This window comes from Aggregatibacter sp. (assembly GCF_057314075.1).
In genome coordinates, this window is sequence record NZ_DBHLAR010000008.1 from 1 (window position 1) to 230,686 (window position 230,686).

236 protein-coding genes (1 of these 236 cut by a window edge) are annotated in these 230,686 nt (G+C 42.8%); 84 read left to right on the plus strand and 152 right to left on the minus strand.

Annotated elements, in window-relative coordinates:
* Positions 1-164 precede the first annotated feature (164 nt).
* From ACO5E4_RS05545 to ACO5E4_RS05560, 4 genes are all read left to right on the plus strand, one after another.
* A complete protein-coding gene (locus ACO5E4_RS05545; RefSeq protein WP_485862351.1) occupies positions 165-953 on the plus strand; it encodes a glycosyltransferase family 32 protein in 789 nt (262 codons plus the stop codon).
* A 113-nt stretch (positions 954-1,066) separates the two neighbouring features.
* On the plus strand, positions 1,067-2,440 hold the full coding sequence (gene argH, locus ACO5E4_RS05550; protein ID WP_485862352.1) for an argininosuccinate lyase: 1,374 nt from the start codon (positions 1,067-1,069) through the stop codon (positions 2,438-2,440).
* A 269-nt stretch (positions 2,441-2,709) separates the two neighbouring features.
* Positions 2,710-4,059, plus strand: coding sequence for an NADP-specific glutamate dehydrogenase (gene gdhA, locus ACO5E4_RS05555; RefSeq protein ID WP_485862353.1), 1,350 nt, complete (start codon positions 2,710-2,712; stop codon positions 4,057-4,059).
* Between the two features lie 197 nt (positions 4,060-4,256).
* A complete protein-coding gene (locus ACO5E4_RS05560; RefSeq protein ID WP_454906354.1) occupies positions 4,257-5,087 on the plus strand; it encodes a class II glutamine amidotransferase in 831 nt (276 codons plus the stop codon).
* Between the two features lie 70 nt (positions 5,088-5,157).
* On the opposite strand, the gene dnaE is transcribed toward ACO5E4_RS05560, so the two are convergent.
* Positions 5,158-8,634, minus strand: coding sequence for a DNA polymerase III subunit alpha (dnaE, locus tag ACO5E4_RS05565; protein WP_485862354.1), 3,477 nt, complete (start codon positions 8,632-8,634; stop codon positions 5,158-5,160).
* Between the two features lie 231 nt (positions 8,635-8,865).
* On the opposite strand from dnaE, the gene ACO5E4_RS05570 reads away from it, so the two are divergent.
* From ACO5E4_RS05570 to nrdG, 3 genes are all read left to right on the plus strand, one after another.
* On the plus strand, positions 8,866-10,653 hold the full coding sequence (locus ACO5E4_RS05570) for an AMP-dependent synthetase/ligase (protein WP_485862355.1): 1,788 nt from the start codon (positions 8,866-8,868) through the stop codon (positions 10,651-10,653).
* Between the two features lie 278 nt (positions 10,654-10,931).
* Positions 10,932-13,058 carry an anaerobic ribonucleoside-triphosphate reductase gene (gene nrdD, locus ACO5E4_RS05575; RefSeq protein ID WP_485862356.1) on the plus strand — a complete coding sequence of 709 codons (2,127 nt, stop codon included), beginning with the start codon at positions 10,932-10,934 and terminating at the stop codon, positions 13,056-13,058.
* A gap of 297 nt (positions 13,059-13,355) precedes the next feature.
* The gene (nrdG, locus tag ACO5E4_RS05580) at positions 13,356-13,823 is read left to right on the plus strand and encodes an anaerobic ribonucleoside-triphosphate reductase-activating protein (protein ID WP_454905826.1); all 468 of its coding nucleotides are present in this window, start codon (positions 13,356-13,358) and stop codon (positions 13,821-13,823) included.
* A 29-nt stretch (positions 13,824-13,852) separates the two neighbouring features.
* On the opposite strand, the gene ACO5E4_RS05585 is transcribed toward nrdG, so the two are convergent.
* Together ACO5E4_RS05585 and ACO5E4_RS05590 are read right to left on the minus strand one after the other, a co-directional pair.
* Positions 13,853-14,644 (minus strand): TatD family hydrolase, encoded by a 792-nt coding sequence (locus ACO5E4_RS05585; RefSeq protein WP_485862357.1) that lies wholly within the window; start codon positions 14,642-14,644, stop codon positions 13,853-13,855.
* A gap of 43 nt (positions 14,645-14,687) precedes the next feature.
* On the minus strand, positions 14,688-15,200 hold the full coding sequence (locus ACO5E4_RS05590; protein ID WP_296026469.1) for a peptidylprolyl isomerase: 513 nt from the start codon (positions 15,198-15,200) through the stop codon (positions 14,688-14,690).
* A 99-nt stretch (positions 15,201-15,299) separates the two neighbouring features.
* Here ACO5E4_RS05590 and cysS point away from each other — a divergent pair, with 99 nt between their 5' ends.
* Positions 15,300-16,679 (plus strand): cysteine--tRNA ligase, encoded by a 1,380-nt coding sequence (cysS, locus tag ACO5E4_RS05595; protein WP_485862358.1) that lies wholly within the window; start codon positions 15,300-15,302, stop codon positions 16,677-16,679.
* Positions 16,680-16,815: 136 nt separating this feature from the next.
* On the opposite strand, the gene lipA is transcribed toward cysS, so the two are convergent.
* The 10 genes from lipA to rhlB form a co-directional block, all read right to left on the minus strand.
* Positions 16,816-17,778, minus strand: coding sequence for a lipoyl synthase (gene lipA, locus ACO5E4_RS05600; RefSeq protein WP_109128448.1), 963 nt, complete (start codon positions 17,776-17,778; stop codon positions 16,816-16,818).
* A gap of 54 nt (positions 17,779-17,832) precedes the next feature.
* The gene (gene lipB / locus ACO5E4_RS05605; RefSeq protein ID WP_485862359.1) at positions 17,833-18,471 is read right to left on the minus strand and encodes a lipoyl(octanoyl) transferase LipB; all 639 of its coding nucleotides are present in this window, start codon (positions 18,469-18,471) and stop codon (positions 17,833-17,835) included.
* A gap of 45 nt (positions 18,472-18,516) precedes the next feature.
* Complete coding sequence (gene ybeD / locus ACO5E4_RS05610; RefSeq protein ID WP_111295761.1) at positions 18,517-18,819, minus strand: DUF493 family protein YbeD; 303 nt, start codon at positions 18,817-18,819, stop codon at positions 18,517-18,519.
* A 70-nt stretch (positions 18,820-18,889) separates the two neighbouring features.
* Entirely contained in the window at positions 18,890-20,077 is a 1,188-nt protein-coding gene (locus ACO5E4_RS05615) for a serine hydrolase (protein ID WP_485862360.1), read from the minus strand.
* A 30-nt stretch (positions 20,078-20,107) separates the two neighbouring features.
* The gene (locus ACO5E4_RS05620) at positions 20,108-20,971 is read right to left on the minus strand and encodes a septal ring lytic transglycosylase RlpA family protein (RefSeq protein WP_485862361.1); all 864 of its coding nucleotides are present in this window, start codon (positions 20,969-20,971) and stop codon (positions 20,108-20,110) included.
* A 47-nt stretch (positions 20,972-21,018) separates the two neighbouring features.
* Positions 21,019-22,140 (minus strand): rod shape-determining protein RodA, encoded by a 1,122-nt coding sequence (gene rodA / locus ACO5E4_RS05625; RefSeq protein WP_454905701.1) that lies wholly within the window; start codon positions 22,138-22,140, stop codon positions 21,019-21,021.
* Positions 22,127-24,064 (minus strand): penicillin-binding protein 2, encoded by a 1,938-nt coding sequence (mrdA, locus tag ACO5E4_RS05630; protein ID WP_485862362.1) that lies wholly within the window; start codon positions 24,062-24,064, stop codon positions 22,127-22,129. The genes rodA and mrdA overlap by 14 nt, the downstream gene beginning before the upstream one ends.
* Complete coding sequence (gene rlmH, locus ACO5E4_RS05635) at positions 24,065-24,532, minus strand: 23S rRNA (pseudouridine(1915)-N(3))-methyltransferase RlmH (RefSeq protein WP_314956297.1); 468 nt, start codon at positions 24,530-24,532, stop codon at positions 24,065-24,067.
* Between the two features lie 46 nt (positions 24,533-24,578).
* A complete protein-coding gene (gene rsfS / locus ACO5E4_RS05640) occupies positions 24,579-24,887 on the minus strand; it encodes a ribosome silencing factor (RefSeq protein ID WP_314956301.1) in 309 nt (102 codons plus the stop codon).
* Positions 24,888-24,953: 66 nt separating this feature from the next.
* The gene (gene rhlB / locus ACO5E4_RS05645) at positions 24,954-26,210 is read right to left on the minus strand and encodes an ATP-dependent RNA helicase RhlB (protein WP_485862363.1); all 1,257 of its coding nucleotides are present in this window, start codon (positions 26,208-26,210) and stop codon (positions 24,954-24,956) included.
* 298 nt (positions 26,211-26,508) lie between these two features.
* Here rhlB and rho point away from each other — a divergent pair, with 298 nt between their 5' ends.
* Positions 26,509-27,771, plus strand: coding sequence for a transcription termination factor Rho (gene rho, locus ACO5E4_RS05650; protein ID WP_485862364.1), 1,263 nt, complete (start codon positions 26,509-26,511; stop codon positions 27,769-27,771).
* Between the two features lie 131 nt (positions 27,772-27,902).
* Here rho and ACO5E4_RS05655 read toward each other — a convergent pair whose 3' ends face one another.
* The 13 genes from ACO5E4_RS05655 to bioA all read right to left on the minus strand — a co-directional run bounded on the left by ACO5E4_RS05655 (position 27,903) and on the right by bioA (position 38,969).
* Complete coding sequence (locus ACO5E4_RS05655) at positions 27,903-29,129, minus strand: MFS transporter (RefSeq protein WP_485862365.1); 1,227 nt, start codon at positions 29,127-29,129, stop codon at positions 27,903-27,905.
* 224 nt (positions 29,130-29,353) lie between these two features.
* Positions 29,354-29,584, minus strand: coding sequence for an acyl carrier protein (acpP, locus tag ACO5E4_RS05660; RefSeq protein ID WP_005544465.1), 231 nt, complete (start codon positions 29,582-29,584; stop codon positions 29,354-29,356).
* A 269-nt stretch (positions 29,585-29,853) separates the two neighbouring features.
* Positions 29,854-30,582, minus strand: a complete 729-nt coding sequence (fabG, locus tag ACO5E4_RS05665; RefSeq protein WP_314815521.1) for a 3-oxoacyl-ACP reductase FabG — start codon at positions 30,580-30,582, stop codon at positions 29,854-29,856.
* Between the two features lie 21 nt (positions 30,583-30,603).
* Positions 30,604-31,542 (minus strand): ACP S-malonyltransferase, encoded by a 939-nt coding sequence (gene fabD / locus ACO5E4_RS05670; protein WP_485862366.1) that lies wholly within the window; start codon positions 31,540-31,542, stop codon positions 30,604-30,606.
* 107 nt (positions 31,543-31,649) lie between these two features.
* Positions 31,650-32,600, minus strand: coding sequence for a beta-ketoacyl-ACP synthase III (locus ACO5E4_RS05675; protein WP_032997759.1), 951 nt, complete (start codon positions 32,598-32,600; stop codon positions 31,650-31,652).
* 35 nt (positions 32,601-32,635) lie between these two features.
* Complete coding sequence (plsX, locus tag ACO5E4_RS05680) at positions 32,636-33,670, minus strand: phosphate acyltransferase PlsX (RefSeq protein WP_485862367.1); 1,035 nt, start codon at positions 33,668-33,670, stop codon at positions 32,636-32,638.
* Positions 33,671-33,697: 27 nt separating this feature from the next.
* Positions 33,698-33,868 carry a 50S ribosomal protein L32 gene (gene rpmF, locus ACO5E4_RS05685; protein ID WP_005544470.1) on the minus strand — a complete coding sequence of 57 codons (171 nt, stop codon included), beginning with the start codon at positions 33,866-33,868 and terminating at the stop codon, positions 33,698-33,700.
* Positions 33,869-33,884: 16 nt separating this feature from the next.
* Entirely contained in the window at positions 33,885-34,409 is a 525-nt protein-coding gene (gene yceD, locus ACO5E4_RS05690) for a 23S rRNA accumulation protein YceD (protein WP_485862368.1), read from the minus strand.
* A gap of 71 nt (positions 34,410-34,480) precedes the next feature.
* Entirely contained in the window at positions 34,481-35,122 is a 642-nt protein-coding gene (gene bioD / locus ACO5E4_RS05695; RefSeq protein WP_485862497.1) for a dethiobiotin synthase, read from the minus strand.
* Positions 35,122-35,886, minus strand: a complete 765-nt coding sequence (gene bioC / locus ACO5E4_RS05700) for a malonyl-ACP O-methyltransferase BioC (protein WP_485862369.1) — start codon at positions 35,884-35,886, stop codon at positions 35,122-35,124. The genes bioD and bioC overlap by 1 nt, the downstream gene beginning before the upstream one ends.
* The gene (locus ACO5E4_RS05705) at positions 35,877-36,530 is read right to left on the minus strand and encodes a DUF452 family protein (protein ID WP_485862370.1); all 654 of its coding nucleotides are present in this window, start codon (positions 36,528-36,530) and stop codon (positions 35,877-35,879) included. Before ACO5E4_RS05705 ends, bioC begins: the two co-directional genes overlap by 10 nt.
* Positions 36,515-37,687, minus strand: a complete 1,173-nt coding sequence (locus ACO5E4_RS05710) for an 8-amino-7-oxononanoate synthase (RefSeq protein ID WP_485862371.1) — start codon at positions 37,685-37,687, stop codon at positions 36,515-36,517. Before ACO5E4_RS05710 ends, ACO5E4_RS05705 begins: the two co-directional genes overlap by 16 nt.
* Entirely contained in the window at positions 37,680-38,969 is a 1,290-nt protein-coding gene (gene bioA / locus ACO5E4_RS05715) for an adenosylmethionine--8-amino-7-oxononanoate transaminase (RefSeq protein WP_485862372.1), read from the minus strand. Before bioA ends, ACO5E4_RS05710 begins: the two co-directional genes overlap by 8 nt.
* Before the next feature lie 227 nt (positions 38,970-39,196).
* Here bioA and asd point away from each other — a divergent pair, with 227 nt between their 5' ends.
* The 10 genes from asd (at position 39,197) to paeA (ending at position 47,855) form a co-directional block, all read left to right on the plus strand.
* Positions 39,197-40,066, plus strand: coding sequence for an archaetidylserine decarboxylase (asd, locus tag ACO5E4_RS05720; RefSeq protein WP_485862373.1), 870 nt, complete (start codon positions 39,197-39,199; stop codon positions 40,064-40,066).
* Between the two features lie 25 nt (positions 40,067-40,091).
* The gene (bamJ, locus tag ACO5E4_RS05725) at positions 40,092-40,724 is read left to right on the plus strand and encodes a BamJ family beta-barrel-assembly machinery protein (protein ID WP_006716926.1); all 633 of its coding nucleotides are present in this window, start codon (positions 40,092-40,094) and stop codon (positions 40,722-40,724) included.
* A 222-nt stretch (positions 40,725-40,946) separates the two neighbouring features.
* Positions 40,947-41,285 (plus strand): nitrogen regulatory protein P-II, encoded by a 339-nt coding sequence (gene glnB / locus ACO5E4_RS05730; protein WP_006716923.1) that lies wholly within the window; start codon positions 40,947-40,949, stop codon positions 41,283-41,285.
* A gap of 3 nt (positions 41,286-41,288) precedes the next feature.
* Entirely contained in the window at positions 41,289-42,344 is a 1,056-nt protein-coding gene (locus ACO5E4_RS05735) for an AI-2E family transporter (RefSeq protein ID WP_454905209.1), read from the plus strand.
* A gap of 124 nt (positions 42,345-42,468) precedes the next feature.
* Entirely contained in the window at positions 42,469-43,512 is a 1,044-nt protein-coding gene (gene mltG, locus ACO5E4_RS05740) for an endolytic transglycosylase MltG (RefSeq protein WP_454905211.1), read from the plus strand.
* A 1-nt stretch (position 43,513) separates the two neighbouring features.
* Positions 43,514-44,146 (plus strand): dTMP kinase, encoded by a 633-nt coding sequence (gene tmk / locus ACO5E4_RS05745; RefSeq protein ID WP_454905213.1) that lies wholly within the window; start codon positions 43,514-43,516, stop codon positions 44,144-44,146.
* Positions 44,143-45,126: a DNA polymerase III subunit delta' gene (locus ACO5E4_RS05750; RefSeq protein WP_311352032.1), complete on the plus strand. Its 984-nt coding sequence runs from the start codon at positions 44,143-44,145 to the stop codon at positions 45,124-45,126. Before tmk ends, ACO5E4_RS05750 begins: the two co-directional genes overlap by 4 nt.
* A 3-nt stretch (positions 45,127-45,129) precedes the next feature.
* Entirely contained in the window at positions 45,130-45,912 is a 783-nt protein-coding gene (locus ACO5E4_RS05755; RefSeq protein WP_485862374.1) for a TatD family hydrolase, read from the plus strand.
* Positions 45,913-45,943: 31 nt separating this feature from the next.
* On the plus strand, positions 45,944-46,468 hold the full coding sequence (locus ACO5E4_RS05760) for a DUF1523 family protein (protein WP_314955015.1): 525 nt from the start codon (positions 45,944-45,946) through the stop codon (positions 46,466-46,468).
* A gap of 91 nt (positions 46,469-46,559) precedes the next feature.
* Entirely contained in the window at positions 46,560-47,855 is a 1,296-nt protein-coding gene (gene paeA / locus ACO5E4_RS05765; protein ID WP_485862375.1) for a polyamine export protein PaeA, read from the plus strand.
* Positions 47,856-48,000: 145 nt separating this feature from the next.
* Here the strand turns inward: paeA and folA are convergent, their stop codons facing one another.
* Genes folA through ACO5E4_RS05780 form a run of 3 tightly spaced genes read right to left on the minus strand, consistent with a single transcriptional unit; the run spans position 48,001 to position 49,774 of the window.
* Positions 48,001-48,483: a type 3 dihydrofolate reductase gene (gene folA, locus ACO5E4_RS05770; RefSeq protein ID WP_485862376.1), complete on the minus strand. Its 483-nt coding sequence runs from the start codon at positions 48,481-48,483 to the stop codon at positions 48,001-48,003.
* A gap of 39 nt (positions 48,484-48,522) precedes the next feature.
* Complete coding sequence (locus tag ACO5E4_RS05775) at positions 48,523-48,987, minus strand: threonine/serine exporter family protein (protein ID WP_314955006.1); 465 nt, start codon at positions 48,985-48,987, stop codon at positions 48,523-48,525.
* A 1-nt stretch (position 48,988) separates the two neighbouring features.
* On the minus strand, positions 48,989-49,774 hold the full coding sequence (locus ACO5E4_RS05780) for a threonine/serine exporter family protein (protein WP_485862498.1): 786 nt from the start codon (positions 49,772-49,774) through the stop codon (positions 48,989-48,991).
* A 164-nt stretch (positions 49,775-49,938) separates the two neighbouring features.
* Here ACO5E4_RS05780 and proB point away from each other — a divergent pair, with 164 nt between their 5' ends.
* Positions 49,939-51,045, plus strand: a complete 1,107-nt coding sequence (gene proB, locus ACO5E4_RS05785; protein WP_485862377.1) for a glutamate 5-kinase — start codon at positions 49,939-49,941, stop codon at positions 51,043-51,045.
* A 231-nt stretch (positions 51,046-51,276) separates the two neighbouring features.
* On the opposite strand, the gene ACO5E4_RS05790 is transcribed toward proB, so the two are convergent.
* The 20 genes from ACO5E4_RS05790 to ACO5E4_RS05885 form a co-directional block, all read right to left on the minus strand.
* Entirely contained in the window at positions 51,277-62,676 is an 11,400-nt protein-coding gene (locus ACO5E4_RS05790; RefSeq protein ID WP_485862378.1) for an autotransporter outer membrane beta-barrel domain-containing protein, read from the minus strand.
* A gap of 188 nt (positions 62,677-62,864) precedes the next feature.
* Complete coding sequence (gene mog / locus ACO5E4_RS05795) at positions 62,865-63,446, minus strand: molybdopterin adenylyltransferase (protein ID WP_485862379.1); 582 nt, start codon at positions 63,444-63,446, stop codon at positions 62,865-62,867.
* A gap of 68 nt (positions 63,447-63,514) precedes the next feature.
* Entirely contained in the window at positions 63,515-64,444 is a 930-nt protein-coding gene (locus ACO5E4_RS05800) for a phosphatidate cytidylyltransferase (protein ID WP_485862380.1), read from the minus strand.
* Complete coding sequence (locus ACO5E4_RS05805) at positions 64,444-65,076, minus strand: lysophospholipid acyltransferase family protein (protein WP_485862381.1); 633 nt, start codon at positions 65,074-65,076, stop codon at positions 64,444-64,446. The genes ACO5E4_RS05800 and ACO5E4_RS05805 overlap by 1 nt, the downstream gene beginning before the upstream one ends.
* 10 nt (positions 65,077-65,086) lie before the next feature.
* Positions 65,087-65,695, minus strand: a complete 609-nt coding sequence (locus tag ACO5E4_RS05810; RefSeq protein ID WP_448758032.1) for a CDP-alcohol phosphatidyltransferase family protein — start codon at positions 65,693-65,695, stop codon at positions 65,087-65,089.
* A 17-nt stretch (positions 65,696-65,712) separates the two neighbouring features.
* Positions 65,713-67,575 (minus strand): SLC13 family permease, encoded by a 1,863-nt coding sequence (locus ACO5E4_RS05815; RefSeq protein WP_485862382.1) that lies wholly within the window; start codon positions 67,573-67,575, stop codon positions 65,713-65,715.
* 39 nt (positions 67,576-67,614) lie between these two features.
* Entirely contained in the window at positions 67,615-68,214 is a 600-nt protein-coding gene (rnhB, locus tag ACO5E4_RS05820) for a ribonuclease HII (protein WP_485862383.1), read from the minus strand.
* On the minus strand, positions 68,207-69,391 hold the full coding sequence (gene lpxB / locus ACO5E4_RS05825) for a lipid-A-disaccharide synthase (protein ID WP_485862384.1): 1,185 nt from the start codon (positions 69,389-69,391) through the stop codon (positions 68,207-68,209). Before lpxB ends, rnhB begins: the two co-directional genes overlap by 8 nt.
* Before the next feature lie 80 nt (positions 69,392-69,471).
* Entirely contained in the window at positions 69,472-70,260 is a 789-nt protein-coding gene (gene lpxA / locus ACO5E4_RS05830; RefSeq protein WP_296026964.1) for an acyl-ACP--UDP-N-acetylglucosamine O-acyltransferase, read from the minus strand.
* Positions 70,261-70,279: 19 nt separating this feature from the next.
* Positions 70,280-70,690, minus strand: a complete 411-nt coding sequence (fabZ, locus tag ACO5E4_RS05835) for a 3-hydroxyacyl-ACP dehydratase FabZ (protein ID WP_485862499.1) — start codon at positions 70,688-70,690, stop codon at positions 70,280-70,282.
* A 130-nt stretch (positions 70,691-70,820) separates the two neighbouring features.
* A complete protein-coding gene (gene lpxD, locus ACO5E4_RS05840) occupies positions 70,821-71,852 on the minus strand; it encodes a UDP-3-O-(3-hydroxymyristoyl)glucosamine N-acyltransferase (protein ID WP_485862385.1) in 1,032 nt (343 codons plus the stop codon).
* Positions 71,852-72,430, minus strand: a complete 579-nt coding sequence (locus ACO5E4_RS05845) for an OmpH/Skp family outer membrane protein (RefSeq protein ID WP_454905400.1) — start codon at positions 72,428-72,430, stop codon at positions 71,852-71,854. Before ACO5E4_RS05845 ends, lpxD begins: the two co-directional genes overlap by 1 nt.
* A gap of 99 nt (positions 72,431-72,529) precedes the next feature.
* The gene (gene bamA, locus ACO5E4_RS05850) at positions 72,530-74,935 is read right to left on the minus strand and encodes an outer membrane protein assembly factor BamA (RefSeq protein ID WP_485862386.1); all 2,406 of its coding nucleotides are present in this window, start codon (positions 74,933-74,935) and stop codon (positions 72,530-72,532) included.
* Positions 74,936-74,961: 26 nt separating this feature from the next.
* Positions 74,962-76,296: a sigma E protease regulator RseP gene (gene rseP / locus ACO5E4_RS05855; RefSeq protein ID WP_485862387.1), complete on the minus strand. Its 1,335-nt coding sequence runs from the start codon at positions 76,294-76,296 to the stop codon at positions 74,962-74,964.
* Positions 76,297-76,306: 10 nt separating this feature from the next.
* The gene (locus ACO5E4_RS05860) at positions 76,307-77,176 is read right to left on the minus strand and encodes a phosphatidate cytidylyltransferase (protein WP_485862388.1); all 870 of its coding nucleotides are present in this window, start codon (positions 77,174-77,176) and stop codon (positions 76,307-76,309) included.
* Between the two features lie 14 nt (positions 77,177-77,190).
* Positions 77,191-77,910 (minus strand): polyprenyl diphosphate synthase, encoded by a 720-nt coding sequence (gene uppS / locus ACO5E4_RS05865; protein WP_485862389.1) that lies wholly within the window; start codon positions 77,908-77,910, stop codon positions 77,191-77,193.
* A gap of 22 nt (positions 77,911-77,932) precedes the next feature.
* Positions 77,933-79,138, minus strand: a complete 1,206-nt coding sequence (gene ispC / locus ACO5E4_RS05870) for a 1-deoxy-D-xylulose-5-phosphate reductoisomerase (RefSeq protein WP_485862390.1) — start codon at positions 79,136-79,138, stop codon at positions 77,933-77,935.
* A gap of 109 nt (positions 79,139-79,247) precedes the next feature.
* A complete protein-coding gene (frr, locus tag ACO5E4_RS05875) occupies positions 79,248-79,805 on the minus strand; it encodes a ribosome recycling factor (RefSeq protein WP_296026946.1) in 558 nt (185 codons plus the stop codon).
* A gap of 41 nt (positions 79,806-79,846) precedes the next feature.
* The gene (gene pyrH, locus ACO5E4_RS05880) at positions 79,847-80,569 is read right to left on the minus strand and encodes a UMP kinase (RefSeq protein ID WP_314115991.1); all 723 of its coding nucleotides are present in this window, start codon (positions 80,567-80,569) and stop codon (positions 79,847-79,849) included.
* 153 nt (positions 80,570-80,722) lie between these two features.
* Positions 80,723-82,381 (minus strand): putative transporter, encoded by a 1,659-nt coding sequence (locus ACO5E4_RS05885; protein ID WP_485862391.1) that lies wholly within the window; start codon positions 82,379-82,381, stop codon positions 80,723-80,725.
* Between the two features lie 156 nt (positions 82,382-82,537).
* Here ACO5E4_RS05885 and ACO5E4_RS05890 point away from each other — a divergent pair, with 156 nt between their 5' ends.
* From ACO5E4_RS05890 to leuD, 5 genes are all read left to right on the plus strand, one after another.
* A complete protein-coding gene (locus ACO5E4_RS05890; RefSeq protein ID WP_485862392.1) occupies positions 82,538-84,322 on the plus strand; it encodes an ABC transporter ATP-binding protein/permease in 1,785 nt (594 codons plus the stop codon).
* A 701-nt stretch (positions 84,323-85,023) separates the two neighbouring features.
* On the plus strand, positions 85,024-86,571 hold the full coding sequence (gene leuA / locus ACO5E4_RS05895; protein ID WP_485862393.1) for a 2-isopropylmalate synthase: 1,548 nt from the start codon (positions 85,024-85,026) through the stop codon (positions 86,569-86,571).
* Positions 86,572-86,647: 76 nt separating this feature from the next.
* Positions 86,648-87,724: a 3-isopropylmalate dehydrogenase gene (gene leuB, locus ACO5E4_RS05900; RefSeq protein WP_485862394.1), complete on the plus strand. Its 1,077-nt coding sequence runs from the start codon at positions 86,648-86,650 to the stop codon at positions 87,722-87,724.
* A gap of 91 nt (positions 87,725-87,815) precedes the next feature.
* Complete coding sequence (leuC, locus tag ACO5E4_RS05905; RefSeq protein WP_485862395.1) at positions 87,816-89,225, plus strand: 3-isopropylmalate dehydratase large subunit; 1,410 nt, start codon at positions 87,816-87,818, stop codon at positions 89,223-89,225.
* 10 nt (positions 89,226-89,235) lie between these two features.
* The gene (gene leuD / locus ACO5E4_RS05910; protein ID WP_485862396.1) at positions 89,236-89,838 is read left to right on the plus strand and encodes a 3-isopropylmalate dehydratase small subunit; all 603 of its coding nucleotides are present in this window, start codon (positions 89,236-89,238) and stop codon (positions 89,836-89,838) included.
* A 96-nt stretch (positions 89,839-89,934) separates the two neighbouring features.
* Here the strand turns inward: leuD and ACO5E4_RS05915 are convergent, their stop codons facing one another.
* Positions 89,935-90,687 (minus strand): class I SAM-dependent methyltransferase, encoded by a 753-nt coding sequence (locus ACO5E4_RS05915; protein ID WP_485862397.1) that lies wholly within the window; start codon positions 90,685-90,687, stop codon positions 89,935-89,937.
* Between the two features lies 1 nt (position 90,688).
* Positions 90,689-91,933 (minus strand): tryptophan permease, encoded by a 1,245-nt coding sequence (gene mtr / locus ACO5E4_RS05920; RefSeq protein ID WP_485862398.1) that lies wholly within the window; start codon positions 91,931-91,933, stop codon positions 90,689-90,691.
* A 154-nt stretch (positions 91,934-92,087) separates the two neighbouring features.
* Here mtr and ppa point away from each other — a divergent pair, with 154 nt between their 5' ends.
* A complete protein-coding gene (ppa, locus tag ACO5E4_RS05925) occupies positions 92,088-92,615 on the plus strand; it encodes an inorganic diphosphatase (RefSeq protein ID WP_006716839.1) in 528 nt (175 codons plus the stop codon).
* Positions 92,616-92,693: 78 nt separating this feature from the next.
* Positions 92,694-93,467 carry a M48 family metallopeptidase gene (locus tag ACO5E4_RS05930; protein WP_485862399.1) on the plus strand — a complete coding sequence of 258 codons (774 nt, stop codon included), beginning with the start codon at positions 92,694-92,696 and terminating at the stop codon, positions 93,465-93,467.
* Between the two features lie 83 nt (positions 93,468-93,550).
* On the opposite strand, the gene ACO5E4_RS05935 is transcribed toward ACO5E4_RS05930, so the two are convergent.
* The 5 genes from ACO5E4_RS05935 to ACO5E4_RS05955 form a co-directional block, all read right to left on the minus strand.
* Positions 93,551-94,315 (minus strand): energy transducer TonB, encoded by a 765-nt coding sequence (locus ACO5E4_RS05935; protein WP_485862400.1) that lies wholly within the window; start codon positions 94,313-94,315, stop codon positions 93,551-93,553.
* A gap of 10 nt (positions 94,316-94,325) precedes the next feature.
* Positions 94,326-94,790 carry a TonB system transport protein ExbD gene (gene exbD / locus ACO5E4_RS05940; RefSeq protein ID WP_109432654.1) on the minus strand — a complete coding sequence of 155 codons (465 nt, stop codon included), beginning with the start codon at positions 94,788-94,790 and terminating at the stop codon, positions 94,326-94,328.
* Between the two features lie 9 nt (positions 94,791-94,799).
* Entirely contained in the window at positions 94,800-95,264 is a 465-nt protein-coding gene (gene exbB / locus ACO5E4_RS05945) for a TonB-system energizer ExbB (protein ID WP_454906122.1), read from the minus strand.
* A gap of 177 nt (positions 95,265-95,441) precedes the next feature.
* Positions 95,442-96,704, minus strand: a complete 1,263-nt coding sequence (locus ACO5E4_RS05950) for an HlyC/CorC family transporter (RefSeq protein WP_454906120.1) — start codon at positions 96,702-96,704, stop codon at positions 95,442-95,444.
* Positions 96,705-96,779: 75 nt separating this feature from the next.
* On the minus strand, positions 96,780-97,574 hold the full coding sequence (locus tag ACO5E4_RS05955; protein WP_485862401.1) for a cytochrome C assembly family protein: 795 nt from the start codon (positions 97,572-97,574) through the stop codon (positions 96,780-96,782).
* Between the two features lie 152 nt (positions 97,575-97,726).
* Between ACO5E4_RS05955 and ffh the strand changes: the two genes are divergently transcribed.
* Entirely contained in the window at positions 97,727-99,106 is a 1,380-nt protein-coding gene (gene ffh / locus ACO5E4_RS05960; RefSeq protein ID WP_485862402.1) for a signal recognition particle protein, read from the plus strand.
* Positions 99,107-99,232: 126 nt separating this feature from the next.
* Here the strand turns inward: ffh and plsB are convergent, their stop codons facing one another.
* Positions 99,233-101,674: a glycerol-3-phosphate 1-O-acyltransferase PlsB gene (gene plsB, locus ACO5E4_RS05965; RefSeq protein WP_485862403.1), complete on the minus strand. Its 2,442-nt coding sequence runs from the start codon at positions 101,672-101,674 to the stop codon at positions 99,233-99,235.
* A 212-nt stretch (positions 101,675-101,886) separates the two neighbouring features.
* On the opposite strand from plsB, the gene lexA reads away from it, so the two are divergent.
* The 6 genes from lexA (at position 101,887) to dprA (ending at position 105,386) form a co-directional block, all read left to right on the plus strand.
* On the plus strand, positions 101,887-102,510 hold the full coding sequence (gene lexA / locus ACO5E4_RS05970) for a transcriptional repressor LexA (protein WP_485862404.1): 624 nt from the start codon (positions 101,887-101,889) through the stop codon (positions 102,508-102,510).
* Between the two features lie 151 nt (positions 102,511-102,661).
* Entirely contained in the window at positions 102,662-103,039 is a 378-nt protein-coding gene (gene rpsF, locus ACO5E4_RS05975) for a 30S ribosomal protein S6 (protein WP_005555822.1), read from the plus strand.
* Complete coding sequence (gene priB, locus ACO5E4_RS05980) at positions 103,026-103,352, plus strand: primosomal replication protein N (protein ID WP_314954052.1); 327 nt, start codon at positions 103,026-103,028, stop codon at positions 103,350-103,352. Before rpsF ends, priB begins: the two co-directional genes overlap by 14 nt.
* A gap of 12 nt (positions 103,353-103,364) precedes the next feature.
* Complete coding sequence (rpsR, locus tag ACO5E4_RS05985; protein ID WP_005541294.1) at positions 103,365-103,595, plus strand: 30S ribosomal protein S18; 231 nt, start codon at positions 103,365-103,367, stop codon at positions 103,593-103,595.
* Positions 103,596-103,610: 15 nt separating this feature from the next.
* Positions 103,611-104,060, plus strand: a complete 450-nt coding sequence (gene rplI / locus ACO5E4_RS05990; RefSeq protein ID WP_006716790.1) for a 50S ribosomal protein L9 — start codon at positions 103,611-103,613, stop codon at positions 104,058-104,060.
* A 210-nt stretch (positions 104,061-104,270) separates the two neighbouring features.
* The gene (dprA, locus tag ACO5E4_RS05995) at positions 104,271-105,386 is read left to right on the plus strand and encodes a DNA-processing protein DprA (RefSeq protein ID WP_485862405.1); all 1,116 of its coding nucleotides are present in this window, start codon (positions 104,271-104,273) and stop codon (positions 105,384-105,386) included.
* Between the two features lie 51 nt (positions 105,387-105,437).
* On the opposite strand, the gene ACO5E4_RS06000 is transcribed toward dprA, so the two are convergent.
* The 14 genes from ACO5E4_RS06000 to priA form a co-directional block, all read right to left on the minus strand.
* Positions 105,438-105,611 carry an anti-sigma factor family protein gene (locus ACO5E4_RS06000; RefSeq protein ID WP_448758264.1) on the minus strand — a complete coding sequence of 58 codons (174 nt, stop codon included), beginning with the start codon at positions 105,609-105,611 and terminating at the stop codon, positions 105,438-105,440.
* Entirely contained in the window at positions 105,608-106,198 is a 591-nt protein-coding gene (locus ACO5E4_RS06005; RefSeq protein WP_314954064.1) for a sigma-70 family RNA polymerase sigma factor, read from the minus strand. The genes ACO5E4_RS06000 and ACO5E4_RS06005 overlap by 4 nt, the downstream gene beginning before the upstream one ends.
* A 180-nt stretch (positions 106,199-106,378) precedes the next feature.
* Positions 106,379-106,669, minus strand: coding sequence for a hypothetical protein (locus tag ACO5E4_RS06010; RefSeq protein ID WP_033002415.1), 291 nt, complete (start codon positions 106,667-106,669; stop codon positions 106,379-106,381).
* Positions 106,670-106,914: 245 nt separating this feature from the next.
* Positions 106,915-108,888, minus strand: coding sequence for an LTA synthase family protein (locus ACO5E4_RS06015; RefSeq protein ID WP_485862406.1), 1,974 nt, complete (start codon positions 108,886-108,888; stop codon positions 106,915-106,917).
* A gap of 69 nt (positions 108,889-108,957) precedes the next feature.
* A complete protein-coding gene (locus ACO5E4_RS06020; protein ID WP_485862407.1) occupies positions 108,958-109,617 on the minus strand; it encodes an NAD(P)H-dependent oxidoreductase in 660 nt (219 codons plus the stop codon).
* A gap of 118 nt (positions 109,618-109,735) precedes the next feature.
* On the minus strand, positions 109,736-110,029 hold the full coding sequence (yggU, locus tag ACO5E4_RS06025) for a DUF167 family protein YggU (RefSeq protein WP_048750021.1): 294 nt from the start codon (positions 110,027-110,029) through the stop codon (positions 109,736-109,738).
* A 26-nt stretch (positions 110,030-110,055) separates the two neighbouring features.
* Positions 110,056-110,616, minus strand: coding sequence for a YggT family protein (locus ACO5E4_RS06030; protein ID WP_454905989.1), 561 nt, complete (start codon positions 110,614-110,616; stop codon positions 110,056-110,058).
* 15 nt (positions 110,617-110,631) lie between these two features.
* Positions 110,632-111,579 carry a magnesium/cobalt transporter CorA gene (corA, locus tag ACO5E4_RS06035; RefSeq protein WP_006716772.1) on the minus strand — a complete coding sequence of 316 codons (948 nt, stop codon included), beginning with the start codon at positions 111,577-111,579 and terminating at the stop codon, positions 110,632-110,634.
* Positions 111,580-112,008: 429 nt separating this feature from the next.
* The gene (locus ACO5E4_RS06040) at positions 112,009-112,809 is read right to left on the minus strand and encodes a methyltransferase domain-containing protein (RefSeq protein ID WP_485862408.1); all 801 of its coding nucleotides are present in this window, start codon (positions 112,807-112,809) and stop codon (positions 112,009-112,011) included.
* A gap of 147 nt (positions 112,810-112,956) precedes the next feature.
* Positions 112,957-116,055: a multidrug efflux RND transporter permease subunit AcrB gene (gene acrB / locus ACO5E4_RS06045; protein WP_485862409.1), complete on the minus strand. Its 3,099-nt coding sequence runs from the start codon at positions 116,053-116,055 to the stop codon at positions 112,957-112,959.
* 13 nt (positions 116,056-116,068) lie between these two features.
* Positions 116,069-117,259, minus strand: coding sequence for a multidrug efflux RND transporter periplasmic adaptor subunit AcrA (acrA, locus tag ACO5E4_RS06050; protein ID WP_485862410.1), 1,191 nt, complete (start codon positions 117,257-117,259; stop codon positions 116,069-116,071).
* A 28-nt stretch (positions 117,260-117,287) separates the two neighbouring features.
* On the minus strand, positions 117,288-117,857 hold the full coding sequence (locus ACO5E4_RS06055) for a TetR/AcrR family transcriptional regulator (protein WP_485862411.1): 570 nt from the start codon (positions 117,855-117,857) through the stop codon (positions 117,288-117,290).
* Between the two features lie 199 nt (positions 117,858-118,056).
* Complete coding sequence (gene ftsN, locus ACO5E4_RS06060) at positions 118,057-118,878, minus strand: cell division protein FtsN (protein ID WP_485862412.1); 822 nt, start codon at positions 118,876-118,878, stop codon at positions 118,057-118,059.
* 106 nt (positions 118,879-118,984) lie between these two features.
* Positions 118,985-121,183, minus strand: a complete 2,199-nt coding sequence (priA, locus tag ACO5E4_RS06065; RefSeq protein WP_485862413.1) for a primosomal protein N' — start codon at positions 121,181-121,183, stop codon at positions 118,985-118,987.
* A 159-nt stretch (positions 121,184-121,342) separates the two neighbouring features.
* Between priA and yibB the strand changes: the two genes are divergently transcribed.
* Positions 121,343-122,206 carry a protein YibB gene (gene yibB / locus ACO5E4_RS06070; protein WP_485862414.1) on the plus strand — a complete coding sequence of 288 codons (864 nt, stop codon included), beginning with the start codon at positions 121,343-121,345 and terminating at the stop codon, positions 122,204-122,206.
* 6 nt (positions 122,207-122,212) lie between these two features.
* On the opposite strand, the gene ACO5E4_RS06075 is transcribed toward yibB, so the two are convergent.
* Genes ACO5E4_RS06075 through ACO5E4_RS06085 form a run of 3 tightly spaced genes read right to left on the minus strand, consistent with a single transcriptional unit; the run spans position 122,213 to position 124,075 of the window.
* Positions 122,213-122,587 (minus strand): capsular polysaccharide synthesis protein, encoded by a 375-nt coding sequence (locus ACO5E4_RS06075; protein ID WP_485862415.1) that lies wholly within the window; start codon positions 122,585-122,587, stop codon positions 122,213-122,215.
* Positions 122,553-123,218, minus strand: coding sequence for a capsular polysaccharide synthesis protein (locus tag ACO5E4_RS06080; RefSeq protein ID WP_485862416.1), 666 nt, complete (start codon positions 123,216-123,218; stop codon positions 122,553-122,555). The genes ACO5E4_RS06075 and ACO5E4_RS06080 overlap by 35 nt, the downstream gene beginning before the upstream one ends.
* A gap of 8 nt (positions 123,219-123,226) precedes the next feature.
* A complete protein-coding gene (locus ACO5E4_RS06085; RefSeq protein ID WP_485862417.1) occupies positions 123,227-124,075 on the minus strand; it encodes a glycosyltransferase family 25 protein in 849 nt (282 codons plus the stop codon).
* A gap of 254 nt (positions 124,076-124,329) precedes the next feature.
* On the opposite strand from ACO5E4_RS06085, the gene rpmE reads away from it, so the two are divergent.
* From rpmE to ACO5E4_RS06100, 3 genes are all read left to right on the plus strand, one after another.
* Positions 124,330-124,542, plus strand: a complete 213-nt coding sequence (rpmE, locus tag ACO5E4_RS06090; protein ID WP_006716752.1) for a 50S ribosomal protein L31 — start codon at positions 124,330-124,332, stop codon at positions 124,540-124,542.
* A gap of 61 nt (positions 124,543-124,603) precedes the next feature.
* Positions 124,604-125,290, plus strand: coding sequence for a glycosyltransferase family 25 protein (locus tag ACO5E4_RS06095; RefSeq protein WP_485862418.1), 687 nt, complete (start codon positions 124,604-124,606; stop codon positions 125,288-125,290).
* Positions 125,287-126,315: a glycosyltransferase family 9 protein gene (locus ACO5E4_RS06100; RefSeq protein ID WP_485862419.1), complete on the plus strand. Its 1,029-nt coding sequence runs from the start codon at positions 125,287-125,289 to the stop codon at positions 126,313-126,315. The genes ACO5E4_RS06095 and ACO5E4_RS06100 overlap by 4 nt, the downstream gene beginning before the upstream one ends.
* Before the next feature lie 3 nt (positions 126,316-126,318).
* On the opposite strand, the gene mutM is transcribed toward ACO5E4_RS06100, so the two are convergent.
* The 4 genes from mutM to radC all read right to left on the minus strand — a co-directional run bounded on the left by mutM (position 126,319) and on the right by radC (position 128,492).
* A complete protein-coding gene (mutM, locus tag ACO5E4_RS06105; protein ID WP_485862420.1) occupies positions 126,319-127,134 on the minus strand; it encodes a bifunctional DNA-formamidopyrimidine glycosylase/DNA-(apurinic or apyrimidinic site) lyase in 816 nt (271 codons plus the stop codon).
* A gap of 70 nt (positions 127,135-127,204) precedes the next feature.
* Positions 127,205-127,375 (minus strand): 50S ribosomal protein L33, encoded by a 171-nt coding sequence (gene rpmG, locus ACO5E4_RS06110; RefSeq protein ID WP_005613503.1) that lies wholly within the window; start codon positions 127,373-127,375, stop codon positions 127,205-127,207.
* Positions 127,376-127,386: 11 nt separating this feature from the next.
* Positions 127,387-127,623: a 50S ribosomal protein L28 gene (gene rpmB, locus ACO5E4_RS06115; protein WP_005542826.1), complete on the minus strand. Its 237-nt coding sequence runs from the start codon at positions 127,621-127,623 to the stop codon at positions 127,387-127,389.
* A gap of 209 nt (positions 127,624-127,832) precedes the next feature.
* On the minus strand, positions 127,833-128,492 hold the full coding sequence (radC, locus tag ACO5E4_RS06120; protein ID WP_314954006.1) for a RadC family protein: 660 nt from the start codon (positions 128,490-128,492) through the stop codon (positions 127,833-127,835).
* 176 nt (positions 128,493-128,668) lie between these two features.
* Here radC and coaBC point away from each other — a divergent pair, with 176 nt between their 5' ends.
* From coaBC to crp, 5 genes are all read left to right on the plus strand, one after another.
* Positions 128,669-129,868: a bifunctional phosphopantothenoylcysteine decarboxylase/phosphopantothenate--cysteine ligase CoaBC gene (coaBC, locus tag ACO5E4_RS06125; RefSeq protein ID WP_485862421.1), complete on the plus strand. Its 1,200-nt coding sequence runs from the start codon at positions 128,669-128,671 to the stop codon at positions 129,866-129,868.
* A gap of 68 nt (positions 129,869-129,936) precedes the next feature.
* Positions 129,937-130,392, plus strand: a complete 456-nt coding sequence (gene dut, locus ACO5E4_RS06130) for a dUTP diphosphatase (RefSeq protein WP_109432627.1) — start codon at positions 129,937-129,939, stop codon at positions 130,390-130,392.
* Positions 130,392-130,991: a nucleoid occlusion factor SlmA gene (gene slmA, locus ACO5E4_RS06135; protein WP_485862422.1), complete on the plus strand. Its 600-nt coding sequence runs from the start codon at positions 130,392-130,394 to the stop codon at positions 130,989-130,991. Before dut ends, slmA begins: the two co-directional genes overlap by 1 nt.
* Positions 130,992-131,014: 23 nt before the next feature.
* A complete protein-coding gene (locus ACO5E4_RS06140) occupies positions 131,015-131,233 on the plus strand; it encodes a YheU family protein (RefSeq protein ID WP_485862423.1) in 219 nt (72 codons plus the stop codon).
* A 38-nt stretch (positions 131,234-131,271) separates the two neighbouring features.
* Positions 131,272-131,919, plus strand: coding sequence for a cAMP-activated global transcriptional regulator CRP (gene crp, locus ACO5E4_RS06145; RefSeq protein ID WP_454905128.1), 648 nt, complete (start codon positions 131,272-131,274; stop codon positions 131,917-131,919).
* Positions 131,920-132,038: 119 nt separating this feature from the next.
* Here crp and gorA read toward each other — a convergent pair whose 3' ends face one another.
* From gorA to ACO5E4_RS06160, 3 genes are all read right to left on the minus strand, one after another.
* Positions 132,039-133,409, minus strand: coding sequence for a glutathione-disulfide reductase (gene gorA / locus ACO5E4_RS06150; protein ID WP_485862424.1), 1,371 nt, complete (start codon positions 133,407-133,409; stop codon positions 132,039-132,041).
* A gap of 109 nt (positions 133,410-133,518) precedes the next feature.
* Positions 133,519-134,364 carry a 23S rRNA (adenine(2030)-N(6))-methyltransferase RlmJ gene (locus ACO5E4_RS06155; protein WP_485862425.1) on the minus strand — a complete coding sequence of 282 codons (846 nt, stop codon included), beginning with the start codon at positions 134,362-134,364 and terminating at the stop codon, positions 133,519-133,521.
* A 92-nt stretch (positions 134,365-134,456) separates the two neighbouring features.
* Positions 134,457-137,024: a penicillin-binding protein 1A gene (locus ACO5E4_RS06160; RefSeq protein ID WP_485862426.1), complete on the minus strand. Its 2,568-nt coding sequence runs from the start codon at positions 137,022-137,024 to the stop codon at positions 134,457-134,459.
* 110 nt (positions 137,025-137,134) lie between these two features.
* Here ACO5E4_RS06160 and ACO5E4_RS06165 point away from each other — a divergent pair, with 110 nt between their 5' ends.
* The 8 genes from ACO5E4_RS06165 to ACO5E4_RS06200 all read left to right on the plus strand — a co-directional run bounded on the left by ACO5E4_RS06165 (position 137,135) and on the right by ACO5E4_RS06200 (position 143,551).
* Positions 137,135-137,956 carry a competence protein ComA gene (locus ACO5E4_RS06165; protein WP_485862427.1) on the plus strand — a complete coding sequence of 274 codons (822 nt, stop codon included), beginning with the start codon at positions 137,135-137,137 and terminating at the stop codon, positions 137,954-137,956.
* Complete coding sequence (locus ACO5E4_RS06170; RefSeq protein WP_485862428.1) at positions 137,953-138,471, plus strand: PilN domain-containing protein; 519 nt, start codon at positions 137,953-137,955, stop codon at positions 138,469-138,471. Before ACO5E4_RS06165 ends, ACO5E4_RS06170 begins: the two co-directional genes overlap by 4 nt.
* Positions 138,468-138,995, plus strand: coding sequence for a competence protein (locus ACO5E4_RS06175; RefSeq protein ID WP_485862429.1), 528 nt, complete (start codon positions 138,468-138,470; stop codon positions 138,993-138,995). The genes ACO5E4_RS06170 and ACO5E4_RS06175 overlap by 4 nt, the downstream gene beginning before the upstream one ends.
* A gap of 10 nt (positions 138,996-139,005) precedes the next feature.
* The gene (locus tag ACO5E4_RS06180; RefSeq protein WP_485862430.1) at positions 139,006-139,392 is read left to right on the plus strand and encodes a pilus assembly protein PilP; all 387 of its coding nucleotides are present in this window, start codon (positions 139,006-139,008) and stop codon (positions 139,390-139,392) included.
* 19 nt (positions 139,393-139,411) lie between these two features.
* The gene (locus ACO5E4_RS06185; protein WP_485862431.1) at positions 139,412-140,797 is read left to right on the plus strand and encodes a type IV pilus secretin PilQ; all 1,386 of its coding nucleotides are present in this window, start codon (positions 139,412-139,414) and stop codon (positions 140,795-140,797) included.
* 233 nt (positions 140,798-141,030) lie between these two features.
* The gene (gene aroK, locus ACO5E4_RS06190) at positions 141,031-141,558 is read left to right on the plus strand and encodes a shikimate kinase AroK (protein WP_005715891.1); all 528 of its coding nucleotides are present in this window, start codon (positions 141,031-141,033) and stop codon (positions 141,556-141,558) included.
* A gap of 33 nt (positions 141,559-141,591) precedes the next feature.
* Positions 141,592-142,680, plus strand: a complete 1,089-nt coding sequence (aroB, locus tag ACO5E4_RS06195; RefSeq protein WP_485862432.1) for a 3-dehydroquinate synthase — start codon at positions 141,592-141,594, stop codon at positions 142,678-142,680.
* A 4-nt stretch (positions 142,681-142,684) separates the two neighbouring features.
* Positions 142,685-143,551, plus strand: a complete 867-nt coding sequence (locus ACO5E4_RS06200; protein ID WP_485862433.1) for a Dam family site-specific DNA-(adenine-N6)-methyltransferase — start codon at positions 142,685-142,687, stop codon at positions 143,549-143,551.
* 98 nt (positions 143,552-143,649) lie between these two features.
* On the opposite strand, the gene ACO5E4_RS06205 is transcribed toward ACO5E4_RS06200, so the two are convergent.
* Entirely contained in the window at positions 143,650-144,228 is a 579-nt protein-coding gene (locus ACO5E4_RS06205) for an NAD(P)H-dependent oxidoreductase (RefSeq protein ID WP_314885893.1), read from the minus strand.
* A 307-nt stretch (positions 144,229-144,535) separates the two neighbouring features.
* Between ACO5E4_RS06205 and ACO5E4_RS06210 the strand changes: the two genes are divergently transcribed.
* Entirely contained in the window at positions 144,536-144,907 is a 372-nt protein-coding gene (locus tag ACO5E4_RS06210; RefSeq protein WP_314310964.1) for a nitroreductase family protein, read from the plus strand.
* Positions 144,908-145,588: 681 nt separating this feature from the next.
* Here ACO5E4_RS06210 and ACO5E4_RS06215 read toward each other — a convergent pair.
* From ACO5E4_RS06215 to ACO5E4_RS06225, 3 genes are all read right to left on the minus strand, one after another.
* Entirely contained in the window at positions 145,589-146,032 is a 444-nt protein-coding gene (locus ACO5E4_RS06215) for a MarR family winged helix-turn-helix transcriptional regulator (protein ID WP_485862434.1), read from the minus strand.
* A 12-nt stretch (positions 146,033-146,044) separates the two neighbouring features.
* The gene (locus ACO5E4_RS06220; RefSeq protein ID WP_005715880.1) at positions 146,045-146,452 is read right to left on the minus strand and encodes an SRPBCC family protein; all 408 of its coding nucleotides are present in this window, start codon (positions 146,450-146,452) and stop codon (positions 146,045-146,047) included.
* 470 nt (positions 146,453-146,922) lie between these two features.
* Positions 146,923-147,399, minus strand: a complete 477-nt coding sequence (locus tag ACO5E4_RS06225) for a single-stranded DNA-binding protein (RefSeq protein ID WP_314885898.1) — start codon at positions 147,397-147,399, stop codon at positions 146,923-146,925.
* Between the two features lie 169 nt (positions 147,400-147,568).
* On the opposite strand from ACO5E4_RS06225, the gene uvrA reads away from it, so the two are divergent.
* Entirely contained in the window at positions 147,569-150,400 is a 2,832-nt protein-coding gene (gene uvrA, locus ACO5E4_RS06230) for an excinuclease ABC subunit UvrA (protein ID WP_485862435.1), read from the plus strand.
* 134 nt (positions 150,401-150,534) lie between these two features.
* Here the strand turns inward: uvrA and pssA are convergent, their stop codons facing one another.
* Positions 150,535-151,902, minus strand: coding sequence for a CDP-diacylglycerol--serine O-phosphatidyltransferase (gene pssA, locus ACO5E4_RS06235; protein ID WP_485862436.1), 1,368 nt, complete (start codon positions 151,900-151,902; stop codon positions 150,535-150,537).
* A 171-nt stretch (positions 151,903-152,073) separates the two neighbouring features.
* Here pssA and ACO5E4_RS06240 point away from each other — a divergent pair, with 171 nt between their 5' ends.
* The gene (locus tag ACO5E4_RS06240) at positions 152,074-153,150 is read left to right on the plus strand and encodes a tRNA/rRNA methyltransferase (RefSeq protein ID WP_485862437.1); all 1,077 of its coding nucleotides are present in this window, start codon (positions 152,074-152,076) and stop codon (positions 153,148-153,150) included.
* A gap of 59 nt (positions 153,151-153,209) precedes the next feature.
* On the opposite strand, the gene ACO5E4_RS06245 is transcribed toward ACO5E4_RS06240, so the two are convergent.
* Positions 153,210-153,470 (minus strand): YfhL family 4Fe-4S dicluster ferredoxin, encoded by a 261-nt coding sequence (locus ACO5E4_RS06245; RefSeq protein WP_032997744.1) that lies wholly within the window; start codon positions 153,468-153,470, stop codon positions 153,210-153,212.
* Positions 153,471-153,536: 66 nt separating this feature from the next.
* On the opposite strand from ACO5E4_RS06245, the gene ACO5E4_RS06250 reads away from it, so the two are divergent.
* From ACO5E4_RS06250 to ACO5E4_RS06265, 4 genes are all read left to right on the plus strand, one after another.
* Positions 153,537-154,232 carry a ribonuclease T2 family protein gene (locus ACO5E4_RS06250; protein WP_485862438.1) on the plus strand — a complete coding sequence of 232 codons (696 nt, stop codon included), beginning with the start codon at positions 153,537-153,539 and terminating at the stop codon, positions 154,230-154,232.
* Between the two features lie 137 nt (positions 154,233-154,369).
* Positions 154,370-155,533 carry a phosphoglycerate kinase gene (pgk, locus tag ACO5E4_RS06255; protein ID WP_485862439.1) on the plus strand — a complete coding sequence of 388 codons (1,164 nt, stop codon included), beginning with the start codon at positions 154,370-154,372 and terminating at the stop codon, positions 155,531-155,533.
* Between the two features lie 122 nt (positions 155,534-155,655).
* The gene (fbaA, locus tag ACO5E4_RS06260; RefSeq protein WP_314953952.1) at positions 155,656-156,735 is read left to right on the plus strand and encodes a class II fructose-bisphosphate aldolase; all 1,080 of its coding nucleotides are present in this window, start codon (positions 155,656-155,658) and stop codon (positions 156,733-156,735) included.
* A gap of 119 nt (positions 156,736-156,854) precedes the next feature.
* A complete protein-coding gene (locus tag ACO5E4_RS06265) occupies positions 156,855-157,808 on the plus strand; it encodes an alpha/beta fold hydrolase (protein ID WP_485862440.1) in 954 nt (317 codons plus the stop codon).
* Here ACO5E4_RS06265 and crcB read toward each other — a convergent pair.
* Complete coding sequence (gene crcB, locus ACO5E4_RS06270) at positions 157,765-158,151, minus strand: fluoride efflux transporter CrcB (RefSeq protein WP_485862441.1); 387 nt, start codon at positions 158,149-158,151, stop codon at positions 157,765-157,767. The genes ACO5E4_RS06265 and crcB overlap by 44 nt on opposite strands.
* Positions 158,151-158,969 (minus strand): Cof-type HAD-IIB family hydrolase, encoded by an 819-nt coding sequence (locus ACO5E4_RS06275; protein ID WP_485862442.1) that lies wholly within the window; start codon positions 158,967-158,969, stop codon positions 158,151-158,153. Before ACO5E4_RS06275 ends, crcB begins: the two co-directional genes overlap by 1 nt.
* 153 nt (positions 158,970-159,122) lie before the next feature.
* On the opposite strand from ACO5E4_RS06275, the gene ilvG reads away from it, so the two are divergent.
* The 15 genes from ilvG (at position 159,123) to ACO5E4_RS06350 (ending at position 173,270) form a co-directional block, all read left to right on the plus strand.
* Complete coding sequence (ilvG, locus tag ACO5E4_RS06280) at positions 159,123-160,775, plus strand: acetolactate synthase 2 catalytic subunit (protein ID WP_485862443.1); 1,653 nt, start codon at positions 159,123-159,125, stop codon at positions 160,773-160,775.
* A gap of 4 nt (positions 160,776-160,779) precedes the next feature.
* On the plus strand, positions 160,780-160,995 hold the full coding sequence (gene ilvM, locus ACO5E4_RS06285; protein ID WP_111306350.1) for an acetolactate synthase 2 small subunit: 216 nt from the start codon (positions 160,780-160,782) through the stop codon (positions 160,993-160,995).
* The gene (locus ACO5E4_RS06290) at positions 160,995-161,630 is read left to right on the plus strand and encodes a hypothetical protein (protein ID WP_485862444.1); all 636 of its coding nucleotides are present in this window, start codon (positions 160,995-160,997) and stop codon (positions 161,628-161,630) included. The genes ilvM and ACO5E4_RS06290 overlap by 1 nt, the downstream gene beginning before the upstream one ends.
* A 36-nt stretch (positions 161,631-161,666) precedes the next feature.
* Positions 161,667-163,505 carry a dihydroxy-acid dehydratase gene (gene ilvD, locus ACO5E4_RS06295; RefSeq protein ID WP_485862445.1) on the plus strand — a complete coding sequence of 613 codons (1,839 nt, stop codon included), beginning with the start codon at positions 161,667-161,669 and terminating at the stop codon, positions 163,503-163,505.
* Between the two features lie 136 nt (positions 163,506-163,641).
* Positions 163,642-164,079 (plus strand): hypothetical protein, encoded by a 438-nt coding sequence (locus tag ACO5E4_RS06300; protein WP_485862446.1) that lies wholly within the window; start codon positions 163,642-163,644, stop codon positions 164,077-164,079.
* Positions 164,076-165,617 (plus strand): threonine ammonia-lyase, biosynthetic, encoded by a 1,542-nt coding sequence (gene ilvA / locus ACO5E4_RS06305; RefSeq protein WP_485862447.1) that lies wholly within the window; start codon positions 164,076-164,078, stop codon positions 165,615-165,617. Before ACO5E4_RS06300 ends, ilvA begins: the two co-directional genes overlap by 4 nt.
* Before the next feature lie 170 nt (positions 165,618-165,787).
* Positions 165,788-166,708: a dialkylresorcinol condensing enzyme gene (locus ACO5E4_RS06310; protein WP_485862448.1), complete on the plus strand. Its 921-nt coding sequence runs from the start codon at positions 165,788-165,790 to the stop codon at positions 166,706-166,708.
* A 2-nt stretch (positions 166,709-166,710) separates the two neighbouring features.
* Complete coding sequence (locus tag ACO5E4_RS06315) at positions 166,711-167,871, plus strand: beta-ketoacyl-ACP synthase III (protein WP_485862449.1); 1,161 nt, start codon at positions 166,711-166,713, stop codon at positions 167,869-167,871.
* Positions 167,861-168,259, plus strand: a complete 399-nt coding sequence (locus ACO5E4_RS06320) for a DarG family dialkylresorcinol biosynthesis protein (protein ID WP_485862450.1) — start codon at positions 167,861-167,863, stop codon at positions 168,257-168,259. Before ACO5E4_RS06315 ends, ACO5E4_RS06320 begins: the two co-directional genes overlap by 11 nt.
* A 210-nt stretch (positions 168,260-168,469) precedes the next feature.
* The gene (gene darH / locus ACO5E4_RS06325) at positions 168,470-169,459 is read left to right on the plus strand and encodes a BtrH-related acyltransferase DarH (RefSeq protein ID WP_485862451.1); all 990 of its coding nucleotides are present in this window, start codon (positions 168,470-168,472) and stop codon (positions 169,457-169,459) included.
* The gene (locus ACO5E4_RS06330; RefSeq protein ID WP_485862452.1) at positions 169,456-170,178 is read left to right on the plus strand and encodes an ABC transporter ATP-binding protein; all 723 of its coding nucleotides are present in this window, start codon (positions 169,456-169,458) and stop codon (positions 170,176-170,178) included. Before darH ends, ACO5E4_RS06330 begins: the two co-directional genes overlap by 4 nt.
* Positions 170,172-171,413: an ABC transporter permease gene (locus ACO5E4_RS06335; protein ID WP_485862453.1), complete on the plus strand. Its 1,242-nt coding sequence runs from the start codon at positions 170,172-170,174 to the stop codon at positions 171,411-171,413. Before ACO5E4_RS06330 ends, ACO5E4_RS06335 begins: the two co-directional genes overlap by 7 nt.
* Positions 171,413-171,703 (plus strand): phosphopantetheine-binding protein, encoded by a 291-nt coding sequence (locus ACO5E4_RS06340; protein ID WP_314955183.1) that lies wholly within the window; start codon positions 171,413-171,415, stop codon positions 171,701-171,703. The genes ACO5E4_RS06335 and ACO5E4_RS06340 overlap by 1 nt, the downstream gene beginning before the upstream one ends.
* Complete coding sequence (locus ACO5E4_RS06345; protein WP_485862454.1) at positions 171,703-172,689, plus strand: beta-ketoacyl synthase N-terminal-like domain-containing protein; 987 nt, start codon at positions 171,703-171,705, stop codon at positions 172,687-172,689. The genes ACO5E4_RS06340 and ACO5E4_RS06345 overlap by 1 nt, the downstream gene beginning before the upstream one ends.
* On the plus strand, positions 172,686-173,270 hold the full coding sequence (locus ACO5E4_RS06350; protein ID WP_485862455.1) for a hypothetical protein: 585 nt from the start codon (positions 172,686-172,688) through the stop codon (positions 173,268-173,270). Before ACO5E4_RS06345 ends, ACO5E4_RS06350 begins: the two co-directional genes overlap by 4 nt.
* 31 nt (positions 173,271-173,301) lie before the next feature.
* Here the strand turns inward: ACO5E4_RS06350 and ACO5E4_RS06355 are convergent, their stop codons facing one another.
* The 23 genes from ACO5E4_RS06355 to ACO5E4_RS06465 all read right to left on the minus strand — a co-directional run bounded on the left by ACO5E4_RS06355 (position 173,302) and on the right by ACO5E4_RS06465 (position 194,142).
* Positions 173,302-174,546, minus strand: a complete 1,245-nt coding sequence (locus ACO5E4_RS06355) for a beta-ketoacyl-ACP synthase (protein ID WP_485862456.1) — start codon at positions 174,544-174,546, stop codon at positions 173,302-173,304.
* Between the two features lie 39 nt (positions 174,547-174,585).
* On the minus strand, positions 174,586-175,314 hold the full coding sequence (fabG, locus tag ACO5E4_RS06360; RefSeq protein WP_485862457.1) for a 3-oxoacyl-ACP reductase FabG: 729 nt from the start codon (positions 175,312-175,314) through the stop codon (positions 174,586-174,588).
* A gap of 49 nt (positions 175,315-175,363) precedes the next feature.
* A complete protein-coding gene (locus tag ACO5E4_RS06365; protein WP_485862458.1) occupies positions 175,364-175,807 on the minus strand; it encodes a hotdog family protein in 444 nt (147 codons plus the stop codon).
* Entirely contained in the window at positions 175,800-177,023 is a 1,224-nt protein-coding gene (locus ACO5E4_RS06370; protein WP_485862459.1) for a beta-ketoacyl-ACP synthase, read from the minus strand. Before ACO5E4_RS06370 ends, ACO5E4_RS06365 begins: the two co-directional genes overlap by 8 nt.
* Positions 177,024-177,030: 7 nt before the next feature.
* Complete coding sequence (locus ACO5E4_RS06375) at positions 177,031-177,507, minus strand: hypothetical protein (RefSeq protein WP_485862460.1); 477 nt, start codon at positions 177,505-177,507, stop codon at positions 177,031-177,033.
* A 6-nt stretch (positions 177,508-177,513) separates the two neighbouring features.
* On the minus strand, positions 177,514-179,787 hold the full coding sequence (locus ACO5E4_RS06380; RefSeq protein ID WP_485862461.1) for an MMPL family transporter: 2,274 nt from the start codon (positions 179,785-179,787) through the stop codon (positions 177,514-177,516).
* 6 nt (positions 179,788-179,793) lie between these two features.
* Positions 179,794-180,378, minus strand: coding sequence for a LolA family protein (locus tag ACO5E4_RS06385; RefSeq protein ID WP_485862462.1), 585 nt, complete (start codon positions 180,376-180,378; stop codon positions 179,794-179,796).
* Entirely contained in the window at positions 180,378-180,839 is a 462-nt protein-coding gene (locus tag ACO5E4_RS06390; protein ID WP_485862463.1) for an acyl-CoA thioesterase, read from the minus strand. The genes ACO5E4_RS06385 and ACO5E4_RS06390 overlap by 1 nt, the downstream gene beginning before the upstream one ends.
* Positions 180,832-181,752, minus strand: coding sequence for a lysophospholipid acyltransferase family protein (locus ACO5E4_RS06395; protein ID WP_485862464.1), 921 nt, complete (start codon positions 181,750-181,752; stop codon positions 180,832-180,834). The genes ACO5E4_RS06390 and ACO5E4_RS06395 overlap by 8 nt, the downstream gene beginning before the upstream one ends.
* Positions 181,749-182,471 (minus strand): glycosyltransferase family 2 protein, encoded by a 723-nt coding sequence (locus ACO5E4_RS06400; protein WP_485862465.1) that lies wholly within the window; start codon positions 182,469-182,471, stop codon positions 181,749-181,751. Before ACO5E4_RS06400 ends, ACO5E4_RS06395 begins: the two co-directional genes overlap by 4 nt.
* Positions 182,468-183,778 carry an AMP-binding protein gene (locus tag ACO5E4_RS06405; protein ID WP_485862466.1) on the minus strand — a complete coding sequence of 437 codons (1,311 nt, stop codon included), beginning with the start codon at positions 183,776-183,778 and terminating at the stop codon, positions 182,468-182,470. Before ACO5E4_RS06405 ends, ACO5E4_RS06400 begins: the two co-directional genes overlap by 4 nt.
* Complete coding sequence (locus ACO5E4_RS06410) at positions 183,771-184,316, minus strand: COG4648 family protein (RefSeq protein WP_485862467.1); 546 nt, start codon at positions 184,314-184,316, stop codon at positions 183,771-183,773. Before ACO5E4_RS06410 ends, ACO5E4_RS06405 begins: the two co-directional genes overlap by 8 nt.
* Positions 184,317-184,364: 48 nt before the next feature.
* On the minus strand, positions 184,365-186,029 hold the full coding sequence (locus ACO5E4_RS06415) for an ApeI family dehydratase (protein WP_485862468.1): 1,665 nt from the start codon (positions 186,027-186,029) through the stop codon (positions 184,365-184,367).
* Positions 186,029-186,280, minus strand: coding sequence for an acyl carrier protein (locus tag ACO5E4_RS06420; protein ID WP_005715813.1), 252 nt, complete (start codon positions 186,278-186,280; stop codon positions 186,029-186,031). Before ACO5E4_RS06420 ends, ACO5E4_RS06415 begins: the two co-directional genes overlap by 1 nt.
* 1 nt (position 186,281) lies before the next feature.
* Positions 186,282-186,545: a phosphopantetheine-binding protein gene (locus ACO5E4_RS06425; RefSeq protein ID WP_311351533.1), complete on the minus strand. Its 264-nt coding sequence runs from the start codon at positions 186,543-186,545 to the stop codon at positions 186,282-186,284.
* The gene (locus ACO5E4_RS06430; protein WP_485862469.1) at positions 186,523-187,311 is read right to left on the minus strand and encodes a lysophospholipid acyltransferase family protein; all 789 of its coding nucleotides are present in this window, start codon (positions 187,309-187,311) and stop codon (positions 186,523-186,525) included. Before ACO5E4_RS06430 ends, ACO5E4_RS06425 begins: the two co-directional genes overlap by 23 nt.
* Positions 187,296-188,039, minus strand: coding sequence for a beta-ketoacyl synthase chain length factor (locus tag ACO5E4_RS06435; RefSeq protein WP_485862470.1), 744 nt, complete (start codon positions 188,037-188,039; stop codon positions 187,296-187,298). The genes ACO5E4_RS06430 and ACO5E4_RS06435 overlap by 16 nt, the downstream gene beginning before the upstream one ends.
* Positions 188,040-188,045: 6 nt before the next feature.
* Positions 188,046-188,474: a hypothetical protein gene (locus ACO5E4_RS06440; protein ID WP_485862471.1), complete on the minus strand. Its 429-nt coding sequence runs from the start codon at positions 188,472-188,474 to the stop codon at positions 188,046-188,048.
* A 190-nt stretch (positions 188,475-188,664) separates the two neighbouring features.
* Positions 188,665-189,378, minus strand: a complete 714-nt coding sequence (locus ACO5E4_RS06445; RefSeq protein ID WP_485862472.1) for an HAD-IA family hydrolase — start codon at positions 189,376-189,378, stop codon at positions 188,665-188,667.
* A 10-nt stretch (positions 189,379-189,388) separates the two neighbouring features.
* Positions 189,389-190,279: a tyrosine recombinase XerC gene (xerC, locus tag ACO5E4_RS06450; protein WP_485862473.1), complete on the minus strand. Its 891-nt coding sequence runs from the start codon at positions 190,277-190,279 to the stop codon at positions 189,389-189,391.
* Positions 190,280-190,295: 16 nt separating this feature from the next.
* A complete protein-coding gene (gene dapF, locus ACO5E4_RS06455) occupies positions 190,296-191,120 on the minus strand; it encodes a diaminopimelate epimerase (protein WP_485862474.1) in 825 nt (274 codons plus the stop codon).
* Positions 191,121-191,290: 170 nt separating this feature from the next.
* The gene (locus tag ACO5E4_RS06460; protein WP_485862475.1) at positions 191,291-193,135 is read right to left on the minus strand and encodes an ABC transporter ATP-binding protein; all 1,845 of its coding nucleotides are present in this window, start codon (positions 193,133-193,135) and stop codon (positions 191,291-191,293) included.
* A gap of 89 nt (positions 193,136-193,224) precedes the next feature.
* Entirely contained in the window at positions 193,225-194,142 is a 918-nt protein-coding gene (locus ACO5E4_RS06465; RefSeq protein WP_485862476.1) for a cupin domain-containing protein, read from the minus strand.
* Between the two features lie 113 nt (positions 194,143-194,255).
* Here ACO5E4_RS06465 and ACO5E4_RS06470 point away from each other — a divergent pair, with 113 nt between their 5' ends.
* Positions 194,256-194,597, plus strand: coding sequence for a carboxymuconolactone decarboxylase family protein (locus ACO5E4_RS06470; protein WP_032997740.1), 342 nt, complete (start codon positions 194,256-194,258; stop codon positions 194,595-194,597).
* Positions 194,598-194,684: 87 nt separating this feature from the next.
* Here ACO5E4_RS06470 and ACO5E4_RS06475 read toward each other — a convergent pair whose 3' ends face one another.
* Entirely contained in the window at positions 194,685-195,728 is a 1,044-nt protein-coding gene (locus ACO5E4_RS06475; RefSeq protein ID WP_485862477.1) for a glycosyltransferase family 9 protein, read from the minus strand.
* A gap of 87 nt (positions 195,729-195,815) precedes the next feature.
* Between ACO5E4_RS06475 and ACO5E4_RS06480 the strand changes: the two genes are divergently transcribed.
* Positions 195,816-196,541 carry a 3-deoxy-D-manno-octulosonic acid kinase gene (locus ACO5E4_RS06480; protein WP_485862478.1) on the plus strand — a complete coding sequence of 242 codons (726 nt, stop codon included), beginning with the start codon at positions 195,816-195,818 and terminating at the stop codon, positions 196,539-196,541.
* Positions 196,542-196,600: 59 nt separating this feature from the next.
* Here ACO5E4_RS06480 and coaD read toward each other — a convergent pair whose 3' ends face one another.
* Together coaD and waaA are read right to left on the minus strand one after the other, a co-directional pair.
* Positions 196,601-197,086 carry a pantetheine-phosphate adenylyltransferase gene (gene coaD / locus ACO5E4_RS06485; RefSeq protein ID WP_485862479.1) on the minus strand — a complete coding sequence of 162 codons (486 nt, stop codon included), beginning with the start codon at positions 197,084-197,086 and terminating at the stop codon, positions 196,601-196,603.
* Positions 197,087-198,370 (minus strand): lipid IV(A) 3-deoxy-D-manno-octulosonic acid transferase, encoded by a 1,284-nt coding sequence (waaA, locus tag ACO5E4_RS06490; RefSeq protein WP_485862480.1) that lies wholly within the window; start codon positions 198,368-198,370, stop codon positions 197,087-197,089.
* Positions 198,371-198,467: 97 nt separating this feature from the next.
* On the opposite strand from waaA, the gene ACO5E4_RS06495 reads away from it, so the two are divergent.
* Positions 198,468-199,229 (plus strand): glycosyltransferase family 2 protein, encoded by a 762-nt coding sequence (locus ACO5E4_RS06495; RefSeq protein WP_485862481.1) that lies wholly within the window; start codon positions 198,468-198,470, stop codon positions 199,227-199,229.
* A 95-nt stretch (positions 199,230-199,324) separates the two neighbouring features.
* Here the strand turns inward: ACO5E4_RS06495 and rplQ are convergent, their stop codons facing one another.
* The 32 genes from rplQ to ACO5E4_RS06655 form a co-directional block, all read right to left on the minus strand.
* Positions 199,325-199,714: a 50S ribosomal protein L17 gene (rplQ, locus tag ACO5E4_RS06500; RefSeq protein WP_048750157.1), complete on the minus strand. Its 390-nt coding sequence runs from the start codon at positions 199,712-199,714 to the stop codon at positions 199,325-199,327.
* A gap of 41 nt (positions 199,715-199,755) precedes the next feature.
* A complete protein-coding gene (locus ACO5E4_RS06505; RefSeq protein ID WP_111295505.1) occupies positions 199,756-200,745 on the minus strand; it encodes a DNA-directed RNA polymerase subunit alpha in 990 nt (329 codons plus the stop codon).
* A 28-nt stretch (positions 200,746-200,773) separates the two neighbouring features.
* Positions 200,774-201,394 (minus strand): 30S ribosomal protein S4, encoded by a 621-nt coding sequence (gene rpsD, locus ACO5E4_RS06510; protein WP_314955094.1) that lies wholly within the window; start codon positions 201,392-201,394, stop codon positions 200,774-200,776.
* A 30-nt stretch (positions 201,395-201,424) separates the two neighbouring features.
* A complete protein-coding gene (gene rpsK, locus ACO5E4_RS06515) occupies positions 201,425-201,814 on the minus strand; it encodes a 30S ribosomal protein S11 (protein WP_005543603.1) in 390 nt (129 codons plus the stop codon).
* 15 nt (positions 201,815-201,829) lie between these two features.
* Positions 201,830-202,186, minus strand: a complete 357-nt coding sequence (rpsM, locus tag ACO5E4_RS06520) for a 30S ribosomal protein S13 (protein WP_005548758.1) — start codon at positions 202,184-202,186, stop codon at positions 201,830-201,832.
* A gap of 137 nt (positions 202,187-202,323) precedes the next feature.
* Positions 202,324-202,437 carry a 50S ribosomal protein L36 gene (gene rpmJ, locus ACO5E4_RS06525; RefSeq protein ID WP_314955088.1) on the minus strand — a complete coding sequence of 38 codons (114 nt, stop codon included), beginning with the start codon at positions 202,435-202,437 and terminating at the stop codon, positions 202,324-202,326.
* A 23-nt stretch (positions 202,438-202,460) separates the two neighbouring features.
* Positions 202,461-203,786: a preprotein translocase subunit SecY gene (secY, locus tag ACO5E4_RS06530; protein ID WP_005715771.1), complete on the minus strand. Its 1,326-nt coding sequence runs from the start codon at positions 203,784-203,786 to the stop codon at positions 202,461-202,463.
* Between the two features lie 3 nt (positions 203,787-203,789).
* On the minus strand, positions 203,790-204,224 hold the full coding sequence (gene rplO / locus ACO5E4_RS06535) for a 50S ribosomal protein L15 (protein ID WP_485862482.1): 435 nt from the start codon (positions 204,222-204,224) through the stop codon (positions 203,790-203,792).
* Between the two features lie 3 nt (positions 204,225-204,227).
* Entirely contained in the window at positions 204,228-204,407 is a 180-nt protein-coding gene (rpmD, locus tag ACO5E4_RS06540; RefSeq protein WP_005715766.1) for a 50S ribosomal protein L30, read from the minus strand.
* A gap of 6 nt (positions 204,408-204,413) precedes the next feature.
* Positions 204,414-204,914, minus strand: a complete 501-nt coding sequence (gene rpsE, locus ACO5E4_RS06545) for a 30S ribosomal protein S5 (RefSeq protein WP_314955078.1) — start codon at positions 204,912-204,914, stop codon at positions 204,414-204,416.
* Positions 204,915-204,929: 15 nt separating this feature from the next.
* Positions 204,930-205,283, minus strand: a complete 354-nt coding sequence (rplR, locus tag ACO5E4_RS06550; RefSeq protein WP_485862483.1) for a 50S ribosomal protein L18 — start codon at positions 205,281-205,283, stop codon at positions 204,930-204,932.
* A 13-nt stretch (positions 205,284-205,296) separates the two neighbouring features.
* Positions 205,297-205,830: a 50S ribosomal protein L6 gene (gene rplF / locus ACO5E4_RS06555; RefSeq protein ID WP_314955073.1), complete on the minus strand. Its 534-nt coding sequence runs from the start codon at positions 205,828-205,830 to the stop codon at positions 205,297-205,299.
* 15 nt (positions 205,831-205,845) lie between these two features.
* Positions 205,846-206,238, minus strand: a complete 393-nt coding sequence (rpsH, locus tag ACO5E4_RS06560) for a 30S ribosomal protein S8 (protein ID WP_005715755.1) — start codon at positions 206,236-206,238, stop codon at positions 205,846-205,848.
* A 36-nt stretch (positions 206,239-206,274) separates the two neighbouring features.
* Complete coding sequence (gene rpsN / locus ACO5E4_RS06565) at positions 206,275-206,580, minus strand: 30S ribosomal protein S14 (RefSeq protein ID WP_005715753.1); 306 nt, start codon at positions 206,578-206,580, stop codon at positions 206,275-206,277.
* Positions 206,581-206,592: 12 nt separating this feature from the next.
* Positions 206,593-207,132: a 50S ribosomal protein L5 gene (rplE, locus tag ACO5E4_RS06570; RefSeq protein WP_485862484.1), complete on the minus strand. Its 540-nt coding sequence runs from the start codon at positions 207,130-207,132 to the stop codon at positions 206,593-206,595.
* Between the two features lie 20 nt (positions 207,133-207,152).
* Positions 207,153-207,464 carry a 50S ribosomal protein L24 gene (rplX, locus tag ACO5E4_RS06575; protein WP_005548785.1) on the minus strand — a complete coding sequence of 104 codons (312 nt, stop codon included), beginning with the start codon at positions 207,462-207,464 and terminating at the stop codon, positions 207,153-207,155.
* A gap of 10 nt (positions 207,465-207,474) precedes the next feature.
* A complete protein-coding gene (gene rplN / locus ACO5E4_RS06580; protein ID WP_005619403.1) occupies positions 207,475-207,846 on the minus strand; it encodes a 50S ribosomal protein L14 in 372 nt (123 codons plus the stop codon).
* A gap of 315 nt (positions 207,847-208,161) precedes the next feature.
* Positions 208,162-208,419 (minus strand): 30S ribosomal protein S17, encoded by a 258-nt coding sequence (gene rpsQ / locus ACO5E4_RS06585; RefSeq protein ID WP_005539352.1) that lies wholly within the window; start codon positions 208,417-208,419, stop codon positions 208,162-208,164.
* Positions 208,419-208,610: a 50S ribosomal protein L29 gene (gene rpmC / locus ACO5E4_RS06590; RefSeq protein ID WP_005539356.1), complete on the minus strand. Its 192-nt coding sequence runs from the start codon at positions 208,608-208,610 to the stop codon at positions 208,419-208,421. Before rpmC ends, rpsQ begins: the two co-directional genes overlap by 1 nt.
* Positions 208,610-209,020: a 50S ribosomal protein L16 gene (gene rplP / locus ACO5E4_RS06595; protein WP_005715748.1), complete on the minus strand. Its 411-nt coding sequence runs from the start codon at positions 209,018-209,020 to the stop codon at positions 208,610-208,612. The genes rpmC and rplP overlap by 1 nt, the downstream gene beginning before the upstream one ends.
* Before the next feature lie 13 nt (positions 209,021-209,033).
* Positions 209,034-209,741: a 30S ribosomal protein S3 gene (gene rpsC / locus ACO5E4_RS06600; protein ID WP_485862485.1), complete on the minus strand. Its 708-nt coding sequence runs from the start codon at positions 209,739-209,741 to the stop codon at positions 209,034-209,036.
* 16 nt (positions 209,742-209,757) lie between these two features.
* Positions 209,758-210,090, minus strand: coding sequence for a 50S ribosomal protein L22 (gene rplV, locus ACO5E4_RS06605; RefSeq protein ID WP_005539363.1), 333 nt, complete (start codon positions 210,088-210,090; stop codon positions 209,758-209,760).
* A gap of 10 nt (positions 210,091-210,100) precedes the next feature.
* Complete coding sequence (gene rpsS, locus ACO5E4_RS06610) at positions 210,101-210,376, minus strand: 30S ribosomal protein S19 (RefSeq protein ID WP_005539416.1); 276 nt, start codon at positions 210,374-210,376, stop codon at positions 210,101-210,103.
* A 25-nt stretch (positions 210,377-210,401) separates the two neighbouring features.
* A complete protein-coding gene (rplB, locus tag ACO5E4_RS06615; protein ID WP_005701883.1) occupies positions 210,402-211,223 on the minus strand; it encodes a 50S ribosomal protein L2 in 822 nt (273 codons plus the stop codon).
* 20 nt (positions 211,224-211,243) lie between these two features.
* Positions 211,244-211,546 carry a 50S ribosomal protein L23 gene (gene rplW, locus ACO5E4_RS06620; RefSeq protein ID WP_005701885.1) on the minus strand — a complete coding sequence of 101 codons (303 nt, stop codon included), beginning with the start codon at positions 211,544-211,546 and terminating at the stop codon, positions 211,244-211,246.
* Positions 211,543-212,145, minus strand: a complete 603-nt coding sequence (gene rplD / locus ACO5E4_RS06625; RefSeq protein WP_485862486.1) for a 50S ribosomal protein L4 — start codon at positions 212,143-212,145, stop codon at positions 211,543-211,545. The genes rplW and rplD overlap by 4 nt, the downstream gene beginning before the upstream one ends.
* Positions 212,146-212,160: 15 nt before the next feature.
* On the minus strand, positions 212,161-212,787 hold the full coding sequence (gene rplC, locus ACO5E4_RS06630) for a 50S ribosomal protein L3 (RefSeq protein WP_005545484.1): 627 nt from the start codon (positions 212,785-212,787) through the stop codon (positions 212,161-212,163).
* Positions 212,788-212,803: 16 nt separating this feature from the next.
* Positions 212,804-213,115: a 30S ribosomal protein S10 gene (rpsJ, locus tag ACO5E4_RS06635; RefSeq protein ID WP_001181005.1), complete on the minus strand. Its 312-nt coding sequence runs from the start codon at positions 213,113-213,115 to the stop codon at positions 212,804-212,806.
* Positions 213,116-213,426: 311 nt separating this feature from the next.
* Positions 213,427-213,894 (minus strand): Lrp/AsnC family transcriptional regulator, encoded by a 468-nt coding sequence (locus tag ACO5E4_RS06640; protein ID WP_005715742.1) that lies wholly within the window; start codon positions 213,892-213,894, stop codon positions 213,427-213,429.
* Positions 213,895-213,989: 95 nt separating this feature from the next.
* Complete coding sequence (locus tag ACO5E4_RS06645; RefSeq protein WP_485862487.1) at positions 213,990-215,519, minus strand: YfcC family protein; 1,530 nt, start codon at positions 215,517-215,519, stop codon at positions 213,990-213,992.
* Between the two features lie 110 nt (positions 215,520-215,629).
* Positions 215,630-216,562 (minus strand): carbamate kinase, encoded by a 933-nt coding sequence (arcC, locus tag ACO5E4_RS06650; RefSeq protein WP_048750166.1) that lies wholly within the window; start codon positions 216,560-216,562, stop codon positions 215,630-215,632.
* A 10-nt stretch (positions 216,563-216,572) separates the two neighbouring features.
* On the minus strand, positions 216,573-217,577 hold the full coding sequence (locus ACO5E4_RS06655; RefSeq protein WP_005715736.1) for an ornithine carbamoyltransferase: 1,005 nt from the start codon (positions 217,575-217,577) through the stop codon (positions 216,573-216,575).
* A gap of 260 nt (positions 217,578-217,837) precedes the next feature.
* Here ACO5E4_RS06655 and ACO5E4_RS06660 point away from each other — a divergent pair, with 260 nt between their 5' ends.
* Together ACO5E4_RS06660 and dusA are read left to right on the plus strand one after the other, a co-directional pair.
* Positions 217,838-219,226 carry a chloride channel protein gene (locus tag ACO5E4_RS06660; RefSeq protein WP_485862488.1) on the plus strand — a complete coding sequence of 463 codons (1,389 nt, stop codon included), beginning with the start codon at positions 217,838-217,840 and terminating at the stop codon, positions 219,224-219,226.
* 2 nt (positions 219,227-219,228) lie between these two features.
* On the plus strand, positions 219,229-220,212 hold the full coding sequence (gene dusA, locus ACO5E4_RS06665) for a tRNA dihydrouridine(20/20a) synthase DusA (RefSeq protein WP_485862489.1): 984 nt from the start codon (positions 219,229-219,231) through the stop codon (positions 220,210-220,212).
* Positions 220,213-220,340: 128 nt separating this feature from the next.
* Here dusA and asnA read toward each other — a convergent pair whose 3' ends face one another.
* The gene (gene asnA / locus ACO5E4_RS06670) at positions 220,341-221,333 is read right to left on the minus strand and encodes an aspartate--ammonia ligase (protein WP_485862490.1); all 993 of its coding nucleotides are present in this window, start codon (positions 221,331-221,333) and stop codon (positions 220,341-220,343) included.
* 170 nt (positions 221,334-221,503) lie between these two features.
* On the opposite strand from asnA, the gene asnC reads away from it, so the two are divergent.
* Both asnC and udp read left to right on the plus strand, forming a co-directional pair.
* A complete protein-coding gene (asnC, locus tag ACO5E4_RS06675) occupies positions 221,504-221,956 on the plus strand; it encodes a transcriptional regulator AsnC (protein WP_005715729.1) in 453 nt (150 codons plus the stop codon).
* 28 nt (positions 221,957-221,984) lie between these two features.
* Entirely contained in the window at positions 221,985-222,743 is a 759-nt protein-coding gene (gene udp, locus ACO5E4_RS06680) for a uridine phosphorylase (protein ID WP_297930415.1), read from the plus strand.
* An 88-nt stretch (positions 222,744-222,831) separates the two neighbouring features.
* On the opposite strand, the gene deoD is transcribed toward udp, so the two are convergent.
* Both deoD and ACO5E4_RS06690 read right to left on the minus strand, forming a co-directional pair.
* Positions 222,832-223,551 carry a purine-nucleoside phosphorylase gene (gene deoD, locus ACO5E4_RS06685; protein WP_314116319.1) on the minus strand — a complete coding sequence of 240 codons (720 nt, stop codon included), beginning with the start codon at positions 223,549-223,551 and terminating at the stop codon, positions 222,832-222,834.
* A gap of 116 nt (positions 223,552-223,667) precedes the next feature.
* The gene (locus ACO5E4_RS06690; protein WP_485862491.1) at positions 223,668-224,918 is read right to left on the minus strand and encodes a NupC/NupG family nucleoside CNT transporter; all 1,251 of its coding nucleotides are present in this window, start codon (positions 224,916-224,918) and stop codon (positions 223,668-223,670) included.
* Between the two features lie 235 nt (positions 224,919-225,153).
* Between ACO5E4_RS06690 and yczE the strand changes: the two genes are divergently transcribed.
* Positions 225,154-225,822 carry a membrane protein YczE gene (gene yczE / locus ACO5E4_RS06695; protein WP_454905619.1) on the plus strand — a complete coding sequence of 223 codons (669 nt, stop codon included), beginning with the start codon at positions 225,154-225,156 and terminating at the stop codon, positions 225,820-225,822.
* Here yczE and ACO5E4_RS06700 read toward each other — a convergent pair.
* Positions 225,763-226,806, minus strand: coding sequence for a glycosyltransferase family 9 protein (locus ACO5E4_RS06700; RefSeq protein ID WP_485862492.1), 1,044 nt, complete (start codon positions 226,804-226,806; stop codon positions 225,763-225,765). The two genes, yczE and ACO5E4_RS06700, sit on opposite strands and share 60 nt — an antisense overlap.
* A 146-nt stretch (positions 226,807-226,952) precedes the next feature.
* On the minus strand, positions 226,953-228,371 hold the full coding sequence (gene aspA / locus ACO5E4_RS06705) for an aspartate ammonia-lyase (RefSeq protein WP_314956626.1): 1,419 nt from the start codon (positions 228,369-228,371) through the stop codon (positions 226,953-226,955).
* Positions 228,372-228,595: 224 nt separating this feature from the next.
* Between aspA and ACO5E4_RS06710 the strand changes: the two genes are divergently transcribed.
* The 3 genes from ACO5E4_RS06710 to groL all read left to right on the plus strand — a co-directional run.
* Positions 228,596-229,078 carry an FxsA family protein gene (locus ACO5E4_RS06710; RefSeq protein WP_485862493.1) on the plus strand — a complete coding sequence of 161 codons (483 nt, stop codon included), beginning with the start codon at positions 228,596-228,598 and terminating at the stop codon, positions 229,076-229,078.
* A gap of 84 nt (positions 229,079-229,162) precedes the next feature.
* Complete coding sequence (locus tag ACO5E4_RS06715; protein ID WP_485862494.1) at positions 229,163-229,456, plus strand: co-chaperone GroES; 294 nt, start codon at positions 229,163-229,165, stop codon at positions 229,454-229,456.
* A gap of 126 nt (positions 229,457-229,582) precedes the next feature.
* Positions 229,583-230,686: the 5' portion of a chaperonin GroEL gene (gene groL, locus ACO5E4_RS06720; RefSeq protein WP_048749671.1), read on the plus strand. 540 nt of this gene lie beyond the right edge of the window; the window shows 1,104 of its 1,644 coding nt (coding positions 1-1,104); its start codon is at positions 229,583-229,585; its stop codon lies beyond the right edge, outside the window.

Here is a 230,686-nt window from a genome sequence, read left to right on the forward strand (position 1 = left end):
GCACCTCCCTTACAAGGAGGGGGTCACTGGTTCGAGACCGGTATCGCCCACCACTCCACTTTCTATATAATGTTTTCTCTTTCAAAGTTTTCCTGACGTTTATTCTTTTTGCGTAAAGTGATAAAGTACAACCAGTTTTTCAATAGAATAAACGGATTCATTTAATGCAAAAAACAATAAAAAATCAGACCGCACTTTTGATTTCAAACGGTCTATTACGCTTAACCGGGAACATTGTCAAAATCTTAAGCTATCCTTTCCACGCCCTTTTTCCCAAAAAGCGCTTTACGATTCCCGAATTCAGTCCGGCAAAACGCCAATCCGGCAAACCAAGCAAAATTAATCGCGTGATTTGGCAAACCAACTACAGTAATAAAGTGACGTTGCCAATTTACTGCAACTATTTGGTCAACCGTTTATTTTCGTTAAGTTACGATTATCGCTATGTCAGCACAGAAGCGCGTAGCGACTATATTGAAAAATATGCCGACTCTCGTATTTTTGCTGCGTATAGCCAACTTACAGATGGTGCCGCACAAGCAGATTTTTGGCGTTTATTCACACTCTATCAAGACGGCGGCATTTATATGGATATTGATGGTCATCTTGTCGGCTGCTTAGATACGATGATTGACCCGGAAGATGACGAAGTCCTCATCACCCGTCGCGGGCGTTACACCAATTTTTTCTTAGCCAGCCGCAAAGGCAACCCATTTTTAAAGGAAACGTTGGATATTATTGTGGACAATATTGAAAATCGTCGCGTTGACGGTGGCGTATTTGTTCTTACCGGCCCGGAAACGTTAAACAAAGCCTTAGAAAACAAAGAGGTAAATACGCGCCGCGATAAATTTACTTGCGCTCAAGGCACGTTCGCTAACGAGTATTTTCAATATATGGATAAAAAACGTGGCAAGTGGATCCACGCAAAAAACGAAGATTTATTAAAATAACGGTCAATGACACAAAAAGTGCGGTCACAAAAAGCCAATTTTTTGTTGATCGCCTTTTTTGTTTCTGTGCTATATTTTTTAACCAATTTTACTAATCAAAATCAGAGGATTCTATGGCACTTTGGGGTGGACGCTTTACGCAGGCGGCGGATAAGCGTTTTAAAAATTTTAACGATTCATTACGCTTTGACTATCGCCTTGCCGAGCAAGATATCGAAGGCTCTATCGGCTGGTCGAAAGCCTTGGTTTCCGTCAATATTTTAAGCGTACAAGAACAGCAACAATTAGAACAAGCGCTGAACGAATTATTGATTGAAGTTCGGTCAAATCCGCAAGCAATTTTGCAAGATGATGCGGAAGACATTCACAGTTGGGTAGAAAGTAAACTGATCGACAAAGTGGGCAATTTAGGTAAAAAACTGCACACCGGTCGCAGCCGTAACGATCAAGTGGCGCTCGACATCAAAATGTGGTGTAAAGCGCGAGTGGCGGAATTACAACATTCCCTTCGCGAATTACAACGCAAATTAGTGCTCACCGCAGAAAATAACCAAGATGCCGTGATGCCGGGCTACACCCACCTGCAACGCGCTCAACCGATTACCTTTGCCCATTGGTGCATGGCTTACGTGGAAATGTTGGATCGCGATTATTCCCGTTTAACCGATGCTTACCGCCGTATGAACAGCTGTCCGCTAGGCAGTGGCGCCCTTGCTGGCACGGCGTATCCTATCGATCGCGAACAGCTCGCCAAAGATCTCGATTTCGCATTTGCGACCCGTAACAGCTTAGACAGTGTATCAGACCGCGATCATATCGTTGAACTCCTCTCTGCCGCCTCGCTGAGCATGGTGCATTTATCCCGTTTCGCCGAAGATATGATTATTTTCAACAGCGGTGAATCTAACTTTGTGGAACTCTCCGATCGCGTGACATCCGGCTCTTCCCTTATGCCACAGAAGAAAAATCCTGATGCTTGCGAATTAATTCGCGGTAAAGCGGGGCGTGTCATCGGTGCGTTAAATGGCATGTTAATGACATTAAAGGGATTACCGTTGGCGTATAACAAAGATATGCAGGAAGATAAAGAGGGCATTTTCGATGCATTAGACACTTTGCAAGATTGTTTAGACATGGCGTCATTGGTGTTAGACGACATCAAAGTGAACGTAGAGCGCACCCGTGAATCTGCCCTCAAAGGCTACTCCAACGCCACGGAATTAGCCGATTATTTGGTTGCCAAAGGCGTTCCATTCCGCGATTCCCATCATATTGTGGGCGAAACTGTGGTATATGCTATCAAGCAACACAAATCCTTAGAAGACCTGACGATTCCTGAATTTCGCCAATTCTGTGAAAAAGTGTCAGACGATGTATACGACATTCTTTCCTTACAATCTTGCTTAGATAAACGCGCCGCCAAAGGCGGGGTATCACCGTTACGTATCGCGGAAGCCATTGCAGAAGCAAAAACAAGATTCGCCTAACACCTCTTCTAAAGTGCGGTCATAAAAAAGTTTATTTTTATGACCGCACTTTTGCCTTCACTCTCCAAAAATAAATCCAATCTAATAAATAAACTCATTTTTTAAATAAAAAACAAAATAAGTTAAAAAATAAAATAATTTAATTGTTTTTTCGTAAAAATATTTGAAAACATATGATTCCCTATTGCATAGTAATTCTGACTTAGCAATATAGCCAAGCGAAAATAAATAAAGCAAACACCAACATACTATCCACAGGAGAAATTCTTATGTCTCACGCAGTTACCTCCCTTGAAGAATTCTTAGCAAAAGTCAAACAACGTGATGGAAACCAACCGGAATTTTTACAAGCAGTACGTGAAGTCTTTACGTCTATTTGGCCATTCCTTGAGAAAAACCCGAAATACCGTGCTGAAGCGTTGTTGGAACGTTTAGTTGAGCCTGAACGAGCCATCCAATTTAGGGTCGCATGGACAGATGACAAAGGCCAAGTACAAGTCAACCGCGCTTTCCGCATTCAATTCAACAGCGCCATTGGCCCTTTCAAAGGTGGTATGCGTTTTCACCCGTCCGTCAACCAATCCATTTTAAAATTCTTAGGTTTTGAGCAAATTTTCAAAAATGCTTTAACTACATTGCCAATGGGTGGCGCCAAAGGCGGTTCTGACTTTGATCCGAAAGGCAAAAGCGATGCGGAAGTCATGCGTTTCTGCCAAGCCTTAATGACCGAACTTTATCACCACATCGGCCCGGACACAGATGTGCCGGCAGGTGATATTGGTGTCGGTGCCCGCGAAGTGGGTTATTTAACCGGCATGATGAAAAAACTCTCCAATCAAACCGGCTGTGTCTTTACCGGCAAAGGCTTGAGTTTCGGCGGTAGCTTAATTCGTCCGGAAGCCACCGGTTATGGTTTAGTCTATTTCGTGCAAGCTATGCTGGCAGAAAAAGGGCAAGAGCTGAAAGGCAAAACCGTTGCGGTTTCCGGCTCCGGCAACGTAGCGCAATATGCGATTGAAAAAGCCCTGCAACTAGGCGCAAAAGTCATTAGCTGTTCCGACTCATCCGGCACCGTTGTGGATGAAGAAGGTTTCACTCAAGAAAAATTAGCCGCGTTAATGGACATCAAAAATGTCAAACGGGGTCGTGTAAAAGATTATGCCGATCTCTTTGGTTTGAAATATGTTGCCGGCGCACGCCCATGGCATTTAAAAGTGGATATTGCACTCCCATGTGCCACCCAAAACGAATTGGCATTAAGCGATGCACAAGCCTTGATTGCCAATGGCGTGCAAGTGGTGGCAGAAGGTGCCAATATGCCAACGACCATTGACGCCACCAATGCCTTTATTGACGCCGGCGTACTCTTCGGACCAGGCAAAGCAGCAAATGCCGGTGGCGTCGCCACTTCCGGTTTGGAAATGTCGCAAAACGCACAACGCTTAAGTTGGACAAGAGAAGAAGTCGATGCAAAATTGCACCGCATTATGTTAGACATTCATGCTAACTGCAAAAAATACGGTGGCGATGCGCAAGGTAATATCAACTATGTGGTGGGTGCGAATGTCGCCGGTTTTGTTAAAGTGGCTGATGCCATGTTGGCACAAGGCGTGTATTAATTGACATAAAAAACACATCGAAAAACGACCGCACTTTTGAGAGCAACAAAAGTGCGGTCGTTTTTAAGCTAATTTTGTTATGAGACAGCACATTTTGTTCTAAAAATGAGGTCGGTAGAATATTGAAATTAGCGGAGTTATGGTGTTAAATCTGCACTTATTCTATGGTTATTCTACACAAGGGTTAAAACAAATTTATGTGCCAATTATTGGGAATGAACTGCAATACGCCGACGGATATTGTATTTTCATTTGAAGGATTTCGTCATCGTGCCGGACTGACTGATTCCCATTCTGACGGATTTGGTATCGCCTTTTTCGAAGGCAAAGGCGTGCGTATTTTCCGCGATAATAAACCGGGGCACATTTCCCCTATCGCTGATTGCGTAAAACAATACCACATCAAATCCCTCAACGTCATTTCACATATTCGCAAAGCGACGCAGGGCGATGTAAATCTTGAAAATACCCATCCATTTATCCGCGAGATCTGGGGAGAAAATTGGGTGTTTGCCCATAATGGTAACTTAACCGAACTGCCCGACATGAGCGAATCTTTCTGTCAACCTATCGGCAGCACTGATTCAGAAACCGCTTTCTGTTACATGGCTGAACAATTAAAAAATCGCTTTCGCAAAAAACCGACCGAAGAACAGATTTTTCAAGCTGTTCAAGATATCAGCAACAAACTCGCAGAGCATGGTACGTTCAACTTTATCCTGTCTAACGGCGAATGGATGATTGCCCGTTGTTCCACTAATTTGCACTACCTCACCCGTAAAGCCCCATTTGGCAAAGCACAACGTGTTGATGATGATGGTGTCATAGACTTCAATGAACACGCCAAAGCAGGCGATAAAGTCACGATCATTACCACCGTACCGCTTACAAAAGACGAAGTCTGGAAAAAAATGGAAAACGGTGGATTTGTCTTCTTCAAAAATGGGGAAAAAGTGTGGGAAATCATCGGCACGCCGAGAACAGAAGTGATTGATGATGGGACGTTAGGCACGGCTAAAGTAGCCTAACCCGGCTCATACAAAAAGTGCGGTAGAAAAAACAATGATTTTTCCGACCGCACTTTTTTATCTCTTTTCTCTATTCAAACTCCAATTCCACCGCACTTTCACCAAGCAACGTCACAAGTTCAGTCAGCAATTCATCGGTTGGGTTGACCGACCATTGCACGCCCATTTTGACTAAGGCTCTGCCTTGTGGGCTTTGGTAATAAATATGCACCGGCAGGGAATTGCCACTGTAAGGCTGTAAAATCCGTTTAAATTGCTTAATGAATTGTGGTGTAATCTGTTCTTGAGACAGGCAAATCGCAAGGCTTTTCGCATAGCGTGCACGGGCTTCATCAATCGTCATCAAATCTCGCACGGACATACGCAAACCTTGCGAAAAATCGTCAAAACTGACTTGTCCCGACACCACGATCACCGTGTCTTTTTGCAGTTTCTCACCGAATTTCTCCAACGCTTCGCCGAATAAGGTTAAATCTAAACGACCGGAGCGATCATCAATGGTAGCAATGCCGATGTGGTTGCCTTTCTTGGTCACGGCAATGCGAGTATTCACCACCAAACCGCTGGCGGTGCTCATTTGTCCACGATAATTCGGCGTTAATTCTTTTAGGCGCATTGGGCTATAGTGGGACAATTCTTTTAAATAACGACTCACCGGATGGCTACTGAGATACAATCCGAGGGTTTCCCGTTCACCGTCTAAGATGACTTTTTCCGGCCAAGGGGCGATATTGGCATAAGAATGTTCCACTTCCTCGCTAGTTTCCGTCAGCACGCCGAACATATCCGTTTGTCCCAAAGCTTCGTCTTTAGCGTGTTGATCGGAAGCGCGCAAGGCATCTTCCAGATTTTGTTGTAGCGCCGCGCGATGTGGCCCAAGCTTATCGAAAGCACCGGATTTAATCAGGCTTTCAAACGTACGTCGATTGATTTTCTTTAAATCCACGCGAGCACATAAATCAAACAGATTTTTGAAAATACCGTCTTTCTCGCGTGCCTCTACCAACGCTGCAATCGGGCCTTCACCCACACCTTTAATCGCACCGATACCGTACACAATTTCACCGTTTTCATTCACGCTAAAATGATGTTTCCCGGTGTTAATATCCGGTGGTACGACTTTCAAGCCCATGCGCATACATTCATCGTATAAACCGACGATTTTATCGGTGTTATCCATTTCCGAGGTCATGACTGCCGCCATAAATTCCGCCGGATAGTGTGCTTTTAACCACAGGGTTTGGTAAGACACCAAGGCATAAGCCGCAGAGTGCGATTTATTAAAGCCATAGCCTGCAAATTTTTCCACCAAATCGAAGATTTTCATGGCAAGATCGCCGTCCACACCATTTTTGATGGCGCCTTCTTTAAATACGGAACGCTGTTTTGCCATTTCTTCCGGTTTTTTCTTACCCATTGCACGACGCAATAAGTCTGCACCGCCCAACGTATAACCCGCCAACACTTGCGCAATTTGCATGACCTGTTCTTGATACAAAATAATGCCGTAGGTTGGTTCTAAAATCGGTTTTAGGGATTCATGTTGATAGTTCGCATCCGGGTAAGACACTTCTTCCCGCCCGTGTTTACGGTCGATAAAGTTATCCACCATGCCTGATTGCAATGGGCCCGGTCGGAATAACGCCACCAACGCGATAATATCTTCAAAACAGTCCGGCTTAAGGCGCTTAATCAAATCTTTCATACCGCGTGATTCCAACTGGAACACCGCCGTGGTTTCGGCATTGAGCAACACCTCAAAAGATTGATGATCATCCAATGGAATGGCATTGATATTCACCAACGGTTTGCCTTCTTTTTCCATGCGCGCATTAATCATATCCAGAGCCCATTTGATGATGGTTAAGGTGCGCAAACCTAAGAAGTCAAACTTCACCAAACCGGCATATTCCACGTCATTTTTATCGAAGTGGGTCACCGGATGTTTCCCTTCCGAGTCGCAATACAGCGGCGAGAAATCCGTAATTAATGTTGGTGAAATCACCACTCCACCGGCGTGCTTACCGGCATTTCGTGTGACGCCTTCCAGCTTGCGCGCCATATCAATGATGGCGCGGACTTCTTCGTCGGCATCGTAAATTTCTTGCAGTTTTGGCTCGGCTTCAAACGCTTTGGCAAGCGTCATACCGGGATCCGGTGGCACTAATTTAGAAATGCGATCCACAAAACCATAAGGTTGTCCCAATACGCGCCCGACATCGCGAATCACCGCTTTTGCCGCCATGGTACCGAACGTAATAATTTGCGACACCGCACCACGTCCATACATTTCGGCGACGTGTTCAATTACACGGTCGCGTCCGTCCATACAGAAGTCCACGTCAAAGTCAGGCATGGAAACCCGTTCGGGATTGAGGAAACGCTCAAAAAGCAAATCGAATTCCAACGGATCCAAATCGGTAATTTTTAACGCATAAGCCACCAAAGACCCCGCGCCGGACCCCCGCCCCGGCCCCACCGGAATATCGTTATCTTTTGACCATTGGATAAATTCCATCACAATCAAGAAGTAACCTGGGAAGCCCATTTGGTTGATGACATCCAGTTCCACCTGCAAGCGTTCATCATATTCCGGGCGGCGCGCTGCACGCTCGTTTTCATCAGGGAATAACACCTTAAGGCGCTCTTCCAAGCCCTCTTTGGCACGTTTCACGAGGTAATCTTCGGTGCTTAAATCACCGGTTGGAAATTTAGGTAAGAAATATTCACCCAATCGAATGGTCACATTGCAACGCTGAGCAATTAAAAGCGTATTTTCTAAAGCACTTGGCACGTCGGCAAAGAGCTCACACATCTCCTGTTCGGAGCGAAAATATTGTTGATTAGTATAATTTTTAGGACGTTTCGGATCATCTAACGTGAAACCGTCATGAATCGCCACACGAATTTCATGGGCTTCAAAATCGTCTGCGTGTAAAAAGCACACATCATTTGTCGCCACCACCGGCAACTGTTCCCGTTCAGCCAGTGCTAACGCGGCTTGAATATAACGTTCTTCATCAGGACGACCAGTGCGGGTAAGGGTAAGATAAAAATGTTCAGGGAAAAATTCGCGGTAAAAATCCACCGCACTTTTGAGTTCATCAGTTTTGCTGCGCAGTAATTTTTTACCGACATCGCCATTAACGCCACCGGATAAAATAATCACCCCGGCACGGTGTTCCACCAGCCACTGCTGATCGATATACGGCACATCGGCATAACCGCGCTCGTAGGCTTTGGAAAGCAACAACGTGATATTTTTGTAGCCTTCGTTATTTTTTGCCAATAAGGTTAAACGGAAAGGTTCGTCGCCACACAGCTCGCTTTGTACCAACACATCCGCCCCGATAATTGGCTTCACGCCGGAAGATAATGCCTCCCCATAAAACCGGACCAAGCCACAGAAATTCGTGAAGTCCGTTAGCCCCATCGCCACCATGTTATTTTCCACACAGGCTTTCACCAACGGTTTCACTTTGGCGATACCGTCAATCATGGAAAAATCACTGTGAACCTGTAAATGAACAAAACGTGGCGGTGACATAAACATCCTTAAAATAATAAAAGTGCGGTCAAAAAATCCAACGGATTTTGAGCGTTGATGGCGAACACATGATGCGTAATTTTAGCGGTATTTTGTCGAGAATTGTAGGGATAATTTGTTTAGCTTTATCAGCATAATAAATCCCCACAAAACGCAGTTTTATGGCTAGAGTTTTGCGCTTCAATCCGCTATATTAGCGCACAACTGTTAGCTGATTTTGGGTTTTTAATCATGGATCTCAATTTTCATTTTATTCACCGGGTGCGTAGCCAAGCTAAAACGCTGGTAAATCGCACCGCACTTCGTTACTTCAAAGACAACAACTGGCTGTCTATTTCTTGGTCAGAATTTCAACAACAAATTGACCAAATTTCCTTAGCGTTATTAGCAAATCATATTGATATTCAAGATAAAATCGGCATTTTCTCGCATAATATGCCACGTTGGACGATAACTGACATTGGTGCATTGCAAGTACGTGCCGTCACCGTGCCGATTTATGCCACGAACACCGCCAAACAAGCGCAATTTATTATCAATAATGCGGAGATGAAGATCATTTTCGTGGGCGACCAAGAACAATATGATCAAGTGTTGGAGATCATCGATGAATGCCCGAAACTAGAAAAAATAGTGGCGATGAAAAGCACAATCCATTTGCATGAACACGCCAAAGCCTGCCATTGGCAAGACTTTATTGAGATGGCCGATGAGCAATATCAAGCGGAATTACAACAGCGATTGGATGGCAAGTGCTTAGAGGATTTGTTTACGCTGATTTACACCTCGGGCACGACCGGTGAACCGAAAGGCGTGATGTTGGATTACGCCAATTTAGCGCACCAACTCCATGCGCACGATCAGGCGCTGAAAGTAGATGATACCGATGTATCTCTTTCCTTCTTACCCTTATCGCATATTTTTGAACGCGCTTGGGTGGCTTATGTACTCCATCGCGGCGCGACCAACTGTTACATTGAAGATACCAATCAAGTGCGGTCGGCTTTAGCAGAGATTCGACCAACCTTAATGTGTGCTGTGCCGCGTTTTTACGAAAAAATTTATACGGCTATTTTAGATAAAGTGCACAACGCTCCCAAGCTACGCCAATGGATTTTCCATTGGGCGATGGCAGTCGGACGTCAACATTTTGATGCCCTTGCCCAAGGGCAAAAAATCGGCTTTTTGTTAAAACAACAATATGCCCTCGCCAACAAGCTGGTACTTGGCAAATTACGTGCGCTACTTGGCGGACGCATTCGCATGATGCCTTGCGGCGGTGCCAAATTAGAACCGACTATCGGTTTATTTTTCCACAGTATCGGTTTAAATATTAAACTGGGTTATGGCATGACAGAAACCACCGCAACTGTCTCCTGTTGGGATGATTTTCACTTTAACGCCAATTCCATCGGCAGTTTAATGCCGGGCGCAGAAGTCAAAATTGGCGAAAATAACGAGATTCTCGTACGCGGTGGCATGGTGATGAAAGGGTATTACAAAAAACCACAAGAAACCGCCGATGCTTTCACTGCAGAAGGTTTTTTAAAAACCGGTGATGCCGGCGAATTCGACGCCGAGGGCAATTTATACATCACCGACCGCATTAAAGAATTAATGAAAACCTCCAATGGCAAATACATTGCACCGCAAGTATTGGAAAGCAAAATCGGCAAAGACAAATTTATTGAACAAATCGCGGTTATTGCTGATGCCAAAAAATATGTCTCCGCCCTTATCGTGCCTTGCTATGCTGCCATTGAGGAATACGCAAAACAGGTCAACATCAAATATCAAGATCGGTTGGAATTGCTCAAAAATTCCGAGATTTTGCAAATGTTAGAACAGCGAATCAACGAGTTACAAAAAGAGCTTGCCGGTTGGGAACAAATCAAACGTTTCACCCTGTTACCTCAGGCATTCAGTACGCAGCTGGAAGAAATTACCCCTACCTTAAAATTACGCCGAAAGGTTATTTTGCAACGCTATAAAGAGCAGATTGAAGCAATGTATAGTTAAGTTTTTACATAATAAGTACGGTCAAAATTGACAATGAATTTTGACTGCACTTTTTTATTTTGAACATGAAATCTCTAATGTGTGATCAAAATCACAAAACGATAAAATTCTTTCATTTTTCTTTTCTGACAAATTTTCAACAAAACCAATGACTAACTTGCCTCACGACATTTAATACATATCCAACTCGCAAAAAACACTACATATTGTGTGTTGAATAGTTAGAATTAACTATATATAGTATTGCCAAATTTAATCACACACTATAGGTGGCATACATGGGGACATTTTTCGTCATTAAGCGTGATGGTTCACGCATCGGGTTTGAAATTCAACGCATTATTAATGCCATTAAAAAGGCAGCCCAAGCGGTGGGTATTCAAGATGAACGTTTTTGTCATGATATTGCGCAAAAAGTCAGCAATGACATTTTTGCACATCATCAACAAGAAATTGATATTAGCCACATTCAAAAGATTGTCGAAAATCACCTGATGGCCAGCCAATACCCGCAAATTGCGCGCGCTTATATTGAATACCGCCACGAACGTGATATGGCACGTGAAAAACGCAGTCAATTAACCAAAGAAATCGAGGGGCTGATTGAACAAAGTAACGTGGAGTTACTCAATGAAAATGCCAATAAAGACGCCAAAGTGATCCCAACACAACGGGATTTATTGGCCGGTATCGTGGCGAAACATTATGCTAAACGTTACATTTTGCCACGCGATGTCGTCGAAGCGCATGAAAAAGGTGAAATTCACTATCACGATTTGGATTATTCACCGTTCTTCCCGATGTTTAACTGTATGTTAGTCGATTTAAAAGGCATGTTGACCCATGGTTTTAAAATGGGGAATGCTGAAATCGAACCGCCGAAATCCATTGGCACCGCGACAGCCGTTACCGCCCAAATCATCGCCCAAGTGGCTAGCCATATTTACGGTGGCACCACCATTAACCGCATTGATGAAGTGCTTTCGCCTTATGTGCAGTTAAGCTATGAGAAACACTTGAAAAATGCGGAACAATGGCATATTCCGGATGCACAAGGATATGCGCAAGCCTTGATTGAAAAAGAATGTTTCGATGCCTTCCAGTCCTTGGAATATGAAGTAAACACGCTACATACTGCCAATGGACAAACACCGTTTGTTACCTTTGGTTTTGGCTTAGGCACAACGTGGCAAGCACGTTTAATTCAAAAATCCATTTTACAAAATCGGATTCGCGGTTTAGGCAAAAACCACAAAACACCGGTATTCCCGAAACTGGTCTTCACTCAACGCAAAGGCGTAAATTTGGAGCCAAACGATCCGAATTACGATATCAAACAACTTGCTTTGGAATGTGCCAGCAAACGGATGTACCCGGATATTCTGAATTACGACCAAGTCGTCAAAGTCACCGGCTCCTTTAAAGCCCCAATGGGCTGTCGCAGTTTCTTGGGCGCTTACGAAGAAAATGGCGAACAAATCCATGACGGACGTAACAACCTTGGCGTAGTGAGCCTCAATTTGCCACGTATCGCCATTGAAGCCAAAGGCGATGAAAAACGATTCTATGAAATTCTGGATCAACGCTTGGCTTTAGCGAAGAAAGCCTTAATGACCCGCATCGCTCGTTTGGAACACACCAAGGCCCGCGTCGCGCCAATTCTCTACATGGAAGGTGCCTGCGGCGTGCGTTTGAAAGCAGACGATAACGTGGCACAAATCTTCAAAAATGGTCGTGCCTCCATTTCCCTTGGCTACATCGGTATTCATGAAACCATCAATGCCTTGTATCACCAAGGACATATTTATGACGATGAAATGTTACGAGAAAAAGGCCGTGCTATCGTGGAACATTTAAGCAATGCGGTTAAACAATGGCGTACCGAAACAGGCTATGCCTTCAGCTTATACTCTACGCCGAGTGAAAACCTGTGCGATCGTTTCTGCCGCCTCGACACTAAACAATTCGGGGTTATCAACGGCGTGACCGACAAAGGCTACTACACCAACAGCTACCACTTGGATGTTGAGAAAAAAGTGAACCCGTACGACAAGTTAGACTTTGAAATGGTGTACCCACCATTGGCTAACGGAGGATTTATTTGCTACGGCGAATACCCGAACATTCAACATAACTTGAAAGCATTGGAAGACGTTTGGAATTACAGCTACGACCGCGTGCCTTACTACGGCACCAATACGCCAATCGACGAATGTTATGAATGTGGTTTCACCGGTGAATTTGAATGCACCAGCAAAGGTTTCACCTGCCCGAAATGTGGCAACCACGACAGTGAAAAAGTTTCTGTCACCCGCCGCGTCTGCGGCTACCTCGGCAGCCCGGATGCCCGTCCGTTTAATGCGGGGAAACAGGAAGAGGTGAAGCGTCGGGTTAAACACATGTAATCTTAAGGCATTGCTAAATCTCCCCTAACCCCTCTTTACTAAAGAGGGGGATTTTAGGCGCATTATCATGATAAAGTGCGGTCATTTTTTGGGGGAGATTTTCAGTCAAAAACATGAAAAAATCTGACCGCACTTTTGCAACGCTCAAATAAAATGGGATTCCCGTATAAGACGCCTGAGCGGCTTATTCGGGGCACTTTTCTTTGCTCACTTTCTTTTGTGCAAGCAAAAGAAAGTAAGTCGCCGTCGGCGAAACCCGATATTTAAAAAAGCAAATTTAATTTAAACAAAACGAAAATGAACTATCTCCAATACTATCCTGTTGACATCGTCAACGGCGAAGGCACACGTTGTACGCTGTTTGTCAGCGGTTGTACCCATGGCTGCAAAGGGTGCTATAACCAAAAAAGCTGGTCGTTTAGCGCCGGGGTGCTCTTTGGTATTGAGATGGAAGAACAAATTCTTAAGGATCTCAAAGACACGCGCATTAAGCGACAAGGATTAACCCTTTCCGGGGGAGACCCTCTGCATCCGAGAAATGTAGAAGCCCTTCTACCTTTGGTTCAACGGGTCAAACGAGAATGCCCCGACAAAGATATTTGGGTTTGGACAGGTTACAAATTAGAGGAATTGGATGAATATCAACGGCAAATGCTGCCTTATATTGATGTGCTCATTGATGGTAAGTTTATTCAAGAACAGGCGGATCCAAGTTTAGTTTGGCGTGGCTCGGCAAATCAAATCATTCATCGTTTTAAGATTTAGTATCCCTGCACAAAAGTGCGGTGCTTTTTTCACGCAAATTTACTCAGGCTATTTTGCCAAATTGTCTCGGCAATCACCTCCGGTGCTTCACTTCTTAATTCACACAACACCTTAAAAACCTGTTGCACTCTTTCCGGTCGATTCGGTTGACCTTGAAAACCAAATACCGGCATATCAGGTGAATCCGTTTCTAACAGCAAGGCATCCAGTGGCAATTTTGCGATAGTTTGACGGGTTTTATTGGCACGTTCATAGGTAATCGTGCCGCCTACACCAATAGAATAGCCCAACTCCACAAAGCGTTTTGCCTGATCGTAACTGCCTGCAAAACCATGTACGACGCCACGTTTCGGCACCTCAATGCGTTTGAGAAAAGAGAACAGCTGATCGTGCGACTTGCGGGAATGCATGTTCACCGGCAAATCGTACTTCTTCGCAAAATAGAGTTGCGTTTCAAAAAAATCACATTGCTTACGCCATAGCTCATCAGTTAATAATTCCGGCACGGCACGTTCCAAACCGATTTCCGCCACGGCTGTGCAATTTGGCGAACGCGTTGCTAACGCCTGTTCCAATAAATCCAAATCCTGCGCTTGGTGTTCTTTGATGTACAACGGATGTAGCCCCAAGCCGTAATACAAATGTTCAGGATAAAGTCCGGTCATTTTTTCAATCGTTTTGAAATCCCGCTGTAACACGGCGACGATCAAGATCTTTTGCACACCAGCTGCACGCGCATTTTGCATAAGCTGCGCTAACGGCTCACCGGTGGCTTGCTGCAAATAATCGAGGTGGGTATGGGTGTCGAAAAATGAATACATATCAATCTAAAAAATCAGGCAACTCAATGAGTTGCCCATAGTCTTATTCATCAATAGTAACAGAGGTAATGACCACGTCTTCGTTCGGCACGTCTTGATGGAAACCTTTATTACCGGTTTTCACACCTTTGATTTTATCCACTACATCCATGCCTTCAACGACTTCACCAAATACCGCGTAGCCCCACTCTTGCACGACTTCTTTACCAAACATTTCTTTTGAGCGGTAATCCAAGAAGGTGTTATCGGCCACGTTAATGAAGAATTGCGCCGTCGCCGAATGCGGATCGGAAGTGCGCGCCATGGCGATGGTGCCGCGTTTGTTGCTTAAACGGTTGTTGGCTTCATTTTTAATCGGCGCGTTAGTCGCTTTCTCACGCATACCGCTTTCCATGCCGCCGCCCTGAATCATAAAACCGTCAATCACGCGGTGGAAAATTGTGTTATCATAAAACCCGTTTTTACAATAAGTTAAGAAGTTTTCTGCCGTTACCGGTGCTTTTTCATGATTTAAGGCAATTTTAATGTCGCCGAAATTAGTGTGTAGTGTAATCATTGTACTTTTCCTATACGAATTAAAGAGCGTCATTATTTCATAATCCGCCCCAAATCGCCATAAAGTGCGGTGCGTTTTCAAAAAGATTTGGATTCCAATATGTTAAAACTTTTCAATACCCTCACTCGCGAAAAAGAAATTTTTAAACCGATTCACGCCGGTAAAATCGGCATGTATGTGTGCGGTGTGACCGTTTACGATCTCTGTCATATCGGGCACGGACGAACCTTTGTGTGTTTTGATGTTGTCGCACGTTACTTACGCTATTTAGGCTATGATTTAACCTATGTACGCAACATCACTGACGTGGATGATAAAATTATTAAACGGGCGTTGGAAAACAAAGAAACTTGCGATCAACTCGTCGATCGCATGGTCGTGGAAATGTATAAAGATTTTGATGCCTTGAACATTTTGCGTCCAGACTTTGAACCGCGTGCGACCCATCACATTCCTGAAATTATTGCTATTGTCGAAAAACTGATTCAACGCGGACATGCTTATGTGGCAGACAACGGTGATGTGATGTTTGATGTGGAAAGCTTCAAAGAATACGGCAAATTATCCCGCCAAGATTTAGAACAATTACAAGCGGGCGCGCGTATTGAAATCAATGAAATCAAGAAAAACCCAATGGATTTCGTGTTGTGGAAAATGTCCAAACCAAACGAACCAAGTTGGGATTCCCCTTGGGGCAAAGGCCGTCCGGGTTGGCACATTGAATGTTCTGCCATGAATAGCAAACAACTTGGCGAACATTTTGACATTCACGGTGGCGGCTCTGACCTGATGTTCCCACACCACGAAAACGAAATCGCTCAATCTTGCTGCGCTCACGGTAACCAGTATGTGAACTACTGGCTGCATTCCGGCATGATCATGGTAGATAAAGAAAAAATGTCGAAATCCCTCGGCAACTTCTTCACGATTCGCGATGTATTAAGCCACTACGATGCGGAAAGCGTACGTTACTTTCTACTCAGCGCCCACTACCGTAGCCAATTAAATTACAGCGAAGAAAACCTCAATCTGGCTCATGGCGCATTGGAACGCCTCTACACTGCATTGCGCGGCACCGATAAAAGTGCGGTGGCTTTTGGTGGTGAAAATTTTGTGGACGCCTTCCGTGAGGCAATGGATGATGATTTCAATACGCCAAATGCCCTTTCTGTGCTATTTGAAATGGCGCGCGAATTGAACAAACTGAAAACAGAAGATATGGTAAAAGCCAACGGACTTGCCGCGCGTTTACGCGAACTTGCCGGCATTCTCGGTTTACTCCAACTCGATCCTGAACAATTTTTACAAGCCGGTTCCGATGATGACGAAGTCGCCAAAATCGAAGGACTCATCAAACAACGCAACGAAGCCCGCGCAGCCAAAGACTGGCCGGCTGCAGATGCAGCGCGCAACGCCTTAACGCAAATGGGCATTGTGTTAGAAGACGGCCCGAACGGCACCACTTGGCGAAAACAATAAGTCGATAAGTAAAAAACAAAAAGGAAAGTGAATCACTCACTTTCCTTTTTTCTTATTGAAAGCCATAAAGTGCGGTTGTTTCTAGCAACGTTTTTCACCTTGAAAAAGGCCTGTGAAAACCACCGCACTTTTCAGATTATTTCACCAGCCCACCGCTTGCTTGCAAATCAGCGTGGTAAGAAGAACGTACGAACGGACCACAAGCCGCATGTTCAAAGCCCATGGTTTGTGCTTTTTCGCGGAACATATCAAACTCTGCCGGTGGAACATAACGCGCTACCGGTAAATGGTGGCGACTTGGTTGCAAATATTGTCCAAGAGTCAACATAGTCACACCATGGTCGCGTAAATCCTGCATGACCTCTAAAATTTCTTCGTTTGTTTCGCCTAACCCTACCATTAAACCGGATTTGGTCGGAATATGAGGAAACATCGCTTTAAATTCTTTCAATAAGCGCAAAGACCATTCGTAATCAGCACCAGGACGGATTTCACGGTACAAACGTGGCACGTTTTCTAGGTTATGGTTAAACACATCCGGTGGATTCTCTTTTAATTTTTCCAACGCCAATTCAATGCGTCCACGGAAATCCGGTACTAAAATTTCAATTTTAATGTTTGGGTTTAACGCACGAATTTCGCGTACGCAATTCGCAAAATGCGCCGCACCACGATCGGGTAAATCATCACGGTCAACGGAAGTAATCACCACATAACGTAACTTCATATCCTGAATAGTTTCTGCCAATTTGCGCGGTTCTTCCGGATCCGGTGGTAATGGTTTGCCATGCGCGACATCACAGAACGGACAACGACGAGTACAAATTGCCCCAAGAATCATAAAGGTTGCTGTGCCGTGATTGAAACATTCATGTAAGTTAGGGCAAGAGGCTTCTTCGCATACAGAATGCAAGCCATGACGACGCATACCGGATTTAATGCTTTGAATACGTGCGCCATTTGCCGGAATCTTGATTTTCATCCATTCCGGTTTTTTTAGTAGCTCTTGCTCTGGATCGATATTTTTCACCGGAATAATGGAGGTTTTAGCTGCATCGCGGTATTTAACACCGCGCTCCATTTTAAAAGGTGTTCCCATTGATATTCCTTAGTTTTTTGTGAAGATAATGAGATGAAATGCTGTTTATTAATGTTAACAATTTGTTACATTATACCCTAATTGCTCGGCAAAATGCTTAATTAATTGTGGTGAAACCTTATCGCAGTCTGCTTCCTTAGTCGGAATAAAATCCGCCAACTGGCACATTTCTAATCCGGCATAACCACAAGGATTAATTTGATGAAACGGGCTCAAATCCATGTTGATATTAAACGCTAAACCGTGAAAGGAACGCCCATGTCGAATGCGCAAACCGAGAGAACAAATTTTTCTGCCATCAATATACACACCGGGCGCATCCGGTTTTGGGTAACCTTCAATACCATAATCTGCCAGCGTTCTTACGACTGATTGCTCAAGTGCGGTAACTAATTGGCGAACATTTAAATTTTCATGGCGCTTCACATCAATCAGCACATACATAATTTGCTGGCCTAAACCGTGATACGTAATCTGCCCACCACGATCCGATTGCACCACAGGAATAGCGCTTTGCTGCAATAAATGCTCCGGTTTGCCGGCCTGACCTTGAGTAAATACCGACGGATGTTGCACCAACCAAATTTCATCAGTGGTATCTTCCGTACGGTTATCAGTAAACGACTGCATCTCGTGCCAAACGCTCTCGTAATCACGAATGCCAAGCTGACGTACAATTAATTCGGGTTGCATGATGATTTCCTAAAAACGCTATAAAAAATAACCGCAATTTGGTGATTACAACACCATTCTCACACCATCAATTTCTGCCAACTCTTTATAGAGTTTCTCGATTTGTTCAATATTCTCGGCTCGTACGTTGATGGATACCGAATGATAAGTGCCTTTGCCACTTTCTTTGGTACTTGGCGTGTAATCGCCTTTAATGGTTTTATGAACCGTTTGAACCACATCATCCACTAAATCCGGGCGAGCAGCTCCCACCACTTTAAAAGTAAAATCACAAGGAAACTCAAGAAGATCTTTTAATTTTTTATCATGTGCAAGGTCGGTTAAATTTACTGTTTTTTTATCGTTCATTTGTCTTTTCCTAAAAAATTTAACCGCACTTTCATAAAAGTGCGGTCGATTTTCGAAATGTTTTTAAAGATTAACTAAAGAGGCTTTTAACTGTAAGTACTAACCAGTCCCAGATTTTACCCAAAATACCGCCCTCTTTGACTTCTTGCATAACTTGCAAATTCACGCTGGCAATGTCTTTACCATCAAGTTGATAGACCACTTTGCCAACGACTTGACCTTTTGCCAATGGTGCTTCGAGGTATTTTTTCTCTAATTCATAACGGGCTTTTAACTCACTACTTTTACCTTTCGGAATAGTAATGAAAGCATCCTGTAACACACCTAACTGAATATTGCTTTCATCACCGTAATAAACCCGTTGTTCGGAAATAGATTTACCGGCTTCAAAGGTTTTAAAGGTTTCAAAATTAGCAAAGCCCCATTGTAATAATTTTTTGCTTTCCACTTCACGGCCTTTGTAGGTTGGCACCCCCATCACGACAGAAATCAAACGCATATTATTTGGATTGGTGGCAGAGGCGACAAGGTTATAGCCGGCTTTGTCTGTGTGACCGGTTTTCATGCCATCCACATGAATGGTTTTATCCCACAATAAGCCGTTACGGTTCGGTTGCTTGATTTTATTAAAGGTAAAATCTTTTTCTGCATAAATTTTATATTCTTCCGGCAAGTCACGAATAATATGCGCACCAATAATTGCCATATCCCGAGCAGAAGAATATTGGTTTTCATCATCCAAGCCATGAACAGTTGTGAAATGAGTGTTCTTTAAACCAAATTGTTCTACATATTTGTTCATAGTTGTAACGAAGTTCGTCACCGTACCGGAAACATGCTCTGCCATCGCCACACAAGCATCATTACCGGATACGATGACAATCCCTCTATTCAAATCAGCAACAGAAACTTGTTGGTTTAAGTTTAAAAACATTTTGGATGAGCCAGGGAAATTTTGCCCCCAGGCGCTTTCACCGATCGTGACCACATCCGTATCATGAATTTTACCTTGTTTTAATGCTTGCCCCGTTACATAACTGGTCATCATTTTCGTTAATGACGCCGGATATTGACGCTGATCCGGATTTAACGCCGCCAATACAGCACCTGAGTTATAGTCCATTAAAATATAGGTTTGCGCATTAATTTCCGGCACGGCAATATTAAATTGAATATCGTCTGCCACGGCGCTAAACGATGCGCCCAAAGCACCTGCAATTAATGCAATTTTTGTGTGTTTTACTACTTTATTAAACATAAGATTGAACATCCTAACATCATGTAACGGTTATTTATTATAAGAATACACAACTAGCGGTTCAGAATGATTTAATCGCTTTAATTGTGTTTTCAAATCAGTCACTTGAGCCTTCGAGTTTAACGGTCCCAAATGAATATTATACTTCTGCCCATTCGCGGCAATTTCCGCTTTAATATTCTTTAACGCAAGTTGATTAATCACCTCTTCAGCATGTTTTTTGCTGGCTAAATTAATCATTCTCAACTCGTAACTTTCATCTTGAATATGAGGTACTTTAACGTTTTGTAATGCTTCCGTATCAATATCAATATTGTCCATCGGCAAACGCTTTAGCTCCTCTTCATTATTACTGGTTTTCACCAACGTAGAAGCACCTGCACCAGAAAGTTCGCCTTTTGAATCAACATGTAACGCTTCAATTTTTACCCTGCCCATACCACTGCCGATAATACCAATTTCCTTTGCAGCAGCATGGGATAAATCAATAATACGTCCTTTAGAAAAAGGGCCTCGGTCATTAATACGAACAATAACCTTACGTTGGTTATTTATGTTCGTTACAACTGCATAGGAATTCAGTGGTAAGGTTTTATGTGCTGCTGTGTACAAAGTGGAGTTGTAGGGCTCTCCACTGGAAGTGCGACGTCCATTAAATTTATGATGGTAATAACTAGCAATACCTTCTTTACTGTAATCCTTCGCATCCTGATGCGTTCTTGTTGTATAAACTTCGCCCTTCACTTGATAAGTTTGTGTTACGTTAGAAAGAGGATGATGTGTTAACTTTGGTCCTTCCACACCATAAAGCTTTTTCGTTTCTGCTTGCACGGAAAGTGCGGTCAAAAATGAAAACAAAATAAAAATATATTTTACAGTTTGCTTTAAGTTCATTAAATTTCTCCCTCTCTATAGAGATGATAATTAAGAAAACTGAAAACTTAATTAGTTCCCTTCAGAAAGTGTTCTTTGTGAGTATGGACCGACATGAGCAAGCCGAAACCCGCCATAATTGCTACATAAGATGTGCCACCATAACTCACCAATGGTAAAGGCACGCCCACCACGGGCAAAATACCACTCACCATTCCAATATTAACAAAGACATAAACAAAGAAAATTAACGTTAATGCCCCAACTAAAATACGCCCAAATGCCGTTGGTGCGCTGACACCAATCATTAAACCGCGAGCAATAATAAACAAATAAATAGCTAATAAAATCAAGAAACCAATCATGCCGTATTCTTCACTTAATACCGCAAAGATAAAATCCGTATGGGGTTCAGGTAAAAATTCTAATTGGGATTGCGTGCCTTGCATCCAGCCTTTACCCCATGTACCACCGGATCCGATGGCAATCTTAGATTGCCAAATATGATATCCCGCACCCAATAAATCTTTTTCCGGATCAAACAAGGTTAATACACGGGTACGTTGATAATCATGCATTAAATAAAACCACATAATCGGCAAAAATGCTGCCAAGGCGAGAACTGCCGCTAAAATCAACCACCAGCTCATGCCGGCTAAAAATACCACAAATAGGCCTGAGCCGCTAACCAAAATTGCAGTGCCCAAATCCGGTTGAATCGCCACCAACAGCGTTGGAATAAGAATAATCACCAACGCAATCATGGTTTCCTTTATCTTGATTGGCTGAGGCCGATTACCTAAATATACCGCCACCATCAAGGGCACTGCCAGTTTGACGATTTCAGAGGGTTGAAAGCGCACAACCCCTAAGTCCAACCAACGTTGTGCCCCTTTACTGGTTGTCCCGATAAGATCCACTAAAACAAGCATCACAATACCAAGTGCAAATAAATAAGGCGCAATTCTCTGATAAAATTTGGGCGGAAATTGTGCCATCAGCAACATAACAGCAAAACCCAGCCCCACCTGTACAATACGGTTATGAAACATAGCCTCATTTGCACCGGATGCACTATACAATACCAACATACCATAACCGGTAATGACGACGAGTCCGATAAACAACCACAAATCAATATGTAAACGACGCCATAATTCCAACCAAATATTACGATCATTCATTTTCATTTGGTGTCCCCAGCATTGTTGGCATTAGCATTTCTTCTGTTGTTTGTCCGTTATTTTGCTTAAAATAATAGTCCATAATTTTTCTAACGATAGGCGCGGCATTACTGGAACCACCGCCGGCATTTTCCAAAATCATTGCCACCACGATTTGTGGTTTATCATAAGGTGCAAAAGCGGTAAACCAAGCATGGTCATGCAATTCTTTTTTTAACGCGCCGGCGTTATAACTTTGATTTTCTTTTAAAGTGAAAACCTGCGCGGTTCCTGATTTACCCGCTACACGATAAGGCGTTCCGGCAAATGCTTTACGCCCTGTTCCTGCTGCAGAATTCACGACGTTATACATCCCGCGCTTAGCCGCATCCCAATAGTATTGTTTTGGTTCAGTGATATCTTCATATAGCAACGGATCTTTATAAGGCTCAACTACTGCCCCTTCGATACTTTTCATTAAGTGTGGCGTATTAACTTTACCGTTATTCACTAACACGCTCGTCGCTTTTGCTAATTGTAAAGGGGTTGCTGTCCAATAACCTTGTCCGATTCCCACAGAAATTGTATCGCCTTGCACCCATGGTTTTTTATAACGTTTTTGTTTCCATTCACGAGTCGGCATATTCGCACCGGTTTCTTCCTGAATATCAATACCGGTCGGCACACCGAAACCAAAGCGCTTCATCCAGTAAGACAGGCGATCAATCCCCATGTTATAGGCTGTTTGATAAAAGTAGGTATCGGAAGATTCGGTAATAGCTTTATTTAAATCCGTCATACCATGCCCACCTTTACGCCAATCGCGAAAACGTTTCGTGGTATTTGGTAAAACCCAATAACCGGGATCGGAAATGGTCATTTCCGGTGTAATCACATTTTCCTGCAACGCCGATACCGCAATAAATGGTTTCACCGTAGATGCAGGTGGATAAGCCCCTTGTGTCACACGGCTGTATAAGGGGCGATTCGGATCGTTTAACAAACGACGATAATCCTCACCGGAAATGCCATCCACAAACAGATTATTATCATAACTTGGTACGGACACCATAGCTAAAATACTGCTATCTCTCGGATCCATCACTACGACAGCGCCTTTTTGTCCGGCCAATAAATCTGTGACATACAGTTGCAAATTCAAATCAATGGTTAAATGAATACTTTTCCCTGCTATAGCCGGCTGTTCGCGTAATTTACGAATCACTTTACCACGACTATTCACTTCCACTTCTTCAAAACCGGTGGTGCCGTGCAAGGCTTCCTCGTAATAGCGTTCAATGCCTAACTTGCCTAAATCATGGGTGCCGGCATAATTAGCCAACTTTTCCTCTTTCTTTAAACGCTCAACATCACGATCATTAATCTTCGACACATAGCCCAAAATATGCGTTAACGGCTCGCCATATAAATAATGCCGTTTAAAATAAGGCTTCACATCCAAACTTGGGAAATTATATTGATTCACCGAAAAACGGGCGATTTGTTCTTCTGTTAGATTTGGTTTCAACAAAATGGACGTATAGCGCGAAGAACGTTGGCGTTCTTTTTTAAAATTCTCAATATCTGTGTCAGTTAAACCGACCAATACTTTCAATTCCTCAAAAGTGCGGTCTAAATTATCTACCTTTTCCGGCACGATATATAACCCAAAAAAGGTTAGATTTTCTGCCAATAAGTGACCATGGCGATCATAAATTAGCCCACGAGTAGGTGGCAAAGGTAACAATTTAATACGGTTTCCGTTAGAACGGGTTTGATAACTGTCATAATTGAGCACCTGTAAACTATAGAGATTCAAGACCAAAATTGCTGATAAAGCCAAAACGCCGATAAATGACACCAAAGCACGACGGGCAAATAAATTGCGCTCGGCTTTTTTATCACGAATCGGATCGTATTGCGGCTGAGACAGTAATTTTTTTAAGTTCATTTATTCTCGATGATAGGGATGATTGGTCGTTAGCGACCATGCGCGGTACAAGCTTTCTGCAACGACCACACGCACTAACGGGTGCGGTAAGGTTAAAGGCGATAGCGACCAGCTTTGTTCAGCGGCCATCTTGCATTCAGGTGAAAGCCCTTCCGGCCCCCCGATCAGAAAACACACATCACGTCCGTCATTTTTCCAACCTTCTAGCTGTTGCGCTAATTGTTCGGTGGTCCACGGTTTACCGGGAATGTCCAATGTCACGATTTTCCCCTTCCCGGCCGCTGCTAACATGGCTTTGCCTTCCTGTTCTAAAATCCGTTTAATGTCGGCATTTTTGCCCCGTTTACCCGCAGGTATTTCGATCAATTCAAAAGGCATATCTTTGGGAAAGCGACGTTGGTATTCCTCAAAGCCTGTGGTCACCCACCCCGGCATTTTGGTACCAACGGCAATTAACTGAATTTTCATCCTCGCTCCTCAAAAAACGTCGTAAAAAACGACCGCACTTTATGCCTTATGCCCAAAGTTTTTCCAGTTGATACATTTCGCGACTTTCCGCCTGCATGATATGCACGATAGCCTCGCCTAAATCGACAACGACCCAATCAGCCGTTTCTTTGCCTTCATCGCCAAACACATCAATGCCGGCAAGCTTACATTCGGTGATTAATTTCTGCGCCAAAGAAGACACGTGACGAGAAGAGGTACCGGTGCAAAGAATCATGGTATCGGTAATGGACGATTTCCCTTTCACGTTTAAAGGCAGAATATCAGTGGCTTTTAAAGCCTCTAATTTATTCACCACGAAATCAACTAATGACATTATTTTTCCTCAATTGATAAAAGGCGCGAATTTTAACACTGAATAAAATACCCGCCAATCTTTTGACTAGCGTTTCATGCGAAACGGTTTGCGACGCTGATTGTTCTGAGCACTGAAATTGCCTTCCCGTTTTAACCGATAAGGCTTCGGAATATCCTGCAACAATGCATTCGGATCATATTGACTCACCGGAATGCTGTGCCCAATGTATTCTTCAATCGCCGGTAAATTCATCGCGTATTGTTCACAAGCAAAGCTAATGGAGATCCCGCTTTCGCCTGCACGACCAGTACGTCCGATACGGTGCACATAATCTTCCCGATCATCCGGCAAATCATAGTTAAACACATGCGTGACCTCTGCAATGTGCAAGCCGCGCGCTGCCACATCGGTCGCCACTAAAATATCCAAATCGCCGTCAGTAAATTGTTTCAACAAAGAAAGGCGTTTTTTCTGCGCTACATCGCCGGTTAACAAACCAACACGGTGTCCGTCCGCTGCTAAATAGCCCCAAATCGCCTCACATTGATGTTTGGTGTTAGCGAAGATAATGCAACGCTCCGGCCATTCTTCCTCCAACAAGGTTAGCAATAACGGAATTTTATCTTGGTTAGACGGATAAAATAATTCTTCTTTAATTTGCTGCCCGGTTTTTTGTTCCGGCGCAATTTCCACGTATTCCGGGTCATTCATATCTTCAAAGGCAAGTTCACGCACTTTGTAAGAAAGTGTCGCGGAAAACAGCATCGTCAGACGTTGTTGCGGAGACGGGCATTTGCGCAATAAATAACGGATATCACGAATAAAACCCAAATCAAACATCCGATCCGCTTCATCTAGCACCACAACTTGAATGGAGTCCAAACGGATAATGCCTTGTTTCACATATTCAATTACCCGCCCGGTCGTGCCAATAAGCACATCCACACCGTTTTCGATGGCTTTTAATTGCTTATCATAGCCATCACCACCATAAGCAAGTGCGGTCTTAAATTTCGTTGTTTTTAATAAAATCTGCGCATCATGTTCAATTTGCACCGCCAATTCACGGGTCGGCGCCAAAATCAACGCACGCGGTTGATTCTTAGCCGTCTCAGTTGGGTGAGTTAATAAATGGTGAAAAAGTGCGGTCAAAAATGCGATTGTTTTTCCCGTGCCGGTTTGGGCTTGCCCTGCGACATCTTTTCCTCGTAAAGTCACCGGCAATGAAAGCGCCTGAATCGGTGTACAAAACTCAAATCCTTTATCGTTCAACGCCTGTAACACCAAGGGATGTAGCGGAAAATCGGCAAAACGTGCCGAACTCAAATAATTCTGTTGCATAATCTCAAATTCATTATAAAAAATTGCCGCTAAGAATAGCACGAACCAAGCAAATCCACCAAAAATTCATCCGCATGAATTACAGAAAATAAAACAGGAAAAATTAAAGTCCGCGCTAAAAACACTGTGAAAAACCGCCGCACTTTTGCTATACGGTTTGAAACCAATCAACCAAAACAAGAAAAACTCAGCTAAAAACTAGACAGTGCTTGAATTTAATGCTAATTTACGCGCCAATTTCAAATACCCCATTCATTTATTTCTAATTCATCTAATCTAAATAACTTTCAAATTAATTATGCATCTTACAGAACTTAAAAATATGCCCGTTTCCGATCTCGTGAAACTCGGCGAAGACCAAATGGGTTTAGAAAATTTAGCCCGTTTACGCAAACAAGACATTGTTTTTGCCATTTTGAAACAACACGCGAAAGGCGGAGAAGATATTTTCGGTGGTGGCGTTTTAGAAATTTTGCCGGACGGTTTCGGTTTTCTACGTTCAGCAGACAGTTCCTATTTAGCCGGTCCCGATGATATTTACGTCAGCCCAAGCCAAATTCGTCGTTTCAATTTGCAAACCGGGGATAAAATCGAAGGGAAAATTCGACCGCCAAAAGAAGGCGAACGCTACTTTGCCCTCCTTAAAGTTGACCAAGTCAATGACGACAAACCGGAAGTCTCCCGCAGCAAAATCCTTTTCGAAAACTTAACTCCATTACATGCCAATTCCCGTTTAAGAATGGAACGTGGCAATGGCTCTACCGAAGATTTAACCGCCCGAATTTTAGATTTAGCCGCCCCTATCGGGAAAGGCCAACGTGGTTTGATCGTCGCGCCACCGAAAGCGGGTAAAACCATGTTGTTGCAAAATATTGCGCAAAGCATTACCCACAACTACCCTGATGTAGAACTTATCGTGTTACTGATCGATGAGCGCCCGGAAGAGGTTACGGAAATGCAACGCTCCGTCAAAGGCGAAGTCATTGCCTCTACTTTTGACGAACCGGCGACCCGTCACGTTCAAGTGGCTGAAATGGTTATCGAAAAAGCCAAGCGTTCTGTAGAACACAAAAAAGATGTGGTGATTTTGCTCGACTCCATTACCCGTTTAGCGCGCGCTTATAACACCGTGACCCCGGCATCCGGTAAGGTTTTATCCGGTGGTGTGGACGCCAACGCATTACACCGTCCAAAACGTTTCTTCGGGGCAGCGCGTAACGTAGAAGAAGGCGGCAGCTTAACGATCATCGCTACTGCATTGGTGGATACCGGCTCCAAAATGGACGAAGTGATCTTCGAAGAATTTAAGGGCACAGGTAACATGGAATTACATCTTTCCCGTAAAATCGCGGAAAAACGTGTGTTCCCGGCTATTGACTTTAACCGTTCAGGTACCCGAAAAGAAGACTTGCTTACCACCCCTGATGAGCTACAAAAAATGTGGATCCTCCGCAAAATCCTTAACCCAATGGGCGAAGTGGAAGCGATGGAATTCCTTATCGATAAACTCGCCGTGGCGAAAACCAACGAAGAGTTCTTCGAGATTATGAAACGCTCATAATTCCCACCGCACTTTCAACGAAAAAGCCGCTTTTGACATCATCAAAAGCGGCTTTTTATTTATCCCTATTTTATCAATCTAAAAAATTGCGGTAAAAAAACACGTCATTTTTCAACCGCACTTTCATCACATTAATGTAGCTCTTTCCCTTTTAATTCCGGCACTAAACACACCGTTGCCAGCATATCAATGACATAAATCACCGCTAAAAATGCAATGGCGATTTGGAAGGAATACGCAGAAACTACCGCACCCACGGCGACTGGGCCAAAGCCACCTACAGCACGCCCTAAGTTAAACAACACGTTTTGTGCGGTGGCGCGTGCTTGTGTCGGATAGGCTTCTGCCATTAAAGCGCCGTAACCGCCCATCATGCCGTTAACAAACATCCCTAAGAATGCCCCGGCAATTAACATGGTATTCGGATCCGTTAATTGTGAATAGGCAATGATACTGACCACAGCGCCGGCTTGGAACAAGAGGAAGCTTGGTTTACGTCCAATACGATCGGCCAAACGTCCGAAAATCCAAATGCCTGCCATCATGCCGCAAACCGTTACTGCCGTCCATACGCCGGATTTCGTTAAGCTGAAACCCAGTTGTTTGGAGAGAAAGTTCGGCATCCAAATCATAATGCCGTAATAACCAAAGTTTTGTACGGAGGTCAGGATGACCACGCCCAAACTGACTTTGGCGATGGCTTTATCTTTCACCAATAACTTGAATGACTCCAATTTAGACGCCCAACGGTTTGTTGGCTTTGGAAGTACGGTCTGTTTTTGCACAAAAATGTCAGGCTCATGCAAACGGGCACGTAAGTACCACGCGACAAATGCCGGGAAAATCCCCACCACAAACATGCCACGCCAACCGATTTGTGGCAATAATAATGGGGTTAACAATGCCGCCGCTAATACACCCACTTGCCAGCCAAGCGCCACATAAGAAGCCGCTTTCGCACGATGACGAGCCGGCCAAGCTTCCGCCGCTAATGCCATACCGATTCCAAACTCACCGCCTAAACCGATACCGGCGATAGTACGATAGATCAGTAAATCCCAATAACCTTGTGCCAATGCGCATAAACCGGTAAATATTGCAAAAAGAATGATCGTCCACGTTAATACGCGCACACGGCCATATTTATCACTTAATGCACCAAAAACGATGCCACCAAAAACAGCACCAACCAATGTCCAAGTTACTAAAGAACCGCCTTGCGCTGGGGTTAACCCCAAATCGGCAGATATGGCACTTAACATAAAACCGAGGATAAGAAGATCGAAACCGTCCATCGCATAGCCGACGGCAGAGCCTAGCAAGGCTTTCCAGCCATAGCTATTTACTTTTGTAGTCATGTTGAATTGTCCTTCTGTTACTCACAGGTAACATTTAAAGTTTATAAAGAGGTGATTTTTTAGCTTGCATAAAACAAGGCCAAAAAATTGTGCGCTAGTTTACTGATTTCAAGAAAAATTTCAATAAAGTGCGGTAAGTTTTTACGGCGTTTTTTGTGGAGGGAATACGCTGAGGCTAGATAAAATTTAGGCGGTTGTAAAAACCGCCTAAATTAGAAAATCAATTATTGATTGTTTTGAACGTAATCAATTGCTGATTGAACTGTTGTGATTTTTTCAGCTTCTTCATCTGGAATTTCGATATCGAATTCTTCTTCTAAAGCCATCACCAATTCAACAGTATCTAAAGAATCCGCACCTAAATCTTCAACGAAAGACGCTTCAGGTTTTACATCTTCTTCTTTCACGCCTAATTGTTCAACGATGATTTTTTTTACGCGTTCTTCAATGCTCATTTGTTTCTTCCTATGTTTAAGTTTACGCTCATTGCGATAAGTTAAGTAGTGTATGTATTTGTAAAAAATTTGCAATATTTCCGGTGAGAGGTCAAACCTCAAAAACATTGAATTTTCACAAAACCATACAGTGAAAAAATAGTTACGTCTTCCACGAACCCTTGAATGACCTAACCAAGTTACATTGCGAGGGGATTTTAACACTAAGCCACTCGTTTGGCTATTGCTTTTATCCGCTTTACTGCGAGTAACCTTTTGCTAAATAGCGCTTAGCTCATATACATGCCGCCATTAACATGCAACGTTGTACCGTTAATATATGACGCATCCTCAGAGGCCAAAAATGCCACGGCTTTAGCGATATCTTTCGGCTCACCTAAACGACCTGCTGGGATTTGAGTTAATAAATTATTTTTTAACTCTTCACTTAATACGTCTGTCATATCGGTCGCGATAAAACCCGGCGCTACGACGTTTACCGTAATACCACGGGAAGCCACTTCTTTTGCCAAGGCTTTACTGAAACCAATGAGACCTGCTTTTGCCGCACAATAATTTGTCTGACCGGCATTCCCCATGGAGCCCACGACAGAACCAATGTTGATGATACGCCCGAAACGTTTTTTCATCATGGTGCGAAGCATCGCTTTAGAAAGATGATAAACAGAACTCAAGTTAGTTTGTAAAATATCGAACCATTCATCATCTTTCATGCGCATTAACAAGTTATCACGGGTAATACCGGCGTTATTCACCAAAATATCAATGTCGCCAAATTCTTGTTTGATCTGTTCCAATACCGCATCAATGGAAGCTTGATCGGCAACATTTAATACCAATCCTTTGCCTTTCTCACCTAAATAGGCAGAAATACTTTCAGCGCCTTTCTCAGACGTTGCTGTACCGATAACAAAAGCGCCTTTTGATACTAATTCTTCGGCTACTGCACGGCCAATACCGCGCGTTGCACCTGTGACTAATGCAATTTTACCTTGCATAACTTTCTCTCCTTTTCACTCTTATGCTAATACTTCTTCGACGGAATCTAGGGATTTCACATCATTTACAGAAACCGCTTGTAAAGAATCCACGATTCGTTTTGTTAACCCGTTTAACACTTTACCTGGGCCAACTTCAACCAACACTTCCACACCGTTTTGTGCCATTTTCTCTACGGTTTCCGTCCAACGTACCGGGCTATAAAGCTGGCGAACTAAGGCATTACGAATCGCATCGGCTTCAATTTCACTTTTTACATCTACGTTATTTAGAACAGAAACACCAGCCTCTTTCAACGTAATACTTTCTAAGGAAACAGACAATTGATCAGCAGCCGGTTTCATTAAAGCACAGTGTGAAGGCACACTCACCGCTAACGGCAAGGCACGTTTAGCACCGGCTTCTTTACATAATGTCGCTGCACGTTCTACCGCCGCTTTCGCACCGGCAATCACAACCTGTCCCGGTGAATTGAAGTTCACAGCGGAAACCACTTCGCCCTGTTCTGCTTGTTTGCAGGCGTTAATAATGGCGTCATTGTCTAAACCAATGATCGCATACATCGCTCCAGTACCTTCCGGTACGGCTTGTTGCATAAGCTTACCGCGCAATTCCACTAATTTAACCGCATCTTGGAAATCTAACACACCGGCACACACCAATGCAGAATATTCACCCAAGCTATGACCAGCCATCACTTCCGGTTTTAATTCCGGGTATTTTTGTTGCCATACACGATAAACAGCCACAGATGCCGTTAATAACGCTGGCTGCGTTTGCCATGTTTTGTTTAATTCTTCCGCAGGGCCTTCCTGCACTAATTGCCACAAATCATATCCCAATACTTCTGAAGCTTGTTTAAAAGTTTCTTGTACAATTGGGTAGTCGCCGGCTAATTCCGCTAACATTCCCACCGTTTGTGAACCTTGTCCTGGGAAAACCATTGCAAATTTTTTCATGTGTCTTACCTATATTAAAAAATAAATCAATTTATTCCTATATACGTTACAGTCGAAAAGTGCGGTCAAAAATAACCGCACTTTTTTCACGAATAATAACAGATTATCTAAAATCTCACTAAAGCCGAACCCCAAGTCCAACCACCGCCAAAGGCTTCAAGAAGGAGCAACTGACCACGCTGAATACGTCCATCACGCACCGCTTCATCCAATGCGACCGGCACGGTTGCCGCACTGTTATTCGCATAACGATCTAACGTGACCACCACTTGCGACATATCCATATCTAATTTTTTCGCAGTCGCCGAAATAATACGTAAATTAGCTTGGTGAGGCACCAACCAATCAATGTCTTTTTTATCTAAATTATTGGCGGCAAGGGTTTCTTCCACCACATTAGAAAGTTCACGCACAGCCAATTTAAAGGTTTCATTGCCTTGCATTTCGATATAGCCGGATTTTGCCACGCCACGCTCAGGCTGAGGAAGTAACAATGCGGCATTTTTATCTGCTGAGGCGTGTAAATGGGTAGAAATGATCCCTTCTTGTTCCGATGCTTCCAAAATAACCGCACCTGCACCATCACCAAATAACACGACAGTGCTACGATCTGTTTCATCTAACTTACGGGAATTTAAATCAGAACCGATCACGAGCGCTTTTTTCACTTTACCGGTACGAATAAATTGATCAGCGACACCTAACGCATACACAAAGCCGGTACAAGCCGCCGCTAAATCAAACGCAATGGCATCGTCAATCTCCAACATCCCTTGAATTTGGCAAGCAGCACTTGGATAAGCGTGAGAGTTACTGGTTGTTGCCACTAAAATAAGATCAATTTCCTGTGGATTGATGTTTGCCGCTTCAATGGCTTTTTGGGCCGCTTCAAATCCCATGGTAGAGACGGTTTCATCCGGTGCTGCAATGCGACGTTCACGAATACCGGAACGGGTAACAATCCACTCATCTGAAGTATCTACCATTTTTTCTAAATCGGCATTGGTGCGAATATGCTGCGGTAAATAGCTACCTGTCGATAAAATTTTGCTAAACATAGTCATCTCGTTAAAAATAATAGCGAGGGAACTCACTACTTCATTAATATTTCATTTTTATTTAAGCCCGCCAAAATTTTTTGTGGAATTTGACGTCGGGCTTGTAATGCCGCATCGGCAATTGCATAAGCAAACGCTTCTATATTTGCACTTCCGTGACTTTTCACCACAACGGAAGTCAAACCAATAAGCGATGCGCCATTATATTGATCAGGGTTGATTTGCTTTAATCGTTGGTATTTATCTTTGAAAAGATATTTAATTAAATACCCAAAAACGTGACTTAATATACTCTTTTTCTTATCACTTTTCAGTAGAGAAATCACGTTCTTTGCCGCGCCTTCCAAGGTTTTCAGTGCAACATTGCCAGCAAAACCGTCTGTCACAATCACATCCGCCTTGCCATTGAGTAAAAAATTGCCTTCAAGGAATCCAATATAATTAAGTGCGGTGTCTTTTTTCAGTAAATCTGCCGCCTCCCGTATGGATTTATATCCTTTCACCGCCTCAATACCAATATTCAATAACGCAATACGCGGATAAACCAAATTCAGGGTATTTTCTGCAAAAATGGCACCCATCAAGGCAAATTGATACAAGTTTTCGGCACCGCACTCAACGTTCGCCCCAAGATCCAACATAATCGAACGCTCACCTGTCACCGTTGGAATCGTGGAAATCAGTGCCGGACGATGAATGCCTTCTAGAGGTTGCAACAAGATTTTCGATAAGCCCATCAAAGCTGCCGTATCACCGGCACTTACACAGGCCTGCGCATCCCCTTTTTGTACGGCTTCAATTGCCAAACGCATAGAACTCTCTTTGCTATGACGCAAGGCGTAGGAAATACCCTGACGACTATCAATCACACGAGTACAATGAACAATGTCACAACGTTGACGAATACTGTTGGGAGCAGAAGATAAAAGGGGAAGAATTTGTTGGCGATCGCCAAACAACAAGAGAGAAAGCGTTGGATCTCGTTCCAAGGCTAAAATGGATGCTGGGATAGTAATACGGGGACCAATGTCCCCGCCCATCGCATCTAACGCAAGGGTTAGACGACTCAAGTGATTACCTTTATGTAATTGAGATAATTACTTGTTAATCACTTTACGACCACGATAGTAACCGTCAGCGGTTACATGGTGACGCAAATGAGTTTCACCACTTGCTTTATCAACGGATACTGCAGCAGTTGTTAACGCATCGTGAGAACGACGCATATCACGACGTGAACGGGATTTTTTATTTTGTTGAACAGCCATTGGCTATACTCCTAAATTATTTTTGCTTTAAATTAGCTAATACAGCGAACGGGTTCGGTTTTTTTGCCAATTCTTCCGGCAATTCGCCAAAAACCTGTTCAGCCACGGACACTTCACAGTGTTCAGATGAATGCATTGGCACAATCGGCAAACTCAAAATGAGTTCATCTTCAATTGTTCCAAGTAAATCTATTTCACCGAATTCATTGAATTCAATTGGCTCATAGATTTCCGGCAATACATCAATTTGATCCAAATTAGCCACCGGACTGTAACAAAACTCACAATCAACGGTTTGAACAAAAGGTTCACCACAACGCTGACAATGTAACTCAACATCAACCTTGGCATGACCTTTCATGACAACCAATTTTTGCGGATCAATAAAGAACGATAATGTAACCTGTGCATCGCTGAGCACTTTACTGACCGATTCGGCAAGACGACTTAATTGATTGGCAGCGTAATAACCCTGATAATCCAATCTTCGTTGCGCATCCTTTACCGGATCAACAGTTAGGGGTAGTTTTACCTTTTGCATAGGGAGCGCATATTACCCTTTGAAAAAAAAATAGTCAAAGGAAATTATTGCTCCAAACATGAAAATCAGTGCTAAAAATCGATTTTCTCCATCAACACAAATTTTGTCTCCGGAAAGCGTTTGGCTAAGTAACCGCGCAGATATTGTTGTGTATCTTGCGTAATCAATTCGTCAGCCGGCAGATAAAGATTGTAAATCAATGCTTCTACGCTAATTTTTCGCTGAACGCATGCCTCAAGGCTGAGTAATGTGTGATTAATACTGCCTAATCTGCCCGAGGTCACCAGAATTAACGGATACCCATGCGCCGCAAGGTAATCCAACGTGGTTTTATCCTCGGAATAAGGCACCATCAAGCCCCCCGCGCCCTCCAGCAAAACATAATCATAGTTTTGCGCCAAAAGTGCGGTGGATTTTTCAATTGTTTTTTCATCAATGCACGTCTGTTGCAAACGTGCGGCCATGTGAGGCGAGCAGGGATAATCAAACAAATAAGGACATGTAATGCCCTGACGATCTTCCTCAGTTAACACAATGCCTTGAATTTTTCGGTGAACGATAATGTCCATCGATATATCCTGACAGCCCGTTTGCACCATTTTCTGTGTAATCACCGAATATCCCTGCTGCATTAAATGCTTAGCGTAATATCCTGTCGCGATAGATTTACCGATGTCCGTATCAATTCCCGAAACGAATAATACCTTTCCCATCATTTTTCCTCTTTTTTCTGCGCCAACATTAAAATAGGCACATAAGTTAACGAGACATTGCCCTGCTCGTCAGCATACTGTTGCTGATATTGTTCACAAAAACGGGCAATTTTCTTGTAATGCCAACTTTGGTTATTGGTTGCCGTCACTCCGGTCTCTTTCAAATGTTTAAGCACTGACAGCGGCGAATCAAATTTCAGCTGAATTTTTTTTTGTTCCAAGTGTAACAATGAAAAAGCTGTGGTTAATGTTTCTTGCCATTGAGCCAGATCGGGGTAATCCAAACCGACACCCGTTAAAGCCCTGACTTCGTGTAAATTGGTCGGGGCAAACGTACCAAATAAAATCATGCCATGAGGTGTTAAATGCGCTGCACAACGTTGAAGAAACGACAGCGGGTCAACAAACCACTGAATGGTTGAGGCGGAAGCAATCAAATCATATTGATGAACAAAATCAAGACGCTCGCCACAACCTTGGTAAAAACGATAATTTTTCTGCGGCAAATTACGTGCCAAGTGGTTGGCAACATCGCATAAATCATTGCAATCCCAATGTGTCGTGTTGATATGTTGCATGAGTAAGCGGGTAAAATTGCCGGTGCCACAACCAATCTCTAACACACGCTGAAATTGATTGCCGCCCTTTTCTAATAGCAACCGTAACAAATCCTCGGTGATTTGCTTTTGAGCAATGGCATTTTGTTCATAGGTTGGTAAGGCGGCGCTGAAACATTGCATCACCCGTTGTTGCGTTATTGCCATAGCTGTTCCCAAGTTTGTAGCAATGGAAACAGGTAATGTCCACCAACCATTTCACTCACCTCACAGCGTTGATGCCAATAATTTCGCTGATTTTGTGCAGGGAAAATACGATCTTGTGTACCAATAATCGCTTTCGTCCAAGGTAACGCCGTATGTTGACGTTCTACCGATAACGCATCATAAAGTGCGGTCAATTCTGCGTGTATTTCTTCAATTAAGCGCCGTCCTTCCAAAGATTGATAGTGCTGCAACAACTGCTTGTCACCACACATGCGACGCTCAAATTTGCCTAGATTAATTTCATCTAGCGTATCCAGCGTGCCTTGAAAAACAACGCATGGAATGCCGTAATCATCATGCATAGGCAAGCCTGTGCCATTTATCGCGGTTGCAGAAAGCAAGGGGATTTGTCTCATTACACGTTCTGCTACCCAAATGCCCATCGACCACGCCACCAAACGCACATTTTCATATCGAGAAAAATCAAACTCCAACGAAAAATCCCGATAGTCATAACACAGCAACAAATCACACGACAGTGGAATAGCTAAATGTTGTACGGCAGACGGCGGCGTGCCCCAGCCGGCAAAATAAACGATTAAATTCCGGCTTGGTGGATTTTGGCTAATTAATTGATATTGCATAAAAATAACTGTTCTATAAATTGCTCAAGTTCATCATGCGTGATGTCGGCGGTGAGAGACAAACGAATACGCGAGGTGCCCACAGGCACTGTCGGCGGGCGAATCGGTAGGCAATAATATCCTTGCTGTTGCAGGCGTTGCGCCGTTTGCACGGTGCGTTGGTTGTCACCAAGAATAAACGGCACGATATGGCTTTCACTTGGCATTGGCATATTTAACTTTTCTGCCACGACGTGCCGTAAGCGCGCGCTTAATTGCATAAGATGTTGCCGTTTCGCCTGGAAGTGCGATCGTTTTTCAAAGAGAAATTCTGTCCATGCCACATTAAACGGGGGTAACGCGGTGCTGAAAATCAACGGGCGCATGGTGTTAATTAAATAGTCTTTGATCACTTGATCGCAAACCACATAAGCCCCCATCGACGCCAATGCTTTGCCGAATGTGCCTACCAAGAAATCAATGTACGGAAGGCAATTCATTTGCTCGGCAACGCCTAACCCCTGTTCGCCGTAAACCCCAATGCCGTGCGCTTCATCCACATATAACATGACATTGCCAAATTGCCTTTTAAATGCAACTAATTGAGGCAAATCGGCAAAATCGCCGTCCATGCTAAACAGGCTTTCCGTCACCACAATAATGCGTTCGTAGTTGAGATGCTGTTTTTGCAAAATCTCGTGCAAATGCGCGTAATCATTGTGGCGATAACGCACAAACGGCGCATCGCTCAAACGAATGCCGTCAATAATACTGGCATGCACCAACTTATCCGCCACGATCAACGTTTGTTTATTGGCTACCGCCGGTAAAATGCCGATGTTGACGTGATAGCCGCTGTTAAACAACAGACAGGCTTCACGCTGAAATGCCTCCGCCATCTGCCGCTCAAGACTTTCATACTCAGAGAAATTCCCGGTTAATAAACGGGAGGAGGACGAGGTAAAGTGCGGTCGTTTTTCCACGAGTTTTTCGAGAAATGCTTGCTGCAATGCATCGTCATTAGCCAGCCCGAGATAATCATTGGAAGCCAAATTCAGCATTGACCGTCCGTTTTGCTCTACAAACTTGCCCTTATGCACAATTTGCGGAAAGCGACGATATTGTTCTTTTTGACGGAGTTTTTCCAATTGCGCTGCAAAATAATCTGACTTACTCATGGTATTCCTCTTTAATCGCCGCCAGCATGCCTGCCGTTAACGCAGATAATTGGGCTGGAGTGATAATGAATGGCGGCATGATATAAACGAGCTTGCCGAAAGGACGCACCCAAACACCGTGCGCCACCAGACGCGCCTGCAAACTCGCCAAATTCACCGGATCATGCATTTCCAATACCCCGATGGCGCCGAGTACGCGCACTTCTTTGACGGATTTAAAACTTGCTGCGATTCGTAACTCGGCTTTCAGTTGGGCTTCGATCCGTTGGACATTGCCCTGCCAATCACTTTCCAGTAATACATCAATAGATTCGGCAGCGATGGCACAAGCCAGCGGATTCGCCATAAAGGTCGGGCCGTGCATAAAACAATGCGCTTCGCCCTGACAAATGGTTTGTGCAATGGCGCGCGTGGTGATGGAGGCGGACAGGGTTAAATAACCGCCTGTAAGTGCTTTGCCGATACACATAATATCCGGCGAAACGCCGGCATATTCAGCGGCAAACAATTTGCCCGTGCGTCCAAAACCGGTGGCAATTTCATCAAAAATCAGCAAGACGCCGTATTGTTCGCACAGCTGCTTGGCGCGCATCAAATACATCGGCGAATAGAAATACATTCCTCCCGCCCCTTGTACCACCGGTTCCAAAATAAGTGCGGTCAGTTCTGCGCCTTTTTTTTCTAATAAATCTGCTAAGGGTTTAATATCGTCTTCGCTCCAAGGCTGCCCAAAAGGCGTTTGCGGCTGCGGGAGAAAATATTGCACTGGCAAACTTTTCGCAAACAGCCCATGCATGCCGGTCACCGGATCGCACACCGACATCGCATGCCAAGTGTCGCCGTGATAACCGGAACGAATAGTGGCGAATTTATGCCGTTGTGTTTCGCCTTTCGCGTGTTGATATTGAATCGCCATTTTCATCGCTACTTCTACTGCAATAGAGCCGCTGTCGGCAAAGAAGATTTGCTCCAACCCCTGCGGCAATAAAGGCAATAATTTTTGCGCCAATTTGACGGCGGGTTCGTGCGTTAAGCCACCAAACATAATGTGGCTCATGTGTTCCAACTGTTTTGTCGCTGCCGCATTCAATCGCGGATGATTGTAGCCGTGCAACGCCGCCCACCAAGAGGACATGCCGTCAATCAGCTGGTGACCGTCTTTCAGTGTAATCATTACACCGTCGGTGCGTTCAACGGCATAAATCGGTGTAGTCAGTGGAAGGGCAGCATAAGGATGCCAAATATGCTCACGATCAAATTGCAATAACTGTTGTTGGTTCATAGGCTTAGCTTCAAAAATTAAGAAGTCGTAATTTTACCTGAGAAAATAAGGCAATTCTAAAGCTTTGCACTTCTCCATCCGATTTTTTGTGTTTTTTGAGGCATTTGCCACAATTTTGATGATTTTCAATACGGAATAAAGCGGCGAATCCCCCGATACATTGCACAAGCCGAATAAGTTGTTATAATCACCGACTTCTTTTTGACACTGTAGAAAAAATAACCATTATGAATAAATTCACTTATTGGCAACGTGCGAAAGTTGCTTTTCAATACATTATGCCGCAACTGTATTTAACCCAATTAGCCGGTTGGTTTGCCCAACAAAAATGGGGTGCGGTAACACATTTCGTGATCAAGGCTTTCGCGAAGAAATACAACGTGGACATGAGCGAAGCTAAAAAAGAGAACTTTAGCGATTATGAAAGCTTCAACCAATTTTTTATTCGTGGGTTAAAAGACGACGCGCGAAAAATCAATGAAAATCCGACCGCACTTTGCTTACCTGCCGACGGTCGCGTGAGCCAAATCGGGCATATTGACGATGAACGTTTATTGCAAGCCAAAGGGCATTTTTTCAGCCTATCTGATTTATTAGCCAGCGATGAAGAATTAGTTAACACCTTTAAAAACGGCGAATTTGCGACGATCTATTTATCTCCGCGTGATTATCACCGCGTCCATATGCCGTGCGATGCGACCTTGCGCAAAATGATTTATGTGCCGGGCGATTTATTCTCGGTCAATCCGTTCTTAGCGGAACACGTGCCAAATTTATTCGCTCGCAATGAGCGCGTTATTTGTGTTTTTGATACAGCGTTCGGCCCAATGGTACAAATCCTTGTGGGGGCGACCATTACTGCCAGCATGAGCACGGTTTGGGCCGGCGTCATTAATCCGCCACGCACCGGTGAAGTCAAAGTCTGGACATATCAAGGGGATAGCGCCATTAAACTCACCAAAGGCCAAGAGATGGGCGCATTCCAATTGGGCTCAACCGTCATTAACTTATTCCCGGCGAATTCCGTGACCTTAGCAGAACATTTAGAGGTGGACGTTCCAGTGAGAATGGGCGAAATCTTAGCCACAATGAAATAGTTTTATCAACAGAAAGGAAAACAACATGACAGCAGAATTTTTCAATCAAGTGACATTAGACGATACCGAAGCCAAAGGTAGTTACGGTATCGGTTTGCAAATCGGTCAACAATTATTGGATAGCCAATTAGCGGTGAAAGCGGAAGCGGTAGCAAAAGGGATTTACGATGTGTTAAATCAACATGCGCCGGCATTAGATTTCAATGAAATCAGCCAAGCGTTGCAACAATTGCAACAACAAGCTGCGGAAGCCCAACAAGCGCAATTCAAAGAAATTGAAGCCGCAGGCAAAGCTTTCTTAGAGGCGAACAAACAAAAAGACGGCGTGAAAGTCACGGATTCCGGCTTGCAATATGAAGTGTTAGTTGAAGGTAACGGCAACGTGCCATCTACAACCGATAAAGTACGTGTTCACTACACCGGCACATTACCGGACGGTACTGTATTCGACAGTTCCGTCGCACGCGGTCAACCGGCTGAATTTCCGGTTAACGGCGTGATCAAAGGGTGGATCGAAGCACTTTCCATGATGCCGGTCGGCTCCAAATGGCGTTTGGCAATCCCACATGAATTAGCCTATGGTGAACGTGGCGCAGGCGCAGCCATCCCACCATTTAGTCCATTAGTCTTTGAAGTGGAATTATTAGAAATTCTTTAATCGGATAACTTATCTCACTCAAAACGGCGTTAATCATAGCGCCGTTTTTTTATGTGAAAATCTCCATGCTATTTAATTTCCTCACCAAGAAAAGCGCATAAAAGTGCGGTCATTTTCCGTGATGTTTTTTCATGCTCTCCAGTGTTTTTCACTCTCAAGATCTGATAAAGTCTGCGCTCACAACAGGCTGATTTTTAATGACCATTTTCAGGAGCAACAAGAATGAAAAAAATCGAAGCAATCATTAAACCGTTTAAATTGGATGATGTACGCGAAGCCTTATCCGACATTGGTATTACTGGCATGACCGTCACCGAAGTCCGTGGTTTTGGACGCCAAAAAGGACATACGGAATTGTATCGTGGTGCCGAATACATGGTGGATTTTCTGCCGAAAGTGAAAATGGAAATTGTGGTCCCCGATGATTTATTAGAACAATGCTTGGACGCTATCGTCGATACGGCACAAACCGGCAAAATCGGAGACGGTAAAATTTTTGTGTATGAAGTGGAACGGGTGATTCGTATCCGTACCGGTGAAGAAAATGAGGATGCGATTTAGTTAATGGAAAAACAAGCTTCTTTAGTAAAAGCACTGGTCGCCTGTGCTGCTATCGTGATTATTTTAGCCGGCATTAAGGCAGCTTCAGAAATTGTCGTGCCATTTTTACTGTCGCTGTTTATTGCGATTATTTGCTCGCCGTCCCTCAATTACCTGACCAAGAAAAAAGTGCCCTACGGTCTCGCCATTGGCTTGTTGTTAGCATTGATTTTAATCGTCTTTTTCTTCCTGTTCGGCTTAATTAACAGCACAATCCAAGAATTTAGCCAATCAATCCCGCAATATCGCCAATTATTGGGCGAACGCGTTAATAGCCTAGTGGCACTTTCACAAAGCTTGAAAATCCCGTTGGATATTTCCGAAAAAAGCATCATGGAGCATTTCGATCCAAGCGTGATCATGAATTTTGTGCGTCGTGTTTTTCTCAGCTTTTCCGGCGTAGTCACCAATATTTTCGTGTTGGTGTTAGTGGTTATTTTTATGCTTTTAGAAGCCCCTTATGCTAAACACAAATTTGCCGTGGTATTTAGCAGTGATTCGAAGGAAATCAGCCAACAAGAACGTTATTTAGATCGTATTCTACAAGGCGTTATCAGCTACCTTGGTGTAAAAACCATGATGAGTTTGTTAACCGCTATTTGCATTTGGCTTTTATTGGAAATTGTCGGTGTGCAATATGCGATTTTATGGGCAACACTGAGTTTCCTGCTCAATTACATTCCCAATATCGGCTCAATTATCGCTGCTATTCCGATTATCGTGCAGGCATTATTACTCAACGGTTTTGTAGTGGGCTTAGAAGTCATTATCGGTGTCGTTGCCATCAACATGATTATCGGCAATGTGCTTGAACCTCGATTAATGGGTAAAAAATTGGGGCTTTCCACGCTGGTGGTATTCCTGTCTTTGTTGTTCTGGGGATGGTTGCTAGGAACAGTAGGAATGTTGCTCTCTGTGCCGCTCACCATGGCATTCAAAATTGCCTTAGAAGCCAGCCCAACAACCGTGAAATACGCCTTGTTGCTCGGCGATTCCGACAGTACCCATGAAAGTAAATAATCCCGCATATCAGAGCCTTGTTTCGACAAGGCTCTTTTTCGATAAAAAGCGCAATTTCGTGCTATAATTCCGCCACTTTTGTCATAATTTTTACAACGTCTTTCACAACGCCACGATCACGCATATGAAAAAATTTTTCTTCCTTCTTTTATTTCTCGTTGCCTTATTGGCTGGCGCCGGCTTTTGGGGCTATCAACAACTACAACAGTTTATACAGCAGCCTGTCAATGTACAAAAGGATCAACTTCTTACCGTAGAACGTGGCACAACCGGTAATAAATTAGTCACGTTGTTAGAGCAAGAAGGTATTTTGGACAGTGCCGCATTATTGCCTTGGGCCTTAAAATTGCACCCTGAATTGAGCAAGGTGAAAGCGGGTACTTATTTGTTGGATGATGTGAAAACCGTAGAAGATTTGCTGAAATTACTCAACTCCGGCAAAGAAGCGCAATTTAACGTGCAATTTATTGAAGGCAACACCTTTAAAAATTGGCGAAAACGCCTCGAAAACGCACCGCACTTAAAACAGACCTTAAAAGATAAATCCGAACAAGAGATTTTCCGGTTATTGACACTGCCAAAAGTCTCAAAAGCCATTGATGAATGGATGAAAATCGACGGTTGGTTGTATCCGGACACTTATAATTACACGCCGAATTCTACCGACTTAGAACTGTTGCAACGCGCTGCAGAACGCATGAAAAAAGCCTTGGATAAAGCCTGGAATGAGCGCGATAAGGACTTACCGTTAGAAAATCCTTACGAGATGTTGATTCTCGCGTCTATCGTGGAAAAAGAAACCGGCATCGCCGCAGAGCGTCCCCAAATTGCCTCGGTGTTTATTAATCGTTTGAAAGCCAAAATGAAGCTTCAAACCGATCCAACGGTGATTTACGGTATGGGTGAGGATTACACCGGCAATATTCGTAAAAAAGATCTCGAAACGCCGACCCCTTATAACACCTATGTGATTGACGGTTTACCGCCAACGCCGATTGCTATGCCAAGTGAAGAGGCATTACAAGCCGTGGCGCATCCTGCGCGAACGGAATTTTATTATTTCGTTGCCGACGGCACGGGCGGTCACAAATTCAGTCGGAACTTAAATGAACACAATAAAGCGGTGCAGGAATATTTACGCTGGTACCGCCAACAAAACGGAAAATAATATGACAGGCAAATTTATCGTTATTGAAGGCTTAGAAGGCGCAGGCAAAAGTACTGCCCATCAATGTGTCGTGGATACCTTAAAGGAATTAGGCATTAATGATGTCGTCTTCACCCGTGAACCCGGTGGCACACCGTTAGCAGAAAAATTACGTCACCTCATTAAACATGAAACAGAGGAACCGGTCACAGACAAAGCCGAATTATTGATGTTATATGCCGCCCGAATTCAATTAGTGGACAATGTCATTAAGCCCGCCCTCGCCCAAGGAAAATGGGTGGTGGGTGATCGCCATGATATGTCGTCACAAGCCTACCAAGGCGGTGGCCGCCAGTTGGGAGAGGCTTTTTTAACGCATTTAAAACAAACCGTTTTGGGCGATTTTGAACCGGATTTGACCCTGTATTTAGACATTGATCCAGCAGTCGGTTTAGCCCGCGCCCGTGGACGTGGTGAGCTGGATCGTATCGAACAACAACATCTGGATTTTTTCCACCGCACCCGTGCCCGTTATTTAGAACTGGTAAAAGACAATCCGAAAGCCGTGATGATCAATGCGGAACAATCCATTGAGCAAGTACAGGCAGACATTAAAAGTGCGGTCAAAAATTGGTGGATTTCGCTGTCAAAATGATCCCGTTACTTCCTTGGTTGGTACCGACCTATCACAAACTTACGCTGGCTTTTGATGAGGCTTTAGGGCATCACGCTCTGCTGATTCGTGCCGATGACGGCCTCGGCGCCGAACAACTTTGTTCTGCGTTAGCAAAACGTTTAATGTGCTTAACACCCAACGGGGCGGAAGCTTGTGGCGAATGCCATGCTTGCCATTTAATGCAAGCTAACAGCCACCCGGATTTCCAGCCTATCGCGCCTATTGAGAACAAGGACATCGGCGTGGATCAAATTCGCGCCATGAACGAACAAGCGACGCAACATGCGCAGCAAAACGGCAATAAAGTCATTTATATCGAACAGGCACATCGTTTGACGGAAGCCGCTGCCAACGCCATTTTAAAAACGTTGGAAGAGCCGCGTCCAAATACCTATTTCATTTTGCAGTGCGATATGCAAAAGGCGTTGTTGCCAACCATTTACAGTCGCTGCCAAGTGTGGAATCTCTTACCACCGGACACAGACACGGCATTACAGTGGTTGCAATCACAAACATCCGCCGAAACATCTGATATATTGACCGCACTTCGGGTGAATTATGGTCGACCACTGCTCGCACTTGCCATGTTAGAGCAAAATTTACTGGTGCAACGACGGGAATTTTTACGCCAATTTTGGCTATTCTATCGTCGTTGTTCGCCTTTGGAATTACTGCCGTTTTTTACTAAAGAACTTGTCTTGCAGCAGCTGGATTGGTTATCGGCTTTTTTAAGCGACAGTTTGAAAAACAAACTGAATATTCGCGAAGATTGGGTTTGCCAAGACATTGAACAGGGTGTCATTCAATTTAGCCAAGGACTTTCTGCCCCGGCATTATTAAAAGCAACACAAATTGTTAGCAAAGTGCGGTCGGATTTATCAGCGAATTCGGCGTTGAATTTAGAATTGATTTTACTCGACGGGCTAACCCGTTTAATTACTGAAGTATTTGAAGGATAAAATATGTTTATTGTGGATTCCCATTGCCATTTGGATGCCTTAGATTACGAAACATTACATCAAAATATTGCTGATGTCGTGGCAAAGGCAAAAGCACGCGATGTGAAACATTTATTGGCGATTGGCGTGACCTTGAGCCGTTTTGAAAAAGTGTATCCGGAATTAGCCAAATTCGATAACGTCTCTTTAGCCTGTGGCGTGCACCCGCTGGATTTTGAAGAAGAACCTTATGATGCCGCGCGTTTGTTACGCTTGGCGCAAGATCCTAAAGTCATCGCCATCGGCGAAATTGGCTTAGATTATTATTACAGTGCAGAAAACAAAGCCGCCCAACAAGCCGTGTTTGCCAGCCAAATTGACGTGGCCAACCAGCTCAATAAACCGGTCATCATTCACACACGCCAGGCGCGCGAAGACACGATTCGCCTGTTGCGCGACAATCAGGCAGAAAAGTGCGGTGGCGTTTTGCATTGTTTTACCGAAAACTATGAGATGGCAAAACAAGCCTTAGACTTGGGTTTTTACATTTCCATTTCAGGGATTATCACCTTTAAAAATGCGGAAGACCTTCGGGAGGTGGTGCGCAAGCTGCCGCTGGATCGTCTGTTGGTGGAAACCGATTCGCCTTACTTGGCACCGGTGCCTTATCGCGGTAAGCAAAATCAACCGGCATACACTCGTGAAGTGTGTGAATATGTGGCAGCATTGAAAGGCGTTTCGGTCGAGGAAATGGCGCAAATCACCACACAAAACTTCGAGCGTTTATTTAAAATTCAGGTACAATAATTAACCAATCTCATTTCAATAGGACAAAAAGATGAGAAAATTTTTAAAATATTTTTTTATTTCCGTCATTTTTATTTTTCATTTATGCCTTGCTGCAGCGATAAATTATTCGATGCCGAGCTATGATGTTACCAAAGTGACCGGCGTTGAGGTGAAACGGGTGGATAAAGACGGGCCAATTACAAAAGCCAATCCGGCAGACGGCCCGACCCGCGATGTGTATTTTATCAATACGCAACATGAAAACGGCAAAGTGATGGTATATCGCAACGAAGATACCCGTTGGGGTTTTCCGTTCTATTTCAAATTCGGCTCAGCAAATTTACAGGCATTGGCGCAAGCCTTGGGCAATGAAGAAAAAATCGTGGAAATCAAATATTACGGCTGGCGTTTAACGATGTTTGATGAGTTTCCAAATGCGTTATCCGTAAAAGAAATAACGGAAACCAATACCCCAAGCCACCCGATTCTTAGCTATATTCTTTACGTACTTTTATTCTTTACCTTCTTCTTTGCCGTGCAGTTTATTCGCGGCTGGTTTGATAGCGAAAATTAGGTTTCTTTTTTCATTTCTTTTGTGCGGTTAAAAACGCAGTCAAAACTAACCGCACTTTATCTCTCGTTTATATCAAGTTATAGAGAACCTTATGAGTTTATTCAGTGCAATTTTAATTTTAATCTTACTGATTATTGTCAGTGCCATCGTGTCCTCTGCCGAAATTTCATTGGCAGGCGCGCGTCGTATTAAATTACAAAACATGGCTAACGAAGGGAATACTAAAGCGGCCATGGTGCTCAAATTACAAGAGCAGCCGGGACGTTTTATTACGGTGGTACAAATCGGCTTAAACATGGTTGCCGTCTTGGGCGGGGTCATCGGTGAAGCAACTATCAGCGTGCATTTACAAGCGTTTCTGCAACAATATACCGATGCGCCTTGGGTTGACAGTGCCGCGTCTTGGCTTGCCTTTCTCATCGTCACCGCTTCGTTCATTTTATTAGCAGATTTAATGCCAAAACGTCTTGCATTAATCAATCCGGAAGCCGTGGCACTACGCACGGTGCGCATTATGCAACTGTGCATTATCCTATTAAAACCAATTGTGTGGATTTTTGATTCGTTGGCGAATGTGATGTTCCGCCTATTCAGAATTTCCACCATACGTGTTGAAAGCATGACACCAGAAGATATTGTCGCTGTGGTAGATGCGGGCGCAGAAGCCGGTGTGTTAAAAGCACAGGAGCATTATTTAATCGAAAATATCTTCGATATGCAGCAACGCAAGGTCACCTCAACCATGACCACGCGTGAAAATATCATTTTTTTAGACCGCACTTTCACACGCCAACAAGTGCTGGACACGTTAACGCAAAACTCCCATTCCAAATTATTGATTTGTGAGCAGGGCTTGGATCATATTTTAGGATATGTGGAATCACACAGTTTGTTGACCTTGTTTTTAAAAGAAGAACAGGTGCAATTAACCGACAACCGCTTATTGCGCAAGTTGTTGTACGTGCCGGACACGTTGTCTTTATATGAAGTGTTGGAGCTGTTTAAATCCACCGGTGAAGATTTCGCCGTCATCGTCAACGAATACGCGTTAGTCGTAGGAATTGTGACCTTAAACGATGTGATGAGCATTGTGATGGGCGAATTAGTTTCCAGTGAAGAAGAACAAATTATTCGCCGTGATGAAGATTCTTGGCTGATTGATGGCGCCACACCATTGGAAGATGTGAAACGCGCCTTGGATATCGAAAGTTTCCCGCACGATGAAAATTATGAGACCATCGCCGGCTTTATGATGTATATGTTGCGCAAAATCCCGAAGAAAACCGATTTTGTGTTATACGACCGCTATAAATTTGAAATCATTGACACCGAGAATTTTAAAATCGATCAGTTGATGGTGTCCTTTAGAAAAGACTTGGCAGAATAAGGATTCTTTTCACTGGGGTGGGCGAGCGTTCCGTTTTTCTCCTGCTCGCCGCCCCATTCCAAGTATTCTTCCTCTCCCCTACGCCAGACCGAGGAGGAAGAATATCAAAACGCACAGAAAACCCACCGCACTTTTACGCAAAAAATCACTTTCTTACTAAAATCAAAAAACGGCAATCGTAGGGATTTTGTTCATCGGCCGGACGGTATTGTTCAAATTCAATCGACCAGTCATGCCAATCGATTGGTGGAAAGAAAGTATCGCCTTCCAATTCCGTTTGAATTTCAGTGAGGTAAAGATGACTCACCTGCGGTAAGTACTGCTTAAAAAGCTGTCCGCCACCAATCAACATAATTTCCTCAGAATCACGGACAAAATCCACCGCACTTTCTAGACTCTCTTTCCATACAACACCTTCATGCATGAAGGGTTGGCGTGAAAGCACAATATTCGTGCGTTTAGGCAACGGACGACCAATGCTTTCAAAAGTTTTACGCCCCATGATCACCGGCTTGCCGGTGGTATTTTGACGAAACCAAGCCAGGTCTGCGGGCAAATGCCATGGCATTTGGTTATCTTTACCGATAACATGATTTTTCGTCATGGCGACAATTAGGCTTAAATTCATGTATTTTCCTAACTTATTTAATGGGTTAACTTGCAGTTACTATACCACAGGTTTTCCGCGATAGAACAACAGACCAGGCAACGCCAACCCGAAAACCAATGCACCGAGAATAAAGGTGGTGTTAATAAAGGAATTGATCATTTGCGAAAACAGTTCGTCAGAAAAACCGTAATGGTGAATCTGTACAATAGCGATCATGGCTTTGTAAGCATGCACGCCGGGAATCATTGGAATAATTGCAGCCACGGTAAAGACTTTCGGATGTGCCAAATAACGATGGGAAAGGTGAACCCCGATAAAACCAATCAGCGCAGCACCAACCAGCGTGGAAAAAATAATGGGCATATTCCAATGGAGCAACAAGGTTCGGGTTACATGCCCTAATGCGCCAAGCATCGCGCAATATTTCAACGCTTTGGGCGGCACATTGAACAACAAGGCGAACCCCACAGCAGGAATCGCCGCAAAGAACATATCGTCGAGTAACCAAAATAACCAATCCATCTTAATTCCCCCAGGTCGTGATATTCAGCACGCTGAGCGCAAAGACAATGCCCAAACACGCCCCAAAGGTGAGAATGGTCGCTACCGCCCAACGACTAATTCCCATGTTAACGTAGCCTTTTAAAATATCCGCCAGGGAATTGATTAACGGAAATCCCGGCACCAACAATAAAGCGCTAGACGCCAAGGCAATTTGCGGATCATTGCCGATTTGATATTTCAAACTCATGCCTGCAATCAATGACGCCACAAAGGCAGTAATGCAAAAAACAATTATGGGATTGTAATGCCGTTTAGACAATTCCTGTCGCACATACATCGCCACAGAGGAAGCCAAGAAGGTGATAAGGCTAATAAGTGCATCACCACCGGATAAATGTGCAAAGGAGGCACAAGATAAACCCACCATCAATACGACAAAATAACGGTTATATTTTAACGGTTTGAGGCCTTCTAGTTTTTGCTTCACCAGATGTAAATCATATATGTGATGTTCCGCAGAAATAATAATTCGTTGAACATCTGTGACCATTTGCATATTAATGCCTCTGTCGGCACTTTTACGGGTCGTCGTAATGCAATGTCCGTTGGTGAGCGTAGTAAGAATCACTGCGTTGGCGGTTAATGCGCATTCCACGCTGGTAACTCCAAGCGCCACACCAAGCCGTTGCGTCATTTGCACAACTACCGCACTTTCCACGCCATGTTGTAATAACAACAATGCCGTTTCTACGCATACACGGGTCACTTCCCGTTGGTATTCCTGAGTAATCTGTTGAACTTTCATCATACTTTTACCTAAATTAACTGTGCCGCCCATTATAAAACTTTCTAAAAGGAACAACAGTATTTCATCTTGCCCCATCAAAGTGCGGTGGATTTTCCCGATAAATTTAATGCTTTTTGCCATGCTTAATGCTAACTTAAACGCATTTTTGACAAGGAGTCAGTATGCAACAGAATAACAAAACCATTGTGGTAAAATTCGGCACCAGCACTTTAACCCAAGGCACACCAAAATTAAATTTAGCGTACATGATGGAAATCGTCCGTCAGTTGGCACAATTACATCGCGCAGGCTTTCGCTTGGTGATTGTCACTTCAGGCGCCATTGCCGCCGGTCGGCATTATTTAAATCACCCGCAATTACCGCCTACTGTGGCATCCAAGCAATTATTGGCGGCAGTGGGTCAAAGCCAGCTGATTCAAACCTGGGAAAAACTCTTTGCCATTTATGATATTCATATCGGGCAAATGTTGTTAACCCGCGCGGATATTGAAGATCGCGAACGCTTTCTCAATGCACGCGATACATTGCATGCACTATTAGATAATCACATCATCCCCGTTATCAATGAAAATGATGCTGTCGCCACAGCAGAAATTAAAGTGGGTGATAACGACAATTTATCCGCCTTAGTGGCGATTTTAGTCCAAGCGGAACAGCTTTATTTATTGACCGATCAACAAGGCTTGTTTGACAGCGATCCGCGTAAAAATCCACAGGCGAAATTGATTCCGGTCGTGGAGAAAATCACCGATCATATTCGTTCTATCGCGGGCGGTAGCGGCACAAATTTAGGCACCGGTGGTATGTCCACCAAAATTACCGCGGCAGATGTTGCCACGCGTTCAGGCATCGAAACTATTATTGCGCCGGGTAATCAACCTAACGTAATCATCGATTTAGCATACGATCAAGCCATCGGCACCAAATTCACGGTACAAGCGGATCGCTTAGAAAGCCGTAAGCAATGGCTCTTCGCTGCCCCTTCTGCAGGCGTGCTCACGATTGATGATGGCGCGCAAAGTGCGGTGTTAATTCAGCACAAATCCTTGCTGCCGGCAGGTATCGTTGATGTCAGTGGACGTTTCTCTCGTGGTGAAGTTGTGCGCATTCGTAACTCGCAAGGCAAAGACATTGCTCTCGGTATGTCGCGTTATAACAGCGATGCACTGGAATTAATCAAAGGCAAACAGTCTCATGATATTGAACAATTGCTTGGCTATGAATATGGTACCGTCGCCATTCATCGAGATGATATGATTGTGCTGTAAGAAAAAACAGCCTGAAAATCACTATAGTAGTTTTTATCTTAAATAGTGATACATAAAAAAGGGAATAAGGGCTTATCGCCCTCATTCCCTTTTTTTTTATAATCTTCTTACCATAAACTTACGATATCAATATCCTAATCCCCATAAAAAAATCTGCACCTTAATCCGTTAATTTTCATCAACTTCTAAGATGCAGATTTATTTCTATAGCTTTAAGCTTAATGAATGAGATTAGAAGCTATACTTCATACCTGCTTGAATACTGGTTTTCTGGAAGTCTTGCTGACCAAATTGATAAGCTCCACTTAACCAGACATCCACATTTTTAGACGCTTTATGCTCGAAGCCAACTTTGACCTCTCCGAGATTTTTCACACCACCTTGTTCTACTTTAGTTGAACCAACAGTTACCTGATATGGTTTTCTGTTGTTTAACCAGTTAAATTCAATAAATGGTTGCCATACTTTCTCTGCATTTGGCATTTTATTGTTCATAAAGGCTTTAACACCCACACGAGTTCTAAGGTTTTCACCACGACCAGCGACAGATACCTTACCATCTTGAGTATCAAAGGCATCAACGTTTGTATAAGTGAATTGAACTTTCGGTTGAATGAAGTAGTTATATGCATCTTTACCTTCAAACTTGCTTGTATAACCAGCTTCAACGGATGCAGTAACACCAGTTAAATCATAATGATTAGTTGATTTAGAACCTGTTACTGTTCCTTTGAACTCATTCCATAATACCCAACCATCTAAATGCAACCCAGTTTGGTCTTTATTATTAGCATACATTGTGGCATATACACCCAAATTAAAGCCAGTGAGCTTACCATTCGCTGAGTAGCCGGTTACCGCATTGTTTGTGGTTGAATTTGCTCGTCCATAACCGCCCATCACACCAACTAAGTACATATTCTCATTTTTGTCTGACCATCTTCCGATGTCTGAACCTAATTGAATTGTACGATTGTGTAGTTTGTTAGTTAAGTGACCGCGATCATCTTCAAAACGCACATCATCATAACGAACCTTCGCCCAAACTGATGGCCATTTACCTTTCTCAAGTTTGTTACCCGTAAAGCTTGGCTCACCTAAACGATCATGCAATCTCAAATCAAACATGGTATTTGCCGCGACCAAGTTAGATAAGTAAGAACCAACTTCTGGTTTTAGGCCGCCTTTGCTGCTTAAATACCAGTCACTTTCTTTCTTCAGTAAACGATAGTCAAAAGCACCCGCCGATAAACGATCGTTTAAGGCAAACTCAGCATCAGACTTACCGGTTACTTCTACAATTTTGATACCATCCTTAGTCTCTTCACCAGTACCGGCAATATCATTTACTTTGATAATGCTCTTACCTGTAGTGTTACCATTTACAATCAGTTTATTAAATGGAGAATCATCACCACCAAGGTTACCATTAAATACAAGACTACTTGTATCCTGCCCATTGTAACCGCCAACAGTAACTGTTGAACTATCTACAACAGTAGAACCAGGCAAGTTACCAACATGGAAAGTCCCGTTATTATCCACTTTGCCTTCCAAGGTAACGTTATTAAGACCAATTAATGTGGCATTCTCTTTCACATTGACAAGAGTGCTCTTCACGGTATCACCTGTACCATTGAAGATTAAACTACCTTCATTTAGATTAGTTTTACCATAGTACTGAGCCTGTTTATCGTTCATTGTTAAGGTGCCTGTTCCATTTTTGTTCACAGCACCTGAAGTATCATCAGCATCACTGGTGATAACACGATTCGTTAACTCTCCATCTGTTGCAAGCGTTACATCTAATACACCATCGTTATTAACTTTAACAGCGCCTTTACCAAGACTATCAAGTTTATTGACTTTCACTTGGGCCTGCTTGTTATCGTCGTTACCAATAGTAATATCCGCTGACAAATCTGTATTAGAACTATTTACCGTCAAGGTGTTATCCTTAACTCTAATGTTACCTTCACCAGTTAAAGCACCATCTACAACTGAGTCAGTCTCACCCGCAAGCGTTAAGTCACCACCGTTCACTTTTGCTGTAGAGCCAGCCGTCGTATTTAACGCGCCAACAGTTTGAGTCTTACCATTTAAGTCAAAGGTTGTACCACCAGCAAGATTTAGCTCTTTTGTATTGCCTAAAGCTTTATTTGAACCTGCTATTAATGTCGCACTGTCTTTAACCATAGTTTTGCCACGATAATCGTTCTCTGAATTATTGAGAGTTACTTCACCAGAGCCAGCAATTTGTAAATCACCCTCTGTTTTGCTGCCATCATCATTCACAAAGCCAGTTAATTTAGCGGTTAACTCTTTTGCTTTATCAGTTTTTGCAGAAGATGAATCCAGTTTTAATGCGTTCTCCTCAGTACCTTTTAATTGAACTTCTTTTAACGTATGTTCAATGTTTAAACCCGAAGTATCTGTGGTTAATTTTGCATCATAGACTGCTCTAGCTACTTTTTCAGCATTTTGAATTAAGTCTACATTCATTGTCTCTTTTGCAGGATTTCCATCTGCATCAAGCATAGTAATGTTTGTGATCTTACCTTCAGAATCCTTAGTAACACCTTCAATATTTGTTGCTTTAATTAAGCGAGCTTTCATAGAGCCATTGTCATCTTGTTCTAATAATGGAACACCACCGACTAAACCAGACTCATCTTGTACAACGTTTACTTTGACCTTACTGTTACTTTCTATCTTCAGAGTATCCGCAACAATATTATTATCTGCAGGTTTTGGTTCTTCCGCAGAGCCAAGATTCACTTCACCAAAGTCGACTAAGCCACCATCTAAGGTTAAAGCGCCAATAGTTTGTGATACTTCTGAACTAGTCGCTTTCTTCTTAGCATCGCCTACAGTTGCAGTACTATTTTTTGCTAATTTCAGTGTAGCATGTGTCAATGCATCTGTATTATCGCCTGCTAAATTGAGTTTCGCATTAGTAAGCTCAACTTCACCCTCAAAGGTACCTCCAGTGTTTGTACCCGCTTTAAAGCCAACTTCAGTTTGTCCTGCGTTAGTCTTATCTCCGTTGAAATGATACTTACCTGTACCCGTCAATTTATTCGCAATCTCAACCGCACTTTCCGCTGCAGCAAGTGCTACATTGACTTCAGATTTCGCTTTAATGTCAACATCGCCTGTACCTAAGCTGTCAACCTTATTCGCTTCAACTTTAGCTTCTACAGTGTCATCTTTACCCACTGTTACCTTGGCCGTCAGACCAGTGTTACTACCATTTACCGTTAACTTATTAGCTGCAACAGTGATTTCACCTGCACCTTTTAAAGCGCCATTCACGACTGAGTCAGCTACACCTGCAAGCGTTAAATTACCACCGTTCACTTTTGCTGTAGAACCAGCCGCCGTATTTAACGCGCCAACAGTTTGAGTTTTACCATTTAAGTCAAAGGTTGTACCACCAGCAAGATTCAGCTCTTTTGTATTACCTAAAGCATTATCTGAACCTGCTTTTAATGTCGCACTCTCTTTAACTAAGGTTTTACCGTGGTAATCATTACCCTCATTATTCAAGGTTACTTCGCCTGAACCAACAATTTGTAAATCACCCTCAGTCTTAGTATTGTCTCCATTGTCAAAGTCAGTTACTTGAACTTTTAACTCAGCATCAGCACCTGATTTACCTGTTGCATCTAATTTCAATGCATCATCGCCCTGACCTTTTAACTCAACTTTATTTAGACCTAAACTTAAATCCAAGCCTTTTTTATCTGTACTTACGGATAAATCTGTACCGTAAGAGGCACGAGCAACATCCTTACCATCTTGTTTAACCATTAATTTGGTCGGATTTGGCAAGTCATTACCATCTTTATCTACTAAAGATACGTTGCCTGCGTCACCAGTAATATCATTAGCTGACTGAACTAAACGAGACTTCATCGCATCGTTATCTTGTTCCATCAAGGATAAATTATTACCTGAACCATCTTGTGGGAAACCAATGTCAACCTGTACTTTACCGCTATCTAAACTTAGGTTCTCGGTATTAATATGATGACTTGCAAGCGATGGTGATGCTTGTGAAGCATTTACCGTACCGAAGTTGAAAGTACCACCATTAAAGCTGACAGAATTTACATTTTGAGCCCCCTGACCTACATTAACCAATGCATTCTCAGAGGCCTTTAACTTAGCATTTGTCAATGCATCTGTATTATCGCCTGCTAAATTGAGTTTCGCATTAGTAAGCTCAACTTCACCCTCAAAGGTACCTCCAGTGTTTGTACCCGCTTTAAAGCCAACTTCAGTTTGTCCTGCGTTAGTCTTATCTCCGTTGAAATGATACTTACCTGTACCCGTCAATTTATTCGCAATCTCAACCGCACTTTCCGCTGCAGCAAGTGCTACATTGACTTCAGATTTCGCTTTAATGTCAACATCGCCTGTACCTAAGCTGTCAACCTTATTCGCTTCAACTTTAGCTTCTACAGTGTCATCTTTACCCACTGTTACCTTGGCCGTCAGACCAGTGTTACTACCATTTACCGTTAACTTATTAGCTGCAACAGTGATTTCACCTGCACCTTTTAAAGCGCCATTCACGACTGAGTCAGCTACACCTGCAAGCGTTAAATTACCACCGTTCACTTTTGCTGTAGAACCAGCCGCCGTATTTAACGCGCCAACAGTTTGAGTTTTACCATTTAAGTCAAAGGTTGTACCACCAGCAAGATTCAGCTCTTTTGTATTACCTAAAGCATTATCTGAACCTGCTTTTAATGTCGCACTCTCTTTAACTAAGGTTTTACCGTGGTAATCATTACCCTCATTATTCAAGGTTACTTCGCCTGAACCAACAATTTGTAAATCACCCTCAGTCTTAGTATTGTCTCCATTGTCAAAGTCAGTTACTTGAACTTTTAACTCAGCATCAGCACCTGATTTACCTGTTGCATCTAATTTCAATGCATCATCGCCCTGACCTTTTAACTCAACTTTATTTAGACCTAAACTTAAATCCAAGCCTTTTTTATCTGTACTTACGGATAAATCTGTACCGTAAGAGGCACGAGCAACATCCTTACCATCTTGTTTAACCATTAATTTGGTCGGATTTGGCAAGTCATTACCATCTTTATCTACTAAAGATACGTTGCCTGCGTCACCAGTAATATCATTAGCTGACTGAACTAAACGAGACTTCATCGCATCGTTATCTTGTTCCATCAAGGATAAGCCGCCGACTAATCCATTGCTTGGCGCAATATCTACCTGAACTTTACCTGAACCTAAATTTAGATCTGTAACAGAAATGTTATTCGCTGCTAATTCTGTGGTCTCACCTTGTTTTAAGCCCACATTTTTGAAGTTAGCTGTACCGCCATTAAGGTCAAGCGCTTTAATTTGTTGAGTTCCCTCACCAACATTAAGCAAACCCTTGTCTGAGAGTTTTAGTTTGGCCTTTGTTAATGCATCTGTATTATCGCCAGCTAAATTGAGTTTCGCATTAGTAAGCTCAACTTCACCCTCAAAGGTACCTCCAGTGTTTGTACCCGCTTTAAAGCCAACTTCAGTTTGTCCTGCGTTAGTCTTATCTCCGTTGAAATGATACTTACCTGTACCCGTCAATTTATTCGCAATCTCAACCGCACTTTCCGCTGCAGCAAGTGCTACATTGACTTCAGATTTCGCTTTAATGTCAACATCGCCTGTACCTAAGCTGTCAACCTTATTCGCTTCAACTTTAGCTTCTACAGTGTCATCTTTACCCACTGTTACCTTGGCCGTCAGACCAGTGTTACTACCATTTACCGTTAACTTATTAGCTGCAACAGTGATTTCACCTGCACCTTTTAAAGCGCCATTCACGACTGAGTCAGCTACACCTGCAAGCGTTAAATTACCACCGTTCACTTTTGCTGTAGAACCAGCCGCCGTATTTAACGCGCCAACAGTTTGAGTTTTACCATTTAAGTCAAAGGTTGTACCACCAGCAAGATTCAGCTCTTTTGTATTACCTAAAGCATTATCTGAACCTGCTTTTAATGTCGCACTCTCTTTAACTAAGGTTTTACCGTGGTAATCATTACCCTCATTATTCAAGGTTACTTCGCCTGAACCAACAATTTGTAAATCACCCTCAGTCTTAGTATTGTCTCCATTGTCAAAGTCAGTTACTTTAGCTTTTAACTCAGCGGCTAAACCTGTTTTATTTGTACCATCTAGTTTTAGACCTTTTTCCTCTTTTTCTTTAAGCTCAACGGTATCAATGCCATAACGCAAATACAAGCCATTGCCTAAATCGCCTTGAGTAGTTAATTTGCTTTCATAAGACACTCGAGCAACCTGGTTATTACCATCTTGATTGATGTCAGTTTTAATTGAAGCTGGAATTACATTACCATTTTTATCTACTAAACCAAGATCATCTACATTACCAGTTACCGCATTTTCTGAAGAAGCTAATTGAGACATCATTCCGGCGTCATCTTGTTCCATTAGCGGTTTGCCATTCGCCATTGTCTCTGGAGATTCTAGATCAACACGAACCTTTCCTGCTCCTAAGTGCAGATCTGTTGTTTTAACATGGTTTGCAGATTTGGAGGCTGGGTCAGTCAAGCTAACCTTGCCGAAATCCACTAAACCACCGTTGAAGTTCAATTTACGGATCGCTTGATCACCAGATTGAACTTTGACTTCACTGTTACCAGACGCTTTCAATTCTGCCTTGGTTAATGCATCAGTATTCGCATTACCTAAAGTTAAATTCGCATTTTTGATTTCAACCGTACCCTCAAATGCCCCACCGGAATTGCGATTTCCTGTAAAGTTTAAGTCATTGCGGGTAGCGTTATTATCTTTGTCTCCGTTAAATAAGAACGTACCTTTCCCTGTGAGTTTAGCATCCACATTTGCTGCGCTATTTTTGTTGTACACAACTTTGCTACCGGTATCCTCGATATTATATTCCGTTGTACCGGTTAACAGATTCTGATTAAGAGTAAGTGTGGAACTGTCAGCAACACCCACTTTCTCAATATTAGTGATTGTATCAGCCTTATTGATGGTGAAATCAGATTGCTGCGCAAATCGAACGGTATCATTTCCCTTTCCACCATCAAGTTTGGCAAACTGTCTAGTTTGGGAGTCATCATCAGCGCCGGTTACTTTATTTACGTTGAACGTATCATTACCATCCCCCGTTTTGAATAATTCACCTTTTGAGCCATCAGCAAGTGTTACTGTATTGCCCGTACCATCTGGATTTTTACCTAACAATTCCACTGTATTGTTAATCTCACCATTATTAGTGAAATTCAATGCACTTCTATCAGCACCTTGTTTTAGAGCAAACTTGGTCTCATCTTTTTCTGCAGTAAAAGTATCATTGTTAAATGTACCGGAAAGTAATTTTCCTTCATTAGTAAAGTTCTTCACATTGCTATTTAGTGAAACAATTGGTTTTGAACTTGCAGATTGTAATCGACCACTTTGTTTCACATTTTCAGAGGTTCCATCAACAATCAATGCAGAATTCCCATTAGCATCCATTACATTCACACTAGCACTAGTTACAACGTCTTTAGTACTATGAACGTCAATACCTTTCCCTGCTGCACCACGAACGTTAATAACAACATTTTCAAAGCCTGTATTTTGAATAGCAACGTCTGTATCTCCCTCGGAAGCACCGGTATCTTTGTTAATCTTTTCAAACTTAATACCCGTACCTGAACCTGTTACATTAATAACACCATTCGTTTTTTCAGGAGAAGAGAAGCCTACGCCAGAATGAATACCAACACCATCCTCTACCTTAATAGTTGCATTATTAATAAACTGGATATTATCTAAAGCAGAACGGTTTTCAATACCATTACCCGCCCCAGCAACTTCAATATTTGAACTATCAATAACGACTTTGCTTGCGCCATCCACTAATACACCGTGCGCACCACCTTCAGCTTTTGTTAAGCCCGCACCAGTTAATTTTAGATTTGATTGATCCTTTAAGTGGTATGCAGATCCAGGAGTTGCTGTATTTCCAGTACCTAGCGCCCATACAATAGGTGTATTTGCTTGTGTACTGTTGATCTCTACTTCAGAAGCATTTCCGCTAACTTCAATTGCATTACCTTTTACTTTAATAAAAGAATTTTCATTATTAACGAGCTTACCGCCATCAACAACCTTCACACCAACGTTATTGTTAGAATTTCCAGTAAAATCAATATTACCTGAATGAGACAACACACCGTTATTTTTTACTAAGTAACCGGTGCTATTTGTCGCTTTAAAAGAGCTCGCATTCAAAATAGCCGCACTCTCTAAAATAGATTTTGCTGTGGAATGTACTCCGTTAAGACTGTTAGGTGCTTCTTTTCCATTCAAATCGTAGTACTTACCATCGATCTCTGCCAATGTAGCACCGTCACCCTCTACACTAAATTTTGTTGAATCTGTAATTTTTGCGTTTGCACCACCTTGTACAGCAACACCTTTTGCATTTTCCCCACTTACTTTTAGTTCAATATTAGAGAGATCTGCTTGAGTTTGCCAAGATTCTTTATCGTGTTTAGCAGTCGCACCACTAGTAACAAGCATTAACGTGGAATTTTTACTATTGTTAGAATCAAATGAAGATGGTTTATGTGTTCCCCCTAGCGTATTAGAAGTAAATTGAGAACCACGTTCAATGCGCATTAATACGGAATTCTCACCCTTCACTTGAATATCTTTTGTACTGTTATATTCAATAGCTGGTTTTGAGTTAGGCGTTGACGTAATGCCCGATATCAAAAATCCAATTTGATCTTTCTTGTCACTACTAAAAGTCACTCCGGCTTGATCATTAACAATGATTCGGCCTTGGTCACGCACATGCACACCAATCCCTCGATTTGAGTTGATGTTAACCACAGCGCTATCTTTCATCGTAATTTGAGAGCCTTCATTCTCCGATTGCAAACCGATGTTTACTAGAGCCGCATCTCCAACATCCTTAGAATCTAGATTCACGGTACCACTAAAGGTAACTTGTCCTTTGTCTTGCGCCAAAACTGCTCTACTACCACTATCTTTTAATGTGATTGTCCCTGCAATATCTGCCGTTGAACCTTCATCCACTAGGACAGCAGTATTATTATTTCCTACCTCAGGGTCTAACTTAACTTGATTACTACCTTCAGCCGGATCAGTTGTAACAGGGGTAAGTTCTTCTTTATTTAATACAATTTCTGCCGCTGAAGTGGCAACATAATGACCACCTTTTTCTACATTTACCACTGTTGCACGAGTTTGATTTCCGGCTAAATAAATTTTGCTATTGCCGTCAGTAATGAAGGTGGAAGGCTTATCATTGCCATCTTTACCGTTTACATTAATTGCTTTGTAGTCATCAGCTTTCTCAGAAACTACAATTTCTTTTGGATCAGTCTGAGTTGCTCCATCTTTTTGCTTATAACCAATATAGATATGTCCCGTATTGGTTGCCTTAGAGCCACTTTCTAGTTTGATAATATCTTTCTGACCTTCACTTACGAGGTCTGCCGCATTTGTCCCTGTAGCTCCATTTACTGCATTGATAGAACCGCTAACCACCCCTTCATTAGTAAAACTTGCAGTATCGCCATTAGCAACAACCACGCCTTTAATCGTAGCACCTGCATCATTTTTAATCGTTGAACCATTTTTTACTGTTACAAAACCTGCTACTGTTGAGCCTGCTTTATTAGTAACCTTGGCATTTTCACCCGCAGCAATTGAACCGGAAACAGCACCATCATTAGTCACTTCACTACCATCACCTACATCAATATTTCCAGCCGTAGCACCGCTCTTATTATCAACTTTGACCTTCTTACCGGTAATATTCGACATTTTACCTTCATTGGTAATAGAACCATTAGCCATATAAGTATGACCGGTAATTTCACCTTTATTATTTAGGGTATTTGTTTTACCTGCATCGCTCTCAGCAACAACAATTGCACCATCAACCTTCCCGGTGTTAGCCACGTTGACGTTGGCATTTTTCACTTTTATTGTTGCTGTACTATTTTCTGTGGCACTTGTTGCTTGATTACCTTCAATCGTTCCATTGATGTTATAAGTGTTTTCTGCGTTTTTACCAGAGTTCTCAAAATCACCTTTGATCACAAAACCTGCACTATATCCACCATCAACAGAGTTTTTAATTGTTTTCCCCTGGGCGATATTAACGGTTGAACCACTCCCTGTGACACCAATAAAGTAGTTATCGCCAACCCCTTTAGTACCAATATCTTTATTAACATCAGCATCAGTCACACGATTTTTAAATTGTTCGGTGACTCCTGCTTTAGCTGCCAACTCATCTACTTCTGCGCGTTGTACATTGTACGTAATTGTATATGTACCTTTCAGTTCAACCTCATATGCTTTAGCAATTTCTGCATCATAAAGCTCTTGCATTTTTTTTCTGGTTGGGTAGTCCAAACGAAGTTGCTGATCGCCTCTAATTTTATTTTTCAATGCACGATTAAAAGCATTAAACGAGTTTCTATCAGTTACATTAAAATCACCAGCAATAGTTTGAATCTTACCTTTATAGGTGACGCCGTAAAGCGTGGTTGAAGACGCTGATGTATAAGTAGGTTTCTCTTCAAATGGTAGAGACACTGAGGAACCACTATTACCAGTATAATAATTAGTGTCTGCGTTGTAGTTTAAATTTGCTCCGTCATTAACAGCAATCACACCGCCGCCCTTAGTAATTGCAGTTAAATTACCATTTTTTGGATCACCATTATTAACTACATCAACCGTTGTACCAGCACCATTAACATCTACAACTTTCATGTTTTCATACTGTTTATCATCGGACATTTTTTCAAAGAAAGTGAATTCCAAGCTTCCCCCTTGGATCTCTTGGCTGTTATCAATTTCTTTTAATTCTTTTATAACATCAAGTTGAATTGGTGAATTTGTAATAGGATCTCTGTAAGTCCAATATTTTTCTTTTTCTGTTACAACGCCCGCTGTCCGATTTACAAGTAAGCCGTTCGGATCATCGACCTTAAATTTACTATCACTGATCGCAGCCGATGCTGTTTTAGCATTATCTAATACAGAAGTTGCTGAATTTAAATCCGTTTGTGCCGTATCTTTGGCCGATTTAGCATTTTGCATCGCGTTACGAGCATCTTCTTTTTCTTGCTGGGTAGCCGATGCATTCGCATTGACTTGTTCATAGTGAGATTTAGCTTGATTATAGGTCGCTTCAGCTTGACTAAATAAAGCCTGCTTACTATCTACTTCTTTTTGAGCATCAGCAACTGCTTGATATTTCGTATTATAGAGTTCAGTAATGGAACTATTAGATTTCAATGTATGAATCTTAACTTCCTCACCTTTCTGGGCTGATGCAAATCCCTTATCTTGACCTAAATCTAAAGTACCTGAACTGGCAATAGTAACTTTACCAACTTGATTGTCATTTGCTGCTGGTGTATATCCTTGAGGGACTCCCGTAGCATTAGCATTAGTCATTGCCGAAAGTAATAATGCAACTCCTGCTACTGCACTACCTTTCTTTGCTCCTTTAGCTAATTCAGATGCAACAGTATATAGTCCTGTAGAGCGATTTTTGACGATTTTAAAAATTTTGTTCATTGGGTGTACCTCAATAAAAATAGATTCACTGACGCTTGCCAGTGTAGTTAATAGGGTAAAACTGAGTGTTTTTTTACAACTAAATCAATTTATTATACCAATAAATATATAAATAGTGTTTTTATTCTCTTTCATTATTATAAGATCATAAATCTTATAAAAAAATTAACCTCTCCATTCTTCAACATTTAACTCCGACGTGCAGATTTTGGGCGGAAACTGGCAATAATTTCCGGTTTGGTATCAATATATAATCCGTTGATGAGCTGCAAGCAATACGGCACGGCACTAAAAATCCCTTTCACCAACACATTGCCGTTTTCATCTTTCACACCTTCTAGCGTTTCTTTAATAGCCTTTGGCTGCCCCGGTAAATTTAAAATTAAACTTTCTTTACGGATCACACCCACTTGACGAGAAAGAATGGCTGTCGGCACAAAATGCAAACTGACTTGACGCATTTGCTCACCGAATCCCGGCATTTCACGATCCGCGACAGCAAGTGTTGCATCCGGCGTAACATCCCGTTTTGCCGGCCCTGTGCCGCCGGTGGTGAGCACCAAATGACAATATTCTTCATCCACTAAGTTGCACAGCGTGCGCTCAATTTCCGGTTGCTCATCCGGAATCAGGCGTTCGACTACCTCAAAAGGATCCACTAACGCCTGTTCCAACCAATTTTTTAATTCCGGAATGCCTTGATCCGGATACACGCCTTGCGATGCCCGATCAGAAACAGACACCAACCCAATCTTTAAAAGTGCGGTCATTTTTTCTCTCATTTTTAAGGTTTGTTAAATAATAAATCCGGCTAGAAGCCGCTCTCACAAAAGTCCTACTAAGCCCAATAATATCTCACCACATGGAAGAAAATCGGCGCAGCAAAGCAAAGGGAATCCATACGATCCAACATACCGCCATGGCCACTAATCATATTCCCCCAGTCTTTTACGCCCATGCTGCGTTTCATCGCGGACATCACTAAGCCGCCTAAAAAGCCCATGAGGCAGATTAATAAGCTCATTAACACCGCTTGTACCGGGTTAAACGGCGTAAGCCAATAAAGCAAGCCTCCCAGCACACTGGCGCTGACGACACCGCCTACAAAACCTTCTACGGTTTTGGATGGCGAGAGTTTTGGCGCAATTTTGTGTTTGCCGAACAACTTGCCCCATACATATTGCAACACATCACTGGATTGCACCACTAAAATCAAGAAAATCATCAATAGCAGTTTTTTCTCTTCAAAACCTTCAATGTCTAATGTCAGGATTGCCGGGATATGGGAAATGCAGAAGACGCTGATCATCAATGCCCATTGCACTTTAGTGGAACGATCTAAGAAATGCGCCGTATCGCCCAACAAGGCGGAAAGGATTGGCAAAAACAGGAAGCCATACACCGGAATAAAGATGGTGAACATACTGAACCAGTCAATTGCCACTAAAAAGTATTGAAGAGGCAGAATAATGTAAAAACAAGCGGCAAGTGCGAGATGATCGCCACGACGAATATAAAGCAACGATAAAAATTCACGCAATGCCATGAAAGAAATGACAAAAAATAACCCGATTACGCCATAAAAACCCAATGCCGCGGCGGCAAAGATGATCAGAATCATGACCCACCAGGCATTAATTCGTGCGTTAAGATTATCAATTACCGCATGAGGGGTGGAGAAGCCGACTTTGAATTTCAATCCATAACCGATGGATGACGCAATAATTAAGGTGATGATTAACCCGCCAAACAGTTGCCATATTTCCATTATGCTTTTCCTTTTTCGGTTAAATTTAAACTTAATAATGCCTGTTCGGCACGGATTAAGAAATCGGCCTTATTTTCCTCTTCACGGTAGAAGAGCGGCTCTCCCATATATAAATCACACAACAACGGAATCGGCACTACAAAGCCCTTTGGCAACACATTATGCATGTTGCTAATCCATACCGGTACAAGTTCTAATTGTGGGTTCTGCTTTGCGACGTAATACAAACCGCTTTTGAAAGGTTGTAGCGCCACATCGTCATCCATTTTACGGGTGCCTTCAGGAAAAATAATCAGAGAATGATGTTGCAAGGCATCGCTAATTTGTTCGGTAATGGCTTGTGGATTATCGCCGCCCCGCTCAATCAACAACATATTGAATACTTTGTATGCCAAGAAACGGCGAATCGGCCCTTTCGTCCAATAATCCGCACCGGCAACCGGGCGGGTGTTTTTGCGCACTTGATACGGCAAAGAGACCCACAACAAAATAAAATCACCGTGGCTGTTATGGTTGGCAAAATACAAACGATGTTTATCCGCGGATTGCTGTTTCACATTTTTTTGCGGGCGCACACCGGTGATAAAGGAGGTGAAGCGACACAAGAGAAAATCGATCAATTTGGCTAACATAATGATGCTCCTATTCATTACCCACTTCGGCTAAGCCGAACTTCACGCGTTTTACACAGGTGGCAATTAACAGAATGATGGCAATCCAAACCAGCCAATAGAGAAAATCCGGTAAAACCGGGACGAAAACATAAACCAAGCCCAACACACCGAACAAAAACGCCCGATCACTTTTGCCTAACGGACCATCATAACGACGCGTTTTTCCTTGCACCTGTCCAAGCACACCACAAAATTCCGTCAATGCCGACAACCAAATGATCAAGCCGATTTGTAACGCATCAAAAGGAGAAATAAAAGCGAAAGGTAAATATAACGCCGCATCAGACACCACATCGGTGATTTCATTTAGGTATCCGCCCAAACGGGATTTTTGGTTAAATTCACGCGCCAACATACCATCAATGGCATTGAGTGCCATGCGCACGAACAACCAAATAGGAATTAAAATAAAAAGCCAGTGATAACCGGAAAGTGCGGTCAAAATTAGCCCTAAAATAACAGAAATGGTACACGCGGTTAAGGTGACTTGATTGGCAGTCACACCACGTTGCTCCAGCTTTATCACGAGTGGACGTAACAAATTTTGGAACTTAGGTTTCAGATCATAAATACTCATCGCATTCTCCTTAAATATTAAAAAGGAAAGAGTAAAGGAATAAGAAATACGCTCACCAACATGACTAAAAGAGTGAACGGCACGCCAATTTTGACAAAATCGGCAAATTTATAACCGCCGGGGCCGAAAACCATGGTATTCACCGGCGATGACACCGGCGTCATAAACGCAGCTGAAGCAGCGATGGCCACCACCATCGCAAATGGCATCGGGGACAAATTGAGTTGGTGCGCCATCGTAATGGCAATGGGTGCGATCAAAATTGCGGTAGCCGTGTTAGAAATGAATAAACCGACAACGGCAGTGAGAATAAACAGGCTAATTAAAATCCAATGTTTGCCCATGCCACCCACTAAATTCAACATGAACTCGACAATCACCGATACCCCGCCGGTTTTCTGTAACGCCAACGAAAATGGCATCATCCCGACAATCAGCACAAGGCTTGACCAGTGAATTGAATCATAGGCGCTTTTGCTATCCACGCAACGGAAATAGCCTAGCATTAAGCAAGCAATGAGAGCGGCCACCACATTTGGAACGACACGGGTTACCATCAGCAGCACCATCACCAAAATACTCAACAACGCATAAGGCGCTTGGCTTTGTGCCGGCACCGCACGGGTGATTTCACTCGGATAATTCAACACAAAGAAATCTTTGCTGTGGCTACGCATTTGCTGGATGAGTTTCCAATCGCCAATCACCAGCAATAAATCCCCGGCTTTATAGGGCGTTTCAACAAAATGCCCACCAAGCACTTCACCGTCACGCTTAATGCCCACCACGTTCAAACCGTATTTGGAACGAAAAGCTAGTTCTTCAGTCGATTTTCCGATACAGTCGGAATCCGGCACTAAAATTAATTCCGCCATGCCAATCGAACTGGCTTGCTCGGAAAAAAACTGCGCGCGAATTTCCGCCCGCTCTAAATAATATTCCTGACAAAAGGCTTTTAAATTAAATTCAGGATCACTGCTATCCATCAATAAAATATCTTTCTCACGGACGTCTGAGGAACCCAACGCTGCAATAAATATCGGGCGAAAACGCTTCCAACGCTCAATTGCCAACACATTCAAACCAAATTTAGAACGTAAATGTAATTCATCCAGATTTTTACCAATCAGCGGAGAGCCTTTTTTCACCACAAAACGCTGCGTGCGTTGTTGCAAACCATACTCATGAATCAAATCACTCATGGAACGTTTATCCATGCTATTAGTTTCATTTTCTTTATCGGACTTTAACCAACGACGGGCAACCAGCATATAGCCGATCCCCATAAACAAAATCACCAAGCCAATAGGCGTAAAATCGAAGAATTTCAAACGCATATCGGTTTCGCGGACCAACTCGGCATTCACCACCAGGTTGGGCGCTGTCGCAATCAACGTCAACATGCCGCTGATAAGCCCGGCAACGCTCAGGGGCATCATCAAACGTTTCGGAGAGATATTCATTTGGCGGCAAATCATCAGTACCACGGGAATGAAAATAGCAACAACCCCCGTGGAACTCATGAAAGCGCCTAGCCCTGCCACAGCTAACATCATGAAAACCAATACACGTGCTTCACTGTTATGAGAAGCTTTTAACAGCCATTCACTCACTTGATACGCCACACCTGTGCGTACCAAGCCCTCCCCGACAATGAACAATAAGGCAATCAGAATAATATTGGGGTCACTAAAACCGGCAAACACTTCTTGTACGGTTAAAATGCCACTGAGGCTGAACGCCAACATCACCAAAATGGCGATGACGTCCATGCGAATGCGGTTACGAATGAAGAGAATCACGGAAGCAATAAGCAACAACAGCACCCATACCCAAGGTTCCGGACGGAAAGAATCCAGTAAGCGGGTAAATTGGTTCATGGCGTCCTCCGTGCTAAAAATGGGCAAATGTAGGTTAAATTATAGCGATTCTAATAATTTTTTAACAGGCGCAAAGCTACGGCGATACTGTGGTAAAAGGCCAAATTCGGCGATTTTTTCCAAATGCAATTTCGTTGGGTAGCCTTTGTGTTGCGCAAAGGCATATTGTGGATATTGTTGATCCAATTCGAACATTTCCTGATCCCGTGCGACTTTTGCCAAAATAGACGCAGCGCTAATTTCCGCCACTAAAGCATCCCCTTTAATAACGGCTTGAGCAGGTATCGACAAATTCGGCGGAATCCGATTGCCATCCACCAACACAAAGTGCGGTTGAATTTTCAAGTGTTTTACCGCCCGTTCCATAGCAAGCATGGAGGCATGCAAAATATTTAACTCGTCAATCTCGTGTGGTTCAGCCCGACCGAGCGCCCACGCGAAGGCTTTTTGCTTAATTTCTTCCGCTAACAATGCACGTTTTTTTTCCGACAGCTTTTTAGAATCGGCAAGTCCCTCAATAGGATTGTTCGGATCCAAAATCACCGCTGCTGTCACCACCGCACCGACTAAAGGCCCGCGTCCCACTTCATCCACGCCGGCAATTAGCGCATAGCCCTGTGGGTACACAAACTTATCCATGAAATGGCTCCAATAAATCAATCACTGCTTGGGCGGCTTGTTGATCGGCATTGCATTGGATCATTTGGTGCAACTCGGCAAAACGTTGTAATAAAACATGGCGATTTTGCACCGCACTTTTGTCCTCACTTAAATAGTGGGACAATTTTTCTGCCAAATTCGTCGGATTGCAGTCTTCTTGAATTAATTCCGGCACTAACATTTCATCTGCCAGCAAATTAGGTAAAGAAACGTACTTAGTTTTCACCAAGCGTTTGGCTAAGAAATAGGTGAAAGGTTTCATACGATACCCCACTACCATCGGGGATTTACATAACATGGCTTCTAACGCGGCCGTACCGGAGGCGAGCAAGGTTGCCTCGGCGGCGATCATGGCTGCACGCGCATTACCATCCAATAAAATCATGTCCAATTCCGGCGCAACGCGTTGTTTGATTTGTTCAAATTGCTGACGACGTTTTTGATTAATTAACGGCACAAGAAATTTAACATCCGGATAACGCTGATGTAGCAGTTGCGCGGTTTGCAAGAAAGGTTCACTAAGAAATTCCACTTCAGAACCACGGCTTCCTACTAACATCGCGACATAACGTTGTGTTGAGTCTAAATTGAGTAATTGGCAGGCTTCCTCGCGATTCGGTTTCAATGGAATGGCATCTGCCATAGTGTGACCAATAAAACGACAAGGCACATTGAAACGATCATAAAAGGCTTTTTCAAAAGGCAAAAAGGCAAGCACCAAATTGGTTGCCGCAGCGATTTTATACACGCGTTTTTGACGCCATGCCCACACGGACGGACTCACATAATGAATGGTTTTAATGCCCCGTTGTTTGAGCTTCAATTCTACGTCTAAGTTAAAATCCGGCGCATCAATGCCAATGAAAATATCCGGTTTTAATGCCGATAATTGCTCAATGATACTGCGGCGAATTTTGAGTAAGCGTGGTAGATGTTTCAGCACTTCCACCAAGCCCATCACGGATAATTCTTCCATATCAAACAGGGTTTCAAATCCTTCGGCAATCATGCGTTCGCCACCAATACCGATAAATTTGGCGTTCGGGTAACGCGCTTTCAGGGCGTGAATTAAACCCGCACCGAGAATGTCACCGGAGACTTCGCCTGCGATGATTGCAATGGTTGGAGAATGATTGAGGGATATTGAATTTGGCATAGTCAAAACTCTGAAAAAAACGACCGCTCTTTTGGTCATGAAAAAAGAGCGGTCGGCAATGGATGAATTGATTAAAAGGATTAACGGATAATGCCGCGGGTGGAACGCTTAAAGAAATCCAAGAAGAAACTGATCGCTGACTCTGTGGCAGCAATTTGTTCAATTTCCGGCATCACTTCATCTAATGTTTTACCGCTACGATAAATCATTTTGTAAACGTTACGAATCGCATGCATCGTCGGTTTATCAAAACCGCGACGTTTTAACCCTTCAATGTTCACGCCGAACGGTTGCGCATGGTTGCCTTGCGCCATGACATATGGAGGCACGTCTTGGCTGACCATGGAGCCGCCACCCAACATCACATGAGCACCTACGACAACGAATTGGTGAATCGCAGACATTCCGCCGACAATGACGAAATCGTCCAATTCCACGTGCCCGGCGAGGGTGGCGTTATTGGCTAAAATACAGCGGTTTTTAATCACGCAGTCATGTGCAATATGGACGTTAATCATGAATAAGTTGTCATCACCGATTTTCGTCACACCGCCACCTTGTACTGTACCACGATGAATGGTAACACTTTCACGAATACGGTTACGGTTACCGATCACAACGCGTGTCGGCTCACCTTGATATTTAAGATCTTGGTTCACCTCACCGATGCTGGCGAATTGATAAATTTCATTATCTTCACCGATGCGTGTATGCCCATTAATCACAACATGGGAATGAACGATGGTGCCTTTACCGATCTCAACGTCTTTGCCGATGATGGTAAACGGGCCGATAACCACGTTTTCACCAATTTTTGCACCGTCTTCAACAATGGCCTGCGGGTGAACTTTAGCGGTTGGGTGAATCATATTTATCCCCTTTTCTGAATTACGCTACGCGACGAGCACACATTAGTTTTGCTTCACAGGCCACTTCACCGTCAACGGTTGCTGTGGCGGTAAACGCGGTAATACCACGGCGTTCTTTAATCACTTCAACATGTAATACCATTTGATCGCCTGGAACAATCGGACGTTTAAAGCGGGCTTCATCAACACCGGCGAAATAGAAAATTTCACCACCGGCCAACTCATGGGTTTTAAACGCTAAGATGCCCATAGCCTGCGCCATGGCTTCAAGAATTAACACGCCCGGTAAAATAGGATTTCCCGGGAAATGACCGGTAAAATAAGGCTCATTCACACTGATATTTTTAATCGCAGTCAACCATTTGCCTTCTTCAAAATTAAGCACTCGATCCACTAACAAAAAAGGATAGCGGTGTGGCAATAATTGCATGATTTCATGAGATTCGATAATTCTTGAAGTTTGTTCAGTCACGGGATTACCTTTTAATATTAAATAAGAGACAAAAAATACGCATTAAATTATACGTTATTTAACGCATCAACACAAAATGAACGAAACGTCACTCATCTGATTTCAGTTTTTTCTCAAGGGCTTTAATGCGTTTATTTAAACCATCAATGCCAAGCGTCAATGCCGCGGTTTTGCGCCATTCTTTGTTGGTTTGGAGCGGAATACCGGAAGAATACACACCCGGTTCGGTAATCGGACGCATGACCATTCCCATGCCGGTAACCGTCACTTGATCACAGATTTCCATATGCCCGTTAATCACGCTTGCGCCGCCAATTAAACAATAACGTCCTACGGTTAAACTGCCTGCCATAATCACCCCGCCGGCAACTGCGGTCCCCGTGCCGATATGCACGTTATGGGCAATCTGACAAAGGTTGTCGATAATCACGTTATCTTCAATCACGGTTGCATCTAATGCGCCACGGTCAATACAGGTACAAGCACCAATTTCGACGTGATTGCCGATAATCACTTGTCCGACTTGCGGGATTTTAATCCATTTACCGCGTTCATTGGCATAACCAAACCCATCACTACCAATGACTGCGCCGGATTGAATTAGGCAGTGCTCACCAATTTCAACCTCATGATATATGGATACATTCGCCCAAAGTTGGGTGTGCGCGCCAATTTTAGTATTTTTACCAATAAAGCAATTTGCGCCAATCACCACGTTATCGCCAAGCACAACGCCGGATTCAATCACACTGTTTGCACCGATAGAGACATTTTCACCTAACAAAACGTCGTCAGAAATGACCGCACTTTTTGCAATTCCGCTTGCTGCTTTTGGGGTGGTATCCATATATTGTGCTAATTTTGCATAGGCAACATAAGGATCTTTCACAATAAGCAAATTACTTTCCGGTGAACAAAATTCCACATCCGCTTCAGACACCACCAAAATACCCGCCTTTGAATGTGCCAGTTTTTCACGGAATTTGGGATTAGAAATAAATGTTAGCTGATGTTTTTCTGCTTTATCTAAGGGAGCGATATTACTCACAACAACATCGGCGTTACCATGAATGGTAGCGCCGATTTGTTGTGCTAATTCCAAGAGGGAATAGGTCTTCATTATTTAGCCTGTGTAGGAATTGCTTTTAATACATCTTCTGTGATGTTTTTACCGTCAACTGCAAAAACAACGGAACGATCATCAAGCACTAAAGTGTAATTTTTTTGTTTCGCTACGTTATTCGTGGCGGTTTGAATGCTTGCAATCATTTTTGTTGTTTCTTCATTTTCACGTTTTGCATAACTTTCCTGGAAAGCTTTTGCTTTTTGGTCATGCTCAGTAATTAATTTATTAATAGCGTCTTGTTCATCATTAGCAAATTTATTAATTTCATCTTCGCGTTTTTTGATGTCTGCAGAACGTAATTTAGGTGCGTCTTTCTGTAAAGCCGCCACTTTTGCTTCAACTTTCTTTTGAACATCCGCAATTTTCTCATCAATCTGTTTTTTGTTTTCTGCTAATTTATCCGCAGTTGGTTTGAATTCTGCCTCTAATTTTTCAGCAACAACTTTACGATCCGGATGATTTTGGAAAAGATAATCTGCGCTTACAAAAGCGATATTTTCTTCTGCCATTGCTAAAGAAGAAGTGAAGGCTAAAGCTAAAGAAAGTGCAGTTAGTTTTACAGTTTTTTTCATTTTTTTATTTTTCCTTTTAGTAAGTTAAACATTAAATTCTTCTGTGCCAATGTCTTGGCACAGATATCTCTTTATATCAATTCGATTAGACTGTTCTGTTTAGAACGATCCACCAATACTGAACTGGAATTGTTCAATATCATCATTTTCATATTTCTTGATTGGCTTAGCATAAGAGAATACTAACGGGCCAATCGGAGACTGCCATTGGAATGAAACACCTGCAGAAGCACGAATACGAGAAGGATCACCATAATCAGGTAAGTTACTATTAAACTTGCCTTTCTCTGATTTCCAGTGTGTATCCCATACGCTCGCTGCATCAACGAAGAAGGATGTACGAACAGAATTTTGATTTTTCTCTGCAACAAACGGCGTTGGTACAATTAATTCCACGCTAGCTGTGGCCATCGCGTTACCGCCAACCACATCACCATTTAACTTATCGTCATTATAACAGCTAGGGGTTGTACTCACGCCACGACAAGCCGCTGAGATTGGCGTTTTAGCATAAATCGCTTGTGGACCAATCGCACCATAAGAAAAGCCGCGTAAACTGCCAATACCACCTGCTGTATAAGTTTGATAGAACGGTAAACGTTTACCACCGAAACCATCCGCATAAGATGCTCCTAAACGTCCAGACAATACCCATGTCTGATCACGGTTAAGCGGGTAGAACCCTTGAACATCGGCATTGAGTCGATAGTATTTATTATCAGAACCAGGAATCGTAACCTTACCACCGATAGATGCTTTAACCCCTTTAGTTGGTAAGAAACCACGGTTCAAACTGTTATAATTCCAACCGAATGAAACATCATAATCGTGAGATTTAAACACCCAGTCATCAAAGTTCATAGAGGCTAAATACAAAGCTCGATTATATTCAGGGGTAATATTTTTTAATTTGTTATAGGCGTAACCAACACCAAGATAGTAGGCATTGTTTTCATTGACCGGGAAACCTAAGGTTAGGTTACCACCATAAGTTGTACGCGCATAAGCAGCTGATGTTGAATTTTTTGAGTTATCAAAGCTTTCAAAGAAAACATTTCCGCCCAAACTTACACCATCCTTAGTGAAGTATGGTTCTGTATAACCTAAATTTACACTTGTACCGTAATCATTACGGGAACCGGCCAAGCTAAGAGAAGACCCCATACCCAAGAAGTTATCTTGTTTAATGCTGGCTTGGTAACTTAAACCACTTTCTGTACCATAACCGATACCAAAATTAATACTACCAGTATTACGTTCTTTTACCTTATAAATAACATCAACTTGGTCACTGGTTCCTTCAACGGCTTCAGTACGGCTTTCAACGGTCTCAAAAAAGCCTGTACGATCCAACCGCACTTTACCTAATTCAACTAAGTCGGTAGATAACCAACTCCCCTCTTGCTGACGCATTTCTTGGCGCAAAGTACTATCCGCACTCACAGTATTACCTTCAAAACGAATTTGACGCACGGAATAACGTTTACCGGCATCAACAACAAAACTTAAGCCAACCGTTTTATTCTCATCATTAAAATCAGGTTGCACATTCACTTGCGCACTACCATAACCACGTTCACCAAGTGTTGCTTTAATACTTTCTTCAACTAACTGTACATCACTACGACGAAACGCTTCCCCAACATGAATTTGCTTAAGTAACGGCGCTAATTTTTCCGCCATACCGCCAACATCACCCACAATACGTACGCCATTAACGGTATATTTTTCTCCTTCAACAATATCAATTGTTACTCGAGCTTCAGTTTTTTCATTGTTTAGCTTCACATCGGTATTAGCAATTCCGACTTTTGCATAACCACGATCAAGGTAATAATTTTTAATTGTTTCAAGATCTTTAGTGAATTGGGTAGAATCAAACTTGTTACCAAAGAACTTCCACCAAGCATCCGGTTGAAGCTCCATTTGGTCTTCTAATCGATCACTATCAAAAGCTTGGTTACCGACAAAAGTAACATCTTTCAACAATGCCACATCATTTTCGGTTACTTGAATCTTAATTTCCGCACGGTTATTGGGTAATGGGTTAACAATCGTTTCGACTTTTGCATTATAACGACCAACACTATGATAGTGCTCCTCTAAGCCTTTACGAAACTCTTCTAATTTTTCACGATTCAACACATCGCCTTTACGAAAACCATTGGAATCTAAGTTTTGCTTTAATGCATCGTTTGGAACAGATTTATTCCCCTCAAACACCACATCAGAAATAATCGCTTTCGGCATAACCGAAATAACCAACGTACTTCCTTGCTGTGATGCTCTCACATCATCATACTGACCAGTTAGGAACAAATTACGGACGATATTAGAAATATTGGCATCATTAATTTTTTGGCCAATTTTTACCGGTAACGAGGCAATAATCTGACTTTCACTACCAGCCTGAACACCGTCAACACGAATATCTTGAACTACAAAAGGCCCCGCAAGTGCGGCGGTAGAACCAAACAACAAACTTACAAGTAAAAGTTTTTTCATCGTAATTTCTATCCTGTATAAAAATACTAATTTAAACGTAAAAAATCATTAATCAGTCCAAATCCCATTAACATCAACAATAAGATGGCACCGATTCGATAGCTGATATTTTGAACATGTTCGGAAACCGGCTTTCCTTTAAGCGCTTCTAATCCTAAAAAAACTAAATGTCCCCCATCAAGCACAGGCAATGGGAAGAGATTCATGATCCCTAAATTTACACTAATAAGCGCAAGAAAACTGAGGTAATAAACTAATCCTAACTCAGATGATGCGCCTGCACCTTGCGCAATAGAAATCGGACCACTTAAATTATTCAAAGACAACTCGCCAACCAATAATTTCCCGATTATTTTTATGGTTAGCCAAGAGAGTTGAAACGTCTTCTCAGCTCCCTTCTGTAAGGATTCAAACATATCATACTTTAATTCAGTACGATATTCATCAGGCACAGGGGAAAAAGTCGGGGAAATACCAACAACTAAACGCTTTTGGTCATTCAGTTCTGGCGTAATAGTCTTCATCAACCACGCCCCATTACGCTCGATCTTCACAGATAATGGATTACCTAATTCCACTTGCTCAATAAAATCCTGCCATCGTATCGGTTGACCATCTGCCCAATATAATTTATCACCGACCAATAATCCCGCTTTTTGTGCAGGGGAATTCTCGACAACCTTAGACAAAGTCATATCGACTTTAGTTCTAACCGGTAACATACCAAGAGAACTAAAAGCTGTTTCTTTTTCAGGGTTAAAATTCCAGTGAGATAAATCTAAGATTCTATGCTGTTCAATATTCGAACCGAATTCAACTAAGGTTAACTCTACTCTACTTTCACCAATTTTAGTTGCCAAAAGCATATTGATGGTTTCCCAATCAGGCGTAGCAACACCATCAATTTCAGTAATTTGCGTTTTTGGCTGAACCTGCGCCAGCTCTGCAATAGAACGAGGTTTTATATCATCAATAACCGGTTTAACGCTTGGAATTCCGATGGTATAAATCAGAAAATAAGCAAAAATGGCAAACAAGAAATTTGCGAACGGACCGGCAGCAATGATAAAAGCACGTTGGGCGACCGTTTTATGATCAAAGGCCTGTGATTTTAAGGTCTCAGGCACCTCTTCATTGCGTCCGTCCAGCATTTTGACATAGCCCCCAAGCGGAATGGCTGACACCGCAAATTCCGTTCCTTGTTTATCAGTACGCAACCAAATGACTTTGCCAAAACCAATAGAAAAACGATGGACTTTTACACCGCACTTTCGTGCCGCCCAGAAATGGCCATATTCATGCACCGTCACTAAAACGGCAATCACAATCAAAAATGAAACGGTTGACCACAAAAATGACATATCGCCAATCCTATAAGACAAAGAAATAGAAGTAGGCAAAGAATGGAACGGCAGCGGTTAAGCTGTCAATGCGATCCAAAATGCCACCATGCCCCGGAATTAAATGACTGCTATCTTTGATACCGCTTTGGCGTTTAAACATACTTTCCGTTAAATCGCCTAAAATAGAAATGGCAACGGTTGCCACTGACAAAGCAATAAAGGCTTCGGACGAGACATTCGCAGTCAAACGTTGTTGTGCTATATTCACAAAAATGGCTGCAACAATGCCTGCCAGCACTAAACCGCCAATCGCCCCTTGCCAAGATTTTCCCGGAGAAACTTTTGGTGCCAGTTTGTGTTTACCAAATTTACGACCGACAAAATAAGCACCGGAATCTGCCACCCAAACCAAAACAAACACATACAACAACAGCATAATGCCGTGATAAGGCGCTGCCACATAATGATCTAAACGTAGTAATAATACGCCAATTAAAAATGGAATAAGGGTAAAGAAACAGAAAAAGAATTGTAAAACGGAATGCTTGCCCCAAACGGTACTACTTTTCGGGTAGGTCACTACAAAAAATAAGGCCACCAGCCACCAAATAACTGCGCCTAATAAAATCGGCTGCGCATACAGTTCAAATACACGACCCGCGTCTAAATAATTGCCTTCCCCATAGATCCAGAGGAATAAAAAGGCAGCACTTAAGCCGGTGATGGCATAGCGCCAAAAGGTTGGTTGTTTGAAATTAAAGAACTGGGTCCATTCCCAAACACCTAATACCACAACAACGCCCAAGGCGAGAGCAAAATAATAAGGTAAGAATAAAAATAACGCCGTAAAGACAAGGGCAATTAACACAATTGCCGAAATAACTCGTTGTTTAAGCACAATATATTCCTCAATTATTCGGTCCCGCCAAAACGGCGATGACGTTGTTGATAAGATAAGATTGCCTGATGAAACTCGGCTTCATTAAAATCCGGCCACAGCACATCAGAAAAATATAACTCTGCATAGGCTGTTTGCCATAACAAGAAATTGCTAATGCGTTGTTCACCGCTGGTGCGAATCAATAAATCCACTTCAGGCTCATCTTTCGTCACCAAATGTTGCTGCAATAAAGCTTCATTAATGTCTGCGACGTTAAGCTGTTGCGCTTGAACCTGTTCTGCCAACTGCTGTGTTGCTTGAACGATATCCCAACGTCCGCCATAATTTGCAGCAATATTTAACGTAAGTGCGGTGTTATTTTCCGTTAATTTTTCCGCTTTTTTGATTTTTTCCTGCAAGCCTGCACTAAAGCGGGAAATGTCGCCTAAAATTTTCAAACGAATGTCATTTTTATGCAGTTTTTTTACTTCGAAATCAAGCGCCTGCATAAATAAATTCATTAATGCGCTCACTTCTTGCTCAGGGCGGTTCCAGTTTTCACTACTAAACGCATATAAGGTTAAATATTTCACCCCAATTTTGCGAGCATAAGACACGGCTTCACGTACTGCCGCCACGCCGTTTTTATGTCCAAAAACGCGCATTTTTCCTTGTTGCTTCGCCCAACGCCCGTTGCCGTCCATAATAATTGCAACATGTTGCGGAATATTATTCCGATCTAATTCTGTCATTATCCCTTCTCAATACAAAACATCAATGTGACCAATGTGCCAATTGTTGTCGCGCATAGTCACGCGCGGCACGATCCACTTCCAACACATCATCAATCTGTTTGATTTGTTGCAACGGCATTTGTTCCACGACAGCCTGATTCAGTTTGGCAATATCCGTAAATTTAATTTGGCATTCTAAAAAGGCTTGTACCGCCACTTCATTCGCCGCATTCATGGCAGTAGTCGCATACTGCCCTGCCGCAAAAGCTTCTACCGCCAGTTTCAAACAAGGATAACGTTGATAATCCGGTGCTAAAAAAGTCAGCCCATTTAATTGGTAAAAATCTAACGGAGCGACACCGGAAAAAGTGCGGTGCGGATACGCCATAGTTTCCGCAATCGGTGTGCGCATATCAGGGTTCCCCATTTGCGCAATAACGCTGCCATCAATGTAGCGTACCATGGAGTGAATAATGGATTGCGGGTGAATAATGACTTCCATTTCATCGGCGGTCGCATTAAACAACCAACGAGCCTCAATATACTCCAACCCCTTGTTCATCATCGTTGCGGAATCCACAGAGATCTTCTTGCCCATAGACCAGTTAGGATGCGCCACTGCCTGTTCCGGTGTAATACCGTCAAATTCGCTTAACTCCGTATAACGGAAAGGCCCCCCCGAACCAGTCAGCACGATTTTACTGATACCCAAATCTGCCAACGGGCAAAATCCGATGTGTTGTTGCGCCTGCGGAGGCAACGATTGGAAAATGGCGTTATGTTCACTGTCCACCGGCAATAATTGCGCACCATAGCGTTTCACCGCATCAATAAAAATCTGACCGCAAGTGACCAATGCTTCTTTATTTGCCAGTAGCACTTTTTTACCGGCTTTCACTGCTGACAACGTTGGCAACAATCCGGCTGCACCAACAATCGCTGCCATGACCATGTCTGCATCAGGATGTGCGCTTAATTCGCAAATCGCTTGTTGACCGGCAAATACTTGCGTTGGAAGCTGATGTGCTGCCAATTTTTCACGCAGTATTTTTGCAGAATGTTCATCTGCCAAAGCAACAAAGTGCGGTCGAAATTTAAGGCATTTTTCAAACATTGCATCCACATTGGAACCTCCGACTAAAGCAAACGCCTCATATTTGTCCGGATTGTGTTCAATCACCGAGAGGGTGCTATTACCGATGGAACCTGTCGCGCCAAGAATCACGACCTTTTGTTTGTTTTGCATAAAATTTCGACCGCACTTTATCCATATTTCGGATGGGCGGAAAACCTTACCCATCCACATAAGAAAAGACGCAGTAAGGCACTGCGTCTGATGTTACCTGTTTTTATGATTAGAAATCGAGCAATTCTTTTTCTTTTTCCGCTAACACTTCATCAACTTTTTTGATGAATTTATCGGTAATTTGTTGAATCTCGGTTTCAGCCTTGTGCTGATCGTTTTCACTGATTTCTTTATCTTTTAACAAGGCTTTGATTTTATCGTTAGCATCACGGCGCACGTTACGAATCGCGACTTTGCCTTGCTCGCCTTCTGATTTCACAATTTTAATCAAATCACGGCGACGTTCTTCTGTTAATGGCGGAAGTGGCACGCGAATGGTTGTGCCGGCAGAAGACGGATTCAAACCTAAATCAGAGGTTAAAATGGCTTTTTCTACCGCTTGAATCAATGAACGATCAAATACAGTCACTGCTAAAGTACGGGCATCTTCTGCCACCACGTTGGCTAATTGACGCAATGGTGTCGCAGAACCGTAATAATCCACTTGAATGGCATCCAACAAACTTGGTTGCGCACGGCCGGTACGAATTTTTGCAATGTGGCCTCTTAATGCTTCAAGGCTTTTTTCCATGCGGTCTTGCGCATCTTTTTTAATTTCGTTAATCACAGTTATTCCTTTTTAAGTTTTAAATAGATGAAACAAATCTTTTAGTCTTTTGCACAAATGAGCGTGCCTTCTTGTTCACCGGTAATTACACGGCGTAACGCACCGGGTTTTCCCATATTGAACACACGGATTGGCATGCCATGGTCACGCGCCAGTGTGAAAGCCGCCAAGTCCATCACTTGTAATTCACGATCGATAACATCGGCATAAGATAAGTGCGAGTACAAAACAGCATCAGGATTTTTTGCCGGATCACAATCATAGACACCATCGACTTTGGTTGCTTTTAACACGACATCCGCTTCAATTTCGATACCACGTAAGCAGGCAGCGGAATCTGTGGTAAAAAACGGACTACCTGTCCCACCGGAGAAAATGACAACGCGTTTTTCGCGTAACATTTTGATTGCTTCAGACCAGTTGTACGTATCGCAAATGCCGTTTAATTGAAATGCCGACATTAATTTTGCATTCACATCCGCACGGAAAAGCGAATCACGCATTGCCAACCCATTCATAACGGTGGCAAGCATTCCCATATGGTCACCGACCACGCGATTCATTCCGGCTTTAGCCAATTTAGCACCACGGAATAAGTTGCCTCCACCTAAGACGACACCTACTTCCACGCCCATATCAATGAGTTCTTTAATTTCTAACGCCATTCTATCTAAAATGGAAGGATCGATACCGAATCCATCATCACCTTGCAAGGCTTCGCCGCTGAGTTTTAACAAAATTCTTTTATAAATCGGTTGGCTCATCTCATTTCCCTTTTGTCTTCACAAAAATTGGCTCATTTTAATAGATCTTATCTACCCTGTGAAGTCAACATGAGGAAATAGCGCCCTTAAATAAAGAAAAAAATGACCGCACTTTTAGAGAAAGTGCGGTCATTTTTAAACGTGTTTTTCTTATTATGTAAAACTCCAGAGTAACAATGCCAGCAATTGTGGAGAAACAATACGTAAGAACATCGCCAATGGATATACTGTCGCATAAGAGAGAGAAGCTGCACCGCTACCTTCTTTAATAGAATTAGCAAATGCCAATGCAGGTGGATCCGTCATCGAACCGGCAAGCACACCACAAAGAGAAAGGTAATTTAATTTGCTGTATAAGCGTGCGATAACTGCGGTAATTAATAATGGCACTAACGTAATAACGATACCGTAGCCCATCCATTCCAATCCACTTCCGTTTAATAAGGTATCCATAAAACTGCCGCCGGATTTTAACCCAACAACAGCCAAGAACAAGACAATCCCTAACTCGCGTAACGCCAAGTTAGCACTTGGCGGCATAAACCAATACAGTTTACCGATCGTACCAATGCGTGCCAAAACTAACGCAACCACTAACGGTCCACCAGCTAATCCCAATTTTAACGCCACCGGGAAACCGGGAAGATAAAAAGGAATAGAACCGAATAACACCCCTAAACCAATCCCAATAAACACCGGCAACATTTGTACTTGTTGCAATTTTTGCTCAGCATTACCAATCACAGAGATGGCGTTATTCATTATGTCGGTGCGACCCACCATGTGTAATACGTCACCGAACTGCAAAGTTGTATTGGCAGTCGGTACCAATTCCACACCGGCACGGTTTAAACGGGAAATGACGACACCGTATTTTTGATGAATACCAAGGGATTTAATTTTTTTACCCAACACTTTTTCGCTGGTCACCACAACCCGTTCGGAACGAATCTCCCCACCCTTGGTTGAAATCGGCATATCCAGCTCATCGCCGATGATTAAGCACATTTTTTTCAATGCGCTCCGCTCTCCCACCAAATGCAACACATCATCCAAATGAATTTCAGAACCAGCTTTTGGCACGCAAATATTGTTACCACTTTTCAAGCGTGAACACACAATATCCCCTTCACCAAACCCTGGAATATCGATAAGACGCAAACCATCTAAGTTTCTATTGGTCACTTTCACATCAATAGTGGTTAACGTGTCTTTATCCTGCCCACTTTCATGTTGGAAATGTTGTTCTTCTTCATCGACTTTAATTTTAAAGAATAAACGTACCAACCACATGGCAAGTAAAATACCGCAGATCCCAAACGGATATGCCATAGCATATGCCATCCCCATTGTTGACGTGGCACTCTTTAAACCAAGCTCTGCTAAAATTTGTTGCCCCGCCCCTAATGATGGCGTGTTAGTTACCGCACCGGAATAAATCCCTAAAATAATGTCTAACGGCACATCGGCAAGCTTGTGAATGAGAATCACCGAAATCCCACCAAGCAACACAATCAAAAAGGCAAAACCGTTAAGTTTTAGCCCCGAACGTCGCAAGGAAGAAAAGAAACCCGGCCCCACTTGGATCCCAATAGTATAAACAAATAGAATCAAGCCAAACTCTTGCACGAAATGTAATGTGTGCGTGTCTAATGCCAATCCGTACTGATTGGTAAAATGCGCCACAATGATCCCACCAAAGAGCACCCCGCCTACACCAAAACCGACACCTTTGATCTTCCAATGACCGATCCATAAACCGATCACGGCGACCAGGGCGAGTAGGCTAATCGTAATAGCAATATCGCTCATATTTACCCCAAATAAAATTAATTATCACAAATTATAGCAACCTCATTTTTTTTAGGGAAAACAAACACAAAAAATGAAACCTCTATCACATTTTTTCTTGCCTAATGGGGAAATCTTTTTAAAATGAACCGCACTTTTTTATTAGCGGATCACATAATGGACTACTCTCAGGAAGCAATTACCTCCCTACTTTGGATTGCAAAAACCTTAGCAATCACGACCGTTGTTTTTAGCCTCAGTATCTTTTTATTGGTGCGTTTTACTCACTGGGGAAAACAATTTTGGATGTTTGCAGGCGGTTATCTTTCGCCGAAACGCAGTATTAAGCCGTTGTTATTTTTCGTGCTGATTGTGGCCTTAACCTTGTTTAGTGTTCGTCTTGGACTGGTACATTCCACTTGGTATAACAATATGTACACCTCACTGCAAGAGTTCAATCAACCGGTCTTTTGGGAGCAAATGATTCTGTTTTGTTTTATCGCCGGATTTTCCGTGCTTTCCGCCTTGATTAGCTATTACATCAGCCAACGCTTTTCTATTAATTGGATCGAATGGTTAAACCAAGAAATGTTGGAAAAATGGATGAGCCACCGTGCCTACTATAAAAGCCAATATACCGCCCAGCATTTGGACAACCCTGATCAACGTATTCAACAAGACGTGCAATCTTACGTCAAAACTACGCTTTCCCTCAGCACCGGTGTGATTGATGCGGTCACCTCCATGATTTCTTACACGATTTTATTGTGGGGATTAGCTGGGCCAATGAGTTTGTTCGGCATAGAAATCCCGCACATGATGGTCTTTTTAGTGTTCGCTTATGTGATCTTCACCACACTTATCGCCTTTTGGCTCGGTAAGCCGTTAATTCGCCTTAACTTCGCAAACGAAAAATTAAATGCAAATTACCGTTATTCCTTAATCCGTGTCAAAGAATATGCGGAAAGCATTGCATTCTACGCCGGTGAAAAAGTTGAAAAAAGTCGGTTATACAAACAATTCCGCGCTGTTATCGATAACATGTGGGATATCGTATTTCGAGCATTAAAGTTCTCCGGTTTTAATTTAGTGATCAGCCAAATTTCCGTGGTTTTCCCATTACTCATTCAAGTGGGACGCTATTTTGAGAAACAAATTAAACTGGGCGATCTGATGCAAACCTTGCAAGTCTTTGGCAAATTGCATTCCAATCTCTCTTTCTTCCGTAACACATATGATAGCTTTGCCGAATACAAAGCCACTTTGGACCGTTTAACCGGCTTCCATTACAGCGTCGAAGCGGCGCAGAAAGAAAACAAAACTCAGATCATCGATCACCCAACCGATGTTATATTCCAACACCTGAATGTTCAGTCACCGCTTGGTAAAACACTGATTAACGATCTCAATCTCACTCTGCCGAAAGGGGACTCTTTGCTAATCCAAGGGCAGTCCGGTGTGGGAAAAACTACGTTGTTACGTACCGTTGCAGGTTTATGGTCATACGCGAACGGAGAAATCTTCTGCCCACAACAAAACAGCCTTTTCCTTTCACAACGCCCTTATTTGCCCCAAGGAGATTTGCTCACCGCACTGTATTACCCCAACACCACGGAACAGGCTGATTTAGCGAAAGTAAATGACGTATTACAGCAAGTGCAACTTGCCCATTTACAAGAACGTTTGGAACAAGAACAAGACTGGAGCCGTATTTTGTCTCTTGGTGAACAGCAACGTCTCGCCTTCGCGCGGCTTTTACTCCATAAACCGCAAGTCGCCTTTTTAGACGAAGCCACCGCCAGCCTGGATGAAGGACTTGAAGATGCCATGTATCGGTTAATTCGCCGGGAATTGCCGAATACCACCCTTATCAGCGTCGGGCATCGTTCAACCTTAGTGCCGTTACATGAAAAACGTTTAGAATTGAAAACGGATGGGCATTGGGAATTAAGTACTCATTAGGTTTACTGTGACTTTCTTTGCTTCGCCAAAGAAAGTCACTAAAGAAAGGCGCCCCTGCTTTGTCTTTTTCCCCTTGTTCTATTGAATTTGCCTGACGGAAATTTTTGAACTCGCTTCGCTCAAACAAAGCGAAAATTTCCTACAAATTCAATGCCACAAGGGCGGCAAAGAAGGGAACCCACTAATGTTAAGTGCGGTCACAAAATCCAACGGATTTTAAGCCTACAACCCCATCAAGACGAACAATCTAACTTGATTCGATTAAGCGTAATTTCCAACTTATTTCTTCATAACGAAAAAAGTAGAACTATTTGATAAATAAATTTTTCCTAGAATAAAAATTCACAGCAAAAAACAGATTAAGAACATCAATCTAATAAATACAAAAATATTGGACAATAAATCTAAAATAATTTCTAAAATAACGCAAAAGTCAACATAAAACACTAAGCAAACGTTTGACAGAAGAATTTAAATCCGTAATATGTGACGCACTTTACAGATTTTTATACACTAGGATTTTTCATGTTTCACACTGTTTCTTTCTCCCTCAACCTGCTGCTCTCACATGCTTTGTGCGGCTAAGTTGTGGATGAAAAACAGTCAAATGTAAAACCCGCACTCTATTTTGCGGGTTTTTTCGTTTTAAAAATACCGTAAAAAATGACCGCACTTTGAGTGATTGAAAGAAGGAAAATGTTATGACAGATCGCGTTATTATTTTTGATACCACCTTGCGTGATGGCGAGCAAGCGTTAAAAGCAAGCTTAACCGTTAAAGAAAAATTACAGATTGCTTTAGCACTTGAGCGTCTAGGCGTGGATGTCATGGAAGTAGGCTTTCCGGTTTCTTCTCAAGGCGATTTTGAATCTGTACAAACCATCGCACGTCACATCAAAAATAGTCGCGTTGCGGCACTTTCCCGTGCGGTAGAAAAAGACATCGATGCGGCGTATGAAGCCTTAAAAGTGGCGGAAGCTTTCCGTATTCACACCTTTATTGCCAGCTCGGCTTTGCACGTGGAAGCCAAATTAAAACGCACCTTTGACGATGTGGTGGAAATGGCGGTGGCGGCAGTGAAACGTGCACGTAACTACACCGATGACGTAGAATTTTCCTGCGAAGATGCCGGACGCACAGGTATCGACAATATTTGTCGCATTGTGGAAGCAGCAATCAACGCCGGTGCGACAACAGTCAACATTCCGGATACCGTCGGTTTCTGCTTACCTAACGAATACGGCAACATCATCGCGCAAGTGCGCAACCGCGTGCCAAACATCGACAAAGCCATTATTTCCGTGCACTGTCACAATGACTTAGGCATGGCGACCGCCAACTCTTTAACAGCAGTACAAAACGGTGCACGTCAAATTGAATGTACTATCAACGGCATCGGCGAGCGCGCAGGCAACACCGCCTTGGAAGAAGTGGTGATGGCAATGAAAGTTCGCCAAGAATTTATGGGTGTGGATACACGCATCAACACGCAAGAAATTCATCGCGTCAGCCAAATGGTGAGTCAGCTTTGCAATATGCCGATTCAACCGAACAAAGCCATTGTCGGGTCAAATGCCTTTGCGCATTCGTCCGGTATCCACCAAGACGGTATGTTGAAAAACAAAAACACCTACGAAATCATGTCTCCGGAAACTATCGGCTTGAAGAAAGAGAAATTGAACCTAACCGCGCGTTCCGGCCGTGCCGCGGTGAAAGGCCACATGACCGACATGGGCTACACCGAGCAAGATTACGACTTGGATAAATTGTATGAATCTTTCTTGAAATTGGCGGATAAAAAAGGCCAAGTATTCGATTACGACTTGGAAGCCTTAGCGTTCATTGATATGCAACAAGGGGATGAAGATCGTTTAGTGTTAGATAAACTTTCTGCGCATTCCACCAAAGAATACCCGGCAACTGCCTTTGTTCAATTACAGTTAGACGGTGAGAAATTAAGTACTTCGTCAATCGGCGGTAACGGCCCGGTGGATGCGGTTTACAATGCGATTTTGAATTTAACCGGCTTAGAGATCAAGATGTCTCACTATAACTTAACTGCCAAAGGTGAAGGTGCTGAAGCGTTAGGTCAGGTGGATATCGTAGTTGAACACGAAGGCCGTAAATTCCATGGTGTGGGTTTAGCGACAGATATCGTTGAATCTTCTGCGTTGGCGTTAGTGCATGCGATTAATGCCATTTATCGTGCGCATAAGGTGGCGGATATTAAGAATCACAAAAATCATTAATCTATCGAGTTCCCCTCTTTAGCAAAGAGGGGAGAAAATTAACCGCACTTTAGTGTGAAAGAAATAGGAAAACAATATGCAATCATACAACATCGCTGTTCTACCGGGAGACGGTATCGGTCCGGAAGTCATGGCGGAAGCCATTAAAGTATTAAACAAAGTCCAAGAAAAATTCGGTTTCAAACTCAACTTCAATGAATTTTATGTAGGTGGTACCGCGATTGATCACTGCGGTTGTCCGTTACCGGCAGAAACCTTAAAAGGTTGTGAAGAGGCCGATGCGATTTTGTTTGGTTCTGTGGGTGGCCCTAAATGGACAAATTTACCGCCGGATCAACAACCGGAACGTGGTGCGTTATTGCCATTGCGTAAACACTTCAAATTATTCTGCAATCTTCGTCCTGCTACCCTTTATAAAGGACTCGAAAAATTCTGTCCATTACGTGCAGATATTGCAGCAAAAGGGTTTGATATGGTGGTTGTGCGTGAATTAACGGGCGGGATTTATTTCGGTCAACCAAAAGGTCGCGAAGGCGAAGGTGCACAAAGCAAAGCATTCGATACGGAAGTCTATTACAAATATGAAATCGAACGCATTGCACGTGCGGCTTTTGATGCGGCTATGAAACGCCATAAACATGTCACCTCCGTGGATAAAGCCAACGTATTACAAGCGTCAATCTTATGGCGTGAAACCGTGACCGAAGTGGCAAAAGACTACCCTGAAGTCACCCTAGATCACATTTATATCGACAACGCGACCATGCAGCTCATCAAAGCGCCAGAGTCTTTCGATGTGCTACTCTGCTCTAACATTTTCGGTGATATTATTTCTGATGAAGCGGCAATGATTACCGGTTCCATGGGCATGTTGCCATCCGCCAGCTTAAACGAAGAAGGTTTCGGCTTATACGAACCGGCTGGTGGTTCTGCCCCGGATATTGCCGGCAAAGGCATTGCCAACCCAATCGCACAAATTCTTTCTGCGGCAATGATGTTGCGTTACAGCTTCAACTTAAACGAAGCAGCAGATGCTATTGAAAATGCGGTACAAAAAGTCTTAGCAAACGGTCACCGTACCGGCGATTTAGCCGATGACTCTGTCCCTGTTTCAACGGCAGAAATGGGTACGTTAATCGCTAATGCAATCTAATCAAAAACAATGAAAGTGCGGTTCAAAAATACCTTGAAATTTGACCGCACTTACTACTCTAACAAAAGCCTCTAACGAATTGAGAAACATTATGGCAAAAACTCTTTACGAAAAATTATTCGACGCCCATGTGGTGTACGAAGCGGAAGGCGAAACGCCGATTTTGTATATTAACCGTCATTTAATCCATGAAGTGACTAGTCCACAAGCCTTTGATGGTCTACGTGTGGCAGGCCGTCAAGTACGTCAAGTAAGTAAAACTTTCGGCACCATGGATCACAGTATTTCTACCCAAGTACGCGATGTGAACAAGCTTGAAGGCCAAGCAAAAATTCAAGTATTGGAGCTTGCAAAAAACACGAAAGCGACCGGTATTCAATTATTCGACATGGCCACGAAAGAACAAGGTATCGTGCATGTGATGGGACCGGAACAAGGCTTAACTTTGCCAGGCATGACGATTGTTTGTGGTGACTCTCATACCGCTACCCACGGTGCATTCGGTGCCTTGGCATTTGGTATCGGCACCTCCGAAGTAGAACACGTGTTAGCGACACAAACCTTAAAACAAGCCCGTGCGAAAAGCATGAAAATTGAAGTGCGCGGCAAAGTGGCGCCGGGCATTACCGCAAAAGACATTATTCTAGCCATTATCGGTAAAACCACTATGGCAGGCGGCACAGGCCATGTGGTGGAATTTTGTGGCGAGGCCATTCGCGACCTTTCCATGGAAGGCAGAATGACAGTATGCAACATGGCAATTGAAATGGGCGCAAAAGCCGGTTTAATCGCACCGGATGAAACGACTTTCGACTATTTAAAAGGCCGTCCACACGCGCCGAAAGGTAAAGATTGGGATGATGCCGTTGCTTATTGGAAAACCTTAAAATCCGATGAGGATGCGAAATTTGACACGGTCATCACGTTAGAAGCTAAAGATATCGCACCACAAGTCACTTGGGGCACCAATCCGGGACAAGTAATCGGCATCGATCAACGAGTACCAAATCCAGCAGAAATGACGGATCCGGTAACTCGCGCTTCGGCTGAAAAAGCCTTGAATTATATCGGTTTAGAACCGAATACTGATTTAAAAGAGATTCCGGTGGATCAAGTGTTTATTGGCTCTTGCACCAATGCCCGTATCGAAGATTTACGTGCCGCAGCTGCCGTGATGAAAGGCCGTAAAAAAGCCGATAACGTAAAACGAATTTTAGTGGTCCCGGGTTCCGGTTTAGTGAAAGAACAAGCGGAAAAAGAAGGCTTGGATAAAATCTTTATCGAAGCGGGCGCAGAATGGCGTAACCCGGGCTGTTCCATGTGTTTAGGGATGAACGATGACCGCTTGGGCGAATGGGAACGTTGTGCTTCCACTTCAAACCGTAACTTTGAAGGTCGTCAAGGCCGTAACGGACGCACCCACTTGGTGAGTCCAGCCATGGCAGCCGCAGCAGCGATGTTCGGTAAATTCGTTGATATTCGAGACGTCACATTAAACTAAGGAGCAGAAAATGGTAGGATTCAAACAACTTTCAGGCTTAGTAGTGCCATTGGATGCGGCAAACGTGGATACGGATGCGATTATTCCAAAACAATTTTTACAAGCCATTACCCGCGTAGGTTTCGGCAAACACTTATTCCATGAATGGCGTTATTTGGATGTAGAAGGCATCAAGCCAAATCCGGAATTTGTGCTGAATTACCCACAATATCAAGGCGCGACTATTTTATTAGCGCGTAAAAACCTCGGCTGTGGTTCTTCGCGTGAACACGCCCCTTGGGCATTAGCCGATTACGGCTTCAAAGTGATGATCGCACCGAGTTTTGCGGATATTTTCTATAACAACAGTTTGAACAACCATATGTTACCGATTCGTTTAAGCGAAGAGGAAGTAGAAGAAATCTTCCAATGGGTGTGGGCGAACGAAGGCAAACAAATCCATGTAGATTTGGAAGCCATGACCGTGACCGTAGGCGACAAAGTGTATACCTTTGAACTGGATGAATTCCGCCGTCATTGTTTGTTAAACGGCTTGGATAATATCGGTTTAACCCTTCAACACGAAGACAAAATCGCAGAATACGAAAGTAAAATTCCGGCATTCTTGCGTTAACTTTTTATCACTCGGAAAGCAGATATTTTCTGCGCTAAAAGGCGGACAACTTGTCCGCCTTCTTTTCTCAAAAACACGTCAAAAACCGACCGCACTTTATGTGTTTTTTCTCGCCTTAACAAACAACAACACTGGGCGATGTTGTAAATCTTTAAATTCATCCTGCCATTGCGGTTGGTCTGCAAGCATCGGCTCCGCCATTTGCTCAATGTGAAAACCGGCGGAAATCAGGTTGTTGATGATGGTCGCCGTGGTGCGATGATAGGTAGTGAAAGGTTGTTTAAACCAGTTGCGCTGGCGTTCGCCTTCATCCCGATAGAAATTCAGACGATAGGCGATTTGTTGTTTTTGCGCGTCTTTTTCCCAACGTTCGCCGCCTTGATAGCAGGTCACAATGGGATGCTCTTGAGAAAAAACCAATTGTCCGTTTGGTTTCAGTTTGGCATGAATTTTTGCTAATAAGGCAGGAAAATCCTGTACATAATGAAAAGCAAAGGAACTGGTGATTAAATCAAAACTGCCCTCATTTAACTGATCTAAACGTTCCATGGAGGCTTGCTCCAGTAAAAAGTGCGGGCGAAATTCTGCGAGATTTTTTGCTGCCTGCTGCAACATGGCTTGAGATAAATCGATGCCGACAACAAATGCAGCACCCCGTTCTAAATAGAGCTTGAGATGTTCTCCGCAACCACAGCCTAAATCTAAAATACGCTTGCCTGACACGCCGCCGACTAAGCCCAACATGGTGGGCTTTTCAACGATTTCATTTAAGCTGTTCGGGTTACTGCGCAGTTTCTGGTACAGCTCAAAAAAACCGTCCTTGTCATACACGCTTTGCTTGTCTTGCATATTATCCTTTGAAATCAGCAATCCAACCAAGCTGCAATGCCACTTGTGCGAAGATATTCAATAGTCCGAACAAAATCACAAAATACACCATGAAGTTGCCGCCGTGTACGCGATAGGTCGCATTCGGGAATTTTTTGCGGCTGGCTTTTGCCAACAACGCTGGCACGATGGCTGCCCAAATCGTAGCAGCTAGCCCCGCATAACCGATGGCAATAACGAAACCGAACGGGAATTGTAAGCTCAACAATAACGGCGGCAGGAAAGTGACTAACGTCGTTTTCGTGCGTCCCAAACGGCTGTCGTCAAATTTACACAAGTCAGCGATGTAATCGAATAAGCCTAAGGTGACACCAAGGAAAGAACTGGCGATGGCCATGTAGGCAAAGAAATTCAAAATAATACCGATGTAATCCGTTTGGATGTATTTATTCAAGGCTTCTAATAAGGCCGCCACGTCCCCGCCTTTGGCAATCACCGGTGCAAATTCGGCACGCGGTAAGTTACCTTGAACGGCAAGCTGCCACAAAATATAAATAATCAACGCCAAACCGGTACCAAGGAAAATGGATTTCATCACGCGGTTGCCGTCACGATCATAGTATTTCACCAAACTCGGGACGTTGCCGTGGAAACCAAATGACACCAAACACACCGGAAGTGCGGTCAAAATATAAGGTAAATAGTGCTGTTCGCCCTGTGCCACAGTGTTAAGCAATACATCGGCTTTCACCGAGCTCAACAAACCGGAGGTAGAAAGGAAGAAAGAAATGATCATCCCGGCGATTAACACTGTACTAAAACGGTCAACCGCTTTGGTGGAAAACCAGACAAACGCCGCCAACACAAAACAGAAAATCAACGAGCCTGCACTACGTCCCACTTCCACGTTTTCACCTAATTGATTCAGGAAACTTTCCGTAATGCTGCCGCCGGAAGTGATGTAAGCATAAGTAAGAATGTAAAGTACAAAGGCGACGGATAAGCCATTAATGACGTTCCAGCCTTTGCCTAATAAATCCGTTACGATCGTATCGAAACTGGCGCCGGTCGGATAATGTAAATTGGCTTCTAAAATCATTAAGCCCGAGGTGGTCATACAAAACCAGGTGTAAATCAGAATCGCAATTGAACCGAAAAACCAAACACCGGCAGTAGAAGTTGGGTTAGCAAGCATACCGGCGCCGATTGCCGTGCCGGCGATAATCATCGCGCCACCAAGTAAGGAAGGGCGTTTTTGTGTTGTCATTATAAAATCCTCTCTCAAAAATTTTGGACTATTATAATAGTACAATAATAAAAAACAACCGGATTTTATCATGTCATTTTCCCTCAACTCGACAAATGAAGCCGATTACCGCTATAATTGCGACGTTTATTTAACTCACAAGAAGGAATAACAAATGGGCTTAGAAAGCGTACCAGCAGGTAAAGAATTACCAGATGACATCTATGTTGTTATTGAAATCCCTGCAAACTCTGATCCAATCAAATATGAAGTAGACAAAGAAACCGGCACATTATTTGTAGACCGTTTCATGGCAACCGCCATGTTCTATCCGGCAAACTACGGTTATGTGAACAACACCTTATCTTCTGACGGCGACCCGGTTGACGTGTTAGTGCCAACACCGTATCCATTACAACCTGGCTCCGTTATTCGTTGCCGTCCGGTAGGCGTGTTGAAAATGACCGATGAAGCCGGTGGCGATGCGAAAGTGGTTGCGGTACCGCACACGAAATTAAGCAAAGAATACGACCACATCAAAGACGTGGGCGATTTACCGGAATTATTAAAAGCACAAATCAAACACTTCTTCGAAAGCTACAAAGCGTTAGAAGCAGGTAAATGGGTGAAAGTAGAAGGATGGGAAGGCGTTGACGCAGCGCGTAAAGAAATCCTTGATTCATTTGAGCGTGCAAAAAAATAATCAAAAATTACCAAAAAAACAGGCCGCATCTTTAAAAAGTGCGGTCTTTTTTATACACAAATCCACGAGGGAAAATCTATGTTCAAATTTGGTAAAACATTAGCATTCGTCTCCATCATCAGTATTTTAAGTGCTTGTGCCGATTCTGCTTCAATCAACCAACAAGCGGCAATGGGCTATCGTCAAATGATCTCCGAAGCAAAAGCGAAGGGGCAATTAGACACCCAATCCCGCACCGCTCAACGAGTGCACAAAATTTTCAACAAAATGGTGCCTTATGCCAATGCGGAAAACCACACCGGTCAGCCGTTTAACTGGCAAATCGAAGTGATTAAATCCAAAGAACTGAATGCTTGGGCAATGCCGGGCGGTAAAATGGCGTTTTATACCGGTTTAGTAGAAAGCTTGAACCTCACGGATGATGAAATCGCGACAGTGATGGGGCATGAAATGGCTCACGCCTTAAAAGAGCATGGTAAAAAGAAAGCCAATATGGGGCAATTCACTGACGTACTTGCTGGCGTTGCACACGTTGCGTTATCCACTCAGATCGGTTCTGACGGAAGTGCTGTTGTCGTTGGCTTAACCAAAGACTGGGCGTTAGATAAACCGTATTCTCGTAGTGCTGAAACAGAAGCGGATGAAGTCGGTTTATTATTAATGGCGAAATCCGGTTACAACCCACAAGCAGCACCGGGATTATGGGACAAAATGCAAAAAGCCTCTAAAGGTTCGCAAAGTATGTTGGATAAACTCAGTTCCACCCACCCAACTGACAAAGATCGCCAAGAAAACTTATTACGCCTCATGCCGGAAGCAATGACACTATATCAGAAAAGCAAACATAGCTAATTTTCTGCGTTAATAGGCAATAAAAAGTGCGGTCAAAAATTTATTTATTTTTTTGACCGCACTTTTATTTTGTAAGAAAGAAATTATCTCAGATTGAAACTGATCGGCACTGTAATACTGGAGGAAACACCTGCAGGACGAGGGCCGATAGAACGAGCACTTGCTACGGCTTTTAATGCTGCGCCATCCAAATCGTCAACACCGGAGCTTTTCACTACACTAGCACCGCTAATACTGCCATCGGCTGCAATCGAGAAGGATACGGTGACAATGCCTTGTTTACGCATCATTTGTGCACGTGCCGGATAACGTTTATGTTTTTCAATTTCACGTCGAACGGCTGACAAATAAGCCTCTCTCTCACTACCGCTCACACCATTACCAACCAAATTCGGATTAGTTGTATTTGCCGGACCAGTAGTGGTTGCCTTAGAGTTCACAGCTGCATTGGATTCAACAGTTCGATCACCTACCACAGCATCTGTTTTTGGTTTCGGTTTATCCTTTGGCTTCTCTTTTGGCTTTTCTTTCGGTTTTTCTTTTGGTTTCTCTTTCGGCTTTTCAGGTTCTTTTGGTTTCTCAACCTTAGGTGGTTCAGGTTTTAATGTCGGGTCTTCCACCATCTCCTGTTTTTCCGGCTCCGGTGCTTTTTCCACCACCGGTGGCGTATCGGCTTCCACCATCGCCATGAGCATTTCCATAGAAATACTGGTAGAAATTTCGCCGGTTGCGCTATTTGCCGTTGTATCTGTTTTCGTTAAATGGCTCCAAAACAACGTAAAGACAATAATGGCATGAATAACAACAGACAACAGGAAACTTAACAGCGAACGTTTGGCATTCTGCATTCAGACTCTCCTACTGCGCTGCCGATTTTGTTTCTGCATTGCCCGTTTGGGGAGCGGCAGGTGTTGCCGACGGAGCATCTGTCGATTTTGATTTTTCGCCGCCTTTAGTTGCCACAATCGCAACATCTTTAATCTCATTTTTTGCCAATAAATCAGTTACTGACACGAAATCTTGGAAAGTAGCGCCCGCATCAATTTTCAGTGTTACTTTTTGCGATTTATCCCACGCGGCAATTTCTGTTTCTAGTGATTCTAAGCTGGTCGGTTTGTCGTTAAAGAACACTTCCCCCTCAGCAGTCACCGTCAATAATTTCGCCAACTCACTGGATTTAAATGCCACAGAAGAACTGGCTTTCGGCACATTCACTTGGATTTTCCCTTGAGAAATGAAAGACGCCGTAATCAATACGATGGCAAGCAACACCAACATAATATCAATGAACGGAATAATGTTGATTTCATCAAACTTTTTCACGGTGATTCCTTATGCTTCGGTATCTTCTTTATGCTTTTGAGAATGCAATACTTTCCATTTCAAACGGTTAACTTCTACTTTACGACCTAAGGCGTTATAGAAAATCATGGAAGGAATTGCCACAAGAATCCCAAGTGCGGTCGCTTTTAACGCTAAAGATAAGTGCATCATGATTTCGCCGGCATTCACATCACCACCGGATTGACCAATTTGGTAAAACGTTAAAAGAATCCCAATTACCGTTCCCAATAATCCCACATAAGGCGCATTAGCACCAATAGTGGAAATTACAGTAAGATTGCGATTTAAATCGATTTCAAGAGCGTGAATTGTGGAATATTGGGTGACTTTAACACGAGATAAGAAGATGAAGCGTTCAATTACCATCGTGAGCATTAAGACACTCATAAATAAAAGTAAACCGATAATGATATAATCACTATAATTGTTTAAAAATTCAAAAATTTGTGGCATTTGTTTTCCCTTAGACGAGGTGCTTGAAAGATAAAAAGAAGGAGCTAAATCACACTCCCTTACAAGTGATAATGAATCGCATTAATTATAAGAATCTTCCATCGTTTGTAAATTAAAATTTAGCAATAAAAAAGCGATGAGGCATCTTCATCGCTTTAATTTGATTTAAGTCAGATTTTAGAGCTTAACCACTTTAGCTTGTTTAATCATGTTGTCACTCACTTCCAAAATAGTGACTCTCAATCCATTCACTTCACAGACGGTGCCTTCTTCAGGAATTTCTTCCAAATGCTCCAAAATCAAACCGTTAAATGTACGCGCATCTTCGGTATCCAAATTCCAATTAAACATTTTATTTAAATCACGCAAATTGGCAGAACCTTCAATAATCATCGAACCATCAGATTGTGGCATCACTTCTTCATCAATGGTCGGCGTGTTAGAGGTGGTGAAATCGCCCACAATTTCTTCCAAAATGTCTTCCAACGTCACCAAACCTTTAATATCGCCATATTCATCCACAACCAAGCCGATACGCTCTTTTTTATTACGGAAATTAGCTAATTGTGTCTTTAAAGCCGTGCCTTCAGGAATGAAATACACTTCATCGGCAGCACGAATCAAGGTTTCTTTAGTAAATTCATTTTTTTCCAGCAACAAACGGAACGCTTCTCGTACGCGCAAAATACCGAGCACGTTTTCGTCCATACTGCCTTTATACAACACCACACGGTTATGCGCCGCATGATTGAGCTGGCGCATGATAGATTTCCAGTCATCATCAATATCAATGCCGCCGATTTCATTGCGCGGCACCATGATGTCATCCACGGTAACCGTTTCCATATCTAAAATAGACAGCAACATTTGCGGATGTTGCTCATCCGGTGTCGCCTCTCCCGCTTCTGAAACGATGCTGCGCAATTCTTCGCGGCTAATCACTTGTTTTTTCAAATCCGGTTTTAACCCCACCAAGCGCATTAAAAGCTTGGTAAACACATTCATCACCCAAACTAAAGGTGCAAAAATGTTAAGGAGCGGCATTAATAAATGGCTAGAGGCTAAGCCCACTTTTTCCGGATGCATGGCTGCCACGGTTTTCGGGAAAATTTCAGAGAAAATTAACATAACAAATGTCAACAAACCGGTTGCAATCGCCACACCGGCGTCGCCATACAAGCGCATGCCAATCATCGTGGCAATGGCAGAGGCGCTGATATTCACAAGATTATTAAAGATAAGAATAAAACTGAGCAGTTTGTCCGGTTTAGCCAGCAGTGTCTCGGCTTTTTTTGCGCCTTTATTGCCCTGCTCCGCTAAAAAACGCAGGCGGTATTTATTGAGAGAAAGTAAACCTGTTTCAGAGCCGGAAAAATAGGCAGAAAGGACTAAACAGGCAATTAAAATGATAAATAACGTACTAAGGGGAATACTGTCCAAAGCGAAATCCTTGCATTAATTTAAAAATAAAAAAGGCGGGAAAAACTCACCGCACTTTTTTCTCATTTACTGATATTACACAATCAGACGACTACCGAAATAAGCAACCGTAAGCAAAATCATACCTGAAATTGTGTAAATAATCATCTTTTTTCCACGCCAACGGTAGCGCTGATACCCTAAAATCGCAATGCCAAAGACTAACCACCCGAACAAGGAAAACACGCCTTTGTGAAGATTATCCGGCGTCATGGCGTTAACCAAATGAAAGGTACCGGAAATCAGCGTGAGCGTCATCAACACTTCACCACTGACCAATAAACGGAAAAAATGCCGTTCTACTGTCATAAGCGGCGGTACCATCGGCGAAAAAGTCATTTTCTTGCTTTTCAAACGACGATCAATCCAGACCAACTGAATCGCATACAGGGTCGCAATACAGCACACGGCATAGGCAAAAATCGACAAGCCGATGTGAAAAAGCATCGATGTATTTTGGTTCAATAATTGAATAATGTGGCTTGGCAGAAAAGTCGCATAAATCAAGTTAATAATGGAGAAACAATAAACAATCGGTAACACAAACCACATGGTATTGACGCGCAACATGGCGATCGTGGCGAGTATAGCGATCATAACGCTCATCAACGAAGCCACTTCCATAATGCTGAAATTCTGCCCCTCCGCCAAGTCTCCCAATAGGGGGAAAGTGCTAATCAGGTGAAAAACCACCGCCAAAAGTGCGGTCAAAAAAAACGGTGTTTTTTGACGTTTTACATCCGCGCCCGCCACTTGCGAGGTTAATAAAATCGGGGCAATGCGTAATACACTAATGAGGTAAAAAAGAATTGATAAAACCGCAAACCACATAATGATGCTTCCTTTGTTTTGTTGGCGTTTTATTCTAACGAGATCAAGCTAAAATCGCCACGACTTTATTTGACGTGAAAATGCGCGGAATTTCAGTATAATGAACAGCATTTTACCGATGATACCTTTCCGATTTAACCACAGGAAATATTATGTTTGAGAATTTATCTGATCGTCTTTCCAAAACCTTACGCAATATCAGCGGTCGAGGTCGTTTAACCGAAGATAACATTAAAGAAACTTTGCGCGAAGTGCGAATGGCATTGTTAGAAGCCGATGTGGCATTGCCGGTTGTGCGCGATTTTATTAACAATGTAAAAGAACGTGCCATCGGGGTGGAAGTCAATAAAAGCCTCACCCCGGGACAAGAATTCGTCAAAATCGTCCAAGCCGAATTAGAAGCGGCAATGGGTGAAGCCAACGAAAGTTTAAATCTGGCTACCCAACCGCCTGCCGTGATTTTAATGGCGGGTCTGCAAGGGGCGGGGAAAACCACCAGCGTGGGTAAACTGGCCAAATTTCTGAGTGAACGCCATAAGAAAAAAGTGCTTGTTGTTTCTGCCGACGTCTATCGTCCGGCGGCGATCAAACAATTAGAAACCCTCGCACAGGGGGTGAATGTGGATTTCTTCCCGTCAGATGTGAAACAAAAGCCGGTAGATATTGCGAAAGCCGCCTTGGCAGACGCCAAATTAAAATTCTACGATGTGCTGATCGTGGATACCGCCGGTCGTTTGCACGTGGATAGTGAAATGATGGATGAAATCAAGCAGGTTCACGCAGCGTTAAATCCCATTGAAACACTCTTCACCGTGGATGCCATGACCGGTCAAGATGCGGCAAATACAGCAAAAGCCTTTAATGAAGCTTTGCCGCTTACCGGTGTCATCCTCACCAAAGTGGACGGCGATGCGCGCGGTGGTGCAGCACTATCGATTCGTCAAATTACCGGCAAGCCGATTAAATTCCTCGGGGTGGGTGAAAAAACCGATGCATTAGAACCTTTCCATCCGGATCGTGTGGCGTCGCGTATTCTCGGCATGGGTGATGTACTTTCCTTAATTGAAGATTTAGAGCGTTCCGTTGACCGTGAAAAAGCGGAAAAAATGGCGCAAAAATTCAAAAAAGGCGACGATTTCACCTTAGAAGATTTCCGCGAACAATTACGCGAAATGAAAAAAATGGGCGGTATGATGTCCATGTTGGAAAAATTACCGGGCGCAAAAAATCTACCGGAGCATGTAAAAAATCAGGTGGATGACAAAATGTTCAACAAACTGGAAGCCATCATCAATTCCATGACCTTAAAAGAACGCGCGAATCCGGACATCATCAAAGGTTCTCGCCGCCGTCGCATTGCCCTTGGTTCCGGCACGCAGGTGCAAGATGTAAACAAGCTGCTCAAACAATTTGACGAAATGCAACGCATGATGAAGAAAATGCGTAAAGGCGGCATGGCAAAAATGATGCGCGGCATGCAAGGCTTAATGGGCGGTGGGCTCGGCGGATTAGGCGGAATGTTTAGACGTTAACTCAGATGCAAAGAAAAAGCCATCTAAAGGAAGATGGCTTTTTTTATTAAAAAATAATTTAAGAAACCAAAGTGCGGTCAAGAAAAACAACGTTTTTTATGACCGCACTTTTATTATTCTGTTTTCTTAACTTTCGTTATGTTCTTTCTCTTCTACTTTTGTCACGGCACCGTTAATCGTTAAGCAAATTTCCGTTGAAATCAGGTGGGTTAGAATCTCTGCCAACACATGCAATTTTTCGGTATTCGCACTGCCGCTTTCATTGAAATACCCTTGGTCTTTTAAACTATTCGTAAAGGCGGAGAAAACCGCTTTATCAAAGAATTCAGGTGCATTAATGCCATGTAGGACAGACAAACGTTGTGCCACAGACTGACTTTCTTTTTCCAAATCTGCGCGGGAAATCAATGGATTATTTTGCAGCAAATTCACGGTAATGTAATAACGCTGTAAAATTTCACGTACACCGGCAGACCAAAGTTGCAACATCCGAATATTCGGCTTATTGATTGTCAGCATATTTTCACTGTGCTTAATAATATGTTGGCGTTGCAATTCGTTAATAATTTGCTCTACACGCTGTGCGATCTGTTCTTCTTCCGTAAAATGTAAGAATAATTCGCTCCGCAAGAACGGATAAATTTTAAGCACGGCATCTAACACCAAATCTTTTTGGATCCCTTCATAATGCAACACAATGCTTGCAACCAGTGACGGTAATACAAATAGGTGTTGAATGTTATTTCGGTAGTAAGTCATTAACACCGCAGAAGAACGTTCTAAACGCACAATTTCACCGAAGTTGTCTTTCTCCACCAAAATACCGATCCGATCCAGACTTAACACATGATCCAACATAATTTCAGGTTTTTCAGCCGGAACAACAATATCCTCGGAATATGGTACGTTTTGTAAGAATTGTTGATAACTGGAAAGTTGCTCTAACAATTGCTCACGAGAAAGCGCACGTTGGCGGGAAGACAATAATGCCGTGCCGGTTAAGTTCATCGCATTCACTGCCGCCGCTTTATTAATATTCACCATCACTTGGTGGGATACTGCATCAACGGCTTTGTTAAACCATTGAGGACGATCTTCAGGTGGCTCTTTCCATTCCGGGAAGTTTTGATTTAAATAGGCATTTAACGTAATAGGCTCACCGAAATTCACATAGCCTTTACCTAAATTACGCAATTTTTTGATAACACGTAATACCAAGCCGGCATTTTCTTTTTCTTTCGCGGCACCACGTAATTCTTTGGCATAAGTGTCCACTTCTAAAACGTGTTCATACCCCACATACACCGGCACAACCGTAATTGGTCGGCTCTGTTGTTGCTGTAATGCCTGTAATGTCATGGACATCATACCGGTTTTCGGCGCAAGCAAACGCCCCGTACGCGAACGTCCACCTTCAATAAAGTATTCCACAGCGTAACCACGATGGAACAACTCCGACAAATATTCACGGAAAATCGTAGAATATAAGCGGTTACCTTTAAAAGTACGACGAATGAAAAATGCCCCACCACGGCGGAACATCCCACCAACCGGCCAGAAATTAAGGTTAATCCCTGCGGCGATATGTGGAGTCACCAAACCTTGGTGATATAACACATAGGAAAGCAATAAATAGTCAATGTGGCTACGATGACAAGGCACATACACGATTTCATGGCCTTCTAACGCCAATTTACGTACACGATCCGCATTTTCCACTTGAATGCCTTGATACAACTTATTCCACAACCAACGTAAGAAACGATCCGCCACACGTAAACTTTCATAGCTCACGTTAGCCGCAATTTCATCCAGAATTTTTTCAGCTTCTTTATGCGCTTTCTCTTTACTGATGTTTTTGCTTTTCGCTTCGTCTTCAATTGCCGCTAAAATTACCGGCAATTGCAATAATTTATTGAACATGGCTTGGCGATTTGGCAAGCGCGGACCGGTAGCAGAAATACGTTGTTTAGCAAAATGCATTTTAGCTACACGAGCTAATTTTTGTGCAATTTTCTGATCAAATCCATGCTCACGCGTCATATAGCGTAAAGACACCGCTTGAGAGAAACGCACAAAGGTATCACGTCCAAACCATAATGCTGCGACTGTTTTTTGTAGCCCGTTTAACAAACGTAAGTTTGGCAAGCCAGTTTGATCTTCACGCCCCGGTGCTCTTCCCCATAAAACTGAAACCGGAATTAACTGCACGTCTAAATCCGGTGAAGTGCGGTGCAATTCCAAATATTTATTGAAAACAGTGATCGTTTCTTTTTTAGCCCCTTTCGATTTAAAAAAGCGGCGACCTTCATCTAAAAAGACAAAGCGTGGCAATAAATTGCCATTAATTTCATTTTGTTCCAAAGGATCCGGTAAACCTACACTCAGGCAATTTTTGCGGAAAATCACAAAATCGGTTTGTGATGTATAAGGCAAAACATAAACAATTGGCTGGGAAATATTTAGCTCTAGTTCTTCAATTGGATGATGGGGAATTGGATTATTTTTTACTAAAATCGACAATGGCAATTCAAGTAATTTTCGGTAAGCATTCAGAAAACTAGCCATAATAAATGTCCTTGTATAATTAACGTTATTTCACATACTTGGTGCAAAATTGGCGCTAGTTTAGCATAAAAACTTCGTAGAATTAGTGACGAACAACACAATTCTGGGATAAGCCTCTGATTCGATTTATATTTCAACAAAAGAAAGGTTGCACCTTGATCTTTTCTGTATATAATACCAGTTACTTATGTATAAAATAACAGGGTGATTTTATGAAACCACTTACAGCTCGGCAACAGGAAGTTTATGATTTTCTGAAACACTATCTTGAAACAACCGGCATGCCACCAACGCGGGCGGAGATCTCTAAAGAACTAGGATTTCGCTCTCCAAATGCGGCTGAAGAACATTTAAAAGCCTTGGCGAAGAAAGGCGTGATTGAAATTGTCTCCGGCACATCCCGTGGTATTCGTTTATTGCTTGAAGATAATGGGCAAGAAGAACCGGGATTACCGTTAATCGGGCGTGTAGCCGCAGGTGAACCGATTTTAGCGGAACAGCATATTGAAGGCACATATCATGTTGATCCGGCCATGTTCAAACCACAAGCGGATTTTCTACTCAAAGTTTATGGTCAATCCATGAAAGATATCGGTATTTTGGACGGTGACTTATTAGCCGTCCACAGCACCAAGGATGTACGCAATGGACAAGTTGTCGTTGCCCGCATTGAAGACGAAGTCACAGTAAAACGTTTAGAGCGCAAAGGTTCGACGGTTTATTTACATGCCGAAAACGAGGAATTTGCCCCGATTGTCGTGGATTTGACTCAACCGACGCAATTCGAAATTGAGGGTATCGCTGTCGGCATTATTCGTAATAATGCTTGGATGTAAAAACACCGGAAAAATCAACCGCACTTTTCTTGCAAAAACCGGCTTTCCGTGTATAATTTGCGCCCTCAGTCACATCCGAATTAGTTCCTTGCTTCCACAAGATTGGTGACTGGTCTTACGTTGGAGGCTGATTAACCCGTAAGGAGCAGTAATGCGTCACTACGAAATCGTGTTTATGGTTCATCCGGACCAAAGCGAGCAAGTACCGGGCATGATTGAACGTTACACCGGTTCTGTAAAAGAAGCCGGCGGTCAAATTCATCGCCTAGAAGATTGGGGTCGCCGTCAATTAGCATACCCAATTAATAAATTACATAAAGCACACTACGTGCTTATGAATGTAGAAGCGCCTCAACAAGTAATCGACGAGCTAGAAACGACTTTCCGTTATAACGATGCTGTATTGCGCAGCCTTGTTATTCACACTAAGCACGCCGTAACCGAAGCGTCCCCAATGGTTAAAGCAAAAGATGATCGTAAAGCTTTAACTGAAGTTGAATCCAACGATTTTGAGGATGCTGAAGAGTAATTTGAACATTGAAAACCGTTTATCCATTATTGGTATCGTTACCGGTAATCTTAAACGGCGCAAAAGCCCAAACGGGATCGAACATTGCCAATTTTTATTGGAACATCGTTCAAACCAAGTGGAAGCTAATTTAACAAGACAAGCTTGGTGTAAAATTCCGGTTCAGGTGAGCGGCAATCAATTAATAGAAAAAACTCAAGGCATTACGGTCGGCAATAAAGTATTAATTCAAGGTTTTTTAACCACCCATCAGTTAAATAATGGGTCAACGCAATTAGTCTTACATGCCGAGCAAATCGAATTTATAGATTAGGAGACCAGCCAAATGGCACGTTATTTCCGTCGTCGTAAGTTCTGCCGTTTCACAGCGGAAAATGTTGTTGAAATCGATTACAAAGATATCGCTACATTAAAGAACTACATTTCTGAAAGCGGCAAAATTGTACCAAGCCGCATTACCGGTACTCGTGCGAAGTACCAACGCCAATTAGCTCGCGCAATCAAACGCGCTCGTTATTTAGCGTTATTACCTTACTCTGACACGCATCATCACTAAGAAGGGGAAGGTCAAATGCAAGTAATTCTTTTAGATAAAATTGCACACTTAGGTAAAGTGGGCGATCAAGTAAATGTTAAATCCGGCTATGCACGTAACTTCTTAATCCCACAAGGTAAAGCAGTTATGGCAACCGCAGCTAACATTGAACACTTTGAAGCACGTCGTGCAGAATTAGAAGAAAAAGCAGCACAAGCATTAGCCGCTGCTGTTGACCGCGCAGCACGCTTAGAAGCATTAGGTTCTGTAACCATCGCGTCTAAAGCAGGTGACGAAGGTCGTTTATTCGGTTCTATCGGTACCCGTGACATTGCTGATGCAATCACTGCAAAAGGCGTTGAAGTGGCGAAAAGTGAAGTTCGTTTACCAAATGGTTTAATCCGTACTCTTGGTGAACATGAAGTAACTTTCCAATTCCATGGCGAAGTTTTCTCTCACTTAAACGTGATTATCGTTGCTGAATAATTCAAAACGAAAAGAAAAACCCGGCTATCCCGCCGGGTTTTTTTATTTGACACTAAAAAGTGCGGTAATAAAAAAATATTTTTCCCCACCTCTCCTAATTTTTATCCTCTTTCTTTTTAAATTACGATCCTGATCGCAAAATAACACCTCTTTTATCCTCCTCATTTCTGCTCTCCGTATAATTTTGCTTAAAAAAGAGCAAAGAAGAACATGAACACCCATTTACCCCTTTTCCTTCGCCTATTACAAATTCCTAAACTAGGCCCAACCTCAATTCAAAAAATACTTGATCAAGTAAATTTATCTGATTTGCAAGATTACGATGTTACCGCATTCAAACATATAGGTTGGAATGCCCAACAAATCCAAGCCTGGTTCAATCCTAAAAAACGCTATATTGAACCGGCACTTTTATGGGGAGAAAAAGAGGGTAATCATATTCTTGATTATTATCATCCGGATTATCCTGCGCAATTAAAACAAATTGACAGCGCGCCACCGGTGTTATTCGTCAAAGGTGAAACATCCACCTTATCTCACCCACAGATTGCTATCGTTGGCAGTCGTCAATGCTCAAGTTATGGGGAATATTGGGCAAAGTATTTTGCCTCAGAACTAACAACCAATGGTTTCATCATTACCAGTGGGCTCGCCTTGGGCATTGACGGATTCTGTCATCAAGCCGCTGTAGATTTAAAACAGCCGACTATCGCGGTATTAGGAAGTGGTTTGGAAGAGGTTTATCCGGCGAAACACCGTAAATTGGCACAACATATCATTGAACAAGGTGGTGCGTTAGTTTCTGAGTTTTTCCCGTTGCAACCTCCTATCGCAGAAAATTTTCCCCGCCGTAATCGTATTATTAGCGGATTATCTCTCGCGACGTTAATTATCGAAGCCACGGAACGCAGCGGATCTTTAATCACCGCTCGTTATGCACTAGAACAAAACCGAGAAATTTTTGCTCTACCCGGCAATATTCAAAGTCAATTTAGCCAAGGCTGTCATAAACTGATCAAACAAGGCGCGATGCTAGTAGAAAATGTAGAAGATATTTTAGAAAACCTTGCACCACAAATGGTATGGAAAAAACACCTGAAAAATAGACCGCACTTTTCTTCCCCAACGGCCATTTCTCCGCAACAAGAGGAAAAGGTATCGCCTACTTATCCAGAACTTTATCAAGCGATTGGATATACGCCAATCAATATTGATTCCCTCTCTAGCACACTCAATTTGTCGGTGGAGCAACTTCTTATTCAGCTTTTGGAATTAGAACTTCAAGAACTGATTTACAGTGAAAATGGGTTATACCGACGCACTTAATTTGTCCCTCAAAAAGCATCAAAATACCCCAGAATAAGAAATAATCGATGCTTATTGTTCAGAAAAATCACGCATTAACTTATGCATTTTTTTACAATTTTTAGCAAATGCACGACAGTACGGACAAATAGCCAAATGCAGATACACCCGACCTTGTGTTAATAAGGACAGGGGTTTTTCTTGGTGCATTGAAATGAATTTGGTGACTTGATTACATTTCATCATTTCTCTCCGGCATTATCCGTTTGATCAAACCAATGGTGGGACAAACACGCTTGTAATTGTAAGCGGGCGCGGTATAGCAACACGTGCAAATTAGAGGTGGATAAATCACATTCTTGGCAAATTTGTTCACTTTGCATATCAAAATATTCTCGCATCATAAAAACACGCGCTTGCTGTGCCGGCAGATGATCCAAGCACGCTTCAAAAATAATCCAAAACTCTTTTTTATATACCTGTTCTTGAGGTTCTTCCCACGTAGAAGGTAAAAATCGACTACGATCCCAGTGTCCTTCTTGATCAAAAAACACATTGGGATCATCGTCATCGCTCACCTCTGAAACCGTCACCACACGCTGCCGATACTTCAATAAATCAATAATCTGATTTTTCAAAATGGCAAAAAACCACGTTTTTAACGCAGCTGCCCCTTTAAATGACGCCGCATGCTGATACGCCTTTGCCAGAGCTTCCTGCACCACATCTTCCGCCAAATCCTTGTCGCGCAACTGCAGCAGTGCAAATTTTAACATTTGCTCCCGAATAGCTTGTATTTGCTGAGATGAAATCGATTGAAACGCCAACGGCATCGTTGAAGACATAAGAAAATCCGTTTTATCTGTACTCACAAGTATTCATCATAATCCCATCTCTTTCACAAAGAAAGCCATACCAAAGAATTCATGGATATGAATGATGTACTTTGTGAAAAGGCTTGTTTATCACAAGCCTTTTCATTCAAAAAGAAGATGAACCTTATTTAAAACAAGTTACATTTTCGGTTTCATAGGTTCATTCTCTTTCATGCCCTGTTCCATGTTATTTTCCATCATTTTTTTATCTGATTTCATCTTTTTCTTCATATCATTCTTCATCGCTTTTCCCTCTTTCATCTTATCCATTTTATTATCCATCATCGGCTTGGCATCTTTCATGTCCTCCATTTTATGTTCCATTTGCTGTTCCATCGGTTGCGTGCTTTTCATTTCAGCAGACACTTGAAAGGCCATTGCCATGCCAAGCACACCGGCTAATGCGACGAATGATGTCATTTTTTTCATAAGAAACTCCTTTAATCCTATTGAGATATGTTGAATTTTTTTCATAAAGAAAAACAGTAAGAAAATAAATCTGTTCTTACCTGTGGATTAGACGATATCACCTGCTGATTTCTTACAAAAATTTTTATGAAAAAAGAGGAGGTAGGAAAATCAATACCTACGAGGATAGAAAAAACGAAAAAAGTGCGGTCAAAATCCACCGTGAATTTCTATCGTGAATTTTTACCGCACTTTTCCTCTTAAAATCAGTGCTTACTTTCTGCCTGTTTAATTTCCGGTGTGGTGTATAAACGATGTTTATACAAATAACTACCTAACAGCGCGTGCGCCAAGGCTTCTTTGACCATACTTTGTGGTACGTCTGCTTCCGTCAAGGTTTCTGTAGCTTTGTCGTAACGGTAAGTTTTCGCACCCACTTTCGGGAATTGAATCACCACATCGTTGCCGCGCATCAATGCCTGCACTTGGTCGTATTGCATAATGGCGCGGTTTGGATCATTTGGTTGAGTCAGGTCATAACCGATCATCGGATAATCGCCACTAATGCCTGCCAGAGAAAGCAAGGTAGTCGGCATATCGAATTGGCTAACCAAACGATTATCACGGCGCGGTTCGATACCTTCGCCTAAAATCAATGCCGGAATATGGAAATGCTTAATTGGCATCAAGCTGGCACCAGCCACACGAGAGTCGTGGTCAGCAATCACTAAGAAAATCGTGTCTTGCCAATAATTGGAGGCTTTTGCGAGTTTGAAAAAATGCCCGATCGCATAATCCGCATATTTTGCCGCATTGTTGCGCATGGCTTTCGGTTGTTCGTACAGCTCGATTTTGCCATCCGGAAATTCAAATGGATCGTGGTTGCTGGAGCTGAACACAAGGCTAAAGAACGGTTTGCCTTCGTTGTGTAATTGGGTAAACGTCTCATTGGCTTTAGTGAACAAGTCTTCATCGCTCACGCCCCACGTGCCGGTGAAACTTGGATTTTGATAATCCATTTGGTCGATAATACGTTTAAAGCCATTGCCGTAGAAAAAGCCCGCCATGTTATCGAAATGCTTTTCCCCACCGTAAATGAAGGATGTGTCATACCCCCGTTGGCTTAATAGTTGTGCCAAGGTAAAGAAACCACGTTGGCTGTTGTTGAGTTTCACCACAGCACGTGCCGGTGTTGGTGTGAAACCCGCGGTAACCGCTTCTATGCCACGTACGGAACGGGTGCCGGTGGCGTATAAATTATCAAATAACCAGCCTTGCTGTGCCAACTTGTCAAATTCCGGCGACAATGGTAAACCGCCTAGCGTACCGATAAATTGCGCGCCAAAGCTTTCTTCCAAAATAATCACGATATTTTTCGGTTTGCCTTGGTAAGTGGCTTGGTTACGGGTCAAGGTTGGAATTTCCTTGGAAAGATAAGCCTCTGCCGGACGGCTTCCGCTGTTTTTCACAATGGAGAGCATTTCTTCCACATCCATTTTGCCGTAGGCTTCGGAAGAGGTACCTTCGTCTTTAAATTGTTGCGCCGCATAAATCACAGAATAACCTGAATTCAGCACCAAGGAATTCACCATGGCATCAGAGGAAAACGCCACCATGGCCGGGTTGATTCCGCGGTGTTGAAAACTGGAACGCGCACCAAGAAAACTCAAGGCAATCACCAACAACGCGACCACAGGGCGCCACGTCCAACGCATTGGCGTGATATTGCGCACCGCCCAACCGGCCAGTTTCCAATACACCACCACGGCAATCAACGTAAAAACGAGGCTAAAAATGACCGCACTTAAATGCCCTTCCATCAGCATGGAGAACACTTCTTTCGGGTAAATCAAATATTCGATGAACAGGCGATTCGGGCGATAATCATAGGTCTCAATAAATGCCGGTGTCGCCAGTTCCATAAACACGATAAATACACTGCCGGCCGTCAACCAAAAACGCAAAATACGCTGCCAAATGCGCCCCAAGGCGTTTTGATGATACAGCAACACGGTCAATAATGCCGGCACGCCGAATAAATAACACAAAGATACCACGTCCATGCGTAAGCCTTGCAAGAACAATTCGCCCCAACCGTTGACTGCGCTGACCCGTTCCTGTTGCCATAAAGATAAGCCGAGGCGGGACAGCGTAAATACGATGAGATTAATCAAAGAGAAGAAAAAAATCGGAAATAGCAGCGAACGTGGTCTGCCTTTTGTAAATAAATATCGTGACATGTCAGTCTCCAAAACATAAAAAATCCGCTCTTTTAAGCTGTTAAAGCAAAGAGCGGATTTGAGAAAAAATTATTCGATCCAATGAACAATCTCATTGAATGGTTTGCGGGATTTCGGACGAATGTCTTTAGCACGATAGCCGAAAGTCACTGCCACAGATACCGCATATTTTTCTGCGTCATAAGCACCGGTTTGCGCCAAAATACGGTTGACCTCCGCATAGTTAAACCCTTCAATCGGACAACTGTCGATACCGATTAAAGCAGCCCCCGTCATCATATTAGCTAAAGCGATATAGGTTTGTTTGCTCGCCCAATCGAATAAAGTGCGGTCATTTTCCAACACTTTTATGTCGTTTTTTTGGAATGTTTCGTATTTTGCGACAGCTTGTTGTAGTTGTTCTTTATTTAGGCCACGACGCAACAAATTCTGGCGAAAATCGTCCGAATCGTAACGGGCTTTTTTATTTGCCAAAATGACGACCACATGGCTGGCATCATCTAACTGTGTTGCCATCCCCCAGCTCACCGGTTTTAACGCTTGGCGTAACTCAGGGTTCTGAATCACTAAAAATTGCCACGGTTCAGAACCGACAGAACTCGGCGACAAACGCCCAAGCTCCAAAATATAATCAAAATCTTCTTGGCTGATTTTACGGGTAGGATCGTAATAACGCGTTGCGCAGCGAAAATGGAAGGCATCTAATACTTGTTGTTTAGTGATGCTCATAAACGTCTCCTTTACAATAACACAATGAGAAATAAGAATAAGTTGCAACTTGCTTGCTCATTTTCCGCTTATTTTGATATTTGTCCAGTAAAAAACATGTGGATTTTTGACCGCACTTTTACACTGTTAAATACGCTTCAATTTGTGGCGGAATCGCTTTAGGGCAAGGGATGAGAACTTGTTTATGTCGATTAAGCTCCCCTTTTTCCAGCACAATGCTACTTTTGGGCACTTTGAAAAGTTTACTGAGGAATTTGAGTAAATGGGCGTTGGCTTGCCCATCCACAGGAGGTGCGGTAATGCTGATTTTTAATTCATCATCATGCAAACCGACAATCTGATCTTTGGCGGCTTTGGGTTGTAAAAAGATTCTAAGGCGCAAATCATCGCCGCTTCGTTCTACTGCCGCCATACTGAGATTCCTAAAATATCGTTCGCTTAAAACGCCGCCACAGCCCAAAGACCACCGAAGACGTCGTAGAGTACACGATTGAGTAAATACAAGATAAAAACTACCACCATTGGTGAAAAATCAATCATGCCGGTATTAGGTAGAATTTTACGGATCGGACGAAGCACAGGCTCGCTTAATTGGTACAACAAATATTGTGTTTGACCGGCAGCACGATTAAACCAGCTTAAAATAGCCCCCACTAACAATACGTAGAAAATAGCCTCACCAATGCTGTGCACCACACTTAATACACCAATCACGGCATATTCAAATAAGGAAGCACCTGCGATAGTGCCAAAAAAGTTTAATAAAGGAAATTTTACCCATCCCAAAATTAAACATGCCAATAACGCGGCAACATTCACACCTTTCACTGTTGGCGCGAACTGACTGAGTGGCGCGACAACAGGTTGCGTTGCTTTCACTAAGGCTTGTGATAAAGGATTGTAAAAATCCACACGCGCCAGCTGGAACCAAACACGTAAGATTAAAATAAAGCTATAAACACTGATCACAGTCGCAATCAAAAATTGAATTGAATTCATGCTGTTTCCTTAAAATTATAACCAGCCTTTGCGTTTGAAATACCAATATGGTGCAAACGCCGCCAATGCCATTAACCCCAACGCCATCGGATAGCCAAATTTAAACCCAAGTTCCGGCATATCGTTGAAGTTCATACCGTAGTTAGACGCTACCAACGTTGGCGGGAGGAAAATGACCGATACAACGGAGAAGATTTTAATAATACGGTTCTGCTCAATATTAATGAAACCCATTGCAGCTTGAAGCAAGAAGTTCACTTTTTGGAACAGGGATTCATTATGCGGTTGCAAAGACTCAATGTCTCGTAAAATTTCACGTGCCTGTTCTAACTGATTAGCCGGCAAACGGGTTTTACGTACCAAGAAACTGAGCGCGCGTTGCGTATCCATCAAACACAAACGCACTTTGGAACTGGTATCTTCTTGTTCTGTTAAAGTTGCCAAGGCCTCATCAAAAGCCTCCCCTTGAGTTCCGTTTAACACCACGCGACTTAATTTCTCTAAATCCGCATACACGTTTTCAATGACATCAGCCAGTTGCTCAATTTTTGTCTCAAATAAATCCAATAATAATTCATAGGAGTTACATTCGATTAAACGCTGATTACGAGAACGCATACGATATAAACGGAACGCCGGTAATTCGCGGTCACGCAAAGTAAACAAGCGCCCGTCACGAATAGTGAACGCCACGCTGGCTAAATCTGCATAGTCATTTTCATCTTCACAATAAAAGAAGGAGTGCAAGTGCAAACCGTCTTCGTCTTCAAAAAAACGTGCGGATGCTTCGATGTCTTCCAATTCTAGGAAAGAGGCTAAACTCTGGCCTAGATTTTCTTGCAAGGTCTCACGTTCTTCAATAGTCGGTTCAATTAAATCAAGCCAAATCGCGGTATTTAACGGCTCGGTGGTTTCATCAATACGAACTAAGCGAGCATCTTCAAGGGCAAAGGCGTTTATCATTTTGTCATACTCCCGTATTGGACTATGCACATGGCAGTGAACGGTGGCAAACGAAAGGAATATTACAAGCAATCACGATCAAAGTGCGGTCGTTTTTAGACGCGTTTTTTAACGATAAATAAAGAAAGCTGTAATGAAAGAATATGTTGCAAATTTCGTTTGGCGAAAAGATGCCGAAAAAGAGAAAGGTAAAAGAAACTTACCAACGAAACCATCGCCGATAAGTAAGAAAAGCGATAGTTACAGTGAAAACTCCGTTCGGTATCGACTGTGACTGTCCAAAGTGTGTGTCCTCATGTTACTAAATCGCGCGCAATGTTACGCCTGAAAGCCTGATTCGTCAAGGCGAAGACGAAAAAATCCCCTTCGCCGAATCACGTTCAAGAGTGAAAAAACACCTCAAAATTACACCGCACTTTTAAGCCATATTTAAGCCACATTCCACCAAATTAACGCCCATTTGCGTTGTCCATGTTCAATGGCTTCATTGTTCTGTTGTTTTTGGCGATAAAATGTGGATAAGCCTTGTTTTTCTTTGTCGTTCAATGGACCAAGTGAGAATTCCACGGAATTCAGCAAATCTTCATAGGTTTCGCCCATAAAACGGCCGGATTCCGTTTCAATGAAACTGAGGTTGGCTTGAATGCCTTTTTGATAAAGTCGATTGAGCAGGTAAATATAAGTCGGGAAGCCAATATCATCACGCCCAATAGCAGAAAATACCCCTTCATCTAAGAAGTGGCGCTGTGTTACAGAAGTGAGATACACCCGTTTTTTCGCTTTAGCGCAAAGTTTCTCGATCATGTCATCTAAGTCATCCACTAACGTAGAACGTGATGCCAAAATCACATCCACTTGCGGTACATCGTCCCAATTCTCCGACCAAGAACGACGAATCAGGTTTAACGTTGTCAGTTGCAAGTTTTGCTTATATTCCGCCAACACATCCAACATTCCTGTACTGTAATCCAAGGCGTACACCTGACTGCCTTGCTGTGCCAAAGGAATGGCAAAGGTACCCGGACCACAACCAATATCGAGAACACTTTCTTCCGGTTGCACCTGCATGGTTTCCAGTAATTGTTGATTATAACGGCTGGTTTTTCCCACCAAATTTTCCGCCATTTTGACGGCTTTTTTGTCCCATTTTTCAGGTGGCAAATTGTAATGGTTACAAGCAACAAGATGCTGTTTGTAGAGGGCGTTAAAATCAATATCGTAGAAAGTCATTGTATTTTCCTAAAGTGCGGTGGATTTTGGCGATAGATTTTACCGCATTGCTATATGCTTTAAAATATAACGAATACAAGATTTACCGCAAAAATAAACCGCACTTTGATTGCTCAACAGTGCGGTCTGTTTTAAGGATGATTTGAATTAGTGATTTATCTCACCTTCAATCGGTTTGACGTTTTCATCAAATTCCGGAAGCGGTTTATGTTCACTTGCCACGTAAGAATAAATCACCGGCAATACGAACAGGGTAAACAACGTACCAACCGCTAAGCCTGAAACAATCACGATCCCCATACTGAAACGGGAGACTGCGCCGGCACCGGTCGCATAAAGCAATGGAACCAAGCCGGCAATCATCGCCGCCGTGGTCATCAGAATTGGGCGTAAACGCACTTTTGCCGCATGCGTAATTGCATCAATACGGGAACGTCCGTGGTTCAACTGCTCTTCTTTTGCTACTTCACACATTAAGATACCGTGCTTGGTGATCAAACCAACCAGCGTAATTAAGCCGACTTGGGAGTAAATATTCAGCGTTGCCCCTGCCGTGCCAATAAAGCCAAAGAAGTTCAAGGCAAGCAATGCACCACTGATCGCCAACGGTACAGAAATCATGATCACCATTGGGTCACGAATGGACTCAAACTGAATCGCCAATACCAAGAAAATAATAATGACCGCCAACACGAATGTGACCGCTAACGCATTACCTTCTTGTACTAACTGACGGGCTTCGCCTTTGAAGTCGTAGTTGTAGCCTTGTGGTAACAATTCTTTTGAACTGTCTTCAAGCCATTGAATCGCATCCCCAATGGAAGAACCCGGCATCGGCACCGCGCTGATCACCGCTGAGTTAAGCTGGCTGAAACGTGGCAAAGAGCTTGGTTGCGGTTCTAATGACACGCTGATCAAACTGCTTAACGGAACTGATTCGCCATTCGCAGCCGACACATAATAGTTATTCCAGCTTTGTGGGGATAAACGGTTTTCGCGTTTCACCTGTGAAATAATTTTATACGCACGACCGTCAATATCCACACGTTCAACCGTTGCGGCAGATAAGAAGCTGCCTAATGTTGCACTGATTTGTTTCATCGTAATACCGTAAGTACCGGCTTTTTCACGGTCAATTTTGATGTGCATTTGTGCCGTATCGAATTTCAAATCTAAGCTCGAGTAAACGAACTTGCCGGATTTCTGCATCGCTTCCAAGAATTTGCCTGCCACATTCGCCAAATCTGCATAGTCTTGAGAAGTGCTGATCACGAAACCGATTGGTGGTCCTTGTTCCCCGGTTTCAATTTCAGGGAAAGCAAAACCACTGACAGATACTTCCGGAATGGTCTTGGCTTTATTGTTTAACTCTTGCAACACTTCTGCTTGACTTCTGGAACGATCTTTCCAGTCTTTTAAGGTCACTACGTTCAAAGATTGGTTGGTGCTTGGCACACCGGAAATGCTCATCGCAAATTGCACTTCGTCCGTATCCGTTAACATTTTTTGATACGGCGCCATCGCCGCTTGTACATAATCGACGTTCACGTTAGACGGTGCAGAACCAATCGCCAAGAATGCGCCTTTATCCTCCGTCGGCGTCAATTCACTGGAAAGGGATTTGAACATAATCGGCAAGGTCGCAAAAATAATCGCAGCGAAAAACACCATGCATTTACGATTTGCCATCACCAAATCCAAGACGTAAGCATAAGCGTTGTTCACTTTGGTTAAAGTGCGGTTAACACGCTCTTCCAATTTGCTGGGGGCTGAATGATCTTTCAGTAATTTACTGGTCATCATCGGAGAAAGCGTCAATGCCACGATACCGGAAATAAATACCGCACCGGCAAGGGTTAAGGCGAACTCTTTAAATAATGTTCCGGTAATGCCGCCCATTAACGCCATTGGCGAATATACCGCAATCAACGCAATCGTCATGGAAATGACCGGCACTGCAATTTCGCGTGTACCGATAATTGCAGCACGGAATGGCGTTTCACCGAGCTTAATATGGCGGTCAACGTTTTCCAACACCACAATGGCATCATCCACCACCAAACCGATTGCTAAAATTAAAGCCAGCAATGTCATCAGGTTGATGGAGAAATCCAACGTTTGCAACATCATGATCACCCCGATAAGGGAAATCGGAATGGTAATGACCGGAATTAAAATCGCACGGAAGGACCCGATAAACATGGTAATCACCACCAATACGATAATTGTCGCTTCAATGATAGTTTTTACCACTTCTTCAATGGAGTTATTAATGGCAACAGTACGGTCATATAAAATGTCTGTTTGAATCGCATCCGGCAAATTATTTTTAATACTTTCATACAACGGCAGGATTTTTTCCGCCACCGTTAACGGGTTTGCGGAAGAGGTCGGGTTCACCGCTAAAACAACGGAATCAGCACCGTTGGCTACTGCACGCGCCGCATCACTGGATTTATTTAATTCAATATCCGCAATATCCCGTAAACGCACCAGTTTATCGCCATTGGAAGAGACTATCAGATTACCCAGTTCCTCCACGGATTTAGTCGTGGTATCCACTTTGTTTTTGTACACCACATAAAAACCGTTGTCGTTACCCGCTGCGGTTTGTACGTTGTTTGAGGATAAGGCAGACATCACTTGCGTCGCAGAAAGATTTTGCGCAGCCATTTTTTGCGGATCTAACCAAATACGTAGGGCATATTCGGATGCACCGAAAATATCCACGCTTGCCACCCCTTCAACGGTAAAGAACTGCGGTTTCACGACACGTTGAATATAGTCGGTCACTTGGCTGGCATCTAATTTAGTAGAACGGAAACTAATGTACATAATCCCCGAACCACCGGTAGAAGAGGTTACGGTCGGGTCTTCAATGCCACTTGGCAATTCTGAACGCACGGAGTTTACCTTCGCCAACACATCGGCAAGCGCCGCATTCGGATCGGTATTTAATTTCATTTTTACCGTAATCACCGAGCTGCTTGGGCTACTGCTGGAAGACATATAATCCACGTTATCCGCTTGAGCCACCGCCTCCTCAATTTTGGAGGTCACGAACGCCTGAATCAAGTTTGCATCGGCACCAGGATAGACGGTTGAAACCTGAATGACGGTCGTGGTCATTTTAGGATATTCACGCACTGCCAGTTTTGAAATTGCTTGCAATCCTAAGATAATGATTAACAAGCTAATCGAAACTGCGAGAACAGGACGTCGAATAAATATATCGGTAAATTTCATTCGCTGTTCCTAATTAGAGATTGGTTTTCGTTGCCGGTTGTGTGGTGCCGACACCTTCTTTATCTGCGACAAGCACTAATGCGCCATTACTTAAATTTTGCTGACCACCGGTCACGATTTTATCGCCGATTTTCACTTCATCGCCTTTTAGCTGAGAATAAATACCTTGGCGATCTTTGGTAAACACCGTGATTTGCTTCGCACGATACATTTTGTTTACATCGCCTTGGCTAGCAAATTTCTCTTTTTCCTCATCAGAAAGTGCGGTCAAAATATAAAGAGATTCACCATACATGTTGTAGCTCACGGCGACTTGTGGCACGACAATTTGGTCATACTCCGTTGCCAATGCCACGTTTAAACGGGTGAACATACCGGATAACAGTTTTTCGCCATCTTCCGGATCAAACGTGGCTTGCACGTCAATTAATCCGGTGGAGGAATTAATCGCCGGTTCAATCGCAGAGATCGTTGCCGAGAAGGTTTCGCCTAAACGGGCGTCTGCCGTAGCGGTGACTTTTTGACCGATATGCAATTTTTCCAATAAATTCTGTGCAATCGCGAAATCTACTTTCATGGAACTGCGATCTTCCACACGCACGATTTCTGTGCCGTTCGATACATACTGACCCACATTGACTTTCACGATACCGGCTTTGCCATCAAACGGGGCAACAACTTGGCGACGCTCGATAGTCGCTTTTAAAGATTCCACGTTAGCCACTTGCGCATCATACGCAGCTTTTGCATTATCCAATTCTTGACGGGAAACACCACCGCTCTTCGCCAAATTCGCATAACGTTGGTAAGTTTGACGCAAAGAAATCACTTGCGCTTCAGCCGCTTGTAAGCTTGCACGCTCCACCGAACTGTCTAATTCCACCAACAAATCGCCTTTTTTCACGCTTTGTCCGTTAGTGACTAACACTTTTGAAATCGCCCCCGCACTTTGCGCACTCAGCATCGCACCTTGATTTGGACGAACCAAACCGGTTGTCTCAATCACCGGTGTCCATTGTTGAGCAGAAATGGTCATTGCCGTTACCGGAACAGCCCTTTCACCTTGATTAGCAAGATACTCGGCAATGCCTTTTGATTTCATATAATTCATCACAATCATTGCGATGAAAATAAGGACAAAAATACCCAAAGTCATTTTTAGCAAAAAAGCATGTGAATGCTTTGGCTTGATGGTTTCGGTCATACAAACTCCGTAAATATCTCTTGAGTGATTATTGATTTTTTACAGCACGCCAAGTCCGTTCAATCACAGACTCCAGCATTTCTGTTGAAACTTCTTTGATAAAATGTTGGCATTTGAAGGCGATATTAATCGCACTTTCCAACGAGATGGCAAATAAAATATGGGTTGGCAAATCTGCCACTTCACCGGCCTCTTTTGCTTTATTACAAAACTTATGCCATAGGCTATCTTGCTCCCATTCCCGACAAATATCAATAAATCCCGGTAAGGATTCATATTGGTGCATATTACTCATGATCGTCGGATCGCTTTGCAAAAACGTCCAAATATTCCACCACATTGTCCGATACTGCTCGGCAAAAGATTGTGTTTCATCGTGATCTTTTTCCATCGCACGTTGAAACGAGAGGAAAATATGACGAGCGAATTGGGCCAACAATTCTTCTTTATTTTTAAAATAAATATAAATGGTCCCCGGCGAAATTTTTGCAGCCTTTGCGATTTTATGCATCGACAAATTCGGCAAGCCTTCCTCTGCCATCAAGTTGTCCGTTGCAGAAAAAATCCGCTCAATCATATCCATTTCAGATTGATTCATAGTCATTCGTAAACATTGAGTAAATCGTTAAGAAGTGCGGTGAAAAATATTTTCACCTCGCACATTGGGTAGGTTACACACAGTCAATACATCATCACTGAATGAACGTTCGTTCATTTTATTGATTTTTTGTTTTTTGGCAAGTTAAAAATAAAAAAGTGCGGTGAAAAATCACCGCACTTTTTTGTTGTTTCATTCATTACATGGCAATCACAACACAGTTAATAACACTCTTCGCTTTTTCCTGCATCTTCACTGCGGCATTGCGATCCCCTGCCGGACCAACCACAACACGATTCCAATCCGCGCTTTCTTTCACTCTCGCCGGCAATCCGAGCAAGCTTAAACGCGCCTGTAAACCTTCTGCCTGTGCTTTATTTTTAAAGGCGCCACACTGCAAGCCATATTTTCGCTCAGCACTATTACTTGTCGCTGTTTGTTGCGCCGGCTCCGTTTTTTTCTGAGGCTCGGCCTTAACTGTTGGCTCAGTTTTTTTCTCTTCTTTTGGCATTGTAGCTTTCTTCGCCTCTACAACCTGAGGTTGCGGCTTCGATTGTGCTTGAGGCTGCTGCGTTGCTTGTGTAATAGCCGCTTGAACCGGTTGTTGCGTAGCGGCTTGTACAGTTTCTTGCGCTTCTGCTGCTTTCGTTTTAGCCAATTCAGCTTGTTTTTGCTCTTCTTCCATCGCAGCTAAAATCTTGCGTTGCTCTTCTGTTAAACGCATATTTTTATCCAACGATTTTGGATTATCATTAATCGGCACAGTACGTGTTTCCAGTGCCTTGATATAACTCCACACTTCTTCCGGGCGATTCGGTAAAACACTTTTCGGCTGTGTTTTTTCGACTGTTTCTTGCGGTTGTACTACATTTTCCGGCGCTTTTTCCTTCAACAAATACAATCCGAATGCAAATGCCGCCACAATCATGATGGCAAGCATTAACAACACCGACTTATTACTTTTGCGCTGCTTCTTCTTTTTCTTTGCGCCGCTACGGGCGGCGTAATCACGTTGAGCCACGATAAAACCTGTTTAATCTAACTAAAATAATCAATAACTATATGACAATAAAAAATTCCGCTAATTCTACTGAAAAATTACTTTATTGACCACAAAAAAGCCAAAACTAGCTTAAATCTAACGGATCCACATCTAAAATCCACCGCACTTTTGTTGTTTGATCGCCTTGATCGCGTCCAAATGCCGTCAAGACTTGATGCAAGGCTGCTCGCGAAGGATGTTGCAACAATAACTGCCAACGATATTGCCCTGCTTTTTTACTGAATGGCGCCGGCATCGGTCCGAGGATTTGTAATTCCGGTGCAATATCTCGTTTCACCTGCTGTAAATATTCCGAAAACTTCGCCAACAAATTCTCTGCATCTTCACTATGGCGACTTTGCGCTTTGAACAACGCTTGTGAGCTGAAAGGCGGCAATCCCATCGCTTTACGCAACGCCAAGGCATTGAGAGCAAATTGGTTGTAGCCTTGTTGCAACAGGCTTTGTAACAAAGGATGTTCCGGATAATGGGTTTGTAAAAGCACTTCGCCTTGTTGCGCACCGCGCCCAGCACGCCCTGCCACCTGCATATAAAGTTGAGCCAGTCGTTCTTCCGCACGGAAATCTAATGAAAATAATGCACTATCCACGTTGACTAACGCGACTAAGGTAACATTCGGGAAATGGTGCCCTTTCGCCAACATTTGTGTCCCGATGAGAATTTGGCTTTTGCCCTGTTGAATATCCGCTAAATAACCTTCTAACTTGCCTTTGCGCGCCGTTGTGTCACGATCAATTCGGGCAATGCCATAATTTGGGAAAATTGCTTTTAAGGTATCCTCTAGCTGTTCCGTACCTAATCCCGTGGTAATTAATTGTGTAGAACCGCAATTGCCGCATTGGCGCGGAATCGCCTTTTGTGCACTGCAATGATGACAACGCAAGACATTGTGTTGTTGATGATATGTGTAAGGTTTATCACAATGGCGACATTCCGCCATCCAACCGCATTCATGACACAGCAACACCGGTGCAAAACCGCGTCGATTCAGAAACAACAACACCTGATTGCCTTTTTCTAAATGCGCCTGCATACGTTTTATCAGGATTTCCGATAAACCGTTACGCATTGACTGATGTTTTAAATCAATGACGTGTTGTTGAAGTGCGGTGGACTGATTGGCTTTTTCTGACAGACATAAACGCTGATATTTTCCCTGCTGCGCATTATTCAGACTTTCCAAACAAGGCGTTGCCGACCCCATTAAAACGGGGATATTCAGTTGTTTTGCATACACCACCGCCAAATCCCGAGCATGATAACGCCAACCGTCTTGCTGCTTAAAAGACGCGTCATGTTCTTCATCGATAATAATCGCGCCTAAATCGGCAAATTGCGTAAACAACGCCGATCGCGTGCCAATAATGACCGCACTTTGCCCGCTGCACGCACGTTGCCACACGTGTAATCGTTGTGTGTCATTTAAATTGGAATGCAACACATCAATCACCACGTTAAAACGGGCTTGGAAACGGCTTACCGTTTGTGGCGTTAGCCCGATTTCCGGCACCAAGACCAACACTTGTTTACCTTGATTTAAAATCTCTTCAATAAATTGCAGATAGATTTCTGTTTTGCCGGAACCTGTCACGCCGTCCAACAACCAAGCGACAAACCCTTGGGTAAATTTCAATTGGCTGAATACCAACGCTTGTTGCTTGTTGAGCGTTAATCGATCGGCTTTATTGGTGATTGGTTTATCGGCTAATTGTTGTTGCCAGGTTTGAATTTCCGGTTCTTGAGCGATTTCGGTAATGTATTCTTTGGCTTTCAACGCCGACCAAATGCCGCTACCAAATGGATTGTTGCCTTTTTCCAGCCCATCCTTTGCCGCCTGCAATGCTTCAAGCTGTTTTTTCGAGCGTTTTAGTAAACCTTGCGCCAACGCTTGCTCGCCAAGTGCGGTCAGTGTCCAAAAAACTTTTTGTTTTTCCACCGCACTTTCCCTTTGGCGCAGCTTCACCGGCAAGGCTTGTGACAACACTTCGCCCAACGGGGCATGATAATAATTTGCCGCCCAATTTAAGAACTGCCAACTTTCCGGAGAAAACAGTGAAGTATCATCAAGACAGGCTAGCACAGGCTTCACCTGTTCTTTAGGAACGTCCGTCTGTTCCACAACGTCAACGACAACGCCAACCCGCTGCTGCGTTCCAAAGGGCACAAGCACCCGCGCCCCAACGACAACCTTCATCGACGTAGGGAGAACATAGTCAAAATAGCGATGTAACGGCACGGGAAGTGCGATTCGGGCAAATGGCATAAGATATTGCTAGGATGAAAATTATCGACGTTCATTATATATGTAGCTGAGACACAAATCATTATTGATTGGTCTAGAGAATAAAATTACTATTTTGTATTACGATCAAACGGAAAAAACCTTATAATCACGGCTATTTATTAGCCTGAGAAATCTCTTATGACTACATCTAATAACAATGATCTCATTACCATCGTAACTGCATTTTTCGATATAGGCAGAGGAAATCTTCAATCAAAAGAGAAGTTACCTGACTATATGACGAGAACAAATGACACCTATTTTGAGTATTTCTCTAATTTAGCAACACTAGATAACCCAATGGTTATTTTTTCGGATAATGAACATATTGAAAGAATAAAGAATATTAGGGGAAATAAACCCACTACGGTTATTCCGTTTAGTATTAAAAAATTTGAGAAAACATTAAAACGAATCCAAGAAATTCAAAATAGTGAAGAGTTCATTTCTAAAGTAAGGCCCGACCTGTTAAAAAACATTGAATATTGGAACAATAAATATGTGTTAGTAACGAATCTGAAATCCTATTTTGTTAATAAGACGATTAAAGATGGGCTTGTTCAGACAGATTTAGTTTCTTGGATTGATTTTGGATATGTAAGGAGTTTGGAGACCTTAAATAATATTAAAAAATGGGAATATCATTTTTCTAATGATAAAATTCATTTTTTTACAATTCGCAAGAATTATCCTCTAAATAAACTATCTGATGTTCACAGGGCAATATTTAACAATATTGTTTTTGTAATAGGTGGTGCTATTGTCAGTCATAAAAAGAATTGGGGTTCATTCTTTAAAGAAAATTTATCCAATCAAAAATTCCTATTGAATAACAATATTGTTGATGATGATCAAGGTGTGTTTTTAATGACCACCATCAGAGAAAAAGATAAATTCAAATTTAATTATCTTGGCAAGGATAAGTGGTTTCATCTATTTAAAAAATTTGATAAAACCAGTAAAATCTCATTGAAAGAAAAAATAAAAGAGTTTTTTATCTAAGATATACTAACGATATTTTTCTTTGAAGTAATCATAGAAACTATTTGGCAAGTAATCTTTAACATAGGTTAACTTATGCTGGTTACACTGTGCTAAAATTTCGCCTAACTTACCTTTATCAAAAGGACTATTTAACTCGGAAAATAGCAAATGCGGTAAGGTGTCATCGATGATCTCAAATTCATCAATTAACCCTTCTCTCTTTAATTCATCAAATAAAATTTGAAAGAAGAAATAGTGTGGGATGCATTCTTGGGTTTTCCAAAAGAATAACATTAATTGGAGTAATTTATTTACGGTATTGTTTTCTCTTTTTGAAAACATAATGCTACTTAAGAAATTTACTCTATGATTTTCTTTCCAAGAAAGAATAATTGCCATTTAACTTCTGCCATTTTTCTTTATATTTAGTTTGTATAGAACGTTGGAATACAAAAAACTCCATTGTGCTAAAATGAGCAGAAATAGGATCCGTAAATAAAAATGTAGCATCAACCCACACCCCGCCATAAACTTTTAGTAAAGCTAATCTTAGTAAATCAGAGAAAAAAACATGGCGAAAATGAGTATTTTTCCTTTTTTCATAAATAAAATCAGGAAATTCAATATACTCACTTATATTCTGATCATCTAAATAAATAACCTCATAATTACCTTTATTCATCTGAACCGAACGGCTACAGATTTTAACAACCTCGGGCAGCGACTCACTATTCCAACCTTGTCCCCAATATTGCCAAATAATCTTTTTATCCTTTAAGTCCTTTTTAGGCGTAATAATTATTTCATCCAATTCATCATTAATATAAAGAGAAATGATTTTCTTCCAACAATTAGCAACATGATTTTGCTGAGATAAATCTGCTTTTCTTGCAAGCCATTTACGAATAGGCTTAGGAATTAAACCTGTATAAAATATTTTATAAGGCTTATTACTCACAGTATTGATGAGATTAAAAAATGTTGAGTTAGTTGAAAATAAATTTGAGAGTGAGGAATATTTTTCTTTCATAAGATTATCTACATAAAACGAACGATTTCTTTACCTTGTATTTCATTAAGATATTGTTTCTTTTCCCATTTTTCTTTATTTATTGCCCGTATGACATTGTCTTTTATTCGGACAAAACGTTGTTTCAGCGTTTTCTTTTGTCGTAATTTAGGCTTATTTTTTCTTTCTTGTTCTAAGTGGCTAAGGAGTAGGCTTCCATCTTGATGTAGTTGCAATTCTTGCACGCAAATTGCCGGATTTAGTTGATATACCCGATATCTAGGAACATCAATCAGCTGATTAAATATAATTTCATCAATAGGTTTAATCTCTTCTGAGGAAAATTTTTCAAACACTTCCATTAGATACTTAGCTGCACCATGAGAAATCACATATCCCGCCGTACCAAAATGTTTGGATTTTAAAATATCAATTTCTCTCTGTTGGAAAGGTAAAATTCCTTGCTGTTTTTCAACCTTAACGGGCATCAAAAATGTTTCTAAACGTAGGACAAAAATCTCTTGAAAATTGAACCGCACTTTTAACCACTCATCTTCTGCAAGAAACCGTTCTGCACTCTCACCAAGCAAAATATCGTCCTCAAAAAGCGTAATGTAATCTAAATTCTCATTAACACATTTTTTCCACAACATGAAATGACTCATCAAGCAGCCCTTTTCTCCCATGGTTAACTTAGGAGTGGCTGCAACATTGGGAAGATAACGCTGTAAATGATCATTAAGACGCTCAGAAGGTGTAAACGCATCAAAAAATTCAAATGGGATGTTCTGTTGACCGAATTGTTGGATGATATGATTTCGACGTTTATCCGCAGTAGAAATGCTGATAACAAAGTTTTTATTTTCAATAAAATGCATACAGAAATATTGGGTTAGTCGTAGATTGCAAGCTATCTTACTATTTTGATTCAATAAAATGAATCTTAATATATATAAAAAACAAAGCTGTGAGCCTGTTCACAGCTTGAACTACATGATTTTTTTCTGTAAAATTCGCACCCTTACACACAAGCGTGCCATTTTATAATGGCGTAATATTAATCTCATGCGGTGTCAGGGATTGCTTTTGCGATTGGCTTGATAGCGGCATGGCTTCAAATTTGAGGTTTTCTATGAAACAAGGTATTCATCCTGAATATAAAGAAATTACTGCGACTTGTTCTTGCGGTAACGTGATCAAAACTCGTTCTACCTTAGGTAAAGACATCAACCTTGATGTGTGCGGTAAATGCCACCCATTCTACACAGGTAAACAACGTGTTGTTGATACCGGCGGTCGTGTTGAACGCTTTAACAGCCGTTTCAAAATTCCAGGTACGAAGTAATCTGAATCTTAACCCTCGCAATTGCGGGGGTTATTTCTATATGATTTAAGGTGATATGTTTATGGATAATGCTTACAATGTCCCGCCAATTTTTATTATCAGTTTGAAAAATTCTTCCCGCCGAGAATTTATCGCAAAACGCCTAAAAGGACTTGGACTGCAATTTGAGTTCTTTGATGCCGTTTATGGAAAAGAGCTAAGTGAAGAAGAACTTGCTAAAGTAGATTATCATTTTTATAAAGCATATAACCCTCTTCCACTGACCCTTGGAGAAATCGGATGTGCAACTAGCCATATCAAGATTTATGAGCATATGCTAGAAAATAATATACCATCCGCTATTATTCTTGAAGATGATGCAATTGTTTCTCAATTCTTTAAGGAAATTATTGAAGATATTCTCTCTAAAATTCATCACAGCTATGAATTGGTTTTCTTAGATCATGGAAAAGTCAAATCATATCCTTTTAAAAAGAAATTAATCGAAGGATATCGATTAGCGCATTACCGTAGCCCTTCTAAAAACTCCAAACGATGCATCATATGTGCAGCAGCTTACTTAATCACACTTTCAGGTGCTCAAAAATTATTGAATTATGCCTACCCAATAAGAATGCCTGCAGATTATCTAACCGGTCTTATACAAAAAACTAAAGTAAATGCTTATGGAGTTGAGCCTCCATGCGTTTTTAGAGGGCTTGATACCGATTCAGAAATTGATCAAATTGCAGATAGACATAACAAATGAACATCAAAGCAATGCTCCAAACGATACGTCTATGGATAGGGAAACTTATCTTAGATAAAAAAACACCTAAAAATGCTACCGCACTTTCACCTAAGAAAATTCTTTTCTTACGGCAAGATGGGAAGATTGGCGATTACATTGTGAGTTCTTTCGTTTTCAGAGAAATTAAAAAATTTAATCCGGAGATTAAGATTGGTGTAGTTTGTACGACAAAAGGCGCCTATTTATTCAAACAAAATCCTCATATTGACCAACTTTACTTTGTGAAGAAAAGAAGTATTTTTGACTATATTAAATGTGGCTTATCTCTTGCAAAAGAAAGATATGATGTTGTTATCGATCCAACATTATTAATAAGAAACCGTGATTTACTTTTGTTAAGATTAATCAATGCTAAAAATTATATTGGTTATAAAAAACAAAATTACAAACTATTTAACTTTAGTATTAATCAGGAGCAATTACATTTTTCTGAAGTGTACGCAGAAGCAATAAAATTGTGTGGTGTAGAGAATATTGATATTAGTTACGACATTCCAAATCACAGTGATAAAAAAGAAGATATCGCACATTTCATTAAAGAAAATCATCTTGCTAACTGTATTGCTATCAATTTCTTTGGTGCCGCTAGTTCTAGAAAATTCAAAGAACAAAATATTTGTTTATTTATTGAAAAACTTCAATCAGAGAATAAAAGAGTTTTGCTGTTAACTTATCCTGAAGTCACACCTTTATTAAAAAGCATTTCAGAAAAATACGCTAACGCATTTGTTTATGAAAAAACCGAAAATATTTTTGATACCATCGCATTACTTCATCATTCTAGTCTGGTTATTTCACCTGATACTTCTATTGTTCATATTGCCTCAGGCTTAAATAAACAAATCATTGCTTTCTATAAATTAGCTGATAAAGAGAATTTTGCCCACTGGAATCCGAACTGTAAAAACAAAACTCACATTATTAACTTTGTTGAGAATGTTAATGAGATATCTCCAGAGGACGTATTGGAAGTTATCAGATAATACCTATCCTTTCTTCTGACACATCGGGCAATAAAAGCTGTTTCGTTGTCCGATAATTAAACTTTCAATTTTTGTACCGCATGTTGGACAAGGTTTGCCTTTATTCCCGTAAACCAACAATTCTTGCGCAAAATAACCTGGACGGCCGTCAGGTTGTAGGAAATCTTTGAGTGTCGTTCCGCCTTGTTCAATGGCTTTGGCAAGAACCGATTTAATAGTTTCAACCAAACGTTCACACTGTTTTCGGGTGAGATTCGCGGCAAGTTTTAATGGGTGTAATCCGCACAAGAACAAACTTTCATTTGCATAAATGTTGCCGACGCCCACCACCACAGCGTTATCCATTAAAAAGGTTTTAAGTGCGGTCGTTTTTTTGCGGGATTTTTTAAAAAGATAGTCTGCGTTGAATTCCTCTGATAGCGGTTCCGGCCCCAGTTTCAAAAACAAATGAAACTCGTCTAATTTTTCTGTCCACAACCAAGCACCAAAGCGGCGCGGATCGTTATAACGCAATAATCGATCATTGTTTAGCACAATATCCAAGTGATCGTGTTTATCAACCGGGCAGTCATGCGGTACGATTCTTACGGTTCCTGACATTCCTAAGTGCCCGATGATATAACCTTTTTCGGTATGAATGATAAGGTATTTGGCGCGGCGGCTCAGATCCAGAATTTTTACTTGATGCAATGTCGCTAATTCCGGCGAGACTGCCCAACGGAGTTTCGGCTGACGTACCTCGATTTTTTCAATCACGTAATCTTTCAAATAAGGGCTTACACCACGCACTGCAGTTTCGACTTCAGGTAGTTCAGGCATTCTCTTTCTCCGATAGCCACTGGATATAAAAAAAACCCGAACAATGTCGGGTTTTTCAATTCGCGCAAAATTATTTGATTTTTGCTTCTTTATAAATAACGTGTTTACGCACAACTGGATCAAATTTTTTGATTTCCATTTTTTCAGGCATATTACGTTTGTTTTTGTCAGTTGTGTAGAAATGACCGGTTTCTGCGGTAGAAACTAAACGGATTTTCTCACGAGCACCTTTTGCTGCCATTTGTTAGCTCCTTAGATTTTCTCGCCACGAGCACGGATTTCAGCTAAAACTGCATCAATGCCTTTTTTATCAATAATACGCATACCTTTTGCAGTTAAGCGTAATGTTACGAAACGGTTTTCACTTTCAACCCAGAAACGGTGTGTGTGAAGGTTAGGAAGAAAACGACGACGAGTCGCGTTCATTGCGTGAGAGCGGTTGTTACCCACTGCCGGACGCTTGCCTGTTACTTGACAGACTCTAGACATATTAATCTCCAATAATGAAATTTAAGCTCGAGCTTACGGTTCGGAATATTTCAAAAATAACTTTTTGAATGACCTCGTCAGGTCGTATAACCCGACCCGCATACTATATTAAAGGTCGTGCATTATACTCACTTTATCTTGCATTCTCAAGCCTAAATCCTGAATTTGCTGACATTAAAACGAAAATTTATCTCAAAGTGCGGTGCGTTTTAGAGAAGATTTTGTTCCGCAAAGGAAAAATAATCGCCTTTGCCAATCACAAAATGATCCAGCACACGGATTTCCATCAACTCTGCTGCCTGCTTGATCGCCTGTGTAATTTGTCGGTCGGAAAAACTGGGTTCTGCCACACCGGAAGGATGATTATGTGCCAAAATAATCGCCGCCGCATTGCACGCCAAGGCTTCCTTGATGACTTCGCGCGGATACACCATCGCCTTATTAATTGTGCCGAGAAACAAGCGCTCCTGCTTAATCAGCCGATGTTGATTATCTAAGAAAAGCACTAAAAAAATTTCTCGTTCCGTATTTTCCAACTCCGTCTGTAGATACATTTTTACGGCATCTGATGAACTGAAACAATAGCCTTCTTTAAGTTCCGCCAATAAATAACGACGTGTCATTTCCGTGCAAGCTTGCAACTGAATAAACTGCGTAATGCCAATGCCTTTCATCGCACAAAACTGCTTTTGATCGGCACTAATGAGCCCTCGCAACGAGCCAAAATGTTGCAACACATTTTTCGATAATTCCATCACTGGGCAACCTTTAATACCCGTACGCAAGAAAATGGCCAAAAGTTCAGCATCCGTCAGTGTAGCGACACCATATTTTAAGAGTTTTTCCCTTGGCATTAAGGCTTCATCCATTTTTTCAACCTCGCAAAAAATAACAGAGGCGCTATTCATTCACAGCTCATCGTAAAATCCAAAAAGTACATTTAAAAGATGGGATTGGGATCGCAAAATAAGATTTTTGATTAAATCATAATTCAAGTAGAATAAGCGGATTCGTCTCCGAGTCGGTCAATTCATGGGATTCAAGCATGATTAATCTAGAAAATAAACGCATTGTTGTAGGCATTACCGGCGGCATTGCCGCGTATAAAACCATCGAATTAATTCGTTTATTACGCAAAGCCAATGCGCAGGTTCGCGTGGTGCTCACGCCTGCCGCCGCAGAATTTGTGACACCACTCACCTTGCAAGCGATTTCCGGCAATGCCGTGGCACAATCGTTATTGGATCCGCAAGCAGAACTGGCAATGGGACATATTGAATTGGCGAAATGGGCGGATGCCGTATTAATCGCCCCTGCCAGTGCCGATTTTATTGCGCGCTTAACTGTTGGTATGGCGAACGATTTACTTTCCACGATTTGCCTTGCCACCAGTGCACCGATTTTTCTTGCGCCGGCGATGAATCAGCAAATGTATCGCCAAGCAATAACACAGCAAAATCTGACCGCACTTTTAAGCCGTGGCATACAACTTATCGGCCCGAACAGTGGCGAACAGGCATGTGGCGATGTGGGTGCCGGGCGAATGTCCGAACCTTCTGAAATTTTCACCGCACTTTGCCATCATTTTTCCGTGCAGCAAGATTTAGTTGGCATCCACGTTGCTATTACGGCCGGCCCAACGCGCGAAGCCATTGACCCGGTGCGTTACCTTTCCAATCACAGTTCCGGCAAAATGGGCTTTGCCATTGCAGAGGCTTTTGCCAAACGTGGCGCAAAGGTGACGTTAATTGCCGGTCCGGTGAATCTCACCGCCTCTTCCAATATTCATCGTATTAATGTCACTTCCGCGCAAGAAATGTGGCAAGCTGCCTTAGAAAGTGCGGTCAAAAATCACATTTTTATCGGTTGTGCCGCGGTGGCGGATTACCGTATTGCGGATATCGCTGATCAAAAAATCAAAAAATCGGCTGAAGAAATGACGTTAAAGCTCGTTAAAAATCCGGACATCATCGCTGATGTGGCGCATCTTACGGAAAAGCGCCCGTTTACTGTGGGGTTTGCGGCGGAAACGCAGAATGTGGCCGATTACGCAAAAGATAAATTGACGCGCAAAAATTTGGATATGATTTGTGCCAATGATGTTTCCGGTGGGCAAGTGTTCGGACAAGATCACAATACGCTACACCTCTTTTGGAAGCATGGCGAAAAAGCCTTGCCGCAGGCGGATAAAAATACATTGGCAGAAGCATTAGTTAGTGAAATTATGGTGCGCTACCGTCAATAAAAAACACAGCAAAAACCAACCGCACTTTATCAAAAACACAAAAGATTTCGTTAAAGGAAAAGATCACAATGAAAAAAATTGACGTTAAAATTTTAGATAGCCGTCTTGGCAACGAATTTCCCCTGCCAACGTATGCCACCGAAGGCTCCGCAGGATTGGATTTACGTGCGCTCCTAGACAATGGCATTGAAATTCAACCGGGTGAAACCAAATTAATTCCAACCGGACTTTCTATTTATATTGCCGATCCGAATTTAGCCGCCGTCATTTTACCGCGCTCCGGTTTAGGCCATAAACACGGCATTGTGTTGGGCAATTTAGTCGGTTTAATCGATTCTGATTATCAAGGGCCGCTCATGGTTTCCGTGTGGAACCGTGGCAATGAGCCGTTCAAAATTGAAGTAGGCGATCGCATCGCGCAATTAGTCTTCGTGCCCGTTGTGCAAGCGGAATTTAATATCGTCAACGAATTTAATGCCACAGAACGCGGCGAAGGCGGTTTCGGCCATTCAGGTAAACACTAATGGAACAAACCAATAAACGTAGCATTAAAGAACGCCGCCAACAAGTGTTGACGGTACTCACGCATATGTTGCATTCCGAACGTGGCATGGAGCGTATGACAACGGCGCGTTTAGCCGCGGAAGTGGGTGTGTCAGAAGCGGCGTTGTACCGTTATTACCCGAGCAAAACCAAGATTTTTGAAGCCTTAATTGAGAATATCGAAAGCACATTGCTGAATCGCATTTCACAATCGATCAAAAATGAAACCAACACCATGCAACGGGTAAAAGACATTCTGCAGATGATCTTGGATTTTGCCCGTAAAAATCCCGGTTTAACTCGGGTGTTAACGGGTCATGCGTTGATGTTTGAAGATGCCAAACTACAAGCCCGCGTTGCCACCTTTTTTGACAGGCTGGAATTACAGTTTGTGAATATTCTGCAAATGCGAAAATTGCGCGAAGGGCACGGATTTAACATGGACGAACGCATTATCGCTGCACACCTCGTCACCCTCTGTGAAGGACAGTTTATGCGCTATGTGCGTTCCAACTTCCGACACACACCCAATCAAGGGTTTAACCAGCAATGGCAGCTCATTGAAAGCTTATTTGCATAATTTATTTATTTAGGTAATATGTCGTGATTATTCCTTGGCAAGAACTGGCGGAAGATACTTTAATTAATATCGTGGAAAGCGTCATTTTACGTGAGGGAACCGATTATGGTTCACATGAACAGACTTTCAAACAGAAAAAGAAAGCGCTACTAAACAAAATCCGCCAAGGAAGTGCGGTGATCGTTTGGTCTGAATTACATGAATCTATCGATATAAAAGATAAAACGGAATTTTTTAGATAAACTTTTTAGTTTTTCATTGTTAGTTGGAGGTTTTCGTCGTGCAGGAACAAAGCGCACAAATTACAACACCATCAACGGATCCAACCCTTGATTGGTTTTTATCTCATTGCCATATTCATAAATATCCTTCTAAAAGCACATTAATCAATGCAGGTGAAAAGGCTGAAACCTTATACTATTTAATTCAAGGTTCCGTTTCCGTTTTAGTGAAAGATGAAGATGGCAAAGAAATGATCCTGACTTATCTAAGCCAAGGCGATTTCTTCGGAGAAGCCGGTTTATTTGAAGAAGAGCAACGTCGTTCCGCCTGGATCAAAGCCAAAGCGGCTTGTGAAGTTGCCGAAATCTCCTACCGTAAATTCCGCCAATTAATTCAAGTTAACCCTGAAATTCTGATGCTCCTTACCGCACAGTTGGCACGTCGTTTACAAAACACCTCACGCCAAGTCAGTAACTTGGCTTTCTTGGATGTTACCGGACGCATTGCTCAAACCTTGTTAAATCTAGCCAAAATGCCGGAAGCCATGACCCATCCTGACGGGATGCAAATTAAAATTACGCGCCAGGAAATCGGTCAAATGGTAGGCTGTTCACGAGAAACCGTTGGACGCATTTTAAAAATGCTAGAAGATCAACATCTCATTTCAGCCCATGGCAAGACCATCGTTGTTTATGGGACCCGTTAAAAACACAATAAAATAAGACCGCACTTTAGTTAAAGTGCCAAAGTTTGCATCTAACATACTGAATAAAGAACACAAAAAAGGTCTGAAAACTCAGACCTTTTTTATTTAATAAGCGTTAATTAACGCATTGTGACAAACTCTTCCGAGCCTGTTGGGTGAATAGCCACTGTATTGTCAAAATCCGCTTTTGTCGCGCCCATTTTAATAGCAACAGCAAAACCTTGGATCATTTCGTCCACGCCAAAACCGATACCATGTAAGCCCACGATTTTTTCCTCTTTACCAACGCACACCAATTTCATGCGGCAAGCTTGTCGGTGTTGGGTGACAGCCGTGTACATGGAAGTAAAAGAAGATTTATACACTTTCACATTGTCCGCACCATATTGTTCAATGGCTTGTGGTTCGGTTAATCCGACAGTACCAATTGGCGGATGACTGAACACCACGGACGGCACTAAATTGTAGTCTAAATGTTCGTTCGGTTTATGGTTAAACAGGCGTTCGGATAAACGACGTCCTGCTGCGACTGCCACCGGCGTGAGTTCAATGCCGCCTTCAATAATATCACCTACCGCATAAATGCCCGGCACATTGGTGTTTTGGTATTTATCTACCTTGATGAAACCACGCGCATTCGCTTCTACGCCGGCGGCGTGTAAATTAATTTTATCGGTTGTCGGCTCACGTCCAATCGCCCAAATCAGGCAATCGATGGTTTGCTCACGACCGTCTTCAAGGTGAAGCGTTACTGAACCGTCTGCATTTTTCACCACCTCTTTTGGAATGGCATGGGTGTGTAACGTAATGCCGTCTTGTTGCATAGATTCCACTAAGGTTTCCACCATCATTGGATCAAAATTACGCAACGGCGCGTGTTTACGCACAAATAAATGGGTTTCCACACCAAGGCTGTTCAAGACGCCTGCCAACTCCACAGCAATATAACCGGCACCAACAACGGCGACACGTTTAGGCAGCTCGGTTAACGCAAAAACACCATCAGAATCAATACCGTATTCCGCGCCTTTTATTGCAGGAATACTTGGACGTCCGCCGGTAGCAATCAAGATATGATCTGCTGTCACTTGTTCGGTGGAACCATCGGCGAAAGTCACTTCAAGGGTATTTTTATTGACAAATTTGGCAAAACCGCGAATCACCTCCACGTTATTTTTTGCCAATACGTTATCGTATGAGGTATGAATGCGGGAAATATAGGCTTGACGGCTTTCCACCAACTTAGCGAAATCAAATTTTTTGACGTCCACATCAAAACCGTAATCCGGCGCATAATGATGGATGGCTTCCGCAATTTGTGCGCCGTAGAACATCACTTTTTTCGGCACGCAACCCACGTTAACACAGGTTCCACCTAAATGTTTTGCTTCAATAATGGCACATTTTTTGCCATAACTTGCTGCACGGTTAATGGAAGCAATTCCACCGCTGCCGCCACCGATGGCAATGTAATCATAATGTCTGGTCATACTCTTTTCCTTATTAATAAATTGGGCGCTATTCTGCCCAAAGGATGTTCACAAATCAAACAAATAGGATAAATCGGTCTAATCGGTATTATCTTATGCTGGCGTCATCTTATTCAGGTGTAATCCAGTTTACCGACCAACTGCCGGTGCCTTCCGGCACAAGTGCGGTGGTTAAATATGGCAAAATGGATTTCATCTGTTGTTCCAACATCCAAGGTGGATTCACCACAATCATACCGCTGGCTGTCATGCCACGTTGATCAGAATCCGGACGCACCGCCAATTCAATTTGCAAAATTTTACGAATCCCCGTGGCTTCTAAGCCTTTTACAATACGTTTGGTTTGCTGACGTAACACCACCGGATACCAAATCGCATACACACCGGTCGCAAAACGTTTATAACCTTCTTCAATGGCTTTCACCACCAAATCATAGTCTTCTTTCAGTTCATAAGGTGGGTCAATTAGCACCAAGCCACGACGCTCTTTGGGCGGCAATGTGGCTTTGACTTGCTGAAAGCCATCGCCGATTTTCACCGTCACATTTTCAAATTCTTTGAAATTATTGCGTAACAAAGGAAACTCGCTTGGGTGCAATTCCATCAGTAGCGCACGATCCTGTGGGCGTAATAAATTCGCTGCCAACAAAGGGGAACCGGCGTAATAGCGCAATTCCTTGCCGCCATAGTTGAGTTTTTTAATCAGTGCCACATACTGGGCCACTTCCGGCGGTAAATCCTCTCGCTCCCACAAACGCCCAATACCGTCCACATATTCAGCCGTTTTCTCCGCTTCTGCACTAAATAAACGATAACGCCCTGCGCCTGCATGGGTATCTAAATAATAAAAACCTTTTTCTTTTTGCTGTAGGCTTTCGATAATCAGCATTAACACGATATGTTTCAACACATCCGCATGGTTGCCCGCATGAAAACTATGACGATAACTGAGCATAATTCCTACTTATAAAACGTTAAATAAAATGACCGCACTTTTCCCAAAAAAGAAAGCCCGACAGCTGCCGGGCTTCAAAAACAAGTCTCGGTCTAGAATAATTCTTCCCGTTGTCCACCCGATGCACCGCCGCCTTCCTGAAGATCGCTAGGCACATAATAACCACGTTCTTCCACATAAGCTCGGGTCGGCTCGGTGCCTTTAATAAAGTATTCGACACGTCCACCACCAGATAATAATCCGGAACGCGGATCAATGTTTTTCTCGACAATATTCGCTGGGGTTGGCAAGGTACGTTCAGGCACCTCTTTCAAAATGGCCTTCATGTAACTAATCCATGCCGGCATCGCACTTTTCGCACCGGCCTCTCCGCGACCTAAATCGAATTTATTGTCATCAAAACCAATATACACAGCCGTCGTTAAGTTTGCACCAAATCCAGCATACCACGCCACTTTGGAGTTATTGGTCGTCCCAGTTTTGCCACCAATATCCTTACGCTTGATCTCATTTGCCATGCGCCAACTGGTGCCTTTCCAATCCAATCCTTGTTCACCATAAATCGCCGTATTTAATGCGCTACGAATTAAGAACGCCAATTCACCACTAATGACACGTGGTGCATACTCGACTTGCGAGCTGTTGGTTTTTGCTTGCGCCATGAAATTTAAATTTTCTTCTTTCACAGAATCAATGCGTGGCTGCAATTCCGGAATATCCGGCACAGTTTCACCTTGATCCACTTCTTCACCGTTCGTGGAATCATCGCTGCGTTTCAAATCGTCAGCCATGGTCAAATCGGTATTTTTGAAACCATCTAATTTTTCCGTTTCGCCGTAAATGACGGGAATACTGTCGCAAGTTGGGCAGGCGACTTTAGGGTTGGCCACAAAAATTTCCTTGCCGGTATTATCTAAGATTTTATTGATAATATAAGGATCAACCAAATAACCACCGTTATCGAATACTGCGTAACCACGCGCCATTTCAAGCGGCGTAAAGGAAGCTGCACCTAATGCAAGTGCTTCACTGGCAAAATACTGATCTCGTTTAAAGCCAAAACGTTGCAAGAAATCCGCAACAAACTCGACACCGGCCATTTGCATGGAGCGAATGGCAATCATGTTTTTAGATTGGCCTAGTCCCACACGTAAACGTAAAGGACCATCATAACGATCCGGTGAGTTTTTTGGACGCCATTCCTTTTGACCAGGCTTTTTCAACACAAGCGGCGTATCTTGTAACACACTAGATAAGGTCAACCCTTTTTCCAATGCTGCCGCATAAATGAATGGTTTAATTGAAGAACCCACCTGCACTAATGATTGTGTTGCACGGTTAAACTTACTTTGTTCAAAACTGAAACCACCCACAATCGCTTCAATGGCGCCATTGTCACTATTTAAAGAAACCAACGCCGAATTGGCACGTGGAATTTGTCCCAAGACCCATTCGCCTTTGTCGTTTTTACGCAGCCAAATTTGCTCACCTGTTTTCACCGGAGCAGACTGCCCCGTCCAGCGCATTGCACTGCTTGGCAACGTTATTTTCTCACCGGATGCCAATAAAAGCTCTGCACCGGCTTTAGACACATTCATGACGGCAGCCGGAATAAAAGGCTCAGAATTTGGTAACTTTCTCAGAAAACCAATAATAGTGTCATTATCCCAAGAGGCTTCGCCTTTTTTCCATAAGGGTTCACCACCACGATAACCATGACGCATATCGTAAGCGATTAAATTATCGCGCACCGCTTTTTGTGCCGTTTCTTGATCTTTGGAAAGCACCGTGGTGTACACTTTATATCCTTTGGTATATGCGTCTTCTTCACCGAAACGTTTTACCATTTCCTGACGCACCATTTCTGTGACGTAATCAGCACGAAAATCCAATTGCGCACCGTGATAGCTGGCGACAATCGGTTCTTTCAACGCAGCATCATACTCTTCTTGAGAAATATATTTTTGATCCAACATACGCCCCAATACTACATTACGGCGCTCTAACGCACGTTTCGGGGAAAAAAGCGGATTCATCGTGGAAGGTGCTTTCGGCAAACCTGCAATCACCGCCATTTCGGACAAAGTCAGTTGATTTAATTCTTTACCAAAATAGGTTTTTGCCGCGGCTGCCACACCATAAGAGCGGTATCCCAAATAAATTTTATTTAGGTAAAGCTCAAGAATTTCATTTTTATCCAGCGCATTTTCGATCTCTATAGCTAAAATCGCCTCTTTGGCTTTACGAATCAAACTTTTTTCCGGCGTTAAGAAGAAGTTACGCGCCAACTGTTGCGTGATGGTACTTGCCCCTTGGGAAGCGCCACCTTTACTGATCGCCACCATCACGGCACGGCCGATCCCGATCGGGTCTAGCCCATGGTGTTCATAAAAACGGCTGTCTTCCGTCGCCAATACCGCATCAATTAATTTTTGCGGCACATCATTTAATTTCACCGGAATACGGCGCTGTTCACCTACTTCACCAATCAACTTACCGTCAGAAGTATAAATTTGCATGGGTTGTTGCAGCTCAACGGTTTTTAGCGTTTCCACGTCCGGCAAATCGGATTTTAGCTGCACATAGACAACGCCCACGGCGATACAGCCCAAAATGAACAGCGTTAATAAGGAACTTAATATTAATTTTGCGATCCGCATCGAAAAATTCTCACTTAGTTAAATGCAATAAAAGGAATTAAAAATATAGTGGCTAAGTATAAAGACTACGCAACAAAAACGACAGTAAATATTGCAAACAAGGATACTTCATGTTCATCAGACATCACCCCGCCATTCAAGTTGGCCTTTGCTATCACCCACAACATATTGATGTTCTTTGGTTCGATTCACAAAACCAAGCCCAGTTCTTACAATGTAGCGAACTGGATTTACTGACGCTCTCTTCCACGTTAAATCAGAAATTAAATCAATCACCGAGAAGAGCAAACTATAAATACATCACCGCTATTATGCCGCAGCATATTTGGCAAAAAAGCCTTATTCTGCCGCAAAACCTGAATACCCAAGAATGCGAACAGCAGTGTCATTTTACCCTTACACACGAATTGCCAATTCCGCTTGAGGAAGTTTGGTATGACTATACGGCGATGCCGCTAAAACAAGGATTTCGTTTAGATATTTTCGCCATTAGACAACAAATTGCGAAAAACTATTTAAATCAATTTATTCCCTTGCAAATTGATGTGTTAGATAGCGTTGCCAAAGCTGTTTTACGCGCCAGCGAATATATTTTAGAGCAACCATTACCGATCGACGCCTTAGTGTTATACCAAGACGAAAGCGGCGCATTAGCGATTCACCAAAAACGACAACAGACCCAAACACTGTTTCAAACGGACGGAAATTTGACCGCACTTTTTGAGCAATATTGCCAGCGTTATGATGAAAAACCGGAAAAAGTGTTCTATTACAGCACTGAATCTACACCACACATTGCATCAGACTGGGTGGAAATAAACACCTCCCTTCCTTTTATCGCCCTTGGTAATGCCTTGTGGCAACAAGAAACGTTACAAAAATCCACCGCACTTTTTGGTGTTAAAGCGCCATCTTTAGAGAAAATGACATGAAAAAAGACATGAATTTGTTGCCCTGGCGCATTAAACAGCTTCGACAGAAAAATCGGCGTTTGTTGGTTACCCTATTTATAGGGGCAACGTTATGTACGATCAGCACATTATTGCTCACCCATTTTGCGGAAGGCTATTCCGACAATGCGGGCAAAGCACAGTTGCAATACACCACTCACCAACAAGAATTACAGGCAACACAGCAACAGATTGAACAATTTCGCCACAGTCATGCACAATTGGAAACCCTTCAAGAAATTCCAAAAGAAACACTTTTTTCTTTGTTAAATCAATTAGCTGAGTTTCCACTTACACAAGGTGAATTAACGGAATTACACCTCAATACCGAACATCTTATGCTCAAGGGATATGCTGAAAACCAAGAAGAGTTTTCTCGCCTCAATGGATATCTCTCCGCACAACCGTTATTTCGCGAAGTTACTCTGGTGGAATTTAAACCACAAGCACAAGAACTGCGTTTCCAATTTGATGTAAAGATAAAAACAACACCATGAATTTCAGACAAAAACTTACCGAGACATTGGCCCATTGGCATCGTTTACATCCCTGGAAACAACACTCCACGTTACTTTTCCTCGGCGTATTTACCCTCTCTTTCCCCTTGCAACATTATTGGCAACAACGTGTTCACATGACACATATGGAGCAACAATTACAAACGCAACGGGAAAACTTAGCACATCAACAAAAACTGTTAGCCGCGCTAAAAGAGAAAGCGGCAACACAATTACTCACACCGGCGTTGGCTGCCAAACTGCCGCCGATAAATCAACAAATCCAACAATTTGCTCAACATTTGCAAATCGTACAAAGCCAGTGGGATTTTCATCAAAAGCCCTTACTCAGGCTACAACTTCAAGGCCATTTCAAAGATTTACATTCATTTTTAACCGCACTTTTAAACGCGAACACAGAATTGGAACTCGTGGAATGGCAAGTGTTGCAAAGCGATGAGACCAATGAAATCTCATCCATTCAAACAGCACTTTTATTTCAATTAAATAGCAAAGGAAACTAAGGAAAAACGAATGCGAGAACCACTTTTATACTTAATATTGGGCATTTTGCTCAGCTTACCCGCTGCAGCGAATGATCCATTTGATAAAACACAACGCCATCGTACCAAACCAGAACATGTCCCAAAACAAGGTCAAGCGCTTGAGCATTCATGCCCAACAGGGCTTTTCCCAAACACGCCTTTTGCTCAAATTCAGATTGTCGGCATTATTCATCAACAAAAAGATTGGCAACTTATTTTACAGGTCGACCAGCAAGTTCATTTGGCGAACGTCGGTGATGTCATCGCCGCAGAGGCAATCAAAATAGACCATATCACCAAACAGCAAATTACGTTTCTACGCAGAGAAAACAATCAACATTGTGAACAGACGCTCCCGTTCAATGTTCAGTTTTAAATCATTTTAAGGAAATATCATGCAATCGCTTTTTCTCAAGATCTTAAAGTGCGGTCTGTTTTTCGGATGTTTTTTCACGTTCACCGTGCATGCCGAACAACATCAAACCTTTTCCATTCAACTCAAACAGGCGCCTTTAGTGCCAACCTTACAACAACTTGCGCTGGCGCAAAATGTCAACTTACTGATCGACGATGAATTGCAAGGCACACTGACATTAAAGTTAGATAACGTAGATTTAGATCAGCTCTTTCGTTCCGTTGCCAAAATTAAACAATTGGATTTATGGCAAGAAGACGGCATTTATTATTTAAGCAAGCAGGATACTGCCGCCAAATTTGCCGGCAATATGACAGAACCTCAAGCCATTGCGGCACTGCCTTCGGAGGAAGAAACCTCGCTCGCGACGGCCACCATTAAACTGCACTTTGCCAAAGCCTCTGAAGTGATGAAATCACTCACCGGTGGCAGTGGGTCGATGTTATCGCCGAACGGTAGCATTACCTTTGATGACCGCAGCAATCTCTTACTGATTCAAGATGAACCGAAATCTATCGCTAACTTGAAGAAATTGATCAAGGAATTGGATAAGCCCATTGAACAAATTGCCATAGAAGCACGTATCGTCACCATCAACGCCGAAAGTTTGAAAGATTTGGGCGTGCGTTGGGGGATTTTCAACCCAACGGAAAACGCCCACAGAATCGGGGGAAGCCTGGCAGCAAATGAATTTGACAATATTGCGAATCAATTAAACGTGAACCTGCCCACCGCCACGACACCGGCGGGGTCTCTCGCGTTACAAGTGGCTAAAATCAACGGACGACTTTTAGACTTAGAATTGACCGCACTTGAGCGAGAAAACAATGTGGAAATTATCGCTAGCCCACGTTTGCTTACCACCAACAAGAAAAGCGCCAGCATTAAGCAAGGGACGGAATTGCCTTATATCATGGTGAATGAAAAAAGTGGTACGCAAAGCGTAGAGTTTCGCGAAGCCGTATTAGGGTTGGAAGTCACACCGCACATTTCCTTGGATAAGCAAATTCTGTTGGATTTAATTGTCAGTCAAAACGCCCCGGGTAGCCGCGTGGCATACGGTTTAGGCGAGGTGGTTTCGATTGATAAACAAGAAATAAATACGCAAGTTTTTACCAAGGACGGCGAAACCATCGTGCTTGGCGGCGTCTTTCATGACACCATTACTAAAAGCTTAGACAAAGTGCCATTATTAGGAGACATTCCCGGCATTAAGCATTTATTCAGCAAAGAAAGTGATCGCCACCAAAAGCGGGAATTGGTGATCTTCGTCACACCACATATTTTGCGCCCCGGCGAGACATTGGAAAACTTGAAAGGCAAACAGTCAACAGAGAGAAAGAACAAGAACACAAAACATATCTAAAAAGAGGATAAGGCCATAGTTTATTTTGTTTTAACACGGTATACACGAAATAAATCGTCTGTTTAGGTTGAAAAGAATGGCGATTTATTGAGATAATCTCGTGCAATTTTGGGGTGATCTTTTCAATTTTATTCAAAACTTTCACACGGCCACATGAATCATCACTTGCGGTCGTTTCTTATTTTCTAAAAGATCACATTTTTTCCGATGACATAAATTTAAGATGAATAACAATGGCAGAAAAACGTAATATTTTCCTCGTGGGGCCTATGGGGGCAGGTAAAAGCACCATCGGTCGCCAACTTGCACAACTACTTAACATGGATTTTGTCGATACCGATGCGGAAATTGAAGAACGCGCCGGTGCCGACATCGGTTGGATTTTTGATGTTGAGGGCGAAGAGGGATTCCGCAAAAGAGAAGAACGCCTTATTAATGAATTAACACAACGTCAAGGCATCGTGTTATCTACCGGTGGCGGCGCAGTGTTATCAAAAGACAACCGCAATCATCTTTCCGCACGCGGTATCGTAGTTTATTTGGAAACAACCGTAGAGAAACAATATCAGCGCACCCAACGAGATAAAAAACGTCCACTATTGCAAGATGTTGACGATCCGCGCCAAGTGTTGGAAGACCTAGCTAAAGTTCGCAATCCACTTTATGAAGAAGTGGCGGACATCACCCTACCAACTGACGAACAAAGTGCCAAAGTCATGGCGACACAAATTATCGACCTGATTGACAACTATAACGGTTAATACAAACGGTTAAACACCTCAAAGGTAAAGTAAATGTTGTGTGTAAATGTTGAATTGAAAGAAAGAAGCTACCCGATTCATATCGGAGCCGGATTACTCACGAATACCGATTGCTATCCGCTGAAATCCGGCAATAAAGTCATGATCGTGACCAATCCAACTGTTGCACAACATTATCTTTCTACCGTGACGGACACCTTAGAAAAAATCGGTTGTCTTGTTGAGCACGTGTTATTGCCAGACGGCGAACAATACAAAACCCTGGATTCTTTGAACCTAATTTTCACCGCACTTTTAAAAGCCAACCACGGACGCGATACCACGATCGTGGCATTAGGCGGCGGTGTCATCGGTGATGTTGCCGGCTATGCCGCAGCAAGCTATCAACGTGGCGTACGTTTTATTCAAATTCCAACGACGTTATTAGCCCAAGTGGATTCATCCGTGGGTGGCAAAACGGCGGTAAACCACGAATTAGGCAAAAACATGATTGGCGCGTTTTATCAACCCACCGCCGTGATTGTCGATACACTCACCTTAAATACCTTACCAAAACGCGAAGTCAACGCCGGCCTAGCCGAAGTCATCAAATATGGGGCGATTTTAGATTTCCCCTTTTTCCAATGGTTAGAACAACATATCGATGACTTAGTCGCCCTTGACCAAAACGCATTACAACAATGTATCGCCCGTTGTTGCCAATTAAAAGCCGATATTGTAGCGCGCGATGAAACGGAAAAAGGCGATCGTGCGCTATTAAATCTTGGCCACACCTTCGGTCACGCCATCGAGGCCCATTTAGGTTACGGCAACTGGTTACACGGCGAAGCGGTATCCGCCGGCTGTATGATGGCTGCTGCGTTATCAGAAAAATTAGGCGATTTAACACCACATGATGTCGCACGGTTAGAAAAACTTTTAACCCGCGCCAATTTACCAACCGTTTCACCGGATGGCATGACCGCACAAGATTACTTGCCACTAATGATGCGTGATAAAAAAGTGCTCAATGGCAAATTGCGTTTGGTGCTCCTCAAAGCGCTTGGACAAGCTTATGTGGCGACGGATGTCCCTCAAGAACAGGTGATTGAAGCCATCAATCGTTGTACGCAAATTGACTAACCCCATGCCTAAACCCGCTAAACCCACCACAAAAACCAAAAGCCGCCCCTTTCTCAAATGGGCGGGCGGTAAATATCGTCTGACAGACGAAATCAACCGCTTATTGCCCAAACGCAAACAATGTTTGGTCGAACCGTTTGTCGGCGCCGGTGCGGTATTTCTCAACAGCCATTTCGAACGCTACATTCTGGCAGACATCAACCCTGATTTAATCCACTTATTCAACATCGTCAAACAGGACGTTGAAGGCTACATCCAAGCGTGCAAACTGGTTTTCTTTCACCCCGACGCCAACACCGAAACTTACTATTACACCAAGCGTAAAGAATTTAATCAAAGTACCGACGTATTCCAACGCGCGGTGTTATTTCTGTATTTAAATCGTTTTGGCTTTAACGGCTTGTGTCGCTACAACGCCAAAAACGAATTTAATGTGCCTTTCGGCGCTTACAAAACCCATTATTTCCCGGAAGAAGAACTCCGTTTTTTTGCCGCTAAAGCACAAAGTGCGGTCTTTATTTGCGCCGATTTTCAACAAACCTTTCAAATGGCAAATGAGGACTGCGTAATTTACTGCGACCCACCCTACGCCCCTCTTTCACAAGACAGCAATTTCACCAATTATTCCGGCAATGAATTTTCCATCGCCCACCAGTGTGATCTTGCCAATCTAGCCAAAGACACCGTGAAACAACGCAATGTCCAAGTAGTGATTTCCAACCACGACACGCCATTCACCCGAGAAATCTACCAAGGTGCTAAAATCCGCCGTTTAAAAGTACAACGCTCTATCAGCCAAGCGTCACATAAGCGGATTAAAGTACGGGAGCTGATCGCAATATTTAAAGTAGAAAAACACACAGAAAAATGACCGCACTTTTGCACAAGAAAATACCCTCATTCTCTACGACAAAAAACAAAGGTGAGCCAAAATGCTCACCTTCTAAACGAATATTTCTCAATTATCAATTAACCGAACACTTTTTCCAAGTGTGCTTGGTAGTCTGCTAAGTATTGTTCTACTTGTGGATTTTTAATCACGTCGTTACATAAGAATGTTGGCAGACGGGTCAAGCCGATGAACTCATTGAGTTTGTGGAAATGCATATATAAAGCATCCACGCCTTTGCCTTCAAAGAAGTCGCCTTCGCGGGTGAACGCCTCAATCGGGGCATTCCAAGTAAGTGAAAGCATGTGCTTTTTGCCTTGCAACAAGCCACCTGTGCCGTAGCCTTCTGTCGGATTGACGCGATGACGGCCGTCACTGTGATAAAGCTTGCCGTGTCCGCTGGTTAATACTTCGTCTATGTATTTTTTCACTGTCCAAGGCTCGTGCATCCACCAACCCGGCATCTGCCAAATCACGGCATCCATCCAAACAAATTTCTCGATTTCTGCTTCAACGTCATAGCCGGCATCAATCACGGTTTCTTTTACATTGTGTCCAAGTGCGGTCAAAATTTCTTTTGCTTTTTTATGAAGTGTATGGTTCAACTCGCCATGTGAATGTCCGAAATCTTTGCCACCATCCAATAATAAAATATTCATCTCTTTGCTCCTAAAATAAATAATTCGAAAAACTAGAGCCGCAATTATGCCTTCTTACTCTATATTTTAAAAGTGCAGTTACTTGCCACGCTATTTCCAGACCATAAGGGAAATTTCTCATACGCCATCAATTACGGCTAATCGGTAACATCAACATTCACTATTTCCCATCAACTAAACAAGCCTTTTCAATCAACTCCCTTACCCAGCGATACGCAGAATCTTTATGGATCCGTTCGTGCCAAATCAGTGTTTTGGTAAAGCCTTGAATTTTAAGGGGCGGTTCAAAGCGCTTGAGGTTATCTAAGTGAGTAATCAAACGCTCAATCGCTTTGCGCCAGCAACCATCCTTGACCTGAACGACGATTATTTGCCTCATTTTATGCGCACCGTTCAGCAGCTACCTGAAGATGCCGTTATCATGCGCTTGAAATTCTTCCACCAATACAGTCAATTTGAAGGCGCATTTGCAGATAATCCGAGCTCTTTTTACGATTGGGTATGTAAGCAAAGTTATATTGCGCTGGGGAATATGCTGACCTCGTCAGCAATGATCGGCATTAAAAGAACCCCGATTGAAGGTTTCCCTTATGCCAAAATAGAAGCGTTATTGGCGGAAAAAGGTTTATTTGATACCAAAGAATTAAGAACCTCGCCCCAAAACGCGTCAACGTTTTGAGCAAGTGGTGGAGTTTATTAAATAATATAAATAAGCATTAAGTACTTTACATCCCCCAATGGGGCAAGCGTCCACGCTTGTGCCAATTTTCCTAAGGATTAATCAATGAGCAAACGCCTTACAAAACCCTCTTACGTTGGAAATGTCGTAGTATCCGGTGATTGCGTAATTGCGTCCTAAAATGCGCTATTTTCTTATTACGATAAAAAGTGCGGTCAAAACTTGCGATATTTAAGTTGAAAAAACACGCTGAAAAATGACCGCACTTTTGCGCAAGAAAATACCCTCATTCTCTACGACAAAAAAAGAAAGGGTCTGACATAACATCAGACCCTTTATCATTTTTGTGCTTTATTCGTTAGAACGGTTGTTTCTATATAACGAAAGAATGCAAAAATAAAACTCTAATTATTTCAACTTGTTGCAATCAAATATTGATACTTGCCTTAAAAATACGTAAAAATAACCCCGATAACACGGCAATTATGTCATTATATTTTACAATATAAACGTAAAATTTTTACACATTGCGTTCAAGAGTCAACCATTTATGTTCTCTGTTTTGCTTTTTGAGAATAAAAAAGAGGACTTCTATACTTTTGCGTAAATAGTCCTCTTGAGTAAATTTCTGTTTTATATCTATGTTCTATTTTTTGAGTTTTACATGTAATATGGATAATATTATTCTTTGTTTAATCTAACAATAAAGTGTTTAAATAGTTCTTCATCGTTATCCAACTTTCCGAAAAAAAACTCATCAATTTGCTCAATTAACGGAACAGCTGTTTGTAATATTTCTTCTCCTTTTTTGTTTAAAATAACAACTTTTGCTCTTGTATCTCTTGAATGTTCTTTTCTTTTCACAAAATCATGTTTTTCCAATAAACTCAATATTTGAGATACCGTCATGACATCTATCTCTGAGAGTTTTGAAATCATAACTTGTGTAACTTCATTGTCATTTTGCGATAGATACGCAAGAGAAGCTAAAACAACAAATTGAGGGTGTGTCAAATTTATTTTCTTTAACTCTTTTTTTATCATAAGATGCCATTTATTGTACACCCTCATGAACAACAATCCTGTTGATTTTTCTGAATTGTCTTTATATTTTGATGTAAACAAACAGCAATCACCTTATTTTTCCAAACGATTTTTTAGAATAAATATAGACTGAGGAACATCTGAAAAAACTTGTTTTAAAAATTCCAAATGTTGCTCATCCTCACTATCTAAAATCACAGTGTGTTTTATATTCACGCTTCCGTCATTATTATCAATTATTTGATGCCCGAAAAGAATATCTCCGAACGGAGTTTCTGTTTTATCCCAAAATTCCTCAAAAGGTTTTACAAGAGTAAGCTGATATTCCATAGGAGGCATTCCTTCAAGCTCCATAGTTCCGTATGAGCCAGTCTCAAATTTACCGTTCAATGTAATGTTTTTTAAATCTTCTTCCCAATCATACCATTTTTCAATATTTGCATAGTACTCCCATGCATCTTCTTTTGCAGCTTTGATTTTCAAACTAAAACTAAATTCCATTGTAATTTCTCCTTTGATTATAGATTCACTTATTATAAGTTAACTTATAATATTGTCAACGAAATTTCTACTTGGGATACTATTCTTTAGTTTTTCCAAATGGCAGAATAATTTTTCTCAATCTTTTAAGTCAAATCCTACAGACTGTGTACTACTATTCTTTGCCACCGATGGCGCAAGCGTCCACGCTTGTGCCAATTTTTCTAAGGATTAATCAATGAGCAAACGCCTTACAAAACCCTCTTATGTTGGAAATGTCGCAGTATCCGGTGATTGCGTAATTGCGTCCTAAAATGCGCTATTTTCTTATTACGATAAAAAGTGCGGTCAAAACTTGCGATATTTAAGTTGAAAAAACACGCTGAAAAATGACCGCACTTTTGCGCAAGAAAATACCCTCATTCTCTACGACAAAAAAAGAAAGGGTCTGACATAACATCAGACCCTTTATCATTTTTGTGCTTTATTCGTTAGAACGGAATATCATCATCAAAGTTATCCATCGGTGCTTCGGCTGCCGGTTTGCTTGCCGGGGTTGCACGTGGCGCGCTTTGTGATTGGCTTGGGTAGCTTGGCTGTGCTGCCGGTGCGTAGCCGCCGGATTGACGATCAGAGCGGCTGTCTAGCATTTGTAAAACATCGCCTTGAATTTCTGTGGTGTAGCGATCTTGGCCGTTTTGATCTTGCCATTTACGGGTTTTTAAACGCCCTTCGACATAAACTTTAGAGCCTTTGCGCAGGTATTCGCCTGCCACTTCCGCCTGACGACGATAGAACACAATGCGGTGCCATTCGGTCACTTCACGACGTTCACCGGTGTTTTTATCATTCCAACTTTCACTGGTGGCAACGGTAATGTTGGCAACCGCTTCGCCATTCGGCATGGTGCGAATTTCAGGATCGTTACCTAAATTACCAACAATAATGACTTTATTTACTCCTGCCATAATATCCTCTTCTTTATTCAATTTTGCTGTAAAAAAATTTGCTCTATTCTGCCTGAAAATTTGGAATAAATCCACGCCTTCAATAAAATTAACTGGATATTTGCACAGTTATTTAGGAATATGCGATAATTGCCGCAAATTTACACTTCTTTCATTTATAAAATCTATTATGGATACCATCGATATTCGTGGTGCAAGAACCCACAATCTGAAAAATATTAACTTAACCATTCCCCGTGATAAATTAATCGTCATTACCGGCTTATCCGGCTCAGGTAAATCTTCTTTGGCTTTTGACACGCTGTATGCCGAAGGGCAACGCCGTTATGTGGAATCCTTGTCCGCCTATGCGCGTCAATTTTTGTCATTAATGGAAAAACCCGATGTGGACCATATTGAAGGGCTTTCACCGGCCATTTCTATTGAGCAAAAATCTACCTCGCACAACCCCCGTTCAACAGTGGGTACCATTACCGAAATTCACGATTACCTGCGTTTGTTGTTTGCCCGTGTGGGCGAGCCGCGTTGCCCTCATCATAATGTGCCTCTCACGGCACAAACCATCAGCCAAATGGTGGATAAAGTGCTTTCCCTGCCTGAAGAAAGCAAAATGATGTTGTTGGCGCCGGTGGTAAAAGAGCGCAAAGGTGAGCACGTTAAATTATTGCAACAAATTGCCGCACAAGGCTACATTCGCGCCCGTATTGATGGTGAGATTTGTGATTTATCCGATCCGCCGAAACTGGAATTACAGAAAAAACATACCATTGAAGTGGTGGTGGATCGCTTTAAAGTGCGGTCGGATTTATCCACAAGATTGGCGGAATCCTTTGAAACCACGCTCGAGCTTTCCGGCGGCACGGCGGTCGTCGCTTATATGGACGATCCGAAAGCGGAAGAACTGGTGTTCTCTGCCAACTTTGCCTGTCCGCACTGTGGCTATTCCGTACCGGAACTGGAACCTCGTCTCTTCTCCTTTAATAACCCTGCCGGTGCGTGCCCGACTTGTGATGGTTTGGGCGTACAACAATATTTCGATGAAAAACGCGTAGTACAAAATCCGAGCATTTCCCTTGCCAATGGCGCCATTAAAGGTTGGGATCGTCGCAATTTCTATTATTACCAAATGCTCACGTCCCTAGCGAAACACTACCATTTCGATATTGAAACGCCTTTTGAGGAACTGCCGAAAAAAATTCAACAGATTATTTTGCACGGTTCCGGCAAGGAAGAAATCGAATTCCAATACATGAACGATCGCGGCGATGTGGTGTTGCGCCACCATGTCTTTGAAGGCATTTTGAACAACATGGCGCGCCGTTATAAAGAAACGGAATCCATGTCAGTGCGCGAAGAACTTGCCAAACACATCAGCAATCGCCCTTGCGCCGATTGTGGCGGTTCGCGTCTGCGTCCCGAGGCGCGCAACGTTTATATTGAGCAAACCAATCTGCCTGATGTCTCGGAGAAAAGCATCGGGGAAGCCTTGAGCTTTTTTGGAGAGCTACAGCTGAGCGGACAAAAAGCACAAATCGCCGAGAAGATTCTGAAAGAAATCAAAGAGCGGTTACAATTTTTGGTGAATGTGGGCTTGAATTATCTTTCCCTTTCCCGTTCCGCCGAAACCCTTTCAGGCGGTGAAGCACAACGCATTCGCCTTGCCAGCCAAATTGGTGCGGGTTTAGTCGGTGTGATGTACGTATTGGATGAACCGTCCATCGGCTTGCATCAACGGGATAATGAACGCTTGCTCAATACCTTGATTCACTTACGAAATCTCGGCAATACTGTAATTGTAGTAGAACACGATGAAGATGCGATTTTAAGCGCCGACCACATTATCGACATCGGCCCGGGCGCGGGCGTGCATGGTGGTAATGTCATTGCCGAAGGCACAGCACAACAAATCATGCAAAATCCAAACTCGCTTACAGGTAAATTCTTATCCGGTGCAGAAAAAATCGAAATACCGAAAAAACGCACCGCACTTGATAAGAAAAAAACACTCAAGCTGTTCGGTGCATCAGGTAATAACCTGAAAAACGTCAACTTAGAGATTCCGGTCGGCTTGTTTACCTGTATCACCGGTGTCTCCGGTTCAGGCAAATCCACGTTGATTAACGACACCTTGTTCCCGATTGCCCAAAACGCGTTAAACCGTGCGGAAAATGCGGAAGCAGCGCCATATAAATCTATCGAAGGTTTGGAGTTTTTCGACAAAGTTATCGATATTGACCAAAGCCCGATTGGCCGTACACCGCGTTCTAACCCGGCAACCTACACGGGCGTGTTTACCCCAATTCGTGAGCTGTTCGCCGGCGTACCGGAAGCCCGAGCACGTGGCTACAACCCGGGACGTTTCAGTTTTAACGTACGCGGTGGACGTTGCGAAGCCTGTCAGGGCGACGGTGTAATCAAAGTGGAAATGCACTTCCTGCCGGATGTGTACGTGCCTTGCGACCAATGTAAAGGTAAACGCTACAACCGCGAAACCTTGGAAATTCGCTACAAAGGCAAAACCATTCATCAAGTGTTAGATATGACCGTGGAAGAAGCGCGCGAATTTTTCGATGCGGTTCCAATGATTGCGCGCAAACTGCAAACGCTAATGGATGTGGGATTGTCTTACATTCGCTTGGGTCAATCCTCCACCACCCTTTCCGGCGGTGAAGCGCAACGGGTAAAATTGGCGACGGAACTCTCCAAACGGGATACGGGAAAAACGCTATATATTCTGGATGAACCCACTACCGGGCTACACTTTGCCGACATCAAACAACTGCTTTCCGTGTTACACCGCTTGCGCGATCAAGGCAATACCATCGTGGTCATTGAGCACAATTTAGACGTGATTAAAACTGCCGACTGGATTGTGGATCTCGGCCCGGAAGGCGGTAGCGGCGGCGGACAAATTATCGCCACCGGTACGCCGGAGCAGGTCGCTAAAGTCGAAGGTTCGCATACCGCGCGCTTCCTGAAAGGGATTTTGGCGAAAGGTTAAAAACGTTTTATTTTTCCACCGCACTTAAACAGCCCAAAGTGCGGTCTCTTTTCACGACGTTTATCACAAAAAAAAGGATTGTAATCAACGGACAATCCTTTTTTATATTGAGTATAAATGCACTTACAATGTGATTACAAAATCATCTTCACTAACTTATCCGCTTTAATGCGGGCAAATTTTTTCAATAATTTCTGCACCGGCGCCGGATATTGCTTCATTTCCTCCAACTCAGTGTAATGTTGAAGCACTGTCGTATGTTGGCGGATACAATCTAATTCCTGAACCACTTGAGGTAAAAGTTGTTGTTTCGGATCATGGATAAATAAACCATTTTCCGCATCCAAGCGCCACGCACGTGGATTCAAATTATTGCCGGTCAACAAAATATAATTATCGTCAACCCAAACGCCTTTCAGATGATAGGTGTTTGTACCATCTTTCCATGTGCGAATAATCAGCTGACCTTGTTCCATTTCATGTTGGAACTTTTTGCTAAAGCGGCGAAGATTGTTTTCATACAAATACGGCAACGCCCCGGCCATTTTGAACGGTTGTTCCGGCGGAATATAGAAATCATTCGCCACTTTATCGCCCACAATAATTTCGATTTTTTTGCCTTTATGTAGCAACTGGCGGATTTTGTGTTGCAATGTCCGCGGGAAATTAAAATACGGCGTACAAATAGTGAGCTTTTCTTCCACCAACTGGAATAAATCTTCGATCGTCCGATTTAATACATTGCCCGCCCCACCGAGACCAAATAACGGCGTTACCGTTAATTCGTTGCCAAAATCGACCGCACTTGTGAAAGTATATTGCCCATTTAGCGCAAGATTTTTTCTGAAATGGCGGATATTTTGTCGAATTTCTTTGGTTTTCGGGCGATTAACGCTATCCAACGGCAACACCACATCGCTATTTAACAAAAAGTCACGAATAAACGCCACCATGCTATCAGCTAATTGCGGATGGGTGATTTTTTGATAACGGTCATAACGGTATTTTTCATTTTGTTGTAAATACACGTTATTGATACTGGCGCCGCTGTAAAGCACGGTATCATCAAAAACAAAGCCTTTAATATGCAACACACCGAACACTTCGCGCGTATTGATCGGCACGCCGAAAAATAGATTCGGATCATCGGCAAGTTGATATTTTTGACGTTGTTCGCAATACCAATCAGCATTCGTTGCACTCTTTTCCGCGCCTAATAAATTGCGTTGCGCACGATGCCAATCAATTAAAATTTTCACTTCAAGTTCAGGCTTATCTTGTTTCGCACGGTAAATTTCATCGAGAATTTCTTGCCCGGCTTCGTCATTTTGCCAGTAAAGTGCGGTCACAAAAATACGCGTTTTCGCCTGTCTGATCAGTTGAATAATTTCATTTTTAAATGCCATTGGGCTGTAAATAAATTCAACTTGTTCCGCCTGTAAAGCTAAACATGGCAAGCTTTCAAGACGCTTTTGAGCCCGTATTGTCTTATCTCTAAACATAAAATTTGTTCTCTGTTGTACTCAATGAGTCGGAACCTAATTGGGGCGATAGTTTACAATATTTATCGCCCCCCTTGGTAGAAAAAAGGCTGGTTTTCGTTATAATGCTCACAAATTTATTGCCAACAGCGCAAATTTATTCCATTCATCCACCCTATCGGCAACACAACTATGAACCAAAATTCAAACAAACCGACTTTCAAATCAAACAACCGTACTTTTTCCGAACGCAGTGTCGGTGATGACCGTCAAAAACGCGATAAAAATCGACCGCACTTTTCCTCCTCAAAAAGCGATTCTCGCCAAGAATTTCGCCGAGAAAGAGAGAACGACAGAAATACTAAGCCGAAATTTAAACGCGCTGAAAGCCAAGAAAAAACCTTACATATTGCCGAAAGCACCATGAAAAAAGCCGGTGGTGCGGAAGGCAACGTGAAAGTCACCGTCAAAAGCAGTCGTTTCGATGATAAGCCGAGAGAGAAAAAGACCGGCCCATTGTCACCACGCGCACCGGAAAAAATTAAAAAGAATCGCGCAGAAGAAATGAAAGTGTATGGTGAAAACGCGTGTTTAGCCTTATTTCAACAACGTCCGGGAAGCATTGTACGCTTGTGGGCAACCGTACAAATGGCTCATAAAATTGGGGATATTTGCAGTTATTTAGCCACCAATAAAAAGGTGTATCACATTGTGGACAACGACGAGATGATCAAAGTCAGCGGCACAGAACACCACGGTGGCATTTGTATGTTGGTGAAAAAAGCGCATCCGTTTACGTTGCAAGGCTATCTCGATGTGCCACATCAAGAAGATTGCTTGGTATTGTTAGATAATGTGAACAACGCACAAAACATTGGCGGTATTTTACGCACTTGCGCTTTTTTCGGGGTAAAAAATATTGTGGTAGAGAACGCTGAAAGCCTTAATTCTGCCGTGACCTTACGCGTTGCAGAAGGCGGTGCGGAATATGTGCGTGTATTGGAAACCAATGACACACGCAATGCACTTGCCCAATTACGCCAAACCGGTTATCAAATTATTCATGTGAGCAGCGATGAAAATGCAACCGCATTGGATAAAGTGCGGTTAAAAAATAAAACGGTTTTTGTGCTGAGTGAAGGCACGACAGAGGCTTTATCAGAGAAAAACGATGAGCAGGTTCGTTTGGCGTTTGCCAGCCCAGTGAAAAATGGGTTAAACGTATCGGTCAATGCCGGCATTTTACTGGCAAAATGGTATTTTAGATAAAACGAGAAAAGTTAGGGCGCATAAAAACGCCCTCTTTTTTCACCGCACTTTCAAATACGTTACAGTTTGTCCCCGTGGTGAATTAACACAAAGCGCTCCCATAGCTGTTCTTCGCTTTCCACGTGATCCGGGTCGGTGATAATACATTTGCTGATAGGACAAACTTTCTGGCAGGTGGGCGTGTCGTAGTGACCGACACATTCGGTGCACAGTTCGGGATCAATGACATAGATCTCATCGCCGATTGAAATTGCTTCATTCGGGCATTCCGGCAAGCACATATCGCAATTCGTGCATTTGTCAGTGATGAGTAGCGCCATAACATCCTCAGGGAAAATGAAAGGGTCGGATTATAATCAATACACTAACAAAGTGAAAGGAATTTTATGAACGAAAAACGTCTGTTGCTACTGTCTTTTTTTGTAGTGGCATTTTTAATGTTTTCACTTGCCGGCTGGTATTATTTTTCTCAACAGAAACAAGCCGTTGATGTGGTGGTTGATCGTAATTACGATTATGTTATGAAAAATGATCCTATCGGGCAAAATAAACAGGCGCAAACCGATTATTACACCCTTGTGTTGTCTTGGTCACCGGCATTCTGTGAACGACAACGTCAACAATACGGCGATCATTTGCCGACCTCTTTGCAATATCAATGCGGCTTAACCCAACAATTCGGCTGGATTGTGCATGGATTGTGGTCACAAAACAAACAAGCTCGAAGAGTCTCCGATCACCCCCGTTTTTGTCAAGGCGATTTGCCGCAATTACCGCAAGATCTGATTGAACGCTATTTGCCTGAAGTGCCAAGTGCCGCCTTATTACAAGGCGAGTGGGAAAAACACGGTGCGTGTATGTTTAACAATGCGCAAGATTATTTTGAAAAGATCAAAAATTTATACCGCACTTTGAAGCTACCGAACTATGAATTAAGCCGTACCGAACTGTTTAAATGGATGCGAAAAAATAACCCGCAATTAAAGAATGTTTACTTGGGCGCCGCACGTAATGAACTCTTTATTTGTTACGATTTAGACTGGCAAATTATGGATTGCCCAAGTAGTCGAACCGGCTATTAATTCAATAATTCGACACGGATCAATGAAATGTGTAATCCTAAAGTTGAACCCTTGAATTCAGGTTACAAGCTACTCAGTTACAGGTATAATGCCAACAGTTCTTATTTTTAATTTTAACCACTAAAGAGAGGTAAATTATGTCAGTAATTAAAATGACCGATTTAGACTTAAAGGGTAAACGCGTATTTATCCGTGCCGACTTAAACGTGCCGGTAAAAGACGGTAAAGTCACATCCGATGCGCGTATCCGTGCCACCATCCCAACCTTAAAATTAGCCTTAGAAAAAGGCGCAAAAGTGATGGTTACCTCTCACTTAGGTCGTCCGACCGAAGGTGAATTCACCCCTGAAGATTCCCTCCAACCTGTTGTTGATTATTTAAACGAACATCTTGATGTCCCGGTACGCTTAGTACGCGATTACCTTAACGGTGTTGATGTGAACGCCGGTGAAATCGTGGTGTTAGAAAACGTGCGCATCAACAAAGGCGAAAAGAAAAACGATCCGGAATTAGGTAAAAAATACGCCTCACTTTGTGATGTTTTCGTGATGGATGCCTTTGGTACAGCACACCGTGCGCAAGCCTCTACCTACGGCGTTGCAGAATTTGCACCGATTGCCTGCGCAGGTCCATTGCTTGCTGCAGAACTTGATGCGCTGGGTAAAGCATTAAAAGAACCTGCACGTCCAATGGTGGCGATCGTGGGTGGTTCTAAAGTCTCCACTAAATTAGAAGTATTAAACTCACTTTCCAAAATTGCCGACCAAATTATCGTGGGTGGCGGTATCGCCAACACCTTTATTGCCGCAGTCGGTCATAACGTAGGCAAATCCTTATACGAAGCCGATTTAATCCCGGTGGCTAAAGAATTAGCAGCAAGCACCGATATTCCTGTACCGGTGGATGTTCGTGTGGGTACCGAGTTCTCCGAAACTGCACCGGCAACAGAAAAATCCGTGACCGAAGTGAAAGATGATGAATCCATTTTTGACATTGGCGATAAATCTGCGGCACAACTTGCCGAAATCATTAAAAATGCAAAAACCGTATTATGGAACGGCCCAGTGGGCGTATTTGAATTCCCAAACTTCCGCAAAGGAACAGAAATCATTTCTCACGCCATTGCTAACAGCGATGCGTTCTCCATTGCGGGCGGTGGTGATACGCTTGCCGCCATCGATTTATTCGGTATCGCAGATAAAATTTCCTACATTTCTACCGGTGGCGGTGCGTTCTTAGAATTCGTAGAAGGCAAAGTGTTACCGGCAGTCGAAATCCTCGAAAAACGTGCGAAAAACTAACCGCACTTTTTCTGCGTAAGATCGTCATAGCGCGCGTCTGCTGACGCGTGCTATCAATCAACGTAAAACACATTCTTTAAACGGTGGAATCAACCCACCCAACACAAAAGGAAAAAACGAAAATGGCTAAATTATTAGATATCGTCAAACCGGGCGTGCTTACCGGTGAAGATGTTCAAAAAGTATTCGCATACGCAAAAGAACACGGTTTCGCACTGCCTGCCGTCAACTGCGTCGGCTCCGACTCTGTGAATACCGTTTTAGAAACGGCTGCCCGCGTGAAAGCGCCGGTCATTATTCAATTCTCTAACGGTGGTGCGGCCTTCTATGCCGGCAAAGGCATCAAACCGACCAGCGGTGCACGTCCTGACGTTTTAGGTGCGATTGCAGGTGCAAAACACGTTCATACTTTAGCCAAGGAATACGGCGTACCGGTAATTTTACACACCGACCACGCAGCGAAAAAATTACTGCCATGGATCGACGGCTTACTTGAAGCCGGTGAAAAACACTTCGCTGAAACCGGTCGTCCATTATTCTCTTCCCACATGCTTGACCTTTCCGAAGAGCCGATGGAAGAAAACATGGCAATCTGCCGTGAATACCTTGCTCGTATGAGCAAAATGGGCATGACCCTTGAAATCGAAATCGGTATCACCGGTGGTGAAGAAGATGGCGTGGACAACTCCGGCGTCGATGAATCTCGTCTTTACACCCAACCATCTGATGTGCTTTATGTTTACGACCAATTACATCCGGTTAGCCCGAACTTTACCGTTGCAGCCGCATTCGGTAACGTACACGGCGTGTACAAACCGGGTAACGTAAAATTAAAACCATCGATCTTAGGTGCAAGCCAAGAATTCGTTGCCAAAGAACGCAACCTTCCGGCAAAACCAATCAATTTCGTGTTCCACGGTGGTTCCGGCTCTTCTCGTGAAGAAATTCGTGAAGCGATTAGCTATGGCGCAATTAAAATGAATATCGACACCGACACCCAATGGGCATCTTGGAACGGTATTTTAAACTTCTACAAAGCGAACGAAGCATATTTGCAAGGTCAATTAGGCAACCCGGAAGGCCCTGATGCACCGAACAAAAAATACTACGACCCACGCGTTTGGTTACGCAAAATGGAAGAATCGATGTCTAAACGCTTAGAACAATCTTTCGAAGACTTAAACTGCGTTGATGTTTTATAGTTTAAAAACGCGCTGAAAACCGACCGCACTTTAGATGCACTTTTTGAGATGTACTTTAAAGTGCGGTTATTTTTTCCTCTTTTTATTTTGCCCCCTTTTGCCTCAACGACTCATTTACCATGCACAACATAGAGAACGCCCCATTACACCTCTTCGCCGAACAATTTCCCTTGCAATACATTGAGGGACAACGCGGCTGCCGATTGGCTTATCGACATTGCGTTCACCAGCCGGTTGCCGATAATTTGGTCATTTTGGTCAATGGACGGGTAGAAAATATCCTGAAATGGACAGAAATTGCACAAGATTTCTATGCGCAGGGATATGATGTGCTGATTTTTGATCATCGCGGTCAAGGCTATTCACAACGATTGTTGTCGGACAGCGAAAAAGGCCATTTGGATGAATTTCGGTTTTATGCACAAGACATGGCAAAAATCATCGAAAATGTGACCGCACTTTACTCCTACGAGCAACAATATTTGCTCGCCCATTCTTTAGGGGCGTTGATTTCAACCTACTATTTAGCGAATTTTGATCACCAGATTAAACGTGCTGTTTTTTCCGCGCCGTTTTTTGGTATGCCTTTAAAGCACCCTGTGCGTGATGAAATGCTGTTAAGTCTGATGATGTTATTTGGGCAAGGAAAGCGTTATGTGTTCGGCAAAGGGCCGTATAAACCGGTGGATGTGCAGGAAAATTTGTTAAGCCATGATAGCGCGCGAATGCAAAGAATGAATGAAATTAATTTGGCAAACCCTTCTATTCGCTTGGGCGGACCGACTTTCCGGTGGGCATATTTGTGTCTAATAGCCATTAAACATTTGCCGAAAATATTGCCACGCATTGAAACGCCGGTATTGGTGTTAGAGGCGGAACAAGAACAAATCGTCAATAATAAAACGTTGGAAAAACTCACCGCACTTTTCATGTGTGGCAGTCTGAAAAAAATCACCGGAGCAAAACATGAAATTCTGTTTGAAACCGATGCGATTCGTACGCCAACCTTACAACATATTTATGCGTTTTTTACTTCAGCGCATAGCGAACCAACAATAAGCCCAATAGGGTAAACAATAAACTGCCGATGACGTGGGCGGCAATTAATCCCAAGGCGATGCCGAGTTTGCCGTTTAGGAAATTGTTGACCACTTCAATGGAAAATGAGGAAAACGTGGTTAAGCTACCAAGAAAGCCAGTCACCAAAAACAACTTCCAAGCCTCCGAAAGTTGAGGAATGAACCAAAATAAGGCAAATAGCGCACCGATAATAAAACTGCCTAAATAATTGGCGCTCAAGGTGCCAAAAGAAAAAGCGCTAAACCACGGATTGAGCAACAATCCCAAGCCCCAACGCAAGCAAGCACCCAGCACCGCACCGCCACTAATCCAGAGTAAAGAAGATAATATTGGCATCAATAAATTCCAAAAATCGCGCGAAGGTAAGAGGCGACGGCTTCATGTCCATGGCGACCGATCACTTCTAGTTGTGGACACGCCTGCACTAAGCGCGGATCGGCATTTCCCATAATGCATCCCTTGCCCACTTCTGCCAGCATTTCGACGTCATTCATGCCATCACCAAAGGCAATACAATCTTGCAAACCGTATTCCCGTTGCTCAATTACCTGTGCAAGTGCGGTGGCTTTTGACACATTTTTATTCATCACTTCCAAGCAAATCGGCGTGGAATACGTCAGGCTGATTTTCTCGCCGAAGTCCTGACGAAGACGTTGTTCCAATTCCACCAAATCTGCCGGCGTGCGGGCAATGAAAAACACTTTTTCGGTATCTCGTCCGTGATGTTGCTTAAAATCCACCACCTCGTACAAAAAGCCGGAATCTTTGTGATATTTGTAAAGCTCAGGAATGTCTTTGTTGATAAACCAGCCATCAGCCTGATAACTGTTGACACAGACGCGGTTGTTGTCAAAGGGCAAATTCATGACTTGATACGCAATTTCTTCCGGCAAGGCATTATTCAACAATAATTCGCCTTGTAGATTATGCGCTTGTGCGCCATTTGACGTAATCAACACCGCCTCTTTCACTTTGGTTTTCTTTAAAATACTGGATACATCAAAGTAATTACGCCCCGTGGCAAGGATAATATCGACTTTGTTGTCATACAGATGTTCCAAGGTTTGCGCAGTAAAATCACCGATAACATGATGTTCGTTCAGTAAGGTTCCATCCATGTCCGACACGATGGCGCGATAGGGACGTTTTTGCATAATTTTTCACCTTAAATGACATAATGGCTAATGGTAGCAAATTTTGCATAAAAATATTGGCGGTTTTCTTGAATTTTTTCAGGAAATGTAATAAAAGATTAAACCTTTCACACGAAAAAATCGCTTCCCTAACAATTGAACACAGCTACGAATATGAACGGTGCAAATTTAATCATCGAGTGCTTAAAAGCACATCACGTGGATACCATTTTCGGCTATCCCGGCGGTGCCATCATGCCGACCTATGATGCAATTTATGATTCCGGCTTAGACCATTTACTTTGCCGTAACGAACAAGGTGCTGCCATGGCGGCTATTGGCTATGCGCGTGCCTCAGGCAAAGTTGGCGTATGTATTGCCACTTCCGGCCCCGGCGCAACTAACCTCATCACCGGACTGGGCGATGCCTTAATGGATTCTATTCCGATTGTAGCGATCACAGGTCAAGTAGCTTCGCCACTTATCGGCACTGATGCCTTTCAGGAAGCGGATGTATTAGGACTTTCTCTTGCCTGCACCAAACATAGTTTTATCGTACAGAATATTGACGAATTACCGGAAATTATCGCCAAAGCCTTTGAAATCGCCAAAAGTGGCAGACCGGGGCCAGTATTGATCGATGTGCCGAAAGACGTACAAGTTGCGCCAACCACGGCAAAACCTATCGTGAATTCGCTGCCCAAAACGACCGCACTTTGCGACAAACAACTAACCCAGGCACTTGAGTTATTAAAACACGCTAAACGCCCGATGGCGTATATCGGTGGTGGTGTGGGTATGGCAGGCGCCGTGCCGGCATTGCGTTATTTCTTACACACCACCCAAATGCCAAGTATCGTGACCTTAAAAGGGCTTGGCGCGGTATCGCCTGACGATCCTTATTATCTCGGCATGATCGGTATGCACGGCACCAAAGCCGCTAACTACGCCACCCAGGAAGCTGATTTATTGCTCGTGTTCGGTGCGCGTTTTGATGACCGCGTGACGGGCAAACTCGACACCTTCGCGCCACACGCGAAAGTGATTCATGTGGACATCGATGGCGCCGAATTAGGCAAATTACGCCGACCAGATGTGGCGTTACGTGGCCATCTAATCGCCACGCTAGAAAGTCTAAGCGTGCCGCTTGATATCGCCCCTTGGCAACAAACCGTCGCACAATATAAACAACAATTTGCGTTCAGCTACGGTGAACATGACGGCGAACAACTCATCAACCCGTTATGGTTGCTCAACAGCATTTCACGCCAAAAAACACCGGAAACCATCGTTGTCACCGATGTGGGACAACATCAAATGTGGTCGGCATTACACGTGCAACATCACGCCCCGGAAAACTTCATCACCTCCGCCGGTTTCGGTACCATGGGTTTCGGCTTGCCAGCCGCCATCGGTGCGAAAAAAGCCCGCCCGGAAGATGAAGTCATTTTAGTCAGCGGTGATGGCTCCATCATGATGAACATTCAAGAACTTGGCTCCATTGGTCGTGGCAAAGCCCCAATTAAAATTGTGTTATTGGATAACCAACGTCTCGGCATGGTGCGCCAATGGCAATCTCTCTTCTTCAATGCCCGTCACAGCAGCACGATTCTAGACGACAACCCGGATTTCGTGGTGCTCGCCTCGGCGTTCGGCATTAAAGGGGAACGCATTGATTCCGCCCATCAAGTGGATGCCGCGCTAGAACGCTTATTCAACAGCCAAGAGGCTTATTTATTGCATATTTGCATCCATTCCGACGAAAACGTGTGGCCGTTAGTGCCGCCGGGCGCGTGCAACGCAGATATGTTGGAAAGTATGGAGTAATCACATGGAACACCAAATCGACCTCACCGCCCAACACCGCCCCGAAGTGCTGGAACGCATTCTCCGCGTCATCCGCCACCGTGGCTTCACCGTGACCCAAATGGATATGCAACTGATTGACGACAAAGTGCGGTTAAAATTCACCGTAAAATCCGACCGCACTTTAGATTTGTTGGTCAGTCAGTTGGAGAAAATTTATGATGTGGTGGAGATTAAATAATGAAAAATATACGTTTGTTATTGGAGTTACTTATTACTTTCGTACTATTTGGATGCACTTCATTACAAGATAAAGAACTATCTTCTCAAAAAGAAGTAATACACTCTTTCTTTATAGCAGAAGACAACATTTATGCTATAGGGCAACTTAATAGTTATCACTTTGCCGGTTCAGAATATAGTGAAACTGGAGATTTAATTCGTATCTTACGATCACCTTACGTAAAAAACATATCATCTGTGAAAATTCATTCTATCGCCAAAGATGTTGAAAAAAACAAAGTGAAAGCTACATTAACATTATATTTTAATGATAAAGAGCTTACTCAAAAGCAATCTAATGAGCTCTATGGACAAAAATATTACTATATGCATGAACATAATATATTTTTTATAATGAAAGATGGTGAAATTGTTGATATTAAAAATAAAAATGAGATTTTGAAAAAAGCCAAATTGATTAAACCTTTAGAAACTAAGTACTTAGAATATCGTCAAGAAAAAAGATTCAGTGCTGAAGCAACAGAGGATAACGTTACAGTAGCTGGACGAGCATCAGCGGCAATGATTATTTTTGTACCGTTAGCAATTATCTCATTACCTTTTTATGCAATTCAGTCTTTATCTGGAAAATAAAAACAAACCCTAAAAATTTACTCGGAGAACTTATTTATGCCAAAACTACGCTCAGCGACCAGCACTCAGGGTCGTAATATGGCGGGTGCACGTGCCTTATGGCGTGCAACAGGGATGAAAGAAAATGACTTCGGCAAACCCATTATTGCGGTAGTGAACTCTTTCACCCAATTCGTGCCGGGACATGTGCATTTAAAAGACATGGGACAACTGGTCGCGGCGGAAATTGAAAAAGCCGGCGGCGTGGCAAAAGAATTTAACACCATTGCGGTGGATGACGGTATTGCCATGGGACACGGCGGGATGCTTTACTCCTTACCAAGCCGTGATTTGATTGCAGACAGCGTGGAGTACATGGTCAATGCCCACTGCGCCGATGCCATGGTGTGCATTTCCAACTGTGACAAAATCACCCCGGGAATGTTAATGGCGGCAATGCGTTTGAATATTCCGACCATCTTTGTTTCAGGCGGTCCAATGGAAGCCGGCAAAACCAAACTTTCCGATCAACTCATCCGCTTAGATTTAGTCGATGCGATGATTGAAGCAGCGGATCCGAATGTCAGTAATGAGCGTATTGATGCCATTGAACGCAGCGCTTGCCCGACTTGTGGCTCCTGCTCAGGGATGTTTACTGCCAACTCTATGAACTGTTTAACGGAAGCCCTTGGTTTAAGTTTACCGGGCAACGGTTCTATGCTTGCCACCCACGCCGACCGTAAAGACTTATTCTTAAAAGCCGGTCGCCAAATTGTCGAACTGTGCAAACGTTATTACGAACAAGACGACGAAAGCGTATTGCCACGTTCCATCGGCACTTTTGACGCCTTTGAAAACGCCATGAGCTTAGATATCGCCATGGGCGGTTCCAGTAACACCGTTTTACACTTACTTGCCGCAGCGCAAGAAGCCGGCGTAGATTTTAAAATGGCAGACATCGACCGTTTATCTCGCAAAGTGCCTTGCTTAAGTAAAATCGCCCCGAACACTAACAAATACCACATGGAAGACGTACATCGCGCAGGCGGGATTATGGGCTTATTGGGCGAATTGGATCGCGCTGGTTTAATTCACCGACACACCAAAACCGTGTTGGGCATGAGGTTGGAAGAACAATTAAATCAATACGATATCATCCGCAATAAAGACGAAGCATTGCACAAATTCTTCCGTGCCGGCCCGGCAGGCATCCGTACCACCCAAGCTTTCTCACAAGATTGCCGTTGGGACAGCGTGGACGATGACCGTGTAAACGGCTGTATCCGCAATAAAGAAAATGCCATTTCCGAAGAGGGCGGATTGGCCGTATTATTTGGTAATCTAGCCGAAGACGGATGTATCGTCAAAACCGCGGGCGTGGATGAATCCATCTGGACATTCACCGGTCGTGCCATCGTGTTTGAAAGCCAAGAAGACGCTGTTGCCGGGATTTTAGGCGGCAAAGTCAAAGAGGGTCATGTCGTAGTCATCCGTTACGAAGGTCCAAAAGGCGGCCCGGGTATGCAAGAAATGCTCTATCCGACCAGCTATTTAAAATCCATGGGCTTAGGCAAAAAATGTGCCTTGTTAACAGACGGACGTTTCTCCGGCGGCACATCCGGCTTATCGATTGGTCATGCCTCACCTGAAGCCGCTTCTGGTGGTGCGATTGGTTTAGTACAGGATGACGACATTATCGAAATCGACATTCCGAATCGTGCGATTAACCTCAACATCAGCGATGAAGAATTAGCCAAACGCCGCGCCGAACAAGATGCCAAAGGCTGGCAACCGGCTCACCGTGAACGTGAAGTGTCTTTCGCCTTAAAAGTGTTTGGCCACTTCGCCACCTCGGCGGATAAAGGCGCTGTGCGTGATAAAAGTCTATTAAAATAAAAAATTGTCGGGACAGGCGTTATGCCTGTCCTTATCAATATCGAACAGGGACAGGTATAAAACCTGTCCCTACAACAAAATTCAATAAAGTGCGGTCATTTTTCTGAGTGTTTTGAAAAAATATAGGAAGATTCTAATGGCATCTCTCGATTTTTTTAACAAAAAAGAAATAGTTGGGATTGGCGCATCATCTTATAACGAAAAGTTAATTGATGTTTGGAAGGATAGCATTAATGGAGATGAGAAGTCTTGGGTGCTGTTTGAAAATGGAACTTGCGTTATTTTACTTGAGCCCGAAGAAGATTTAGCAAAACAAGCTAAAGAATTATTACGTAAATGGGGAAAAGTTCAAGTAGCTACACTGTCAGCAGATTTTGATGTTATCCATTTGGATAATGGTAAAGGATATGCTGTTTCATGTCATCATCCCGGAATTTTTACGTTAGTTTTAAAACAAGATAGATTAGATGAAGATTTCAAAATAGGTATTGAAGGTCGCTCTAACCGAAATTATGATGCCGAAGAACTCAATGTCATTCATGTCGAAGATAAACGAATAAAAGAAATACTATGAAAAGCCTACTCACCAACCCACACCCCCCCCAAAGCGACTACATCAACGCTATCGTGAAACTTGGCGGACGCGTGTATGAAGCAGCGCAAGTCACGCCATTACAAAAAATGAGCAAATTATCCGACCGTCTGCATAACCATATTTGGATTAAGCGTGAAGACCGCCAACCGGTTAACAGCTTCAAGCTACGTGGCGCTTATGCCATGATCTCCACCCTGTCTGATGAACAAAAACAGGCCGGTGTGATTGCCGCTTCGGCAGGCAACCATGCACAAGGCGTGGCATTATCGGCAAAACAACTTGGTTTAAAAGCCCTTATCGTGATGCCGCAAAACACCCCAAGCATTAAAGTGGATGCGGTACGTGGTTTCGGCGGCGAAGTGTTATTGCACGGTGCCAATTTCGATGAAGCCAAGGCCAAAGCCATTGCCCTTTCAAAAGAAAAAAACATGACGTTTATTCCGCCTTTCGACCATCCGTTAGTCATTGCCGGCCAAGGCACATTAGCGATGGAAATGTTGCAACAAGTGGCGGATTTGGATTATGTCTTCGTGCAAGTTGGCGGTGGCGGTTTAGCCGCCGGGGTGGCAATTTTACTCAAACAATTTATGCCGGAAATTAAAGTCATCGGCGTAGAATCTAAAGATTCTGCCTGCCTAACTGCCGCATTAGAAAAAGGTGAACCGACGGATTTAGCACACGTTGGCCTATTCGCCGACGGTGTAGCGGTAAAACGGATTGGTGATGAAACCTTCCGCCTATGCCAACAATACCTCGACGACATGGTGCTGGTGGACAGCGACGAAGTCTGTGCCGCGATGAAAGATTTGTTTGAAAATGTCCGTGCCGTATCCGAACCCTCAGGCGCCTTAGGCTTAGCCGGTTTGAAAAAATACGTCAAACAGCACAACATTCAAGGCAAAAACATGGCAGCAATTTTGTCCGGTGCCAACTTGAATTTCCATACGCTTCGCTATGTGTCCGAACGTTGCGAAATCGGTGAAAATCGCGAAGCCTTACTTGCGGTCACCATGCCTGAAAAGCCGGGCAGCTTCTTAAAATTCGTCCATGTATTGGGCAATCGTGCGGTCACAGAATTCAGCTACCGTTATGCTGATGACAAACGTGCCTGTGTCTTCGTGGGGGTTCGCACGGCAAATGAACAAGAAAAAGCCGACATCATCACCGATCTCACACAAAATGGTTTCGATGTAGAAGATATGTCCGATGACGATATCGCCAAAACCCACGTGCGTTATTTAATGGGCGGACGGGTTGCGAATTACGGCGAACGCCTTTACACCTTTGAATTCCCGGAACAAAAAGGTGCGTTGTTGAAATTCCTTGAAACGCTACAAAACCGTTGGAATATCTCACTTTTCCACTATCGTGCCCACGGTGCCGACTACGGCAATATCCTCGCAGGATTTCAGTTGGAACAAAGCGATGTCGCCGAGCTTGAAAGTGCATTAGAAAAACTGGACTACGTCTACCAAGATGTCACCGATAGCAAATCATATCGCTATTTCTTGCGTTAAAACCCTTCTAAAAAAGACCGCACTTTGCTCTTAACTCTTAAATCGTCAAGTGCGGTCTTTTTTATTGTAGATTTTCTTATAACGCCTCTTTGTAAGAGCAATTAAAAATTCATTAAAAATAGGATAAAATCTAAGCTTTATATTTTTATTTAGCCCAATATTTCTAACCTATGTCAGACGCTCAAAAACATATTTTAGTGGTTTCTTACTCCCAAACAGGACAGCTTGATGCGCTGACCAGTCATTTTCTTCATCCATTAAAACAACAAGAAAACACCGTGATCGAAGAATATAAAATTCGTCCGCTTCAACCTTATACCTTTCCTTGGAAATTTATTCCCTTTTTTAATCAATTTCCGGAATCGGTACACCTAAAGCCGGCACCAATAGAAACACCCGAATTACAACAAAAACACTATGATTTAGTCATCATTGCTTATACGGTTTGGTTCTTGTCACCCTCACAGCCCATCACCGCCTTTTTGCAATCAGAGCAAGCCAAGATTTTGAAGAATACACCGGTGATCACACTGATCGGCTGTCGCAATATGTGGCTGATAGCACAAGAAAAAATAAAGCAAATGCTGACCGCACTTGATGCGCCTCTTATCGGAAACATTGTAAAAACCGACCAATCCAATTCGTGGGCCAGTTTTATCACCATGCCCGCTTGGATGTTAAGCGGAAAGAAACGTTATTTTTCATGGCTTCCCAGTGCCGGCATTAGCGATGATGAACTGCATGATATGCAACGCTTTGGCATCAAATTGGCAGAAACCCTGAATGAAGACCAACCGCTCAATAACGCGCTCTTTCGTCACATGGGTGCGGTCAAAATTGATGAAAAACTGATGATGAGTGAGAAAGTCGGTCATCGTAGTTTCTATTTGTGGGGCAAATTGCTGTTAAAGTGCGGTCAAATTTCACCGCGTTTTCGCCGTGTTGTGCTCTATTTTTATATTCTCTTTTTAATTATACTGATCCTCACGGTCGTGCCGCTCTCTGCGGTCATCAAACGCTTACTTAAACCATTATTAAAAGAAAAATTAGCGCGTCAAAAACGCTATTTTGCCGAACCATCAGGGGAATAATCTTGACTGCACTAGCCGATGTTTACATTAACCGAGTCGCTGCTTTTTTACCCAATGCGCCTGTGGATAACGATCACATGGAACACGTATTGGGCATGGTAGGCGATACGCCGTCCCGTGTACGCAAAATGATTTTGCGCTCCAATGCCATCAAAACCCGTCATTACGCAATTGATCCAACGACACGAGAAACCACACACACCGGCACGGAATTAGCGGTTGAAGCAATCAACGGGTTAATTGCACAAGGGATGGATGTTAATGACGTCAGCTGTCTTGCTTGTGGCACGTCCTATCCTGATCAAGTCATGCCCGGCCAAGGCGTGATGGTGCATGGTTTAATCCCAAATGCACCGGCGTACGAAGTGCTCACGACAGCAGGAGTTTGCGTGGCCGGCATGGCAGCGATGAAACATGCTTATAACGCCATTCGTACAGGTGAGCATCAAGGCGCCATTGCCGTGGCCTCCGAAACGGCTTCCGCCATTATGCGGGGTGAACATTTCCAAGCAGAAATCGACCAAAAACAATTGGAAGACGCCAAACCCGAAATCGGTTTTGAAAAAGATTTCTTACGTTGGATGTTGTCTGATGGCGCTGGGGCGGTGCAGTTAAGCTATCAACCGAACGCGCAAGGTATTAGCCTGAAAATACACTGGATTGACCTGATTTCCTATGCTAACGAAATGCCGGTTTGCATGTATGCCGGCGCAGAAATTCAAGATACACGATTTATCAGTTGGAAAAATGTCACTAAGGACGAGCGCGATGCGCGCAGTCTCATGTCGGTCAAACAGGATGTCAAATTGCTCAACGAAAATATTGTGCGTTGCACGGTAGAAAATGCCCTATTGCGTTTAATCGAAAAACATCGTTTGAAAGCCGAAGATATTGATTATTTCCTGCCGCATTATTCTTCCGGTTTTTTCCGTGACAAATTGTTGGACGGGCTGAAAAATATCAATTTCGTTATTCCACAAGAGAAGTGGTTTACCAATTTGGAAACCAAAGGGAATACCGGTTCAGCCTCCATCTACATCATTCTTCAGGAATTTTTAGAGAAATATCCGCTAAAAAACGGGCAAAAAGTGTTGTGTTATATTCCGGAAAGCGGACGTTTTTCATCCTGTTTTATGTTGCTTGAGGTCGTCAATGGAAATTAACGATATCCCGCAAGACAACAGCAAAATCTTTCGCGGGCAACGCAAAGTGGTCTATGCCACCCAAGATGGCAACTACCAAACCGCCACGTCGAACGGCTGGGAAACGGAAGAATTCGCGACAGAACAAGCGGTGGAAGAACTCAATCAACTTACTAACGAAGCGTTAAACGCCGTAAAACGCGGCGAAAAGTCACCGCTCTTTTATTATATGTACCGTTATCGTTTTGACCTCCCCAGCCTCGCTCAAGCCACAGGCTTCTGGCAATGGCAAATCAAACGACACTTTAAACCAAGCGTGTTTGCTAAATTGTCGGATAAGGTGTTGGAGAGATATGCGGAGGTGTTTGGGGTGGCGATTTTAGAATTACAACAGGTCAAAATCCAATAAAGAGAATTACGGTTGCTGAGCTTGTCGAAGCATAAGTAATTCTCCTCAAGATAAAAAATGAAAGGTTGGAGCAGAGCAAAAAAGAAGCGCTAATCCAAGGGCAATATGATCTTCTCCCTAAATTGGCGAAAACCAGAAATTAACCGCTAAAATCACTCATGCTTCGACAAGCTCAGCAACCGTAATTTTAGCTCTTGTATATGAATAATAATGAACAACTTCCACCACCAACACACCGCTCACTGTGAAAGCGGAGTCATGTCCACTATGCTAAAAGCGCAAGGCGTGGATTTTAACGAAGCCATGGTTTTCGGTTTGGCGTCGGCGTTGACCTTTGTTTATATTCCGTTGGTTAAAATTAACGGATTGCCGCTGATTTCCTATCGAATGCCGCCTCGTTCCATTATCAAAAGGCTATCAAAGCAGTTGAAAGTGCGGTTGAAAATGCAAAAGTTTCGTTCGCCACAAGCCGGACAGCAAGCGTTAGATCAAGCACTTAATGAAGAAAAATTGGTCGGTTTACAAACCTCTGTTTTCTGGTTGCCTTATTTCCCGCCTGAAATGCGTTTTCATTTTAATGCGCACAATTTAATCGTATATGGCAAAGAACAAAACGATTACCTAATTAGCGATCCCGTGTTTGAAAGCGTACAACGTTGTACTGCAGAAGATTTGCAACGGGCACGTTTTGCGAAGGGCGTATTAGCGCCGAAAGGGTTGATGTATTATTTTGAAAATCAACCTGACTTAACACAAATTGACTTACCAAACCTCATCCGTAAAGCCATTCGCAAAAATGCCAAACAAATGTTGGCTCCGCTCTTTTTCGTCGGTGTAAAAGGCATTCGTACCGTTGCCAAACAAATTGAAAAACTGGCAACCCACCCTTCGGACAAATACAAACGCTTATATTTAGGGCATATCGTGCGTATGCAAGAAGAAATTGGCACTGGTGGCGCAGGCTTCCGTTATTTATACGCCTATTTCCTTGAACAAGCCGCTGATATCTGCCAAGAGCCAAAATACAAACAGGCATCAGAGCAAATGACAGAAATCGGCGATATGTGGCGCCAATTTGCGGGCTTGTGTGTGAAGCAATGCAAAAAACCAACAATGGAAGGCCATAAAACAGTGGCGGAGCATTTGCGGGAGATTGCGGATAAAGAACAACTCATTTGGCAAACCTTACGTAATTTATGATTCAAATAAACCATCTCAGCCATCACTACCCCAACGCGGAAAAGAACGCATTAAGTGCAGTCAGTTTTCACATTGAATCGGCTTCTACCGTGGGTCTGCTTGGCCCCAATGGTGCGGGAAAAACGACATTAATGTCTCTTCTTGCTGGGCTACAATCGGTACAACAAGGGGAAATTTATTTTGATGGCGTATCTTTGGCGAAATTGAACAAGAAACAACGCCATCAGATTTCCTTGGTGCCACAGGATTTTGCTTTTTATCCGTTGCTGACCGTTTGGGAAAATCTGACATTTTTTGCATCATTGTATGATGTTCGGGATAAAAGCTATTTGTTGGAATTATTGACCAAAGTAGATTTAGTGGCGCATAAAAACAAGCTGGCGAAGCATTTATCCGGCGGATTAAAACGCCGTTTAAATTTTGCTATTGGTTTAATTAATCGCCCAAAAGTGATTTTTCTCGATGAAATCACCGTGGGGATTGATCCGCAATCCCGTCAGTTTATTTTAGATAGCGTAGCGGCATTGAAACAGCAAGGCGTGACGGTAATTTATACCTCTCATTATTTGCAAGAAATTGAGCAATTATGTGACAAATTAGTGTTGTTAAATGAAGGCAATCTCATTTATCAAGGCTCGGTGCAAGGCATTTTAGAAGAAGGGCAAAGTCTGGAACGTTTTTATTTAGATTTTTTAAATAAGGCGGGAAAAACATGTTAATTGCATCGATTATCAAAGAAATGCGCCTATTAAGCCGCGATCTGCATGGCGTTGCCGTATTATTTATTATGCCTATTTTGTTTATGTTAATTATGTCGGCGGCCTTGAGTAACAATAATGCGTTAAGCAATCGCTCGGAAATTGTGTTGTTAAGTGAAAAAAATCAACTTAATGATGATTTCTTAGCAAAACTCAAACAAGAAAACCTCGCCGTTAAACAAGCGCCTCTGTCAGAATTAACGCAATATCAAGCCGAGCTACAAGCGGGTAAGTTTGATTTATTGATTTTAAATCCGAATGAAAAACAGACCGCACTTTCAGAAGAACACGCCTTACAGCTTTGGTTAAATCCCAGCGTAGATCGCAGTTGGCTACTGGGTGTGAAAGGTGTGTTGCAAAAGCATTATTCGCAACTGCGTTTAAACGATTATTTAGCAGACAATCACATTACGTTAGAAAATAATAAACGTAAGCCAATCACAGAGATTCAAAATAAAGTCAATCAAGAACTGGACAGCAAATTTGCGCAAATTAACGATTATCTTGCGAAAGATTTGTGGCAAGAAATTTATGTAAATCGACAAGGAAAAGAAGTTTCTAAACCTAATTCTGTGCAACACAGCGTTCCTGCGTGGCTGATTTTTGGCATGTTCTTTATTATGATTCCGCTTTCCAATGTGATGGCGATGGAACGCCAAACCAACACGCTGACTCGGTTGCGTATGGCGCGAGCTTCTGCATTGAGTTTGATTATTGCCAAGCTAATTCCTTATTTTCTCATCAACCAATTACAATTTGTCGGCATGGTGGCGCTAGGTTACTTTGTGTTGCCTGCGCTAGATATGCCTGCGTTTACGCTTTCCGGAAGTTGGTTGCCTTATTTTGTCTTATCCACTGCAATAAGCCTTGCCGCACTAGGCTATGGTTTATTAATCAGTGTGCTGGCAAGGACGACCGAACACGCCGTCGTGTTGGGCGGGGGCGGTATTATTATCATGGCGGCCATTGGCGGTATTATGGTACCGGTGTATGTGATGCCGGAAATCATGCAAACTATTGCTCAATTTTCCCCTATGGGTTGGGCATTAAGCGGTTTCCAAAATTTATTGTTAAACCAATATCACCTCAGCCAAATTCAACAACCGCTCTATTTATTAAGTGGTTTCGGCATGATTGCATTACTTTTTGCCACGCTGATTTATCAACAACAATTAACCAAACAAGCGAGATTCTAATGGCTTATCTTTTCACGCTGGAATCCCCGGCATTAGAACAAGAACTCAAAAAACTGATTATCCAAGAAACAGAAAAAGACGAATTTGACCCGACGGAAATCAGCGATGATGAATGGCTCTTCGGTGAACAAAGCCGCATTCAGTTGGATTCTTTAGATGCTTTGCAGGTCGTTGTGGCGTTGCAAGCCCATTTTGGCGTGCGTTTGCAGGGCGATCGCATGGTGCGTAAACACATGATGAACATACGTGATCTTGCCGCCTTTATTCGTGAACAACACCAAAAAGCCTAATGAACGTTTATCTCACCGCGGCCTCTGCTAAATTTGCCCATCATCTTGGGCAACGAACCTCTCATATGTTGGGACAACCGTTTCATTTCCCTTATTTCAACGCGTTTGATGAGGAATTGCTCTCTCTTGAGCAACTCTATGCTTATTTTGATGTAGAAATCGACCGCACTTTACAACTGGCAGGCTGGGATAAAAGTGAATTGAAAAACATCCCCATTTTGCTCGGCTCAACCGCCTATGTGATTAGCGATTGCGAGGCCCGTTTAGCTAATCATCTTCCTTTGCCGGAACAACACAGTCTGGCAGTCATTGCCGATGATTTACGACGACGTTATCAAACCGAGGTCTTTAGCTTCGCAACCTCTTGCACCTCCTCTGCACAAGCGATGGGATATGCTTACAAAATGCTACAAAACGGTCTGTATGAAAAAGCTTTGGTCATCGGGTTTGAAACATTTAATCGCCTGACATTCGAGCATTTTCAAGCAATGAATTTATTATCGCAGGACGCACAATATTTGCCGTTAATCCAGCCAACAGGCATTGTGCTAGGCGAAGGCATCGGTTGTGTCGCCTTATCTGTTCAACCGAATCCGCAATGCTCTTGTGAACTATTGGGAGTTGTCACGCTAACGGACAACGAAAACCTAACGAACAGTAGTGAATCCGCATTACGTCACCTGATTCACGCCTGCTTAAACAAAGCCAATTTATCTCCCACACACATTGATGGGGTGAAGGTGCACGGTGTTGGCGGGAATGGCGATGAAATGGAGCTCCGCGTTTTACAAGACCTCTTCCCGCACGCGCAACAGCTTTCACTAAAAGCACGAATGGGGCACACGCTGGGCGCTAGCGGTGCATTAGAAAGCGCATTTTTATTCGAGCAATTTACAAACAATGAGCAAAAGTGCGGTTATTTTTTAAATTATTTCTTAGGCTTTGGCGGCAGCAATATTGCTTGGGTACTTAAGGTGGGGCAATGACGTATTATATTCAGCAAATCCATCATTTCAGTGGTAATCACAAAGATGACAAGTCCTTGCGTCAAGAATTGAAAACCTACGGCGTAGATGCTCGTCGTTTAAGCCGGTTTACGCAACTTGCCTTACTTGGCGCCCTTCCTCTCAAGGCTTATTTAGCAGAAAAAAGTGGGATTTACTTAGGCTCTCCATTTAATTCACCAAGTAAATTCGACAAAATGTTCCACCAACTGACGGCACAAAATCTACCAAGTCCGCTGGATTTTATGGCGAACATTAACAATGCGGCAACCTTCCAACTGGCGCAAACCTTACAAATTAACGGAAATTCGCTCTTCTTAGCGATCAATCAACACACTATTTGGCAACCGTTACAACTGGCATTATTGGATTTAGAACAGGACACAATACCATCTGCTCTCGTCGGTTGGGTATTAGAAACGGATAACGAACAACAAGAAGGCTCCTGTTTTTGGGTAATATCGAAAGACGCTAAAAGTGCGGTCAAAAAATTAGCGGTTTTACCTAGCACGGATAACATGAAAGAGAAGGACTTTTTATCTCTAGTACAAGCAGCACTTTAATAGTGTCGGGCGCAGAACCCGACCTTATAGATTAACCCTGCCAGCGTTTAAAAATTAACGATGTATTCACACCACCAAAAGCAAAGTTATTGTTCATGACATAATCCGTGTCAATATAACGGCCATCACCTTGAATATAATCTAACTTGCCACAACGCTCATCAATATGATCTAGATTAATGGTTGGTGCAAACCAGCCATCACGCATCATTTCAATGGAAAACCAAGATTCTAATGCGCCACAAGCCCCAAGTGTGTGGCCTAAATAACTTTTTTGAGAACTTAATGGGATGTGACCGAATACGGCTTCCGTCGCGAGCGTTTCTGCAATATCACCTTGTTCTGTTGCCGTACCATGTCCATTCACATAACCAATATTTTCCGGAGATAAACGGGCATCTTTTAACGCCAATTCCATGCAACGCTGCATTGTGTCTTTTTGCGGTCGGGTTACATGCGCACCATCGCTATTCGCCCCATAGCCTACAACTTCTGCAATAATATTAGCATTACGGGCAAGGGCGTGCTCCAGCTCCTCGAGGACAAAAATCCCGGCCCCCTCACCAATAACCAAACCATCACGATCTTTATCATAGGGACGTGGTGTTTTCTCCGGATTGGCATTATTGCGGCTGGCCGCATATAAAGAATCAAACACATAGACTTCCGACGGGCAAAACTCCTCCGCACCGCCAGCCAACATCATGGGAATTAAACCGTATTTTATAGATTCATAAGCGTAGCCGATACCTTGGCTACCGGAAGAACACGCACTAGAAGTAGGAATAATTCGTCCAGTCAAACCAAAGAAGATTCCGATATTGGCAGCGGCGGTATGCGGCATCATGCGCACATAAGTATTTGCATTAAAACCGTCAGATTTCCCAGTCATAAGCAGCTCTGCCGCATCACGCACATCATTGGTAGAGCCTGTCGAAGAACCACAAGCAACGCCCATTCTGCCGTCCTTTAAATAAGCCAGAATTTCGCCATTTTCATCCAATAATCCCGCATTTGCTAACGCATTTTCAGCGGCTTCCACAGCAAGTTGAGAGACGCGTCCTAAACTGCGTAGTTGTTTGCGATTCCAATGTTTCGGTGGCTGATACCCTAAAATTTCAGCCCCCAGATTAGCGCCCAACTCAGGGTAACGTTCTGCCCATTCTGTTTTTGCCTGCACTGCATTTTGTTTGCGTTGAAAAGCCGCTTTGACAGACGCCCATTCTTTACCAAAGGCAGTAACGGCACCGATTCCCGTAATCACAACTCGTTTCATTTATTTATCTCTTTGACGTTTTCATGGTTTCTAGATGCGTTAGCATAAACCGCCATTCACGGCGATCACTTGGCGGGTGATGTAAGCCGCCTTTTCATCCATGAGAAAATCTACCGCATGTGCCACTTCTTCCGGCTCGCCCATTCGCCCTGCCGGAATCATTTTTAGAATTTCATCAATAGGCACATTTTCATCCAGAATATCCGTATCAATTAATCCCGGTGCCACACAGTTTACCGTAATTTTACGTTTTGCTAATTCCACTGCAAGCGCCTTCGCCGCACCGATAATCCCGGCTTTGGAAGCACTATAATTGACTTGACCACGATTGCCGATTAAACCCGACACCGATGTAATACAAACAATACGCCCTGCTTTGCGGCGACGGATCATCGGCATCATAATCGGATGTAATACATTGTAAAAACCATCCAAATTCGTACGCAATACTTGATCCCAGTCCTCTTCGGTTAAGGCTGGAAATGCATTATCACGGGTGAGTCCTGCATTCAGCACCACGCCGTAATAAGCACCGTTCTCTTCCACATCAGCAAGTAGCTTTTCTGCGACCTCCGCACGATGACTGATATCAAACTGCAATACGCGAGCACGTTGTCCCAATTCACGAACAGCCTGTGCAACCTCTTCCGCCTCTTCCAATCGACTACGGCAATGCACCACAATGTCAAAGCCTGACTGTGCCAACTGTAAGGCAATTGCCTTGCCAATACCTCGGCTAGAACCTGTGATTAAAACTGTTTCACTCATATAAATTCCTTAGATTAGATAAAAAGTGCGGTGGTTTTTAGCGATGAATTTACGCTTGTGGTCTGAAGACATTTAATGCGCCTTCCACGATAATCTGTTGACTGTTAGCATCGATTAATTGGCAATCGAACACGCCAAAACCGGAGGCATCTTCAATGGAAAGCTTAATTTGAATACGTAATTTACTGCCCATAGCAATATGGGGCTGATAAATACTTAATTTACGCGAACCCAGCCAGTACCCTAATCCGATCGGTTTTCCGAGTTGTGCACATTTACAGCCATCCCAGGCGGCAACGCCTTGCGCCATAATTTCCGCCCCTAAAAAACTAGGCAGTATCGCCCCCTGGAGAAAAAGGTTATCCGGTCGAACCTCCATCTCGGCAATCAAAAAATCTGTACCAAAATCAAGAATTTTGTCCAGCATAATCATTTTGCCACTGTGCGGAACCAAAGGTGCAATGTCTGTTATCGGACAGGTTAAATCAGGCATGTCGTTCCCCTAAAATCAATACGGTATTATTTCCACCAAAAGCAAAAGAACTGCTCGCCCCAATCCGTTGTGACTTAGCCCACTGACTTTTTTCATGGGTGATATTTATTGTCGGCAATGCGGCATCGGTCTGATGATCCCACAATTGTGCTGGCAACTTACCTGTCGGATTCAATGTACGATCGATAATGCCCCATACAATAGCAGCCTCTACAGCCCCAGCTGCGCCAAGAGTATGCCCTGTGTAGGGTTTGGTCGTGGTGCATGGCGTATTATCGCCAAACACCTGATGAACCGCTAAGGTTTCCATTTGGTCGTTATGTACTGTGCCCGTGCCGTGTAAATTAATCCAACCGATTTCATCCGCGGCTAATTTGGCTGAGTTCAGTGCAGCACGAAACGCAGCAATCGCGCCCTCACCTTCAGGATGCGGAGACGACATATGATAAGCATCGCTACTTGCGCCGTAGCCTAACAACGCAATGTTGCTTTCCTCTAATTTTTCTCGTGTCATGATAAAAACAGCTGAGCCTTCACCAAGATTGATGCCATCACGATTAACCGAAAGCGGGTTGGAACGTTTATCGGACAACACAGACAAAGAGGAAAAACCGCTGATCGTGAGAGGCGAAAGTTCATCTACCCCACCGCAAATCACCGCATCACACAAGCCGGCATTTAATAAACGAGCGGCGCTGATTAATGCTTTTGCGCCGGAAGTACAAGCAGTAGAAATACCGTAAGTTAGCCCTTCCAAACCATATTGATAGGCGACAAAATCAGCCGGTGCAGAAAAATATTGTTGCTGTTGTTTAAAGGATTCACCTGACCAGTCATGATGTTGTGCCGCATATTTAAACACTGGAATATTTTCATCAACACCGGTCGTCGATGTGCCAATTACTACGGCAATACGATGTTTTCCAAAACGTTGAATGACCGACACGATCTGATCTTCTATTTGTGCCAAACAATGCCACAGTAATTGATTATTACGGCTCACATGAATTTCCGGTAAATCCTGTGGAAAAGGACGTAAAGGAACATTCACTTCGCCAAAGACGCGTGGTTTTCCGTCTAGACCATAAATATGAAAAGCACGCTCGGAAAATTTTAGTGGTGAATCCTCGGCATTCAGTAAATGTTGAACATGTCTCTCGATACCTTCACCTAAACTGCTTAGGATTGCCGGTTTGCTTAAATAAAGTGCGGTCATTTTTCTCTTAATTTAGTTCCTCGATTCGCCAATGGCTATGATCCGACAAATCGATTTCAATCATGGATGGCAATTGTCTGATTTGCCATACTTTTTTCTGTTTAACAAAATAATCTGCGCCGTTTGAAATAGGCTGAATAGCGCTAAAATCAAATAAAGGTTGCTGCGGGTTTAACGCCGTAGAAAGGGCGGAAAAAAGCTGACGAGCCTGTTGATTCGGCATAACAAAACCGTCATTTTGCCACCCTTGTTTAGTTAAAATTACTCTCGCTAACGGTGCACCAAGCGGATCCGTTTGCACCCAACGCCATTGTTGCGCATCCATTTGTAAGGTTAACAAACTGGCTTGCTGTAATTGATTTTCAGCCGTCACTTGTTCGACTTTAAAGACTCGAATGCCTTGATGCGCCGGCAACTGTTTTACCGTGGGCAATGTGCTACACGCCGTTAACATGGCAAAAAAGAGCATTAAACAATATTTCATACTTCCTTACCGCAACATTTTAAACGTAATGATAACACTGAATAACACACCAAGACTGACGCTTAAACCAAAAGAGGCGACAGCAGGTGTCGAGCTTAAGCCCAGTAAAACAAAGGAAATGAGCGTTGTGGTCGCCGCCAATAATACCGCAATGTACTTACCGTATAAAGGTTCATTTGCCGTTTGCATATAGGCGGTATAATCAATCCCGATGGCAGACACTAATAACAAGCCGAACATCGTAAATAAACTGATTGGCCAGCCTACCCAGCCGAAAATGGCTATCGTCAACACAATGGCACATAATGGTGGCAATAACATGGTCACCGTCTTTTTCACACCAAAGAAACGCCATAACAATAAACCGGCAAACAAAAATGACATTGCTTTAAGCCAGGCTGCCTGATCACGGGTGGCTTGAAATGCTTGATTCAAATGCGATCGTTTATCCGTCCAAAAGATATCTTGCTGATTGGCCAAATGTTCAAATGGAAAGGCAGATTGACCAACAATCTGCACAATACCGGCAACTTTTCCCGGTAACAAATACCCCAAATATAACGTTTGCCACGCTTGCCCGATTTGTTGTTGCAAGGCAGAAGACAAGGATATAGGCGTTTCTGTACCTAACGCCACTAAAGCGGTTTGGATGGTTTCCGGCGGAATCCCAATATCTTGCAACACAGCATAATCTTGCGGTTGGACCGCCGCAGTGAATTGCTGAATGAATTGCTGCTGTTGGTTTGTTGACATAATCCATTGAGATAAGGCTCGGTACGGAATATTTTGCGCTTCTAGTTGCTGAGTTAAGGAAGTCTCTTTTTCCAGTAATTCATCATCACTCTCTGCAAGCACCAAGAAATAACGATTCCCTAAGTCAATGCCCGTTAACTCACTAATTTGTTTGGCCTCCATCAACATTTCCTGCGGCATAGCAACCCATTCGCGAATATCATCGCGCCAACTTGATTGAAACACCCCTGCCGTAACCAAAAGCAAGATAATGGTTTTCGCCAAAATGCCGAATTTATAGTGTAAAAACAGCGTAAAAATCGACCGCACTTTAGGTCGGGAAAGCAAAGGTTTTGCCTGATAATGACGAAATAGTGGCGGCAAAAAAAGCAAGGTTGCTAACATCGCAGTAATCAGCGCTACGGCAGAAAAAAGTGCGGTTTGTTTTAATACCGGAAGCACCGTAAAACCTAACAAACCATAGCCGAGCAAAGTCACCAATAGGCTAATCAAAAAGGTAAAACGCAATTTCCGCATGGTCTGCGCGGCGTTCCAAGTAATATGAGAAAGTGAAGATGAAAGCCAATGAAGCGGGAAATCAATGAGCACACCAATTAAGCTGGTGCCGATAACAAGGGTTAAAATGTGAATTTGTCCAAATGCGTACACCGTTGCCGTCACGCCACTTAACATACCGGCTAAGATCGGCAAAAACAACCAAAGCACACGAAAGGTTCGAAACGTAAATAGCAACAACAATAAGGTCAGGCTAATGCCCAAGATACTCATGAAAGTGCTTTCTTGTTCTGCTTTCACTTTAGCATGAGCCGCAAATAACGCTGCACCGGCAGCACGCATTTGTCCTTTATTTTCTTCAATTTGAAGACGATTTTGCGCCAAAAGTGCGGTCAAATTAACAGATGGATTAATCAAACTACTCTGTCGCAATACGCCTCGTAACAACACCCATGTTTGATCATTTTCCGTCACATAAAGCATGCCATTTGCCGCATTCCATTGAATACGACTTTGTGTTTGCGCCTGTGGCAAAACAAAACGCCCCAACCCTAGCCAATCTTGCTCTAAAGACAATAAATTGCTTTGCGTAAAAGGGTTGATCAATTGTTCGGCATATTGTTGGAAATATACTTGAGGCTCCATTAATAACTGCTGACGAATTTCTTTCGGTAAGGTGGCTAAACGTAGGTGTTTGATTTCATTGCGTAACACCTCAATATCCGGTTGCATTCGCTCATTCACCTGAGCAAACAAACCACTTTCCCGCCATTGTTGCGCCACAGACGCATTTAATGTAAAGGCGGTTTGCGCATCCGAATGGCCGACCAGCAAAATCACCTGTTGATTGAGTTGTTCTTCTTGATGTTGATCCGCCTTCGCCTGCCAAGAGGACCAGCCTTGTTCTTGCGGCAATAAAGCTCGCAAATCTGTTTGTAACCAATGACCTTGCTTCACCGCATAGCCAAACAGCAACAAGGTGATCAGTAAAAATGAGGCATAAAGAAAAGCAAGTGCGGTGGACTTTTTCATCGTTTTTTATTCCAACGCTGCCTGCGCAAACGCCGTTAACGGTTGGTTTTGTTGGACATTATCAAAATGAATTTGGGTTTTATCCCCTTGTTTTTCATCTAACACAATGGTTTTCACCACGCTATCACCTTGAATTTCAATATGATTAAAAATCTGTTTCATCAACAGCGAACTTGGCGTTAACGTTAAAGTCCAATTTTTCGCTTCACCAACCAGTGTTGCATCAAATTGCGCTTTTAACCCGGAAATATCCCCCGATAACAAACCGAGGAACAAACTGATTTGTTCCGCTTGTCCCATTTTTCCATTTGCCACCCATTGCTTTCCATCCCATTGCATAATGCCGTCTTTTTTTACGCGGAGCTGATTAGTAAAGGGTTTTTCCATTTGCCATAAAAGCCCTTTCTGCGCCAATAAGATGAATTTACCTTGTGTAGTAATCGGCTTATTTAAAGATTTCAGAAAACGCTGTTGGGTAAAATCACCTTGCACGTTTTGTGGGGTTTGCAACAAAGCAATCAGTTCATTTTCAGAAAATGCCCACGTCAACGGACTCAACCACAATAAACAAATAGCCAATAAAATACGCATTATGCCGTCTCCCGTTGGAAAGTCGGATGATTTTCCACCGCGCTTCGCCAACAAGATGGTGTCTGCAGCTGCATCTCTCCGCTTTTAATTTCTACCGCGACTTGCGTTGTGCTACCTGCAGTAAGTTTCTCGTTCGTTGCAATATCACGAATAATATAATCAATACGAATGCAAGTTTCATATTCCACCAATGAAAGCTCCACTCGAATTTTTTGGCGAAACAACGCCGGTTTCACATATTTCAAATTTAGCTGGACGATAGGCCAACCGTAGCCTTTTTCTTTCATCACATCGTAGGTGTAATGAATTTCGTCCAAAAAGGCACAACGCGCCATTTCCAAATATTTCACATAATGTCCATGCCACATAATATTCATGGAATCCACATCAAAAAACTGGATTTCATATTCAGAGGCATGGTGACAATAGACATGTTTTTTCTTTCTTAACATTTTAATCATCTTCCCAAAAATCGTAAAAATTGAACCAATACAGTGGGTTTTCAGCACATTCTTTCGCTAATAAATCCGCATAGCGTTGCATTGCCTGTTCAATATTCTCAGCACGTTGCTTTCCGTGCCCCTCAATAGGACCGGAGAAATGACGCAATTTCAAATGATAATCGCCCCATTTTTTTACGCAAAAGACGGTGTTAATTGGTGCTTTCAGTAAACCTGCCATCAGCCATACACCTTGCGGAAAGGAAGCTTGTGCACCTAAGAAATTCACTTTTTGCGTTTTATCGCCACGTACCGGTACGCGATCGGCCGCAATCGCAATCCACTCGCCACGTTCAAGCCGTTCATGTAGCTCCAACATTTTTGCTGCATCCAAATCTTCTACTTGAATTAATGGTAAGGAGGTGGCTCCCGCCTTTTCGAGGGATTCATTAAAGGCTTGGGCATGACGGTTATGTACCAAAATGTTTAGCTTAAAATTGCTATGATTTTTGTTATCGACCAACGCACGACAAATCTCAATATTGCCAAAATGAGAACAAACTAGAATTTGTCCACGACCTTCTGAACGAATGGCTTGATAGACGTTATCCGTGTCATCATCAATTAAATCAGAATAACGAATTTTTTTCTGCCAGACGGCAAAACGATCGGTGATCGCCTCACCAAAGGCTAAAAAATGACAAAACACAGGATAACGGGGCAAATTAACCTGTGGAAAGGTTTGTTGTAGTCGTTGTTGATAGCGACGAATATTACGTCGAGCCTTCCGAGAAGTCAGAAAAAAATAGCCCACTACAAAAAAAGTGACCAGTTTAATAACCCACAACGGGCAGTATTGCACAATAAGGCGAGTTAAGTTTAAGGAGAGCTTACTCCCACGCTCATTCTGCTCTGCCCAATGCTGAGAGCTCATACTTTACGCCCCGTCAATACTCGTGCCAACATACCGAAAAACAAGCGGCTGTGCATTTTACTGATACACCAGTTATCTGCAAAACCACGAAAATGAGATATGCCGCCCTGTTGATAACGTACCGGTGTATCAACCCAAATTAAGGGGATTTGATGCCAATGGGCTTTCACCACAATATCGATATCGAAATCCATACGATTTCCTAACGACTCCGCTTGCATTAAATCCAAAATCGGCGCTAAAGGATAAAGACGAAAACCGCACATGCCATCTTGAATATCAAAAGAAAGCGTATGAATAGCATTCCAAAAATCCGTAATTTTACGTCCGTATAAACGCGCTTTCGGTGCATCCTCACCATAAATCGGTTTACCGCAAATAAGTGCGGTCGGATTTTTTTGCATTTCGAGCAACATTTTTGCCATATCCGGAAGGTGGTGCTGCCCATCGGCATCCACTTGAATGCCATGAGTAAACCCCATTTCAGCCGCTTTTACGAAGCCGATTTTCATTGCCGCCCCTTTGCCTCCGTTAGTCGGGCAGTAATGCACAAAAACGTTAGGTGTATGTTGCAATGTTTTTAAGACGGCCACGTGGGTCTCAGCAGAGCCATCATCGACAATCAACACCGGAAAATCTTGATTAAGCACCTGCTGAACAACATGTTCTATCGTGTTGGAATGATTATAGTGAGGAATAATAACAATGACCTTGTTCATAGCCCCTCCTCTTTTTCTGCTAAAAAGGCTTGTTCAAAGTCAGGCTTACTAATTTTGGATTGACTATTACGAGGGAGTGTTTCTACAAAACGCCAAAAACGTGGTACTCCTGCATGTTCTTGCGTTTTCATTAGAAAGTGACGTAACTGACTTACCAAGGCATGTCGTCCAAGTTTCTGATAGGCTTGCATGCCATCGGAATTTAACGCAACCCAAGCCGCCGGGCGAAAATGCATCGGATGTTGCGCAACATAACAATCCACCACCCAAGGGTGACGCAATAAGTTATGTTCGATGTTCACTAATGAAATACGCTTGTCACCAAATTTCACAATGCGATCGATACGCCCTAATAAATGAAATTTGTCCTCAAATAATTCCGCACCATCTGCCGTTTGTTCCCGCTGATTTAGCCAAGCAGAATCAACCCATAAGGCACCATCGCTATTCAGTCCGACTCTGGTCATTGCGGTCGGCTGCCATAACCCATCATCAGCCCGAAAAGCAATCGCGCCGGTTTCTGTGCTTCCGTAGCACTCAATCACATCAACCTTCAATTGTTGCCGAATAGCATTGCCGGTATCTGTCGGTAACACACCGCCGGAGGAAATCATTCCCAGCAAAGGGCATTGATGTAACTTCGCATCATCCAGGTTTAAGCGGGTCAAAAGCGTTGGGCTGCTAACCCAAATACTTATCGGTGCAGCAAAACTTTCTTCAATCAAACCTTCAGGATAAGGCTGTTGTTGACGTGCAATCGTCCACCCCATAATAAGCGGCAACATAATGCGGTATGAGAGACCATAATGATGTTGCACAGAAACACTGGAGACTAAATGAATATGATTCCCCTGCGGGAAAGGAAGAGATTGATGGATGGCTTCCGCCTCTAACCACATTTGCCGAGCTGTTTTGACCAGTATTTTCGCCTGTCCGCTACTGCCTGAGGTTTTTAACCAAATTTCTGTCGAATGATAACAATTAAAGTGCGGTGGATTTTCAGGGGATTTTTGTTCAATGCCGTAATGATTAAATAGAGTGTCATCAAACAGAAAATCCGCATTTTCTTTGATCCATTGTTGATTTTCCGAAAGCAAATTCGGAGGAAGTAAAATACGCGTACCGGAATGAAAACACGCCAGCATAGCGCATGCAAACAATGCTGCATCATCAAACCAAAAAGCAACCGACTTAATCTTTTCTTGCTTTAATTGTGCTGAAATTTGCCATGCTCTTATTAGAAAGTCTTGCCATTGCCAGTCAGGATGGCGGGCAATTAATGCATGAGGATCCCGTAGATTATTCATAATGTTTTTTTACTTGTTGTCTGACCAACCATTCACCGGCCATCACAATCGCCATAATGCAATAGGAAATCACACCGGTGTAAAGTGCCCAAAAATCATAATATTCCAATCCAATGGCTGTGCCGGCAATCAAGATATTTACAATAAAAACACCACACCACAGTTGAGTAACTTTTCGGGTATAACGAACACCATGCTCATTTAAATCCGGTGTTTGAAGACGAGCTAAACGCTCAACGACGGTTTGCCCACGCAAGAGACTCCCACCAAATAACGAAAGCATTAACACATTAATGACGATAGGATACCAAAACATGGTTTCAATGGAGCGGGTCAGTGCCACCACGGCTAAAATAAACGCCATACACCAGGCAAAATAACGTTGCCCCTGCTGTTGAACAGCCCCTTTACACACCCAAAGCAGCGCCATAATCCAAGGTAAATGAAACAGCATTTGCTGATTATCGGCGAATAACCAGAGTATCGGATAAGCGATACCGGTTAACGTCAGTAAAAGGTTGATAATAATTTTAATCATATTCACAAGAGGCAACACAATTTATGAGGCAAACAAGTGATAACATGGTTAACGATACGATAACACTGCGACACCGCTACAGCACATATCATTTTCAACTTTCATTTGGAAAGTGACTTTATCCTGTTTCTCGGCGACGTTTAATTCAAGAGAAAAACAGTCATTCGGACGTAAGAATTTTTGGAATTTCAATTTATCCAAACGGCTAAATTCAACATCCTGCGCCACCAACGCTTTAATCTTGTCACTAATCCATTGCAATTCAATTGCGCCCGGCACTAAAGGGAAATTGGCAAAATGATCTTTAAGATACAACAAATCCAATGGCACTTTGCCGGTTGCCTGATAATGACGTTCAGTTTGCTGTTCGGTTAACCAAATCGGTTCACGCTGCGGCTCAATACAAGTGCGGTTAAATTCCAGTTTGTTTATTTTAGATTGGCTATTGCGCGGCAATTTATCCGTAAAACGCCAAAAACGCGGAATCGCCGTCTTATCCTGTGTTTCAGCCAAATACGCTTTAAGCTGGTCAATCAAATGGCGTCGACCATTCTCTCTTAAAATGTCAATCCCTTGTGCATTTAAGCCAACCCAAGCGGCCAATCTGGGTTGTTCAGGATGTTGTGCAATATAGCAATCCTCAACCCAAGCATGTCGGTTTAACTTGGCTTCAATACCGGCTAATGAAGTACGTTTATCACCGATTTTGACGATACGATCACTACGCCCTAATAAACGGAATCCACCATCAAGAAACTCTACCACATCTGCCGTTTGCTCACGTGTTGAAAGCCAACATCCCTCGATCCATAGCGCTCCCTCTTCGTTACAGCCTAAACGACTATCCGGCAAGGTTTGCCATAAATGAATATCATCACGAATCGCAATCGGGCCGGTTTCCGTACTGCCATAAATTTCAATGACAGGCTGCTGCAATAAATGGCGCATTTGTTCTGAAGTTTCTTCCGGTAATGCGCCACCGGAAGAAATCACACCGACAATATTTTTCGGCATTATAGTATTAAACCAGTCAATACGGGTTAGCATAGCGGGACTACTGATGATCACTGTCTGTTCGGTATTCCGCGCTTCAGCAAGCATACATTCCGGATAAAATTGTTGCTTACGCCCAATTTGCCAGCCATTGACCAAGGACATCATGATGTGTACGGTTAAACCATAAATATGTTGAATACTGACCGTACTAATAGCCGTCACATTATTTTCTGCTTTAAACGGCAAGGCTTCCGCCAAGACTTCCGCACCAAGCCACATTTGCTCTGCGGTTTTAATGATTGTTTTTGCCTCACCGGTACTGCCGGAGGTTTTCAGCCAGATTTCCGTTTGGTTGTCATAATCAAAGAGCGGTCGATTTTCAGCGTATTTTTGACAAGACTGTTGTGCACCAAAATCATCAAAACACGCTGCCAAGGAAGAGTGAATCTCCACATCGGTTAGCCACAAATCTGCATGGGCACTGACCCACGCTACACTTTCCTGCGTAACATTCGGCGGGAAAAGCACCCGCACTTTGGCATGCCAAGCGGCTAAAAGTGTACACGCCAATTTGGCACCGTCTTCCAACCACACTGCAACAGCTTGAATGTGGCGGTGTTGGAATTCTGCAGACATTTGATACGCTTTTTGTTCAAAATCTGAATACGGCCATATAGGATCGTGTGCAATGAGATCGGTTGGGGCATATTTACGCATTATTGAACGCTCTGACTGATTTTTAGTACGGCTTTAACCACATCATCTACGGTACGAACATTACGAAAATCTTCCGCTTGCAATTTGTGGCCTGTTTTACGTTTAATGTGATCAATCAAATCAATCGCATCAATGCTATCAATTTCTAAATCTTCATACAGATTGGTTTCCGGCTTAATTCTTTCCGGTTCGATTTCAAATAAAGACTCAAGCGCCTCAGTCAATAAATCTCGAATTTCTTGTTCGGTCATATTACGCCTCACCTTTTTGACTACGAATAAAGTTTGCCAACGTTGCTACGCTTTCAAAGTGATTACGTACTTGGGTTTGTTCACTATCCAATTGTAAATGAAATGTTTTTTGTACCGCTAACCCCAATTCAAGAGCATCAACAGAATCCAAACCCAAACCATCGTCACCAAAAAGTGCGGTGTCATTTTCAATATCTTCAACACTGATATCTTCTAATGCCAAGCTATCAATAATTAATTGTTTAATTTGCTGTTCCAGTTCCATTTTTGTTGTCCTTTGTGTGTAAATTAAAATAATCTTCTAAATATTTAGTCAATCGACGAGAAGCCATTGGCAAAGATTGAGTTTGTAACCAGTCCTGAGGATCGATATCTTCACCAACGATAAGCTCATATTGAATGCGTGTTTTCGGAATTTGATACCACGGTTGACCTTTTTTCAAATTTAATGGAAGCATTCGAATCACAACTGGTGTAATCACTTTAGCACTACGTAAACCGATAGATACCGCACCTCGATTAAGTTTAACCACACCGTCCCAACCGGTTCGCGTTCCTTCAGCAAAAAGTAATAAGGCTTGTTCTTTTAGTACTTCGTCGCTTTTTTCTAATAATTCGACAGACTCCGTATTGGGTAAAAAACCACAAGCCAATATCTGATTTCGCATGGTAGGGTTATTTAATAAATCTTTTTTAACAATACAGTTGAGTGTCGGAACTTTGCCTAAAATTAATACCACATCCAATAAAGAAGGATGATTAGGCAGTATTAATTGTCCAGGACGACCAAGCTTTTCAAACCCCTTATAACTAACTTGCAACAAACCAGCAAAAGATAAATAGCGAATAAAGTAATTCCAAATCCGACCAACAAAACGGCGTGTTTTTAGCTGGCTTTGTAGTGCATGGCTTTTACTAGTAAGCATATAAGGGTATAAAACTAATTGAAGCATGCCCCCTGCGATCCCCCAAAAGAAAAAACCCATTGCCGTCCCAACAAATCGCCGAAACCAGTCTAGTTTTTCTGCCATGTCCAAACGCCTCCCGTACTATTTGGTGTTTGCCATTGTGTGCAGTTTAAATGCTGATTTTTAACCCATTCTAAGGCCGAATCAAAGGTAAGATCGGCATTAAAAGGATGGTTAGAAAGGCTCAATTGGTATTGTTCTCCGGCCTCTACCACCAATGCTAGTGCATAACTAAAAGGCTGGCGAATAACAGGAGCAACATTGTATTCTTGAGCAAGAGGTGACTCAGCTACAACCACTAGCACCTGATTGGCCCCCTCTTGTAATAAGAGATAGGCTTCCAATAAAGCAACTTCTAAATTATCTTTGTTAGCCATTAACGCTGTCGTTTCCGCTTTTACTTTACGCAATTCAGACCATTGTCCGATTAATGCATTGTGTACTGACAAACTGAAAGAGGTTGGGGAAACATCTCCTTCCGTTAATAAGGCATGCCATAAACTAAAATTGCGATTAATTTCACTATTTGCTGACGCATAAACCACCGGTAAATTGGTTTTCTCCTCAACCAGATTCCAAGCTGCCTCAAAAATTAAACGGGCGGAATCGCTTAAACGGCGACGTTTTAATGGCGCTAAAAACGCAAGTTTAGGAACAAAATCAGGAAAACTTTCATTATTTTGTTGCCAATGCGCATATCCTAGCGCCCAATCATGGTCGGATAATGTCTTATTACAAACAATGTTCCACGCTGAAATATTGCAATAAAACTGACAAATGGTCTTAGTCATTATGGCTTATTGAAAGAGTTGGTTAATCATTAAATCCGTTTGACCTTGTAAACCAACCTGATCAACACGTTCTTTCTCATCACCGCGACGTTTATACGATAATGATCCCAAAGATTGTTTTGTTTCCATCGTTTTTAATTCAAATTTTGCGCGTGCAATAATATTACTGTTGCCTCGCACGTTGAAAAATAAGACATGAGCACAGGTTGATTTATTTTTCACTAACTCAGCAGAAATATTTTTATTTTTTAAGCTACGCGTTAATGCATCAATAAAATGATCTGGTGCGGCTTTAACGCTCCCTTTTAAGCAAACATGTTTAATATTCTGACCTGCGCTAACAGGTTTCAAATCAGTAACACCAGAGGAACAAGCTGTCAAAGAAAAAACAGCAAAACCGACACATAACAAGAGTTTTTTCATAAAATAACCCACTTAATGAAATTTAAAATATCAAAATTAAAATTCCACCAATTCTACCTACCCTCCCTAACTAAAGCAATCGCAAGACAATAAGAAAGGCGATATCGTCAAATAATTGAGAATGTTCATTCATAAAATAAAAAAGGCATAGCTTGACTATGCCTTTTTCTTTATAAAAACACGGTAAAAAATAACCGCACTTTTAATAATGCAACGACAACAATGCCGATAAATCCGACATTTCTATCGTTGGCAACAGACGAGCATCGCTGAATTGGTGAATATGCTTTGGAGTTAAGTTTAACCAAACTGCTTGGCAGCCTGCTTGGATGGCGCCTTGTACATCTGTTTGTAAATTGTCGCCTACATGCAAAAGTTGGAGTGGCAAAATATTGAAATGACGCGCGGTCTGCCGGAATAAATCCTCATGAGGTTTAGCTCTGCCATGCTCACCGCCGCGTAATACTAAATCAAAGTGGTGAAAGCCAATACGTGCCGGTTCTACATTGCCGTTAGTCATCGCCACAAGTTTGTAGCGCGGTTTGAGTTGTTGCAGAATCTCAAAACTCTGCGCCGGCACATCGATTTGATGGCGCCAGTGTAAAAAGTACGGCATCGCTTGTTCAGAAATAGCGGAAATGTCAACCGCACTTTTTTGTCGTTTTGCTAATAGCGCTTGTAAACTTTGCGTTCGCCATGCGGTAACATTTTCCTGCAGGAGAGGATTTTCACGCCCAATCGTTTCTTTCCAAAACACCCATTCCGCCTGCGTCACGTCTTGCACGCCGTCATATTGACGTAAAAATGCCAGAAATTCACTTTCCGCTTTAATCATCACCTGTGAGTTATCGTATAAGGTGTCATCCAAATCAAAACTGATCACCTGAAAAGGATATAAAGTGCGGTAAAATTTCATGGTGTTTCTCTTATTTTTTCCGTTTGGCTCGTGGATGGGCCGCATCATACACGTCTGCTAAATGTTGAAAATTTAAGTGTGTATAAATTTGCGTTGTCGATAAATGACTATGTCCGAGCAATTCTTGCACAGCGCGTAAATCCGAACTTGCTTCCAACATATGGGTGGCAAAAGAGTGGCGAAGTTTGTGCGGATTCAAATGGCTATTCAACCCTTGTCGAATGCCCCAGCGTTCCAAGCGCATTTGAATCGTGCGCGTGGACATGCGATTCCCCAACTGACTGACAAATAACGCATCGTCTTTTGGGTTAAATAACAACCGCACTTTGAGCCATTGTTGAATCGCATGGGAAGCATAACGTCCCAGTGGCACAATACGCTCTTTGTTCCCTTTACCAATCACCCGTACTTCACGCACGCGAAGATTAATGCTGTTTAAGTTCAATCCTTGCAATTCCGACAAACGCAAACCGGAGCTGTAAAATAATTCAATCATGGCGCGATCGCGGATATCAATGGGTTCTTTGCTGTCGTTGGCAAGTAATAGCTGAATTTGATCCGTATCGATGTTTTTGGGTAAATGTTTGGGTTGCTTAGGCGCGGAAACACCCACAGCCGGATTCACCTTGAGCTGCCCTTGATACACCAAATAACTCAAAAATCGACGCAACGCAGAAAGGCGTAATGCTAAGCTTTTTTCTTTTAGGCCATCCTGTTTACTGCTTTGTGCCAACACATAGCGCACGACACTTGGTGTGACTTGTTGCCATTGTTGAATTCCGGCGTCCTGCAAAATGGCGATAACGCGCACCAACTGATGTTGATAGTTGGTCAGCGTATAAGGACTCACTTGACGTTCAATGCGCAGATAAGTCAGGTATTTTTGCAGTTCGTTTTGCATCGCAGATGATCGAAAATTAGAGATAAATCATACCGTCATAGACGTGGGTGGCGCTACCGGTCATATACAGAGGATGCCCTTCGCCTTGCCATTCAATCAGCAAACTGCCGCCGGGCAAATCCACCTGCACTTCATTGTCCAATACGCCTTGCATAATCCCCACAGCGACTGCCGCACAAGCACCACTACCGCAGGCTTGTGTTTCGCCCGCACCACGCTCATGTACGCGTAATTTAATATGTTTGCGGTTCACCACCTGCATAAAACCGGCATTCACCCGTTCCGGAAAACGCTCATGGTTTTCGAGTAATGGTCCGAGCTGCGCTACATTGGCCGTGTGAATATCATCCACCTGCACCACACAATGGGGATTCCCCATGGATACCACGCCACAGAGTACCGTTTGAATTTCCGTGCGCAGAATATAATTTTTCTCGAATTTATTGGCGGTAAATGGAATTTTATTCGGCTCCCAAATGGGTTCGCCCATGTTCACACGCACATTGTCGTCTTCTTTGACGGTCAACACCATTTTGCCGTTTTGTGTACTGACGGCGATATCTTTTTTGTTGGTTAGGCCTTTGAGCGTCACGAAACGGGCAAAACAACGGGCACCATTACCACATTGCGCCACTTCACTGCCATCCGCATTAAAAATACGATAATGAAAATCCAATTCGGGATCATAAGGCGGCTCCACCACCAACAGCTGATCAAACCCAATGCCACGATGACGATCCGCTAAACGTTTAATGGTATCCGTTGGGAAATACACGTTCTGCGTAACCGCATCCACCACCATAAAATCATTGCCGAGTCCGTGCATTTTAGAAAATTGCATGTGTATCCTTAAAATCGTTTAAATCATGCCAAGCATTATAATCAGCCCTATCCGTTGAGTAAATCTATTGCTTCTGCGCTAAAAAAATGCGAGGAACATAAGGCTGAAAAACACCGTAAAAAGAAACCGCACTTTGCCAAGCAAAAGTGCGGTCGTTTTAGAAGGTATTTTTAATCTGTGTGCCCACTCAAGAAGCCACCACTTTGGTGCTGCCATAATTTGGCATACAGACCGTTTTGTGCGAGTAATTCAGCATGGGTACCTTGCTCCACGATTTGTCCGTGATCCAACACAATCAGACGATCCATCGCGGCAATCGTGGATAAACGGTGAGCGATGGCGATAACGGTTTTGTTTTCCATCATTTTATCCAAACTTTCTTGAATCGCCGCTTCCACCTCGGAATCTAGCGCACTGGTGGCCTCGTCCAATAACAAAATCGGCGCATCTTTTAACATCACGCGGGCAATGGCGATACGTTGGCGTTGTCCGCCCGAGAGTTTCACGCCACGTTCGCCAACATGGGCATCATACCCTTTGCGTCCCTGGGCATCGCTTAAAAACGGAATAAAATCCGCCGCTTCGGCACGTTCCGCCGCATCAAATATTTCCTGCTCAGTGGCACTTGGTCTGCCGTACACGATGTTATCACGCACAGAACGGTGCAATAACGACGTATCTTGCGTCACCAAACCGATTTGACTACGCAGGCTTTCTTGGCTGACATCTAACACGTTTTGTCCATCAATGGTAATGGAGCCATGCTGGGCTTCATAGAAACGTAATAATAAATTCACAATGGTAGATTTACCCGCGCCGGAACGCCCAATCAATCCAACTTTTTCACCCGGTTTAATGGTTAAATTAAAATGACTCAACAAAGGTTTTGCCGGATCATAGGCAAAGCTCAGGTCATTGAATTTAATCTCACCCTGTGTCACTTTTAATGGCAGGCAATTCGGCTTATCTAAAATAGTCTGCGGTTTAGTCAGCGTATTCATACCATCATTTACCGTACCGATATTTTCAAACAAGCGTGCCGATTCCCACATAATCCAACGGGACAAGCCATGAACGCGCAATGCCATGGCGGTAGAAGTGGCAATAGCACCCACGCCAACGAGATTTTGTTGCCACAGCAGAACGCCAATGATTGCCGTACTTAAAATCAATACGACATTATTGATGTAGGTTAAGCTGTCTAACGACGTTGCCAAACGCATTTGAGCATGCACCGTAACCATAAATTCTTCCATAGAACGTTTGGCATAACTTGCTTCTCGATCACCATGGGAAAAGAGTTTCACCGTAGCAATATTGGAATAGGCATCGGTGATTCGCCCCGTCATCAACGAACGGGCATCTGCCTGACGTTGAGCCGTTTTGGAAAGACGGGGAATTAACAAACGCAAAATGGTGATAAACAGCACAATCCAAATGAAGAAAGGCACAAGGAACCAACTATCTAATGAGGCTAACACCAAGCCAGAGGTGACAAAATACACCACCACATAAACCAACATATCGGCGATGGTCAGCACTGTATCACGCACTGCTAAAGCTGTCTGCATGACTTTGGCGGACACCCTGCCGGCAAATTCGTCTTGGTAAAAACTTAAACTTTGCCCCAACATCAGACGATGAAAGTTCCAACGCAGGCGCATCGGAAACACGCCTTGTAAGGTTTGCAGACGCACGGAGGAGGCTAAAAATAACCAAATAATGCTGAAGACTAACAAGCCGCCCATTCCCATAAGTAAATGGCCTTTTTCCTGCCATAAGGTTGTCGGTGTATAAGCCCCCAACCAATCCACCAACAAGCCCATGAATTGGAACAACATGGCTTCCATCACGCCGTTTCCGATCGTCAGCACCGCTAACAGCAAAATCCAACCTTTCATGCCCTCGATGCTCGACCAAATAAAGCGGAACAACCCTTTATCCGGTGTTTTCGGCGGTTGATCGGGATAGGGGTTCAAACGATGCTCAAACCAACTAAAAATTTTATTTAACATGTCCTCTTTCCTTAAAAACAAAGGGCAACCTTATTCGAGGTTGCCCACAAATTGCGGCATATTATAGCCTAAATTGTCTTCAACCCATACTAAAGGGAAACACGTTTACGGTATTGGCTTGGGCTCATACCGTAAGTACTTTTAAAAGCTTTGCTAAAATGCGCTTCCGATTGATAGCCCACGTCCAACGCCACCGCCAATACACTTTTCTGGCTTTGGTTTAATAATAACGCTGCTTGTTGAAGACGAAGCTGAGTTAAAAATTTACCCGGTGCCATACCGATTTTTTGCTGAAACACCCGCATAAAATTCGCTCGTGACATTGCCGCCAACTCGGCCAAAGAATCCATATTCCATGCTTGTTGCGGTGCACTTAATAACTGTTCCAGCACATGACTCAAGCGTTTATCTTGCAACCCCGCCAACACCCCTTGATTTAACTGAGTTGATTGCAATCCGTGACGCAAAATATAAATAAACAGCACCGTGACCAGTGAATCAATCAACGATTTTGCCCCACTTTGCGTTTTGTCCGCCTCCTGTTGTAGCACCTGAATCAGTGCTAACAACGGCGTATCATGCAAAGACAAATGCAAATATGTAGGCAACGCCTCTATTAACAACGACGGACGACTGTAATACAACATGCCACAAAACATTTTCAAATCCGAGGAATTCCGCCCAATATGATAAACCTTAAATAAATCCGTCTGGTTTTCTTGCGGTGTTGCCAGCATTGGCGCTGTTTTCATTGCTGCCTGTTGCGTTTGACTGGCGATCAAGTGCGGTCGATTTTGCGGAAGAAAAAAGACATCGCCGGCTTGTAAATGAATCTGTTGATTTTCCAAACTCAACCAACAATCCCCTTGTTCAATCAAATGAAAAATGCCGACATATTGATTTTCACCAACGTCCTGCTGCACCTGCCAATCGCCTTGAAATAAACAACGGACGTTCACTTCTCCGCTGACCTGTGCTAACTGAATAAGTTTATCTAAACAATCCATAATGAGATTTTAAGTATAAAAGTTAAGACGAATTGGCAAGTATGATACAAGAATTCGCCTATAATTTGTTCCGAAATTCAGAACACGTTTTAAACATATTTAAGGAGAATAAGATGTTTGCAGATTGGAAAAATGACGTTGCCCATGTAAAAAAATCATTCGGCGAATTAGGTAAAAAACACCCGAAAATGTTACAAGCCTACGGCGCACTAAGCGCAGCAGCGGCAGAAGGCGACGTATTGGATGCCAAAACCCGCGAATTAATTGCCCTTGCAGTAGCCGTCACCACGCGCTGTGAAAGCTGTATCGGCGTTCACGCAGCCGAAGCGGTAAAAGCCGGCGCAACCGAAGAAGAAGTCGCAGCAGCCTTAGCGATGTCAATCGCACTCAATGCCGGAGCTGCTTACACCTATTCTTTACGCGCATTAGAAGCCTATAATACGCAGAAAGACTAACTTCATTTATTAGGAACTTTATATCATCGGCACCTTTTATAGGTGCCGATTTTTTTATAAAAAACAAGATGAAAAACCACCGCACTTTTACGGCAAGAGAAGGGTTTTCACTTGTTTAACCACCTCTTTCACATCAATTTGAGCCATCAAATTTTGCCCTTTTAACTTAGTTGCCCAAGGCAATTGCGATGAAGGCTTACCGAATTCTTTTTGTGCATTTTGTTCATACACGGAAACCACATTGTCTAAATTGTGGTAAGGTCCGGTGCGAAGTGGATTATGGTAGGCATATAGCCCAATAACAGGCGTCCCTTGTGTTGTGGCAATATGCGCCGGGCCGGAATCCGGTGAAATCACTAAATCTACTTCACGAATTAATGCGGTAAGCTGAGTTAACGTTAACTTACCGGCCACCTCTACCGGAGCAAAATTACATACATTTTTTATTTCCTCAATCATCGCCAATTCACGTGGCGCAGGTGAGCTGCATAAAATCACATTGATATCATGTTGATGCGCCCAATTTGCCACTGCAGCATAACGTTCCACCAGCCAGTCTTTTTCTTTTTTGCTGGAACAAGGTGAAATCAGCAGATTTTTGCGATGCGAATCAAGATATTCTCGCACGGACGTTAAATCCGCCTCCGTCACCGGTAAATCCCACTGAGGTTGAGACGAGGGAACGCCAAGATAGTCGGCAAATGCCATAAAACCGTCTAATACATGCGGCTTAGCAGGATCATGAATTCGTTGATTCGTAAACAACCACTGCCCTTCTCGTGCCCGTTGCTTACTGAAACCAATACGGTATTTCGCATGGATTCCTAGAGATAATATGGAGGCTCGAAAGGCTGTTTGCATATTCAAAAGTGCATCAAACCGATGATGTTTCAATTGCCGCCATAAATTCCAGACACCACGCCAACCGCTCTTTTTATCGTACACAATAAATTCAATGCCCGACACATGGCGAAATAACTGGGCCTCAGTTTTGCCAATAATCCATGTAATTTTGGTGTTCGGCCAATAACGTTGAATATGTTGCACTGCCGCTAATGCATGACAAACGTCACCGATAGCGGATAAACGTAGAATGCAGAGAGATTGAGGTGCTTGAGAGAAAAGAGCCATGGGGATTTGTTATCTCGGTTAAACTTGGGAATCGGTTTATTTTAAAGTAGAATGCGCCTATCTGCTATCTCATTTTCATCACTTAAAATGCTTGAATTCCAACTCAAAAACGACTTTTTTCTCTTTAATTTTGATCAAACGCTGGCAAACCAAGATCTGTTTTTTAATCCAACATTTTGGCAACAACACAATCGCATTATCGGCTCCGCCAAAGGGCGTGGTACTACGTGGTTTCTCCAAACCGCAGATTTATTTGGCGTAAACACGGCATTACGCCATTATTATCGTGGTGGCTTGTGGGGAAAAATCAATAAAGATCGTTATCGCTTCAACGATTTGAACCATACTCGTAGCATGGCGGAATTCAAACTACTAAATCAATTACATCAAGCCGGTTTACCGGTACCGAAACCGATTGGGGCTCGGGTGCGTAAAGGGAATTTAGGCATTTGTTATCAAGCCGATTTATTAAGTGAAAAAATAGAAAATGCCCAAGATTTGACCACACTTTTACAACATCACGCCCTTGAACCCAAACAATGGCAACAAATCGGCAGGCTTATTCGTCGCTTACACGATTTGCAAATCTGCCACACGGACCTGAACGCCCACAACATTCTGTTTCAACAAAACGAAAGCGGCAACCAATTCTGGCTCATCGACTTCGATAAGTGCGGTGAAAAATCCGGAAGTTTTTGGAAAGACGCAAACTTACAACGACTCCATCGTTCTTTTACTAAGGAAGTGGCACGAATACATATTCAGTTTGATGAACAGAATTGGCGGGATTTACTCGAGGGATATTCAAGCTAAGGAGAAAATGCGAGTGCCAGCAAAATACATGCACTAGTGACATAGTAAGTTACAGATGCCTATGCGCCTAATTCTCGTTTATGCTGTAACGCCTTTAACACGGCTGGCGGAACAAGTTGGCTCATGTCGCCGTTATGAAGATAAATTTCACGAATCATCGTAGAAGAAACATAAGACCATTGCTCGACCGGCGGGAAAAACAGGCTCTCAACACCATGCGTCAACAAACGGTTAAGATGGGCTAACTGAACTTCATATTCAAAATCTGTCGTACTACGCACACCGCGAATAATCGCTTTGACATGATATTCAGCAATGGTGTCCGCCAATAAATTATTAAACCCAATCACTTCCACATTTGGCAAATGCGCTGTTGATTGACGCACCAACTCTACCCGCTCCACCAAACTGAATAACGGTTTCTTACTTGGGCTTTCGGCTACGGCCACCAAAACATGAGAAAAAAGCACCGCACTTCGCTCAATAATATTTAAATGCCCATTGGTTAAGGGGTCAAAAGTACCGGGATAAATTACCGTTGTCATTTAGTTTGCCTCATTCAAATAAGGTTTTAACAAATCCATCACTCGTTGCAACGCACCGCGATTTTCATTTAATACTGCATAACCCGCATTAGCATAACGTTGGCTAAGCGTCGGTGATTCTAAAAACTGTGCGACAGCCTCTGCCACGGCTTGCGGATTTTCTTCCGTCATTAACACGCCTTGACGCGCTTCCAACTTAGTAAAGATTTCAGGAAAATTGAAGGTATGTTTACCGCTAATCACCGGCAATTTAAACGCTAACGGCTCCAACGGATTATGTCCACCATGAGCCACCAAACTACCGCCTACCAAGGCAACATCAGCTAGGCCATATAGCAACATCAGCTCTCCCATACTATCACCGAGCAACACTTGGGTTTCTGCCTGCGGCGCCAGATGAGTGCTACGACGAATATAATTAAAACGTTGTTGTTCAATAAGCTGTGCAACGGAATTAAAACGCTCAGGATGACGAGGGACTAAAATCAGTAATAAATCGGGAAAGCGCTGTAATAAAGTGCGGTGGCTTTTTAAGATGATTTCATCTTCACCTTCATGGGTGCTTGCCGCAATCCAAATAGGGCGACAAATATTCCATTGGACTTTTAATGCAGAAATTTTCGTCAATAAATCGTCTGTTAAATTTAAATCATATTTAATGTTACCGGTCAATTTTAGGCGTTCCGGTGCGATCCCTAATTGGGCGTAACGCGATAAACTCACCTCATCTTGCGGAGCAATTAAAGTGATATTCTCTAAAAGTGGTTTTAATGCCTTTTTAAACCAACTATAACGCTTGGTAGAACGCGCTGATAAGCGAGCATTCACAATAACAAATGGAATTTGTTTCTTGGCCAGTTGATGAATCAGGTTAAACCAAAGTTCCGTTTCAATCACCACGACTAAACTTGGCTGCACAAAACGAATAAAGCGTGCAACGGCATCAGGTAAATCATAAGGCAAATAAACGTGAGTAACACTTTCTCCAAAAACCGCTTTAACGCGATCAGAACCGGTAGGTGTCATGGTGGTGACGGTAATCGGCAAATCCGGATAATCGTGCTGAATACGCTTAATCAGTGGCACTGCAGCGATGACCTCTCCCACAGAAGCGGCATGAATAAGCACGCCATTAGGTTTAGGCGAGGACAACTTACAATACAAGCCATAACGTTCACTCAAACGTTTACGGGAATTAGATGCTTTTATACTACAAGCCAGCAGTGACAACCACAAAAATGGCTGGGCAAGATACATTACACAGGTATAAAAAAAACGTAACATAGAAAATACGCCGGCTTATGTTAGAATTGCGAAAATTAATAATGATAAACAAGCGCTTAGTATAAGCGTTTGCAACAGATTCACAAAGGATAAAAACATGCCTACTATCAGTGTTGCAATGATTGTCAAAAATGAGGCCCATCACCTCGCATCTTGTTTGGATACGGTGAAAGATTGGGTAGACGAAATCATCATTTTAGACTCCGGCAGTACAGACGATACGCAACGCATCGCCGAACAATACGGTGCAAAATTTTACCAGAATATTGATTGGCCGGGCTTTGGCAAACAACGCCAATTGGCTCAACAACATGTCACCTGTAATTATGTACTATGGTTAGATGCAGACGAACGAGTCACACCAGAATTACGCCAATCCATTCAAAATGCAATAGCACAAGATGCACCAAATACAGCATACAAAATCCCGCGTTTAAGCGAAGTGTTCGGTAGTCAAATCCGCTACTCCGGTTGGTATCCCGATTATGTCATTCGTCTGTACCGCACAGATTTCGCCCACTATGGCGATCAATTAGTGCATGAAAAAGTTGAATTGCCTGCCAATGCCGAGATTCAAAAATTAAATGGCGATTTGCTTCATTACACTTATCAAGATATTCATCATTACTTAGTCAAATCTGCCGGCTATGCCAAAGCATGGGCAGAGCAACGAGAAAAAGCGGGTAAAAAAGCCACCTTATGGCAAGGCATAACCCATGCTATCGGTTGTTTTGTAAAAATGTATTTTATTCGATTAGGCTTCTTGGATGGCAAGGCAGGATTATTATTAGCAATTCTTTCTGCACACTCTACTTTTGTAAAATACGCAGATTTATGGGTTAAAAAGAGAACTAAATAAGAGTGATATATTACGATATTTTAAGCCTATAACTCTTTAAAAATAAAAAAGGTCGAATGTTACCATTCGACCTTTTTAGTTAATAAATTAAAATCTTATTCCGCTACAGCTTCTTCAGTAGAAACTTCCGGACGATCAACTAACTCAATGTAAGCCATTGGTGCATTATCGCCGGCACGGAAACCACATTTAAGAATGCGGGTGTAACCACCAGCACGCTGAGCAAAACGTGGACCTAATTCATTAAATAATTTTGCAACAGTTTCAATATTGCGTGTACGAGCAAAAGCTAAGCGGCGATTTGCCACAGTGTCTACTTTTGCTAAAGTAATTAACGGCTCAACTACTCGACGTAATTCTTTTGCTTTAGGCAAAGTTGTTTTAATGATCTCATGACCAATTAAAGAACTTGCCATATTACGGAACATCGCTTGACGATGACTGCTATTACGGTTTAGTTGACGACCACTCTTACGATGGCGCATAACCTTATCCTTCTCAGAAAAATCTTTAACCTACGACCAAACTAGTCTTCAGCAATACTTGCTGGTGGCCAATTTTCAAGGCGCATACCTAGTGATAAGCCTCTCGAAGCGAGCACATCCTTAATTTCAGTAAGTGATTTTTTACCCAAATTAGGAGTTTTCAGCAACTCAACTTCTGTACGTTGAACTAAATCACCGATATAGTGAATTGTTTCTGCTTTCAAACAGTTAGCAGAACGAACTGTCAACTCTAAGTCATCAACAGGACGAAGCAGAATTGGATCGAATTCTGGCTTCTCTTCCTTAACTTCAGGCTGACGAACATCACGCAAATCAACGAATGCATCAAGCTGTTCTGCTAAAATTGTTGCTGCGCGACGAATCGCATCCTCAGGATCAATAGTACCATTTGTTTCTAGCTCAATAACCAATTTATCTAAATCAGTTCTTTGTTCAACACGTGCTGCCTCAACATTATAGGCAATACGGTCAATAGGGCTATAACAAGCATCTACCAATAAACGTCCAATTGGACGATCCTCGTCTTGATTCTGAGTACGAGCAGATGCTGGAACATATCCTCTACCACGTTGGACACGAATACGCATATTAATTGACGCATTCTCATCTGTTAAATGGCAAATGACATGTTCAGGATTTACAATTTCAACATCACCATCATGGGTAATGTCGGCAGCAACAACAGGGCCAATTCCAGACTTACTAAGTGTCAAAAGAACATCATCTTTATTTTGTACCTTTACAGCCAAACCTTTTAAGTTTAACAGTACTTCAATAATATCTTCTTGTACACCTTCTTTACTACTATATTCATGCAATACACCATCAATCTCTACTTCAGTAACAGCACAACCTGGCATTGAAGATAAAAGAATTCGACGTAATGCATTTCCTAGAGTATGACCGAAACCACGCTCTAAAGGCTCTAAGATTACCTTAGCCTGAGTTGAGCTAATTTGCTCAATATCAACTAAACGTGGTTTTAAAAATTCTGTAACAGAACCCTGCATTTTATCCTCTCTTTGCTTCTAAGCTCTATTATTTAGAATAAAGCTCAACGATCAGATGTTCATTAATGTCTGCTGATAAATCAGAACGTTCAGGAACACGTTTAAATACACCTTCCATTTTAGCAGCGTCAACTTCCAACCAAGTTGGTTTTTCTTTCTGTTCTGCTAATTCTAATGATGCTTTAATACGTGCTTGTTTTTTGGATTTTTCACGAATAGCAATCACATCATCAACTGAAACTTGGAAAGATGGGATGTTTACCACACGGCCATTAACAACGATAGCTTTATGACTCACTAACTGGCGAGCTTCAGCACGAGTTGCTGCAAATCCCATACGATAAACTACATTATCTAAACGACCCTCAAGTAATACCAATAGATTTTCACCTGTATTACCTTTTAATCGATTTGCTTCTTTGTAGTAATTACGGAATTGACGTTCTAAAATACCGTACATACGGCGAACTTTTTGCTTCTCACGTAACTGACTACCATAGTCAGATAAACGTGGTTTACGTGCACCATGTTGACCTGGCGCAGTATCAATTTTACATTTTGAATCAATCGCACGAACGCCTGATTTAAGAAATAAATCAGTACCTTCACGGCGGCTTAGCTTGAGTTTAGGACCCAAATATCTTGCCATTTTCTTTCTCCAACTATTCCTATAACGTCATTAAACACGACGTTTTTTCGGTGGACGACAACCGTTATGAGGAATCGGAGTCACATCAGTAATATTCGTAATACGAAAACCTGCCGCATTTAATGCACGAATAGTTGACTCACGACCAGGACCAGGTCCTTTTACCATAACTTCCAAGTTTTTCAGGCCGAATTCTTTTACAATTTCAGCACAACGTTCAGCAGCAACCTGTGCAGCAAACGGGGTGGATTTACGAGAACCACGGAAACCTGAACCACCTGCGGTAGCCCAAGCGAGGGCATTACCTTGACGATCAGTTATAGTAACGATTGTGTTATTGAAAGATGCGTGAATGTGTGCAACGCCATCTACAACTTGTTTTTTTACACGTTTACGTGCACGAACTGGTGTTTTTGCCATCTTAATTTACCCCGACTATTTTTTGATCGGCTTACGAGGACCCTTACGGGTACGCGCATTAGTTTTAGTACGTTGACCACGTACCGGTAAACTACGACGATGACGTAAACCACGATAACAACCTAAATCTAATAGGCGTTTAATGTTAAGTGTTACTTCACGACGTAAATCCCCTTCGACGGTAAATTTACCAACTTCGTCACGCAGTTTGTCAATCTGCTCTTCAGACAATTCGCTGATCTTAACATCTTCAGCAATACCCGCAGCAGCACAAATGCTTTTTGAGCGGGTTTTACCAATACCGTAAATTGCAGTTAAAGCGATTACAGCGTGTTTGTGATCAGGAATGTTAATGCCTGCAATACGGGCCACTATGCACTCCTATTGTTAATTAGTTGACACTCTGATCTTGAAAAGCCCGTTTTCAGGATACTCAAACAAAGTGCCAAGGAAATAAATGAGTTGGGTAGTATATATACCCAACCTGTTCTTTGCAAGAAAAATATCAATTAACCTTGACGTTGCTTATGCTTAGGATCGCTACAAATTACACGAACAACACCTTCGCGTTTAACAATCTTACAGTTACGACATAATTTCTTAACGGAAGCACGAACTTTCATTGCTTATCCTTTTAATAATTGGACTATTGCCCAAAACCTTTGAGGTTTGCTTTTTTCAACGCAGATTCATATTTTGTAGACATCAAATGACTCTGAATCTGAACGATGAAATCCATAATGACCACCACAACAATTAGCAAAGAGGTACCACCAAAATAAAACTGCACATTCCAAGCTGATGTCATGATATAAGGAACTAAACAAACAAACGTGACATATAGACCACCAATAAGAGTTAATCTAGTCATAATTTTATCGATATACCGAGATGTTTGTTCCCCAGGTCTAATTCCAGGTATAAATGCACCTGATTTTTTCAAATTATCTGCTGTATCTCTAGGATTATATTGCATTGCAGTGTAGAAAAAGCTAAAGAAGATAATTGCAGTAGCATAAACAATCAAGTATAAGGGTTGCCCAGGATGCAATAACATTGATAAATCAGTTAGCCATTCTAAACTTGACCCTTGCCCAACCCATTGAGTTAATGTTGCTGGGAAAAGAATTATACTTGATGCAAAAATTGCTGGGATAACACCTGCCATATTCACTTTTAATGGAAGGTGAGTCGTATGCCCCCCCAAGATTTGTCTACCTTGTTGGCGTTTAGCATACTCAATTTTAATTCTTCTTTGCCCTCGTTCTACGAAAACAACAAAATAAGTAACTACGAAGACAATTACAGCAATTAATATAAGAACAAGAAAATGCATCTGACCAAGACGAGCTTGCTCAATTGTTTGACCTACAGCCGCAGGCAATCCTGCCACAATACCAGCAAAGATAATTAAAGAGATGCCATTCCCAATACCACGCTCTGTAATTTGCTCGCCTAGCCACATTAAAAACATAGTCCCTGTAACTAAACTAATCACGGCAGTGAAATAGAACCCGAACCCTAGATTAGGAACTAGGCCTGGTAGCATGTTAGGTAAACCCGTTGAAATACCAACCGCCTGTAAGGTAGCAAGAACAACCGTAGAATAACGGGTATACTTACTAATTTTTCGACGACCAGATTCACCTTCCTTTCTTAACTCAGCAAGTGCTGGATGAACCGATGCTAACAACTGAATAATAATTGATGCCGAGATATAAGGCATAATGCCCAAAGCAAAAATAGAAGCTCGGCTCAATGCACCACCAGAGAACATATTAAACATATCAATGATGGTGCCTTTTTGCTGTTCAATTAATTGAGCTAACACAGCTGCATCTATACCAGGAACCGGAATGAACGAACCAATACGGAAAACAATAAGCGCGCCAAGAACAAATAACAATCTGCTTCTCAGTTCACTTTTACCGTCTTGAACACTTCTCGTTTGATAGCCTGGTTGCTTAGCCATTAATTATTCCTCAATTGAACCGCCAACAGCCTCAATAGCTGTTTTAGCGCCTTTAGTAACACGTAATCCACGAACGACTAACTTAACTTTAACTTCACCAGCTAAAATTACCTTAGCAAACTGAATATCCTTAGTTAAAATATTAGCTGCTTTTAGTGTCTCTAAAGTTACAATGCCATTTTCAATTTTGTTTAGGTCATCTAAACGAACTTCTGCTGTTACTGCAGACTTCGTTGAAGTAAAACCAAATTTAGGTAAACGACGATATAAAGGCATTTGACCACCTTCAAACCCGCGACGAACACCGCCACCGGTACGAGATTTTTGACCTTTATGACCACGTCCACCGGTTTTACCTAAACCAGAACCGATACCACGACCAAGACGTTTAGCACTATGCTTAGCACCTTCAGCCGGAGATAGAGTATTTAAACGCATCTATTACTCCTCCACTTTAACCATATATGAAATCTGGTTAATCATTCCACGTACTGCCGGAGTATCAATTAACTCAACAGTATGATGCATATGGCGAAGACCAAGACCACGTAGCGTAGCTTTATGCTTCGGTAAACGAGCAATAGAACTACGAACTTGCGTTACTTTAATAGTTTTAGCCATTATTAATTACCCCAAAATTTCATCAACTGATTTACCACGTTTAGCAGCGACCATTTCTGGTGATTTCATATTTGCTAAAGCATCAATAGTTGCACGAACAACATTGATTGGGTTAGTTGAACCATAAGCCTTTGACAATACGTTACGTACGCCAGCAACTTCTAACACAGCACGCATTGCACCACCGGCAATGATACCGGTACCCTCACTAGCAGGTTGCATAAATACTCTAGAACCTGTATGGACACCCTTAACAGGGTGCTGCAATGTTCCTTCAGTTAAAGTTACATTAATCATATTACGACGCGCCTTCTCCATTGCCTTTTGAATAGCTGAAGGAACTTCACGCGCTTTTCCATATCCAAAACCGACACGACCATTACCATCACCCACTACGGTCAACGCAGTGAAACTCATGATACGACCACCTTTTACAGTTTTAGATACGCGGTTTACCGCAATTAGCTTCTCTTGCAGTTCACCAGCTTGTTTTTCGATGTTTGACATCTCAAATTACCTCAATTAGAACTGTAGACCAGCTTCACGAGCAGCATCCGCTAAAGATTGGACGCGGCCATGATATTTAAAACCAGAACGATCAAAAGCCACGTCTTTAACGCCTTTTGCTAATGCTCTTTCCGCAACAGCTTTACCGACAACAGCGGCTGCTTCTTTATTTCCGGTATATTTCACTTGCTCACTAATTGCTTTCTCAACAGTAGAAGCAGCTGCAAGCACTTCCGAACCGTTTGGTGCGATGACTTGAGCGTAGATATGACGTGGAGTACGATGAATAACTAAACGAGTTACTCCCTGCTCTCTCATCATATGACGCGTACGAGCCGCACGACGGATACGAGCTGATTTCTTATCCATAGTGTTACCTTAATTATTTCTTCTTAGCTTCTTTAATACGTACCACTTCATCAGCGTAACGTACCCCTTTACCTTTATACGGTTCAGGGCGACGATAAGCACGAATATCTGCAGCAACTTGGCCAATTAACTGTTTATCTGCGCCTTTCAAAACAATTTCAGTTTGAGAAGGACACTCAGCAGTAATTCCTGCAGGTAAAACATGCTCAACAGGGTGAGAAAATCCAAGACTTAAAGCAACAGCATTTCCCTTAATTTGAGCTCTATAACCTACACCTACTAATTGTAGTTTTCTTGTAAATCCTTCAGTCACACCGATAACCATGGAATTAACTAATGCTCTAGCAGTACCTGACTGAGCATTACCACCTTCAATACCTTCACGAGGTGAAAATGTTAATTCATTATTTTCATGCTTAACTTCTACTGAATGATGAATAGAGCGAGACAACTCACCATTTTTACCTTTAATTGTTAGTAACTGTCCGTTAAGTTTTACCTCAACACCGGCAGGAATACTAACAGGTGCTTTTGCAACACGAGACATTTTCCTACCTCTCCATTAAGCTACATAACAAATGATCTCACCGCCTAAACCCGCTTGACGAGCTGCACGGTCAGTCATTACACCTTTAGATGTAGATACTACAGCAATACCTAAACCACCCATTACTTTCGGTAATTCGTCTTTACGTTTGTAAATACGAAGGCCTGGGCGACTTACACGCTGAATACTCTCTACAACCGGTTTATTTTGGAAATATTTTAATGTAATTTCCAATTCAGGTTTTACACCTTCAACTACTTTAACGCTTTCGATATAACCTTCGCTAGCTAATACATTGGCAATTGCAACTTTTAGCTTGGATGAAGGCATACTGATCGCAACTTTATTCGCAGCTTGACCGTTACGAATACGGGTCAACATATCTGCGATAGGATCTTGCATACTCATTGTGCTTTTACTCCGATTCCAAATTAAAGTGGCATATTACCAGCTAGCTTTCTTAAGGCCGGGGATTTCACCGCGCATAGCAGCTTCACGAACCTTAATACGGCTTAAACCAAACTTACGAAGAACGCCGTGAGGACGTCCAGTTTGACGACAACGGTTACGTTGACGACTAGGGCTAGAATCACGTGGTAAAGTTTGTAACTTCATCACAGCATTCCAACGATCTTCGTCAGAGGCATTAACGTCAGAAATAATTTTTTTCAATTCTACGCGTTGCGCATAAAATTTTTCAGCCAATTTGACGCGCTTTACATCGCGTGCTTTCATTGATTGTTTAGCCATTTGCAACCTGCCTTACTTACGGAATGGGAAATTAAAGGCAGCCAATAATGCTCGACCTTCTTCATCATTCTTAGCTGTTGTGGTAATAGTAATATCTAAACCACGTACACGATCTACTTTATCGTAGTCGATTTCAGGGAAGATGATTTGCTCACGCACACCCATACTGTAATTTCCACGACCATCAAATGATTTCGCGCTTAAACCGCGGAAGTCACGAATACGTGGAACAGCAATTGTAATTAAACGTTCTAAGAACTCCCACATACGTTCACCACGTAGTGTTACTTTACAACCGATTGGATATCCCTGACGGATTTTAAAGCCTGCAACAGACTTGCGAGCTTTAGTAACCAAAGGTTTTTGACCGCTAATTGCTGCTAAATCTGCTACTGCATTATCTAGCAATTTTTTATCGGTCAATGCTTCACCCACACCCATATTTAGGGTTATCTTTTCGATTCGTGGGACTTGCATGACAGACGAGTAGTTGAATTTAGTTTTCAATTCATTTACTACTTGCTCTCTGTAGTAATCATGCAGTTTCGCCATCGCATTACTCCAGTTTATTATTAAATAATTTCATTGTTAGATTTGAAAAAACGTACTTTTTTACCGTCTTCGAATCTAAAACCTACCCGGTCAGCTTTATTTGTTGTTGGGTTGAAAATTGCAACGTTTGACACATCAATTGCAGCTTCTTTCTTCACTAAACCACCTTCTTTACCTAATGCAGGTACCGGTTTTTCATGTTTAGTGATGATATTTACACCTTCAACAATCACTTTACCGTTAGATAACACTTTTGTTACCTTGCCGCGCTTACCTTTGCTTTTGCCGGTAAGCACAATTACTTCATCATTTTGACGGATTTTTGCAGCCATTACATTCTCCTTACAGTACTTCTGGAGCTAAAGAAATGATCTTCATGAATTTTTCAGAACGAAGTTCACGAGTCACCGGTCCAAAAATACGAGTACCGATTGGTTGCTCTGTGTTATTGTTTAAAATTACACAAGCGTTACCATCGAAGCGAATGACTGATCCATCTGGGCGACGAACACCCTTCTTGGTGCGCACAACAACTGCTTTTAATACATCACCTTTTTTTACTTTACCGCGTGGAATTGCTTCTTTTACAGTAACTTTGATAATGTCGCCAATAGCAGCATAACGACGGTGCGATCCACCTAGAACCTTGATACACATTACGCTGCGAGCGCCTGAATTGTCAGCAACATCCAGCATAGTCTGTTCTTGGATCATATTAGTGCTCCGTTAAATAAAAAAACCACCCTTGCGGGACGAACCTTCCAACGACATATTTAAATAGACATGTACGACGGAGAGATGGCGGAGTTTAGCAAAATTAGATATAAAATGCAATGGAATTTTATTTCTAAAAATTTACTTATAAAAAGAAGTGTCGGTTGTTAGTGAGAAAAGCACTAAAAAACCTTCCATCACGCTATCTACTTCTCTTAGAAAATAAAAGTGCGGTCAGAATTTCAACCATTTAAGAAAACAAAAAGCCAACAGCTTTACACTATTGGCTTTTATTTTACTACTTTCTATCGTTAATTAAGCAATTACTGCTTTCTCAACGACACGAACTAAAGTCCATGATTTAGTTTTAGAAATCGGACGACATTCACGAACTTCTACTAAATCACCTAATTTAGCTTCGTTATTTTCATCGTGCACATGTAGTTTAGTTGTGCGACGGATAAACTTACCATAAAGTGGGTGTTTAACCTTGCGTTCAATAGCAACAACGAAAGATTTCTCCATCTTGTCACTTACTACACGACCTTGCACGCTACGAATTTTATCAGTCATTACTCACCCGCCTTTTCGGTTAGAACAGTTTTAATTTGTGCAATACTACGACGCACTTGTTTTAACTGATGGGTTTGTTGAAGCTGACCGGTGGCTGCTTGCATACGCAACTTGAATTGCTCACCTAACAAGTTAACCAATTCAGCATTCAGCTCTTCAACACTTTTTGTACGTAGTTCTTGAGCTTTCATTACATCACCGTCTTAGTTACGAAAGTGGTCTTAATTGGCAATTTAGCAGCCGCTAATGCAAATGCTTCTCTTGCGATCTCTTCAGACACACCATCCATTTCATAGAGAACTTTACCCGGTTGGATTAAGGCTACCCAGTACTCAACGTTACCTTTACCTTTACCCATACGGACTTCTAATGGTTTTTCAGTAATTGGTTTATCAGGGAATACACGAATCCAGATTTTACCTTGACGTTTTACTGCACGTGTCATCGCACGACGAGCGGCTTCAATTTGACGTGCAGTTAAACGACCACGACCAACTGCTTTTAAACCGAAAGTACCGAAGCTAACTTCTGTACCGCCCGCGATACCACGGTTACGGCCTTTGTGAACTTTACGGAATTTTGTACGTTTTGGTTGCAACATTTAGCGTTTCTCCTTACTTACGACCTTTACCGCGAGGAGCCTTTTTAGGCTTGTCGGCAGGTTGTTGTTCTGATTGCGCAACTGCAGCCATTCCACCCAGAATTTCACCTTTGAAGATCCATACTTTAACGCCGATTACGCCGTATGTAGTATGAGCTTCTGCAGTGTTATAGTCGATGTCCGCACGCAATGTATGTAGAGGCACGCGACCTTCACGATACCATTCGGAACGAGCAATTTCAGCACCGCCCAAACGTCCGCTAACTTCAACTTTGATACCTTTAGCGCCTAAACGCATTGCGTTTTGTACCGCTTTCTTCATAGCACGACGGAACATAACACGACGTTCTAATTGTGAAGCAATACTGTCTGCAACTAATTTTGCATCTAATTCAGGTTTTTTCACTTCAGCAATGTTGATTTGCGCTGGAACGCCTGCGATTTTTGCTACTGCGTTGCGTAATTTTTCAACATCTTCGCCTTTTTTACCAATGACGATACCCGGGCGAGCTGTGTGAATAGTTACACGAATACTTTTCGCTGGACGTTCAATAGTGATACGTGAAACGGAAGCATTCGCTAATTCTTTGTTTAAGAATTGACGTACTTTGAAATCGCCTTCAAGATTGTCAGCGAAGTCTTGTGTATTCGCAAACCAAGTAGAGCTCCAAGGTTTTACAATACCTAGGCGAATACCATGTGGATGTACTTTTTGACCCATTGTTATTCCTCTACGATTAACGATCTGACACAACCACAGTAATGTGGCTTGTACGTTTTAAAATACGATCTGCACGACCTTTAGCACGTGGCATAACACGTTTCATGCTTGGACCTTCATCTACGAAAATCTTCGCAACTTTAAGATCATCGATATCTGCACCGTCATTGTGCTCAGCATTAGCAATCGCTGACTCAAGAACTTTCTTCACTAAAGCAGATGCTTTTTTATTTGTGTAAGTAAGAATTTCTAATGCTTGAGCCACTTTCTTGCCACGGATTAAATCCGCAACTAAGCGAGCTTTTTGCGCTGAAGTGCGAGCGTAACGATGTTTTGCAATAGTTTCCATCTTTTACCCCTTACTTCTTAGCTTTCTTGTCCGCAGCGTGACCGCGGTAAGTACGAGTCGGTGCAAATTCGCCTAATTTATGACCGATCATTTCATCAGAAACATAAACAGGAACATGCTGACGACCATTATGGACTGCGATGGTCAATCCAATCATTGATGGAATGATCATTGAACGACGGGACCAAGTTTTAATTGGTTTTTTATCCCCGCTTTCCACCGCCTTCTCTACCTTCTTCAACAAGTGTAGGTCAAGGAAAGGACCTTTCTTGAGAGAACGTGGCATGGCTTATCCTCTTATTTAATTAAAATTATTTACCACGACGACGTACGATATATTTATCAGTACGTTTGTTATGGCGAGTTTTCTTACCTTTAGTTTGAACGCCCCAAGGTGTTACTGGGTGTTTACCAAAGTTACGACCTTCACCACCACCGTGTGGGTGATCTACTGGGTTCATTGCTGTACCACGAACTGTAGGGCGTACACCTCTCCAGCGGTTAGCACCGGCTTTACCCAATACGCGAAGCATATGCTCTGAGTTGCCTACTTCACCAATGGTGGCAGAACATTCAGCTAACACTTTACGCATCTCGCCAGAACGGAGACGTAAAGTCACATAATTACCTTCACGGGCAATGATCTGTACATAAGCACCAGCTGAACGAGCAATTTGACCGCCTTTACCTGGTTTTAATTCAACATTATGTACGGTAGAACCAACCGGGATATTACGCATTGGTAATGAGTTACCAACTTTAATTGGCGCATGTGCACCCGCTTGGATTTGATCACCTGCAGCCAAACCTTTTGGTGCTAAGATATAACGACGTTCACCGTCTTTATAAAGCACTAAAGCAATATTTGCAGAACGATTCGGATCGTATTCTAAACGTTCAACAACACCTGGAATGTCTAATTTATTACGTTTAAAATCAATTAAACGATAGTGTTGTTTATGACCGCCACCGATGTGACGAGTAGTAATACGACCATAGTTGTTACGACCACCGGTTTTAGATTTAGTATCTAAAAGTGCTGCAAAAGGTTTACCTTTATGCAACTCAGGGTTAACAACTTTAACAACATGACGACGACCAGCGGAGGTCGGCTTACATTTAACGATAGCCATTATCTTCTACTCCTCCGTAATTACTCTGCTGCACCTTCAACGAAGTCCAAAGATTGTCCTTCTTGAAGTGTAACATAAGCTTTTTTCCAGTCACTGCGACGTCCCATCTTAGCACCACGGCGTTTAGTTTTACCTTTCACCACAACGGTACGAACAGAATCCACTTTCACTTCAAAAAGTTGCTCTACTGCATTAGCAATTTCCACTTTATTCGCATCTAAAGCGACTTTGAAAACGATTGTGTTTGACTTCTCAGCGTTATTTGTTGCTTTCTCAGAGACATGTGGTGCTTTAAGCACTTTTAGCAAACGTTCTTGACTCATGCTAACATCTCCTCAATTTGCTTCACAGCATCTACAGTTACAACTACTTTATCGAAAGCAATTAAACTTACCGGATCAATACCTTGAGCATCACGAACATCTACTTTGTATAAGTTACGTGCTGCCAAGAATAGATTTTCATCTAAACTTGCTGTGATGATTAACACATCTTCAAGTGCTAATTCTTTTAATTTTTGTACTAATACTTTGGTTTTTGGCGCATCAATTTCAAATTTATCAACAACCACTAAACGATCTTGACGAACAAGCTCGGAAAGAATGCTCTTGATTGCACCACGGTACATTTTCTTGTTCACTTTTTGGCTGTGATCTTGTGGTCTCGCTGCGAAAGTGATACCACCTGAACGCCAGATTGGTGATTTAATATCACCGGAACGAGCGCGACCTGTACCTTTTTGACGCCAAGGTTTTTTACCTGAACCCGACACTTCAGCACGAGTTTTTTGTGCACGAGAACCTTGACGAGCACCTGCTGCGTAAGCAACAACAACTTGGTGAATCAATGCTTCGTTAAACTCACGGCCGAAGGTAGTTTCAGAAACAGTGAGTGCGTTCGCACCAACAACTTGTAATTCCATCTCTATCTCCTAGACCTATGCTTTAACTGCCGGCTTAACGATAACATCACTACCAGTAGCACCCGGAACGGCACCTTTAACTAATAGCAATTTACGCTCAGCATCTACACGAACAACTTCAAGGGACTGAACGGTTACACGTTCATTACCTAAGTGTCCTGCCATTTTTTTACCTTTAAACACACGACCCGGAGTTTGGTTTTGACCAATAGAACCGAGAACACGATGTGATAAAGAGTTACCATGGGTAGCATCTTGAGTACGGAAGTTCCAACGTTTAACACCACCTTGGAAACCTTTACCTTTAGAAGTACCGGTAACATCTACTTTTTTAACATCTGCAAAGATGTCAACATTGATTTCTTGACCTAAAGTGAATTCTTCACCTTCAGTACGAAATTCCCATAAACCGCGACCAGCTTCAACGCCGGCTTTCACGAAATGACCTGCTTCAGGCTTCGTTACACGACTTGCTTTTTTAGAACCAGTGGTAACTTGAACTGCAGTATAGCCATCGTTTTCAAGAGTTTTAACTTGAGTTACGCGGTTGGCTTCGATTTCGATAACGGTAACCGGTACAGACACGCCATCTTCATTGAAGATGCGGGTCATACCAACTTTACGACCGACTAGACCAATCATTGTAATAACCTCTTAATTAACCTAGGCTGATCTGCACGTCAACGCCGGCAGCCAAGTCTAAACGCATTAAAGCATCAACAGTTTTTTCTGTTGGCTCAACAATATCAACTAAACGTTTGTGAGTACGAATTTCATATTGGTCACGCGCATCTTTGTTTACGTGTGGAGAAATCAATACTGTGAAACGCTCTTTACGAGTTGGTAAAGGAATCGGACCACGTACTTGCGCACCGGTACGTTTAGCTGTTTCAACGATCTCCGCTGTAGATTGATCGATCAAACGATGATCAAACGCTTTAAGGCGGATACGGATTCTTTGGTTCTGCATGAGACCAGAGCTCCAATAAATTTAGCTAATAAAAAAACTAACACCATCACAATTCTTACATCAAAACAACAAGAAAAGGAGGTGCAAGCTACCTGTTATATAGTCTCCAAATCGGAGACATTGTTAGTATTACCTATTGCAATACTCGTTTAATAAATGATTACATTAAACGGCTTCTATATTAAAGCCCGTGAATTCTACTAAAACCTCACCTTCACTGCAAGCCTTTTCTTACTTTTTACACCAATAAAGTGCGGTGAATTTTAAAAACATTTTCTAAAACGACCGCACTTTATTGATGAAAAAGCGAATTACAACGGCAATTCGGTAGTAGATTTAATGGTTTTTAGCGACACTTCTGACTTTAACGTTTTAATGCCGATCTCTTTGGTTAAATATTTGGTTTTTATGGCGTGAAATTCATCCAAATCGGATACCAACATTTTTAAAATAAAATCATAACTTCCCGCCATCAAATGGCATTCTGTGATTTGTGGAATCAATTTCACTTCAAAAATGAACCGCTCTTTGAGGGCAGGATCTTCTTCAAAAAATGTACCCTGCACATAAACAAGCAAATTGCGGTTTAATTTTTTAGGATTCAATAACGCCGTATAACCATCGATAACACCGCTTTCTTCTAAATGGTTTACTCGACGCAAACAAGCGGAATTTGACAGCCCGATTTCTTTGGCGAGCTCATTATTTTGTAGGCGCCCATTGCGCTGTAAAGCCTTTAAAATGCGCGTATCAATGTTATCGAATAATTTCTTAAACATAAAAAATCCCTTTTTTAGGAAAGAAAATGCGTGCGCATTATAACAAGGCCACCTATAAAAAACTGTGATATAGGTGGCCTTTATTAAAATTGATGTTAAACGCTATATAAGGAGACTTGAACAACCAGTAGAACAGCTCCGATAACCAATAAGCAACCAATCATCGGCATCACAAATTTCACCCATTTATTAAATGGAATGTGCAACATTTGTAATGTCACCAACACCAAACCGGTCGGTGCCAAGAACAACATAGCGTATTGACCCCAGTTATAGGCAGAAACCACGATGTCACGCGGAATACCCACTGCGTCGGCAAGCGGCGCCATAATTGGCATGGAAAGCACTGCCAAACCGGAAGACGATGGTACGATAAGACCTAAGAAGATGAAGACCACTAATTGACCGAGGATAAAGACGCTACCCGGCATACCACTTACAAGGTTAGACATGTAATCCAAAATGGTGTCAGAAATCATACCTTGTTCAAGCACTAAGTTTACACCACGCGCCAAACCGATAATCAAGGAGACACCCACCAATTCGGAAGCGCCTTCGGTGAAGGATTCCACAATTTCTTTTTCTTTTAGACCACTGATAAACATGATGATAATAGTGATAGATAAGAAGGACGCTGCCATTTGAGGGAACCACCAACCGCCTGCCATAACCCCCCAGATCATCATTGGGAAAGCAATACAGAAGAGGATTAAGATCAGTTTTCTTCTTAAGGTAAATTCAAGCACGGTATTTGGGTCAAAGTTTTTCATATAACGATGATAAAACTCTTCTCTATCTTCATAAGTATAGGAAAAACTCGGATCTGCTTTGACTTTCTTGCCATACCAATATAAGTAAGCAATCACGCAAGTTGCCCCTAGCACGAGACCAATCGCACGGAAACCAATCCCTTCAGTAAATTGAATACCGGCCGCATTAGACGCGATAACTACTGAGAATGGGTTAATTGTAGAAAACGCCGTTCCCATGGAGGAGGCCAAGAAAATTGCCCCAACGCAGACAATAGCATCATAGCCCAGTGCTAAAAATACCGGCACTAAAATCGGGTAAAACGCCACGGCTTCTTCTTCGATACCGCAAGTGGTGCCGCCAAGCACCATTAATATGGAGACGCTAAACACAATCAAGAATTCGTTGCCTTTGGTGCGTCGAGCAAGTGCCATAAGCCCGGCATTAAACGATCCTGTTCGGTTAATCACACCAATCATACCGCCCAGTACAAAGATAAATACCATGACATCCACCGCTTCGATGGTTCCTTCCACCATGCTGATAGGAATATCTTTGATACCTTTGTAATGTTGTTCAATGCGTTGATAAGTGCCCGGAATGGCAATAGGTTTTTTGATCACCCCTTCGGTGAAATTGGACAGTTTAATTTTAATATTAAGATTATTGAGGGTTTCTTCCGTAGCAGGATAGGTTTTATCTTGCTCGCCATAAGCTTTTACTACAAAGACTTTTTCGGTCGTATTATAGGTCAACTTAGAATAGGAACCGGAAGGAATAACCCATGTTAATCCCACCGCAAGGATTAAAATGAAGAATAAAATCGTGAACGCTGATGGGAAATTAAAGACCTTTTTTTTATTAGACGCTTCCATAGCAGACTCCTCGTCAATATCGAAGTTAGCAGATCGGCATAATCACTCATCAACTATGCCGACCGCACATTCTACTTTGAACTGCTAAAATACTCAAAGTGAGTTTATTATTATGAATAATAAGAAATTTCTTTCACTTTATTCGTGATACGTGTACCGGCTTTACCTTTTACAATATCAACGATATCAGAAAGTGATCCAATCACGGCATCTTTACCGGTACTACGTGCGAAATTCACTGCAGCCTGTACTTTCGGCCCCATAGAACCGGCGGCAAAGCCCATTTTTTCAATTTCATCCGGCGGTGCTGACGCAATGGCTTTTTGTGTTGGTTTCCCCCAATCCACAAACGTTGCGGACACATCAGTCGCGATAATGAATAAATCCGCTTCTAAATTATCGGCCAATAGAGCGGAACATAAGTCTTTATCAATAACCGCTTCTACGCCACGCAAATTGTGTTGCTCATCATAGTAAGTCGGAATACCACCACCACCGGCACAAATCACGATACTGCCTTTTTCCAACAACCATTTCACCGGATTGATTTCAAAAATGCGTTTTGGTAACGGACTTGGCACCACGCGGCGATATTTATCACCGTCTTGTGCAATGCTCCAGTTTTTCTCTTTTGCCAAGCGTTCGGCTTCTTCTTTGGAATACACCGGACCGATTGGTTTGGTTGGATTCTTGAATGCCGGGTCGTTAATATCGACTTCCACTTGTGATAACAATGTGGCAAACGGCACTTCAAACGGCACTAAGTTACCTAATTCTTGTTCAATCATGTAACCAATCATACCCACAGATTCTGCACCCAATACATCTAACGGATAAGGAGGCACTTCTTTATAGGCCGCACTTTGTAATGCTAATAAACCTACTTGTGGGCCATTGCCGTGCGCGATAACCAATTCATTGTTTGGATAAATCTTCGCAATTTGTTCACAAGCGATACGCACGTTTAATCGCTGATTCTCCGCGGTGAGCGGCTCGCCGCGGCGCAATAGGGCATTTCCGCCCAAGGCAATAACAATTCTCATACGCCACCTCTTAAATTAAGCTGGAATAAAGTACGGCTTTAATGGTATGCATGCGGTTTTCCGCTTGCTCAAAGGCCACATTCATTGGGGATTCAAAGACATCTTCGGTGACTTCAATACCGTTTGCCAATTCAGGGTATTTTTCCGCAATTTGGCGACCCACTTTGGTTTCGCTGTTGTGGAATGCCGGTAAGCAGTGCATGAATTTCACACGCGGATTACCAGTGCGTTTCATCAATTCAGGGGTGACTTGATACGGTAATAATAATTTGATACGTTCGCCCCAGGTTTCTAATGGTTCACCCATGGAAACCCATACATCAGTATGTACGAAATCAACGCCTTTCACCGCCTTATCAATATCATCGGTTACCGTAATGCGTGCGCCACTTTGTTTTGCAAATTTTTCGCACATATCCACTAACTCTGCATCCGGTAATAGGGCTTTTGGTCCGCAAATACGTACATCCATACCCAATTTGGCACCGATTAATAACAAGGAGTTACCCATATTGTTGCGAGCATCACCGATGTAAACATATTTGATTTCACTTAATGGTTTATCGCAATTTTCAATCATGGTTAACACGTCTGCCAACATTTGCGTTGGGTGGAATTCGTCGGTTAAACCATTGAATACCGGCACGCCGGCATATTCTGCTAATTCATCCACAATTTCTTGTTTGAAACCACGATATTCAATGGCGTCATACATTCTGCCTAATACGCGGGCAGTGTCTTTCATACTTTCTTTGTGGCCAATTTGAGATGAGTTTGGATCGATATACGTGACTTGGGCGCCTTGGTCATAAGCAGCAACTTCAAAAGCGCAACGGGTACGGGTGGAGGTTTTTTCAAAAATTAGCGCAATATTTTTGCCTTTTAATTTTTGTTGTTCGGTACCGGCATATTTTGCTCTTTTTAAGTCTCTGGATAAATCTAATAAATATTTGATTTCACGTTCTGAGTGATTAACAAGACTTAATAAGTGTCTGTTTTTAAGATTGAAAGCCATAATAATCTCCTTGATTTTTGTTTATTGACTTAATCCGAATAGCCAAGCTATTCACAAACTATTTATTCGACATACAACCTACTCCTTGCGAACGTCTTTATTCTAAAAGAAAGACAAGTAAATATCGTGTCTAATTTCCTCTCTTAATGTAAAGATTTTGAACATATTTCTAACAAAGCGCTTTTTATTGGTATAAAATTCGAACAAAAAATTTTCTATGTGAAAAAATTTTAACCTCATTACCTAACATTAATCTCATCATGAACACAATGCTTCTTTTTTTACGTCATAACGCCATTAAAGTGCGGTATGTTTTACACAAGAAATTACGTCAAACCTATCGAATTTCACACAAAACCCTCGAATTTACCTGTTTACTGATCGGCGCCAGCTTGGTTTCGTTGTTTTCCCTTGGCTTTGCCAAACTTACGGATTTGGGCTTGGAATGGAACGCCCATTGGACACAACAATATCCCCTTGCTGTCTGGTTTATTTTGCCCAGCGGTTTAGTGCTATTAACCTGGTTCATCGCCAAATACACACCTTATGTCGGTGGCAGTGGCATCCCGCAAGTAATTGCTTCCCTTAGTCTGCCTCATCACGCAAATAAAAACCGTTTAGTCGCTTTTGGGCAAACTCTGTGGAAAATCCCACTGACATTTCTAGCGATGCTTATCGGTGCCTCCGTTGGACGGGAAGGGCCGTCCGTACAAGTCGGTGCAGCCGTGATGTTATGGTGGGGCAACTTATGCCGAAAATATGGCGTGGCATTTACCGGATTGAGTGCGAATGAACTGATGGCAACCGGGGTAGCCGGCGGTCTCGCCGCCGCATTTAATGCGCCTTTAGCCGGTGTTATTTTTGCCATTGAAGAATTGGGACGTGGTGTGCTATTGCGTTGGGAACGACGCGTATTGTTAGGCGTACTCGCGGCTGGCTTTATTTTAGTGGCTATTGAAGGCAACAACCCCTATTTCCCCACATATCGTGGCGTAACCGATATGCCTTATTTATGTTTATGGGTTTTAGTTTGTGGTGCTGTGAGTGGTATCAGCGGGGGAATTTTCAGCCGTTTGTTAATCAAAGGCGCAACCGGCACCTTCCCTTTCTGTCGCCATTGGATACGTAAGCACCCTATTTTCACCGCCATTATTTTAGGCTTAATATTGACCGCACTTGGCGTTTACACCAACGGCCAAACTTACGGCACAGGTTACCAAGTCGTCACCCAAGCCCTCGATGGACAAGCTGTGCAAAACGACATTGGCATCATGAAACTGTTCGCCACAGTAGGCACATATTGGACAGGCATTGCCGGCGGTATTTTCACCCCATCGCTCACCATCGGAGTAGGGCTTGGCGTGCAAGTTGCCGCCTTTACCGATGGATTAATCGATCAACGTCTGCTGGTATTGTTATGTATGGCAGCGTTTTTAGCGGGTGCGACACAATCCCCCGTCACTGCTAGCGTTATTGTCATGGAAATGACCGGCTGCCAACCTGTATTAATTTGGCTATTGATTTGCTGCCTGATTTCCTCCATTATTTCACGCCAATTTAATCCGAAGCCGTTTTACCACATGGCGGCAGGGCGTTTCCGCCAATGCATCAAAGAAGAAATGCCAAAAGACGTGAAGGAAAACCCATAAAAATGTCCCAACATCAACCGCACTTTTACCGTGGCCGCTTCGCCGTTGCCCCGATGCTGGATTGGACAACGCGCCATTGCCGTTATTTCCACCGCCAATTTTCCCGTCACGCCTTGCTTTATACGGAAATGGTGACGACACAAGCTATCATTCATGCCAAATACGATCATCTTGATTTTGATGCGGCAGAAAATCCGGTGGCATTGCAACTGGGCGGTAGCGATCCGAAACAACTTCAACATTGCGCTCAATTAGCGCAACAGCGCGGCTACCAAGAAATCAATCTGAATGTGGGTTGCCCATCCGATCGTGTACAAAACGGTATGTTCGGTGCGTGTTTAATGGCAAAAGCGGAACTCGTTGCGGAGTGCGTGCAACAAATGCAAAGTGCGGTGCACATTCCCGTCACCGTAAAAACCCGCATCGGCATTGATGATTTTGACAGCTATGATTTTCTCTGTGATTTTGTCCAAAAAGTGCACCAAGCCGGCTGTCAGGAATTTATCGTGCATGCCCGTAAAGCCTGGTTATCCGGTTTAAGTCCGAAACAAAATCGTGAAATTCCGCCGCTGAATTACGAACGTGTATATCAACTAAAACAGGATTTCCCCCATTTGCTCATCAGCATCAACGGTGGCATTAAAACCCTTGAAGAAATGCAACAGCACTTGAAGTATATGGATGGTATCATGGTGGGGCGCGAAGCTTATCAAAATCCCGCTTTACTCGGGCATATCGATCACGCATTGTTTGATGCCGATGCACCGATTGTTACTCCGCGCCAAGCGGTGGAAAATATGTTTCCATACATCGAACAACAACTCAGCCAAGGCGTCTATCTGAATCATATCGTGCGCCACATGCTTGGCGCCTTCCAAAACTGCAAAGGCGCACGCCAATGGCGTCGTTATTTAAGCGAAAATGCCTACAAAGCCGGCGCCGGCATTGATGTAGTCGAAACCGCATTAGGGTTTGTGGAAGCGTAAAAGTGCGGTCAGTTTTAGATGCAAAAAAGCACGCATGAGAAAATGCGTGCCATCAATAAATTAGTTATAAAACAAAAGTGCGGTGGATTTAAAAAACGTTTTTCAAACCCACCGCACTTTTTCATCTATTACAGAATATGTTGATATTCTTCTAATATTTCTTTCGGCCAAACGCTGGATTGCACTTCGCCAATATGTTTTTTACGCAATAACAACATCGCCAAACGAGATTGACCGATACCGCCACCAATACTTAACGGCAATTTGCCTTGCAATAATTCTTGGTGCCAATCCATGTTGAGACGGTCTTCATCACCGGTTAAGCTTACTTGTAAACGCAACGCCGCTTCATCTACACGAATCCCCATAGAAGACAGTTCAAACGCTTTGCCGAGTTGGTCGTTCCAAACCAAGATATCACCGTTTAAGCCTTTGTAGCCGTTTTCAGACTCTGTTGTCCAGTCATCGTAATCCGGTGCACGTCCATCGTGTGGCTTGCCATCGGACAATTTGCCGCCAATTCCCACTAAGAAAACGGCGCCGTATTCTTTACAAATGGCATTTTCACGCTCTTTGCTGCTCATGTTTGGATAACGTTTCACGAGGTCTTCACTGTGTACGAAAGTAATGTGTTTTGGTAGCACAGATGGAATATCAAAACGGGCTTCCACCGCCAATTCCGTTAAGCGAATCGCACGATAAATGGCATTCACGGTTTCTTTTAAATAGGCGAAATTGCGACGGCCTTCCGGAATCACTTTTTCCCAGTCCCATTGATCCACGTAAACGGAGTGAGTCGCATCTAACGAATCTTCGTCCGGACGCAACGCTTTCATGTGTACAAACAAGCCTTCGCCTTCTTTAAAATGGAAACGGGCTAATGTATGACGTTTCCATTTTGCCAAAGAGTGAACCACTTCAAATACTGCATTTGGAATTTGTTTCACATGCACTTGCACCGCTTTTTCAATACCGGAAAGGTTATCTTGCATACCATTACCGACTTGGCTAAGAATCGGGCCTTGAACTTCGATGATGCCTAATTGCTCGATGAGGTTTTGAGTAAATGTATTTTTTACAAAACTAATCTCTTGTTGTTGCAAAATAAATGTTTTTTTCATTGTTTTTACCCTATATTATCTAATATTCCTACATGAATGGCGGAGATTCTCTCTATTCTTTAGGGTGAATGCAACATGATTTAGCCAAAATTAAAGAAATTTCATTATTGTTTAGATAAAATCCAAAAAATATATAATTTATTTAATTTTTTATAGAAAAGGAGTATGTTATGCACAATATCGATAATTTAGATCAACAAATATTGCGTGTATTAACCAAAGATGCAAGAACCCCTTATGCAGAAATGGCGAAAAATTTTGGTGTCAGCCCCGGCACGATTCATGTTCGGGTGGAAAAAATGCGTCAATCAGGCATTATTGAAGGGACAAAAGTGAAAATCAATGAACGCAAACTGGGTTATGATGTTTGCGGTTTCATTGGCATTATTTTGAAATCGGCAAAAGATTATGACAAAGTGATCAAAAAGTTAGAGGCCATTGATGAAGTGGTGGAAGCCTATTACACCACCGGCAATTACTCCATCTTCATTAAAGTCATGACACACACCATTGCCGAACTCCATTTAGTCTTATCTGCTAAAATTCAGTTAATCGATGAGATTCAATCCACAGAAACCTTAATTTCCATGCAGAATCCGATTTTGCGTGATATTAAACCGTAAAAAACAAAGAACAAGAAAGGAGGATGTTATGTCAGAAGTCTTTCACCTTGGCTTAACAAAAGCCATGTTAGATGGGGCTAAATTAGCCATCGTCCCGGGCGCACCGGAGCGTGTGGAACGCATTGCACGCTTATTAGATCGCCCAAAATTCCTTGCTTCCACCCGCGAATTTACCTCTTGGCTCGGCTATATTGAGGAACACGCCGTGGTCGTATGTTCCACCGGTATTGGCGGCCCATCCGTTTCCATCGCGGTAGAAGAATTAGCCCAACTCGGTGTGCGCACTTTCTTACGTATCGGCACAACCGGCGCCATCCAACCGCACATTAACGTCGGTGATTTATTAGTTACGACCGGGGCGGTGCGTCTCGATGGTGCCAGCCGCCATTTCGCCCCATTGGAATATCCGGCGGTAGCAAACTTTGAATGTACCGAAGCCCTTTACAAAGTCGCCAAAGAAGAAGTCGGCGATGCTGTCCATGTGGGTATCACTGCTTCTTCCGACACCTTCTATCCGGGACAAGAACGTTACGACACCTACACCGGCAAGATTTGTCGTCATTTCCAAGGTTCATTAAAACAATGGCAAGAATTGAACGTGATGAACTATGAAATGGAGTCTGCCACCTTGTTCACCATGTGCTCCGCACTGGGCTTGCGTGCCGGCATGATCGCAGGTGCTATCGTCAACCGCACCCAACAAGAAATCCCGAATGAGGCGACGATTCAATCCACGGAAGAACGCGCCATTCATGTGGTAGTGAAAGCGGCAGGCTTGTTAGTGTAATTGACGTAAGCCCACAGCTTATCGCATAAAAAGAGCGGTCGAAAAACACCATGAATTTCGACCGCTCTTTTTATTTTCCTAAGGCATGCTAGTTAGCCTTATCGTCAATTAACACGGTTTCTAACGCCACTTTAATCATTTCATTAAACGTCAACTGACGCTCTTCCGCACTGGTTTGTTCGTGAGTACGAATATGGTCGGATACAGTACAGATAGTCAATGCACGCGCACCGTATTCTGCTGCCACGCCATAAATACCGGCAGCCTCCATTTCTACGCCTAGAATGCCGTATTTTTCCATCACGTCAAACATGGCGACATCCGGTGTATAGAATAAATCTGCAGAAAATAAATTACCGACACGAACCTTAACATCTAATTCCTTCGCTGCCTGTACCGCCGCTTGCGTTAAACCGAAATCGGCAATCGCTGCAAAATCGTTGTCTTTAAAACGAATACGATTGACTTTGGAATCGGTACACGCACCAAGACCGATAACCACATCACGCACTTTGACATCCATGCGGACGGCACCACAAGAGCCGACACGAATCAGTTTTTTCACACCGTATTCCGTAATGAGTTCTTTCGCGTAAATGGAACAGGAAGGGATCCCCATACCATGTGCCATCACGGAAATGCGACGACCTTTATAGGTACCGGTGAAACCTAACATATTACGTACGTTAGTCACTTCCTGTGCGTTTTCCAAAAAAGTTTCCGCAATATACTTCGCACGTAGCGGATCACCCGGCATTAATACAGCATCAGCAAATGCACCGGCAGGTGCGTTAATGTGTGGAGTCATAGTTTTTCCCTCTTGTTGACATGATGAAGCAAACGTTTCCGTTGCCTATAAACGACAACACCACGAACGTGGTCGTGGTGTCATCATAAAAAAACGTGGTGAAATCATACCGCACTTTATAGCACAGCACCACTCAAACCGATAAATAATCCGGCAATCGTTGCACTCATTAAGTTAGATAATGAACCGGCAAGCACCGCTTTTAAACCTAAACGCGCAACATCGCCGCGACGATTTGGTGCCATACCGCCTAAGCCGCCGATTAAGATTGCAATGGAGCTGAAGTTAGCGAAACCACAAAGAGCAAAGGTAATAATTGCTTTGGTTTTATCACTTAGCACAACAGCAGAATCCGGTTGTAAATATTTAGCAAATTCTAAATACCCCACAAATTCGTTCACCGCTAATTTTAAACCAATCATTTGGCCGGCAATGGCAGATTCTTCCCAAGAAATCCCGATTAAGTATGCTAATGGTTTGAAAATCCAACCTAAAATCACTTGTAAAGTTAAGTTTGGTTCACCAACAATGCCACCCAAACTACTTAAAATCCAGTTGATTAAGGCAATCACAGAAACAAACGCAATTAACATCGCGCCTACATTCAGTGCCAAGTGCATACCGTCACGCGCACCATTTGCTAAGGCTTCAATCGCATTGGACGGTTTTTCCACATCAGCTCCCTCTTTTAACATATCATCGGTTTTTTCCGTTTGTGGAAACATGATTTTAGCGAATAATAAACCACCCGGTGCAGCCATAAAAGAAGCGGCGATTAAGTAAGTTAACGGCACGCCCATTCCGGCATAACCTGCCATCACAGAACCGGCGATAGAGGCAACGCCACCAACCATAACCGCAAATAATTCAGATTGCGTCATACGACCGATAAATGGCTTAACAATTAACGGTGCTTCCGTTTGCCCCACGAAAATGTTTGCTGCTGCAGACATGGATTCCGCTTTTGAAGTACCTAATAATTTTTGTAACCCACCACCGATAAGTTTGATAATCCATTGCATCACCCCGATGTAATAAAACAAGGAAATGAGTGCGGAGAAAAAGATAATCACCGGTAATACTTTAATGGCGAAGATAAAACCAAAACTTTGGCTTGGGTCAGTCAATCCACCAAAAACAAAGCTAATCCCTTCATTACCAAAACCGATAACTTTACCGATAAAATCGGATGCCGCTTGTAATGCGTGACGGCCGGCCGGCACATAAAGCACGAAAGCACCGATAGCGATTTGAATGGCCAGTGCGCCAAACACAGTACGTAAATTGATCGCTTTGCGATTGTTAGAGAATAAAACGGCAATCCCTAACAGCACCAAAATACCGACAACACTAAGTAAAATATCCATAAATACCTCAAAAGTCATTGAATAAAATTTCGCGTATTCTACTTGGTTTCCATAAAAAAGGAGAGTGAATTTTATTAATTAATATCATAATTAGTGCAACGCGATATCAATAGAAGCAAAATCTGCCTTAAAAAGGAATAAAGTGCGGTCAAAATTCAATGTAATTTATTTAGACAGCATGACTAAAGCTTGGGATAATGCACACAAATTATTAACAATGATGGATTAAAGATAAATGAAGAAAGCACAGGTTCTGCCGCATACACCTTGGGCAGCAAAATCTCTTTGGGCATTTGAGCCTAAATCCTTTTGCGTGTTGCTTTTATCTTTAAGTGTCATGGGATTTGGCGAAGCATTATTGCTTCTTTCTGATTTAGGCTCCGCACCTTGGACCATATTATCGCAAGGCGTTGCACTACAAGGGCAATTTAGTGTGGGTTGGGCATCATGGATAATCAGTTTAATGGTGATGTTGGCATGGTTTCCATTAAAACTGAGGCCGGGGCTTGCCACCGTCATGAATATTTTTGTGATCGCCCTCTTTCTCGGCTTAACCGTTTATTTGCTAGAAAAACCGACCGCACTTTATCTGCGTTTCACTTACGCTGTAATCGGTATCCTATTGTTCGGCATCGGTAATGCCTTTTACCTGACCTGCCATCAAGGTCCCGGACCGCGTGACGGTTTAATGGTCGGCTTATGCTATCATTTTCACTGGAAAATCGGCATTGTGCGAACATCCATTGAAGTCTTAGTCTGTCTCCTCGGCTATCTTCTTGGCGGCGTGCTCGGAATCGGCACACTCATGTTCGCACTAGGGATCGGCTGGGTGGTGCAATACACCTTATTTGTTATCCGTCGTCGCGTGCCACACCCGAGTAATGAACCGCACGATCTCCTCTAATTTCTCGTCAATATGAATTTTGCTTAAATCCGTTTGACTCGCTTTGTCGTTTGGCGGACAAAATGCCAAATGTTTATCAACCTCATTAATCGGCTGCCAACGCAATGGTGTGGCAGAACGACGGCTCGGATAAAAACCGATGGTCGGGACATTTAACGCAGCGCTTAAATGCAACGGCCCGGTGGATCCGGCAATAAACAAATCAGCGCACGCCAGAGATTGGGCAAAATCCACCATGCCGTTATTTTTGTCATAAACGACCACCCGCGAATCCTGCACCAAATTTGCCAATTCATGGGCTTTTTCACTTTCATTCGGTCCTGCCGTTAAAATCACATAGGCGTCAAACCGCGCTAATAAACCGCGAATGAGCTCCGCATATTGCGCCAAAGATAAATTATTGGCAGACCCACCGGAACCGCTGTGCACAAAAATCCATTTTTTCTCAGCATCAATGTTTAACTGACGGCATAACAATTCACGCTGAAAATCCACCGCACTTTTAGGGAAAGTGAGATATGGCGGGCATGGCTCTACAATAGGAATGCCTTGGTCACGTAAAAAAGTGCGGGCCAAATCCAAGTTATATTCAAATTCCGGCTTAGCCGATTGGGAACGGCGTTGCGTTAAACGGTGATTATAGAAAAATTGCACCCATTTTGTTGCCGGTGCTAAACGGTACGGAATACGACATTTCCAAGCCAATTTGGCATTATGTGTATTGGAAAAGAAACTGATCATGGCATCAAATTGACGCGCTTTAATTTTGTTCACCACGCGCTGAAATGCGGTTTTATCGTTTTTCGGCGCATCAATAATAACGTCATCTAAATAAGGGCATGCCCGCGCAATATCTGCTGTATAAGCAGGCACAAGTGCGGTCAGTTTTAACGATGGTTCGGAGGCTTTTAACATGGCAAAGGATGGCCACGCCAACATAAAATCGCCCAATTTATCGTTACGAATCACCAATACGTTTTTCATTATTTCCAACCTATGCAAATTCTTTTCCAAAATGAGAGGTTATTCTAGCCTGACCGACTGCCATTAAAAAGCGACAAATAAAAAATCAGCGCCTTAATCCCTTAAGACGCTGATGTTGAACTAAATAAACAAGCCAATATTGAATTTTATTTATTCAATTTTGCTTTGTAAGTTGGATTCATCAAGTTTTCTACGGAAAGGATGTCATCCAATTGTTCTTGGGTTAATAAGCCTTTTTCCAAGACCACTTCACGCACACCTTTACCGGTTTGCGCACAAATTTTACCCACTAAGTCGCCGTTGTGATGGCCGATGAACGGGTTCAAGTAAGTCACGATACCGATGGAGTTGTAAACGTAGTTTTCGCAGGTTTCTTTGTTTACAGTGATGCCATCAACACATTTATCGCGTAAGTTCACACAGGCGTTGCCTAAAATCTCAATGGATTCAAACATGGCTTGAACAATCACAGGCTCCATCACGTTTAATTGTAATTGACCCGCTTCTGACGCGAAAGTCACAGTAGTGTCGTTACCAATGACTTTGAAGCACACTTGGTTAACCACTTCCGGCACAACCGGGTTCACTTTTGCCGGCATGATGGAAGAACCGGCTTGTAATTCAGGCAAGTTAATTTCTTTAATACCTGCACGAGGGCCGGAAGAAAGTAAACGTAAGTCGTTACAGATTTTTGACAATTTCACCGCAGTGCGTTTTAACGCGCCATGCACGGAAACATAGTCGCCACAGTCAGCGGTCGCTTCAATTAAGTTTTCTGCACCACAGCAAGGTAATCCGGTGACTTGTGATAAATATTTGATCACAGTTGGTACATAACCTTGTGGGGTATTTAAACCGGTACCAATTGCGGTCGCACCCATGTTGACTTCCAGCAAGTGTGCTGCAGCGGCTTTTAAGTGTTTCACTTCTTCTGCCATTAACACCGCAAATGCTTTGAATTCTTGACCAACGGTCATTGGCACTGCATCTTGTAATTGGGTACGTCCCATTTTCAAAACTTTCTCGAATTCTTTCGCTTTATTTTCAAAACCTTGTTGTAAATAAGCGACTTTTTCAAGCAGTTTAACAACACTGTTGTACACTGCAATGTGGAAACCGGTAGGGTACGCATCGTTGGTGGATTGGCTGGCATTCACATGATCCATTGGGTCAAGGTATTTGTATTCCCCTTTTTTGTGACCTAAAATTTCTAACGCCAAGTTGGCAATCACTTCATTAGTGTTCATGTTGACAGATGTGCCTGCACCGCCTTGGTAAATATCAGATGGGAATTGATCTAAACATTTGCCGTTTACCAACACTTCATCACAGGCTTTGACGATGGCTTCAGAAATAGCTTTAGGAATGGCACCTAACTCACCATTTGCCAATGCCGCTGCTTTTTTCACCATCACCATGCCGCGGACAAATTCTGGTACATCAGAAATCGTTACTTTCGAAATGTTAAAATTTTCCACCGCTCTTAGGGTGTGAATACCCCAGTAAGCATCCGCAGGAACTTCACGTTCACCTAACAAATCCACTTCCTTTCTATATTGTGTCATTTGCGTTCTCCTTTATGCTTAACACGTTTGGTTGAATTGTCTAAATTATAGAAAATCCGATTAAAATTAAATTGATCCAAGTCACAGATTTTTATACGCATTTAAGAGTTATTTTTATTTTTCAGATTAGTTTTTCTAACCCGAAAGATGTAGCCATGAATAAAAGTTGCACCGCAAAATAAAGCGGGTAATATGCACATCCAATGTGTTTTTAAGGAGCTGCTATGCCGTTTATCGCCTTTCTTTTTGCTATTTTGCTATTTATTTATGTGGAACTGAGTCTACTGGTTTGGCTGGGAAGCCATTTGGGTATCCTCATGCTCATTTTGTTGCTGATTTGCTCCTCACTACTGGGCATTGTCATCATCCGTGTTCGTGGTTGGTATAGCCTCACTCGCGTAAAACAGCAGCTCACCCGAGGCGAATTGCCTACTGATGCGCTTTTTGGCTCGCTACGTTGGCTTGTTGCCGGCATCTTGTTTGTCATTCCCGGTTTTGTCACCGACATTCTCGCCTGTGTACTGTTAAGCCCGCTCGGTCGTTACCTGACAAATACATTCATTCATAGCCGATTCGTGTTCTTCCAACAAAACCTCTTTAAAACCGACCGCACTTTTTATTCATCTCAAGTCAATCGCCAGAACGACAGCGAGATTTTTGAGGCGGAATTTGAAAAAGAAGCCGATGAAAATAAACGGTTAAAATAATTTTGTCTTTCCCTTGAAAGCGGAAAAATGATTCCCATATAGAAAAAGCTTTTTGATTAATTTAAGAAATAGAGGAAATTTCAGATGAAGATTCGTCCATTACACGACAAAGTGATTTTAAAACGTGAAGACGTGGAAACTAAATCCGCCGGCGGTATCGTATTGACCGGTTCTGCAGCCACCAAATCTACCCGCGCGAAAGTGTTAGCGGTCGGCCCTGGTCGTTTATTAGAAAACGGTTCTGTTCACCCAATGCACGTTAAAGTCGGCGATACTGTGATTTTCAACGATGGCTATGGCGTAAAAACAGAAAAAATCGATGGTGAGGAAGTGCTCATCATGTCCGAAGGTGATATTTTAGCAATCGTTGAAGAATAAAAACGCGCAAAAATCTCACCGCACTTTATAGCGTTATCAAGGTCGGACGTGAGTCCGCCATGACAAATATAACATTTATCGACGGACGTTATTTGGCCCGTCCACAACTTACAAAGGAAATTAAATATGGCAGCAAAAGACGTAAAATTCGGCAATGATGCTCGAGTAAAAATGTTAAAAGGCGTAAATATTTTAGCCGACGCAGTCAAAGTCACCCTGGGTCCAAAAGGCCGTAACGTAGTATTAGACAAATCGTTCGGCGCACCAACCATCACCAAAGACGGTGTGTCTGTGGCACGCGAAATCGAATTAGAAGATAAATTTGAGAACATGGGCGCACAAATGGTGAAAGAAGTTGCTTCTAAAGCCAATGATGCCGCTGGTGACGGTACAACCACTGCAACAGTTCTAGCACAAGCCATCGTAAACGAAGGCCTAAAAGCCGTAGCGGCAGGCATGAACCCAATGGATTTAAAACGCGGTATCGACAAAGCAGTTACTGCCGTGGTTGCCGAGCTTAAATCCCTTTCTAAACCTTGCGAAACCTCTAAAGAAATCGAACAGGTGGGTACCATTTCTGCAAACTCCGACAGCATTGTGGGTCAATTAATTGCACAAGCCATGGAAAAAGTCGGTAAAGAAGGCGTGATTACCGTAGAAGACGGCACCGGCTTAGAAGACGAGTTGGACGTGGTTGAAGGGATGCAATTTGATCGCGGTTACCTTTCCCCGTACTTCATCAACAAACCGGAAACCGCGACCGTAGAATTAGATAACCCATTCATTTTATTAGTCGATAAAAAAATCTCTAACATCCGTGAATTATTACCGGTATTAGAAGGCGTCGCGAAAGCTGGTAAACCGTTATTAATCATTGCGGAAGATGTAGAAGGCGAAGCGTTAGCAACATTGGTCGTGAACACCATGCGCGGCATCGTAAAAGTGGCTGCGGTGAAAGCACCGGGCTTTGGTGATCGTCGTAAAGCAATGTTACAAGATATTGCGATTTTAACTGCAGGTACGGTGATTTCTGAAGAAATCGGTATGGAATTAGAAAAAGCGACATTAGAAGATTTAGGTCAAGCAAAACGCGTTGTCATTAACAAAGACAACACCACAATCATCGACGGTATCGGCGATGAAGCGCAAATCCAAGGTCGTGTGGCACAAATTCGTCAACAAATCGAAGAATCTACTTCCGACTACGACAAAGAAAAATTACAAGAACGC

Bases quoted from the DNA above. Each gene is read 5' to 3' on its own strand.
- ACO5E4_RS05755 (WP_485862374.1), top strand. From the start codon at position 45,130: ATGTTTATTGTGGATTCCCATTGCCATTTGGATGCCTTAGATTACGAA.
- lipA (WP_109128448.1), bottom strand. From the start codon at position 17,778: ATGGGAACACCTTTTAAAATGGAGCGCGGTGTTAAATACCGCGATGCA.
- rpmJ (WP_314955088.1), bottom strand. From the start codon at position 202,437: ATGAAAGTTCGTGCTTCCGTTAAGAAATTATGTCGTAACTGTAAGATT.
- rodA (WP_454905701.1), bottom strand. From the start codon at position 22,140: ATGAAAATGAATGATCGTAATATTTGGTTGGAATTATGGCGTCGTTTA.
- rnhB (WP_485862383.1), bottom strand. From the start codon at position 68,214: ATGGATAAGTTTGTGTACCCACAGGGCTATGCGCTAATTGCCGGCGTG.
- leuD (WP_485862396.1), top strand. From the start codon at position 89,236: ATGGTAGGATTCAAACAACTTTCAGGCTTAGTAGTGCCATTGGATGCG.
- ACO5E4_RS06155 (WP_485862425.1), bottom strand. From the start codon at position 134,364: ATGCTCAGTTATCGTCATAGTTTTCATGCGGGCAACCATGCGGATGTG.
- ACO5E4_RS06405 (WP_485862466.1), bottom strand. From the start codon at position 183,778: ATGAATAATCTACGGGATCCTCATGCATTAATTGCCCGCCATCCTGAC.
- bamA (WP_485862386.1), bottom strand. From the start codon at position 74,935: ATGAAAAAACTTTTACTTGTAAGTTTGTTGTTTGGTTCTACCGCCGCA.
- argH (WP_485862352.1), top strand. From the start codon at position 1,067: ATGGCACTTTGGGGTGGACGCTTTACGCAGGCGGCGGATAAGCGTTTT.
- ACO5E4_RS06370 (WP_485862459.1), bottom strand. From the start codon at position 177,023: ATGACCGCACTTTATTTAAGCAAACCGGCAATCCTAAGCAGTTTAGGT.
- ispC (WP_485862390.1), bottom strand. From the start codon at position 79,138: ATGCAAAACAAACAAAAGGTCGTGATTCTTGGCGCGACAGGTTCCATC.
- fabG (WP_485862457.1), bottom strand. From the start codon at position 175,314: ATGAGTGAAACAGTTTTAATCACAGGTTCTAGCCGAGGTATTGGCAAG.
- ACO5E4_RS06225 (WP_314885898.1), bottom strand. From the start codon at position 147,399: ATGGCAGGAGTAAATAAAGTCATTATTGTTGGTAATTTAGGTAACGAT.
- ACO5E4_RS06660 (WP_485862488.1), top strand. From the start codon at position 217,838: ATGAACACAATGCTTCTTTTTTTACGTCATAACGCCATTAAAGTGCGG.
- rplO (WP_485862482.1), bottom strand. From the start codon at position 204,224: ATGCGTTTAAATACTCTATCTCCGGCTGAAGGTGCTAAGCATAGTGCT.
- rplP (WP_005715748.1), bottom strand. From the start codon at position 209,020: ATGTTGCAACCAAAACGTACAAAATTCCGTAAAGTTCACAAAGGCCGT.
- rpsS (WP_005539416.1), bottom strand. From the start codon at position 210,376: ATGCCACGTTCTCTCAAGAAAGGTCCTTTCCTTGACCTACACTTGTTG.
- dnaE (WP_485862354.1), bottom strand. From the start codon at position 8,634: ATGTCACCGCCACGTTTTGTTCATTTACAGGTTCACAGTGATTTTTCC.
- ACO5E4_RS05955 (WP_485862401.1), bottom strand. From the start codon at position 97,574: ATGTGGTTTGCGGTTTTATCAATTCTTTTTTACCTCATTAGTGTATTA.
- ACO5E4_RS06435 (WP_485862470.1), bottom strand. From the start codon at position 188,039: ATGACTAAGACCATTTGTCAGTTTTATTGCAATATTTCAGCGTGGAAC.
- ACO5E4_RS06445 (WP_485862472.1), bottom strand. From the start codon at position 189,378: ATGAAATTTTACCGCACTTTATATCCTTTTCAGGTGATCAGTTTTGAT.
- mrdA (WP_485862362.1), bottom strand. From the start codon at position 24,064: ATGAACTTAAAAAAATTACTGTCTCAGCCGCAATACGATCCGATTCGT.
- rplB (WP_005701883.1), bottom strand. From the start codon at position 211,223: ATGGCTATCGTTAAATGTAAGCCGACCTCCGCTGGTCGTCGTCATGTT.
- bioD (WP_485862497.1), bottom strand. From the start codon at position 35,122: ATGGGAAAGGTATTATTCGTTTCGGGAATTGATACGGACATCGGTAAA.
- bamJ (WP_006716926.1), top strand. From the start codon at position 40,092: ATGACAGCAGAATTTTTCAATCAAGTGACATTAGACGATACCGAAGCC.
- ACO5E4_RS06425 (WP_311351533.1), bottom strand. From the start codon at position 186,545: ATGGAACTGGAACAGCAAATTAAACAATTAATTATTGATAGCTTGGCA.
- rplC (WP_005545484.1), bottom strand. From the start codon at position 212,787: ATGATTGGTCTAGTCGGTCGTAAAGTTGGTATGACCCGCATCTTCAAT.
- ffh (WP_485862402.1), top strand. From the start codon at position 97,727: ATGTTTGAGAATTTATCTGATCGTCTTTCCAAAACCTTACGCAATATC.
- ACO5E4_RS06245 (WP_032997744.1), bottom strand. From the start codon at position 153,470: ATGGCGCTACTCATCACTGACAAATGCACGAATTGCGATATGTGCTTG.
- rplX (WP_005548785.1), bottom strand. From the start codon at position 207,464: ATGGCTGCAAAAATCCGTCAAAATGATGAAGTAATTGTGCTTACCGGC.
- lpxB (WP_485862384.1), bottom strand. From the start codon at position 69,391: ATGCCAAATTCAATATCCCTCAATCATTCTCCAACCATTGCAATCATC.
- pgk (WP_485862439.1), top strand. From the start codon at position 154,370: ATGTCAGTAATTAAAATGACCGATTTAGACTTAAAGGGTAAACGCGTA.
- ACO5E4_RS05655 (WP_485862365.1), bottom strand. From the start codon at position 29,129: ATGACTACAAAAGTAAATAGCTATGGCTGGAAAGCCTTGCTAGGCTCT.
- ilvA (WP_485862447.1), top strand. From the start codon at position 164,076: ATGAAAAGCCTACTCACCAACCCACACCCCCCCCAAAGCGACTACATC.
- xerC (WP_485862473.1), bottom strand. From the start codon at position 190,279: ATGCAAAACGAACTGCAAAAATACCTGACTTATCTGCGCATTGAACGT.
- rplD (WP_485862486.1), bottom strand. From the start codon at position 212,145: ATGGAATTACAAGTTGTTGGTGCGAACGCACTCACTGTTTCTGAAACT.
- ACO5E4_RS06175 (WP_485862429.1), top strand. From the start codon at position 138,468: ATGAATTTCAGACAAAAACTTACCGAGACATTGGCCCATTGGCATCGT.
- mog (WP_485862379.1), bottom strand. From the start codon at position 63,446: ATGACCGCACTTTTAAAGATTGGGTTGGTGTCTGTTTCTGATCGGGCA.
- rpsR (WP_005541294.1), top strand. From the start codon at position 103,365: ATGGCACGTTATTTCCGTCGTCGTAAGTTCTGCCGTTTCACAGCGGAA.
- fabZ (WP_485862499.1), bottom strand. From the start codon at position 70,690: ATGCAATTATTGCCACACCGCTATCCTTTTTTGTTAGTGGATCGAGTG.
- ACO5E4_RS05780 (WP_485862498.1), bottom strand. From the start codon at position 49,774: ATGAAAGTTCAACAGATTACTCAGGAATACCAACGGGAAGTGACCCGT.
- yczE (WP_454905619.1), top strand. From the start codon at position 225,154: ATGAAGAAAGCACAGGTTCTGCCGCATACACCTTGGGCAGCAAAATCT.
- rpmD (WP_005715766.1), bottom strand. From the start codon at position 204,407: ATGGCTAAAACTATTAAAGTAACGCAAGTTCGTAGTTCTATTGCTCGT.
- ACO5E4_RS06310 (WP_485862448.1), top strand. From the start codon at position 165,788: ATGTCAGACGCTCAAAAACATATTTTAGTGGTTTCTTACTCCCAAACA.
- rpmG (WP_005613503.1), bottom strand. From the start codon at position 127,375: ATGGCAGCAAAAGGTGCTCGTGAGAAAATCCGTTTAGTTTCTACCGCA.
- fabD (WP_485862366.1), bottom strand. From the start codon at position 31,542: ATGAAAAAATTTGCAATGGTTTTCCCAGGACAAGGTTCACAAACGGTG.
- corA (WP_006716772.1), bottom strand. From the start codon at position 111,579: ATGATAAACGCCTTTGCCCTTGAAGATGCTCGCTTAGTTCGTATTGAT.
- ACO5E4_RS05790 (WP_485862378.1), bottom strand. From the start codon at position 62,676: ATGAACAAAATTTTTAAAATCGTCAAAAATCGCTCTACAGGACTATAT.
- asnA (WP_485862490.1), bottom strand. From the start codon at position 221,333: ATGAAAAAAACATTTATTTTGCAACAACAAGAGATTAGTTTTGTAAAA.
- glnB (WP_006716923.1), top strand. From the start codon at position 40,947: ATGAAAAAAATCGAAGCAATCATTAAACCGTTTAAATTGGATGATGTA.
- rpsH (WP_005715755.1), bottom strand. From the start codon at position 206,238: ATGAGTATGCAAGATCCTATCGCAGATATGTTGACCCGTATTCGTAAC.
- ACO5E4_RS06430 (WP_485862469.1), bottom strand. From the start codon at position 187,311: ATGGCAGAAAAACTAGACTGGTTTCGGCGATTTGTTGGGACGGCAATG.
- rho (WP_485862364.1), top strand. From the start codon at position 26,509: ATGCATCTTACAGAACTTAAAAATATGCCCGTTTCCGATCTCGTGAAA.
- yibB (WP_485862414.1), top strand. From the start codon at position 121,343: ATGACTACATCTAATAACAATGATCTCATTACCATCGTAACTGCATTT.
- rpsE (WP_314955078.1), bottom strand. From the start codon at position 204,914: ATGTCAAACATCGAAAAACAAGCTGGTGAACTGCAAGAGAAGCTAATT.
- ACO5E4_RS06100 (WP_485862419.1), top strand. From the start codon at position 125,287: ATGAACATCAAAGCAATGCTCCAAACGATACGTCTATGGATAGGGAAA.
- ACO5E4_RS06655 (WP_005715736.1), bottom strand. From the start codon at position 217,577: ATGGCTTTCAATCTTAAAAACAGACACTTATTAAGTCTTGTTAATCAC.
- ACO5E4_RS06300 (WP_485862446.1), top strand. From the start codon at position 163,642: ATGGCATCTCTCGATTTTTTTAACAAAAAAGAAATAGTTGGGATTGGC.
- ACO5E4_RS06470 (WP_032997740.1), top strand. From the start codon at position 194,256: ATGTTTGCAGATTGGAAAAATGACGTTGCCCATGTAAAAAAATCATTC.
- acrA (WP_485862410.1), bottom strand. From the start codon at position 117,259: ATGACCGAAACCATCAAGCCAAAGCATTCACATGCTTTTTTGCTAAAA.
- rseP (WP_485862387.1), bottom strand. From the start codon at position 76,296: ATGTCATTTTTGTGGTCAACCGTTTCATTTTTGATTGTGATTGCCGTT.
- ACO5E4_RS06640 (WP_005715742.1), bottom strand. From the start codon at position 213,894: ATGTTTAAGAAATTATTCGATAACATTGATACGCGCATTTTAAAGGCT.
- ACO5E4_RS06400 (WP_485862465.1), bottom strand. From the start codon at position 182,471: ATGAACAAGGTCATTGTTATTATTCCTCACTATAATCATTCCAACACG.
- ACO5E4_RS06275 (WP_485862442.1), bottom strand. From the start codon at position 158,969: ATGCAAAAACGTCCCTATCGCGCCATCGTGTCGGACATGGATGGAACC.
- yceD (WP_485862368.1), bottom strand. From the start codon at position 34,409: ATGCAAAAGGTAAAACTACCCCTAACTGTTGATCCGGTAAAGGATGCG.
- ACO5E4_RS06465 (WP_485862476.1), bottom strand. From the start codon at position 194,142: ATGGATTGTTTAGATAAACTTATTCAGTTAGCACAGGTCAGCGGAGAA.
- ACO5E4_RS05570 (WP_485862355.1), top strand. From the start codon at position 8,866: ATGGATCTCAATTTTCATTTTATTCACCGGGTGCGTAGCCAAGCTAAA.
- ACO5E4_RS05845 (WP_454905400.1), bottom strand. From the start codon at position 72,430: ATGAAAAAAACTGTAAAACTAACTGCACTTTCTTTAGCTTTAGCCTTC.
- aroK (WP_005715891.1), top strand. From the start codon at position 141,031: ATGGCAGAAAAACGTAATATTTTCCTCGTGGGGCCTATGGGGGCAGGT.
- ACO5E4_RS06375 (WP_485862460.1), bottom strand. From the start codon at position 177,507: ATGAAATATTGTTTAATGCTCTTTTTTGCCATGTTAACGGCGTGTAGC.
- ACO5E4_RS05620 (WP_485862361.1), bottom strand. From the start codon at position 20,971: ATGAACTTAAAGCAAACTGTAAAATATATTTTTATTTTGTTTTCATTT.
- radC (WP_314954006.1), bottom strand. From the start codon at position 128,492: ATGGATGAAGCCTTAATGCCAAGGGAAAAACTCTTAAAATATGGTGTC.
- coaD (WP_485862479.1), bottom strand. From the start codon at position 197,086: ATGACAACGGTAATTTATCCCGGTACTTTTGACCCCTTAACCAATGGG.
- pssA (WP_485862436.1), bottom strand. From the start codon at position 151,902: ATGTTTAGAGATAAGACAATACGGGCTCAAAAGCGTCTTGAAAGCTTG.
- gorA (WP_485862424.1), bottom strand. From the start codon at position 133,409: ATGACCAGACATTATGATTACATTGCCATCGGTGGCGGCAGCGGTGGA.
- rplF (WP_314955073.1), bottom strand. From the start codon at position 205,830: ATGTCTCGTGTTGCAAAAGCACCTGTTAGTATTCCTGCCGGTGTTGAG.
- ACO5E4_RS05760 (WP_314955015.1), top strand. From the start codon at position 45,944: ATGAGAAAATTTTTAAAATATTTTTTTATTTCCGTCATTTTTATTTTT.
- mtr (WP_485862398.1), bottom strand. From the start codon at position 91,933: ATGACAACACAAAAACGCCCTTCCTTACTTGGTGGCGCGATGATTATC.
- ACO5E4_RS06355 (WP_485862456.1), bottom strand. From the start codon at position 174,546: ATGAAACGAGTTGTGATTACGGGAATCGGTGCCGTTACTGCCTTTGGT.
- fabG (WP_314815521.1), bottom strand. From the start codon at position 30,582: ATGCAAGGTAAAATTGCATTAGTCACAGGTGCAACGCGCGGTATTGGC.
- mutM (WP_485862420.1), bottom strand. From the start codon at position 127,134: ATGCCTGAACTACCTGAAGTCGAAACTGCAGTGCGTGGTGTAAGCCCT.
- ppa (WP_006716839.1), top strand. From the start codon at position 92,088: ATGGGCTTAGAAAGCGTACCAGCAGGTAAAGAATTACCAGATGACATC.
- ACO5E4_RS06460 (WP_485862475.1), bottom strand. From the start codon at position 193,135: ATGTTAAATAAAATTTTTAGTTGGTTTGAGCATCGTTTGAACCCCTAT.
- ACO5E4_RS06240 (WP_485862437.1), top strand. From the start codon at position 152,074: ATGAACCAAAATTCAAACAAACCGACTTTCAAATCAAACAACCGTACT.
- dapF (WP_485862474.1), bottom strand. From the start codon at position 191,120: ATGCAATTTTCTAAAATGCACGGACTCGGCAATGATTTTATGGTGGTG.
- nrdD (WP_485862356.1), top strand. From the start codon at position 10,932: ATGGGGACATTTTTCGTCATTAAGCGTGATGGTTCACGCATCGGGTTT.
- ACO5E4_RS05710 (WP_485862371.1), bottom strand. From the start codon at position 37,687: ATGAGTAAGTCAGATTATTTTGCAGCGCAATTGGAAAAACTCCGTCAA.
- yggU (WP_048750021.1), bottom strand. From the start codon at position 110,029: ATGGCGGCAGTAGAACGAAGCGGCGATGATTTGCGCCTTAGAATCTTT.
- ACO5E4_RS05675 (WP_032997759.1), bottom strand. From the start codon at position 32,600: ATGTTTAGCAAAATTTTATCGACAGGTAGCTATTTACCGCAGCATATT.
- ACO5E4_RS06690 (WP_485862491.1), bottom strand. From the start codon at position 224,918: ATGGATATTTTACTTAGTGTTGTCGGTATTTTGGTGCTGTTAGGGATT.
- rplE (WP_485862484.1), bottom strand. From the start codon at position 207,132: ATGGCGAAACTGCATGATTACTACAGAGAGCAAGTAGTAAATGAATTG.
- folA (WP_485862376.1), bottom strand. From the start codon at position 48,483: ATGAATTTAAGCCTAATTGTCGCCATGACGAAAAATCATGTTATCGGT.
- tmk (WP_454905213.1), top strand. From the start codon at position 43,514: ATGACAGGCAAATTTATCGTTATTGAAGGCTTAGAAGGCGCAGGCAAA.
- ACO5E4_RS06170 (WP_485862428.1), top strand. From the start codon at position 137,953: ATGAAAAAAGACATGAATTTGTTGCCCTGGCGCATTAAACAGCTTCGA.
- ACO5E4_RS05800 (WP_485862380.1), bottom strand. From the start codon at position 64,444: ATGGAAATATGGCAACTGTTTGGCGGGTTAATCATCACCTTAATTATT.
- leuC (WP_485862395.1), top strand. From the start codon at position 87,816: ATGGCAAAAACTCTTTACGAAAAATTATTCGACGCCCATGTGGTGTAC.
- rpsQ (WP_005539352.1), bottom strand. From the start codon at position 208,419: ATGACTGATAAAATTCGTAGCGTGCAAGGTCGTGTAGTAAGTGACAAG.
- mltG (WP_454905211.1), top strand. From the start codon at position 42,469: ATGAAAAAATTTTTCTTCCTTCTTTTATTTCTCGTTGCCTTATTGGCT.
- ACO5E4_RS06715 (WP_485862494.1), top strand. From the start codon at position 229,163: ATGAAGATTCGTCCATTACACGACAAAGTGATTTTAAAACGTGAAGAC.
- ACO5E4_RS05890 (WP_485862392.1), top strand. From the start codon at position 82,538: ATGGACTACTCTCAGGAAGCAATTACCTCCCTACTTTGGATTGCAAAA.
- ACO5E4_RS06010 (WP_033002415.1), bottom strand. From the start codon at position 106,669: ATGAAAAAAATGACATCATTCGTCGCATTAGCCGGTGTGCTTGGCATG.
- ACO5E4_RS05560 (WP_454906354.1), top strand. From the start codon at position 4,257: ATGTGCCAATTATTGGGAATGAACTGCAATACGCCGACGGATATTGTA.
- rpsJ (WP_001181005.1), bottom strand. From the start codon at position 213,115: ATGCAGAACCAAAGAATCCGTATCCGCCTTAAAGCGTTTGATCATCGT.
- ACO5E4_RS05805 (WP_485862381.1), bottom strand. From the start codon at position 65,076: ATGTTAGCCAAATTGATCGATTTTCTCTTGTGTCGCTTCACCTCCTTT.
- rplI (WP_006716790.1), top strand. From the start codon at position 103,611: ATGCAAGTAATTCTTTTAGATAAAATTGCACACTTAGGTAAAGTGGGC.
- paeA (WP_485862375.1), top strand. From the start codon at position 46,560: ATGAGTTTATTCAGTGCAATTTTAATTTTAATCTTACTGATTATTGTC.
- aspA (WP_314956626.1), bottom strand. From the start codon at position 228,371: ATGACACAATATAGAAAGGAAGTGGATTTGTTAGGTGAACGTGAAGTT.
- ACO5E4_RS06480 (WP_485862478.1), top strand. From the start codon at position 195,816: ATGCTTGAATTCCAACTCAAAAACGACTTTTTTCTCTTTAATTTTGAT.
- ACO5E4_RS06345 (WP_485862454.1), top strand. From the start codon at position 171,703: ATGAACGTTTATCTCACCGCGGCCTCTGCTAAATTTGCCCATCATCTT.
- dut (WP_109432627.1), top strand. From the start codon at position 129,937: ATGAAAAAAATTGACGTTAAAATTTTAGATAGCCGTCTTGGCAACGAA.
- ACO5E4_RS06180 (WP_485862430.1), top strand. From the start codon at position 139,006: ATGCGAGAACCACTTTTATACTTAATATTGGGCATTTTGCTCAGCTTA.
- ACO5E4_RS06040 (WP_485862408.1), bottom strand. From the start codon at position 112,809: ATGACTTTCTACGATATTGATTTTAACGCCCTCTACAAACAGCATCTT.
- ACO5E4_RS06290 (WP_485862444.1), top strand. From the start codon at position 160,995: ATGAAAAATATACGTTTGTTATTGGAGTTACTTATTACTTTCGTACTA.
- rplQ (WP_048750157.1), bottom strand. From the start codon at position 199,714: ATGCGCCATCGTAAGAGTGGTCGTCAACTAAACCGTAATAGCAGTCAT.
- darH (WP_485862451.1), top strand. From the start codon at position 168,470: ATGAACAACTTCCACCACCAACACACCGCTCACTGTGAAAGCGGAGTC.
- lpxD (WP_485862385.1), bottom strand. From the start codon at position 71,852: ATGAAGACCTATTCCCTCTTGGAATTAGCACAACAAATCGGCGCTACC.
- fbaA (WP_314953952.1), top strand. From the start codon at position 155,656: ATGGCTAAATTATTAGATATCGTCAAACCGGGCGTGCTTACCGGTGAA.
- aroB (WP_485862432.1), top strand. From the start codon at position 141,592: ATGTTGTGTGTAAATGTTGAATTGAAAGAAAGAAGCTACCCGATTCAT.
- rlmH (WP_314956297.1), bottom strand. From the start codon at position 24,532: ATGAAAATTCAGTTAATTGCCGTTGGTACCAAAATGCCGGGGTGGGTG.
- bioA (WP_485862372.1), bottom strand. From the start codon at position 38,969: ATGAACCAACAACAGTTATTGCAATTTGATCGTGAGCATATTTGGCAT.
- ACO5E4_RS05735 (WP_454905209.1), top strand. From the start codon at position 41,289: ATGGAAAAACAAGCTTCTTTAGTAAAAGCACTGGTCGCCTGTGCTGCT.
- ACO5E4_RS06205 (WP_314885893.1), bottom strand. From the start codon at position 144,228: ATGAATATTTTATTATTGGATGGTGGCAAAGATTTCGGACATTCACAT.
- proB (WP_485862377.1), top strand. From the start codon at position 49,939: ATGCAACAGAATAACAAAACCATTGTGGTAAAATTCGGCACCAGCACT.
- ACO5E4_RS06410 (WP_485862467.1), bottom strand. From the start codon at position 184,316: ATGATTAAAATTATTATCAACCTTTTACTGACGTTAACCGGTATCGCT.
- cysS (WP_485862358.1), top strand. From the start codon at position 15,300: ATGTTAAAACTTTTCAATACCCTCACTCGCGAAAAAGAAATTTTTAAA.
- arcC (WP_048750166.1), bottom strand. From the start codon at position 216,562: ATGAGAATTGTTATTGCCTTGGGCGGAAATGCCCTATTGCGCCGCGGC.
- coaBC (WP_485862421.1), top strand. From the start codon at position 128,669: ATGATTAATCTAGAAAATAAACGCATTGTTGTAGGCATTACCGGCGGC.
- ACO5E4_RS06390 (WP_485862463.1), bottom strand. From the start codon at position 180,839: ATGATTAAAATGTTAAGAAAGAAAAAACATGTCTATTGTCACCATGCC.
- ACO5E4_RS06220 (WP_005715880.1), bottom strand. From the start codon at position 146,452: ATGGAATTTAGTTTTAGTTTGAAAATCAAAGCTGCAAAAGAAGATGCA.
- ACO5E4_RS06200 (WP_485862433.1), top strand. From the start codon at position 142,685: ATGCCTAAACCCGCTAAACCCACCACAAAAACCAAAAGCCGCCCCTTT.
- rhlB (WP_485862363.1), bottom strand. From the start codon at position 26,210: ATGCAACAGAATTATTTGAGTTCGGCACGTTTTGCCGATTTTCCGCTA.
- rpsD (WP_314955094.1), bottom strand. From the start codon at position 201,394: ATGGCAAGATATTTGGGTCCTAAACTCAAGCTAAGCCGCCGTGAAGGT.
- ACO5E4_RS06340 (WP_314955183.1), top strand. From the start codon at position 171,413: ATGGCTTATCTTTTCACGCTGGAATCCCCGGCATTAGAACAAGAACTC.
- pyrH (WP_314115991.1), bottom strand. From the start codon at position 80,569: ATGAGCCAACCGATTTATAAAAGAATTTTGTTAAAACTCAGCGGCGAA.
- waaA (WP_485862480.1), bottom strand. From the start codon at position 198,370: ATGTTACGTTTTTTTTATACCTGTGTAATGTATCTTGCCCAGCCATTT.
- asd (WP_485862373.1), top strand. From the start codon at position 39,197: ATGAATAAATTCACTTATTGGCAACGTGCGAAAGTTGCTTTTCAATAC.
- rpsN (WP_005715753.1), bottom strand. From the start codon at position 206,580: ATGGCTAAACAATCAATGAAAGCACGCGATGTAAAGCGCGTCAAATTG.
- lexA (WP_485862404.1), top strand. From the start codon at position 101,887: ATGAAACCACTTACAGCTCGGCAACAGGAAGTTTATGATTTTCTGAAA.
- exbB (WP_454906122.1), bottom strand. From the start codon at position 95,264: ATGCCACAAATTTTTGAATTTTTAAACAATTATAGTGATTATATCATT.
- ACO5E4_RS05615 (WP_485862360.1), bottom strand. From the start codon at position 20,077: ATGTTTAATAAAGTAGTAAAACACACAAAAATTGCATTAATTGCAGGT.
- ACO5E4_RS05705 (WP_485862370.1), bottom strand. From the start codon at position 36,530: ATGCAATATCAATTAATTAGCCAAAATCCACCAAGCCGGAATTTAATC.
- ACO5E4_RS06250 (WP_485862438.1), top strand. From the start codon at position 153,537: ATGAACGAAAAACGTCTGTTGCTACTGTCTTTTTTTGTAGTGGCATTT.
- ACO5E4_RS06335 (WP_485862453.1), top strand. From the start codon at position 170,172: ATGTTAATTGCATCGATTATCAAAGAAATGCGCCTATTAAGCCGCGAT.
- ilvM (WP_111306350.1), top strand. From the start codon at position 160,780: ATGGAACACCAAATCGACCTCACCGCCCAACACCGCCCCGAAGTGCTG.
- acrB (WP_485862409.1), bottom strand. From the start codon at position 116,055: ATGAAATTTACCGATATATTTATTCGACGTCCTGTTCTCGCAGTTTCG.
- uppS (WP_485862389.1), bottom strand. From the start codon at position 77,910: ATGACAGAATTAGATCGGAATAATATTCCGCAACATGTTGCAATTATT.
- dusA (WP_485862489.1), top strand. From the start codon at position 219,229: ATGTCCCAACATCAACCGCACTTTTACCGTGGCCGCTTCGCCGTTGCC.
- ACO5E4_RS06415 (WP_485862468.1), bottom strand. From the start codon at position 186,029: ATGCGTAAATATGCCCCAACCGATCTCATTGCACACGATCCTATATGG.
- rpmB (WP_005542826.1), bottom strand. From the start codon at position 127,623: ATGTCTAGAGTCTGTCAAGTAACAGGCAAGCGTCCGGCAGTGGGTAAC.
- asnC (WP_005715729.1), top strand. From the start codon at position 221,504: ATGCACAATATCGATAATTTAGATCAACAAATATTGCGTGTATTAACC.
- ACO5E4_RS06420 (WP_005715813.1), bottom strand. From the start codon at position 186,280: ATGACCGAACAAGAAATTCGAGATTTATTGACTGAGGCGCTTGAGTCT.
- ACO5E4_RS05935 (WP_485862400.1), bottom strand. From the start codon at position 94,315: ATGCAGAATGCCAAACGTTCGCTGTTAAGTTTCCTGTTGTCTGTTGTT.
- ACO5E4_RS06700 (WP_485862492.1), bottom strand. From the start codon at position 226,806: ATGAAAAACGTATTGGTGATTCGTAACGATAAATTGGGCGATTTTATG.
- ACO5E4_RS06030 (WP_454905989.1), bottom strand. From the start codon at position 110,616: ATGAATTCAATTCAATTTTTGATTGCGACTGTGATCAGTGTTTATAGC.
- rsfS (WP_314956301.1), bottom strand. From the start codon at position 24,887: ATGTCATTAGTTGATTTCGTGGTGAATAAATTAGAGGCTTTAAAAGCC.
- ACO5E4_RS06385 (WP_485862462.1), bottom strand. From the start codon at position 180,378: ATGCGTATTTTATTGGCTATTTGTTTATTGTGGTTGAGTCCGTTGACG.
- ACO5E4_RS06475 (WP_485862477.1), bottom strand. From the start codon at position 195,728: ATGGCTCTTTTCTCTCAAGCACCTCAATCTCTCTGCATTCTACGTTTA.
- deoD (WP_314116319.1), bottom strand. From the start codon at position 223,551: ATGACTCCACACATTAACGCACCTGCCGGTGCATTTGCTGATGCTGTA.
- ACO5E4_RS06075 (WP_485862415.1), bottom strand. From the start codon at position 122,587: ATGGCAATTATTCTTTCTTGGAAAGAAAATCATAGAGTAAATTTCTTA.
- secY (WP_005715771.1), bottom strand. From the start codon at position 203,786: ATGGCTAAGCAACCAGGCTATCAAACGAGAAGTGTTCAAGACGGTAAA.
- udp (WP_297930415.1), top strand. From the start codon at position 221,985: ATGTCAGAAGTCTTTCACCTTGGCTTAACAAAAGCCATGTTAGATGGG.
- crcB (WP_485862441.1), bottom strand. From the start codon at position 158,151: ATGCCAATATTATCTTCTTTACTCTGGATTAGTGGCGGTGCGGTGCTG.
- priB (WP_314954052.1), top strand. From the start codon at position 103,026: ATGCTGAAGAGTAATTTGAACATTGAAAACCGTTTATCCATTATTGGT.
- rplV (WP_005539363.1), bottom strand. From the start codon at position 210,090: ATGGAAACTATTGCAAAACATCGTTACGCTCGCACTTCAGCGCAAAAA.
- rpmF (WP_005544470.1), bottom strand. From the start codon at position 33,868: ATGGCTGTTCAACAAAATAAAAAATCCCGTTCACGTCGTGATATGCGT.
- ACO5E4_RS06365 (WP_485862458.1), bottom strand. From the start codon at position 175,807: ATGCCTGATTTAACCTGTCCGATAACAGACATTGCACCTTTGGTTCCG.
- ACO5E4_RS05585 (WP_485862357.1), bottom strand. From the start codon at position 14,644: ATGTATTCATTTTTCGACACCCATACCCACCTCGATTATTTGCAGCAA.
- ACO5E4_RS05930 (WP_485862399.1), top strand. From the start codon at position 92,694: ATGTTCAAATTTGGTAAAACATTAGCATTCGTCTCCATCATCAGTATT.
- lipB (WP_485862359.1), bottom strand. From the start codon at position 18,471: ATGCAACCCGAATTAATTGTACGTCAGCTTGGCATTCGTGATTACGAG.
- rpsF (WP_005555822.1), top strand. From the start codon at position 102,662: ATGCGTCACTACGAAATCGTGTTTATGGTTCATCCGGACCAAAGCGAG.
- rpsC (WP_485862485.1), bottom strand. From the start codon at position 209,741: ATGGGTCAAAAAGTACATCCACATGGTATTCGCCTAGGTATTGTAAAA.
- ACO5E4_RS06055 (WP_485862411.1), bottom strand. From the start codon at position 117,857: ATGAATCAATCTGAAATGGATATGATTGAGCGGATTTTTTCTGCAACG.
- ACO5E4_RS05810 (WP_448758032.1), bottom strand. From the start codon at position 65,695: ATGAGTATTTATGATCTGAAACCTAAGTTCCAAAATTTGTTACGTCCA.
- dprA (WP_485862405.1), top strand. From the start codon at position 104,271: ATGAACACCCATTTACCCCTTTTCCTTCGCCTATTACAAATTCCTAAA.
- ilvD (WP_485862445.1), top strand. From the start codon at position 161,667: ATGCCAAAACTACGCTCAGCGACCAGCACTCAGGGTCGTAATATGGCG.
- ACO5E4_RS06395 (WP_485862464.1), bottom strand. From the start codon at position 181,752: ATGAGCTCTCAGCATTGGGCAGAGCAGAATGAGCGTGGGAGTAAGCTC.
- gdhA (WP_485862353.1), top strand. From the start codon at position 2,710: ATGTCTCACGCAGTTACCTCCCTTGAAGAATTCTTAGCAAAAGTCAAA.
- ACO5E4_RS06710 (WP_485862493.1), top strand. From the start codon at position 228,596: ATGCCGTTTATCGCCTTTCTTTTTGCTATTTTGCTATTTATTTATGTG.
- ACO5E4_RS06495 (WP_485862481.1), top strand. From the start codon at position 198,468: ATGCCTACTATCAGTGTTGCAATGATTGTCAAAAATGAGGCCCATCAC.
- bioC (WP_485862369.1), bottom strand. From the start codon at position 35,886: ATGGCAATAACGCAACAACGGGTGATGCAATGTTTCAGCGCCGCCTTA.
- ACO5E4_RS06005 (WP_314954064.1), bottom strand. From the start codon at position 106,198: ATGCCGTTGGCGTTTCAATCGATTTCATCTCAGCAAATACAAGCTATT.
- ACO5E4_RS06165 (WP_485862427.1), top strand. From the start codon at position 137,135: ATGTTCATCAGACATCACCCCGCCATTCAAGTTGGCCTTTGCTATCAC.
- slmA (WP_485862422.1), top strand. From the start codon at position 130,392: ATGGAACAAACCAATAAACGTAGCATTAAAGAACGCCGCCAACAAGTG.
- ACO5E4_RS06085 (WP_485862417.1), bottom strand. From the start codon at position 124,075: ATGCATTTTATTGAAAATAAAAACTTTGTTATCAGCATTTCTACTGCG.
- ACO5E4_RS06160 (WP_485862426.1), bottom strand. From the start codon at position 137,024: ATGCGGATCGCAAAATTAATATTAAGTTCCTTATTAACGCTGTTCATT.
- rpsK (WP_005543603.1), bottom strand. From the start codon at position 201,814: ATGGCAAAAACACCAGTTCGTGCACGTAAACGTGTAAAAAAACAAGTT.
- ACO5E4_RS05775 (WP_314955006.1), bottom strand. From the start codon at position 48,987: ATGGATTGGTTATTTTGGTTACTCGACGATATGTTCTTTGCGGCGATT.
- rpmE (WP_006716752.1), top strand. From the start codon at position 124,330: ATGAAACAAGGTATTCATCCTGAATATAAAGAAATTACTGCGACTTGT.
- ACO5E4_RS05885 (WP_485862391.1), bottom strand. From the start codon at position 82,381: ATGAGCGATATTGCTATTACGATTAGCCTACTCGCCCTGGTCGCCGTG.
- ACO5E4_RS05545 (WP_485862351.1), top strand. From the start codon at position 165: ATGCAAAAAACAATAAAAAATCAGACCGCACTTTTGATTTCAAACGGT.
- rplR (WP_485862483.1), bottom strand. From the start codon at position 205,283: ATGGATAAGAAATCAGCTCGTATCCGTCGTGCGGCTCGTACGCGTCAT.
- ACO5E4_RS05915 (WP_485862397.1), bottom strand. From the start codon at position 90,687: ATGCAAGACAAGCAAAGCGTGTATGACAAGGACGGTTTTTTTGAGCTG.
- ACO5E4_RS05750 (WP_311352032.1), top strand. From the start codon at position 44,143: ATGATCCCGTTACTTCCTTGGTTGGTACCGACCTATCACAAACTTACG.
- ilvG (WP_485862443.1), top strand. From the start codon at position 159,123: ATGAACGGTGCAAATTTAATCATCGAGTGCTTAAAAGCACATCACGTG.
- ACO5E4_RS06505 (WP_111295505.1), bottom strand. From the start codon at position 200,745: ATGCAGGGTTCTGTTACAGAATTTTTAAAACCACGTTTAGTTGATATT.
- ACO5E4_RS06020 (WP_485862407.1), bottom strand. From the start codon at position 109,617: ATGAGCATCACTAAACAACAAGTATTAGATGCCTTCCATTTTCGCTGC.
- ACO5E4_RS06265 (WP_485862440.1), top strand. From the start codon at position 156,855: ATGCACAACATAGAGAACGCCCCATTACACCTCTTCGCCGAACAATTT.
- leuA (WP_485862393.1), top strand. From the start codon at position 85,024: ATGACAGATCGCGTTATTATTTTTGATACCACCTTGCGTGATGGCGAG.
- ACO5E4_RS06095 (WP_485862418.1), top strand. From the start codon at position 124,604: ATGGATAATGCTTACAATGTCCCGCCAATTTTTATTATCAGTTTGAAA.
- ACO5E4_RS06185 (WP_485862431.1), top strand. From the start codon at position 139,412: ATGCAATCGCTTTTTCTCAAGATCTTAAAGTGCGGTCTGTTTTTCGGA.
- leuB (WP_485862394.1), top strand. From the start codon at position 86,648: ATGCAATCATACAACATCGCTGTTCTACCGGGAGACGGTATCGGTCCG.
- rplW (WP_005701885.1), bottom strand. From the start codon at position 211,546: ATGAGTCAAGAACGTTTGCTAAAAGTGCTTAAAGCACCACATGTCTCT.
- ybeD (WP_111295761.1), bottom strand. From the start codon at position 18,819: ATGAACGATAAAAAAACAGTAAATTTAACCGACCTTGCACATGATAAA.
- priA (WP_485862413.1), bottom strand. From the start codon at position 121,183: ATGCCATTTGCCCGAATCGCACTTCCCGTGCCGTTACATCGCTATTTT.
- acpP (WP_005544465.1), bottom strand. From the start codon at position 29,584: ATGAGCATTGAAGAACGCGTAAAAAAAATCATCGTTGAACAATTAGGC.
- ACO5E4_RS06080 (WP_485862416.1), bottom strand. From the start codon at position 123,218: ATGAAAGAAAAATATTCCTCACTCTCAAATTTATTTTCAACTAACTCA.
- ACO5E4_RS06380 (WP_485862461.1), bottom strand. From the start codon at position 179,787: ATGAAAAAGTCCACCGCACTTGCTTTTCTTTATGCCTCATTTTTACTG.
- ACO5E4_RS06015 (WP_485862406.1), bottom strand. From the start codon at position 108,888: ATGTCACGATATTTATTTACAAAAGGCAGACCACGTTCGCTGCTATTT.
- ACO5E4_RS06645 (WP_485862487.1), bottom strand. From the start codon at position 215,519: ATGGAAGCGTCTAATAAAAAAAAGGTCTTTAATTTCCCATCAGCGTTC.
- ACO5E4_RS06350 (WP_485862455.1), top strand. From the start codon at position 172,686: ATGACGTATTATATTCAGCAAATCCATCATTTCAGTGGTAATCACAAA.
- ACO5E4_RS05815 (WP_485862382.1), bottom strand. From the start codon at position 67,575: ATGAACCAATTTACCCGCTTACTGGATTCTTTCCGTCCGGAACCTTGG.
- plsB (WP_485862403.1), bottom strand. From the start codon at position 101,674: ATGGCTAGTTTTCTGAATGCTTACCGAAAATTACTTGAATTGCCATTG.
- nrdG (WP_454905826.1), top strand. From the start codon at position 13,356: ATGAACTATCTCCAATACTATCCTGTTGACATCGTCAACGGCGAAGGC.
- rpmC (WP_005539356.1), bottom strand. From the start codon at position 208,610: ATGAAAGCTCAAGAACTACGTACAAAAAGTGTTGAAGAGCTGAATGCT.
- ACO5E4_RS06000 (WP_448758264.1), bottom strand. From the start codon at position 105,611: ATGATGAAATGTAATCAAGTCACCAAATTCATTTCAATGCACCAAGAA.
- ACO5E4_RS05590 (WP_296026469.1), bottom strand. From the start codon at position 15,200: ATGATTACACTACACACTAATTTCGGCGACATTAAAATTGCCTTAAAT.
- ACO5E4_RS06320 (WP_485862450.1), top strand. From the start codon at position 167,861: ATGGAAATTAACGATATCCCGCAAGACAACAGCAAAATCTTTCGCGGG.
- uvrA (WP_485862435.1), top strand. From the start codon at position 147,569: ATGGATACCATCGATATTCGTGGTGCAAGAACCCACAATCTGAAAAAT.
- lpxA (WP_296026964.1), bottom strand. From the start codon at position 70,260: ATGATTCACCCAACCGCTAAAGTTCACCCGCAGGCCATTGTTGAAGAC.
- rplN (WP_005619403.1), bottom strand. From the start codon at position 207,846: ATGATCCAAGAACAGACTATGCTGGATGTTGCTGACAATTCAGGCGCT.
- ACO5E4_RS06330 (WP_485862452.1), top strand. From the start codon at position 169,456: ATGATTCAAATAAACCATCTCAGCCATCACTACCCCAACGCGGAAAAG.